This is a genomic window from Myxococcus sp. NMCA1, assembly GCF_026810205.1.
Lineage (GTDB): Bacteria > Myxococcota > Myxococcia > Myxococcales > Myxococcaceae > Myxococcus > Myxococcus xanthus_A.
In genome coordinates, this window is record NZ_CP113950.1 from 1,199,244 (window position 1) to 1,428,725 (window position 229,482).

Annotated in this window: 189 protein-coding genes and 4 pseudogenes (2 of these 193 running past the window's edge); 106 read left to right on the top strand and 87 right to left on the bottom strand. The window is 70.1% G+C overall.

Going from position 1 to position 229,482, the window contains the following annotated elements; all coding sequences use genetic code 11:
• The 8 genes from OZ403_RS05140 to argE form a co-directional block, all read left to right on the top strand.
• Positions 1–333, top strand: partial view of an FG-GAP-like repeat-containing protein gene (locus tag OZ403_RS05140; RefSeq protein ID WP_268783620.1) — the end only. 3,405 nt of this gene lie to the left of the window's left edge; 333 of the gene's 3,738 nt are visible here — the last part of the coding sequence; its start codon lies beyond the left edge, outside the window; it ends in the stop codon at positions 331–333.
• 76 nt (positions 334–409) lie between these two features.
• Positions 410–820, top strand: coding sequence for a hypothetical protein (locus tag OZ403_RS05145; RefSeq protein ID WP_140787833.1), 411 nt, complete (start codon positions 410–412; stop codon positions 818–820).
• 81 nt (positions 821–901) lie between these two features.
• Positions 902–1,213 carry a hypothetical protein gene (locus tag OZ403_RS05150; protein WP_140787835.1) on the top strand — a complete coding sequence of 104 codons (312 nt, stop codon included), beginning with the start codon at positions 902–904 and terminating at the stop codon, positions 1,211–1,213.
• Positions 1,214–1,334: 121 nt separating this feature from the next.
• Complete coding sequence (locus OZ403_RS05155; RefSeq protein WP_140787837.1) at positions 1,335–1,820, top strand: ferritin-like domain-containing protein; 486 nt, start codon at positions 1,335–1,337, stop codon at positions 1,818–1,820.
• Between the two features lie 78 nt (positions 1,821–1,898).
• Entirely contained in the window at positions 1,899–3,383 is a 1,485-nt protein-coding gene (locus OZ403_RS05160) for an erythromycin esterase family protein (RefSeq protein ID WP_140797357.1), read from the top strand.
• Between the two features lie 67 nt (positions 3,384–3,450).
• Entirely contained in the window at positions 3,451–4,839 is a 1,389-nt protein-coding gene (gene hutF, locus OZ403_RS05165) for a formimidoylglutamate deiminase (protein WP_140873381.1), read from the top strand.
• A 73-nt stretch (positions 4,840–4,912) separates the two neighbouring features.
• Positions 4,913–6,457: a hypothetical protein gene (locus OZ403_RS05170; RefSeq protein WP_442929757.1), complete on the top strand. Its 1,545-nt coding sequence runs from the start codon at positions 4,913–4,915 to the stop codon at positions 6,455–6,457.
• Between the two features lie 74 nt (positions 6,458–6,531).
• On the top strand, positions 6,532–7,674 hold the full coding sequence (argE, locus tag OZ403_RS05175; protein ID WP_140787843.1) for an acetylornithine deacetylase: 1,143 nt from the start codon (positions 6,532–6,534) through the stop codon (positions 7,672–7,674).
• 79 nt (positions 7,675–7,753) lie between these two features.
• On the opposite strand, the gene mfd is transcribed toward argE, so the two are convergent.
• The gene (gene mfd / locus OZ403_RS05180) at positions 7,754–11,320 is read right to left on the bottom strand and encodes a transcription-repair coupling factor (protein WP_268783621.1); all 3,567 of its coding nucleotides are present in this window, start codon (positions 11,318–11,320) and stop codon (positions 7,754–7,756) included.
• Between the two features lie 271 nt (positions 11,321–11,591).
• On the opposite strand from mfd, the gene OZ403_RS05185 reads away from it, so the two are divergent.
• Positions 11,592–13,031, top strand: a complete 1,440-nt coding sequence (locus OZ403_RS05185) for a sensor histidine kinase (protein ID WP_140853147.1) — start codon at positions 11,592–11,594, stop codon at positions 13,029–13,031.
• Positions 13,032–13,052: 21 nt separating this feature from the next.
• Here OZ403_RS05185 and OZ403_RS05190 read toward each other — a convergent pair whose 3' ends face one another.
• From OZ403_RS05190 to OZ403_RS05230, 9 genes are all read right to left on the bottom strand, one after another.
• A complete protein-coding gene (locus OZ403_RS05190) occupies positions 13,053–13,376 on the bottom strand; it encodes a hypothetical protein (protein ID WP_140787849.1) in 324 nt (107 codons plus the stop codon).
• Between the two features lie 50 nt (positions 13,377–13,426).
• Complete coding sequence (locus OZ403_RS05195) at positions 13,427–13,756, bottom strand: c-type cytochrome (protein ID WP_140797363.1); 330 nt, start codon at positions 13,754–13,756, stop codon at positions 13,427–13,429.
• Positions 13,757–13,862: 106 nt separating this feature from the next.
• Complete coding sequence (locus OZ403_RS05200) at positions 13,863–14,507, bottom strand: pilus assembly FimT family protein (RefSeq protein ID WP_140853150.1); 645 nt, start codon at positions 14,505–14,507, stop codon at positions 13,863–13,865.
• A gap of 1 nt (position 14,508) precedes the next feature.
• Positions 14,509–15,714 carry a PilW family protein gene (locus tag OZ403_RS05205; protein ID WP_140797365.1) on the bottom strand — a complete coding sequence of 402 codons (1,206 nt, stop codon included), beginning with the start codon at positions 15,712–15,714 and terminating at the stop codon, positions 14,509–14,511.
• On the bottom strand, positions 15,711–16,247 hold the full coding sequence (locus tag OZ403_RS05210) for a type IV pilus modification PilV family protein (RefSeq protein WP_140787856.1): 537 nt from the start codon (positions 16,245–16,247) through the stop codon (positions 15,711–15,713). The genes OZ403_RS05205 and OZ403_RS05210 overlap by 4 nt, the downstream gene beginning before the upstream one ends.
• Positions 16,244–20,614, bottom strand: a complete 4,371-nt coding sequence (locus tag OZ403_RS05215) for a pilus assembly protein PilY (RefSeq protein WP_268783622.1) — start codon at positions 20,612–20,614, stop codon at positions 16,244–16,246. The genes OZ403_RS05210 and OZ403_RS05215 overlap by 4 nt, the downstream gene beginning before the upstream one ends.
• Before the next feature lie 75 nt (positions 20,615–20,689).
• Positions 20,690–21,409, bottom strand: a complete 720-nt coding sequence (locus OZ403_RS05220) for a hypothetical protein (protein WP_140787858.1) — start codon at positions 21,407–21,409, stop codon at positions 20,690–20,692.
• A gap of 264 nt (positions 21,410–21,673) precedes the next feature.
• The gene (locus OZ403_RS05225) at positions 21,674–23,368 is read right to left on the bottom strand and encodes a hypothetical protein (RefSeq protein WP_268783623.1); all 1,695 of its coding nucleotides are present in this window, start codon (positions 23,366–23,368) and stop codon (positions 21,674–21,676) included.
• A gap of 90 nt (positions 23,369–23,458) precedes the next feature.
• Complete coding sequence (locus OZ403_RS05230) at positions 23,459–24,805, bottom strand: bifunctional glycosyltransferase/class I SAM-dependent methyltransferase (RefSeq protein ID WP_140787860.1); 1,347 nt, start codon at positions 24,803–24,805, stop codon at positions 23,459–23,461.
• A 205-nt stretch (positions 24,806–25,010) separates the two neighbouring features.
• Here OZ403_RS05230 and OZ403_RS05235 point away from each other — a divergent pair, with 205 nt between their 5' ends.
• From OZ403_RS05235 to OZ403_RS05255, 5 genes are read left to right on the top strand one after another with little or no spacing between them, the layout of a single operon-like run.
• A complete protein-coding gene (locus OZ403_RS05235) occupies positions 25,011–27,203 on the top strand; it encodes a GumC family protein (protein ID WP_140787862.1) in 2,193 nt (730 codons plus the stop codon).
• Positions 27,200–28,450: a glycosyltransferase gene (locus OZ403_RS05240; RefSeq protein WP_268783624.1), complete on the top strand. Its 1,251-nt coding sequence runs from the start codon at positions 27,200–27,202 to the stop codon at positions 28,448–28,450. Before OZ403_RS05235 ends, OZ403_RS05240 begins: the two co-directional genes overlap by 4 nt.
• A complete protein-coding gene (locus OZ403_RS05245; protein ID WP_140797371.1) occupies positions 28,447–29,583 on the top strand; it encodes a glycosyltransferase family 4 protein in 1,137 nt (378 codons plus the stop codon). The genes OZ403_RS05240 and OZ403_RS05245 overlap by 4 nt, the downstream gene beginning before the upstream one ends.
• A complete protein-coding gene (locus tag OZ403_RS05250; RefSeq protein ID WP_140787866.1) occupies positions 29,580–31,040 on the top strand; it encodes an O-antigen ligase family protein in 1,461 nt (486 codons plus the stop codon). The genes OZ403_RS05245 and OZ403_RS05250 overlap by 4 nt, the downstream gene beginning before the upstream one ends.
• Positions 31,009–32,151: a glycosyltransferase family 4 protein gene (locus OZ403_RS05255; RefSeq protein ID WP_268783625.1), complete on the top strand. Its 1,143-nt coding sequence runs from the start codon at positions 31,009–31,011 to the stop codon at positions 32,149–32,151. Before OZ403_RS05250 ends, OZ403_RS05255 begins: the two co-directional genes overlap by 32 nt.
• A 13-nt stretch (positions 32,152–32,164) precedes the next feature.
• Here the strand turns inward: OZ403_RS05255 and OZ403_RS05260 are convergent, their stop codons facing one another.
• From OZ403_RS05260 to OZ403_RS05280, 5 genes are all read right to left on the bottom strand, one after another.
• A complete protein-coding gene (locus OZ403_RS05260; protein WP_268783626.1) occupies positions 32,165–33,316 on the bottom strand; it encodes a glycosyltransferase family 4 protein in 1,152 nt (383 codons plus the stop codon).
• Positions 33,313–34,572, bottom strand: a complete 1,260-nt coding sequence (locus OZ403_RS05265) for a glycosyltransferase family 4 protein (protein WP_268783627.1) — start codon at positions 34,570–34,572, stop codon at positions 33,313–33,315. Before OZ403_RS05265 ends, OZ403_RS05260 begins: the two co-directional genes overlap by 4 nt.
• A gap of 163 nt (positions 34,573–34,735) precedes the next feature.
• Positions 34,736–35,914 carry a glycosyltransferase gene (locus OZ403_RS05270; RefSeq protein WP_268783628.1) on the bottom strand — a complete coding sequence of 393 codons (1,179 nt, stop codon included), beginning with the start codon at positions 35,912–35,914 and terminating at the stop codon, positions 34,736–34,738.
• Positions 35,911–37,059: a glycosyltransferase family 4 protein gene (locus OZ403_RS05275; RefSeq protein ID WP_268783629.1), complete on the bottom strand. Its 1,149-nt coding sequence runs from the start codon at positions 37,057–37,059 to the stop codon at positions 35,911–35,913. The genes OZ403_RS05270 and OZ403_RS05275 overlap by 4 nt, the downstream gene beginning before the upstream one ends.
• 9 nt (positions 37,060–37,068) lie before the next feature.
• Positions 37,069–37,737 carry a class I SAM-dependent methyltransferase gene (locus tag OZ403_RS05280; RefSeq protein ID WP_140787878.1) on the bottom strand — a complete coding sequence of 223 codons (669 nt, stop codon included), beginning with the start codon at positions 37,735–37,737 and terminating at the stop codon, positions 37,069–37,071.
• A gap of 194 nt (positions 37,738–37,931) precedes the next feature.
• On the opposite strand from OZ403_RS05280, the gene OZ403_RS05285 reads away from it, so the two are divergent.
• The 3 genes from OZ403_RS05285 to OZ403_RS05295 are packed head-to-tail and all read left to right on the top strand — an operon-like array spanning position 37,932 to position 41,339.
• Complete coding sequence (locus tag OZ403_RS05285) at positions 37,932–39,452, top strand: oligosaccharide flippase family protein (protein WP_140787880.1); 1,521 nt, start codon at positions 37,932–37,934, stop codon at positions 39,450–39,452.
• A gap of 20 nt (positions 39,453–39,472) precedes the next feature.
• Entirely contained in the window at positions 39,473–40,423 is a 951-nt protein-coding gene (locus OZ403_RS05290) for a glycosyltransferase family 2 protein (RefSeq protein WP_140787882.1), read from the top strand.
• 1 nt (position 40,424) lies between these two features.
• Positions 40,425–41,339: a glycosyltransferase family 2 protein gene (locus tag OZ403_RS05295; protein WP_268783630.1), complete on the top strand. Its 915-nt coding sequence runs from the start codon at positions 40,425–40,427 to the stop codon at positions 41,337–41,339.
• An 11-nt stretch (positions 41,340–41,350) separates the two neighbouring features.
• On the opposite strand, the gene OZ403_RS05300 is transcribed toward OZ403_RS05295, so the two are convergent.
• Positions 41,351–41,896: a DUF2780 domain-containing protein gene (locus tag OZ403_RS05300; protein WP_140787886.1), complete on the bottom strand. Its 546-nt coding sequence runs from the start codon at positions 41,894–41,896 to the stop codon at positions 41,351–41,353.
• A 194-nt stretch (positions 41,897–42,090) separates the two neighbouring features.
• On the opposite strand from OZ403_RS05300, the gene OZ403_RS05305 reads away from it, so the two are divergent.
• Together OZ403_RS05305 and OZ403_RS05310 are read left to right on the top strand one after the other, a co-directional pair.
• Positions 42,091–43,113, top strand: a complete 1,023-nt coding sequence (locus OZ403_RS05305) for an ROK family protein (protein ID WP_268783631.1) — start codon at positions 42,091–42,093, stop codon at positions 43,111–43,113.
• A 160-nt stretch (positions 43,114–43,273) separates the two neighbouring features.
• Positions 43,274–45,175, top strand: coding sequence for an LTA synthase family protein (locus OZ403_RS05310; protein ID WP_268783632.1), 1,902 nt, complete (start codon positions 43,274–43,276; stop codon positions 45,173–45,175).
• On the opposite strand, the gene OZ403_RS05315 is transcribed toward OZ403_RS05310, so the two are convergent.
• The gene (locus OZ403_RS05315; protein WP_442929758.1) at positions 45,129–46,238 is read right to left on the bottom strand and encodes an acyltransferase family protein; all 1,110 of its coding nucleotides are present in this window, start codon (positions 46,236–46,238) and stop codon (positions 45,129–45,131) included. The genes OZ403_RS05310 and OZ403_RS05315 overlap by 47 nt on opposite strands.
• A 77-nt stretch (positions 46,239–46,315) precedes the next feature.
• Between OZ403_RS05315 and OZ403_RS05320 the strand changes: the two genes are divergently transcribed.
• The 4 genes from OZ403_RS05320 (at position 46,316) to OZ403_RS05335 (ending at position 50,956) form a co-directional block, all read left to right on the top strand.
• Positions 46,316–47,461, top strand: a complete 1,146-nt coding sequence (locus OZ403_RS05320) for a glycosyltransferase family 4 protein (protein WP_140797378.1) — start codon at positions 46,316–46,318, stop codon at positions 47,459–47,461.
• A 127-nt stretch (positions 47,462–47,588) separates the two neighbouring features.
• The gene (locus OZ403_RS05325; protein WP_140787896.1) at positions 47,589–49,076 is read left to right on the top strand and encodes an MraY family glycosyltransferase; all 1,488 of its coding nucleotides are present in this window, start codon (positions 47,589–47,591) and stop codon (positions 49,074–49,076) included.
• Positions 49,076–50,164 (top strand): nucleotidyltransferase family protein, encoded by a 1,089-nt coding sequence (locus OZ403_RS05330; protein ID WP_268783634.1) that lies wholly within the window; start codon positions 49,076–49,078, stop codon positions 50,162–50,164. Before OZ403_RS05325 ends, OZ403_RS05330 begins: the two co-directional genes overlap by 1 nt.
• Positions 50,165–50,521: 357 nt before the next feature.
• Positions 50,522–50,956, top strand: coding sequence for a YciI family protein (locus OZ403_RS05335; protein WP_140787898.1), 435 nt, complete (start codon positions 50,522–50,524; stop codon positions 50,954–50,956).
• Between the two features lie 60 nt (positions 50,957–51,016).
• On the opposite strand, the gene OZ403_RS05340 is transcribed toward OZ403_RS05335, so the two are convergent.
• Complete coding sequence (locus OZ403_RS05340; protein WP_268783635.1) at positions 51,017–53,776, bottom strand: FG-GAP-like repeat-containing protein; 2,760 nt, start codon at positions 53,774–53,776, stop codon at positions 51,017–51,019.
• Positions 53,777–53,955: 179 nt separating this feature from the next.
• On the opposite strand from OZ403_RS05340, the gene OZ403_RS05345 reads away from it, so the two are divergent.
• From OZ403_RS05345 to OZ403_RS05355, 3 genes are all read left to right on the top strand, one after another.
• The gene (locus OZ403_RS05345; protein WP_268783636.1) at positions 53,956–54,927 is read left to right on the top strand and encodes a nucleotidyltransferase family protein; all 972 of its coding nucleotides are present in this window, start codon (positions 53,956–53,958) and stop codon (positions 54,925–54,927) included.
• Positions 54,928–55,030: 103 nt separating this feature from the next.
• Positions 55,031–56,329: a UDP-glucose dehydrogenase family protein gene (locus OZ403_RS05350; RefSeq protein ID WP_268783637.1), complete on the top strand. Its 1,299-nt coding sequence runs from the start codon at positions 55,031–55,033 to the stop codon at positions 56,327–56,329.
• A 2-nt stretch (positions 56,330–56,331) separates the two neighbouring features.
• Complete coding sequence (locus tag OZ403_RS05355; RefSeq protein WP_140873423.1) at positions 56,332–57,519, top strand: acyltransferase family protein; 1,188 nt, start codon at positions 56,332–56,334, stop codon at positions 57,517–57,519.
• A 79-nt stretch (positions 57,520–57,598) separates the two neighbouring features.
• On the opposite strand, the gene OZ403_RS05360 is transcribed toward OZ403_RS05355, so the two are convergent.
• On the bottom strand, positions 57,599–57,889 hold the full coding sequence (locus OZ403_RS05360) for a hypothetical protein (protein WP_140787908.1): 291 nt from the start codon (positions 57,887–57,889) through the stop codon (positions 57,599–57,601).
• Between the two features lie 99 nt (positions 57,890–57,988).
• On the opposite strand from OZ403_RS05360, the gene OZ403_RS05365 reads away from it, so the two are divergent.
• Together OZ403_RS05365 and OZ403_RS05370 are read left to right on the top strand one after the other, a co-directional pair.
• A complete protein-coding gene (locus tag OZ403_RS05365) occupies positions 57,989–58,609 on the top strand; it encodes a hypothetical protein (protein ID WP_268783638.1) in 621 nt (206 codons plus the stop codon).
• A 102-nt stretch (positions 58,610–58,711) separates the two neighbouring features.
• The gene (locus tag OZ403_RS05370; RefSeq protein WP_268783639.1) at positions 58,712–61,330 is read left to right on the top strand and encodes an O-antigen ligase family protein; all 2,619 of its coding nucleotides are present in this window, start codon (positions 58,712–58,714) and stop codon (positions 61,328–61,330) included.
• A gap of 21 nt (positions 61,331–61,351) precedes the next feature.
• On the opposite strand, the gene OZ403_RS05375 is transcribed toward OZ403_RS05370, so the two are convergent.
• Both OZ403_RS05375 and astB read right to left on the bottom strand, forming a co-directional pair.
• The gene (locus OZ403_RS05375) at positions 61,352–61,888 is read right to left on the bottom strand and encodes an aminoacyl-tRNA deacylase (protein WP_174258655.1); all 537 of its coding nucleotides are present in this window, start codon (positions 61,886–61,888) and stop codon (positions 61,352–61,354) included.
• Positions 61,889–62,026: 138 nt separating this feature from the next.
• The gene (gene astB, locus OZ403_RS05380; RefSeq protein WP_140787920.1) at positions 62,027–63,349 is read right to left on the bottom strand and encodes an N-succinylarginine dihydrolase; all 1,323 of its coding nucleotides are present in this window, start codon (positions 63,347–63,349) and stop codon (positions 62,027–62,029) included.
• Between the two features lie 17 nt (positions 63,350–63,366).
• Here astB and OZ403_RS05385 point away from each other — a divergent pair, with 17 nt between their 5' ends.
• The 11 genes and pseudogenes from OZ403_RS05385 to OZ403_RS05435 all read left to right on the top strand — a co-directional run bounded on the left by OZ403_RS05385 (position 63,367) and on the right by OZ403_RS05435 (position 72,670).
• Positions 63,367–64,320: a lysophospholipid acyltransferase family protein gene (locus tag OZ403_RS05385; protein WP_140787922.1), complete on the top strand. Its 954-nt coding sequence runs from the start codon at positions 63,367–63,369 to the stop codon at positions 64,318–64,320.
• 12 nt (positions 64,321–64,332) lie between these two features.
• The gene (locus OZ403_RS05390) at positions 64,333–64,884 is read left to right on the top strand and encodes a hypothetical protein (RefSeq protein ID WP_140787924.1); all 552 of its coding nucleotides are present in this window, start codon (positions 64,333–64,335) and stop codon (positions 64,882–64,884) included.
• Positions 64,881–65,504, top strand: a complete 624-nt coding sequence (locus OZ403_RS05395) for an LptA/OstA family protein (RefSeq protein ID WP_140853167.1) — start codon at positions 64,881–64,883, stop codon at positions 65,502–65,504. The genes OZ403_RS05390 and OZ403_RS05395 overlap by 4 nt, the downstream gene beginning before the upstream one ends.
• Positions 65,501–66,243, top strand: a pseudogene (lptB, locus tag OZ403_RS05400) (LPS export ABC transporter ATP-binding protein). The gene OZ403_RS05395 and the pseudogene lptB overlap by 4 nt, the downstream one beginning before the upstream one ends.
• A gap of 248 nt (positions 66,244–66,491) precedes the next feature.
• Complete coding sequence (gene rpoN, locus OZ403_RS05405; RefSeq protein ID WP_140787928.1) at positions 66,492–68,009, top strand: RNA polymerase factor sigma-54; 1,518 nt, start codon at positions 66,492–66,494, stop codon at positions 68,007–68,009.
• Positions 68,010–68,072: 63 nt separating this feature from the next.
• Complete coding sequence (locus OZ403_RS05410; protein ID WP_140787930.1) at positions 68,073–68,723, top strand: GNAT family N-acetyltransferase; 651 nt, start codon at positions 68,073–68,075, stop codon at positions 68,721–68,723.
• Between the two features lie 13 nt (positions 68,724–68,736).
• On the top strand, positions 68,737–69,522 hold the full coding sequence (locus OZ403_RS05415) for a hypothetical protein (protein WP_140787932.1): 786 nt from the start codon (positions 68,737–68,739) through the stop codon (positions 69,520–69,522).
• An 83-nt stretch (positions 69,523–69,605) separates the two neighbouring features.
• Entirely contained in the window at positions 69,606–70,019 is a 414-nt protein-coding gene (locus OZ403_RS05420; protein WP_328285504.1) for an SDR family NAD(P)-dependent oxidoreductase, read from the top strand.
• A gap of 212 nt (positions 70,020–70,231) precedes the next feature.
• Complete coding sequence (gene hpf / locus OZ403_RS05425; RefSeq protein ID WP_140787934.1) at positions 70,232–70,900, top strand: ribosome hibernation-promoting factor, HPF/YfiA family; 669 nt, start codon at positions 70,232–70,234, stop codon at positions 70,898–70,900.
• A gap of 429 nt (positions 70,901–71,329) precedes the next feature.
• A complete protein-coding gene (locus OZ403_RS05430; RefSeq protein WP_090485059.1) occupies positions 71,330–71,791 on the top strand; it encodes a PTS sugar transporter subunit IIA in 462 nt (153 codons plus the stop codon).
• Positions 71,792–71,824: 33 nt separating this feature from the next.
• Entirely contained in the window at positions 71,825–72,670 is an 846-nt protein-coding gene (locus OZ403_RS05435; protein WP_140853168.1) for a hypothetical protein, read from the top strand.
• Here the strand turns inward: OZ403_RS05435 and dtd are convergent.
• Entirely contained in the window at positions 72,667–73,128 is a 462-nt protein-coding gene (gene dtd / locus OZ403_RS05440) for a D-aminoacyl-tRNA deacylase (RefSeq protein ID WP_140787937.1), read from the bottom strand. The two genes, OZ403_RS05435 and dtd, sit on opposite strands and share 4 nt — an antisense overlap.
• A gap of 185 nt (positions 73,129–73,313) precedes the next feature.
• Here dtd and dacB point away from each other — a divergent pair, with 185 nt between their 5' ends.
• Positions 73,314–75,560 (top strand): D-alanyl-D-alanine carboxypeptidase/D-alanyl-D-alanine endopeptidase, encoded by a 2,247-nt coding sequence (dacB, locus tag OZ403_RS05445; protein WP_140787939.1) that lies wholly within the window; start codon positions 73,314–73,316, stop codon positions 75,558–75,560.
• A 210-nt stretch (positions 75,561–75,770) separates the two neighbouring features.
• Positions 75,771–76,271 carry a single-stranded DNA-binding protein gene (locus OZ403_RS05450; protein ID WP_268783640.1) on the top strand — a complete coding sequence of 167 codons (501 nt, stop codon included), beginning with the start codon at positions 75,771–75,773 and terminating at the stop codon, positions 76,269–76,271.
• 122 nt (positions 76,272–76,393) lie between these two features.
• Here OZ403_RS05450 and OZ403_RS05455 read toward each other — a convergent pair whose 3' ends face one another.
• On the bottom strand, positions 76,394–77,074 hold the full coding sequence (locus OZ403_RS05455; RefSeq protein WP_140787942.1) for a succinate dehydrogenase: 681 nt from the start codon (positions 77,072–77,074) through the stop codon (positions 76,394–76,396).
• A gap of 262 nt (positions 77,075–77,336) precedes the next feature.
• Between OZ403_RS05455 and hslO the strand changes: the two genes are divergently transcribed.
• The 7 genes from hslO to OZ403_RS05490 all read left to right on the top strand — a co-directional run bounded on the left by hslO (position 77,337) and on the right by OZ403_RS05490 (position 87,234).
• On the top strand, positions 77,337–78,221 hold the full coding sequence (gene hslO, locus OZ403_RS05460; RefSeq protein WP_268783641.1) for an Hsp33 family molecular chaperone HslO: 885 nt from the start codon (positions 77,337–77,339) through the stop codon (positions 78,219–78,221).
• A gap of 34 nt (positions 78,222–78,255) precedes the next feature.
• A complete protein-coding gene (locus OZ403_RS05465; protein WP_140787945.1) occupies positions 78,256–79,287 on the top strand; it encodes a Leu/Phe/Val dehydrogenase in 1,032 nt (343 codons plus the stop codon).
• Positions 79,288–79,417: 130 nt separating this feature from the next.
• Positions 79,418–80,110 (top strand): phosphoribosyltransferase, encoded by a 693-nt coding sequence (locus tag OZ403_RS05470; RefSeq protein WP_140797387.1) that lies wholly within the window; start codon positions 79,418–79,420, stop codon positions 80,108–80,110.
• Positions 80,111–80,129: 19 nt separating this feature from the next.
• Positions 80,130–82,046: a selenocysteine-specific translation elongation factor gene (selB, locus tag OZ403_RS05475; RefSeq protein WP_268783642.1), complete on the top strand. Its 1,917-nt coding sequence runs from the start codon at positions 80,130–80,132 to the stop codon at positions 82,044–82,046.
• Positions 82,043–84,535, top strand: coding sequence for an ATP-binding protein (locus tag OZ403_RS05480; RefSeq protein ID WP_140853170.1), 2,493 nt, complete (start codon positions 82,043–82,045; stop codon positions 84,533–84,535). The genes selB and OZ403_RS05480 overlap by 4 nt, the downstream gene beginning before the upstream one ends.
• Positions 84,532–85,980 (top strand): sigma-54-dependent transcriptional regulator, encoded by a 1,449-nt coding sequence (locus OZ403_RS05485; RefSeq protein ID WP_174258657.1) that lies wholly within the window; start codon positions 84,532–84,534, stop codon positions 85,978–85,980. The genes OZ403_RS05480 and OZ403_RS05485 overlap by 4 nt, the downstream gene beginning before the upstream one ends.
• Before the next feature lie 501 nt (positions 85,981–86,481).
• Positions 86,482–87,234 (top strand): GNAT family N-acetyltransferase, encoded by a 753-nt coding sequence (locus OZ403_RS05490; RefSeq protein ID WP_237078062.1) that lies wholly within the window; start codon positions 86,482–86,484, stop codon positions 87,232–87,234.
• Positions 87,235–87,313: 79 nt separating this feature from the next.
• Here the strand turns inward: OZ403_RS05490 and OZ403_RS05495 are convergent, their stop codons facing one another.
• The 7 genes from OZ403_RS05495 to OZ403_RS05525 all read right to left on the bottom strand — a co-directional run bounded on the left by OZ403_RS05495 (position 87,314) and on the right by OZ403_RS05525 (position 95,619).
• Positions 87,314–88,873: an NADH-quinone oxidoreductase subunit N gene (locus OZ403_RS05495; protein ID WP_140787952.1), complete on the bottom strand. Its 1,560-nt coding sequence runs from the start codon at positions 88,871–88,873 to the stop codon at positions 87,314–87,316.
• An 18-nt stretch (positions 88,874–88,891) separates the two neighbouring features.
• Complete coding sequence (locus OZ403_RS05500; protein WP_140787953.1) at positions 88,892–90,625, bottom strand: complex I subunit 4 family protein; 1,734 nt, start codon at positions 90,623–90,625, stop codon at positions 88,892–88,894.
• Positions 90,622–92,850: an NADH-quinone oxidoreductase subunit L gene (gene nuoL, locus OZ403_RS05505; RefSeq protein ID WP_140787954.1), complete on the bottom strand. Its 2,229-nt coding sequence runs from the start codon at positions 92,848–92,850 to the stop codon at positions 90,622–90,624. The genes OZ403_RS05500 and nuoL overlap by 4 nt, the downstream gene beginning before the upstream one ends.
• Before the next feature lie 22 nt (positions 92,851–92,872).
• The gene (nuoK, locus tag OZ403_RS05510) at positions 92,873–93,175 is read right to left on the bottom strand and encodes an NADH-quinone oxidoreductase subunit NuoK (RefSeq protein WP_090485030.1); all 303 of its coding nucleotides are present in this window, start codon (positions 93,173–93,175) and stop codon (positions 92,873–92,875) included.
• A 73-nt stretch (positions 93,176–93,248) separates the two neighbouring features.
• Entirely contained in the window at positions 93,249–93,755 is a 507-nt protein-coding gene (locus OZ403_RS05515) for an NADH-quinone oxidoreductase subunit J family protein (RefSeq protein ID WP_011551204.1), read from the bottom strand.
• The gene (nuoF, locus tag OZ403_RS05520; RefSeq protein ID WP_140787955.1) at positions 93,752–95,092 is read right to left on the bottom strand and encodes an NADH-quinone oxidoreductase subunit NuoF; all 1,341 of its coding nucleotides are present in this window, start codon (positions 95,090–95,092) and stop codon (positions 93,752–93,754) included. The genes OZ403_RS05515 and nuoF overlap by 4 nt, the downstream gene beginning before the upstream one ends.
• A gap of 38 nt (positions 95,093–95,130) precedes the next feature.
• On the bottom strand, positions 95,131–95,619 hold the full coding sequence (locus OZ403_RS05525; RefSeq protein ID WP_140787956.1) for an NADH-quinone oxidoreductase subunit NuoE family protein: 489 nt from the start codon (positions 95,617–95,619) through the stop codon (positions 95,131–95,133).
• A 105-nt stretch (positions 95,620–95,724) separates the two neighbouring features.
• Between OZ403_RS05525 and OZ403_RS05530 the strand changes: the two genes are divergently transcribed.
• The 3 genes from OZ403_RS05530 (at position 95,725) to serB (ending at position 99,357) form a co-directional block, all read left to right on the top strand.
• Entirely contained in the window at positions 95,725–96,474 is a 750-nt protein-coding gene (locus OZ403_RS05530; RefSeq protein WP_090485026.1) for a TIGR02266 family protein, read from the top strand.
• A 65-nt stretch (positions 96,475–96,539) separates the two neighbouring features.
• Positions 96,540–98,096, top strand: a complete 1,557-nt coding sequence (locus tag OZ403_RS05535) for a serine/threonine-protein kinase (protein ID WP_268783643.1) — start codon at positions 96,540–96,542, stop codon at positions 98,094–98,096.
• 73 nt (positions 98,097–98,169) lie between these two features.
• Positions 98,170–99,357 (top strand): phosphoserine phosphatase SerB, encoded by a 1,188-nt coding sequence (gene serB / locus OZ403_RS05540; RefSeq protein ID WP_140787959.1) that lies wholly within the window; start codon positions 98,170–98,172, stop codon positions 99,355–99,357.
• A gap of 21 nt (positions 99,358–99,378) precedes the next feature.
• Here the strand turns inward: serB and OZ403_RS05545 are convergent, their stop codons facing one another.
• Complete coding sequence (locus OZ403_RS05545; protein ID WP_140787961.1) at positions 99,379–100,227, bottom strand: general secretion pathway protein GspE; 849 nt, start codon at positions 100,225–100,227, stop codon at positions 99,379–99,381.
• Between the two features lie 60 nt (positions 100,228–100,287).
• On the opposite strand from OZ403_RS05545, the gene OZ403_RS05550 reads away from it, so the two are divergent.
• Together OZ403_RS05550 and OZ403_RS05555 are read left to right on the top strand one after the other, a co-directional pair.
• Positions 100,288–100,482 carry a CPXCG motif-containing cysteine-rich protein gene (locus tag OZ403_RS05550; RefSeq protein WP_140787963.1) on the top strand — a complete coding sequence of 65 codons (195 nt, stop codon included), beginning with the start codon at positions 100,288–100,290 and terminating at the stop codon, positions 100,480–100,482.
• Positions 100,483–100,692: 210 nt separating this feature from the next.
• Entirely contained in the window at positions 100,693–101,136 is a 444-nt protein-coding gene (locus tag OZ403_RS05555; protein WP_268783644.1) for an Hsp20/alpha crystallin family protein, read from the top strand.
• A 96-nt stretch (positions 101,137–101,232) separates the two neighbouring features.
• Here OZ403_RS05555 and OZ403_RS05560 read toward each other — a convergent pair whose 3' ends face one another.
• From OZ403_RS05560 to OZ403_RS05585, 6 genes are all read right to left on the bottom strand, one after another.
• On the bottom strand, positions 101,233–101,853 hold the full coding sequence (locus tag OZ403_RS05560; protein WP_020478919.1) for a response regulator: 621 nt from the start codon (positions 101,851–101,853) through the stop codon (positions 101,233–101,235).
• A 40-nt stretch (positions 101,854–101,893) separates the two neighbouring features.
• Positions 101,894–102,469: a KdsC family phosphatase gene (locus OZ403_RS05565; protein ID WP_140787968.1), complete on the bottom strand. Its 576-nt coding sequence runs from the start codon at positions 102,467–102,469 to the stop codon at positions 101,894–101,896.
• Positions 102,470–102,500: 31 nt separating this feature from the next.
• Complete coding sequence (kdsA, locus tag OZ403_RS05570) at positions 102,501–103,337, bottom strand: 3-deoxy-8-phosphooctulonate synthase (RefSeq protein ID WP_140787970.1); 837 nt, start codon at positions 103,335–103,337, stop codon at positions 102,501–102,503.
• On the bottom strand, positions 103,334–104,974 hold the full coding sequence (locus tag OZ403_RS05575; RefSeq protein ID WP_140787972.1) for a CTP synthase: 1,641 nt from the start codon (positions 104,972–104,974) through the stop codon (positions 103,334–103,336). Before OZ403_RS05575 ends, kdsA begins: the two co-directional genes overlap by 4 nt.
• Before the next feature lie 84 nt (positions 104,975–105,058).
• Positions 105,059–105,292: a hypothetical protein gene (locus OZ403_RS05580; RefSeq protein WP_140787974.1), complete on the bottom strand. Its 234-nt coding sequence runs from the start codon at positions 105,290–105,292 to the stop codon at positions 105,059–105,061.
• Between the two features lie 306 nt (positions 105,293–105,598).
• Positions 105,599–107,365 (bottom strand): ABC transporter ATP-binding protein, encoded by a 1,767-nt coding sequence (locus tag OZ403_RS05585; protein ID WP_140853177.1) that lies wholly within the window; start codon positions 107,363–107,365, stop codon positions 105,599–105,601.
• Positions 107,366–107,474: 109 nt separating this feature from the next.
• On the opposite strand from OZ403_RS05585, the gene OZ403_RS05590 reads away from it, so the two are divergent.
• Positions 107,475–108,323, top strand: coding sequence for an aldo/keto reductase (locus OZ403_RS05590; RefSeq protein ID WP_140787978.1), 849 nt, complete (start codon positions 107,475–107,477; stop codon positions 108,321–108,323).
• Here the strand turns inward: OZ403_RS05590 and OZ403_RS05595 are convergent.
• Together OZ403_RS05595 and kdsB are read right to left on the bottom strand one after the other, a co-directional pair.
• Positions 108,316–109,245 (bottom strand): hypothetical protein, encoded by a 930-nt coding sequence (locus OZ403_RS05595; RefSeq protein ID WP_268783645.1) that lies wholly within the window; start codon positions 109,243–109,245, stop codon positions 108,316–108,318. The genes OZ403_RS05590 and OZ403_RS05595 overlap by 8 nt on opposite strands.
• 2 nt (positions 109,246–109,247) lie before the next feature.
• The gene (kdsB, locus tag OZ403_RS05600; RefSeq protein WP_140853180.1) at positions 109,248–109,988 is read right to left on the bottom strand and encodes a 3-deoxy-manno-octulosonate cytidylyltransferase; all 741 of its coding nucleotides are present in this window, start codon (positions 109,986–109,988) and stop codon (positions 109,248–109,250) included.
• Positions 109,989–110,095: 107 nt separating this feature from the next.
• Between kdsB and wecB the strand changes: the two genes are divergently transcribed.
• Complete coding sequence (gene wecB, locus OZ403_RS05605; protein WP_090485004.1) at positions 110,096–111,226, top strand: non-hydrolyzing UDP-N-acetylglucosamine 2-epimerase; 1,131 nt, start codon at positions 110,096–110,098, stop codon at positions 111,224–111,226.
• Between the two features lie 101 nt (positions 111,227–111,327).
• The gene (locus tag OZ403_RS05610; RefSeq protein WP_268783646.1) at positions 111,328–112,317 is read left to right on the top strand and encodes an RluA family pseudouridine synthase; all 990 of its coding nucleotides are present in this window, start codon (positions 111,328–111,330) and stop codon (positions 112,315–112,317) included.
• Between the two features lie 66 nt (positions 112,318–112,383).
• Here OZ403_RS05610 and purF read toward each other — a convergent pair whose 3' ends face one another.
• On the bottom strand, positions 112,384–113,772 hold the full coding sequence (gene purF / locus OZ403_RS05615; protein ID WP_237078063.1) for an amidophosphoribosyltransferase: 1,389 nt from the start codon (positions 113,770–113,772) through the stop codon (positions 112,384–112,386).
• 144 nt (positions 113,773–113,916) lie between these two features.
• Between purF and OZ403_RS05620 the strand changes: the two genes are divergently transcribed.
• Complete coding sequence (locus tag OZ403_RS05620; protein WP_140853181.1) at positions 113,917–115,227, top strand: neutral/alkaline non-lysosomal ceramidase N-terminal domain-containing protein; 1,311 nt, start codon at positions 113,917–113,919, stop codon at positions 115,225–115,227.
• 52 nt (positions 115,228–115,279) lie between these two features.
• On the opposite strand, the gene yhbY is transcribed toward OZ403_RS05620, so the two are convergent.
• From yhbY to OZ403_RS05635, 3 genes are all read right to left on the bottom strand, one after another.
• Positions 115,280–115,570 carry a ribosome assembly RNA-binding protein YhbY gene (gene yhbY / locus OZ403_RS05625; RefSeq protein WP_140787992.1) on the bottom strand — a complete coding sequence of 97 codons (291 nt, stop codon included), beginning with the start codon at positions 115,568–115,570 and terminating at the stop codon, positions 115,280–115,282.
• A 63-nt stretch (positions 115,571–115,633) separates the two neighbouring features.
• On the bottom strand, positions 115,634–118,222 hold the full coding sequence (locus OZ403_RS05630) for a DnaJ domain-containing protein (RefSeq protein ID WP_140787994.1): 2,589 nt from the start codon (positions 118,220–118,222) through the stop codon (positions 115,634–115,636).
• Between the two features lie 99 nt (positions 118,223–118,321).
• Positions 118,322–119,134 carry a hypothetical protein gene (locus OZ403_RS05635; RefSeq protein WP_268783647.1) on the bottom strand — a complete coding sequence of 271 codons (813 nt, stop codon included), beginning with the start codon at positions 119,132–119,134 and terminating at the stop codon, positions 118,322–118,324.
• Positions 119,135–119,269: 135 nt separating this feature from the next.
• Here OZ403_RS05635 and OZ403_RS05640 point away from each other — a divergent pair, with 135 nt between their 5' ends.
• A complete protein-coding gene (locus OZ403_RS05640) occupies positions 119,270–120,046 on the top strand; it encodes a TSUP family transporter (protein ID WP_140787998.1) in 777 nt (258 codons plus the stop codon).
• Positions 120,047–120,064: 18 nt separating this feature from the next.
• Here the strand turns inward: OZ403_RS05640 and OZ403_RS05645 are convergent, their stop codons facing one another.
• From OZ403_RS05645 to OZ403_RS05670, 6 genes are all read right to left on the bottom strand, one after another.
• The gene (locus tag OZ403_RS05645; RefSeq protein ID WP_140797399.1) at positions 120,065–120,580 is read right to left on the bottom strand and encodes a YfbM family protein; all 516 of its coding nucleotides are present in this window, start codon (positions 120,578–120,580) and stop codon (positions 120,065–120,067) included.
• A gap of 4 nt (positions 120,581–120,584) precedes the next feature.
• Entirely contained in the window at positions 120,585–121,094 is a 510-nt protein-coding gene (locus tag OZ403_RS39435) for a biotin/lipoyl-containing protein (protein ID WP_140788002.1), read from the bottom strand.
• Between the two features lie 22 nt (positions 121,095–121,116).
• The gene (gene accC, locus OZ403_RS05655) at positions 121,117–122,634 is read right to left on the bottom strand and encodes an acetyl-CoA carboxylase biotin carboxylase subunit (protein ID WP_268783648.1); all 1,518 of its coding nucleotides are present in this window, start codon (positions 122,632–122,634) and stop codon (positions 121,117–121,119) included.
• Positions 122,635–122,672: 38 nt separating this feature from the next.
• Complete coding sequence (locus OZ403_RS05660) at positions 122,673–123,287, bottom strand: hypothetical protein (protein WP_140788006.1); 615 nt, start codon at positions 123,285–123,287, stop codon at positions 122,673–122,675.
• 118 nt (positions 123,288–123,405) lie between these two features.
• Positions 123,406–124,968, bottom strand: coding sequence for an acyl-CoA carboxylase subunit beta (locus OZ403_RS05665; RefSeq protein ID WP_140797401.1), 1,563 nt, complete (start codon positions 124,966–124,968; stop codon positions 123,406–123,408).
• A 9-nt stretch (positions 124,969–124,977) separates the two neighbouring features.
• Positions 124,978–125,703, bottom strand: coding sequence for a Coq4 family protein (locus tag OZ403_RS05670; RefSeq protein ID WP_237078064.1), 726 nt, complete (start codon positions 125,701–125,703; stop codon positions 124,978–124,980).
• A 212-nt stretch (positions 125,704–125,915) separates the two neighbouring features.
• On the opposite strand from OZ403_RS05670, the gene OZ403_RS05675 reads away from it, so the two are divergent.
• From OZ403_RS05675 to OZ403_RS05685, 3 genes are all read left to right on the top strand, one after another.
• Positions 125,916–127,073 (top strand): site-2 protease family protein, encoded by a 1,158-nt coding sequence (locus OZ403_RS05675; protein WP_268783649.1) that lies wholly within the window; start codon positions 125,916–125,918, stop codon positions 127,071–127,073.
• 329 nt (positions 127,074–127,402) lie between these two features.
• Positions 127,403–128,494, top strand: a complete 1,092-nt coding sequence (locus OZ403_RS05680; protein ID WP_237080204.1) for a fatty acid desaturase family protein — start codon at positions 127,403–127,405, stop codon at positions 128,492–128,494.
• A complete protein-coding gene (locus OZ403_RS05685) occupies positions 128,491–128,856 on the top strand; it encodes a hypothetical protein (protein WP_140788012.1) in 366 nt (121 codons plus the stop codon). The genes OZ403_RS05680 and OZ403_RS05685 overlap by 4 nt, the downstream gene beginning before the upstream one ends.
• Here OZ403_RS05685 and OZ403_RS05690 read toward each other — a convergent pair.
• The gene (locus tag OZ403_RS05690; RefSeq protein ID WP_161605128.1) at positions 128,847–129,017 is read right to left on the bottom strand and encodes a hypothetical protein; all 171 of its coding nucleotides are present in this window, start codon (positions 129,015–129,017) and stop codon (positions 128,847–128,849) included. The two genes, OZ403_RS05685 and OZ403_RS05690, sit on opposite strands and share 10 nt — an antisense overlap.
• A gap of 544 nt (positions 129,018–129,561) precedes the next feature.
• Here OZ403_RS05690 and OZ403_RS05695 point away from each other — a divergent pair.
• A complete protein-coding gene (locus tag OZ403_RS05695) occupies positions 129,562–129,849 on the top strand; it encodes a hypothetical protein (RefSeq protein WP_225909758.1) in 288 nt (95 codons plus the stop codon).
• A gap of 4 nt (positions 129,850–129,853) precedes the next feature.
• The gene (locus OZ403_RS05700; RefSeq protein WP_140797404.1) at positions 129,854–130,222 is read left to right on the top strand and encodes a DUSAM domain-containing protein; all 369 of its coding nucleotides are present in this window, start codon (positions 129,854–129,856) and stop codon (positions 130,220–130,222) included.
• 132 nt (positions 130,223–130,354) lie between these two features.
• Here the strand turns inward: OZ403_RS05700 and OZ403_RS05705 are convergent, their stop codons facing one another.
• Entirely contained in the window at positions 130,355–132,325 is a 1,971-nt protein-coding gene (locus tag OZ403_RS05705; RefSeq protein WP_268783650.1) for a rhomboid family intramembrane serine protease, read from the bottom strand.
• A 96-nt stretch (positions 132,326–132,421) separates the two neighbouring features.
• On the bottom strand, positions 132,422–133,807 hold the full coding sequence (locus OZ403_RS05710; RefSeq protein WP_268783651.1) for a hypothetical protein: 1,386 nt from the start codon (positions 133,805–133,807) through the stop codon (positions 132,422–132,424).
• A 486-nt stretch (positions 133,808–134,293) separates the two neighbouring features.
• Here OZ403_RS05710 and sitA5 point away from each other — a divergent pair, with 486 nt between their 5' ends.
• Positions 134,294–135,643, top strand: a complete 1,350-nt coding sequence (sitA5, locus tag OZ403_RS05715) for a SitA5 family polymorphic toxin (protein WP_268783652.1) — start codon at positions 134,294–134,296, stop codon at positions 135,641–135,643.
• Positions 135,643–135,993 carry a DUF2019 domain-containing protein gene (locus tag OZ403_RS05720; protein ID WP_140796355.1) on the top strand — a complete coding sequence of 117 codons (351 nt, stop codon included), beginning with the start codon at positions 135,643–135,645 and terminating at the stop codon, positions 135,991–135,993. The genes sitA5 and OZ403_RS05720 overlap by 1 nt, the downstream gene beginning before the upstream one ends.
• Positions 135,994–136,082: 89 nt before the next feature.
• On the opposite strand, the gene OZ403_RS05725 is transcribed toward OZ403_RS05720, so the two are convergent.
• The gene (locus OZ403_RS05725; protein ID WP_237078067.1) at positions 136,083–136,496 is read right to left on the bottom strand and encodes a hypothetical protein; all 414 of its coding nucleotides are present in this window, start codon (positions 136,494–136,496) and stop codon (positions 136,083–136,085) included.
• A 242-nt stretch (positions 136,497–136,738) separates the two neighbouring features.
• On the opposite strand from OZ403_RS05725, the pseudogene OZ403_RS05730 reads away from it, so the two are divergent.
• From OZ403_RS05730 to OZ403_RS05755, 5 genes and pseudogenes are all read left to right on the top strand, one after another.
• Positions 136,739–139,833: pseudogene (locus OZ403_RS05730) on the top strand (aminotransferase class I/II-fold pyridoxal phosphate-dependent enzyme).
• 132 nt (positions 139,834–139,965) lie between these two features.
• Positions 139,966–140,760 carry an ABC transporter ATP-binding protein gene (locus tag OZ403_RS05740; protein ID WP_268783655.1) on the top strand — a complete coding sequence of 265 codons (795 nt, stop codon included), beginning with the start codon at positions 139,966–139,968 and terminating at the stop codon, positions 140,758–140,760.
• 145 nt (positions 140,761–140,905) lie between these two features.
• Positions 140,906–141,901, top strand: a complete 996-nt coding sequence (locus tag OZ403_RS05745; RefSeq protein WP_140788027.1) for a class I SAM-dependent methyltransferase — start codon at positions 140,906–140,908, stop codon at positions 141,899–141,901.
• 95 nt (positions 141,902–141,996) lie between these two features.
• Complete coding sequence (locus OZ403_RS05750) at positions 141,997–142,806, top strand: hypothetical protein (RefSeq protein WP_268783656.1); 810 nt, start codon at positions 141,997–141,999, stop codon at positions 142,804–142,806.
• 28 nt (positions 142,807–142,834) lie between these two features.
• Positions 142,835–144,208 (top strand): WS/DGAT/MGAT family O-acyltransferase, encoded by a 1,374-nt coding sequence (locus tag OZ403_RS05755; protein WP_140788032.1) that lies wholly within the window; start codon positions 142,835–142,837, stop codon positions 144,206–144,208.
• Positions 144,209–144,215: 7 nt separating this feature from the next.
• Here the strand turns inward: OZ403_RS05755 and OZ403_RS05760 are convergent, their stop codons facing one another.
• The 4 genes from OZ403_RS05760 to OZ403_RS05775 are packed head-to-tail and all read right to left on the bottom strand — an operon-like array spanning position 144,216 to position 150,869.
• Positions 144,216–145,616 carry a sigma-54-dependent transcriptional regulator gene (locus OZ403_RS05760; RefSeq protein WP_174259202.1) on the bottom strand — a complete coding sequence of 467 codons (1,401 nt, stop codon included), beginning with the start codon at positions 145,614–145,616 and terminating at the stop codon, positions 144,216–144,218.
• The gene (locus OZ403_RS05765; protein ID WP_140788034.1) at positions 145,613–147,145 is read right to left on the bottom strand and encodes a sensor histidine kinase; all 1,533 of its coding nucleotides are present in this window, start codon (positions 147,143–147,145) and stop codon (positions 145,613–145,615) included. The genes OZ403_RS05760 and OZ403_RS05765 overlap by 4 nt, the downstream gene beginning before the upstream one ends.
• Before the next feature lie 21 nt (positions 147,146–147,166).
• On the bottom strand, positions 147,167–149,980 hold the full coding sequence (locus OZ403_RS05770; protein ID WP_268783657.1) for a FrgA protein: 2,814 nt from the start codon (positions 149,978–149,980) through the stop codon (positions 147,167–147,169).
• A 52-nt stretch (positions 149,981–150,032) separates the two neighbouring features.
• Complete coding sequence (locus OZ403_RS05775) at positions 150,033–150,869, bottom strand: RDD family protein (protein ID WP_268783658.1); 837 nt, start codon at positions 150,867–150,869, stop codon at positions 150,033–150,035.
• A gap of 96 nt (positions 150,870–150,965) precedes the next feature.
• Between OZ403_RS05775 and OZ403_RS05780 the strand changes: the two genes are divergently transcribed.
• On the top strand, positions 150,966–151,361 hold the full coding sequence (locus OZ403_RS05780; RefSeq protein ID WP_140788038.1) for a hypothetical protein: 396 nt from the start codon (positions 150,966–150,968) through the stop codon (positions 151,359–151,361).
• 458 nt (positions 151,362–151,819) lie between these two features.
• Here the strand turns inward: OZ403_RS05780 and OZ403_RS05785 are convergent, their stop codons facing one another.
• Together OZ403_RS05785 and OZ403_RS05790 are read right to left on the bottom strand one after the other, a co-directional pair.
• A complete protein-coding gene (locus tag OZ403_RS05785; RefSeq protein ID WP_090484944.1) occupies positions 151,820–152,086 on the bottom strand; it encodes a GlsB/YeaQ/YmgE family stress response membrane protein in 267 nt (88 codons plus the stop codon).
• 110 nt (positions 152,087–152,196) lie between these two features.
• Positions 152,197–152,931: a 16S rRNA (uracil(1498)-N(3))-methyltransferase gene (locus tag OZ403_RS05790; RefSeq protein ID WP_140873457.1), complete on the bottom strand. Its 735-nt coding sequence runs from the start codon at positions 152,929–152,931 to the stop codon at positions 152,197–152,199.
• 233 nt (positions 152,932–153,164) lie between these two features.
• Here OZ403_RS05790 and OZ403_RS05795 point away from each other — a divergent pair, with 233 nt between their 5' ends.
• Positions 153,165–154,409 (top strand): adenylate/guanylate cyclase domain-containing protein, encoded by a 1,245-nt coding sequence (locus OZ403_RS05795; RefSeq protein WP_237078069.1) that lies wholly within the window; start codon positions 153,165–153,167, stop codon positions 154,407–154,409.
• A 22-nt stretch (positions 154,410–154,431) separates the two neighbouring features.
• On the opposite strand, the gene OZ403_RS05800 is transcribed toward OZ403_RS05795, so the two are convergent.
• From OZ403_RS05800 to OZ403_RS05810, 3 genes are all read right to left on the bottom strand, one after another.
• Complete coding sequence (locus tag OZ403_RS05800; RefSeq protein ID WP_140797411.1) at positions 154,432–154,947, bottom strand: Mpo1-like protein; 516 nt, start codon at positions 154,945–154,947, stop codon at positions 154,432–154,434.
• 9 nt (positions 154,948–154,956) lie between these two features.
• On the bottom strand, positions 154,957–155,448 hold the full coding sequence (locus OZ403_RS05805; protein ID WP_140788047.1) for an Mpo1 family 2-hydroxy fatty acid dioxygenase: 492 nt from the start codon (positions 155,446–155,448) through the stop codon (positions 154,957–154,959).
• 107 nt (positions 155,449–155,555) lie between these two features.
• The gene (locus OZ403_RS05810) at positions 155,556–156,602 is read right to left on the bottom strand and encodes an AraC family transcriptional regulator (RefSeq protein ID WP_442929759.1); all 1,047 of its coding nucleotides are present in this window, start codon (positions 156,600–156,602) and stop codon (positions 155,556–155,558) included.
• A gap of 86 nt (positions 156,603–156,688) precedes the next feature.
• Here OZ403_RS05810 and OZ403_RS05815 point away from each other — a divergent pair, with 86 nt between their 5' ends.
• Positions 156,689–157,810 (top strand): metal-dependent hydrolase, encoded by a 1,122-nt coding sequence (locus tag OZ403_RS05815; protein ID WP_268783660.1) that lies wholly within the window; start codon positions 156,689–156,691, stop codon positions 157,808–157,810.
• A 136-nt stretch (positions 157,811–157,946) separates the two neighbouring features.
• On the opposite strand, the gene OZ403_RS05820 is transcribed toward OZ403_RS05815, so the two are convergent.
• Positions 157,947–158,813, bottom strand: coding sequence for a 50S ribosomal protein L11 methyltransferase (locus OZ403_RS05820; RefSeq protein ID WP_268783661.1), 867 nt, complete (start codon positions 158,811–158,813; stop codon positions 157,947–157,949).
• A gap of 402 nt (positions 158,814–159,215) precedes the next feature.
• On the opposite strand from OZ403_RS05820, the gene OZ403_RS05825 reads away from it, so the two are divergent.
• Complete coding sequence (locus OZ403_RS05825) at positions 159,216–160,127, top strand: hypothetical protein (protein WP_268783662.1); 912 nt, start codon at positions 159,216–159,218, stop codon at positions 160,125–160,127.
• 33 nt (positions 160,128–160,160) lie between these two features.
• Here the strand turns inward: OZ403_RS05825 and OZ403_RS05830 are convergent, their stop codons facing one another.
• On the bottom strand, positions 160,161–162,764 hold the full coding sequence (locus OZ403_RS05830) for a M16 family metallopeptidase (protein WP_268783663.1): 2,604 nt from the start codon (positions 162,762–162,764) through the stop codon (positions 160,161–160,163).
• A 199-nt stretch (positions 162,765–162,963) separates the two neighbouring features.
• Between OZ403_RS05830 and OZ403_RS05835 the strand changes: the two genes are divergently transcribed.
• From OZ403_RS05835 to OZ403_RS05875, 9 genes are all read left to right on the top strand, one after another.
• Positions 162,964–165,222, top strand: coding sequence for a plectin 1 isoform 8 (locus OZ403_RS05835; RefSeq protein ID WP_268783664.1), 2,259 nt, complete (start codon positions 162,964–162,966; stop codon positions 165,220–165,222).
• 13 nt (positions 165,223–165,235) lie between these two features.
• Complete coding sequence (gene hemW / locus OZ403_RS05840) at positions 165,236–166,441, top strand: radical SAM family heme chaperone HemW (RefSeq protein ID WP_268783665.1); 1,206 nt, start codon at positions 165,236–165,238, stop codon at positions 166,439–166,441.
• Between the two features lie 33 nt (positions 166,442–166,474).
• Positions 166,475–167,305: a tetratricopeptide repeat protein gene (locus OZ403_RS05845; protein WP_140788063.1), complete on the top strand. Its 831-nt coding sequence runs from the start codon at positions 166,475–166,477 to the stop codon at positions 167,303–167,305.
• Positions 167,306–167,321: 16 nt separating this feature from the next.
• On the top strand, positions 167,322–168,857 hold the full coding sequence (locus tag OZ403_RS05850) for a DUF4388 domain-containing protein (RefSeq protein WP_268783666.1): 1,536 nt from the start codon (positions 167,322–167,324) through the stop codon (positions 168,855–168,857).
• 176 nt (positions 168,858–169,033) lie between these two features.
• Positions 169,034–169,801: a TadE/TadG family type IV pilus assembly protein gene (locus tag OZ403_RS05855; RefSeq protein ID WP_140797420.1), complete on the top strand. Its 768-nt coding sequence runs from the start codon at positions 169,034–169,036 to the stop codon at positions 169,799–169,801.
• On the top strand, positions 169,777–171,354 hold the full coding sequence (locus tag OZ403_RS05860; protein WP_268783667.1) for a TadE/TadG family type IV pilus assembly protein: 1,578 nt from the start codon (positions 169,777–169,779) through the stop codon (positions 171,352–171,354). Before OZ403_RS05855 ends, OZ403_RS05860 begins: the two co-directional genes overlap by 25 nt.
• 47 nt (positions 171,355–171,401) lie before the next feature.
• Positions 171,402–172,463 (top strand): hypothetical protein, encoded by a 1,062-nt coding sequence (locus tag OZ403_RS05865; protein WP_237078072.1) that lies wholly within the window; start codon positions 171,402–171,404, stop codon positions 172,461–172,463.
• On the top strand, positions 172,457–173,320 hold the full coding sequence (locus tag OZ403_RS05870; RefSeq protein ID WP_237081754.1) for a hypothetical protein: 864 nt from the start codon (positions 172,457–172,459) through the stop codon (positions 173,318–173,320). Before OZ403_RS05865 ends, OZ403_RS05870 begins: the two co-directional genes overlap by 7 nt.
• Positions 173,317–173,496, top strand: a complete 180-nt coding sequence (locus OZ403_RS05875; protein ID WP_011551270.1) for a hypothetical protein — start codon at positions 173,317–173,319, stop codon at positions 173,494–173,496. The genes OZ403_RS05870 and OZ403_RS05875 overlap by 4 nt, the downstream gene beginning before the upstream one ends.
• A 25-nt stretch (positions 173,497–173,521) precedes the next feature.
• Here the strand turns inward: OZ403_RS05875 and OZ403_RS05880 are convergent, their stop codons facing one another.
• A complete protein-coding gene (locus OZ403_RS05880; protein WP_140788073.1) occupies positions 173,522–174,706 on the bottom strand; it encodes an ABC transporter substrate-binding protein in 1,185 nt (394 codons plus the stop codon).
• 184 nt (positions 174,707–174,890) lie between these two features.
• Between OZ403_RS05880 and OZ403_RS05885 the strand changes: the two genes are divergently transcribed.
• The 7 genes from OZ403_RS05885 to sufT are packed head-to-tail and all read left to right on the top strand — an operon-like array spanning position 174,891 to position 181,196.
• Entirely contained in the window at positions 174,891–175,409 is a 519-nt protein-coding gene (locus OZ403_RS05885) for an SUF system Fe-S cluster assembly regulator (RefSeq protein ID WP_090484892.1), read from the top strand.
• Positions 175,406–176,842: a Fe-S cluster assembly protein SufB gene (gene sufB / locus OZ403_RS05890; RefSeq protein WP_020478258.1), complete on the top strand. Its 1,437-nt coding sequence runs from the start codon at positions 175,406–175,408 to the stop codon at positions 176,840–176,842. Before OZ403_RS05885 ends, sufB begins: the two co-directional genes overlap by 4 nt.
• A gap of 2 nt (positions 176,843–176,844) precedes the next feature.
• Positions 176,845–177,627: a Fe-S cluster assembly ATPase SufC gene (sufC, locus tag OZ403_RS05895; RefSeq protein WP_140788077.1), complete on the top strand. Its 783-nt coding sequence runs from the start codon at positions 176,845–176,847 to the stop codon at positions 177,625–177,627.
• Positions 177,624–178,964, top strand: coding sequence for a Fe-S cluster assembly protein SufD (sufD, locus tag OZ403_RS05900; RefSeq protein WP_268783668.1), 1,341 nt, complete (start codon positions 177,624–177,626; stop codon positions 178,962–178,964). Before sufC ends, sufD begins: the two co-directional genes overlap by 4 nt.
• Positions 178,961–180,184, top strand: coding sequence for a cysteine desulfurase (locus tag OZ403_RS05905; protein ID WP_268783669.1), 1,224 nt, complete (start codon positions 178,961–178,963; stop codon positions 180,182–180,184). The genes sufD and OZ403_RS05905 overlap by 4 nt, the downstream gene beginning before the upstream one ends.
• The gene (sufU, locus tag OZ403_RS05910; protein WP_011551277.1) at positions 180,181–180,639 is read left to right on the top strand and encodes a Fe-S cluster assembly sulfur transfer protein SufU; all 459 of its coding nucleotides are present in this window, start codon (positions 180,181–180,183) and stop codon (positions 180,637–180,639) included. Before OZ403_RS05905 ends, sufU begins: the two co-directional genes overlap by 4 nt.
• A 14-nt stretch (positions 180,640–180,653) precedes the next feature.
• Positions 180,654–181,196 carry a putative Fe-S cluster assembly protein SufT gene (gene sufT, locus OZ403_RS05915; RefSeq protein ID WP_140788083.1) on the top strand — a complete coding sequence of 181 codons (543 nt, stop codon included), beginning with the start codon at positions 180,654–180,656 and terminating at the stop codon, positions 181,194–181,196.
• A gap of 51 nt (positions 181,197–181,247) precedes the next feature.
• On the opposite strand, the gene OZ403_RS05920 is transcribed toward sufT, so the two are convergent.
• The gene (locus tag OZ403_RS05920) at positions 181,248–181,919 is read right to left on the bottom strand and encodes a type 1 glutamine amidotransferase domain-containing protein (protein ID WP_140797425.1); all 672 of its coding nucleotides are present in this window, start codon (positions 181,917–181,919) and stop codon (positions 181,248–181,250) included.
• Positions 181,920–182,085: 166 nt separating this feature from the next.
• Here OZ403_RS05920 and OZ403_RS05925 point away from each other — a divergent pair, with 166 nt between their 5' ends.
• Positions 182,086–183,201 (top strand): isoaspartyl peptidase/L-asparaginase family protein, encoded by a 1,116-nt coding sequence (locus OZ403_RS05925; protein WP_140788087.1) that lies wholly within the window; start codon positions 182,086–182,088, stop codon positions 183,199–183,201.
• A gap of 69 nt (positions 183,202–183,270) precedes the next feature.
• Here the strand turns inward: OZ403_RS05925 and OZ403_RS05930 are convergent, their stop codons facing one another.
• The 5 genes from OZ403_RS05930 to OZ403_RS05950 form a co-directional block, all read right to left on the bottom strand.
• Entirely contained in the window at positions 183,271–184,173 is a 903-nt protein-coding gene (locus OZ403_RS05930) for a hypothetical protein (RefSeq protein WP_418763987.1), read from the bottom strand.
• Between the two features lie 164 nt (positions 184,174–184,337).
• Positions 184,338–188,117, bottom strand: coding sequence for a tetratricopeptide repeat protein (locus OZ403_RS05935; protein ID WP_140853201.1), 3,780 nt, complete (start codon positions 188,115–188,117; stop codon positions 184,338–184,340).
• 85 nt (positions 188,118–188,202) lie between these two features.
• Positions 188,203–190,056, bottom strand: coding sequence for a serine/threonine-protein kinase (locus OZ403_RS05940; protein WP_140788094.1), 1,854 nt, complete (start codon positions 190,054–190,056; stop codon positions 188,203–188,205).
• A gap of 115 nt (positions 190,057–190,171) precedes the next feature.
• Positions 190,172–190,762 (bottom strand): GAF domain-containing protein, encoded by a 591-nt coding sequence (locus OZ403_RS05945; protein WP_140788096.1) that lies wholly within the window; start codon positions 190,760–190,762, stop codon positions 190,172–190,174.
• Positions 190,763–191,048: 286 nt separating this feature from the next.
• The gene (locus OZ403_RS05950; protein WP_140788098.1) at positions 191,049–191,282 is read right to left on the bottom strand and encodes a hypothetical protein; all 234 of its coding nucleotides are present in this window, start codon (positions 191,280–191,282) and stop codon (positions 191,049–191,051) included.
• Between the two features lie 298 nt (positions 191,283–191,580).
• On the opposite strand from OZ403_RS05950, the gene OZ403_RS05955 reads away from it, so the two are divergent.
• Genes OZ403_RS05955 through OZ403_RS05965 form a run of 3 tightly spaced genes read left to right on the top strand, consistent with a single transcriptional unit; the run spans position 191,581 to position 194,864 of the window.
• On the top strand, positions 191,581–192,048 hold the full coding sequence (locus OZ403_RS05955; protein ID WP_268783670.1) for a hypothetical protein: 468 nt from the start codon (positions 191,581–191,583) through the stop codon (positions 192,046–192,048).
• 45 nt (positions 192,049–192,093) lie between these two features.
• Complete coding sequence (locus OZ403_RS05960; RefSeq protein ID WP_140788102.1) at positions 192,094–193,524, top strand: sensor histidine kinase; 1,431 nt, start codon at positions 192,094–192,096, stop codon at positions 193,522–193,524.
• Positions 193,521–194,864 carry a sigma-54-dependent transcriptional regulator gene (locus OZ403_RS05965; protein ID WP_090484863.1) on the top strand — a complete coding sequence of 448 codons (1,344 nt, stop codon included), beginning with the start codon at positions 193,521–193,523 and terminating at the stop codon, positions 194,862–194,864. The genes OZ403_RS05960 and OZ403_RS05965 overlap by 4 nt, the downstream gene beginning before the upstream one ends.
• Before the next feature lie 15 nt (positions 194,865–194,879).
• On the opposite strand, the gene OZ403_RS05970 is transcribed toward OZ403_RS05965, so the two are convergent.
• Genes OZ403_RS05970 through OZ403_RS05980 form a run of 3 tightly spaced genes read right to left on the bottom strand, consistent with a single transcriptional unit; the run spans position 194,880 to position 197,308 of the window.
• The gene (locus OZ403_RS05970) at positions 194,880–195,206 is read right to left on the bottom strand and encodes a TerB family tellurite resistance protein (protein WP_140788104.1); all 327 of its coding nucleotides are present in this window, start codon (positions 195,204–195,206) and stop codon (positions 194,880–194,882) included.
• Between the two features lie 6 nt (positions 195,207–195,212).
• A complete protein-coding gene (locus tag OZ403_RS05975; RefSeq protein WP_201799750.1) occupies positions 195,213–195,704 on the bottom strand; it encodes a hypothetical protein in 492 nt (163 codons plus the stop codon).
• A gap of 20 nt (positions 195,705–195,724) precedes the next feature.
• Complete coding sequence (locus tag OZ403_RS05980) at positions 195,725–197,308, bottom strand: SDR family NAD(P)-dependent oxidoreductase (protein ID WP_140788106.1); 1,584 nt, start codon at positions 197,306–197,308, stop codon at positions 195,725–195,727.
• A gap of 639 nt (positions 197,309–197,947) precedes the next feature.
• Here OZ403_RS05980 and OZ403_RS05985 point away from each other — a divergent pair.
• Entirely contained in the window at positions 197,948–199,651 is a 1,704-nt protein-coding gene (locus OZ403_RS05985; RefSeq protein WP_442929760.1) for a L,D-transpeptidase family protein, read from the top strand.
• 3 nt (positions 199,652–199,654) lie between these two features.
• On the opposite strand, the gene OZ403_RS05990 is transcribed toward OZ403_RS05985, so the two are convergent.
• The 3 genes and pseudogenes from OZ403_RS05990 to OZ403_RS06000 form a co-directional block, all read right to left on the bottom strand.
• Positions 199,655–200,068, bottom strand: coding sequence for a secondary thiamine-phosphate synthase enzyme YjbQ (locus tag OZ403_RS05990; RefSeq protein WP_011551294.1), 414 nt, complete (start codon positions 200,066–200,068; stop codon positions 199,655–199,657).
• 3 nt (positions 200,069–200,071) lie between these two features.
• On the bottom strand, positions 200,072–200,806 hold the full coding sequence (locus OZ403_RS05995) for an alpha/beta hydrolase (RefSeq protein WP_140788108.1): 735 nt from the start codon (positions 200,804–200,806) through the stop codon (positions 200,072–200,074).
• Between the two features lie 7 nt (positions 200,807–200,813).
• Positions 200,814–201,554: pseudogene (locus OZ403_RS06000) on the bottom strand (peptidylprolyl isomerase); the annotation flags it as partial.
• Between the two features lie 189 nt (positions 201,555–201,743).
• On the opposite strand from OZ403_RS06000, the gene OZ403_RS06005 reads away from it, so the two are divergent.
• Both OZ403_RS06005 and OZ403_RS06010 read left to right on the top strand, forming a co-directional pair.
• Positions 201,744–202,715, top strand: coding sequence for a hypothetical protein (locus tag OZ403_RS06005; RefSeq protein WP_268783671.1), 972 nt, complete (start codon positions 201,744–201,746; stop codon positions 202,713–202,715).
• Positions 202,716–202,803: 88 nt separating this feature from the next.
• Positions 202,804–203,901: a peptidylprolyl isomerase gene (locus OZ403_RS06010; protein WP_268783672.1), complete on the top strand. Its 1,098-nt coding sequence runs from the start codon at positions 202,804–202,806 to the stop codon at positions 203,899–203,901.
• Between the two features lie 3 nt (positions 203,902–203,904).
• Here the strand turns inward: OZ403_RS06010 and OZ403_RS06015 are convergent, their stop codons facing one another.
• Entirely contained in the window at positions 203,905–204,888 is a 984-nt protein-coding gene (locus OZ403_RS06015) for a lipase (RefSeq protein ID WP_237078075.1), read from the bottom strand.
• 172 nt (positions 204,889–205,060) lie between these two features.
• On the opposite strand from OZ403_RS06015, the gene speD reads away from it, so the two are divergent.
• The 7 genes from speD (at position 205,061) to OZ403_RS06050 (ending at position 213,519) form a co-directional block, all read left to right on the top strand.
• The gene (gene speD / locus OZ403_RS06020) at positions 205,061–205,369 is read left to right on the top strand and encodes an S-adenosylmethionine decarboxylase (RefSeq protein ID WP_237080210.1); all 309 of its coding nucleotides are present in this window, start codon (positions 205,061–205,063) and stop codon (positions 205,367–205,369) included.
• The gene (locus OZ403_RS06025) at positions 205,366–207,261 is read left to right on the top strand and encodes a DUF4178 domain-containing protein (protein ID WP_268783673.1); all 1,896 of its coding nucleotides are present in this window, start codon (positions 205,366–205,368) and stop codon (positions 207,259–207,261) included. Before speD ends, OZ403_RS06025 begins: the two co-directional genes overlap by 4 nt.
• Positions 207,262–207,293: 32 nt before the next feature.
• A complete protein-coding gene (locus tag OZ403_RS06030; protein ID WP_020478251.1) occupies positions 207,294–207,455 on the top strand; it encodes a hypothetical protein in 162 nt (53 codons plus the stop codon).
• Complete coding sequence (locus OZ403_RS06035) at positions 207,455–207,682, top strand: DUF350 domain-containing protein (protein ID WP_002635242.1); 228 nt, start codon at positions 207,455–207,457, stop codon at positions 207,680–207,682. The genes OZ403_RS06030 and OZ403_RS06035 overlap by 1 nt, the downstream gene beginning before the upstream one ends.
• Before the next feature lie 45 nt (positions 207,683–207,727).
• Positions 207,728–209,224, top strand: coding sequence for a polyamine aminopropyltransferase (locus tag OZ403_RS06040; RefSeq protein WP_268783674.1), 1,497 nt, complete (start codon positions 207,728–207,730; stop codon positions 209,222–209,224).
• On the top strand, positions 209,215–210,849 hold the full coding sequence (locus OZ403_RS06045) for an FAD-dependent oxidoreductase (RefSeq protein WP_268784852.1): 1,635 nt from the start codon (positions 209,215–209,217) through the stop codon (positions 210,847–210,849). Before OZ403_RS06040 ends, OZ403_RS06045 begins: the two co-directional genes overlap by 10 nt.
• A 312-nt stretch (positions 210,850–211,161) precedes the next feature.
• Complete coding sequence (locus tag OZ403_RS06050; protein ID WP_268783675.1) at positions 211,162–213,519, top strand: arylsulfatase; 2,358 nt, start codon at positions 211,162–211,164, stop codon at positions 213,517–213,519.
• Here the strand turns inward: OZ403_RS06050 and OZ403_RS06055 are convergent.
• The 5 genes from OZ403_RS06055 to OZ403_RS06075 all read right to left on the bottom strand — a co-directional run bounded on the left by OZ403_RS06055 (position 213,503) and on the right by OZ403_RS06075 (position 219,710).
• Positions 213,503–213,820: a hypothetical protein gene (locus tag OZ403_RS06055; protein WP_140788124.1), complete on the bottom strand. Its 318-nt coding sequence runs from the start codon at positions 213,818–213,820 to the stop codon at positions 213,503–213,505. The two genes, OZ403_RS06050 and OZ403_RS06055, sit on opposite strands and share 17 nt — an antisense overlap.
• A gap of 74 nt (positions 213,821–213,894) precedes the next feature.
• Complete coding sequence (locus tag OZ403_RS06060) at positions 213,895–214,482, bottom strand: hypothetical protein (protein WP_237081026.1); 588 nt, start codon at positions 214,480–214,482, stop codon at positions 213,895–213,897.
• A gap of 27 nt (positions 214,483–214,509) precedes the next feature.
• Positions 214,510–216,831: a hypothetical protein gene (locus tag OZ403_RS06065; RefSeq protein ID WP_140853211.1), complete on the bottom strand. Its 2,322-nt coding sequence runs from the start codon at positions 216,829–216,831 to the stop codon at positions 214,510–214,512.
• Between the two features lie 255 nt (positions 216,832–217,086).
• Positions 217,087–218,439, bottom strand: a complete 1,353-nt coding sequence (locus OZ403_RS06070) for a sigma-54-dependent transcriptional regulator (protein WP_140797439.1) — start codon at positions 218,437–218,439, stop codon at positions 217,087–217,089.
• Entirely contained in the window at positions 218,436–219,710 is a 1,275-nt protein-coding gene (locus OZ403_RS06075; protein WP_268783676.1) for a sensor histidine kinase, read from the bottom strand. The genes OZ403_RS06070 and OZ403_RS06075 overlap by 4 nt, the downstream gene beginning before the upstream one ends.
• Positions 219,711–219,778: 68 nt before the next feature.
• Here OZ403_RS06075 and OZ403_RS06080 point away from each other — a divergent pair, with 68 nt between their 5' ends.
• Complete coding sequence (locus tag OZ403_RS06080) at positions 219,779–220,930, top strand: hypothetical protein (RefSeq protein ID WP_268783677.1); 1,152 nt, start codon at positions 219,779–219,781, stop codon at positions 220,928–220,930.
• Between the two features lie 14 nt (positions 220,931–220,944).
• The gene (locus OZ403_RS06085) at positions 220,945–223,113 is read left to right on the top strand and encodes a bifunctional alpha,alpha-trehalose-phosphate synthase (UDP-forming)/trehalose-phosphatase (protein WP_268783678.1); all 2,169 of its coding nucleotides are present in this window, start codon (positions 220,945–220,947) and stop codon (positions 223,111–223,113) included.
• A gap of 52 nt (positions 223,114–223,165) precedes the next feature.
• Here the strand turns inward: OZ403_RS06085 and OZ403_RS06090 are convergent, their stop codons facing one another.
• The 4 genes and pseudogenes from OZ403_RS06090 to OZ403_RS06110 form a co-directional block, all read right to left on the bottom strand.
• Positions 223,166–226,825, bottom strand: a complete 3,660-nt coding sequence (locus tag OZ403_RS06090; protein WP_268783679.1) for a DUF3857 domain-containing protein — start codon at positions 226,823–226,825, stop codon at positions 223,166–223,168.
• A 141-nt stretch (positions 226,826–226,966) separates the two neighbouring features.
• Positions 226,967–227,720, bottom strand: a pseudogene (locus tag OZ403_RS39630) (arylamine N-acetyltransferase family protein).
• Positions 227,721–227,753: 33 nt separating this feature from the next.
• Positions 227,754–228,386, bottom strand: coding sequence for a hypothetical protein (locus tag OZ403_RS06105; RefSeq protein WP_268783681.1), 633 nt, complete (start codon positions 228,384–228,386; stop codon positions 227,754–227,756).
• Positions 228,359–229,482, bottom strand: partial view of a flagellar hook-length control protein FliK gene (locus OZ403_RS06110; protein WP_268783682.1) — the 3' end only. 4,219 nt of this gene lie beyond the right edge of the window; the window shows 1,124 of its 5,343 coding nt (coding positions 4,220–5,343); its start codon lies off the right edge, out of view — the gene reads right to left on this strand; the stop codon is at positions 228,359–228,361. The genes OZ403_RS06105 and OZ403_RS06110 overlap by 28 nt, the downstream gene beginning before the upstream one ends.

Below are 229,482 nucleotides of genomic sequence, written 5' to 3' on the forward strand. Positions count from 1 at the left end.
CGCGCGGTGAACTTCGGCTCGCGGCTGGTGGGCGGCACGGACCTCACGGGCGACAACATCCCCGACCTGCTGGTGAGCGCGCCGGGCGCCTCCGAGGCGTCCGACGGCGGTGGCGCGGTGTTTCTCTATGCTGGCGGGGTTGGCCAGCAGGGCGCGCTTTCACCGTTCCTCATGGTGGTGGGAGATGGCTCGGAGCGCTCGGCGCTGGGGCAGGCGATGTCGATGATGCCGGGCAGTGGCAGCTCGCCGCCCATGCTCGTCATCGGTGCGCCGCGCAGCTACCGGACGGGAACGCAGAACGGCACGGCCTTCGTGTTGCCGCTCGGCTTCTGACGGTACGCACCGGGAGGCTGTTGGGTCCACGCTGGGGCCGGGGCTATCCTGGCGCCTGTCTCAGCGTGGGAGGCCCATGAGCCTGAACCGGGAGTGGCGTCACGGCGAGCAGCAAGCGTGGTTCGAGGCGCCGGACATCCTCTGGGCGCGCTTCCGGGGCGCCATCACCCTGGAGACGTCGGTCTGGTCGTGTGGCGTGTACCGGGAGATGGCGGACGCGCAGCGCTTCTACCTGGCCGCGGACATCACCGACTCGCACCTCAGTCCGGAGTCACGCCGCTACCTGGTGGACCACGCGAAGGCGGGCTGGTTCCTGGGCGTCGTCTACATCGGCGCGGCGATGGAGCAGAAGGCCACCACCAAGAGCCTCATGGTGGGCGCCATGCTGAGCGGCGGGACGCGGCTCGACACGGCCTACGTGGACTCGGTCGAGGAGGCGCGGGCGTGGATTGCGCAACACCGCGAGGCGGCGGCGCGGACGGGCTGAGCACGGTGGGCGGTCCGGTGGGGTGACGGGCGTGCTGCGCACGGCGGGGCGCATGCACATCGTCTGTGGCCAGGAGGGTGCATGGGGGCCGAAGCCCTGGGTTGGTTCAGTTCATTCGTCCTGCTGTTGACCATTGCTGTCCAGGTGCACAAGCAGTGGAGGTCAGGCTCGAGCGAGGGTGTGTCCAAGTGGCTCTTCGTGGGGCAGATGACGGCCTCCGTGGGGTTCACGCTCTACAGTTGGAAGGTCGGCAACTGGGTCTTCGTGGTGACGAACGCGCTGATGCTGTTGAGCGCGGTGCTGGGGGCCGTGATTGTCCTCAAGCACCGCCGGGCCGCGCGAAGGAAGCACGCCACCCAGCACCGCGCGCCCTCTGACGCCGTGCACGCCTGAGGACCTGGGACCTGGCTGTCCGCCTGCCCCAGGGGCGGGCAGGCAGCGCGTCCAGGAGGTGGGTTGGTTTGCGGGAACAGCCTTCTCACATTGCCAGAGCCCCTTAGCGCAGGAGTTCGACATGGCCGACAAATCGGAAGTGGCCCGGCTGCGCAGCCTGGCCCAGCTCGACGCGGATGCCGTGGGTGCCTACGACGCGGCCCTGGCCCGGATTCCGGAACCGTTGGTCCGCGAGCGGCTCAATGGATTCCGAATCGACCACGTCCGGCACGTACAGGACTTGAACGCCCTCATCCACGAGGCGGGGGGGACGCCGCTGGAGCTGCGCCTGGACCTCAAGGGAACGGCGATGGTGGGCCTGACGGCGATGTCCAGCATGATGGGCACCGAGGCCGCGCTGGTGGCCATGCTTGGCAACGAGGAGTTCTCCAACCGCGCCTACGACGTCGCCCTGCGCTTCGACTGGCGCCCCGAGGTCCGGGCGCTGATCGAAAAGCACCGGGAGGACGAGCGGCGCCACGTGATGTGGATTCGCGAAGCCGTCCGGACGCGTCCCTGGGAGCGGGCACGCGCTACCTCCGAGGAAGGCTCCGAAGCCCCCGCCTGAGCCGCCCTGCCGGGCCGATATGCCGGGGCCCGGTCCTCGTTTACGCTCCCGCTGGGGCTTGACGAGGAGACGGGACAAATGCGCTCGGTGGTCTACGCGGCGGTTGTGTTGGCGGGCCTGATGACGGGCTGTGCCCATCAGGGCAGCACCTATAGCGACCTCTTCATCCCAGATGGGGAGGCCATCTACGAACGGCCGGTGGAGGAGATGTGGCCGGAGGTGCGCCAGTACTTCACCGAAGCCAACCTGCCCTTCCGCGAGGACCGGGGCAGCATGGTGCTGGAGACGGACTGGCGCCAGGAGTTCGGTGGCTCGAAGGTGTCCGGCTTCTTCCACCGCTACATGGTGATGGGCAAGCGCGAGTCTCCCACCCAGAGCAAGCTGTGGATCATCCGCATCACCAAGAGCCGCAACAAGGCGCTGGCCCCGCCCGGCCGTGAGCTGGACTGGGGTGTGTCCCGGGCCGCCGGCAACGCGGGGGGCGACGCCGCTGTTCCGGGGCTCTCTCCCGAAGACTTCGAGGAGTACCTGGACGCGCCGGTGGGGGAGAACTCCTTCTTCGCGGAGTCGGGACAGGGCTCTCGCGACCTCGTCATGGAGTGGCGGGTGTTCCGCTCCATCTCCCCCAAGTTGATGAAGGAGGAGAACGCGCCCAAGCCGGTGAAGGTGGCGATGGCGCCCAACGCGCAGGGGGGCGCGGCGGCCACGGACTTCGAATGCGGCCTGCCGATTCTGGGCCTGGGCAAGCAGGTGAAGCCGGGCGCGGTGCTGCTGCTGGGGGAGATGCACGGCACGCAGGAAGTGCCGCGCTTCATCGCGCAGGCGTCCTGCCAGGCGGCGGTGGCCGGTACGCCGGTGACGGTGGGACTGGAGCTGCCGCTGGAGAGCCAGACGCGGGTGGACACCTTCCTGGACAGCGCGGGGACGGAAGATGACTGGCTGAAGCTGATGGAGGCGCCCTTCTGGCGCAGCCCGTATCCGGATGGCCGCAGCAGCGAGGCGGTGGCGAACATGTTGGAGCAGCTGCGTCAGCTGCGCTCGCGCGGACTGGACGTGGACATCTTCGTCTTCGACCACCCGAAGGCCCAGGGGCAGGCGCGCGAGGACGCGATGGCGGCCACGGTCCGGCACCAGGTGGAGTCGGGCCCGGGGCGCTTCCACGTCATCCTGTCGGGCAACATCCACTCGCGCACGAAGAAGGGCCTGCCGTGGGACAAGTCGTTCAAGCCCATGGGGCTGCTGCTGAAGGACGAACTCGACAGCGTGGTGGCGCTGGACATGGCGTACAACAGCGGGTCGGCGTGGATTTGCGCGGTGGACAGCAAGGGCGTGAAGGACCGGCTGGCCTGCGGCATCCGCGAGGCGAAGGGCCGGGACAACGGCGACCGCTTCTTCCTGCACACGTGGGGGGGCACCAATGGCGACGGCTACCACGGTGTCTTCTACGTGGGGCCGGTGAGCGCGTCGGCGCCGGCGGCGCACAAGGGGCTGGGACGTCCGGGTGGGGGAGACAACTCGGGTGTTCCGACGGAAGACCGGACTCCGACGCTCGCGTTCCACTGACGTCTGGCATCTCACGGGGCGCGTTGCGGCTGCTGCGCGCCCCGTGGCGCTGGCGTAAGTTGCCGGCGTGAGCGACATCACCGTCTATCAGCCGGAGCTCCTCTACACGGGCGGCCGGTTCCACGAAGGGCGCGGCCTCGCGGTGAGCGCCGACGGCCGCATCCTGGCCCCGGAATCCGTACCCGCGGGCGCGCGCACCGTCGCGCTGCCGGGAAGGGCCTTGTTGCCGGGGCTCGTCAACGGACACTCCCACGCGTTCCAGCGGCTCATCCGCGGGCGTACGGAGTACGTGGCATCGGGCCGGGAGGCGGACGACTTCTGGAGCTGGCGCGAGGCGATGTACCGCGCCGCCGAGTCGCTGAGTCCCGAGGACCTCTACGTCGCATCGCGGCAGGCCTTCGTGGAGATGGCGCTCGCGGGCATCACCACCGTGGGGGAGTTCCACTACGTCCATCACCAGGCCGACGGGACGCCGTACGCGGACCGCAACACGTTGGCGCACGCGGTGATTCGCGCCGCGCGGGACGTGGGGCTGCGCATCTGTCTGCTGCGCGTGGGGTACGCCCGTGCGGGCTTCGGCGTGGCGGCGAATCCGCGGCAGCGCCGCTTCATCGACCCGGACGTGGAGACGTTCCTGGGGTCGGCGGAGGCGCTGGCCCGGGAGATGTGCTCCGACGCGGCGGTCAGCGTGGGGCTCGCGCCGCACAGCGTGCGCGCGGTGACTCGGGAGTGGCTGGCGGCGCTCGCGGGTTCGTCCGTGCGGAGCCTGCCTGTCCACATGCACGTGGCGGAGCAGCCGAAGGAAATCGAGGCGTGTCTGGCGGAGCATGGCCGCAGGCCGGTGGAGTTGCTGGCGGACCTGGGCCTGCTGGGGCCCGGCTTCACGGCGGTTCATGGGGTGCACCTGACGGACGACGAGGTGTCGCTGCTGGGCCGGGCCGAGGCCACGGTGTGCGCGTGTCCTTCCACGGAGCGGAACCTGGGCGACGGCATCGTTCCCGCGGATGCGCTGGTGAAGGCGGGCGCGCGCATCAGCCTGGGCTCGGACAGCCAGGCCACGGTGGACCTGCTGGATGAGGCGCGACAACTGGAAGGGCACCTGCGGCTGGCTCGGCTGCGGCGCGCCGTGCTGGACCCGGGCGGGGGCGCCATGGATGGGCTGGCGGCGCGGCTGCTGGACATGGCCACCGTGGACGGCGCGCGGAGCCTGGGGCTCGTCACTGGCGCCCTGGAGGCGGGCGCGCCCGCGGACTTCTTCACGGTGGACCTGCACCATCCGTCGCTCGTGGGCGCCTTGCCCGCATCGCTGTTGCCCGCCATCGTGTTGGGCGCGGAGAAGGCGGCGGTGCGCGATGTGGTGGTGGGCGGACGCGAGGTCGTCCGTGAAGGCCGGCATGCGCTCGCGGAGGAGAGTGGCCGCGCGTTCCAGGTGTTGTCTCGCGCGCTGTACGCCTGAGCGGCAGTCCTCCTCCGATATGGCATTGGGGCGCGGCGCGTTCACCCCCGGGAGTTCATTCCCGGAGGGGCCGATGCGCGCGAAGTGGTTCGCGGTGGTGACGTTGATGTGCTTCCAGGTGGGCTGCGCGGCCCGGCAGGGAAGCACCTACAGTGACTTGTTCATCCCGGATGGCGAGGCCATCTACGAGCGGCCCCTGGAAGAAGTCTGGCCCGAGGTGCGGCAGTTCTTCACGGAGAACAAGCTGCCCTTCAAGGAGGACAAGGGGAGCCTGGTGCTGGAGACGGACTGGCGCCAGGAGTTCGGCGGTTCGAAGATTTCGAGCTTCTGGCACCGGTACATGGTGCTGGGAAAGCGCGAGACGCCGACGAAGAGCAAGCTGTGGATCATCCGCATCACCAAGAGCTCCAGCACCGCGTTGAGTCCTCCGGGTCGGGAGATTGATTGGGGGCCGGGCCGTGGCCTCACAAGAGGGGGTCTCTCCGAACGGCAAGCGACCGCGGGGACAAACAGTCTGTTGGAGTCGACAGGGGGGGGAACGGTGGACCCCATGCTCAGCGTGGAGGACTGGGAGGCCCGCCTCGCCGCGCCCCAGGGAGAGAACTCCTTCTACGCGGGTTCGGGTCAGGGCTCGCGGGACCTCGTCATGGAGTGGCGGGTGTTCCGCTCCATCGCGCCCAAGCTGATGAAGGAAGAGAACGCGCCCAAGCCGGTGCAGGTGGCGACGACGTCCAGTGCGAACGCAGGCGCGGTGGCCATGGCCTTTGAATGTGGCCTGCCCATCCTGGGGTTGGGCGAGCAGGTAAAGCCGGGTGGGGCGCTGCTGCTGGGGGAGATGCACGGTACACAGGAGGTGCCGCGTTTCGTGGCGCAGGCGTCGTGCCAGGCGGCGGTGGCCGGTATGCCGGTGACTGTGGGGCTGGAGCTGCCGCTGGAGAGCCAGACGCGCGTGGGGGCGTTCCTGGAGAGCGCAGGGGCGGAGGATGACTGGCTGAAGCTGATGGAGGCGCCGTTCTGGCGCAGCCCGTACCCGGACGGCCGCAGCAGCGAGGCGGTGGCGAACATGCTGGAGCAACTGCGCCAGCTGCGCTCGCGCGGGCTGGATGTGGATGTGTTCGTCTTCGACCACCCGACGATGCAGGGGCAGGCGAGGGAGAATGCGATGGCGGCGACGGTTCGGCACCACGTGGAGTCGGGCCCGGGGCGCTTCCACATCGTCCTGTCCGGCAACATCCACACGCGCACGAAGAAGGGGCTGCCGTGGGACAAGTCCTTCAAGCCGATGGGACTGTTGCTGAAGGACGAACTCGACAGCGTGGTGGCGCTGGACATGGCCTACGCCAGTGGCTCGGCGTGGATTTGCGCGGTGGACCGCAAGGGCGCGAAGGACCGGCTGGATTGCGGCGTGCGTGACGCGAAGGGGCGGGACAACGGAGACCGCTTCTTCGTGCACACGTGGGGCGGAACGAACGATGACGGCTACCACGGTGTCTTCTACGTGGGTGCGGTGAACGCGGCGGCGCCCGCGGTGCACAAGGGCCTGGGACGGCCTGGGGCGGGGGATAACTCGCTGTCTCCGCTGGAGGAGGCCGAGCCCCAGGTGGCGTCCGTTCGCTGAGTCGACATGGGGGAGGGAAGGGCCTTCCGGGGGCTGGCGTGCCGTGGCATGACCCGTCCCCGGAGGTCTTACCCATGAGTGACACGCTGCCCGCGCTGCGGGCCAACCTGACGGAGTTGGTGGCGATGGACACCACGTCCTTCCGTCCCAACGCTCCGCTCATCGACTATGCGCAGGCGCGCCTGGAGGCCGCGGGCTTCAGCGCGGAGCGCCAGAAGTTCCTGGACGACGCGGGCGTGGAGAAGGTGAACCTCGTCGCGGTGAAGGGCGGTTCCGGCTCCGGCCGCGCCGCGCTGGCCCTGGTGGGGCACTCCGACTGCGTGCCGTTTGACGCGGCCTGGACGGACGCGCTGCGGCTGACGGAGAAGGACGGGCGGCTCTACGCACGCGGCGCGTGTGACACCAAGGGCTTCATCGCCTGCGCGCTGCACGCGGCGCTGAACGCCGAGCAGTTGAAGGCCCCGCTGATGGTGGTCCTCACCGCGGACGAGGAAGTCGGTCTGACGGGCGCGAAGAAGCTGGTGGAGGCGGGACTGGGCCGCGCGCGGCACGCGATTGTCGGCGAGCCCACGCGCCTCATTCCGGTGCGCGCCAACAAGGGCTACTGCCTGGCGGAGGTGGAGGTGCGGGGGAAGGAAGGGCACAGCGCGTACCCGGACTCGGGCGCGTCGGCCATCTTCCGCGCGGGCCGCTTCCTCCAGCGCCTGGAGCACCTGGCGCTGACGGTGCTGCGCGAGGACCTCGACGAGGGCTTCCAGCCGCCCTTCACCACCGTGAACGTGGGCGTCATCCAGGGCGGCAAGGCGAAGAACGTCATCCCCGGTGCCTGCCGCTTCGTCGTGGAGTGGCGGCCCATTCCCGGGCAGCCGCCGGAGCGTGTGTCGCAGTTGCTGGAGACCATCCGCCAGGAGTTGGTGCGGGATGAGCCCGCCTTCGAGGCGCAGATTCGCGTGGTGCGCACGGACCGGGGTGTGAATACGCGGGCGGACGCGGAGGTAGTGCGCTTCCTCGCGGAGGCCAGCGGCAACGCGCCGGAGACGGTGTCCTTCGGGACGGAGGCGCCGCAGATGACGGAGCTGGGCGCGGAGGCGGTGGTGTTCGGCCCCGGCGACATCCGCGTGGCGCACCAGACGGGCGAATACGTGCCCGTGGAAGACCTGGTGCGCTGCGAGGCCGTCCTGGCTCGCGCCGTGGCCCACTTCTGTGGCGGGCGCTGAGCCTGAGTGACTGCGCTTGGGCGGAAGCACACGCCTCAGCGCACGGCCTCGGCGGCGGAACGGCCGCCGAGGTCAGCGCCTACGCCTGCGGCAGTGCGCAGTGGCTCAAATCCCTCAGCACCTTCTTGGCCTCGGCGATGAGGTCATGGCCACTGGCGCCCTGTGGCGCGCGGGCGATGAGCTTCATGTCTGGCGTGAGGCGGTAGACGCCCTTGGAGCGCTGAACCAGCCCCGCCACCTTGGGGCCATCCAGCAGCGCGTCCGCGCCTAGCGTCACCACCAGCCGGGTGGTGCCCACCTCCAGCCCGCGCAGGCGCAGGTCGCGCATGTCGATTTTCAGCAGCGTCAGCTCGGACAGGTGGTCCACCTCGTCCGGGGCTTCGCCGTACCGGTCCACCAGCTCGGCGCGCAGGTCCGTGACTTCGTCCGGGTGGCTGGCCTGGCTGAAGCGCTTGTAGAAGACGAGCCGCTGGTGGACGTCGCTGACGTAGTCGTCCGGGATGAGCGCCGGCATGGGCAGCGTGACGTCCGGCTCGATCTGCACCTTGGGCGGCTGGCCCTGCATCTCCGCGACGGCTTCCTCCAGGAGCTGCGCGTACATGTCGAAGCCAATCTCGGCGATCGCGCCCGACTGCTTGTCGCCCAGCAGGTTGCCCGCGCCGCGAATCTCCAGGTCATGACTGGCGATGGAGAAGCCCGCGCCCAGCTCGGTGAAGTTCTGGAGCACCTCCAGGCGCCGTTGCGCGTCCTTCGTCACCGCGCGCCGCGACGGCACCAGCAGGTACGCATACGCGCGCTCCTTGGAGCGGCCAACGCGGCCACGGAGTTGATAGAGCTGCGCCAGGCCGAACTGGTCCGCCCGGTTCACAATCATCGTGTTGGCGCTGGAGATGTCGATGCCACTCTCGATGATGCTGGTGCACAGCAGCACCTGGTACTTCTTCTCCGTGAAGGCGAGCATCACCTTCTCCAGCTGCCCTTCGCCCATCTGCCCGTGGGCCACGCCGATGCTGACCTGGGGAACCAGCGCGCGCAGCTGCGTCTCGATGGAGGGCAGCGACTCCACGCGGTTGTGGACGAAGAACACCTGTCCGCCGCGCGCCACCTCGCGCTCAATCGCCTCCTTCACCACCGTGTCCTCGTACTTCATCACGAAGGTGCGGATGGCCCGGCGGTCCTGCGGCGGCGTGGCGATGATGCTCATGTCGCGCACGCCCGACATGCTCATGTGCAGCGTGCGGGGAATGGGCGTGGCCGTCAGCGTGAGCACGTCAATCTGGGAGCGCCACTTCTTCAGCGACTCCTTCTGCTTCACGCCGAAGCGCTGCTCCTCGTCGACAATCATCAGGCCCAGTTCCTTGAAGGCCACCTCGCCGCCCAGCAGCTTGTGCGTGCCGATGAGGATGTCGACCTTGCCCTCCTTGGCGCGCTTGAGGATTTCCCGCACCTCCGGTGCCTTCTTCATCCCGGAGATGACCTCCACCGTGACGGGGTAGTCCGCGAAGCGCCTCTTGAAGGAGAGGAAGTGCTGCTGCGCCAGCACGGTGGTGGGCACCAGCACCGCCACCTGCTTGCGGTCCAGCGCGGCCTTGAAGGCGGCCCGCATGGCCACCTCCGTCTTGCCGTAGCCGACGTCGCCGCAGACGAGCCGGTCCATGGGCTCCGGCTTCTGCATGTCCGCCAGCACGTCCTCAATCGCCTTGGCCTGGTCCGGCGTCTCCTCGAACTCGAAGTCCGCTTCGAACTGGGCGAAGTACCGGTCCGGCGCGCTGAAGGCATGGCCGGGGTGCGCCTTGCGCGCGGCGGCAATCTGGAGGAGCTCCGCCGCCATCTTGAGCAGCTGCTCCTTGACGCGCTTCTTCGTCTTCTCCCAGCTCGTGGTGCCCAGCTTGTCCAGCTGCACCTGGGTGGGGTCGCCGCCGGAGAACTTCTGGATGAGCCGCATGCGGCCCACCGGCAGGTAGATTTTGTCCCGGCCCGCGTACTCCAGGACGAGGAAGTCCCCGGGCACGCCGTTGACCTCCATCTTCGTCAGGCCCGCATAGCGGCCGATACCGAAGTCGGTATGGACGATGAGGTCGCCTTCCTTCAGGTCCCCGAAGCCGGAGCCGAACGCGTCCAGCTTCTTGCTGCGCTTGGGACGCCGGCGCGCGCGCACGCCGAAAATCTCCTCGTCCGCCAGCACCGCGAGCCCGCCCGGCCCATCCACGAAGCCGTGGCTCACCTCGCCCGTGAAGAGGTGCGCGCGGATGGACGGCTCGTACAGCGTCACCGCGTCCTCCAGCGGCTCCGTGTGGACCTTCACCACCACGTTGCGGTCCATCAGCAGCCGCTTCAGCCGGTCCGCCTGGCTCAGCGTGCCGCACGCCACCACGCAGGCCACGCGCAGCTCGCGCCAGCGCTCCAGCCGCTCCACCAGCGGGGACAGCGCGCCCTCTTCACCGTGGTGCGCCAGGATGGCCTCACGCAGGTCCTGGGTGCCGCCGAAGCTGAAGTGCACCGGTGGGCGCTCTGTCTGCGCCAGCGACAGGCCACCGCCTTCCAGCACGCGGAAGGACTGCATCCGCTGGTTCACGTCCTCACGGGAGAGGAAGTGCTCCAGCGGCGGACAGATGAGCTCCTGCCGTGCCTCGGCCGCGGTGTGCGAGCGCTCCAGTTCCTCCCACAGCGTGTCCGCCGCGCGGTCCTGGCCCAGCGGGTCGTCCAGATAGATGACGGGCGCCTCGGGGATCCAGACGCGCAGGAAGTCGAACACCGTGGACAGCCCGCCCTCGAAGAAGCCGGGCAGCAGGCCCTCCATTCCGAAGCCGGGCAGGCCCTCGCGCAGGGCGTCCAACTGCTCGCGCAGCTTGATGGTGGGCAGGTTGATGCGGTCAGCCACCGCGCGGGCGGCGGACTCGGCGCGCGGGCGCGTCTCGTCGGTGAGCAGGACCTCTCGCGCGGGGACCAGGTCCACTTCCTTCAGCGCGTCCACCGTGCGCTGGGATTGCGGGTCGAAGGCGCGGATGGACTCGATGGTGTCGCCGAAGAACTCCAGGCGGACGGGCTTGTCGTAGAGGGGGCTGAAGACATCCAGCAGGTCGCCGCGCACGCTGAACGTGCCCACGTCCTCCACCAAGGGGCTGTTCTGGTAGCCCATGTGCACCAGCCGGCGCGCCAGCGAGTCGCGGTCGAAGTCCTGACCCACGGCCACCCGCGCGGCCAGCGCGCGCATCACCGACAGCGGCAGCACCTTGCGGTGCAGGGCGCGCACGGACAGCACCAGCGCGGGGAAGCGCGTGCCCTGGCCCAGGTGGAAGAGGGCGCCCAGCCGCTCCGTGACGGCGGCCGCGTCGGGAGACACCTCGTCGTAGGGCAGCACCTCGTCCGCGGGCAGCCGCAGCACGCGCGGCGCCAGCAGGCTGCCTTGGCCGCCCAGGAAGAAGGACAGGTCGGCGGCGAGCGCGTCGGCGGCTTCCTCGTCCACCGCCACGCAGACCAGCGGCGCTTTCAGCGCGCCATGCAGGCGGGCGAGCACATGCCCGCGCGCGGCCCCCTTGAGCCCCTGCGTCCGGACGCGCTGCCCCGCCCGAAGTCCGTCAACCACCTGGGCGAAGGGGTCACCCGCCGCGCCGCCGTCCTGCGTCTGTGTAAAGGGAGTGTCCATGAGTGGACCCTGAGGGCCCCGGGGTAATTAGGAGTCTCACCCTGTCAGGTCAACGACGGAGCGCTTCGGCTGTCGAGCGAAACAGGAGAAATCGGAAGCTCTGGTTAGCTCGGGCACTGTTCAGCCACCCCGGGGACCGGTTGGCCCCACCCCCTGCTGCGGGGTTAGGGTGGCTCACAACGGCAGCATCGGGGGCCACGCCGACATGTCATCTGGCCGTGGAATCAACAGGTGCCTGGGCACCGAAGGGGACGAACCTCTTTCCGAGGCGGTGGTCGTCTTGCGGAGCGTGCGCTCCGCGGTCGGCGGCATCGTCGACTTCGAGTGCGTCTCCGCCAACGTGCAGGCGGAGCGCTGGCTCGGTGGAGAAGAGGGCAGCCTGGTGCACAACCGGCTGCTGGAGGAAGCGCCGTGGGCGTGGGACGGCGGCCTCTTCAGTGCGTGTGTCCGCGTGGTGACACGCCGCGCGCCAGAAATCGCGCGGGTGTCCCGGCAGTCGCCCATGGGCACCGTGTGGCTCCAGGCGCGCGTATCACCGTGTGACGACGGCGTGGTGCTCTTCCTGGAGGACCTCACCGAGCGCATGGCCGCGGAAGAAGCCCTGCGGCGCGACCATGACCTGCTGCACGCCGTCATCGAGAGCGCCACCGACGCCATCTACGTGAAGGACGTGTCGGGCCGGTACATCCTCATCAATCCCGCCACCGCGAGCGCCTTCCACCGGGCCCCGCGCGAAATCCTCGGCCGCACGGACGTGGAGTTGCTGGGCGCCGACCGGGCCGCGCCGACGCTGGCGCACGACCGCGAGGTGATGAGCTCCGGGCACACGGCCACGTACGAAGGGGCGGAAGGCGGCCCGGGGACGGACCGCATCTGGCACACGACGAAGGGCGTGCTTCGCCGCGGAGACGGCACTGTGTACGGCCTGTTCGCCATCTGCCGGGACGTCACCGCGCGGCGCCGCCAGGAGCTGGAACGTGAGGAGGAGGCGCGCTTCCAGGAGCGCTTCATCGGCGTGCTGGGCCACGACCTGGGCAATCCACTGGCCGCGGTGCGGCTGTCCTCCGCGGCCCTCCTGGCCCGGGACACGCTGCCCCCGGAGGTCCGGCGCGTGGTGGCCCGCATCGACGGGAGCGCCGAGCGGATGGCGCGGCTGGTGAAACAGCTGCTCGACTTCACGCGCGCCCGCATGGCTGGCGGCATTCCGCTGCGTCCCCATGAGGTGTCCATGGAGGACGTGTGCCGGCGCATCATCTCCGAGCTGGAGCCCGCGCATCCGGAGTGCTGCGTCCGGCTGGAGGTGGACGGCGAGTCACGCGGCATCTGGGACGAGGAGCGCTTGGGACAAGTGCTGTCGAACCTGCTGGGCAACGCGCTTCAACACAGCCCGGAGGGGAGCTCGGTGCGGGTGCGGCTGGCGGCGAAGGACTCGCTCTTCCAGCGCGTGGAGGTCCACAACGGTGGGCCGCCCATCCCCGAGTCGTTGCGCCCGCGGCTCTTCTCGCCGTTCCACGGGGTGCCCCCCGAGCCGGGTCAGCCGAAGCCGAAGCATCAGGGCCTGGGGTTGGGGCTCTACATCGTGTCGCAAATCGTGACCGCGCACGGAGGCTGGCTGGACGTGGCGTCGTCGGCGGACACGGGGACCTGCTTCTCGGTGACGCTGCCTCGCGTCACCCGGCCGCTGGGTGGGCCCCCAGGCAAGACTGCCTGAGGCCCGGCCCGTGGCCTGCTGCTAGCGCTGGCCGAACTTCACGGCGGCCTGCAGGCGGATGACGTCCGTCAGCGCGCCCGGGTCCACCAGCTCCATCGCGGCCTGCTGGGACAGGCCGGCGTAGCGGCGCTTGCGGTACTCCTCCTCGTCCTCCTCACCGCCCTTGCCACCCTTGTCGCCCTTGTCGTCACCGCCGCCCTTGCCGTCATCCGGGCGGAGGGACAGCGACTGCGCCGGAGACACCCCCTTCTCGATGTGCACCGACGAGAGCGCGTCGGCGCGCAGGGAGGTGAACAGGCTGGCCATGGAGAGGCAGAAGACGACGGCAACGGTGAGGTTCTTCATGGGGGGCTCCGTTTCTCTTGAGGGGATGACGCGCGGCTTCGAACGGAAATTCAAGGGGCCGTCGGCGCCTTCATGGTGCGGATGTATCCCACCAGTGCGTCAATCTGCGCTGGGGTAAGCTTGTCCTTGAAGGGCTTCATCTTGCTGTTCCGCGGATCGCCGTCGGCAATCACCTTGCGGATGTCAGCGTCCGTCCGGGACTGCTGCCAGTCGGGCCGGCTCATGTCGCCGATGGACTCCTTCTGGCCCATCTTCGTCTGCGCCTTGCCGTCACCGCCGTGACACACGGTGCACTTCGCCTGCCACACGTCGGCCACGGCGTCCGCGTGGGCGCCGGTGGCTCCACCCAGGCTCAGGACCAGGACCAACCGCTTCATCATTGTCGGGGGCTCCTTGCGGACTGCACGCCGGGCCCTGGGCCCGGGCCCCCGAGCATACGCCGAAGCGGCCCGTTCGCACGCGCGACGGCGGCGGTGCGGACGCCGCCTACTGGCAGCCTGGCGTGGAGGCGTGCTTGTCACAATCCATGGGGCGTACTGCCGCCGTCAGGCCATCCGCCTGGAATACCAGCTCCGGTTTCCAGTCCGGCGATTCGAGCGTCCCCCCGTTGCGCAGGAGGACGAGCCGCTCCGTCGTGGGCAGCAGGGCGTTCGGTTCGCACACCCTTCCGCCGGGCGCCGGCGGGGCCACGACGGGCGCGCTGGCGCCGGGGTTGCCCAGCCAGCACAGGCCCACCAGCAGGTCCACGTCGAGCTTCGGCGGGATGACCAGCTCCGGCCCCAGCTCCGCGCATTCGCAGCCGCCCACGCCGCAGGCGTTCTCCTGGCACGCGGGCATGGGACACACGGTGCCCCAGGCATCACTGCATGCCAGTGCCTCCCAGCGCATGCGCGTCACCTGGACGCCCTGCTCATCCGTGACGCGCGTGCCCAGCCGCACGGGCTGGTGGGTCGCGCGTGCTTTCTGACGGGCCTCCTGCATCATCAGCACCAGCTCGCGCTGCGCGGCGCCGAGGCGCTGGCGCTCCGTCATGCCCTGGAAGCTGGACACGGAGAGGGTGGTGAAGATGCCAACCAGGGCCACCACGACCATCACCTCCAGCAGCGTCATGCCTCGGTTGCGTGGCAGCATGTCAGCCCCCCGTTCCCACGAACGCGAAGTTGCGAGGCGCCAGGCGGATGACGCTGTGCCGGCGCTTGTAGCCATCCCGGAGGTTGCCGTCGTCATCTCGCGCTCCGGGCGCTTCGTTCCCCGTCAGCTCGGCGCGCTGCGAGCGCGCGGTGATGGACAGCTCCACCACGCGCATGTGGCGCATCAGTTCGTCACCCGCGCTGCCCGGGCCGCGGTCCGGCGGAACGGGTACGCCCGGGTCCCAGGCCCAGGAGATGTGCGGGGCGCAGGTGGCCTGGGTGCAGGTGGCCAGCGAGGGGCGCCCGGTCTCCGCGTCCGGGAAGAAGCGCACGGGGGCGCCGGGGAGCGCGTCGGGTGCAATCACGCCCAGCCGGACCTGCAACTGCTCGATGTCCTGGGACACCGCGGTGTAGCCCGCGGGCCCCGTGGGCCCATCCACGTCCATCTCCAGCACGGGCGTGCCGCCGGGCCAGTTCACCCGGTAGCTGCGGCTGGTGAGCGGGAGCAGGTACATGCCCCCTTCGCGCGGTTCCCGTGTGCCAAGCCAGGGCGACTCGGGAAGCGTCACGGCATCGGGATGGCAGTTGCCGTCGGCGGGTGCGGGTCGGCCTGGGATGGCGGGCGTCCATTCCACGCCTTCCGCCACGAGGTTCGTCACCTGTCCCACGCAGGCCCAGCCCCGCTCGTCGTCCGTACCCGGAAAAACGACGGCGATGACCGCATTGTCCAGGAAGGCGGGCGGCAGGCCTCCGACGCACAGCGTGTCCTCGAACCAGGCCGCGGTCGCCGGCAAGGGGCACTGGTCCAGCAGCACCATGCGCGCCGGGTCCGTCTCCCAGACCTCCAGGGCATCCGACAGCAGCGCGGCATCGGCGGGTGGGACGAAGCTGGCGTCGTCCGGGAAGGTCGCCTGGGGCCGAGCCCACACCGCGTAGAACAGGTCGGCTTCGCCGGCGGGAATCCGGCCGCCGGTGAGGGAGACGCTGCCAATGCCCGCGCCCGCCCGCTGCACGCCGAACGCCATCAAGTCACGCGCGGCCCGGCCCTTGTTCTGCGTCTCCATGATGCGCTCTTCCAGCAGGCCCCGGCGCTGGAGGTGGACGCTCACGCCAATGGCGGTGGCGAGCACCAGCATGGACATCGATGCGGCCACCATCAGCTCGATGAGCGTGAAGCCGCGCGGCGTCGTCGAACGAAGTCGCTTCATGGCGCCATCCGGGTCTGCAAGGCCACCGCGCGGCGGGGAGCGCCGGGCTCCTCCGCCCAGCTCACGGTGACGCGGACGTTGACGACCTGGTGCAGGGCCAGGTTGCTGGCGTGGGGAAGCGGGATGGCGCGGCTCAGCGCGGGCTCGCCTGTCTCGGCGCCCTCGAAGGGTGGGTCTACGTCCAGCGTCAGCGTGTAGGCCATTTGCGGCGTCGCGCCCGGAAGGGGCGGCGTCTCCGTCATGCGGCCATTGGCGGACCACCACACGTCGCGCCGCGTGTCGTCGAGCTGCTTGATGTTGATGCAGGGGTCATTCAGCGGCTCGCCCACGCAGCGGAGGTTGACCACGCGCTCCAGCTCCTGTTCGGCGATGAGGTTCGCCTGGCTCAGGTTGTTGTTGCGGCGGTTGTGTCGGGACGCGGTGCCCAGCGTGAGCATGATGCCCAGGATGCCGAGCATGAGCACCGCGGCGGTGGCGATGGTCTCCAGGATGCTGAGGCCGCGCGGATGGGTGTGGAACCTGCGCCGGTTCATGGCACCACCTCCTGGACGCGTGAGCCGGACTGCACGTCCCAGATGAGGACCCGGGAGCTGCTTCGCGGCGTCTCTGCGGTGGGGTTGTTGTACGTCCCGCTCCCCAGCGCGCGCACCTGCCCGTTCTTCACGATGAGCAGGTGATTGTCATAGAGCACGGGCGCGTGCGTGCCGTGGCCGTCGATGGGGGTGTCGTTGCCCGCGAGCGCATTGCCCGCGGTGCTGTAGGCGTAGACCCTGCCGCTGGTGGTGCTGTCCAGGTCGCACGCGCTGGCGGCGCGGCCCACGGCGCTGGTCGTGAAGACGCCATCCTGGGTAGTGGAGACGCCGCCCCAGACGACCTGGCCCTCGCCCAGCTCGCGTGTCCACTCGAGGTGCGCGGGGCAGTTGGCGCCAGGCCGCGTTGCGGGCACCGGGTCGCGGTCCTCGAAGGCCATCAGGTGATAGCGGGGCCGCGGGTCGGCGGTGTCGTCCGGCTCGTTGGCGATGTCCGGGTTGTTGGCGGTGCCGAAGTACAGCCGCACGCGGCGGGAGCCGCTTTCAGGCACGACCGATGCGGAGATGGTGGAGAAGATGCGCTGACTGGTGGGGTTGCGGATGCCGGGCACGGCCTGCGCGTCCGCGACGACACAGGAGGCCAGCACCTTGCCCAGCGGCGTGTTCGCCCCGGTGTTCGAGTAGGTGGGGTTGATTCGGTAGATCTTCCCCGAGGTGGACGGGACGTAGATGACGTCGACGTTGCCGTCGCCATTCACGTCCAGCGGGATGGGCTCTCCGCCGATGCCTTCATTCGCGTCCGCGGTGGTGCCCAGCGTGACGACGCCCGCCAGCCGCGCCTTCGCGCTGTTGCCCGTCACTTGCGCGGGCAGGCCCGTCTTGAGGTCCATCAGGTAGACGGTGCCCACCGTGCCGGACTCAGGCGAGTAGTCCGTGCCGAACAGGGACACCCACTTCTTGCCGCCCGCCTGGCCGAAGTCCATGCGCACCAGCGAGGGTGCATGGCGCGAGCCGCGTGTGTCGGGCTTGGGCGTGGCGCCGGTGAAGAGCGTCGGCAGCGGGTTGCAGCCGTTTCCGTTGCCCGTGCACGGAACGCCCACTGACGTGAAGCGGTCCCGCTTCATGTCGAACTCCCACAGGGGCGTGGGGTAGCTCGAGTCCGTGGGATTGGTGACGTCGAGCGCGAAGAAGATGCTCTGCTTGGGGCCGGTGGCGCTGGCCAGCACCGTCTTCGCGCCCTCGTTCCGGGCGGGGCGGGGACGCCAGGCCTCGTCGGTCTCCCGAGGGTCGTGGCCAGTGTCCGGGCGGTAGTCGTTGCTCCGCAGGTCCACGTCCGCCACGGAGGGCGTGGCGTCCATCGTGGCGCGCTCGGTGGAGTACGCGTCGTTGGCGCGGCGGTAGTTCTCCACGTAGTAGGGAAGCATCTTGAAGGGCAGGTAGGCGAACAGCTCGCTGCCCGCGCCGTAGTCCTGGCCACTGGCGCAGCTGCCGGCCCGGCCGAAGTAGCCCTGGTACTCCACGCGGCCTGACGTGCAGGGGTCATCCCCCGTGCGGAAGTAGCCCGTGCCCAGCGCGTGGAGGTAGCCCTGCGTGGTGCCCACGTACGTCACCGTGGGGCGGCCCGTGTTGGCCGCGCTGAAGTTCTCCGTGAACTTCCGGCGCTCCGTGTCCAGGTTGCGGCCTTCGAGCAGCCACGCGGGCACGTTGGGCGGCCCGATGACGGCCGCCGTGGACAGGTTGACGCCGCCCAGCGGCCAGGTCCGCATCCGGTTGCGGACCAGGGAGGACTGGCGGTCCTCCCAGCCGTAGAGCCAGTCGCGCAGCGCCACGCGGTCATCCGCGGTGCAGCCGTTGCGGCCGTCCAGGTCATACAGGTACACGCTGCCGTTGCGGCGGGTGCAGTAGGTGTCTGGGAAGACGGGGCTGGTGGTGTTGGCGCGCGCCATCAGGTCCTTCACGTCGATGGCCTGTTGGTTCGCCGGATTGAGCGTGACGAGCCTGCGCGTGTCGAGCGGCTCGCCGGGACGGGTCTCCAGCGTGCGCATCAGGTCGCGCATCCACTTGCCGGAGTCCCAGACCTCCTGGGTGGGCTCATAGGGCGCCAGCGTGGCGGGCTCATAGAGCTTCTTCAGGTAGATGTGGCCCCGGTCGATGGTGTCCGGGCGGTTGTCGTAGGTGCGGATGGAGACCTGGTCCACGCCTCCGTCGGCGACCCAGGCGCGCCCGGGCGTTTCATAGACGCCGTGGATGACGGCGTTGGCCATGGGGATGAGCGACGCGCGGCCGTATTCGCCGCTGCGCTGCGCCTTGTAGGAGACGTTGATGTTGTGGATGGTGGGCTGGCAGGACTCACCCGGGCTCTCCATCACCGCGCGCCAGCACAGCTGTGTTCCCACGCGGCCCTGCTCCAGGAAGTCCTGCAGGACGGCCGTCTCATTGCGCACGCCGCCGTCGCTGTCCGGGATGGGGACCCGGAGCCAGTTCGGATTGTCGTTGAGGACGTATGTGGGACTGGAGGTGTTGCAGGGCTCCTGGCAGACCTTGCAGTCCAGCGCCACCTCATAGCTGATGTCCGGTCTGCGCTGGCCCGTCCCGCCGTCCGGCAGTTTGACGGAGAGCGAGCAGGGCGCGATGCCGCCGCCGTCCGCCGCGTAGTAGGGCTGGTCCTCCACGGTGAACGTCACCTCGGTGATGGTGAAGTCCAGGGAGATGTCCGGCGAGATGTCCGACACCACGTCGGAGCGGTAGGAGCCGTTGTTCTGCTTGTTGATGAGGATGACGATGTCGCTGTACGTGCGGTCACCGCCCGCGTTCTGGTCTTCCCAGCCCAGAATCCAGACCAGGGGGTTGTCACGCGGCGCGCCCACGATGGTGTGCGCCGCGCGGCGGTTCACGGAGGGGACGTCCTGCGTCTGGTCGTTCGGGAAGACGACGCCACCGTAGGCCGGGTCGTTCTCCAGCCGGGGGTACACCATGGGATTCAGCCAGTTGGTGCGGAGGTTCTTCTGTCTCACCACGAGCGGGTCACTGCCTTGGTGCAGGTCCATGTTGAGCGGCGTCTTGGTGAAGAAGACGTTGATGTCGCCGTGCATCCACAGGTCGCACTGCACCTCGCGCCCATCCGTCGTCGGACGGGTGATGAAGCACGAGTCCGTGGCCGGGCCGTACACCTGCTCCACATAGGTCACGAGGAAGAAGACGATTTCACGCCGGCCCGCGAGCCGTCCCATGGGGACGACCTGGTCCTCGGCCTTGGTGATGGCGGCGGTCGTGCTCTTGCCGGTGATGAGGCGGCCCGCGCTGTCGAACGCGCTGGCCTTGTAGTCAGGGATGCCGTCCGCCTCATCGGATTTGTCCCAGGCCGTGCCGGTGCGCATGAACTGCCCGTTGCCGTCGAGCGTCCAGCCCTGACGTGGCGCGAAGCACTCCGCCGATTCCGATTCGTGGCACGACGTCTCGTCGTCGTCCGTGGAGAGGAAGACGAGGTTGCCGATACCCCTGTTGCCATTGAGGGCATGCCGGGGCTCCAGCAGGTTCGGGATGTGTGGGAACAGGCCCTGGTCGCTGAAGTACGTATCGATGATGCCGGAGGTGACAGCGCTCTGCCTCAGGTTGTCGCGCCCGTGGTAGGGGTCATACGCGAACAAGTCGTTGGTGAAGTCGCGCACCGGGCGGCCCACCACGCCGCCAGTCGAGGGCCGGGCAGGGTAGTCAGAGCGCCCCTGCCACCTTCGAGGCCCCGTGTTGGCGGCGTAGTTGCTGCCGGAGTTGCACGGGCCCATCAACAGGTCGGGCTCGCGCAGCGTCACCGTCCCCGCGTCGCCCCAGCGCCGGTGGGTGAACGTCCGGTTGGGACAGCGGGGCGCCACGCCGATGTAGCGCGAGGGGTTGATGTTGTAGAGGTCCTCGTGGAAGTCGGGCACGCCGTTGTGGTTCTTGTCCAGCAGCCGGTCGTCATCGGAATTCTCTCGCGTGCCGTTGTCATCGATGTATTCGGCGTCGATGAGCTCGTCGTAATAGAACCAGCCCAGCGTGCTGGAGGCGCCGCTGCCCGCGCGGTCATCGACGATGAGCGCGGTGAGCTCCTGCTCGAAGGGCAGGATGATTTTCTCCGGGTCCAGGACGTTGAGGTTGGTGTTGAGCCGCAGCTTGGGCGGGTTGTCATCCGTGACGATGATGGCGCTGGGGATGCCCGCGTCCCTGCTGAAGTCGGGTTGCTTGTCCTGGTCCGTGGTGTCGATGCACAGCGCGAGGCTGCTGGCGCCGCCATCCGTGCCGCCACTGCCCGTGTCGCCGCCGGGACTTTGGGCGAGCACGGCTCCCGCGGCGGCCACGGCCACCGCGGCCATCCAGGTTCGAGTCCAGCGCATGATGTCCCCCCTGGCGGCCGGTGCTTCAGGGCCGCCCGATTCAGGTGCAACGGATTGCGGTTGAAGGCTTGGAAATCAGAATGTGGGAAGGCCGCTGCTGGAGGTGCCGGTGCCCCGGCAGCCCATCTTCGTGCCGTAGCTGCACGCGAGCCCTCCCTGGGTGCTGCTGTGCTCCAGGAGTGAGCGGACGATGGTGCGGTAGGGGAGGCCCGGGCCCGGGGGTTGGACCTCGCCCACCGACACCAGCCAGATGCGGCCGTTGGCGTCGGCGTTGCGGTCGGCGTCGTCGTCGTCCTCCACGACGAAGACGCGGAAGGAGACGCTGCGAGCCTCCGGGTAGGCGCGGATGGGCTCGCCCTCCACGTCGTTGATTTCGACGGAGGCGCCCGTCACGGTGTCGTCGATGGCCGTGCCACGCGCCAGCGTGTACGGCGTCTGGGGAATGAGCTCTCGCCAGGGCACGCCGCCCGCGGCGACGTCGGGCAGGCCCTGCTCGGCCACGACCTGCAGGCGCTGCAGGACGTCCTGGCTGTAGCTGCCAATGCCTCCCGCGACGGGGTTGTTCATCATCGCCAGGACGACGGCGCGCCCTTCGGCCATGCCCGCCTCGGCGGCGAAGAGGGCTTCACGCGAGCGGCGCTCATGGGATTGGAGCGTGCTCTCCGTGGTCACCGCGCGGAGGGTCACGAGCACGCCCGCGGTGACGAGCGCGATGAGGCCCAGCGCCAGCAGCAGGGTGAACCCTCTCCGCGCGCCAGAGGCGTGTGCGGGCTTGCGGGTCGGATGACAGCGCACCGGGGACTCCTTGCCCTGAAGGGCAGCAGGGAAGCGCAGGTGTCTGTCTCAGCAATCCTCAGGCCCGCTCTCGCGGTACATCCATGTCAATGCATCCAGCCGCTTGGCCAGGGGCCTGGGTAAAGCCTGACACGGATTCATGCGACACGGATTGCGGACCTCGCAAAACTTGCGAGTCAGCGACAAAGTGGGACGCATCGTGAGGCTCGTCCCTGAGGGCGAGACGTGTGGTTGCCCTGTGACAGTCACAGGGAGCGTCGTGTTTCAGCCGCGCCCGCGAGGCCAGAACGTCACGTCGCGTTCCGGGGCGTTCAACCAGACGGACTTGAGGAAACGCACGGCGTTGCGGTCCGCGGTGTCATGCCGGCTGGTGAAGACATGCGCCGTGCCCAGCAGCAGCAGCACCGCCAGGGATGCTCCCAGCGCGGGCGCCGCGGGCCACGTCTGGCCGGGCTTCCGCGCCAGGCTGACGAAGACCCAGGCGGCGGTGCCCAGCAGCAGCCCCGCCAGCACCCCACCCGCCAGTCCCGCCGGCAGCCCCAGGAAGGTCAGCACGCCGGGCGGGAAGTAGCCCTCACGCAGCAGCGGCAGCGCCAGGGCGCCCACGGCGTTGGAGACATCATCGGGGATGTAGTTGATGAAGGTGGCCACGCCGGTGGCGACGATGGACACCGCGCACAGTAGCGCGGCCACACCCAGGGCCCACGCGCCCTGGCCGGTGGCGCGCAGGCGCTCCAGGAAGAGGCCGGCGGGCAGCAGGAGGAAGGGCACCATGCCGGTGAGGTGACGCGGCCCCGTCGTCCAGCCCCACGAGTCGTAGGAGAACGACGAGGTGAAGTACGTGTAGCCCAGGAGCAGGGCCAGGCTCAGCCACGCCAGTGCACGGGCTTCCGGCGACTGGCTCCGGCGGCGCCACACGAGCACCAGCCCCGGCAGCGCCAGCAGGAGGAAGGGCGCCAGGGTGAACAGGCCCCGCAGCGGGGAGAAGAAGGACAGGGCGAAGGCGCGCGGGTCCGGCGTGCGGATGCCCAGGAAGCCGCCCAGGTGCCAGGGCTGGTAGCCCGCGTCGTTGAGGTACTTGTAGCCGCTCGTCAGCGGGTGGCCGAACGTCACCTGGTGGTAGGCCATCAGCGCCACCAGGAAGGGCAGGGCGCCCAGCGTGGCCAGCCCCGCGGCCCGGCACAGGCGCGCCCAGCGAACACGCGCGGGCGCGTCCTGGAAGGCGAAGGTGAGCACCGCGTACAGCACCAGGCCGAGCACGCCCAGCGCACCGGTGTACTCGGCGGCCACGGTGGCGCCCGCGAAGGCGCCCGCCAGGACGTAGCCCCGCTCGCGCCATTCGCCACGCGCGCAGCGCCACAGCGCGTAGAAGCTGGCGAAGAGCAGCACCGCCGTCGTCTGGTGGCTCATGAAGAGCAGCGAGTAGCTGAAGGCCAGCGAGCCCAGCCCATACGTCACCGTGAGCGCATCCGCGACGAGCGGCTCCAGGGACGCGCGCAGGTAGCGGCGAACGAGCCACAGCAGTCCCAGCGTGGGCAGCACGGTGAGCAGCAGGCGCGAGAAGAAGACCAGGGGCACTTCGGGCACGGCATGCCGGTGGCCGCCGCCCACCGCGCGCAGCACGGCGTAGAGGGGCACGGCCGCGAACGACAGCAGCGGCGCCTTGCTGGGGTAGTACTTCCCGTCCTTCACGGACAGGTCACCGACCTTGCCGTAGTCGTGCAGCGCCTGGTTGATGTGCAGGGTGCCGTACTCCACCAGCGCGCGCGTCTGCCACAGCCGGCACAGCTCGTTGGGCGAGCGCAGGCCCGGGTGGTACGGGAACAGCAACACGTACAGCGCCGCCAGGGCGGCCCATACGGCGCGCGGCGCGCCTCGGGATGGCAGGGCCTGGCGCTCGGGAGTGGGGGCCGTGGTGGGCTCCGGGGGCGCGTCGGCGGGCAAGGGCGTGGAGTTCATGGCGGCGGGGCCCTGCTCTCGGGCGAGGCCGCCTTGGAAGGCGGCTGCGATTCAATGGACGACCGGGGTGTCACGCGTGGCGGCGGTGCCTCACGCGTCGCCCCCGGTGGCGCGGGCCACGGCGAAGAGGCTCATGCCCACCGGCAGCTTCACGTGCGACTCCGCCCGCGCAATCAGGGGCGCCAGCGTGTCGTAGAGCTTGAGCTGGAGCTTGGGCACCGAACGGCGGCGCAGCAGGCGGCTGTTGACGAACCACCCCGGCAGGCCGGCCAGGTTCATCCACTCCAGGGTCTCCACCTGGAAGCCATTCTCCTCCAGCACCGCGCGCAGCGTGGAAGGCGTGTAGCGGCGGTAGTGGCCCACGGCCTCGTCGATGGCGCCGAAGAGCTGCTGGAGCGCGGGCACCAGGATGACCACCCGGCCTCCGGGCGCCAGAATCTGCTTGAAGCGCCGGACGGCGGACGCGTCATCCGGGATGTGCTCCAGCACGTTGGAGAGGACGATGGTGTCCAACTGCTCCGTCTTGAGCGACTCCCAGTCCGCCAGGGCCACGTCGGACAGGTACGGCCGGATGTGTGGCTTGCCGCGGAAGAGGTTCTTCAGGCGGTCCACGTAGAAGCGGTCCACCTCCAGCGCGATGAGCAGCTCCAGGCCCGACTCCAACTCGCGGGTAATCGTGCCGATGCCGGCGCCAATCTCCAGCACCCGGCGGCCCAGGTGCTCGCGGAAGCGGCGGCCCAGCCACTGGTTGTAGTGGACGGCGCCGTCCATGCGCTCCAGCGTGGTGTAGCCCTCGTGCTGGTTGTCCGCGTCGTCGCGCACCGTCGCGTAGCGGACCAGCGTCTTGAGCCGGGACAGGTGCGCCGCGGGCGTCCGGCGAGGCACCGCGCCAGGCGGCAGCGTCACCTCGGTGAGGCGGAACAATTGTGCGGCCAGCTTCACCACGAGCTCCGCGTCCACCGCGTCGTCGTCGCTGGTGAGCGTGACGGAGCGCAGCGCCTCGGTGCGGAAGGCGCGCAGACCGGTGAGCGGGTCCGTCAGCGGCACGTCGGTGACGAAGCGGGTGACGTGGCCCAGGGCCCGGTCCGCCAGTAGCTCCGGCGCCAGCCCCTGCGCCGTGCGCAGGCCGAAGACGGCGTCCGCGGTGTCCGCCTGGATGGGGCGCACCAGCGCGTCATAGACGTCCTGCGAATACGAGGTGTCCGGATCCTGCAGTACCGTCACCGCTCCCGACACCTTCTCCAGCGCGGCGCGGATGGCTGCGCCCTTGCCACCCGGCACCGTGAGGACGTGCACGTTGGGCGAGGAGGCGGCGTCGACGGAGCCCTCTCCAGCGAGGACGACCTCCGCGCCAGGAGGCAACGCGTGGGCGAAGCGGGAAGCTGCCGCCGCGGTGTCGGGCGAGAAGGGGAGGACGAAGGAAAGCGGTGGCGTCACGCCGGGCTGACTAGCACAGGCGGCTCGGCCATGCGCGTCAGTGCCCGCGAAGAAGCGTGGATGGAGGGCATCCAGGCGACCGCGGAACGATGGACAACCCCGCGGGGACACGGCACGCTCGTCGCGGTCCCCAAGCGTGTGGGTGAAGGTCGGCGGAGTGCCGCCAGGCCGTGGAATCGCTCTGGAGACAGCAGGGAGACGTGACGTGGATGGAACCGGTTTCGACCCGGCCGGCGGCGCCGGTGGCCTGACGCCCGCGGGCCTCATGCAGCATGTGCGCGCGGTGTGGCGCCGCAAGTGGGTCGTCCTTGGCGTGGCGGTGGTGGTGGCGGCGCTCACGGCCGCCCACACGTTGCGCGAGCCCAAGGTGTACTCGGCCAGTGCCTCGCTCATCATCGACGTGATGGCGCCTCGCTTCCTGGATGGGGAGGTGAAGGAGGTGATGGGCGAGGAGCGCAGCAACTACTGGTTCAACAAGGAGTACTACGCCACCCAGAGTCAAATCATCACCTCGCGCGCGGTGGCGGGCCGGGTGGTGGACAAGCTGGGCCTGTCCACGGACGCGGACTTCCTGGGCATGGCGCACGTCACCGACGAGAAGACGCGCCTGCAGGCGATGCAGGGCGCGGACGCGGTGGCGCTGGTCCAGTCGCGCATCCGGGTGATTCCCGCGAGGGACTCGCGGGTGATCAACATCGCGGTGGATGACTTCGACGCCAGGCGCGCCGCGCTGCTGGCCAACGAGGTGGCCGCCGCGTACATGGCGGAGAACCTGGCCCTCAAGCTCCGGACGACGGAGGACGCGCGCGACTGGTTGGAGATTCGTCTGGCCGAGCTGGAGTCGCAGTCCAAGACGAGCGAGCTTGCCGTCTACGACTTCAAGAAGGACGCGGACATGCTGTCCACGTCGCTCGAGTCGAGGATGAGCATCGTCAGTGAGCGCATCAACAGCTTCAACCTGAAGCTGACCGAGGTGCGCATCCAGATTGCCGCTCAGCAGGCGCGGGTGGAGGCCATCCACCGGCTGCGCAAGGCATCTCCGGAGGATGAGACGTGGGCGGAGGCGCTGTCGGGCGCCACGGACGGACCCATCCAGGACCTGCGGCGCAGCTACACCGAGCTGCGCATGACGTGCGCGGAGCTGGGCGAGCGCTACCTGGCCGAGCACCCGAAGCTCCTGGAGTGCAACCGCAAGCTGTCGGTGGTGCGCGAGGACTTCCTCAAGAGCCTGGGCAACGTGGTGCGCGGCGCGGAGACGTCGCTGGCGGAGTCGGTGGCGCAGGAGAAGAACCTGGTGCGCCTGCTGGACGCGGAGAAGTCGGAGGCCTTCCTGGTGAACAAGAAGGCCATCGAGTTCGACCGGCTCAAGCGCGACTCGGACAACAACCAGCGCCTCTACGAGCTGGTGGCCAGGCGCCTGAAGGACATCGAGCTGTCAGGCATGCTGCGCACCAGCAACGTGCGCGTGCTGGACCCGGCGCGGCCCATCCTGGTGCCGGTGAAGCCTCACGTGCGCCGCAACCTGGCGGTGGGGCTGGTGATGGGACTGCTGGCGGGCCTGGGCGTGGTGTTGCTGCTGGAGCTCCTGGAGAACAGCGTGGCCACGCAGGCGGACGTGGAGGAGCGGTTGGGGCTGGCCTTCCTGGGCGTGATGCCGCGGCTGGACGGCAGCAAGCCGCCGCGCGAGCGGGACCTGCACGTCCACCGCGAACCCAAGTCGACAGCGGCGGAGTGCTGCCGCGCCATCCGCACCAACCTGCTGTTCATGTCGCCGGACAACCCGTTCAAGACGCTGGTGGTGACGTCCAGCGGGCCGCAGGAAGGCAAGTCCACCACCTGTATCAACCTGGGCGTGGCCATGGCCCAGAGCGGCAACCGGGTGCTGCTGCTGGACACGGACATGCGCCGGCCGCGCCTGCACCGCGCCTTCGGAGTGCCCAACGAGCTGGGCATCTCCTCGCTGGTGGTGGGTGAGGGCACGCTGGACGCGGCGGTGAAGAGCACCGAGGTGCCCGGCCTCTTCGTGCTGCCGTGCGGACCGCTGCCGCCCAATCCGGCGGAGCTGCTGCACACCCAGGCCTTCACGGACCTGCTGAAGGCCGCCTCCGAGCGCTTCGACCGCGTCATCCTGGACAGCCCGCCCATCAACGCGGTGGCGGACGCGGCGGTGCTGGCCACGAAGTGCGACGGCGTGGTGCTGGTGCTGAAGGCGGCCAAGACGAACCGCGAGTCGGCGCGGCGTGCGCTGCGCTCGCTGGCGGACGTGCAGGCGCGCATGTACGGCGCCATCCTCAACGACGTGGACCTGTCGGCGCCGCGCTACGGTGACTCGTATCTGGGCTACCAGGGCTACGGGCAGTACGCGGAAGACTCCAAGGATGGGGTGGCGCAGTCGTGAACGCGCCATCAGCGGGCGCGGGCCTGCGGGTGCTGCACCTGGGCAAGTTCTATCCTCCCGCATCGGGCGGCATGGAGGCCCACGTGCAGACGCTGGCGCGCGCCCAGGCGGCGCTCGGCGCGCAGGTGGAGGTGCTGTGCGCCAACCATGCCGCGGACGGCGCGGGCACCAGCCACGAGTTCCAGGGCCGCAGCCCCACGTGTGAGACGTGGGACGGCCCGGTGCGAGTGACGCGCCTGGGCCGGCTGGCCTCCGTCGCGCGCATGGACGCGATGCCGGACCTGCCGCGCATGCTGGGACGCGCGTTGTCGCGGGGCGTGGACATCGTGCACCTGCACACGCCCAACCCGACCTGGGTGCTGGCCCTGGACGTGGTGCGCCGGCTGCCTCCTGTCTTCATCACCCACCACAGTGACGTCATCCGGCAGAGGGTGGCGGGCGCGCTCTTCAAGCCCTTCGAGGCGCTGCTCTACGCGCGGGCCCGGCGGGTGCTGGCCACCAGCGCGGCCTATGTCCCGGGCTCGCCGCTGCTGCGCGCCTTTCGCGGCAAGGTGCGGGCGCTGCCGCTGGGGCTCGACCTGGCGCCGTACCTCCAGCCCTCCGTCGCCGCGCGGGAGGCGGAGGCCTACTGGCGGGCACAGGCCGCGGGCGCGCCGCTCTGGCTCATGGTGGGGCGGCTCGTCTACTACAAGGGCCTGTTTACCGCGCTGGAGGCCCTGCGCCGGGTGCCGGGGCGGCTGGTGGTGGTGGGGCAGGGGCCGCTGGAGGCGGAGGCTCGACGTCGGGCGCGCGCGCTGGGCGTCGCGGACCGGGTGACGTGGGCGGGCTATCTGCCTCCGGACTCGCTGGTCGGCGCGCTGCACGCGGCCACCGCGCTCTGGTTCTGTGGCAATGCCCGCAGTGAGGCGTATGGGTTGTCGCAGGTGGAGGCCATGGCCAGCGGTCTGCCCGTGCTGAACACGGCGATTCCGCACTCGGGCGTCGCGTGGGTGAGCCTGCATGAGCAGACGGGGCTGACGGTGCCGGTCGGCGACGCGGAGGCCCTGGCGGCGGCGGCGCGGCGACTCCTGGAGGAGCCCGGCTTGGCGCAGCGGCTGGGGCGCGAGGCCCGGGAGCGGGCCGTGGCGGAGTTCCGGCATGACGTCATGGCCTGGCGCAGCCTGTCCCTGTACTCGGAGGCGCTGGGCCGGCCCGCGCCGGTGATGGCGCCTGACGTGGCGCCGCTGCGCTTGACGGGGAACGCATGAGCCATCCCCTGCGCGTGCTGCACATCTCCAGCGGCAACCTCTACGGTGGCATCGAGACGTTGCTGCACACGATGGCGCGCGAGCGGAACCTTCGCCCGTCGCTGTCACATGCCTTCGCGCTCTGCTTCGAGGGTCGGCTGGCGCGGGAGCTGCGCGACGCGGGCGTGGAGGTGCGTGTGCTGGGGCCCGCGAAGACAGGCCGGCCCTGGTCCGTGTGGCGCGCGCGGAGAGTCTTGCGCGAGCTGCTGCGCGGCGGGCGCTACGACGTCGTCATCTGCCACGCCATCTGGCCTCAGGCCCTGTTCGGGCCCGTGGTGCGCACCGCTGGCGTTCCCCTGGCCTTCTTCCAGCATGACGCCCTGACTGGCCAGCATTGGCTGGAGCGGTGGGCCCGTGTCACGCCGCCCGACCTGGTGCTGACCAACAGCCGCTTCGCCGCGGGCACGCTGGTGTCCGTCTATCCCCAGGTGCCTTGGCATGTGACGCACTGTCCGCTGCCCATGCCACCGCCGGCGCTGGGAGCGTCCGAGCGCGCGCGCGTGCGCACGGAGCTGGGGGCCACCGAAGGGGACGCCGTCATCGTCCACGCCAGCCGGATGCAGGAGGGGAAGGGCCAGCGCTTGTTGCTGGAGGCGCTGGGCCGGCTGCGAGCGGTGCCGGGCTGGCGCGTCTGGTTCGCTGGCGGCGCTCAGCGTCCGGACGAGGAAGCCTATCTGGAGGGGCTGCGGGCGCAGGCGAAGCACCTGGGTATCGAGGAGCGGCTGCGGTTCCTGGGGCAACGCTCGGACGTGTCGCGACTGCTGCGCGCCGCGGACATCCACTGCCATCCCAACTCGAGGCCAGAGGCGTTCGGTCTGGCCTTCGTGGAGGCGCTCCAGGCGGGCCTGCCCGTGGTGACCACGCCGATGGGGGGCGCGCTGGAAATCGTGGATGCCTCCTGCGGGGTGTTCGTCCGCCCGGAGCCGGAGGCACTGGCCCTGGCCCTGGGACGGCTCATCGAGGACCCGCAGACGCGTGTCCGGCTGGGCGCGGCGGGGCCCGCGCGTGCCGCGGAGTTGAGCGATGCGGGAGGCTTCCTTCGCGGCATGGAGGAGGCGCTGCGCGCGCTGTCCGAGCAGGAGGTGCCGGTGTGAGGGCGCCCCAGCTTCAGGGCCCCGGCGTGCTGAATCGCCGGTACGTGCGCCGCGCACCGGGGGCCGCGCTGGAGGCGGTTCCGGAGGGGGCCGCGCCCACCGCGCCCGTCGCTCGAGGTGCGCGCATGGGCGGCGGCCTGCTGGCGTCGAGCCAGTTGGTACCGCTCTTCGTCGGTCTGCTCATCTGCTGCCAGCTCGCGCTGCTGGTGGAAGCCATCGCGCCGCTCCGCGTGGCGGTGCGCGTGCTGGCCTTCGGCGTCAGTCTGGTGCTGCTGGCGCTGGTGCGGGGACGGAGTCTGAAGCACCCGGCGCTTCCCTTCATCCTGGCCGCGCTGGGCGTCACCGCGCTCCAGCTCTTCAATCCTGGCACCGGTGCCCCGCTGGCGGCGCTGGCGCAGTTGGGCATCCAGCTCGCCATCGCCGCGCCACTGCTGTGGGTGACCCGGCTGGCCATCGACCCGAAGACGTTCCGTCGCACGCTCGCGCTGCTCTTCTTCTTCAACGCGGCCAGCGCGGGCGTGGGCGTGCTGCAGGTCTACTTCCCCGGACGCTTCCAGCCCGCGCTGTCGGCCGCGGTGCAAGGGCAGGGCGAAGGTTATGTGAGCAGCCTCAAGTTCGAGACCGCGGACGGCGTGCGCGTGTTCCGTCCCATGGGCCTGACGGACATTCCAGGCGGCGCGTCCACTGGCGGCTTCTACGCGGTGCTGCTGGGCGGCGGCTTCCTGCTGTCATCCCGTCGCGGGCTGACGCGCGTGTTGAGCGTGGGTGGCATCCTGGTGGGGCTCTTCGGCATCTACCTGTCGCAGGTGCGCGCCACCGCCGTCATGCTGGTGGTGTGCCTGGTGGCCCTGGGGGCGGTGCTCCTGGTGAGTGGCCGCGTGGGACGGTTCCTGGCCCTGCTGGCGGTGGTGGGCACCGCGGGCGTTGCCACCTTCGGTTGGGCCGTGGCGGTGGGCGGCGACGCGGTGGTGAGTCGCTGGTCCTCGCTCTTCGCGGCCAGCCCCGACGAGGTGTACCACCGCAACCGCGGCTATTTCCTGACGGGGACCTTCGCAGACGTGCTGCCTGAGTATCCGCTGGGCGCGGGCCTGGGCCGCTACGGCATGACGAATGCCTACTTCGGCGACAACAGCGACCGCGAGCGCCCGCCGTTGTGGGCGGAAATCCAGTGGACCGCCTGGGTCTACGACGGCGGCATCCTGGGCGTGCTGTTCTACCCGCTGGGCGTGCTGATGTCGTTGCTGTGGGCCTTCCAGGTTGCTCGCAGCCGTGACGGTCCGCAGGACGAGTTCTGGCTGTGGGGCAGCGTCCTCTTCGCGTACAACCTGGGCGCCTTCTCGCTCACCTTCAGCTATCCGTTCTTCATGAGCCAGACGGGCATGGAGTTCTGGTTGCTCAACGCGGCGCTCTTCGGCGCCCTGGCCCATGCGAAGAACGTACACGCTCATCGCCGGTGACTTCGTGGACACCGGCGGCATGGACCGGGCCAACCTGGCGCTGGCGCTCTGGCTGGCGAAGCAGGGGCACCCCGTCCGGTTGGTGGCACACCGCGTGGCGGAGGTCCTCCTGCGCCATCCCAATGTGCGCTTCGTGCGAGTGCCCAAGCCCGCCAATGCGTATCTGCTCGGCGAACCGCTGCTGAGCGCGGTGGGCCGGGCCTGGGCACTGCGTACCCGCGCCGAGGGAGGCCGCGTGGTGGCCAATGGTGGCAACTGCCCGGTGGCGTCCGCCAACTGGGTCCACTACGTCCACGGCGCCTATCCCTCCGAGCCCACCGGCGGCGTGCTGCGCCAGCTCAAGGGCCACGTGAGCCACCGGTACTACGTGCGCTCGGAGCGGCAGGCCCTGCGGCGCGCGCGCGTCATCATCGCCAACTCGGAGCGCACGCGGGATGATGTGGTGGCCGCCACGGGCGTTTCGGCGTCCCGGGTGCGCGTCATCTACCTCGGTGGTGATGCGGAGCGCTTTCGCCCGGTAACAGCCGAGGCGCGACGTGAAGTCCGCGCGTCCCTGGGGTGGCCGGAGTCCCGGCCCGTGGCGCTCTTCGTCGGCGCGTTGGGCGACCGCCGCAAGGGCTTCGACACCCTCTTCCAGGCGTGGGCGCGGCTGTGCGCATGGGCGGATTGGGGCGTGGACCTCAAGGTCGTGGGCTCAGGCGCGCAGCGTGATGCGTGGGAGCGCGAAGCCGCGGACAGAGGACTGGGGCAGCGCATCCAGTTCCTCGGCTTCCGTGACGACGTGGCGCGCTTGCTGTCGGCGGCGGACGTGCTGGTGTCGCCCACGCGGTATGACGCATATGGGCTGAACGTCCATGAGGCGCTGTGTGCCGGGCTGCCTGCGTTGGTGAGCCGCTCGGCGGGCGTGGCGGAGCGCTACCCGGAGGCGCTGTCGGGCCTGCTGCTGGACGCGCCGGGTGACGTGGGCGCGTTGGTGCGGCGCCTGGAGGACTGGCGCGAGCACGCGGCGGCCTGGGCGCCTCACGTGGCCGCGCTGTCGGAGACGCTCCGGGCGCAGACGTGGGACACCATGGCCGAGGCCATCGTGGACACGGTGGAGCGCGAGGGCTGAGTCGCCTGCTTCGTCAGGCGCGCCGCTCCAGGACCTCGGTGAAGAAGTCCAGGTGTGCCTTCGCCACCACCGGCCACGAGAAGCGGGTGACGGCGCGTTCTCGTCCCCGTGTGGCCAGTTCTTCTCTGCGCTGGGGGCTCTCCAACAGGTTGGCGATCGCCTGCGTCCAGGCGGACACAGACGTCTCCGGCAGCACGATGCCCGCGTCGCCCATGGTGCGCGGGACTTCGCCCGAATCACTGCCGAGCACGGGCACGCCACACGCGAAGCCCTCCGCCAACATGCGGCCGAACTGCTCCCGCCATTGGCGCGTCGTCTGACTGGGGGCGCACAGCATGTCCATGGCGTTGAGCGCGCGTGGCACGCCTGAGTGGGGTACGCCGGTGAGGACTCGCACCGAGTGGGTGTGCCGGGCCGCCCAGTCACGCAACGCACCTTCCATCGGGCCTCCGCCCACGAAGAGCGCGCGCCAAGGGGTGTCGAGCGCGTCGAGCGCATCCATCAGCAGGGACACTCCCTTCTCCGGGACGAAGCGGCCGAGAAACCCCACCACGGGTGGGCCTGATGTCTCCCACCCGAGCTCGCGCCGCAAGGACTCGCCCGCGGCGCTATCCGGTTGGAACAGGTCCGCGTCCACGCCCATGGGAATGGCGCGCGCGGGCCGCTCCGCATAGCCGGGACGGGTGAGGAGGTTGTCCCTCACGGTTTCACCCCAGGCCACCCAGCCGGAAGCGCGCTGGACGACGAAGCGCTCCGCCTGGGCAAAGGGCGGCGGGTAACGCTTGGACAGGTTCTGCGCGGTGCTGAAGACGAGCGGGACGCGACGCGGTGTGAGCAATGCCAGCTCCAGGCCGGCCAGCACATAGGGCTCTTCCCACACGTGCACCAGGTCCGCGCCGCGCGCGAGGTGAGCACGCGCCTCCGGACCGTAGAGGAAGGTGTGGAGCGAGCGACTGAAGTAGGCGCGCACGCCTTCCGTCCTGGCGGGCTCGTCCGCTTCGAGTTGCAGGGCGAGCGGGCTCAGGTCGCCATGGAAGAAGCGTGGCGCCACCGCGGTGACATCCCATTTACCCGCGCCCACGCGCACCATCTCGTTGGCGAGGCGCCGGTTGAGGCCGACGACATAGGAGTGGGAGAGGGTGATGAGCCGGCGTGACTGCTTCAAGGGATGGGGGCTCCACGGCTTTCAAATGGGGGACTGCTCCGCACGAGCGTGCGGTACAGGGCGAGCACCTCGCTCGCGTAGCGTTCGCGCGAGAAGCTCGCCGCCGCGGTGAGTCGCGCAGCCGTGCCCAGCCGGGCTCGCAGGGCTGCGTCCTCCAACAGCGTTCGCATCGCCTGGACCAACGCGTGCACGTTGCCCGGAGGTATCAGCAGCGCGTCCGTGCCATTCGTGAGTGCCTCCGCCGCGCCGCTCGCGCTGGAGACGATGGCGGGCCGCCCGCAGGCGAGCGCCTCCGCGATGGTGAGGCCAAAGGGCTCCCGGCGGGTGCTGGCGTGAACGAAGACGTCCAGGGCCCGGTACACGGAGGCCGGATGGGGTTGGAAGGGCACCAGGCCCACGCGCTGCGCCAGACCTCGCGAGGCGATGAGCCTGCGCAGTTCGTCCTCGGAGAACTGCGAGCCGGGCGTCTGATACAGCGGCGCGCCCACCAGGTAGAAACGCACGGGCAGTGTGGGGTACAGGCGCGTCAGCGTCGCCGCGGCTTCGAGGAAGACGTCCTGGCCTTTCCATCGGGCATAGGTGGCCACCAGTCCCACGCGGAGCGTGCCCTCGGGGGCTTCGGGTAGACCGGCCAGCCGGTCCAGTTGCGCGCCGTCCGCGGGGCCGGGGGAGAAGTGCGTGGTGTCCACGCCGTTGTAGACGACGTGCACGGGCACTCGGAACAGCACCTCGCGCGCGTCGTCGCCCACCGCTCGCGAGTTGGCGATGGCCGCCGATGCGAGGGGCGACAGCAGCCTCAGCGCGCGGCGGACCAGGGGCCGTTCGCCCAGGAAGTCGTGGATGTGCCACACCCGCTTCAAGGGCAGGCCCGCGGTGGCGGCGCTGAGCAGGTGCGTCTTGATGCCGTTGGAGTGCACCAGGTCGGGGCTGATGTCGGCGACGTCCCGGCGGAGCGCGCGTCCATGGTCCACGAGCAGTCCGGATGTGGGCGCCAGCCGACGGGCGAAGCGCAGCGCTTCTAGCGGACCGTGGCCTCGCAATGCGGTGTCGCCCAGCGTGGAAAGGTGCTCTGGCAATGGCAGCAGCCGCGCATCCACGCCCAGCGCGCGCGCTTCGTCGAGCAGCGGCCCCGCGGTTCCGGCCAGCAGGTGGAGCGACAGCGTTGAGTCCTGCTGCTTCAGGCACGCCATCAGGTCCAGGAGCGCGCGCTCGGCTCCACCAAGGATGCCCACGGGATTGAGGAAGAGGAGGCGCACGGCGGATGGACCGAAGCAAACACCTCTCCTCGGGTCAAGGCACGTTGCTGGGGCTTGAGGCACAAGCAACGCCGCTGCGCACTGTGTTCGCGCGATGACCATGGGCGTGTCCGTATCGCCACGGGCGAGCGGAACGCTCCAGGTTGGGTGGAGCCCGCCGACCTCACAGCGTGGAGGCCCCCAGCAGCCGCAGGTAGGCGTCCAGCACCGTACGCGCATGCGCGGCCCAGGTGAAGCGCGAGGCGCGGGTCAGCCGTGCCTCGCGCGAGGGCTGTGCGTCATGGCCGGCGAGCAGCGCGGCCACGGACTCCACCCACGCCGGCACGTCCCCCACGGGGCAGTAAGTGCAGGCTTCTGCTCCGACCTCCCGGAGCACGGGCAGGTCGCTGGCCACCACGGGAGCACCACAGGCCAGCGCCTCGATGACGGGGAGTCCAAAGCCCTCCGCCTCGCTCGTCACCAGCACGGCCGTCGCGCGCCGGTAGAGGCCCGCCAGCGTGGCCCGTTCCTGCCGGGGCGGCTGAAGCAACGCATCGCCAATACCCAACGCGTCCATCTGCGCGCGCTGTGTGTCGTTCAGTGCGCCGCCCTGCTGCACCAACCGAAGCTCCGGGTAGCGCGCGCGAAGCGCGGCGAACACGGCGAAGAGCACGTCCAGGCGTTTGCGAGGAATCGCGCTGCCAACGTGGAGCAGGTAGGGCCTGCCCCCCAGCGGTGCGAGCACGGCTTCGCTGGCATCGGGCGTTCCATGCGGGGGGGCCGGGCGGTATTCGGGGGACACGCCATACGGCGCCCAGACGAGCCGCGACTCCGGCACCACGCCATGTGCGAGCAACTCCATGCGCACCGCCTGGGTGCTGTGGAACACGATGGCCGCGCGCTCCAGTCCCGCGAGCTGGGCACGGGCCATGGCGCGGAACCACGCTGGACGCGGCTCGCGCTGAGGCTCCAGCACGGAGCGGAACGCATCGAGGTCATGGCAATAGACACCGGTACGCGACGCGGGCAACGCGTGGACGAGCTGCGCGTAGGTGTGGTCCACCACGTGGAAGGCGTCGTACTGACTCCGGGCGAGCAGCGCACGGCCCGGGTAGAGGCCGAAGCGGGTGAGGAGCCGGTCCGCGTTGAACGCCGCGTTGCGCGCGCCTGCTCGGGGAAGCCGCCGCAGCACCGCGGGCATGTCTGGCCGCACGGCCGTCACGTGGACCTCGGAGGGATGCGCGGCAAGTCCCTCCAGAAGGGCCTCGCCCACCAGGTCCATGCTGGGCCAGCCCTCTTCGCGCGGGTCCATCAGCAGCGCGAGCCGGGCCGCGGTTTGGGCTGTCGCGTGGTGGGGCGTCATCTCGAGCCGGCGCGCAGCAGCGCTTCCACCGTGCGCTCCAGCGCGAAGTGCTCGCGGTAGATTCGGGCCGCGTGCTGGCCCAGCTCCCGACGCGTGTCCGCTCGCGACAGCAAGGCCTCGGCGCGCTCCACCAACGCAGCGGGCGCCGTGCCTTCGGCCAATGCGACGGCGCCGTGTTCGCGCCACAGCGGTTCCGTGAGGTGCCCGGTGTTCGTGACGACAGGAAGCCCCAGGGCCAGGCCCGCCATGACCGTGGTGCGTCTTGTGCTCACGCCGTCCGGATAGGGCTGCAGGAGCACGTCACACGTCGCCAGATGCACCGCGATGTCGTCCAGCGTGAGCGAGTCCCTGACCACGAGCCGGCCTCGCAGCTCGGGGTGGCGCGTCTCCACGCCTTCGACGAAGGCGCGGCTGCCTCTGCCCAGCATCAACGCCCGGCGCGTTCCTTCACCGCGCAGCAACGGCACCAGCGCGGCCTCCAGGGGCTCGGCGGTGAGACGTCCGAAGGTGCCGAAGTGTCCCAGCCAGGTCCCCTCACCCAACTCCGCGCGGAGCGCGTCCACGGCGTCACTGGAGACATTGACGGGCAGATTGCTGGGAACCGGCAGCCAGGCCGCATGGGGCCGGACGCGAGCGGGCAGGTGCTCCGCCCACTGGGGAATGGAGACGAACACGCGGTTGGCGGCGCTCGCCACCAGGCGCACCATCATCCGCGTGGTGCCCGCCAGGATGTGGTGGCGCCAGGGGCCGCGCGGGCTCCACGGATGCACCGCCTCGTGGATGTAGACCCAGCGCGCGTCGTGCCATCGCGCGGCGAACCACGCGCAGAAGGGGACGTTCATCGCCCTCAGCCCCAGGGCATGGGGGACGTACTGGAGCAGCAGGCGCCGGGGCCCCGGGCACGCATCCAGCCCGCGTGACAGACCGGACAGTCCCCTGGGCGTCAGGAGGTCGGGGGCACGGTGCACGGTGACGCCGTCCTCGTCGCGTACACCGCCTTCACCGGGGGCCCAGACGTGGACCTCCTGCCCGGCACTGGCGAGCGCGCGGCTCAGTTGCCGGGTGTAGTCACCGACGCCGCCGGGCCGCGGCGGGTATTCGCCGGTGAGGACATGCCAGGCGGGAGCGGTGCGCGAAGGAGGCATGGCGCGGCGTCAGGACACTTCCATGTCGCGGATGGCGAGGAGCTGGAAGGCGTGACGGGGCCAGCGCGTGGCGAAGGGCTCGGTGAGGATGGACAGGCGGCTGCCCAGCCGGAAGGGCCGGATGCGCGGCAGGGCGTAGTCACCGCGCAGGGGCTTCCAGCCGCTCATGCCGGTGACGTGGTAGCCACGCAGCTCGAAGTCGTAGACCTCCCAGCCGGAGCGGTGCACCTGGTGGACGTTGTTGTCCCACTCGTCCTGGGGGAGGAAGCCATTGGGCGTGAAGATGATGACGCGCTTGCGCGCCAGCGACTCCATCATCTCCAGCAGCCGGAATCCGTCTGGCTTGTCGAAGTGCTCGATGACGTCCAGCGCGACGACGGCGTCGAAGCTCTTCGGACCGAAGCGCTGGCCCGCTTCCAGCAGGTTCATGCAGTGGTACTCGCGGTGGATACCCGCGGCCCGGCTGCGCTCGATGCTGGTGGGGTGGCCATCCACGCCCACCGTGTGCGGGAGCAGGTGCGAGAAGCTGTGGAGCGGCGAGCGCGAGCCACAGCCGATGTCCAGCACGCTGTCACAAGTGCCGACCAGCGCCTCCTTCAGCGTGCGGTGGAGCACCTGGTGCTCGCCCACGAGGACTTCGCGCTTCAGGAACTGGAGGATGTTGCCGCCGGGACGCATGTGGGCGGACCGTAGCCCCGGCGCTTCGGGAAGGGCAACCCTGGCGCGGTGCCCAGGCAGGCGAGCGGGACATCCCGCCGTGCGGGGAACGCGCGTTGCTTGTAGGCCCTGCGCGCTGTCGCTAGCATTTCCGTTCCCGCGCGTTCCCGCGCGCTGGCCCTCCCCAGGACACCCGGAGCGGGCCGCTCCGCACCATGAACGCGACCACAGCGCCCGAAGCCACCGCCGTCGAAGTCAAGGCGCGTGCCCTGAAGGGCATGTTCGTCCTGGCGGCGCGGACCGTGGCGTCCCAGGGGCTGCGCGTGGTGAGCGCGCTGTTCCTGTCCCGGCTGCTCTTCCCGTCGGACTACGGTCTGTTCGGAATCGTGTCCTACGCGGCCTCCCTGGGCGTGTTCCTGGGCGACCTGGGCCTGAGCGCGGCGCTGGTCCGCCAGTCGCACGAGCCCACGCGGGATGAGACGTTCACCATCTTCTGGTGCCACCAGGCGCTCACCGCCGTCGTGGTGGCCTCCGTCTGTCTGCTGGCCCCCCAGTTGACGCGCGGCTATGCGCTGGGCGACGGCGCGGTGCCCATGGTGTGGGCGCTGGCGCTGGGCCTGTTCCTGTCCTCGCTGCGCGTGATTCCGTTGATGGCGCTGGAGCGCCAACTGGCCTTCCCCGTCATCGCCCGCGCCGAGTTGATTGAAAACGTGGTGCAGGTCATCACCACCATCTCCCTGGCGGCGCTGGGCTTCGGAGCCTGGGCGCTGGCGCTGGGCGGCCTGGTGCGCGGCGGGGTGGGGCTGGTGTGCATCTGGTGGGCGTCCCCCTGGCGTCCCCAGGGGCGCTTCCGCGTGGACGTGTTGCGGCGGCTCCTGGGCTTCGGGCTGGCGTTCCAGCTTCCGCCCCTGGTGGCGGCGATGGTGGCGGGCTGGGTGCCGCTGGTGGTGGGGCACGTGTTGGGCAAGGAGTCGGTGGGGCTGGTCAACTGGGCCTGGGCGCTGGCCTCCACGCCGATGATGCTGAGCGTGGTGCTCAACCGCGTGGCCTTCCCCGCCTACTGCCGGTTGCAGGATGACCCGGAGGGCTTCGCCGAGTACCTGCGCACGTCGCTGCGCCGGCTGTCCGCGGTGCTGCTGCTCGCCATCCCCCTGGCGGTGCTGGCCGTCCCCGTGGCGGTTCCCCTCTTCTTCGGCACGCGGTGGCTGCCCGCGGTGGTACTGGTGCAGTGGTTCAGCATGGAGTGCATCCTCACCACCCTGGTGGGGCTGCTGGCCACGGCGCAGAACGCGGGCGGCAGGCCCTGGGAGCGGTTGGCCGTCGTCGTGGGCGTGGGTGCGGCGAAGTGGGGGCTGGGGACGTGGGCCATCCAACGCTTCGGCCTGGAGGGCATGGGCCCCGCGGGCGTGGTGGTGGGACTGGCCGAGGTGTGGGTGACGGCGTGGCTGGTGGAGCGGCTCAACCCGTCGATGCGAGGGCTGACGCGGCAGGTGGTGGAGCCCTTCGTCACCCTGGGGCTGGTGCTGCTGGGCGCGTGTCTGGCGGCGCTGCGGCTGGTGGAGGAGGGTGTGGTAGCGCAGGCGCTGGTGGGCGCGGTGCTGTTCGCCCTCCTGGTGTGGGCCCGTGAACGGCTGCCGGGAACACTGCCACTCCTGGGCGAGCTGAGGCAGATTCTCGAATTCGTCCGGGCACGGAGGGCCGCGAGGCCGGCTCCGGTGAGCCCGGCGTCGACGTGAGCAGACACGCGGAGGTCCCGATGAAGAAGCCCGACCTGGTCATCTCCATCGTCAATCACAGCAATCCGGAGTTGCTGCACGACTGTCTGCGCACGCTGTACGCGACGACGCGCGACATCTCCTTCGAGGTCTGGATTGTCGACAACGCCACGGGCGGGCGCGGCGTGGACGCCATGCGGCGCGACTTTCCCCAGGTGCGCTGGCTCTTCAACACGGAGCGCAAGGGCTTCTCCGCCAACCACAACCAGGTGCTGCGCCAGGCCCGGGGCCGTCACTTCTGTATCTTCAATGACGACACCATCGTCCACGAGGGCGCCTTCGACGCGCTGGTGCGCTTCATGGATGACAACCCGCATGTGGGCATGGCGGGCGCGCGGCTGTTGAACGCGGACGGCACCATCCAGAACTGCACCTTCCGGCCCATGTCGCTGGCCGGGCAGCTCTTCGACATCGTCTTCCTGCCGCGTCCCCTCCACTTCCTCAAGGCGATGGCCATCGACCCGGCGCAGTACGGCCACGACGAGGCCCGCGTGAGCTGGGTGCTGGGAGCCTGCATCGTGGCGCGCGAGGAGGCGCTCGCGGAGGTGGGCCTGCTCGACGAGCAGATGTCCCCGCTGGGCAACACCGAGGACACCGACTGGTGCGTGCGGGCCTGGAAGGCGGGCTGGGAGGTGGCCTTCTGCCCGGAGGCGGTGATTACGCACCTGACCAGCCGCTCGTTCCGTCCGTCCGACACGGGGGCGGACAAGGTGCGCATCGAGCTGTGGCGCACGCGGCTGGCGTACTTCCGCAAGCACCACGGCCGGCTGCACGAGACGGCCATGCGGGCCATCCTGGTGGGGACGTTGCCGTACAACTCGGCGGTGTTGACGCAGACGCTGCTGCGCGGGCGCATGAGCCTGCCGGAGTACCGCAAGCAACTGGCCACCTTCCTGGGCATCTCCCAGATGGGCCTGCGCGCCCGCGTGTGACATGCCGTTCTTCTCCGTCATCATCCCCACGTACAACCGGGCGCGGCTGCTGGAGGCGGCGCTCGCGTCCGTGTTCGCGCAGGAGGAGCGTGACTTCGAGGTGCTCGTCGTGGATGACGGCTCCTCCGACGACACGCTGGAGACGCTGGCCCGCTACGGCGAACAGGTGCGCGTGCTCAGCCAGCGCAACGCGGGCCCGGGCGCCGCGCGCAACCTGGGCATCCAGGAGGCCCGGGGCGCCTACGTGGCCTTCCTGGACAGTGACGACGTGTGGTTCCCCTGGACGCTGGCCACGTACCGGCGGGTGCTCGAAGCGGAAGGGACGTCGCTGGTGCTGGGCACGGCGGCGCTGTTCTCCCGGGCCGAAACCCTGGCGACCGTGAGCCGCGAGCCGCTCCAGGTGCTGCGCTTCGCGGACTATCTGGCCAGCGCGGAGGACCGGACGCCGCGCACCGCGTGTGTGCTGGCGGTGCGCACGGAGGCGCTGCGGCGCGTGGGGGGCTTCACCCCGCTGCGCATCAGCGGCGAGGACTACGACTTGCTGTACCGGTTGGGCATGGAGCCGGGCTTCGCCTGGGTGCGCGCGCCCGTGGTGGTGGGCTACCGGCAGCACGTGGGCTCCACGTCCACGTCACTGGAGTCCGGCTACCGGGGCACGCTGTATCTCCTGGAGCAGGAGCGCCTGGGACGCTATCCGGGAGGCACGGCCCGCAGGCGTGAGCGGCTGGAGATGCTGCTCTACAGCCTGCGCCACGTGACGCACTGGTTGTTGTCCCAGCGCCGCGTGGACCTGGCGCTGGACTTGTACCGGCGCGGCCTGCCGCTCCACCTGGCGGTGCCGCGCTGGCGCTACATGCTGGGCTTCCCGCCGTGGGCGCTGGCCACCACCGTGCGCCAGCGCGTGTCGGGCCGCTGACGGCGCGGGCTTTAGCGTCCGCCGCCCATCAACCCGCCCAGCATCCCCCCAAGGCCGCCACCGCCGGGCGTGTTGCCACCGCCGCCCGCGCCGGCCAGCAGCGGCACCACGGAGAGGATGCGGCCCACGAGCGCGGGGTCCAGGCGCGACTTGAGGAAGTTCAGCAGCAGGGGCGCCACCAGGGACGCCTTGCTCGCGTCGATGTTGAAGCGGCCCAGCAGGGACACCACGGCGGCCACGTCACCGGCCTGCCCCGCTGCGCCACCCAGCGCGCTCAGCATGCCGCCCGCGCCGCCCTCCTGGCCGGACATGAGGCCGCCCAGCGCGCCCAGCAGCCCGCCCCCCGCGTCCGGCGCCGTCTGGGGCGAGGACGTGGTGCTGGGGGCCTGCTGCCAGCTCTGCATCTCCGGAATCGCCTGGCCCATCTGGTTCGCGGCGTCGGGGCCCAGCTTCTCCTGCACCGTGCCCTGCACCAGCTTCAGCAGCGAGCCCGCCAGCCCCTGGGCCTGCGTTCCATTCACTCCAAGCTGCTGAGAGAGCTGTCCGATGAGGTCCATCCCTTGCTCCTTTCCTGTCACGCGTCCGTGTGGAGCGCCTTTCTAGCGGGCCCCGCGAGGCGCCGTGGAAGCGTTGGTGGGGAATCGTTGCTCACGGACAGGCCGGGCGGCACGCAGGCCGGTCGCTCCCTTGCCTTCTCGCCGCCTTCATCCGGTCCGCGGCGGACTGCGCATCTTCGCTGGGGAGGCGTGTCATGCGGGAGGCGAACGCGGTGGGCTCGCGAGGGAAGGCGGCGGAGCGCGACACCCTGGAGTGCTGGGGCGGCGTCGACCTGGGCGGGACGAAAATCGAGGCCGTGGTGGTGGACCGCGCCGGCACCGTCCTGGGGAAGATGCGCCAGCCCACGCCCTCCGACGGTGAGCCCGGCGACGTGGTGCGCGCCATCCACGACACCTTGGAGGGCGCGGCGCACGCGGCGGGCCTGACGTCCCGTCAGCTCCTGGGGGTGGGCGTGGGCGCGCCCGGCGCGGTGAACGCCAACGAGGGCACGCTGGGACATGTCAGCAACGTGGGCCGGGGCTGGAGCACGCCCTATCCGGTGGCGGGGGACCTGGGCGCGCGGGTGGGCCGGCCCGTGGTGCTGGGCAACGACGTCCAGGTGGCGGTGGCGGCGGAGTACCGGCTGGGCGCGGGCCGCGCATATCGTTCCTTGCTGGGCGTCTGGTGGGGAACGGGCGTGGGCGGTGGGCTGGTCCTGGACGGAGTTCCCTGGCGAGGCCGGGGCTCGGCGGGCGAGGTGGGCCACATGGTGGTGAAGCCGGGCGGGGCCCGTTGTGGTTGTGGCCGGCGCGGCTGCCTGGAGGCCTACGCGGGCCGCGCGTCCATGGAGCGCCGTGCGCACAAGGCCGTGCGCCAGGGCGAGACGACGATTCTCTTCGACTTGATGCGGAAGAAGGGCCGCCCCCGGTTGACCAGCAGCATCTGGGCTCGGGCGCTGGCGCAGGAGGACGCGCTGGCCACGTGGCTCATCGGCCGCGCGGTGCGGATGCTGGGCGCGGGGCTCGCCTCCGCCATCAACCTGCTGGACGTGGAGGCAGTCGTCCTGGGTGGAGGCCTGGGCACGCGGCTGGGGCCCGAGTTCGCTGGCCGCATCCACGAGGCCATGCGCCCGCACATCTTCGTCCCCGAGCGCCAGCCGCCCGTGCGCGTCGCGGAACTGGGAGAACTTTCCGGTGCCATTGGCGCCGCGCTGCTGGCCCAGCCCCCCATGAAGTGAGCCTGGGTACACGGGGCATGGGGCGCTCCGCTGGACGTCCCCCCGCACGCAGTGTGGCAGGCGACAGAAACCCGACCCCAGGCGCATGGAACGCCCGGGGGCCTGTCAGGTAGTCTCCGCGCCTTCCCGCTCCCTGGTCGACTTCTGGAGGCACCTGTCGTTGGCACGTCGCACACGGATTCCCCAGACATTGTTCTTCCAGCGGCCTCCCTCCAACCTGTGGCCGTTGGTGGGCGTCATCCTGGCCTCGGCGGTGCTCGTCGGGGCCATGGAGCTGACCATTGCCGTCTTCTCGTCCGCGGGCCTGGAGGGCATCACCCAGCGCAACGTCTACTCCATGCTCCTCAGCGTGGGAGTCATCGCCGCGGTGACGGGCCTGCTGTGGGCGGCGACGAACCGGGTGGGAATCTCGGGGGCCCTGGTGGCGGCGGCGATGCTCTTCACCGTCACCCTGCACATCCGGAAGGTGCAGCTCATCGACCGGCCGCTGATGCCCTGGGACTTCCTGGAGTGGCGGCAGGTGACGTCGCTGGCGCCCACGCTGCTGCCCGGCGGCGGCGCGGTGGCGGCCATCGGCTCGTGTCTGCTGCTGGTGGCCATGCTCGTCGTCATGTGGCGCGGGGTGGCGCGCGGCACGCCCCGGTACCCGTTGCCCAAGGCCGGACGCCGCAACCTGGCGCTGGCGGCGGTGGCGTACCTGCTGGTCGTCATCTTCCAGCAGCACCTGCCTGTGCGGCGCGTCTTCAACCGCTTCGGCATCTACGACCAGGTGTGGGACCAGCGCTCCAACTTCCAGATGAACGGGCTCACGCTGATGATGCTCTGGAACTGGGAGGGGCTGCGGCTGGAGCCGGGCAGTGAGTACTCCCAGGCGCAGGTGCACGCGGCTCTAGGGGGCCCTCCGGGCGTGGTGCCCGCCGCGCCCCAGGAGCCCGTCGACGTCGTCGTCTTCATGGCCGAATCGCTCTGGGACCCGACGCGGCTGGGCATCCCCTTCAGCGAGGACCCGCTGCCCTTCGTGCGGTCGCTCATGGGGCGCCACAGCTCGGGCAACCTCATCAGCCCGGCCTTCGGTGGTGGCACGGCCAACGCGGAGTTCGAGCTCCTGACGGGCATGTCCTCGTCGTTCGCCCCGGACGGCGCGTTTCCCTACCAGCACTACGTGATGCGTCCCGTGGACGCGCTGCCGTCGCTGTTCCGCCGCGCGGGCTACCAGACGCTGGCCATCCACCCGTTCCACTCCTTCTATTGGAGCCGCGACGTGGTGTACCCGTTGCTGGGCTTCGACACGTTCCAGTCGCTCATGGACTTCCCTTCACCCCGGCTCGAAGGGCCCTGGGTGTCGGACGAGGAGGTCGTCGACCACATCCTCCACGAGCTCTCCGACGAGCGTCAGCCGCGGTTCATCATGGCCGTGACGATGTCCACCCACGGGCCCTACAACCTGCCGCTCACCGGCGAAGAGCGGATCGAGGTGCAGGGCGAGAAGCTCTCGCCGGACAACCGGCTGCTCTTGAAGAACTACGTGCACAAGCTGCGGCAGATGGACTCGGCCGTGGAGCGGCTGGTGCGCAGGCTGGAGGCGCGCAAACGCAAGACGCTGCTGGTGCTCTTCGGGGACCACCTGCCGATGCTGGGCTCGGACTACGCGACCTATCGCGAGGCCGGCTACCTCCAGGAGCCATGGACGGACGCGCAGCGCGAGCGCATGGCGGAGGTCCCCGTCGTCCTCTGGACGAACTTCACCGTGCCCCGGCAGGACATCCACCTGAGCATCAGCATGCTCACCCCGCGCATCCTCGAGACGGCGGGGCTGCGGCCTCCGGGCTTCTTCGCCTTCGTCTCCGAGCTGTCCAAGGTGCTGCCGGTGGTCCGGGGAGACCTGCTGCGCAACGCCTCCGGCGAATACCTGCCCGTGGGTGACAAGGCCCCCAAGGCCCAGGAGCCGGGCTCGTGGGAGGACTGGATGCGGCGCTACCGCCTGCTCACGTATGACCGGCTGGCGGGCGACAACTTCAGTGCGGCCCAGTCGGCCGGGGCGGTGTCTTCGGAAGCGCTGTGACGGAGGCCGCCGGACGCCGCGCCCACGCGGGGAGCCTGTCCTTGCGCCGCAAGGCGGGCTGCTCCACCCACCGCCACGACAGCGCCGCCAGCAGCAGCACGCAGGGGAATGCCACCGCCGCGTTCACCCACCACGCCGTGGGCCCGCCCAGCAGGGTGGTGACGGCCTGCTGCACGGGGAATGCGTAGAGGTAGACGCCGTAGGACAGGTCGCCCCGGCGCCCGAAGTCCGCCAGCGCCCCCATGGGCCGGAAGGCGAGGTACAGCACGACGTATCCGCCCAGCAGGCCGGTGGCGATGCGGCAGCCGTATCCGAGCCGGGCCGTGATGAGCCACCCCACCACGCACGCCGCCGCCACCCAGGGGCTCATGCGCACGTGTTCGCGCCACTGGTACAGCGCCACGCCGCCGCCGAAGTACAGGTACAGCTCCGGCCAGAAGCCCAGCCGTCCGGTGACGAAGGTGGCCACCGCCGCGCCCACGAGGCCGACGATGACCACGCCCTTGCGCAAGAAGCCCGTCAGGCCCAGGCCCAGCGTCAGCAGGTAGAAGCCGACCTCGTACTTCAGCGTCCACAGTGAGCCGTTGACGGCGTGGGGGTAGGCGTTCGCCTCGAAGACGCCCGGCAGGTGCCACTGGGGCCAGTTCAGGGCGAAGTTGCCCAGCAGGTACAGGGCCGTGTCCGGGGCCGTGAAGTAGTCACCCAGAGGCAGGCGGGTGAAGGCCGGCCCCAGCCCCCCCACCGTCAGCAGCAGCATGGCTCCCAGGCCGGGGAAGATGCGCAGCACCCGGGCCCAGATGAAGCGCGCCGCGTCGGGCGTCCGCTCCCAGCTCCGGGTGATGAGCACGCCGCTGATGATGAGGAACACCGCGACGCCCAGCCGGCCCAGGGAGAACTGTCCCCGGGTGAAGGACTCCAGCGGCTCCACCGTCCCCTTGCCCTCACCCAGGGGGAAGGCATGGCTGAGCAGCACGCACGCCGCCGCGGCGAAGCGCAGGAAGTCCAGGTTGTTGCGACGCGAGTCGAGGCTCGCCTGCAACGTGGGAGCGGAATGCGGGGACATGGGCGCGGGAAACGGTGGCATTGTGGCCCACGCCGCACATCCCTGGAAAGCAGGCAGGAGAGGGTCGCTCCGTTCCCATGCGCGTCTTGCTTGGCATCCACCATCCCCTAAACCCGAACATGGGCGCGCCGGGGGTGACCCTCGCGCTGGGGCAGGCGCTGGCGGCGCGGGGCTGCCAGGTGGACTACTTCAGCTATGACGACGCCTATCCCGGCCTGCGGCACCACACCACGGTGCACGAGCTGCGGTTCCCCTGGAAGCTGACCGCGCACCTGCTGCGGGCCGCGAGCCGGTACGACGTGCTGGACATCACCACGGGGGATGCGTGGCCCTGGATGCGCTTGGGCCGCCCGGGGGCGCGGCCCCGTCATGCCCTGGTGACGCGCAGCCACGGCCTGGAGCACACCTTCTCCGAACGGCTGCGCGCCGACGCGCGTGCGGGGCACCTGGCGCTGAGCTGGAAGTACCCGCTGTACCATGGCGGCTATCGCCTCTGGGAGGTGCGCCAATCCCTGCTGCGCGCGGACCATGCGGTGCTGCTCAACACGCAGGATGCCGCCTACGCGACGGAACGGTTGGGCGTGCCCGCGCGTCAGTTGAGTGTCATTCCCCACGGGCTGGATGTGGCCTTCCAGGGATTGCCTTCGCCCACGCCTTCAGCGCCCGGCGCGCCGCTGCGGGTGGCGTGCGTGGGGAGCTGGCTGGCGCTCAAGGGACGCGCGGAGATGGTGGCCGCCGCCACCCGCCTGCATGCCGAAGGCGTGTCCTTCACGCTGACGTTGTACGGCACGGGCAACCCGGAGGCGGAGGTGCTGGCGGCGTTTCCCGCTGGGGCGCGCGAGCACGTGCGCGTGGTGCCTCGTTATCCACGCGCCGAGCTGCCGCGCCTGCTGCGGGACGAAGAGGTGCTGTTCTTCCCCAGCCATTCGGAGGGCTTCGGGATGGCGCTGGTGGAGTCGATGGCCAGCGGGCTCACACCGGTGTCGACGCCGGTGGGCGTGGCGCCCCAGGTCGTGCGCGACGGAGAGACGGGGCGGTTGGTTCCCGCGGGTGACGTCGGCGCGCAGGTGGCGGCGCTGCGTTCGCTGGCGGAGGACCGTGCTCGCCTGCTCCGGTGGCGTGAAGCAGCACAATCAGCGGTGCGGGACATGACGTGGCGGGACATCGCCGCGCGCACGTCAACCCTTTACGAGTCGCTTCTCCGCTCGCCTCGGACCGTCTAGAAGGGCGTCTGCCTGGTTGTACGACAGGCGGACGCAAGGGCCCATTGCTTCACAAACCTATCGTACTCCAGCGTGCATTGACGCGTGGAGCCACCGGCCGCCACGATGCACGGACGGTGCACGCCCCATGATTACGCTTTTCGTCGCCTTCTTCGTCTCGCTGCTGGTGGCTCTGGCGGTGACGCGGCTGGTGCGCGACCGGGCCCTGGCATGGGGATGGCTGGACCAGGCGAACTCCAGCCGGAAGGTCCATGTCCGGCCGATTCCCAGGCTGGGCGGGGTGGGCATCGTCGGTGGATTCTTCGCGCCGCTGTGCGCGCTGTTCCTGGTGGACTCTGGCGTGGGGTACCACTTCCGCTCCCACACGGAACTGGTGACGGGCCTGTTCCTGGGCGGCGCGGCGATTGTGGCGCTGGGGCTGTACGACGACCTGCGGGGCGCGGGCGCCCGTCTGAAGTTCGCCGTCCAGTTCGCGGTGGCGTTCGGCTTGTATGCCATGGGATTCCGAATCGACGTCATCGCCAACCCGTTCGGCCCGGAGCTGGTGTTGGGCGCGTTGAGTCTGCCTTTCACCGTGTTGTGGGTGGTGGGCGTGGTCAACGCGCTCAACCTCATCGACGGCCTGGATGGGCTCGCGGGCGGCGTGGCCTTCTTCGGCGTCGGCACCAACTTCCTGCTCGCGCTGTCGCGAGGCGACGTGCTGCTGTCATTGCTGATGGCGGCGCTTGCGGGCGCCATCCTCGGCTTCCTGGTGTTCAACTTCAACCCGGCCTCCATCTTCATGGGGGACACCGGGAGCATGTTCCTGGGCTTCGTGCTGGCCGCGGTGTCCATCAAGACGAGCACCAAGAGCGGCACGGCGGTGGCCATGCTGGTGCCGGTGATGGCGCTGGGGCTGCCCATCATGGACACGCTGCTGGCCATGGTGCGGCGCTCGCTGCTGGGGCGGCCGATGTTCAGCGCGGACCGGGAGCACATCCATCACCGGCTGATGAGCCACCTGGTGCTCAGCCACCGCGCCACGGTGCTGGTGCTGTATGGCCTGTGCGGCCTCTTCATGCTGGTGGCGCTGGCGCTGAACTTCGCCAGCAGCGTGCAGAGCGCCATGCTGCTGTGTGGCATGGGCGTACTCATCGTGCTGCTGATGCGGCGGCTGGGCTACCTGGACCTGGGCCGCGCCCGGGACATGCACCAGGTGCGTCAGCGCAACCTCTGGCTGCGGACCATGGTGAAGGACGTCACCCGCGCGGTGCGCGCGGCGCCCTCGCTGGAGGGGGTGTGGAACGCGGTGCGTCCGTTGGCGGATGCCCTGGGCCTGTCGCACCAGGAGTTGTGCTTCCAGCGTGTTTGGCCCACGGGACTCGCGGACAACGTCGTCTTCGAAGCCCAGCGGACCGCGGGCTCGGGGATGCCGTTCGAGGTCAGCATCGCCATCAAGGTCGACGGCGAGGTGCTGGGCGCGATGCTGCTGGTGTGGCGGGATGGCCGGGCCGCCATCAACCGCGATGAGGAACTGGCGCTGGAGCAGGTGGCGGACGCGGTGGCGGAGAGCGCCGGGCGGCTCCGGCCCCGGGCCGACGCCGAGCCCGGACGCCTGGTCGCGCTGAGGAAGTGATGCCCGACGGGCACGCCGCGCCGCGCACCCGGCAGGAGCGCCTGACACCCGTGGGCGCGAGCGCGCTCCTGGCCCTGCTGCGTGCGTGGCCGGACGCCCCTTCGGGTGCGCCGCCGGGAGGCGGGGACGCGGAGGCCCTGGTGCGCACGGCGGTGCGCCACGGGCTGGTGGGCTTCGTGGCGCACGCGGTGGAGCGGGCGGGCTGGGCGCTGCCCGAGCCCGCGAGTGCGTCCCTGCGCCGGGAGGCCCTGGGGAACGCGGCGCGGGCCCTGCGCGTGAAGGCGCTGCTGCTGCGATGCCTGGCCGCACTGGCGACGGTGGGACAGGTGCCGGTGCTGCTCAAGGGGTACGGGCTGGCGCTGCGGCTGTATCCGGACCCGTTGCAGCGAGCCACCACGGACGTGGACCTGCTGGTGGCGCGCGCGGACGTGGGCGCCGCAGTCCAAGCGCTTGCCCGCGTGGGGCTCTCGGTGCGGCGGGACGACGGCGCCCGGCACGGGGAAGAGGACGCTCACCACGTGGAGCTGGCGGGGCCGGCGGGGCTGGTGGAGCTGCACTACCGCGCGCTCGCGGGGTGGGGCGAGGCGCTGGAGGGCGACGCGCTGCTGGCGCGGGCGGAGACGGGCGTGGTGGATGGCCGGGCGGTGCGGTGGCTGCGGCCCGAGGACGAGGCCGTCTACCTGGCGCTGCACGCGAGCAACCACGCGTTGCAACGGTTGGCATGGCTCTTCGACTTGAAGCTGCTGGCGCTGGCGGACACGCGGCTGGACTGGCGGATGGTGGTGGAGCGGGCACGTGGCACGGCCTTCCCACATGCGGCCTGGTATGCGTGGGACGCGGCGCGGCGGCTCCTGGCGGCGCCGGTGCCGGACGAGGCGCTGGCGGCGCTGGCTCCGCCTCGTTGGCAGCAAGTGCTCGCACGGCGTTTTTTCTCCGACGCGCGGCTGCTGGAGGCAGCGCTGCTAAACAGCCGGACCGGGTGGATGGCGGCGAAGCTGCTGCTGGCGCCACGAATGGGGTCCGTGGCGCGGTATGGCGTCCGGCGAGCACGGAACGCCGTGCGGGCGAGGCTGCGCCGTCCAGGCTGAGCTGGGGGCGCGGCATGCCTCAGCCGCGGCCAGCCAGCACTCCCATCGCCATGGTCAGCGCGCCGGGCAGCGTCTTCCTGCGAACCTGCCTCATGGGGGGAGGCCACACCTCCCGCCGTGCGACTCGGGCCGTGGGCCACGGTCATTTCGGCGGATGCCGCGACGGGCGGCGGAGCGGCCGGTCTGCCTCCATCCGGAGGACTTTTTCACCTTCGTTTCGTAGCAGCCTGAATTCGCTTGGGTCTTCCAGCGCCCGGCCGCCGTGTCGATTTTTCCTGGGGCCGTGTCGATCCGCGTTCGGCTGATTCGTCGCCATTTCAGAACGGGGCGGTGCCCCCCAACCGAAAGGACGATGCGATGAAGGTCATGGTGCTTGTGAAGGCGACGAAGAACTCCGAGGCCGGTGCGATGCCCAGCGAGAAGATGTTCGCGGACATGGGCAAGTTCAACGAGGAGCTGGTGAAGGCCGGGGTGATGCTCGATGGAGATGGCCTCAAGCCGAGCAGCGCCGCCAAGCGCATCCGGTTCTCGAACGGAACCAAGCGCGTCATCGACGGCCCCTTCGCCGAGACGAAGGAGCTCGTGGCCGGCTATTGGATCTGGCAGGTGAAGTCGATGGAGGAGGCGGTGGAGTGGGCGCGCCGTTGCCCGGACCCGATGCCCGGCGAGGAGTCGGACCTGGAGCTCCGCCCCTTCTACGAGTTGGACGACCTTGGCTCCGAGTTCACGCCGGAGCTGCGCGCCCAGGAGGAGAAGCTGCGCGCCGAGTTGGACCAGCGTCGCGGCTCCTGAGGCGAGGGGCGGACGCGGGGCGGTGGAGCGACACCGCTCCACGCCCCTGCCTCGCTCACCTCACGGGCACAGCGGGCTGCCGCCCAGGCCCGGCGCGCAGCCCTGGCCCACGCAGTACTTCGGTCCGCTGTCGTGCACCTGCTGGCCGGCCGAGTCGCGAGGCACCTCCACGGTGCAGCGGCCGTCGGTCCGGTTCCCGGACGGGTCCTCCACCACGTAGTGCACCGTGTAGACGCGGCCATCTCCGGTGTCGTCGCGCTCTGCGCGCAGCTGGACGGAGGTAGCGTTCACCCGCACGTCGATGTCGTCGCAGGTCGCGCCGTCGCAGATGCCCGCGACGTCCTCGGACTCATCCGACGTCACCCGGATGATGCGGCCGTACCGCTCCAGCGACAGGTCACCCATGCACGCGTCCTTCGCGGGCGCGGCGCACTCGGCCAGCGTCACCGTGCGGTACTGGTGGTCCGCCGGCCACAGCCGCTTGCCCAGGGACGCGCCGGGCACGGGCGCCCGCGTGTCCCGCACCGTCACGGAGAAGGCGCAGCCACACGCATTGCCGGAGCCATCCACCGCGTTGCAGTCCACCACCGAGCGCCCCAGCGGGAACCGGGAGCCATCCGGCGGCGTGCACGTCACCGACACCGGCCCGCAGTTGTCCTCCGCCCGGGCGGTATAGGTGGCCTCCACGCCCCCCGCCACGCACTCCAGCACCTGCGGCGCCGGGCAGAGGATGGACGGCAGCGTCGTGTCCACCACCTTCACCGTGGCCTGGCACACCGCGCTGTCCTCGCCGTCGTGGGCCGTCAGCGTTACGGCATGCCGCCCCAGGCTGAAGGGGCCGGGCGCCGTCTGCGTCAGCGTGAAGGGACCCGGCTGCCCGTCCGGGTCATGGCTGCCGTTGTCCACGCTGGCCGGCGCGCGGCACTGCGCGTCCGCCTCCACGACGACGTCCCGGCACAGCGCCACCGGAGGCTCGTTGGGCGCGCACGCAAGCTTCAGCTGCGCCGATGCGACGTTGTTGTCCTCGCGGCACTCCAGCTCACGTCCCGTGCCGGTGCCGTCGTCATCCACCACCGCGTAGATGAGCACCCAGCCGCTCTCGGTGGTGTCGAACGCCAGCTCCACGCTCGTCTCTTCGCCCGCTTCCAGCTTGTGGGGCACGGTGGCCACACCCAGGAGCGTGCCGGCTTCGCCCACCGCGTCCTGGTAGAAGGCCACCTGGACCCCCGCCGAGGCCGCCGAATCCCCCTGGTTGCGCACCCTCGCGCCAAGCGTCACCGCGCCCTCGCCCGAGCAGGTGGCCGACACCTGACGAATGGCGAGGTCCGGCGCCGCGAAGGGCCGCACGGTGCCCGTGCCCTGGCTGTTGGTGCGGAAGGTGTTGAGCCCCGGCGCCAGCCAGTTGCTCACTGGACGCGCGGGCAGGGTGCCGTCGTCATTCACGTTGGTGACGGAGTAGGCGTGCTGGTTCCAGATGCGCCGCGTGTTCACCCAGCCGTCCTTGCGGTCCCGGTACACGCGGATGCCCTGGAAGTCGCCGTAGCCGCAGGCCGTGTTCTGCGCGACGATGATTTCGGCGTTGCCATCACCGTCCACGTCCGCGACCACCGGATTCTCATACGCGGTGCACGAGCTGTGCGGCGCCTCGAAGCGGACCTGGCCCGTCACGCCGTCGTAGATGCGCAGCGCCGTCTCGTCCGCGTAGACGACCTCGGCGCGGCCATCGCCCTCGAAGTCGAAGGTGGAGGACCCGGTGCGGTTGGAGCTGTGGTCCTGCGTGGGGCTCAGCCACTTCACCGTGCCGTTCGACTCGAACACGGCGTAGTGGGACGCGCCCGCCACGCCAATCTCCGGCTGTCCGTCCCCGTCGAAGTCCGCGATGTTCGGCGGTCCGCCCACGCCGCCGCCCAGGTGCTGCACGGTCCATTTCACCTTGCAGTTCGCGTCCATCAAGGACACGTGGCCGTCCCACACCACGACGATTTCGCCCTCGGGGCCCGCGTCGAAGTTGCCCACGCCCGCGAGCCCGTGGCCCAGCTCTGCCGCCTTGCACTTGAGCGTTCCGTCATGCCGGTAGATGGCGCGGCCATTCACCACCTCCTGGAGCCCGTCCCCGTCCAGGTCCACCGCGAACGCCAGCGGTCCGGTGTCGTTGGCCGGGCTGCCCGCGCCATCGCTCCCCACCCACCGGAGCGTCCCGCTGCTGTCGTAGACGTGGTTGCCAGCGATGATTTCCACCGAGCCATCCCCGTCCAGGTCGGCCAGGGACACGCCGCCCCAGTCGAGCGGGGGCCCATCCGCGCGGAACTTGAAGGCGCCGGTGTGCTCGAAACAGATGATGCCCTGGGCGCTCTCCGGCACGGTGCACAGCTCCACCTTGCCGTCGCCGTCGATGTCGCCCGCGGCGACGCTGGCCGAACCCCGGGTGCGGTACGCCGGGTCCGTCACCGCCCACAGGTCCGAGCCGTCCGCGCCGCTGATGGCGCGCAGCACGCCGTTCGTCTTGAAGTTCCAGCCCTCGAAGCTGTTGAACACCACGTCGGGGACGCCATCCGCGTTGACGTCCACCACCACGGGCGTGGCCTGCGCGTTAGTATGCGTGGGCATGAGGGGACTGGCCGTCCACGCCCACTCCACCTCGGGCTCGAAGTGGGGTTCGAAGGGCGGCCGCACCTCGCACCGGGCCTCCGACTCCACCGCCGTGGTGTTGTCGAATGCCGGAGGTTCCTCGGGTGTCGTGCCTGTGCACGCCACCCATCCGAGCGCTCCGAGCGTGAGCCAACGGCCCGGACGCCCGTCCGACCATCCCTGCTGCGACATGCCGCCTCCAAGAAAGCCTGCCCGGCCCGCGACGTACCGGGCGGCCCAGGTATTCACTCGGACCGGTTTGGGGACCCACCCTGGAAGGCCGCCCAGTGTCGGCTGTTCACCCTTGTTGCCCGGGCGTGACGTCATCCGGACGTTGCAGGCCATGCGTCCGGACCGTTAAAGGGGGGCCCATGTCCGCCGGTCTTCTCAATACCTTCCGAGTGCTCTCTTCGTTCGACCCGCCGCGTGGCGCGCTTCGGGGGGCGCCCTGGGAGGAGTATGTGGACTGGGCCATCATGCAGGGCCTGGCGCCCCTGGCGGCCTACAACCTGGAGTACCGGCTGGGCGCGGGCAACGCGCCGGAGTGGGCGCGGGACAAGCTGCTCAGCATCTACCAGGGCTCCGTCAACGACAACGTGATGAAGCTCGTGAACTTCAAGCGCATCGTGGGCGCGCTGGAGGGACGCAAGCTGGTGTTGATGGGCGCCGCGTCCTTCGCGGACTCGCTCTATCCGCACGTGGGCTTCCGCCCCGTGCCGGAGCTGCAAATCCTGATGAAGCGCCTGGACGTGGACGGCTTCTCGGGCTTCCTGTCCCACCACGAGTTCGTCCCGGAGCCCGACACGGAGAACAGCGGCGCCGCGAAGGTGGTGTCCGACGGACGCACCGTCATCCTGCTCTATTCGGACGTGCTGGGCCCCCAGCGCCGCGAACAGACGGCGGGCATCCTCGAGCGGGCGAAGCCCATGCGCGTGTATGGCTCCTCGCTCTACCGCCCGGAGCTGGAGGACGCGGTGCTGCTGGTGGCGCTGGAGCATGCGCGCCATGGGTACGCGGTGCCGTGGTTGTCCTTCATCGACCTGCGCGAGCTCGTCACCGGCGCGAAGTGGATGGGCGGCGTGTACTCGCGTCCGTTGGATGTGCCGGTGCTGCTGGCCCGGGCCACGGAGTGGCGCCTGGAGCGGGCCCTCTACACGTCCCTGTCGATTGTGGCGCGCTTGTTCCCGGACGCCGCCGCGGACGCCACCGCCGCGCTGCCGCCGCTGCGCCGGGCGACGCGGGAGCTGTTGGAGCGGACGGTGGTGGGTCCTGTATGCACCCCCGGCCGGACCTCGGCCCTCAAGGGGATGGAGCGGGTTCGCCGCCTGCTCACGGGCCAGTAGGCCCGGCTGCTTGCAGAGGAGCCCCGGTGACGGGGATGGGCTTCCTTTCGGACTCCCTCCCGGCGTATGAGTCCTTCAAGAGACATTCACTGGGGCTCCCTCAATGCGTATTGCCATCATCGGAACCGGCTACGTCGGCCTGGTCGCGGGCACCTGTTTCGCGGACTCGGGTAACGACGTCACGTGCGTGGACATCGACGAGCGGAAGATCCGCATGCTCCAGGCGGGCGAGGTCCCCATCTACGAGCCCGGCCTGGAGGAGCTCATCAAGAAGAACGTGCGCGAAAAGCGCCTGTTCTTCACCCGGGACCTGGCGGAGGCCGTCACCACCGCCCAGGTCGTCTTCATCGCCGTGGGCACGCCCGAGGGTGAGAGCGGCGACGCGGACCTCCAGTACGTGCTGGCCGCCGCCGAGCAGATTGGCAAGGCGATGAAGCAGTACACGGTGGTGGTGGACAAGAGCACCGTACCGGTGGGCACCGCGGACAAGGTGCGCGAGGCCATCCGCAAGGTGACGGACATCGAGTTCGACGTCGTCTCCAACCCGGAGTTCCTCAAGGAAGGCGCCGCGCTGGACGACTTCCTCAAGCCCGACCGCGTCGTCATCGGCGTGGACTCCGAGCGCGCCCGCAAGGTGATGGCGGACCTGTACTCGCCCTTCGTGCGCACCGAGAACCCGGTGCTGTTCATGGACACGCGCTCGGCGGAGCTGACGAAGTACGCGGCCAACGCGATGCTGGCCACGCGCATCTCCTTCATGAACGACATCGCCGCGCTCTGCGAGAAGGTGGGCGCGGACGTGGACTTCGTGCGCAAGGGCCTGGGTTCGGACAAGCGCATCGGCTATCCGTTCCTCTTCCCGGGCGTGGGCTACGGCGGCTCCTGCTTCCCCAAGGACGTGAAGGCGCTGGTGGCCACGGCGCGTGACTACGGCCTGGAGTTGGACCTGCTGCGCGCGGTGGAGCGCACCAACGAGCGCCAGAAGAAGCTGCTGGTGAACAAGGCGGCCAGGCACTACGGCTCGCTGGAGGGCCGCAAGTTCGGCGTGTGGGGTCTGGCCTTCAAGCCGAAGACGGACGACATGCGCGAGGCGCCGTCCATCGAGGTCATCGAGGGCCTCATCGGCAAGGGCGCCCAGGTGATTGCGCACGACCCGGTGTCTCCGCACACGGCCCGGCGCGTCTTCGGTGAGCGCATCCGCTACGCCTCCGTGCCCTACGAGGCGCTGGAGGGCGTGGACGGCCTCTTCGTGGTGACGGAGTGGAACGAGTTCCGCCACCCGGACTTCGAGCGCATGAAGTCGCTGATGAAGTCGCCCGTCGTGTTCGACGGACGCAACGTGTACGACCCCACGCGCATGCGTGAGCTGGGCTTCACGTACTACGGCATCGGCCGGCGGTAGCGGTGAGCGGGAGCAGGGCCCTCGACGCGCTGACGGGGCTGCGCTTCGTCGCGGCCCTGCACGTCGTGTTGTTCCACTTCGCGGCGCCGTGCCTGGGCACGGCGCCGGAAGCGCTGCGCGACTGGGTGGGCGCGGGCTACGCCGCGGTGGGCGTCTTCTTCGTCCTGTCCGGCTTCGTGCTCGCCTGGAACTACCTGGACGCGGACGGGCGCATGGAGACGTCGCCCAGGGCCTTCTGGGCCGCCCGCGTCGCCCGCGTGTACCCCGTCTACGTCCTGACGTTCCTCCTGTCCGCGCCCACCACCATCGCCGCGTCCGTGGCGGACAACGGCTGGAAGGTGGCCGCCGCGAAGCTCGCGGTGGGCGGGGCGGTGACGCTGGCGCTGCTCCAGGCCTGGGTTCCCCGGCTCGCGCTGTACTGGAATCCGCCGGGCTGGTCCGTGGCGGTGGAGGCCTGCTTCTACGGCCTCTTTCCCCGGCTGGCGAAGGGGCTGCCCTGGCTCAAGCCCGCGTGGCTTCCCGTGGCCCTGGGCGGCGCGTGGGTGCTGGGGTTGCTGCCGCCGCTGCTGTATCTGGCGCTCCTGCCGGACGGCCCGGGGCCCGTGGACGTGCATGCGTCGGGGCCCTGGCTGATGGCGCTCAAGTTCAACCCGCTGGCGCGGTTGCCGGAGTTCCTCTTCGGCGTCCTGCTGGGCTGGTGCTTCGTGCGCGAGCGCGCGGCGGGCGGGGTGAAGGGCTCCGGCGCGGTGCTGGCGGCGCTGGGGACGGCGCTGCTGGTGGCGGCGGGCGCGGCGGGCTCGAGGGTGCCGTACCCGCTGATGCACAACGCCCTGCTGGCGCCCGCGTCGGGGCTGCTGGTGTACGGGCTGGCGCGGGGCGGAGGCGCCCTGGGCTGGCTGCTGTCACGGCCCACGCTGGTGAAGCTGGGGGGCGCCAGCTACGCGCTCTACCTGCTCCAGTACCCGGTGTCGGAGGCGGCCAAGGGCCTGGGGGCTTTGGTGTCGCCCTGGGTGGAGCTGCGTACGCCCGAAGGGCTGCTGGCCACCGTGTTGCTGCTGGGCGTGCCCGCGTCGCTGTGGGTGCACCGCTCCGTGGAGACACCGCTGCGCTCACGCGTCCGCGCCGCGCTGACGCCCTGGGTGGACGGTGCGCCGCGCGAGCCCGTGAAGCCGGTGGTGTCGGGGACCTGAGCGGCGGGCTGGCGCCGTCAAGCGAGACGGGCGGCGTCCGGGGCACAGGTGCCTGGAGCCTCCGGTCGGGTGGGCCGCCTCAGCGGGAGATGCCGCAGGCGCGCTTGCCTTCCTCGGTCTCGATGGCGCGGCAGTCGCAGCCATCCAGGCGCTCCTCGCACACGGCCTCGTCCTCGGCGGTGGGCTCCACGCGGTTCTCCTCCTGGGAGGCGCGGCGGAGGCACAGCTCCTTCTCCACCGAGTTGATGGAGCAGTCGCACAGCTTCTCGGACAGCTCGCGGCAGGCACCCTTGCAGCCGGTGAGGCCGGACAGGGCGGAACAGAGGAGGGCGGCGGTGACGATGAAGCGGCGCATGGCTGCGGCGAACATGCCAGAAGGTCCCCTGGATGCAAGCTGGCTTCGAGCCCTTCGTGCCTGGGCGGATGCTAGGGTCGCCCGGCTGCTCCACACCTGGGGGAAACGCCACACATGTTGTCACTCGTCGCCGCTGCGTTGCTGGCCACCGCGTCCACTTCGACATCCCACTCACTTCTGACGCCTGTGCCCGAGCGGCCCGTGTCCGTCCGGCTCCTCGTGGCCCAGGCCCCGGCGGAGGAGGCGCCGGACGTCTCTGGGACGTCCACGCCGCCGCCCCTGCCGGAGGACCTGGACGCCCGCGCTCGCGAGCTGACGCAGCAAATCGCGATGCTCCAGAGCGAGATTCGCTCCGTTGACACGAACTGGCCCGCGGGGTCGTTGGTGATGGCGTACTCGGGATACGTGCTGTCCCCGCTGCTGCTGTTGGGCATTCCCCTCATCATCGTCGGCATGAGCACGTCGAATGATGACGACGCCGACGCCTTGCTGGCCCTGGGGGTGGGCATGACGGTGGGCGGAGTCGCGGGGGTGGGGCTGCTCATCGCGGGCGTCGTCACGGGTTCCAAGCAAGCGGGTATCAACCGGGCCCACCGGGAAAGCCTGGTTCGCGAGCGCATCCGCCTGGAGGATGAGCTGCGCGACGTGAAGGCCCGCCGGGATGCGCGAGGGGCCATGCAGACGCGGCAGTGGACGCCGCGCGCTGGCATCCCGCTGGTCGCCTTCGCCTTCTGATGTCGCCTTTCCAGCACGTCCGGTCTCCCGGCGGCTCGTACTGGAGGCAGGGGGACGGGCGAGGAGCGTGAGTGCTGTGATACTCACCCGGCCAATCCCCGCATGCCCCGCGCTTCCCGCAGTGCCTCTCGATTCACCCTGTTCGCCGAGGCGGCGCTGGCGGCGCTCGTCGTGGTGTGTCCGCTGGCGTTGGGCGGCGCCGCGGGGTGGCTGCTGGGTCCGCTGGTGCTGTTGTCCGGCGCCGCGGCGGTGCTGGCGGCGATAGGGGCGAAGCGGCAGGGCCAGTCGCTGCGCGTTCCGCTGCTGGCAGTGCCCCTGGCCGTGGGGGCGGGCCTGTGCGCGGTGCAACTGGTGCCCCTGCCGGACGGTGTCCTGCGCCTGCTGAGTCCGGAGGTGGCCGCGCTGCGGGAGTTCGCGCTGGTTCCGCTGGGGCTGGAGCGGGCGCGGCCGGTGTCGCTGGACCCGTCCGCCACCTGGCGCGAGCTGGCGAAGCACCTGGCCTACCTGCTGGCCTTCCTCGCGACGGTGCAGGTGAGTCGCTCGCGGGGCAGCCGGGAGCGGTTGCTGGCGGCGGTGGTCTTCACCGGCGCGGGCCTCACGGTGGTGGGGCTGGGCCATGCGTTGCTGGGCGTGAAGTCCCTCTTCGGGCTGATGCACTGGATGCACGCGCGGCCCACGCTGGTGACGCCCTTTGGCAACCCGAACCACCTGGCCGGCTTCCTCGCGCTGGCGTCCACGCTGGGCGTGGGGCTGGCGCTGACGCGCGGGCCGCAGTCGCGGGCGTTGCCATACGCGCTGGCGGCCGGCGTGTCGGGGCTGGGCGTGGTGCTGTCGCTGTCGCGCGGAGGCATTGCCTTCTTCGCCTTCGGACAGGCGCTGCTGGCGCTGTTCCTGCTTCGCAAGCGCCACACGTCCGGTGAAGGGGCGCCCCCGGTATGGGCCCGGAGCGCCGCGGCGCTGCTGGGGCTGCTGGGCGTGCTGATGGTGGGCGCGTACACGGCGGCGGACGGCCTGTGGGCGGAGGCGCGCACCGCGGACAGCGTGGAGAAGCTGCGCCAGTCCAAGGTGGCGCTATGGCCGATGCTGGCGGACGCCGCGCGGGCGTTTCCCATGCTGGGCATGGGGCGCGGCGCCTTCGAGGCGGCGTTTCCGCGCTACCAGACGGAGCCCAATCCCAACACCTTCACGCACCCGGAGAACGCGGTGTTGCAGGTCGCGGCGGAGCTGGGCGCGCTGGGGCTGGTGCTGCTGGCGGTGGCCGTCTGGGGCTTCTTGCGGCTGCTGCGCCGTGAGGGGCTGGAGACGGTGGACCTGGCGGCGCTCGCGGGCGTGGCGGCGCTGGCGCTGCACGACCTCTTCGACTTCAGCCTGGAATTGCCCGCGTGCGCGGTGGCGGCGTTGGTGGCGCTGGGCGTGGTGGCGCGTCCCCGGGAGCGGGCCGTCGAGGAGAAGGCGTGGTGCGCGCGGCCCTCGGGCGCGGTGCTGGGGGTGGGGCTGGCGTTCACGGCGGTGGCGCTGGTGGCGCTGGTGCCCGGCCGTCATCGCCTGGGCGACGCGGAGGCGGAGCTGGTGCGGCTCGTCACGTCGGGGGCATCCGCGCAGGACGTCCACGCGCGGGGACTGGCCCTGGTGGACCGGCACCCCTCGGACTACCTGTTGTACCGGCTGATGGCATCGGCGCACGCGGCGCGAGGGCGTGAGGGGGCAGGGGAGGCGCTGGCCCTGGTCAACCGGTCGCTGTATCTGGCGCCGTTGGATGCCAGCTCCCACCGGGTGGCGGCGCGGGCGCTGCTGGCGTTGGGCCGGAGCGCCCAGGGCTTCCTGGAGTACCGGCTGGCGCACGAGGCCGGGGATGCCACCGTGCTGCTGGGCGAGGCCCTGCCGCAGGCGGAGACCCTGGCCTCGCTCACGGTGCTGACGCCGCGGTCCCCAGCGACCGCGGTGCGGCTGCTGGATGCGCTGGCCAACACGCCGGGGCGGCTGGCGCTGGCGCTGGACTACTCGGGTTGGGCGCGGGAGCACTTCGCGGGTCAGCCGGAAGCCGCGGCGCTGTGGGCGCGCGAGGCCCGGTTGCGAATCCTGCGAGGGGACCTGGAGACGGCGGAGGCCGCGCGGGCGCAGGTGGAGCGCCTGGCGCCGGACGCGCTGGACACGCACCTGCTGCGCGCGGAAGTGCTGCGGGCGCAGGGGAAGCGGGAGGAGGCCCTGCATGCGTTGGAGCGGCTGTTGGCGCGCTTCCCGGGCAACGTGGCGCTGTCCTTCCAGTTGGCCGCGCAGCAGCTGGACGCGGGACTGACGCGGCGGGCGAAGGACACGCTCCAGGCGCTGGCGCCCTTCATCACGGACTACGCCCAGCGCGCGCGGTTGCTGGCCATGGAAGCGGCGTGCCTGGAGCGCGAGGGGCTGCTCTCCCACGCACTGGAGCGGCGGCAGACGGCGGCCCGGCTCGCGCCTGGGGCGGACGCGTTCTTCGCGGTGGCTCGGACCCAGGAGGCGCTGCGGCGTTATGACGCGGCGGCGCGTTCGGTCCACGAGGGCATGCGGCATCTTCCCGCGGGCGCGCGGGCCGAGGCACGGGCCTGGGTGTCGCGGCTGGAAGGCGCGGAGCGCGCGCGCGTGGATTCGCGGCGCAAGACGCTATCGGAGGACCCGCGCGCGGCGGAGCTGGAGCACCTGCTGCGTGGCCCGGACGTGGATGGCGAGGCTCGGGACGCGCACTAGGTGCCCGGGCCTCGCTCCGGTTCAGATGTGGGCGTGTGCCTCCTCGCGGGGACGGCTGGGCGCGCCGATGTTGCTGGCGGCCTGGAGTTGCTGCTCCTTGTCGATGAAGGAGGCCACCAGAGGCCACTCCAGGGTGGCGAAGTCCTGGAAGCGCAGCTCGAGCGACTCCTCGTGGGAGCCCGCGCGGAAGAGCAGCCGTTCCGCCAGGCTGAGGGATTCATCAACGGCGACGGGCAGGCCGTAGAGCTCACCAAAGGGGGGCTCTGCGCCCACCTCGCAGTCGGGAAAGTGGCCGGAGAATTCCGGCTCGGTCGCGAGGCGGACGTGCCGGGCACCCAGCATGTCTCGGACCTGGTTCAGGTTGACGGTGCCCGCCGCGGGGACGACGACAATCCATGGCTGCCGGTCCGCCATCACGATGACGGACTTGGCCACGCGCCAGCCGGAGACGTGCAGCGACTCGGCCACTTCTTGAGCGCTGACGGCACGCGGGTGCCAGTACCGCTCGAAACGCACCCCGTTGCGGCGCAGATAGTGCTGTATCGCTTCGGGAATCATGGGGAATCTCACCTCCTCTAGAAAGAAGGTGATGACCGCCAGCGCGTCCGACCACGGGTGCCTGCCACACTCGGGCTTACAGCCGACCACGGAGCGCCTGAACGCCCGTCCGTAGGGCAGCCGGGCGTCCGACACGCTTCAGCGCTGGAAGTCGTAGACGCTGCCCAGGTTGAGAATCCGGGTCAGCTCATCCAGCGCCGTCATCGTCTCTCGCGCCAGCTGCGGGTCCTGCAAATCCTTGGGCCGCAGCACCTCGCGGTAGTGCCGCCGCACCCAGCCAGCCAGCGAGTCATGTAGCGCGGGCGTGTAGAAGACGTCCGCCTTGATGGCCCCGCGCTCCTCGTCCGTCAGCCACACCCGCTGGCGCAGACAGGCCGGGCCGCCACCGTTGTTCATCGACTGGCGCACGTCCAGGTAGTGCACGGCCTTCACCGGCGTGTCCTCGGCCACCACGCGCTCCAGGAACTGCCGCGCCGCGGGCGTCTCCCGGCTCTCCACCGGCGCCACAATCGCCATGGTGCCGTCCGGCAGCGTCAGCACCTGGGAGTTGAACGGGTACGCCTTCACCGCGTCCTTCGTCGGCAGCTCCGCCTTCGTGGCCACCACCGCGCGGAAGTCCTGGCCCAGCTTCTCGCGCAGCACCGCCAACAGCCCCGCGTGGTCCACGAAGGCCAGCTCGTGCAGCATCAGGAACCGCTCGTTGCCCACCGCCAGCACGTCCGTGTGGAAGGCCCCCGCGTCGATGCCCTCCGGGTGCTGCTGCGGGAAGAGCACCGACTTCGCATCCAACTGGTGCAGCCGCGCCAGCGCCTGGCTGGCTTCCAGCGTCTGCCTCGCGGGGAAGCGGCTGGGCCCCTGCACGTCCTGCCACGCGCTGCGGCCCCAGGCGAGCAGGTGGACGCCCGCGTGCCCGGGCGTGGCGAGCCGTGTGTGGTTGGCCGCGCCCTCGTCCGCGAAGTGCCCGCTGCCCGGCAGCGGCGCGTGCACGGCGAAGTGTTTCTCATTGGAGAAGATGGCGCGCAGCACCGAGTGCGTCGTCTCCGCCTCGATGGCCCGGTGGTACATCTGCGACAGGTTGGCCGGCGTCAGGTGCACCCGGCCATCCGCCGTGTCCGCGCTGGGTGCCACCGTGGCCGCGTTGGCCGTCCACATGGAGGACGCGCTGGACGTCAGTCGCAGCAGGTGCTCGGCCTCGCGCGCGGCCCGGGTGATGACCTCCTCGTCCGAGCCCGTGAAGCCCAGCGCCCTCAGCGCGTGCAGGGACGGGCGCGGCTGGGGCGGCAGCACCGCCTGTCCCACCCCCAGGGCGGACACGAAGCGCATCTTCTCCAGCCCCTGGAGGGCCGCGTCCCGGGGGTGACTGGGCTCACCGACATGGCTCTGCGACGCCAGGTTGCCGGGCGAGAGGCCGCCGTAATTGTGGGTGGGGCCAACGAGCCCGTCGAAGTTGTATTCGCGCATGGGATATTGAACGCCTCGTGGAGCGTCCACCCTTAGCAAAGCGCCTCAAGCGTTTCCTCCGCTACGTGCTCATCCGTGGCGTCTTGTTGCTCCTTCAACCTCTGCCCCTGGGCGTCGCCCGGAGCCTGGGCGCGCGCCTGGGCGCCTTGGCCTACACCCTGGCCGGAGGGGAGCGCCGCAAGGCCCTCAAGTCCCTTTCCGTGGCCTTCCCGGAAAAGTCGGACGCGGACCGGCAGGCCCTGGCCCGTGACGCCTTCCGCCACCTGGCCGCCGCCGCGCTGGAGGTGGCCTGCACGGGCGCCCTGGACGAGGCCCTGGAGCGCCTGGTCTCCTGGCCGGACGCCGACCGGCAGGTGCTGGAGGCCGCCCTGGCCCGAGGGCGCGGCGTCGTCTTCGTGTCCGGACACGTGGGGAACTGGGAGCTGCTCGCCCGCCGCGTGGCCCGCGCCGGCTACCCCAGCCAGAGCATCGCCAAGGAGACCACGGACCCCCGGCTGACGGAGCTGGTGGGCCAGTTCCGGGCGCGGGGCGGGGTGCGGAGCATCTGGCGCGGCCAGGAAGGCGCCGCCCGGGCCATGCTGCGCGCCCTGCGCAACGGCGAAATCCTCGGCATCCTCATCGACCAGGACACGAAGGTGCAGTCCCTCTTCGTGCCCTTTTTCGGGCAGCTGGCCGCCACCCCACGCGCCGCCGCCGACCTGGCCATCCGCACGGGCGCGGCGGTGGTGACGGGCTTCTGCCACCGCGAAGGGGAAGGGTACCGCCTGTCCATGGAAGAGGTCCCGGTGCCCCAGGACACGGACCGCGAGGCGGCCGCCCTGGCCCTCACCGCCGCCCTGTCCAGCCGAATCGAAGCCGCCATCCGGCGGACGCCGGAACAGTGGGTGTGGATGCACCAGCGCTGGAAGACGCGTCCACCGGTGAGCGAGGACGTCCCACTTCCGGAGGCGGCGCCCGCATCCGCCGGGTGATAAGGAAGCCCTGTGTCTCGTCTGCTCGCCGCCAGCCTCGTCATCCTGGTGTTCGCCCCCGGTTGCAAGCCGGGCTCCGGCGAGGGTGCGTCTGGCGGCCAGCCTCCCCCGGAGGTGGTGCTGCACGGCGCGCGCCTGGAGTCCTTCGAGGGCGACCGGCTCATCCGCTCCGGCACGGCCCGGCAGGTGTCCTACCAGCGCACCACCGGCGAGGTGTGGGCCACCGACGCCACCGTCCGGATTCCGCCGGGTTCCTCTTCGGAAGGGGTTCCCCCCGGGACGGAGGGAGGCGTGGAGGTGAGCGCCCCGAATATGGAGGGGAGTCTCGCGTCCAAGCAGGTGGTGGCCTCGGGCGGTGTCATCATCCGCACCGGGAAGGGCATGGAGGCCCGCACTCCCCGGTTGACGTACGACGCCACCACGGAGCGGGCGCATGGAAACGAGGGCGTGACGGTGAAGGGACCTGACTATCGGCTGAGGGCGGACCGCTTCGAGCTGTTCTTCCCGGACGAGACGTTCAACTTCGCGGGCTCGGTGGAGTCCGTGCTGGGAGCGCCAGAGTGATTGAGTTCCTCGTGATGGCCTTCTTCGTCGCGCAGCCCGCGCCCGCGGTCGCCGCCACCCCCGGGCAGGGCACGCCTCCCGCCGCGGTGGGCTCGGCGCCCGCCTCCGGTACGGGCTCCCGTGCCCCAGGCGCGCTGGGCGGCAAGGAGCTGACGGAGCCGGTTCAAATCAACGGCGACAACGTCACCTTCCAGAAGTCGCAGGCCACCCTCACCGGCAACGTGAAGGTGAAGCACCGCACGCTGGACCTGGACTGTGACCGGATGACGGCCAACTACACCCCTCAGCGCGAAGTGACGCGCGTGGTGTGCACCGGCGGGGTGAAGGCCGTGGACGGCGACCGGATGGCCCGCGGCGAGCGCGCCGAGTACGACGTGCCCAGCGGCGTGCTGGTGGTGACGGGCTCGCCCGAGGCCCGCCAGGGCACCACGCACATGCGCGGGACGAAGGTCCGGCTGACGCTGGGCAACGAGCGGCTGGAGGTGGAGAACGCCGTCATCGTCTTCGAATCGCTGCCCTCCAACCCCACCCCGGCCAAGCGCAAGGGGCGGCAGTCCGCGCCCCGTCCGGCCCCATCCTCCGGGACGGCCCCCTCCGCCCAGGGAGGCACGGCTCGATGAGCGCGAAGCTGTTCGCGGAGGGCCTGGAGAAGAGTTTCCGCGGCCGCAAGAAGGTGGTGGCCGGCGTGTCCTTCAGCGTGGCCCCCGGGGAAGTGGTGGGCCTGCTGGGGCCCAACGGCGCGGGGAAGACGACCAGCTTCAACATGGTGGTGGGATTGGTGTCTCCGGATGCGGGACGCGTGCGCATTGGCGACGAGGACCTCACGCACCTGCCCATGCACCGCCGCGCTCGCCGGGCGTGGGCTACCTGCCCCAGGAAGCCTCCGTCTTCCGCAAGCTCACGGTGCGCGACAACTTCCTGGCCGTGCTGGAGCTCCAGAAGGACCTGGACGCCAAGGCCCGCGAGCAGCGCGCCGACACCCTCCTGGACGAGTTCGGCCTCACGCACGTCGGGGAGTCCCTGGGGGGAGACCTTTCGGGCGGCGAGCGCCGGCGCGCCGAGATTGCCCGCAGCCTCATCCCCCAACCCCGCTTCATCCTCTTCGACGAGCCCTTCGCCGGCGTGGACCCCATCAACGTGGGCGACCTCCAGCGCCAGATCTTCCTCCTCCGCGAACGCGGACTGGGCGTCCTCATCACCGACCACAACGTCCAGGACACCCTGGGCATCTGTGATCGTGCGTACATCATCGCACAGGGGCAGATCCTGGAAGAGGGCACCCCGGCGGAGATCGCCGCGTCTCCCAAAGCCCGCGCCGTCTACCTGGGGGAACGGTTCCGCCTCCAACAAGCGCTCTAAGCACGGCTGGCCACCTGTCAGAGGAGTGCTTAGAATGGGTTGGCCCCGCTTTTGCGTCGACCTGTCAACGCGCATGTGACACCCTGAGTGGTCTTAAGCTCTTGGATTCCTTGTGGAATTCTGAGCATGCAAGCAAGGGACCCTCGTTTCGGGGCTAGACGAAGTCAGGGCTCCTTGTTACGTTGGCACGGTCTTTGATGGTGGTCCTCTGTCCAGAGGGACCGAATCAACCCGGGAGACCCCGTCTCATGGCGATGGAACTGAAACAAAGCCTGAAGCTTGCCCAGCAGCTGGTGATGACGCCGCAGCTGCAGCAAGCCATCAAGCTCCTCCAACTGTCTCGCATGGAACTGCTCGAGCAGGTCCGCGAGGAGATGGAGCAGAACCCGCTGTTGGAGCAACCAGACGAGCAAGCGCCGGGAGATGTGGGAGACAAGGAACCCGGGGAAGCCTCCCTGGAAGCGGACAACATGGAGGTGCCGCGGGACGTGGATCTGCCCGCGGCCACCAGTGACAGCGCCACGGAGTTCAAGGCGGACGGGGAGGGCCCCCCGGAAATCGACTGGGAGCAGTACCTCAACAGCTACCAGTTCAATGAGCCCACCACGGCCTCCAACAAGGGCAACGTGGCCACGGACGACATGCCGTCGTTCGAGGCCAACCTCGTCAAGAAGGAGGACCTGGTCGACCACATCCAGGAGCAGCTGGGCACGCTGCGCCTGAATGACGCCGAGCGCCGCATCGCCATGCTCATCCTGGGCAACCTGGATGACGACGGCTACCTCAAGCTGCCGGAAGTGGACGGGGATCCGCTCATCCGCCTGTCCAACGAGGCGGACGTGCCCATGCACGTCGCGGAGCGCACGCTGCGGCGCATCCAGATGCTGGATCCGCGTGGCTGCGGCGCCCGTGACTTGCAGGAGTGCCTGCTCATCCAGCTCCAGGGCATCCGGGAGCCGCACGCGCCGCTGTTGGGCCTCATCATCAAGCGGCACATGAAGTACCTGGAGAGCAAGAACCTGCCCGCCATCGCCAAGGACCTGAAGGTCACCTTGGAGGAGGTGGTGGGGGCGGTGCGGCTGCTCCCGAAGCTGGACCCGAAGCCGGGCCGCAACTTCAGCGGGGACGACGCGCAGTACATCTCCCCCGACGTGTTCGTCTACAAGATGGGGGACGACTACACGGTGGTGCTCAACGATGACGGCCTGTCCAAGCTGCGCATCTCCGGCACCTACCGGAACGCGCTGAAGACGGGCGCGGTGGGCCCGGGCCAGACGAAGGACTTCATCCAGGACAAGCTGCGCAGCGCGATGTGGCTCATCCGCTCCATCCACCAGCGGCAGCGGACCATCTACAAAGTCACTGAGAGCATCGTGAAGTTCCAGCGGGACTTCCTGGACAAGGGCATTGCCCACCTCAAGCCGCTCATCCTCCGGGACGTGGCCGAGGACATCGGCATGCACGAGTCCACGGTGAGCCGCGTCACCACCAGCAAATACGTGCACACGCCGCAGGGCATCTTCGAGCTGAAGTACTTCTTCAACTCGTCCATTGCCCGAGTCTCTGGTGAGGACACCGCGAGCGAGGCGGTGAAGCACCACATCAAGCAGTTGGTGGCGCAGGAAGACGCCCGCAACCCGTACTCGGACCAGAAAATCGTCGAGCTGCTGCGCTCGCAGGGCACCGAGATTGCCCGCCGCACGGTGGCCAAGTACCGCGAGGTGCTGGGCATCCTCCCCAGCAGCAAGCGCAAGCGGTACTACTGAGTCACGGCTGTTCGGGCGCGCCGCTTGTCGACGGCGCGCCCGGGTGGGCAGAGTGGGCGTCCCATGAGCGCCACCCTCCCTCCCGATGCCGTCGTGCACCGGCGTGACTGCGTCCCCCTCGTCGTTCCGCCCATCACGCTCGAAGGGCACGACGTCCGCCTGGAGCCGCTGCGTCCGGAGCATGCGCCGGCCCTGGCCGCGCTGTGCGAGGACGACATCTTCACCTGGTTCTCGTGCGTGCTGCGGACCGAAGCGGACGTAGCAGCCTTCATCGACAGCGCCTGCCAGGCGGCCGAGCGAGGGAGCGAGCGCCCCTTCGTCATCATCGAGCGGCGGACGGGCGCGCCGGTGGGCACCACGCGCTTCCTCGAAATCCAGCGCGACCACCGGACGCTGGAGATTGGCTACACGTGGCTGGGCCGCCGCGTGTGGCGCACGCGCATCAACACGGAGTGCAAGTACCTGCTGCTGCGGCACGCCTTCGAGTCGCTCGGCGTCATGCGGGTGCAGCTCAAGACAGACAAGCACAACGCGCGCTCGCGGGCGGCCATCGAGCGGTTGGGCGCTCGCTTCGAGGGGGTGCTGCGCCACCACAAGCTGGTGCGCGGCGGTGTGGTGCGTGACAGCGCGTACTACAGCGTCGTCGACACGGAGTGGCCGGAAGTGAAGGTTCGGCTGGAAGGGCTGCTCGCGGACGGCGGGGCGCGGGTATAGGGTGCGGCGCCGCATGAATCCCATTTTTCGTCGCAACCTTCTTCGCATCCCGGCGGGGGCCTTCGTCGCGGTGGGCCTGTTGTCGGGTTGTGGCAGCAGCCTCACTTCGGAAGCCGTGGACCTGGCGGGACTCTCCGACCGGACGCTGACGCTGTCCCAGTCGGACGTGGACATCTTCGAGGGCGTGGACGAGCCGGGCTCCCACCGCGTCACCGTTACCTTCTCGCCCGCGGCGGAAGAGGACCGGTGCACCGAGCTTCGCGAGGGCGTCACGGCCACCTTCAACGGCCAGCCGATGGCACTGGAGCGGGGTGGGGTGGACGACACCGCGGGCCGCGACGTGTGCGTGCCCACGCGGGCCTACTACGACTTCGACCCCAACGTCTGGGTGCGGCAGCCCATGGAGAACGCCCGCATCGTCCTCCAGGACGGGACGCACACCATCACCCTGGTGATGAAGAACGGAAAGGCCAAGCGCCTCTTCTCCTTCCAGGGTCCCGGCGCCGAGGACCGGCTCATGCGCGGCCAGGAGTATTCGTTCCGGTGGCTGCCCGAGGGCGAGGTCCCCAGCCGCGCCACGGCCACCCTGCTGCGCGAGGGCGGGAGCGCCACGGCCACCATCCCCACGGAGCAGGAAGAGGCGGTCGTCCGCTTCACCCTGCTGCCGACGACGCCTGTCGCCGCCCACCTGCTCACGTTGAGCGCGACCGCGTCCGGCGAGGTGCTGGAGTGCACGGGCGTCGCCACCTGCGAGGCGACGGTGTTCCACTCCGAGGAGCGGGTCGTCAACGTGCAGTAAGGGGCCGGTGAGCGGGCAGGGGAGCGGGCCCCAAGCCGCCCTTTCCCCTGCAGTCGCAGCCGCACCCCGGCCACGAGGGGCGGATGGCCCCGGAGCCTGACTCCGGCGAACAGTCCTACAAGGGGCTGGGCTGGCTCGAGGGCCGGGTGACGCTCATCACCGGTGGCGACAGTGGCATTGGCCGCGCGGTGTGCCTGGCCTTCGCGCGCGAGGGCGCGGACGTCGCGGTGTCCTTCCTCAGCGAAGGGGACGACGCCCAGCAGGTGAAGCGCGTGGTGGAGGACGCGGGGCGCAAGGCCCTGCTGCTGCCCGGTGACCTGTCGGTGGAGGCCCAGTGCCGCAAGCTGGTGGAGGACACCGCGAAGCGCTTCGGGCGCGTCGACATCCTCGTCAACAACGCCGCGTACCAGGGGGCGGCGGTGGAGCGCTTCGGGGACTTCGGTCAACGCGGAGGTGCTGGGCGTGACGGCGTGACGGGCGGGCGGCTGCTCGCGTGAGCTGACGCGGCGCGTGATGTCACCGGGCGCACGCTGGCATGGTTCCAAACAGGGGGCCATTGCCAGTGACGCGAGGTGCAGGCGGGATGTCCTCCCTCGGACGGGTGGTGTGTCCGGGAACAGGCAACCTGGTGGGGCGGGTTGCTTTCCAGGGCTGGGAAAGTTTCAGATCCGTCACGGAGCTCACCTCTCACCCTAGGAGGCAGCCACGCATGCAGTTCAACATCACCTTCCGTCAGTTCGGAGCGTCCGATTCCCTCAAGGAGTACGCACGCGAGAAGGTCGAAAGGGTGAACCGGTTGCTGGACCGAGCCGGCGAGGCCCATGTGGTCCTGTCGTTGGAACGCCACCTCCACCATGCGGACATCACCATCCACTCCGGCGCGTGGGTCCTTCGGGGCCGCGACAAGAGCGATGACATGTACGCGTCCATCGACCTGGCGATGGACAAGATCGAGCGCCAGCTGCGGCGCTACCGTGACAAGCTGAAGACGCACCATGGCCGTGAGCGAGTCCACCACCGGCAGGATTTGGTGGAGCAGCTCCGGGTCCGCCACGCCGTGTTCGAGCTCCCGGACGTGGACGAGCTGACGTCGCTGGCCGAAGCCTCCGCGAGTGAAGCCGCGCCGAAACCCGCTGTCGTCGTGCCCGCGCAGCCCGCAGCCCCGTCGCAGGCGGCGCGCGAGGTGCGTGCCACCCACCTCACCGTCAAGCCGCTCACCGTGGATGATGCGGTGATGCAGATGAACCTGATGAACAACGACTTCTACGTCTTCCACAACGTGGAGTCGGAGTCGCTGTGCATCGTCTACCGGCGCAAGGATGGCCAGTACGGCCTCATCGAGCCGCACGCCCCGGCGATCGCCGCCACGGGGACCTGAGCAGTCGCAGACCGCTGATACCGCGCGCCGTCACCCGGTGAAGTGGGGTGACGGCGTGTGACGGCGGGAAGTCCGCCGCGTCCCGGGCGCGGTCCACCATTCGAATGCCTCCGCGTGCAGGAGGGCGTCGGTGCGGGTGACCATGGGCCCGCGGCCACGTCCCGCCGCGGGGGCGGTCCACCAGGCCGCTAACGAAGGGGGCCTGGACGCGGGTAGGGGCCACCCCGGCGAGCCCTCGACGCGATGTCGATGACAGTCGACAGGAGCAGACGCTTCATGGGAAGTCCCTACCGCCCATGGGACGGGTTTCCCTTCCGCGTCATGATGCGCAGTGAGCGCGGCGAGCGCGCATCCAGACAGGCCACCCTTGCGCTAAAGAGGGGTGAGGAGTAATTGCCGCCAACCACGAGCGCCAGCGCGGGAGCGTCAGTGAGAATCGCCGAGTTCCTCAGCCCCCAAGCCGTCATCGCGGACATGCAGTCGCGGACGAAGCCCGAAGTCCTGCGTGAACTGAGCGCCACGCTGGTACGCGCCCATCCGCTGCTGACCGCGGACCGGCTGGTGGAGGTGCTGCGCGAGCGCGAGAAGCTGGGCAGCACGGGCATCGGCGAGGGTGTGGCCATCCCCCACGGCAAGCTGCCGGGCATGGGGCAGCTCCAGGCCGCCTTCGGCGTGTCGCGCGCGGGCGTGGACTTCGAGGCCATTGACGGCAAGCCCACCCACCTGTTCTTCGCCCTGGTGGCGCCGGAGAACAGCGCGGGGGTCCACCTCAAAGCCCTGGCCCGCATCTCCCGCCTCTTCAAGAACCCGCGTTTCCGGGCCGCCATCCTCGAGGCGCCCACGGCCGCGGACATCCACGCCCTCATCGTCCAGGAAGACGCGCGGCCTTGAGCAGGCGTGCGTTCCGGGGGGAACATCCGCACCATGGACGTCGTCCTGAGACCCATCAGCGACCGCTTCTTCCACGAACACCTGCTGCCCTTCTTCCAGCGGGCCATGGGGGATGCCCCCGGCGCGCTGGAGTCCCTGCAGGAGCAACTGGGGGACGGTCAGGCGCGCATGCTGTGCGAGCGGATGCTCTCCACGGCGCTGCCCGGCGGCGTGGGCTCCGTGGACGCGGACCCCTGGGCGGACCTGGTGGACCGGCTCGTCTTCCTGCACTGGACCGAAGGCCCCGCGGGCTGGGAGGTCGGTGAGGCGGAGGCGGGCTACGCGGACGGCTGGGACGAAGCCCTGCACCTGGCGCTGATGGTGGAGGAGGCGGACTATCCCTACTGGGACGCGCGGGGCGCGCGCGACGTCCGGGACCGCTTCCGCTTCCGGCCGCGTGAGGACGTGGGCCTGGCCTCGCTGCTGGCCGGCCTGTGGGAGCCCTTCCCGGAGTTTCCTCCGGACCAGGTGTTCACCACCCAGGGCCGGGGCGAGTACTCCCCCGGGACGCGCTACGCCTTCGCGGACTGGGCCTGGCGCCCGGCGAAGAAGGTGGCGCACTGGCAGGTGAACCTTCCGCGCAAGCTGGAGCGGCTCCTGGCCCGCGAGCAGGCGCGGATGAAGCTGCCGTCGCTGCCGGAGAAGGAGGAGGTGCTGGCGTACTGGCTGGGCAAGCAGCCGCAGCCACCGCCGCTCACGGTGGCCTTCTCCGGCCTGGGGCCCCGCGCGGCCAACTGGATTCGCGAGCTGGGCGCCCTCACCGCGCACCTTCGCGGCGCGGCGCTGGCGAAGCAGGGACTGGCGGCGCTGGTGACGAAGAGCTCCGGCGTCCGAATCTAGCCCTTGGGCGCGGCCGGCCCGGGGCTCTCCAGCAGCAGCGTGACGGGGCCGTCGTTGACGAGCGCCACCTTCATGTCCGCGGCGAAGATGCCGGTGCCCACATTGAGGCCTCGCTGGCGCAACAGCTCGCAGGTGCGCTCATAGAGGGCCTTGGCGCTCACGGGCTCCATCGCGTCGATGAAGCTGGGCCTGCGCCCCTTGCGCGCGTCGCCGTAGAGCGTGAACTGGCTGACGACGATGAGCTGCCGGGACGTATCCTCCAGCGACAGGTTCATCTTCCCAGCGGCGTCCTCGAAGATGCGCAGCGTGGCCAGCTTCTCCACCATCCACGCCACGTCCGCCTCCGTGTCGCCCTTGCCCACGCCCAGCAGCACCAGCAGGCCCGGGCCGATGTCGCTCACGCGCTGGCCCTCCACCGTCACCGACGCCTCCAGCACGCGCTGCACCACCGCTCTCATCGAAGTCACCTCGTGGACAGGCGTGTCTCACCGGGGGCTCGCGTCAGTCACGCCGTTACAGTTGGAATGTCAGGTTTCTGCCTGCTGGAAGAGCGAGCGCCCAGACGTGGACTCACGCAGCCACTCACCCTTGCCCGCCTTTTGCCCCGTTCCGCATAATGGCACCTGACTTCCCCGGAGAGAGTGTGCAGGTCCATCGAGCCAGCTGCATCTTGGCCGCGTCGGCCATTATTTTCCTGTCGCTTTCTCACGCCGCGCACGCCGCGCCCGCTTCATCGGAGAAGCGCGCGGACCGCGAGGCCCTCAAGTCCGCGCTGCTGGAGGTCCTCCAGCGCGCGCCACTGAAGGCCAGCCGCATGGGCGTGCTCATGCAGAGCCTGGACGACGGCACCGTGGTGTTCAGCCACAACGCCGACGAGCTGCTCAACCCCGCCTCCAACGTGAAGCTGGTGACGTCCGCCGCCGCGCTCGCGTCGCTGGGGCCCGAGTTCCGCTACGACACCGAGTTCCTGGTGGAGCCGGAGCTGGGCGCGGACGGAAAGGTGAAGACGCTCTACGTGCGCGGCAAGGGCGACCCGTCCATGACGACGGAGCGCCTGTGGGGCATCGTCGCGGAGCTGTGGCACGCCGGCGTGCGCGACGTGGGCGAAATCGTGGTGGACGACTCGTGGTTCGACGCCGAGCGCACGCCGCCCGGCTATGACCAGGAGGACACGGACCGCGCCTACATGGCGCCCACCGGCGCGGTGAGCCTCAACTGGAACGCGGTGGCCATCTACCTGCGGCCCGGCAGCGCGCCGGGCGCCAAGGGCGTGGTGGAGATGGAGCCGCCCAGCGACTACTTCGTGGTGGAGAACCAGCTCACCACCGGGCCTCGGCGCGCGCGCCGTGTGTCCGTCACGTCGGACCCCTCGGGCCTCCAGCAGAAGATTGTCGTGCGCGGCCAGCTCCCGGGGGAGCGCGGCGGCGCCGTCAGCGTCTGGAAGAAGATCGACAACCCGCCCATGTACTTCGGCCAGTCGCTCAAGCAGATGCTGGTGACGCGCGGCGTGAAGATGAAGGGCAAGGTGAAGCTGGGCAAGACGTCCACCAAGGCCCGCATGCTGCACGTGTCGCAGTCGGATACGTTCGACGTGCTCCTCAAGCGCCTCAACAAGCTGTCCAGCAACTTCGTCGCCGAGCAGCTCCTCAAGACGATGGGAGCCGAGCTGCGCGGCTCGCCGGGCTCCTTCACCAAGGGCGTGGACGTGGTGGAGCAGTTCCTGGAGCGCGACGTGGGCATCCCTCGCGGCACCTACGTAATGAAGAACGGCAGCGGGTTGAACGACGCCAACCGCTTCTCCGCCACGCAGCTCAACCAGCTGCTGCGGCACATGGTGCAGCGCTTCCCCTTCTCGCCGGAGTACCTGTCGTCGGTGCCCATCGCGGGCAAGGACGGCACGCTCAAGTACCGCTTCGAAGGCAGTGACGCGGTGGGCCGGCTGCGCGCCAAGACGGGCACCCTGGAGAGCGTGTCCGCGCTGAGCGGCTACGTGACGAGCGCGGGTGGGGAGCGCTTCACCTTCTCCATCATGGCCAACGACTTCGCGGGCCGCGCCGGCCCCATCGTCGCGGGCCTGGACGCGCTGGGCGCGGCGGTGGCCGCCACCGGCTCCAGCCTGGGGCCGTCCACGGCGGTGGCCGCGCTGGCGGACAGCGGACGGCCCTCCGGTGCCGTGGACGACGTGGCCGCTCGAATCAAGACGTACCTGGAGCTGGGCGCGCAGCGCGACCAGCGCAACATCGGCTTCCTGCGCACCGCGTGGCGCAGCGAGAGAGATCCGGCCGTGCGCGCGGTGCTGGCGGAGAGCCTCTACCAGTCCAACCCGCACGACTACCTGGGCGCGCGCACGCTGCTGGACAGCTATTCGGCCACCGCCGAAGTGTATGGCCGGCTGAAGGACGTGGCGCGGGTGCTGTCCGTGGAGGTGCCGGGCGTCAGCAGCATGGTGGAGCTGGCGGCGGGCGGAAACGCGGAGGCGCTGGCCCGAGTGCTGGAGCTGGCGGGCGCGGCGGGCACGGACACGCAGGCCCAGACGGAGATGGCCGAGGCCCTGGGCGAGGTGGCTCGCACCGCGCCGGAGGAGCTGGTGGTGGCGCTTCGGGCCGCCAGCGCCGGTGACAGGGACGCGTGCACCACGCTGCTGGCGCGGGCGCTGGTGCAGGCGGGGCAGGCGGACCACCCCTTCTGGAAGTCACTGCGCCGCACGCTGGGCGCGTCGGATCCGCGGCTGGCGTCCTTCGCCAAGGGGCTGGACTCCACGCTGTCGCAGAAGGTGGCGGAGGCCAAGGCCCCGGCGAAGACGCCGGAGGGCTTCACCCCCGTGCAGATGGTGGCGCCCGCGGGCAACGCGCCGGAGTCCTCCACCGCCGACAACCGCCCGGGCGGGTAGGCCGGAATCCGCTGTATTTCTCGCGAGTTCCCTCCGGCCGGGCATGCCTCCCTGGCCGGGTGGCAGACGGGCGTACGACACCCAGGAAGAAGGCGGCTTTCTGGCTGGGTGTCAGTACCCACTGCTATAGGTGGGAATCAAACCCGGCGGGTGCGTCCGGGGTGTAACCGGTCCTTGGTGGACCGGTTCTCGTGAGAAAGGAATGCAGTCATGGCTGGAGGCGTGAACAAGGTCATCCTCATCGGCAACCTCGGGGCGGACCCGGAGGTCCGGTTCACTCCCGGCGGTCAGGCGGTGGCGAACTTCCGCATCGCCACCAGCGAGAGCTGGGTCGACAAGAATGGCCAGAAGCAGGAGCGGACCGAGTGGCACCGCATCGTCGTCTGGGGAAAGCTCGCGGAGCTCTGCGGCGAGTACCTGAAGAAGGGACGGCAGTGCTACGTCGAGGGCCGCCTGCAGACGCGCGAGTGGACGGACAAGGAGAACCGGAAGAACTACACCACCGAGGTGGTGGCCAACGCCGTGACGTTCCTCGGCGGTGGGGGCCGTGACGCCGGAGACGGCATGGGTGGTGGCGGGGGCGGGGGCGGTGGACGCCGGCAGTTCTCCCAGCCGCGCGGGGGAGACAACAATGACTACGGTCAGCCGCCTCCGGACGACATGGGCGGTGGCCATGGCGGCGGCAACGGCGACGACGACATCCCCTTCTAGGCCCGGCTGAAGCCAGCGGACCCCTGGAAATGAAACCGGCCGCTCCCCGGAAGTCTCGGGGGCGGCCGGTGTGCTTCGTGCGCCTGGACTGCCAGGCCCGGGAGCGCCGGGCCCGGTCCGCGTCACGGAGGGGTGGCACCCACGGGGCTGAAGGCGGCGCCCGCGGTGTAGAGCGCGTAGATGACCGCCCAGCTCATCGCCGTCAGGACCAGGAAGAGGATGATGACCACCGGCTCGAACTTGCGCATGGAGCGCTCGCTGGAGAGCAGACCCCAGCCCATGGCGAAGCCCTGGAGGCCGTTGGCCAGGTGGTACGAGGTGCCCAGCGTGCCCAGCAGGTAGACGAACAGGGTGGGCGCGTGGTGGTGCATCTCCCGGGCGATGTCATCGAACGCCTCCGGGTGTCCCAGCACCAGCCGCGGGTAGAGGAAGGCGAGCCAGATGTGGGCGCCCAGGAAGGCCAGCACGCCCACCGCGGTGATGCGCTGGAGGATGTACTTGAGGTTGCCGTAGTTGTTGTAGCGGACGTTGTTCGGCTTGAAGCTGAACAGGCGCACCAGCCCCCAGCCGGTGTGCATCAGCAGCGGCAGCAGGACGATGATGAACGTGAAGACCTGGGAGAACGGGTTGGCGTACGTCGTCACCGACTTCTGCCAGGCGTCCGCGCCGTTGAAGGCGGAGAGGTTGTCCCACAGGTGGTTGACGACCCAGATGGACAGGGGAACCACCGCGAGGAACGAGCCCAGGCGGGACTTGAGGAGCGGTGTCTTCGTCTCTACTGCGGCAGCGGCTTGGGTGCTCATCGAATCTCCAGCGGCGGCGCGCGGGCGTCTTGCCGCGTCCACGGTCGAGGGCAGGTGACAGTCGGACGGCGGTTTATAGCCGTTCCAGCGCCGGGGCTGGATTTCTTCCGCACCCCGGCATGCCAGCACACCCACACGGAGGCATAAGGCTGACCTTATGCGTCACCCCGGGCCCCGCTGCTGCCCGCCTGCCGGGCGCCGGGGCTCCCGCCTTCTGTCGTTGGCGGGCAATGCGGGCTCGGGCACGCTAGTTGCCATCGATATGTCCGACGAGCTTGTCAGTGGAATGTTGAAGAACACGGACCTGCGCGTGGTGCTCGCCACCACGACGGAGCTGTCGCGCCAGGCGCGTGCCACCCATGGCACCGCGCCCGCCGCCGCCGTGCTCCTGTCGCAGGCCCTCACCGCCGCCGCCCTGATGGGGGCCCTGCAGAAGGGCGACTCCCGCATCAACATCCAGGTGGAGTGTGACGGCCCCTTGCGGGGCCTCTTCGTGGATGGGGACACGTCCGGGCTCGTCCGCGGGTACGTGAAGAACGTCTACGTGGAGTACTCCGGGAGCGACGGGCACTACCATTGGCGCCCCGTGCTGGGGAACAAGGGCTTCCTGTCCGTGCTGCGGGATTTGGGCGGCGGCGAGTACTACCGCTCCTCGGTGGAGCTGGAGTCCTTCGACCTGGCGGCCGACCTGGAGCGCTACTTCCGTCAGTCGGATCAGCTCCCGTCACACGTGCTGCTGGCGCAGCTGCCGGAAGGCGGGGACGCGGAGCCGCTGGGCCGCGTCGCCGGCCTGCTTGTCCAGCCGCTTCCCAGCGCGGACATGGAGGCCTTCGCGGCGCTGGGTGAGCGGCTGCGCCGTGACTTCGCGCCCGCGCTCCAGGCGCACGGCGAGGCGGGGGCGACGGCCGTGCTGCGTGCGCTGCTGCCGGAGCCCGACTTCGAAGTCATGTCGCGTTACCCGCTGCGCTTCGGTTGTTCGTGCAGCAAGGACCGTGTGCTGCGCGCGCTCCTGGCCATGGGACGTGAGGAATTGACGGACCTGCTGGAGAAGGAAGGGCAGGCGGAGGCGACGTGCCAGTTCTGCACGACGCGCTATGTCATTCCTGGAGACGAAATCCGCGGCATGTTGGAGCGCGGCGCCATTTGACTTGCACGAGGCGCGACGGTACTTGCCGCGCGCCATGAGCTACTTCACGCAGTTGCTTGAGGGCGGCTACGAAGCCGTCCACCTGTTGAGTGATTCCAAGACGGGCCTGCGTGCCATCGTGGGCATGCACAACACGCGGCTCGGCCCGGGGTTGGGCGGCACCCGCGCGCTGTCCACCTACACCAGCGAGGAGGAAGCCGTCGCGGACGCGCTCCGTCTGGCGCGCGGAATGACATACAAGGCCGCGCTCGCGGGGCTGCCCCACGGCGGCGGCAAGGCGGTCATCATGCTGCCGCGCGGTGACTTCGACCGTGAAAGGATTTTCGAGTCCTTCGGTCGCGCGGTGGAGTCCCTGGGCGGGCGCTACATCACCACCGAGGACAGCGGCACCAGCCCCGACGACATGGAGCACGTGCGCCGCCACACGAAGTATGTCGTTGGCCTGAAGGAGCGCAGCGGAGACCCGTCGCCGGTGACGGCGTACGGCGTGGCGCGCGCCATGGAAGCCACGGCGAAGCACGTCTTCGGCAGCCCGGACCTGAAGGGCTTGCGCGTCACCGTGCTGGGCGTGGGGCACGTGGGCATGTACCTGGTGAAGGAGCTGCACCAGCGCGGCGCCAAGGTGTGGGTGAGCGACATCAACCCCGCCAGCGTGCAGCACGCCGTGACGCAGTACGGCGCCACGGCGGTGGACGCCGACGCACTGCATCGAATGGAGGCGGACATCTACGCCCCCTGTGCGCTGGGCGGCGCCATCAACGACACCACCCTGTCGCTGCTGAACGTGAAGGCGGTGTGCGGCGCGGCCAACAACCAGCTGCTCACGTCGCGTCACGGCGAGCAGCTGGCCCGGCGCGGCATCCTCTACGTGCCCGACTACGCGGCCAATGCCGGCGGCCTCATCAACGTGGCCCAGGAGTGGGCGGGATATGACCGGGACAAGGCGTACTCCCGCGCCTCCCTCATCTTCGACACCATCGACACGGTGCTGGCCCGCGCGAAGGAATCCGGCCTGCGCCCCGAGCAGGTGGCGGACCGGATTGTCGAGGAGCGGCTGGCCGGCTGAGCGCTCACGCACGCAGTGCGTGTGTTGGCGCGAGACAAAGGCGACGTCTGGGGTGTGGCCGGATGTGGCCACCGTGCGGTCCTCGGAGTATGACGGGGCCGCACACACACCCCAGCCGGAGTTCAGCGCCGTGGCGACCAAGCGGCAGAGCAAGCCCACCGAGAAGGCCTCTTCGAAGAAGTCCCCCACGTCGAAGTCGTCGCGGACGCAGGCGGAGAAGCTCGTCTCCATTCCCGAAGACCTCGTGCTGGCGCCCCAGGTGGAGGCGCCGCGCCAGCCGACGGGGAAGGACCAGTCCCGGGGCCGCTCCGCGTCCAGCGGCGTGAAGGAGCTGACCTGGAAGGAGTTCGACCGCGCGGTCCAGCAACTCGCGGGTTCCATCCAGGAGACCTTTGAACCCCAGGTGGTCGTCGGCGTGGCCCACGGCGGCGTCTTCGTGGGCGGCGCGCTGGCGGGGGCGCTCGGTTGTCCGTTCTTCCCCGTGCGCATCAGTCGCCGCAGCAGGGACCGGGGCAGCTCCACGCCTCGCACCTCGAAAACGCCGCAGCTCGCTGGGGAGATGCCCGCGGAGCTGAAGGGCCGTCGTGTGTTGATTGTGGACGACGTGGCCTCCAGCGGTGACACGTTGGAGCTGGCCACCGCCCTGGCGCGCGAGGCGGGCGCGAAGAAGGTGGCCACCGCGTGCTTGATGACCAAGCCTGGTGGCTTCTCGCCGGACTACTCCGCGCTCTCCAGCGCCTCGCTCATGGTCTTCCCCTGGGACTACGAGCCTTCCACCGGCGACGCGCGCTTCGACGAGGACCCGGACAAGGCTGGCGCATGAGCCTTGGCGCGGTGACGCCATGATTGTCGGGACGGCGGGCCACATCGACCATGGCAAGACGTCCCTGGTGAAGGTGCTCACCGGCATCGACACCGACCGGCTCAAGGAAGAGAAGCGCCGCGGCATCACCCTGGAGCTGGGTTTCGCCCACCTGACGCTGGATGACGGCACCGTGGCCGACGTGGTGGATGTTCCGGGCCACGAGCGCTTCGTGAAGGCCATGGCCGCCGGCGCCGGCGGCGTGGACATGGTGGTGCTGGTGGTGGCCGCGGACGAGGGCGTGATGCCCCAGACGCGCGAGCACCTGGACATCTGCCGGCTGCTGGGCGTGCGGGCCGGCGTCATCGCCCTCACCAAGTCGGACACGCTGGCGGAGCTGGGCCCGGAGTGGCGCGCGCTGGTGGAGTCCGACCTGGCCGCGCTCACCGTGGGGACCTTCCTGGAGTCGGTGCCCGTGGTGGCTTGCTCCGCCAGAACGGGGGAAGGGTTGGACGCGCTGCGCGCCGCGCTCACCCGGGCCGCGGAGGCGCTGCCCGAGCGGCCTTCGGAGGGGCCCGCCTTCCTGCCGGTGGATCGCGTGTTCACCATCAAGGGCTTTGGCACGGTGGTGACGGGCACGCTGCTGTCGGGAGCGCTGTCGGTGGATGACGCGGTATCGCTTCTGCCCGGACTGCCCGGTCCGTTGCGCGTGCGCGGGGTGCAGCGGCATGGCGACGCGGTGTCCGCCGTGGAGGCGGGACAGCGCGCGGCGGTGAACCTCACCGGCGTGGAGCCGGAGGCGTTGCACCGGGGCATGGTGCTGGTGCGCGCGGGCGAGCTGTCGGAGACGCGCATGCTCGACGTCGAGTTGACGCTGCTGCCCGCGGCTCCGTCCCCGTTGCCTCGTCGCTCGAAGCTGCTGCTGCACCTGGGCACCGCGCAGGTGGAGGCCACGGTGGCGCTGTTGGATGTGGAGCGACTGGAGCCCGGCGAGACGACGCTGGCGCAGCTGCGCCTGGGCACCTCCGTGGGTGCGTTGGTGGGCCAGCGCTTCATCCTGCGCGGCGCGCGAGCCCTTCCGGGACGAGGCGCCACGGTGGCGGGAGGCCGCATCCTGTCCATCTCCCCGCCGAAGCGGCGCAAAGGCGGCGCGTCGGCGGTGGTGCCCCTGCTGGAGGCGGACCCGGCGGGGCAGGTGGCCTGGCTGCTACGGCAGGCGGGCTATCGCGGGCTGACGCAGCCGGAGCTGTTCGGCCGCTCGGCGCTAGGGCCTCGGGTCCTCACGCGCGCGCTGGAGTTGTTGGGCGCGCGGGGCGGCGCGCTCCTCATCGACCGGGAGCGGCGGCTGTACCTCTCCGGCGATGTCTTCGAGGCGTTGCAGGGCCGCGCCCTGTCGCTGCTGGCCACCTTCCATGAGCGCGAGCCCCTGCGCGAAGGACTGTCCCGCGAGGAGCTGCGGCAGCGGCTGTCCTCCGCGCTGGACGCGCGGGCGTTTCTGCGGGTGTTGCAGGTCCTGGTGGAAGGAGGCCGGGTGGAGTTGGAGCGGGACGTGGTGCGCCTCAAGGGGCGCGGCCGCACGCTGAGCCTGGGGGACACCGCCGCTCGGGCGCGGCTGGCGGCAGAGCTGTCCGCCGCTGCCCTGGCGCCTCCCTCGCTTCCCGAGCTGGAGCAGAAGCTCCAGCTCCCCGCCTCCCGGCTGCGTGAGCTGTTGGGCGTCATGGTGGTGGAGGGGGCGGCGGTGCGCGTCTCGGAGGGCTTGTGGTTCGCGGCCGGGGCGCTGGCGTCCCTGCGCGAGCGCCTGGTTGCCCACCTGCGCGAGAAGAAGGAGATTACCACCCAGGATTTCAAGGAGATGGTGGGGCAAAGCCGCAAGTTCGTCATCCCCTTGTCCGAATACTTCGACCGGGAGAAGGTCACGCTCCGGGTAGGAGAGAAGCGGGTGCTGCGTCGCGGATGAGTACCAAGCGCTACAGCGAGGCGGAGCTTCGCGCCCTCATCGACACCTTCCGCAACCCCATGCTGGCGGTGGTGGATGGACGGGTGCTCGTGGCCAATGACGCGTATGTCGCGTTGCTCGGCCTGCAACGCGCCCAGGTGGAGGGCCGCTCCGTCATGGACTTCATCCAGCCAGAGGACCGCAGCCGCGTGGTCGAGCGTTACTGGCGGGTGGAGGCCGGTGCGCCGCTCCATGAAGGCTCCCAGCTCTTCCAGGTCCCCTGCGCGGATGGCGTGGCGCGCGAGGTGGCCGTCACCGCGTCCCGCTTCGTGTTGGAGCGCGGGGGAGGGGGCCTGCTGCTCAACTGCGTGCCCATGGAGAACCGGCCGCCGGAGATGTCGGTGGCCGAGCGGCTGGTGGAGACGTCCGCGGGGCTGGTGTCCGCGCACTCGGAGAACGCCGTCCGCCGCGTCGCCTTGAAGGGACTGGAGGCCGCGGGCTTCCGGGCCCGGTTGCTGCGCTGGGAGGGCGAGGGCTTGCTGTCCCGGGACGGGGAGCCACTGCCGGAGGATGCGCGCCTGGGGCTGGAATCGCTCGCGGACGGGCGCCCCGTCTTCGGCGGCGCGGACCAGGCTGCTCCCAGCCACGTCTACCTGCCCGTGGGCGGCCCCCAGGCCGAGGTGCTGTGGGTGGAGGGCCAGTGGGTGGCGCCGCATCACGGCTCGGTGTTGATGCTCTTCGCCAAGGTGGTGGGCGCCGCGCTGGCGGACGCGCGCGTGCAGGCGGAGAGCGCGCGCAGTCGCTGGGAGATGGAAGCGGTGGCGCAGGTGGCGCGCTTCGTCGCGCAGCCGTCTCCACCCACGCAGGAGGACTTCCTGGAGCGCGTCGCGTCGCTGCTCCAGGCGGACGCCGCTGCGCTGCATCTCTCGACGCCTCCCGAAGTCACGCTGACGCTGTCCTCCCACGTGGGCTTTCAGGACACGGCGGACGCGCGCCGGCTCACGGGTGTGCTGTCGTGTGGCGCGGAGGGCGCGCTGTCCTCGTCCGCGGACGAGGCTCCACTGGCGGAGCAGTCCGGAGGGCGGTTGGGGGCGGGCGCGGCGGTGTGTCTGATTCGCGGCGGCGAGGTGTGCGGGATGCTCCAGGTGCTGCGCGCGCCGGGGAGGCCCTTCGACGAACGGGACCTGCGCCTGCTGGGCACGCTGTCTGAGTTGCTGGTGACGCTGCTGGAGCAGCGCCGGCTGCGGGCCGAGTCCTCGCGCCAGTTGGCCGAGACGCGCCTCTTGCTGGACCTGGCACGCACCACGTCCGGCGTGCTGGAGACGTCGAGCATCCTGGACGTGGCCGCCGACTTCCTCGTCCGCCTGCTGGACGTGTCCAACTGCTACATCCTGCTGTACGACGAGGGCGCCCGGCTGCTGCGCGGCGCCGCGGCCTCCATCGCGCACCGCGACTACTTCCGCACGGTGGTGCTGCCCCTCCATGGAGACGGCCTGGCGGCGCGCGTGGCGCGTGAGCGCAGGCCCATCGCGGTGGAGGACGTGTCCGCCGCGGACGGAGGCTTCAACCCGGAGCTCGCGCACCGCTTCGACGAGAAGGCACTGCTGGCGCTGCCGCTCACCTCGCGCGAGGAGCTCATCGGCGTGGTGGTGGTGGACGACACGCGGGGCCCGCGCGCCTTCGGTCCGGAGCTCATCGAGCTGGCGGAGGCCACGTGTGGCCAGCTGGCGTTGTCCATCGCCAACGCGCGCCTGTACGAGTCACTGTGGGCCAGCTACGCGGAGCTGGCCGCCACGCGCGCGGAGATGGTGAAGCGCGAGCGGCTGGCCGCGCTGGGCGAACTGTCCGCGATTGTCGCCCACGAGGTGCGCAACCCGCTGGGCGTCATCTTCAACGCGGTGGCCTCGCTGCGCCGGCTGTTGGTGCCGGGCGGCGACGCGGCCATGTTGCTGGACATCCTGGGGGAGGAGAGCGACCGGCTCAATCGCATCGTCGGCGACCTGCTGGACTACACGCGTCCCAGGGACCCGGTGCTCCAGCAGGAGGACCTGGGACGCGTGCTCCAGGATTCGCTGGAGGCCGCGCGGATGCAGGGCGGCGGCGCGGACCGCTCCATCCGCATCCAATCCGACGTGGAGCCCGGCCTGCCGCCGGTACCCATGGATCGTCGCCTCATCCGACAGGCGCTGGTCAACGTGGCGGTCAACGCCATCCAGTCCATGCCGCAGGGTGGACTCGTGCAGGTTCGCGCGCGCCGTGAAGCCCACGCGGGGCGCGAGCAGCTGCGCATCGACGTGGTGGACCAGGGCCCGGGCATCCCCGCCGAGCTGCTCCACCGCGTCTTCGAGCCGTTCTTCACCACCAAGGCCCAGGGCACCGGCCTGGGGCTGGCCGTCGTCAGGCGCATCCTCGAGGAGCACCGGGGCGAAATCGCCGTGGACAGCATCCCGGGGCGCGGTACCACCTTCACCTTCCGGCTGCCGTTCTCGCAGCCTCCGTCCTTCCCATGACCGACGCGAACACTCCGCCGACCCGAGGAAGGCTCCTCGTCGTGGACGACCAGCGCAACATGCGCGCCACCACCGCCCTGTTGCTGCGGGCGGAGAACTACACCGTCTTCGAGGCCGCCACCGGCGAGGAGGCCCTGGCCCAGCTCGCCAGCGGCAGCATCGACCTGCTGCTGACGGACCTGAAGATGGAGCCCATGGACGGGCTCACGCTCCTGCGGCGCGCGCTGGAGGTGGCACCCCGGCTCCAGGTCATCATGATGACGGCCTTCGGCTCCATCGAGAGCGCCGTGGAGGCCATGCGCCTGGGGGCCTACGACTACGTCACCAAGCCCTTCAAGGAGAGCGAGCTGCGCTACCGCGTGGAGCGCGCCCTGGAGCGCGCGCGCCTGCTGCGCGACGTGGACAACCTCACCACCGACTTCAACCAGCGCCACGGCTTGTCCGCCCTGGTGGGGCGCAGCTCCGCCATGCGCGAGCTCACCACGCGGCTGATGCGCGTGGCGCAGAGCGACGCCACCGTCCTCATCCAGGGCGAGAGCGGCACGGGCAAGGAGCTGGTGGCGCGCGCGCTCCATGCGCACAGCCGCCGCAAGGCCCGCTCCTTCGTGCCCGTCAACTGCGCGGCCATCAGCGAGTCATTGCTGGAGAGCGAGCTGTTCGGCCACGCCAAGGGCGCCTTCACCGGCGCGGTGAAGTCCCGCCGGGGCCTCTTCGAGGAGGCGGACGGCGGCACGCTCTTCATCGACGAGGTGACGGAGACCAGCCCCACCTTCCAGTCCAAGCTGCTGCGCGCGCTGCAAGAGGGAGAGGTCCGCCGCGTCGGTGAGTCCACCGCGCTGCGCGTGGATGTGCGCATCGTCGCCGCCACCAACCGGGACATCGAGCTGGAGGTGCGCGACAAGCGCTTCCGGCAGGACCTCTACTACCGCCTCAACGTGGTGGCCCTCCGCGTGCCGCCATTGCGCGAGCGCCTGGAGGACGTGCCCGCGTTGGCGGAGCACTTCCTGGAGCGGGCCAATGCCCGCAGCCCCAACCCCAAGCGCCTGTCCGCCGCCGCCGTGGCTCACCTGATGAGCTACGGCTTCCCCGGCAACGTGCGCGAGCTGGAGAACCTGGTGGAGCAGGCCGCAGCGCTCGCGGAGGGCGATGAGCTGCTGCCCGAGGACTTCCCCGTGCGGCAGGGCCGCATGACGCCGGCCCATGGCACCCCCAGCGTCGCCTTCCTGGACGGGCAGGGCGGGGCGCTCGGGCGCAACGCCAGCGCGGGGCCCACGCTGGCCCAGGTGGTAGAGGAGGCGGAGCGCCACGCCATCACCCAAGCCCTGGAGCGGCACGGGGTGGACCTGGCGCGCGTCGCCGATGAACTCGGCGTTTCCTCCACCACCCTCTGGCGGAAGATGAAGCGGCTCAACCTTCGTCCGCCCAGCGAACTGGCCCGGGAATAGCCCTGGAGTAGGGGGAAGGCTCACCCATGTAACTTTCCCGCGGCCATGGATTCAGATCCGAAATGGACGGGTTCATAGGTGAAAAAGGCAAGTATCTGAATTCACTCGTCTTTTTCACTTCTGAAACTCCATTGCAGCCATGAAATGGAGCGATGGGGCAGGGGGAGCGTCAGTTAGTTCTTCAAGTGCTTGAGAAAACTAGAGTTTCTCCCCGCGAGGCGGCTGGCACGGCGACTGCTAAAGGAACACGCGGGACACATCGAAGCGAGGCTGAAGGCGGTTCCCCCCCACCCCTTCAGCACTTCCGGTGAGTCACCTTGAGAAGACCCGCGGCCCGGCACCTCTTTGGGGTGTCGGGCCGCCTTCTTTTCCGCGTCTGTAAGCCGAGCCAGTTCGCGACGAAGGGAAGCGCAGGTGGGTTCAACTGAATCTCAGTGGGTGCTGCGTCCCGGCCGGCCGGAAGACCACGCTGTCTTCGCCCGGCTCTTTCTTGAACTTGGGGTGGATGATCCCCCTCCCCCCGAGCCCGTGTGGGCGGCGGAACTCGCCCGACTCTCCCTGGTTGCGGAGGGCCCCCAGGGCGTGGAGGCCTATTCCGTGATGAAGGCCCTGGGGGACTTCGGGTTCGTGTTGCAGTTGGTGGTGGCTCCGTCCGCCCGGGGGCAGGGACTGGGGCGCCAGATGATGTCGCACCTGGCCAACCACCTGCGCGCACAAGGGTGTACCCGCTGGGGCCTCAACGTGAAGCGGGACAACGTGCCCGCGCTCGCGCTCTACACCTCGCTGGGCATGCGGCCGGCGCGCGAGGCCACCACGTTGCGGGTGACGCGGGCGCACCTGGCGGCGCTCCCCCCCGCGTCACCGGACGGGGCCGTGGTGCCGGTGTCGCTGGAGGACTGCGGCGCGCTGACGGAGGCCTTCGGGATGATTCCCGGCAAGCTGGCGGGCTTCGCGGCCAGTGACTCGCACCGGCTGCTGGGGCTCGTCGACCCCCAAACACCTGCACGCCGGTGGTTGGGGATGATGGACCTGCGCGCCTCCATGCCTCTCTTGTATCCCTTCTTCGCGGTGTCTCCCGCGCATGCGCGGACCCTGCTCGAAGATGCCTTCGCGCGCCTGGGTGAGAGCGTGTCCTCGCTGAATGTCTCGGTGACGGATGACGCGCCTCTGGTTCACCTGCTCCGCGAAGCGGGAGCACAGACGCGCCTCGATACGCTGGAGCTTCGCGGCCCACTGGTGGACGCGGCGCCCTGACTCACACGGGCGCTGAAAACACGACGCCCGCCCGAGCACGAAGCCGGGGCGGGCGGGGTGTGACGGCGGAGGCGGGAGGCTACTGGCCGAAGATGCTGCTGGCCTGCTCCAGCCAGCCCATGATGGGACCGGGGATGATGCCCAGAATCACGACTGCCGCGGTGGACAGCACCAGCGCCAGCTCGGTGGACCAGCTCTTCTCGAGCGCCTGCGCGCCCTCCGGCACCGGCCGCATGAACATGTAGACCACCACGCGCAGGTAGTAATAGATGCCCACCGCGCTGGAGAGCACGCCGACGATGGTGAGGCCGATGAGGCCCGCGTCCACGGCGGCCTGGAAGATGAGCAGCTTGCTCATGAAGCCGATGGTGGGCGGGATGCCACCCAGCGACAGCATGAAGGCCGCCATCGCGAAGGCCCAACCCGGCTTGCGCTGCGCCAGCCCGCTGAAGCGCTCCAAATCCCACGCGGTGCCCTTCTCCTCGTCCTCACGACGCTCCAGGACGGAGACGATGGTGAAGGCACCCACCGCGCTGAACGTGTACGCCAGCAGGTAGTAGAGGATGCCGCGCAGCGCCTCCGCGCGGGCCAGGTCCAACGGGGTACCACCCGTCAGCGCGGACGCACCCAGCAGGCGGAACTGCTCGCCCGGACCGGTGACGAAGAGGGCGGCCACGCCCACCAGCAGGTAGCCGGCGTGGGCAATGGACGAGTACGCCAGCATGCGCTTCACGTTGCGCTGCGGAATCGCCAGCAGGTTGCCCGCCACCATGGTGAGGAAGGCCAGCACGGAGAACAGGCTCAGCAGAATCTGCGGGTCCACGCCCTTGCCCACCATGAAGAACACGCGGACCATCGCCGCGAAGGCGGCCGCCTTCACGCCCACGCTCATCAGCGCGGTGACCGGCGTCGGCGCACCCTCGTAGACGTCCGGCGTCCACATGTGGAACGGCACCGCGGCGACCTTGAAGGCGAAGCCCGTGATCACCAGGATGATGCCCGCGTACACCAGGCCCGGCTGCGACGACATGGCGGTGGACAGCGGACCGGCCATGGCCGTCAGGTGGGTGGTGCCGGTGGCGCCGTACAGCAGCGCCGCGCCGTAGAGCAGCACCGCGGACGAGAAGGCGCCCAGGATGAAGTACTTGAAGCCCGCCTCGCTCGGCCGCGTACCACGCCGCAGGTACGACGTCAGCGCGTAGGTGGAGAGGGAGAGGACCTCGATGTTGACGAAGAGCGTGATGAGCTCGTTCGACATCGCCAGCAGGCTCATGCCCGCTGATGCGAACAGCATCAGCGCGTAGAACTCACCGCGCTCCGCGCCGCGCTTGCGCAGGAAACTCACCGAGCTCAGGGTCGCCAGCGCCAGGCCCACGCACACCACGAAGGTGAGGAAGCTGGAGAAGGGGTCCATCACGCCGAAGCCGAGCATCACCTCCTGGGGTGGCTCGAACATCGTCGTCAGCGCCATGGCGCCGGCCGCCACCGCCGTCACCACGGTGAGCACCGCCTGGTACGCGCGCGACGCCGTCGTGGAGAGGAACACCTCCGACAGCAGCAGGATGGAGGCACCCACCACCATGATGATGGCGGGCAGCAGCGGGAGGAAGTCTGCCAGGCTGAGATTGGGCAGGTTCATGTCGGAAGCTCAGGCGGCCTACTGCCGCGGCGAGGGAACGGCCGGGGCGGCGGCCAGCGGAACGGGCGCGGACGGCGCGGCGACGACCTGACGGGATGGCAGGGACATCACCTCTACCCGAAGTCGGTCCTCCTGCAACTCGGCCCCCGGCGTGCCCACGCGGGCGCGGGCCAGGAAGCGGTCCGTGGACGGCGCCAGCCGGTCCAGGAAGGGCTGCGGCTGCAGACCCATCACAGCGACCAGGACGATGAAGGGAAGCACCGTGAGGCCCTCGCGCAGGTTCATGTCCGTCAGGTGCTGGTTCTCCCGGTGCGTGATGCCACCGAAGAACACCTTCTGGACCATCCACAGCATGTAGGCCGCGCCCAGGATGACGCCCAGCGTGGCGAAGCCGCCGAACACCGCCGTCAGGTGCGGGTTGCCCGCGGCCTCGCCCAGGTCGCTCTTGAAGGTGCCCAGGAGGACGAGGAACTCACCGATGAAGCCGTTGGTGCCCGGCACGGCGATGGAGGAGAAGGTGATGATGACGAAGGCCGCGGTGAACACCGGCATCACCTTCGCGATGCCGCCGTAGTCCGCCATCAGGCGCGAGTGGCGCCGCTCGTACAGGTAGCCGAACAGGAGGAACAGCGCGCCCGTGGACACACCGTGGTTGAGCATCTGGTACGCGCTGCCCGTGGCGCCCTCGGCCGTAATCGCCAGGATGCCCAGCATGCAGTAGCCCAGGTGGCTGACCGACGAGTACGCGATCAGCTTCTTGATGTCCCGCTGCGCCAGGCACATCAGCGCGCCGTACACGATGCCGATGACGGCCAGCGTGGCCAGGAAGGGCCGCGCCTGCTGCGTGGCCACCGGGAAGAAGGGAATCGCGTAGCGCCAGAAGCCGAAGGTCCCCATCTTCAGGGTGACGCCGGCCAGAATCATGGAGCCGGCCACCGGCGCCTGCACGTGCGCGTCCGGCAACCAGGTGTGCAGCGGCCACATCGGGACCTTGACGGCGAACGCGATGGCGAACGCCCCGAACAGCCACGGACCCCAGGTGTGCAGCGTGGCGGCCAGCCCGGTGAGCGAATCACACGCGCCCGCGGGTCCCGCGGTGCACGCGCTGAGCTGACGGTTGGCGTCCAGCAGGCCGTTGTAGATGCTCGCGTAGTCGAACGAGCGGGCACCCACCGGCGCGCTGATGAAGTACACGGCGATGATGGCCACCAGCATCAGCAGCGAGCCGGCCAGCGTGTAGAGGAAGAACTTCACCGCCGCCATCTGGCGGTCCTCGGCGCCCCACACACCCACCAGGAGGTACATGGGGATGAGCATGGCCTCGAAGAAGATGTAGAAGAGCAGCACGTCCAGCGACACCAGCGCGCCCAGCATCGTCGTCTGGAGCACCAGCAGCGCCAGGTGGAACTCCTTGATGCGGAACTTGATGTACGTGGTGGACGCCAGCACCACCAGGGGCCCCAGGAAGACGGTGAGCAGCAGCAGGCTCACGGCCAGGCCGTCCACGCCAATGTGGTAGCTGGTGCCGAACAGGTCGAACCAACGCGCCCGGTACTCGAGCTGGAACTCCGGTCCGCCTGGCACGTACGTCATGTAGGCCCAGACCCCGAACACCAGGTCCAGCACCATGGCGATGAACGTGACGGTGCGAATCTGGCCGCTCTCGCCGGCCGGCAGCAGCGCCACCAGCGCCGCGAACACCAGCGGCAGGAAGACGACGAGGTTGAGCAGGTGGTTGTCGAAGAAGCTCATTGCATCACCTGGATGAGGGCGTAGGCCATCCCGCCCAGCAGGGCGATGGCCATCACAGCGGCGTAGGCCTGGGCGTCGCCCGACTGCACGTAGCGGAGCGCACTGCCCACGCGCGCCGTCACCCACGCCGTGCCGCGGACCGCCACGGTGTCGATGACGAGCGCGTCCACCACGCGGAAGAGGAGGAAGCTCATGAACTTCACGGGACGGATGACAATCAGCTCATAGAGCTCGTCCACGTAGAACTTGTTGAGCGCCAGGGGGCGCACCGCGCGGATGAAGGCGGGATCCGGCAGACCCACGCGCGAAGGGAAGTAGCGCAGGTAGAGGAAGGCCGCCGCGCCGCCACCCGCCAGGGCCACGGCCCAGGCCTTGAGGTAGTCCGGCACCAACTGCGGGCGGCTGGTGTCCAGCGCTACCAGCGCGCTGGCGTCGGTGATGCGCTTGGTCGCGCTGAACACCGGGCTCAGGAAGTTGTCGAGCACCGGCTGCGCCGTCATGTTGAAGAAGTCGATGCCGAACGCGTACCGCGCGGCGACCACGCTCAGGACCGCCAGCACCACCAGCGGCAGGGTCATCTGCCAGGCGCTCTCATGGGCGTGGGCCACCCGGGCCTCCTTCGAGCGGGGACCCTCGAAGGTGAGCAGGTACACGCGCGTCATGTAGAACGCGGTGGACGCCGCGATGAGCAGGCCCAGGTAGTAGACGAGGCTGGACACCCACTCCAGGCCCTGCAGGTGGTTGTGGTGCACGCCGTGCAGGATGGCGTCCTTCGAGAAGAAGCCGGACAGCGGGATGATGCCGGTGATGGCCAGGGTGGCGACCAGGAAGGTGGCCCAGGTCCAGGGCATCTCCTTGCGCAGGCCACCCAGCTTCTTGATGTCCGTCTCGTCGCCGTTGCCGTGCATCACGCTGCCGGCGCCGAGGAAGAGGCAGGCCTTGAAGAAGGCGTGCGTCATCAGGTGGAACACCGCCGCCCAGAAGATGCCCATGCCCACGCCCATGAACATGATGCCCAGTTGGGACACCGTGGAGTAGGCGAGCACCTTCTTGATGTCGTCCTGCGCGAAGGCGATGAGCGCCGCCAGCAGCGAGGTGAGCGCGCCGATGATGGCGATGGTCGCCATGGCGGTGGGGCTCAGCACCAGCAGCGCGGACATGCGGCTGAACAGGTAGACGCCGGCGGTCACCATCGTCGCGGCGTGGATGAGGGCGGAGACCGGCGTGGGGCCGGCCATGGCGTCCGGCAGCCAGACGTAGAGTGGCAGCTGCGCGCTCTTGCCCGCGGCGCCCAGGAGGAACAGCAGCATGGCCGCCGTCATCACGCCGCCGAAGGTGTAGCCCTCCAGCGGGCCCGCCTCGATGGGGGTGCTCAGGTCGACCTTGTCCGCAGAGCCGTCCACCAGGCCCTCGGCCATCTTCTCCAGGCCCTTGAACGTCACCGGGCCCTTCTTCTCCAGCGCGGCCGTGTAGTGCTGCGCGGTGGTGCCGGCGTTGTTGTAGTCCGCCGCGTTCGACTGCTGGGTGAAGGCGGAGACCAGCAGCACCAGCAGGAAAGTGCCGATGAGGAACGCGAAGTCACCGATGCGGTTGGTGACGAAGGCCTTGCGCCCGGCCCAGGCCTTGGCCGGATCGTCGTACCAGAAGCCGATGAGCAGGTAGCTGGCCATGCCGACGCCCTCCCAGCCCACGAAGAGCAGGATCAGGTTGTCGGCCAGCACCAGCGTCAGCATCGCCGCGACGAACAGGTTCAGGTACGCGAAGAACCGCCAGTACGCGGCGTCGTGCTCCATGTAGCTGGTGGAGTACAGGTGGATGAGGAAGCCGACGCCGGTGATGATGAGCAGCAGGATGCCGGACAGATGGTCCACCATCAGCCCGAAGTTCACCCGGAAGTCGCCCACCGAGAACCAGGTGCCGTAGTCGTACGCGAGCGCGTAGCGCACGAAGTCCCGCTCGATGCCGAACGGGTTGGGGAAGATGGCCGCCAGCCGACCCGTCTCGGGGTTGTGGTGGCTGGTGGCCCAGAAGGCCAACAGGCTCAGGACGAAGGAGCCGGCCACCGCCGCGCAGGCGACGAGCTGGACGTTGGCCCGGCCCATCATCTTGCCGAACACACCGCAGATGAACGCGCCCAGCAGGGGCAGCGCGATGATGAGCCAGAGCGAGGGCGCCAGGATGTCTGGCGCCACGGGTGCCGCCCGGAAGAATTCGACGAGAGTCATGACAGTGGCTCCTGGGGGGGCATCAGTGCTTCATCGTCCGGAGGTCTTCCAGCAGGATGCTGCCCCGGCTCCGGAAGACGGCGATGACGATGGCCAGACCGATGGCGGCTTCCGCCGCCGCCACCGCGATGACGAAGAAGGCGGACACGTGGCCGAGGTCGTCACCGCGCATGCGCGCGAAGGCCACGAACGTGAGGTTGGCCGCGTTGAGCATCAGCTCCACGCTCATGAAGACGACCAGCGCGTTGCGGCGAACGAGCACGCCGAACATGCCCATGCAGAACAGGGCGGCGGCAAGCAGGAGATAGTAGGTGATGGGAACCATGGGCCGATTCGGGGCCTCGCGAGCGGCTGCCTGCGCCGCCATCTAGCACAGAAAAATTGTCCGGGATGGGCGATCAGATCCGCGACTTGGCCACGACGACTGCGCCCACCATGGCCACCAGCAGCAGCAAGCTCACAGCTTCGAAGGGGAACAGCCACTGGGTGAAGATGACCTGACCCATGGTGGCGATGGTGCCGAAGGAGGCCTGGGCTCCCGTGCTCAGCGTGGCCGGCTCGGCGGGCAGCTTCAGGAGGATGATGGCCAGGACCGCGAACAGGCCCACCGTCGCAGCGCCGCCCGCGACGCGGGCCACCGTGGGCTTGCCGCGCGTGGGCGACTCTCCCAGGTTGAGCAGCATGATGACGAACAGGAAGAGCACCATGATGGCGCCCGCGTACACGAGCACCTGCATGACGGCCACCGTGTGCGCCCACAGCAGCACGTAGATGCCGGCCATGAAGAAGAACGTGGACACCAGCGCCATGGCCGAATTGATGGGGCTGCGCGCGAAGATGACCGTTCCAGCCGACAGCAGCGTCAGGAGCGCGAACGCCCCGAAGAGGATGAGCTCGATGTTCAAGACCAGTCTCCGAACGAACCCCAGGGCTTGTCGCCGAACGGGCAGCGGTGCTCACGGATGTGGGCCTCGAACTCGTCCCGGAACCGCATGAGGAACGAGTGCGTGGGCAGCGCCGCCGCGTCGCCGAGCGCGCAGATGGTGTTGCCCAGGCCGATGGGCGGGTAGGGGGCGATCGACGACGCGACGTTGGACAGCATGTCGATGTCGCCCGGCTCGCCGCGGCCCTCTTCGATCTTGCGCAAGAGGCGCGTCTGCCAGGGCGTGCCTTCACGGCACGGCGTGCACTGGCCGCACGACTCTTCCGCGTAGAAGCGGGCCACGCGCCACAGGCTGCGCACCATGCAGGTGGCGTCGTCCATGACGATGACGCCGCCAGAGCCCGCCATGGTCTGCTTCACCTTGAGGGCCTCGAACTCCATGGCCACGTCCAGTTCGTCCGCGCCCAGCACCGGCGCCGAGGAACCGCCCGGAATCACGGCCTTCACCTTGCGGCCGGCGGGCATGCCCCGGCCGTACTTGTCGTCGTAGATGAGCTCGGCGAGGGTCGTGAACATCGACACCTCGTAGACGCCCGGCCGGTTCACCGTGCCGGAGAGGCAGACGAGCCGCGTGCCGCCCGACTTGTCGGTGCCCAGCTTCGCGTAGGCGTCCGCGCCCTGCTGGAAGATGGCGGGCACGCTGGCCAGCGTCTCCACGTTGTTCACCACCGTGGGGCAACCGAAGAGGCCCACCACCGCGGGGAAGGGAGGCTTCAGGCGGGGCCAGCCCTTCTTGCCTTCCAGGCTCTCAAGCAGCGCCGTCTCCTCGCCGCAGATGTACGCGCCCGCGCCGCGGACCAGGTAGCAGTTCAGCTCGTAGTCCTTGCCCAGGACCTTCTTGCCGAAGATGCCCGCCTTATAGGCCTCGTCGATGGCCGCCTGCGTGCGCTCCGCCGGGAACTTGAACTCGCCGCGCAGGTACACGTAGCAGGTGTGCACGCCCAGCGCGTAGGACGCGATGGCGATGCCCTCCAGCATCATGTGCGGGTCGTCTTCCAGGATGTAGCGGTCCTTGAAGGTGCCCGGCTCGGACTCGTCGCCGTTGACCGCCAGGTACTTGGGCTTGGGGCTGTCCTTGGGGACGAAGCTCCACTTGAGGCCCGTGGGGAAGCCGGCGCCGCCGCGGCCGCGGAGGTTCGACTTCTTCACCTCGTCGATGATGGCGGCGGGCTCCATCTGGAGCGCCTTCTTCAGCGCCTCGTAGCCCCCCCGCTTGCGGTAGCTGTCCAGGGTCCAGGACTGAGGCTTACCCCAGGCCGCCGAGATGATCGGTTCGATCGTCTTTGCCGTAGAGGCCATGTCGATGACGTCCTAAGCCTAAGAAGGGTGGGGGAGGTTCAGCTCAACTTGGCGAGGATGGCATCCAGCTTCGCCTGGGTCAGGCTCTCGTGGTGATCCTCGTTGATCTGCAGGCAGGGCGCAGTACCGCACGAGGCCAGGCACTCGGTCTCTCGCAAGGTGAACTTCTCGTTGGCTTCACCTGCCTTGAGGCCCAGTTTCTCCTCCAGGTAGGCGAGCATCTTCTCCGCGCCCCACAGTGAGCAGGACAGGTTCGTGCAGACGTCGATGACGTACTTGCCCGGCTTCTTGAGGTGGTACATCACGTAGAAGCTGGCCACTTCCATGGCCCGCTCGGGAGTGACCTCCAGATGCTTCGCCACCAGCCGCAACCCTTCCGGGGGCAGCCATCCCTTGATTTCCTGGAGCAGGCGCAGCGCCGGGAGCATGCCCGCGCTTTTCCGATCCAGAGGGTAGTGGGAGATGATCTCCGCGATTCCCGCGTCGAACTTCTTCTGCTCTTCAGAGGTGAACAGGGGCTCCGCCATGGCGGGCCGGTACGTATTGCCCCAATGGCTACGTTGTCAACATAAACCCTCGAAGCTACACTGGGTTGCCATCAGCAAATTACCGAGCGATTTCAAGCCCTTGTTATGAACCCGGGTCCAGAGGACAAGCGCCAGCACCCCCGCGTCCCGGCTGTGCTGAGAGTGGACTACACGGACGGGCGCCAGGCCCGCGACGTGACGGAGAACCTGTCCCACGAGGGCCTGTTCGTCCAGACGGACCAGGCCTTCGTCATGGGGGACGAGGTCCGGCTCGCACTTTCTTTCCCGGGCCTTCTGGATCCGGTAGAAGTCAGCGGAACCGTGGCCTGGATGCGGCCAGCGGGCCCCGATCAGCCCGCGGGCGTCGGCGTTCGCGTGGAGCGCGAGCAGGACCGGCGGAAACTGGGTGACATCTTGAGTGCGGCAGGAGCAGACAGCCACGCGTCCCACGCAGAGCACGAGGGGTATCGTGTGCTCATCGTCGAGGACAACCCGCACATCATCGAGATGTACAGCTACGTGCTGAAGAAGCTGGCCAGCGGCGAGCTGCACGGAAAGGTCCCCCTGGAGGTCCACTTCGCGCCGGATGGGCACCACGCGCTGCTGATGCTGCGCGAGGACCGCTTCAACCTGGTGATGACGGACCTCTACATGCCGGTGATGGACGGCTTCGCCCTGGTGGAGCGCATGCGGGAGGAAGAAGCGCTGCGCACCATCCCCATCATCGCCATCTCCGCCGGCGGCAAGGAGGCGCAGGACCGCGCCATGCAGCTGGGCGTGGACATCTACCTGCGCAAGCCGGTGCGTTTCGTGGAAGTCCTGGAGACAGTGAAGCAGCTCTTGCGCATCAAGTAGGGGCGCGTTTTACCGCCAGTCATCCGTTGAGCCACGGCGTGGGGACGGCATAGAGTCCCATCCCCATGCAGAAGCCCGCCCTCAATCGCGACACCGTCAGTGGCGAGGCGCTGTTCATCCTCCGGAACCTGAGGGAGAACGGCCGTCTTGGACGCTCGAACAAGCTGGCAGACGTGAAGGCCGCACTCGAGCCGTCCGTGTCGCTCGAGTTCGACAACTACTTCTTCTTCCTGCGCAAGTTCCACTACATCGCCATGGACCGCGAGGCCCAGCTCAAGCTCACCGAGCAGGGTGAGCAGGTGGCGGGTGGGGAGCTGAACGAGCGCTTCTCCCTGGAGGTCGGTGAGTTCTTCGCCGAGCAGCTGGCCGCCGCCGCGGACGCGCCCCTGGAGGGCGCCGGTGGGGACGAGCCGCTGATGGTCCCTCCGCCCCCGCCGGAGCTGCTGCTGGACGAGGCCGAGGTCGACGGCGCGACGCCCCTGCCCTCCGGCCCGCCCGCGCCGCCGCCGCCCATGCCGCCGGTGCGCAGCTCGCGCTCGGCCATGCCCGCGTTGGATTTGGGCACGCCGTCCGCGGCCATCCCCATGCCGCCGCCGATGGCCGCCGAGCCCCGCCGCGAGGCCACCGTCATCGTCCAGGGGCCCTTCACCGCGTCGAACACCCACGCGCCATCCCCCACCCCTCCCGCGCCTGCCGCCGCCCCCATGTCTCCTCCCCCCACTTCCACCGCCGCCGCAGCAGCGCCCGCCGCTCCCGCTCCGAAGGGCGCCGAGCTGGACCTGCGCTACCAGAAATTCGACCCCATCGGCACCGGGCCGCTGGGCACCGTCTTCAAGGGGCGCGTCACCGCGCTGGGCCTGGACATCTGCCTCAAGGAGCTGAAGGACATCTTCGGCTACTTCTCCTTCCTGCAGCGGGGCGAGGTGCTCAAGCGCCTGAAGAAGGAGCTGTGCGCCCAGGCGCAGGTGCGCCACCCGGGCGTGGTCCAGGTGGTGGACCAGAACGTGGACGCCGCCCGGCCGTACTTCGTGCTGGAGCTGATGCAGGGCAGCCTGCGTGAGCGGCTGGACGCAGGTGGCGGCAACGGCGTGCCGGTGCCCTTCGCGCTGCGCGCCTTCCTGCAGATGGCCTACGGCCTGCGGGCCTCGCACGCCGCGGGCCTCACGCACCACAACATCAAGCCGGAGAACGTGCTCTTCGACACGTACGGCAACGCGAAGCTGGCCGACTTCGGCCTGGGCCGCGTGGTGGAGGTGGATGCCACCAAGGGCATGCCCCAGGTCTTCGTCGGCACGGGCGGCATGGCCTATATGGCGCCGGAGTTGATGAACCGGGGCGGCAAGGAGCCGGGCGCCTCCGCGGACGTCTACGCGCTGGGCATCCTGCTCTACGAGATGCTCACCGGGCAGATTCCGGGCCGCCGCTCGCCGCTGCCCTCCGAGGTCAACCCGGAGGCCCCCAGCGGTCTGGACCAGCTCTTCGACAAGGCCACCCAGGACAAGCGCGAGCAGCGCTACCCGGACGTGGACGCCATGCTGGAGGACTTCTACAAGGCGTTCCCGGACAAGGAGTTCCTCGCCAAGGGCGACCTCGTCATCTCCTCGGACACGCCGAAGGAGTGACGGACGAGCGGCCGGGCCCCGGCGCACTCGGGGCTCGCCGCGCACGTTGGGGGCTGCCACACTCCGTGGCGCCATGACTTCGCCCCCGTCCGAAAGCGTGCTCATCACCGTCACCGGGAAGGACCATCCCGGAATCGTTTCGCGCCTCACCGGCCTGCTGGCGGAAGCTGGCGCCGAGCTGCTCGACGTGGAGCAGGTGGTGGTGCAGGGGCGCCTCACGCTCTGCCTGCTGGTGCGTCTGTCCCCGGCGAGCGGCACCCTGGAGACGCTGCTGTCGGCCGCGAAGACGCTGGGTGTGACGCTGGACTTCCAAGCGGTCGAGGCACCTGCCGCGCCCGCCGCGTCCGCGCGCCACGTCGTCACCGCCGTGGGCCGCGCGCTGGGTGCGAGGGAGCTCCATGCGCTGACGCAGGTGCTCGCGGGGCACGGCGCCAACGTGGAGCGAATCACGCGCCTCAGCGAGCCGCATCTGGGCTCGGTAGACATCCACATCAGCCTGCCGCCGGGCCAGCCTCCCGACGCGCTCAAGCATGCGCTGCTGGAGCTGTCCATGCAGTCGGGCGGGTTCGACGTGGCGCTGCAGCGCGAGAGCCTGTTCCGGCGCGGCAAGCGGATGGTCGTCATGGACATGGACTCCACGCTCATCCGCATCGAGGTCATCGACGAGCTGGCGCGCGCGCATGGCGTGGGTGAGCAGGTGTCGCGCATCACCGAGCGCGCCATGCACGGCGAGATGGACTACGACGAGTCGCTGCGTCAGCGCGTGGCGTTGCTTCAGGGCCTGGACGCGTCCGTGGTCCATCAGCTCGCGGCGAACCTGCCGCTGACGGAGGGCGCGGAGACGCTGGTGCGCGTGCTCAAGCGGCTGGGCTACCGCACCGCAGTCATCAGCGGCGGCTTCTCCGTGGCGGCCGAGGCGCTGAAGGCGCGGCTGGGCATCGACTTCGCGTACTCCAACGAGTTGGAGATTCAGGATGGGAAGCTCACCGGCCGCACCGTGGGCCGCATCGTCAACGCGCAGCGCAAGGCGGAGCTGTTGGAGTCGCTGGCGCAGGCGGAGGGCATCCTGCTGGACCAGGTGGTCGCCGTGGGAGACGGCGCCAACGACTTGCTGATGCTGGAGCGCGCCGGACTGGGCATCGCCTTCCGGGCGAAGCCCAGGCTGCGCGCCGCGGCCGACACGTCCATCTCCGCGGGCGGCCTGGACAGCATCCTCTACCTGCTGGGGCTCACCGGCCGCGAGCTGCTGGAAGTAGGCTGAGGCGCTGGCGGAGGGCGCGCCCTACAGCCGCATCCGCGCCGCCAGTTCGCGCTGCTGGAGCTGGTTCTTCTCCAGCAGCAGCTCGAGCAGCGCGCGCAGAATCTTGGAGCTCTTCTCCTGGTTCTGCTGCACCGTCTGCAGCCGCTTGAGGTCCTCGTCCGTCCACTCGTTGACGGGCGTGCCACCCGCCAGAATCTCGTCGAGGATGTCCGCTGCGCTCGAGCCAGCGCCTGGCGCGGGGGGGCGCTCCGGTGCGCGAGGTGCGGGCGGAGGCGCCGCGGCGGGAGCGGGCGGGGTGATGTCGGCGATGCGCTTCACCACCGTGTTGCCGCTCATGTCGACGACCTTGAACTCGTCCTCGTCCTCCGGCGCGTCCGAGCTGCTCGGGCGCTTGTTGCCGCCAAAGCGCGTGCTGACGACGGGCTCCTGGCCGCGGTAGTGGCGGAGGATGGCGTGCTCGATTTCACGCTCGCCCGCCACCATGACGACCACACGGGCGCGGCTCTTCGCCGCCACCTGGTCCAGCGTGCTGAGGTCCGTGGGGTCCGCCATGGCCAGCACCAGCGTCTTGCCGTTGTCCTTGAGCGACACCGGGAAGACGGCCTTCTGCTCGGCGAGGCTCACGTCCACGCGCGAAAGCGCGCCCGCGTCGCGCGTGACGTTGCCCAACTGGATGCGCTGCATTCCCAGGCCCTGGCAGATGGCCTCGGTGATGACGTCATCGGTGGCCAGACCCAGGTCCGCGATGATGCGCGACAGACGTCCGCCCCACTGGTCATGGGTGGCCAGTGCGCTGCGCAGCTGCAAGTCGTCGATGACGCGTGCCTTGACGAGGATGTCGCCAATGCGATTCCGGGAAGGAGAGGCCATGGCTCGGCATTCTACCGTCTAGATGCGCGGACGCTGAGTCCGCGATGAGGAGGCCCAGCCATGCAGCCCTTCGCGGAAGCCGCCGCCGAGCTTTGCCCCTACTGCGGTGAGGAAGTGGAGGTCGCAGTGGACCCCATTGGTGTGGCCTCGGAGACGTACATCGAGGACTGCCCGGTGTGCTGCCGTCCCTGGACGGTGCAGGTGTCCCGCGACGAGGAGAGCTTCGCCGTGCACCTGGGCCGCGACGACGACTGAGGCGGCCTGGAGGGCAGGCAGGCGGGCGTGAAACGCAGCGCCGGCGAAGGCGCCGGGGCGTTGCTTGACACGTTCCGAAGCATGGTTCTCTTGAGTTTTGTGAGGCGGCGCTGGAGCCCCGGTGGGGGGCACCGCGGCGACCGCGAACCAGAACAACCCAGGCTCATTCATGCCGTGCGTCCGCGAGGACGTCACGAACAGGAGACGACCATGCAGACTCGCAATCCGTTCAACTCCGCCGTCGTGGTGAACCCGCTGATGCGTGACGTCGATGCGCTCTTCCGCGAGCTGACGCAGCCCGTGTGGCGTCAGGCTCCGCGTGAGCGGACGCTGGCCGCGGACATCACCGAATCCGAGAGCGGCCTCACCCTCCAGCTGGACATGCCCGGGCTGGACGCGAAGGCCATCCAGGTGACGGTGGAGAAGGACATCCTCACCGTGCAGGCCGAGCGCAAGGCCGAGCCGCGCGCGGAGGGCGTCAACGTGCGCCGCCAGGAACGCGCCTTCGGGACACTCGCCCGCTCCTTCGCGCTGCCTGACACGGTGGACGCAAGCCGGGTGGATGCTCGCTACGAGCAAGGCGTGCTGACGCTGACGCTGCCTCGGCGCGAGGAGTCCAAGCCCCGCGTCATCGAAGTCAAGGTCCAGGGCTGAAGCCGCGGGCGCACACCGCGGGCCAGGGAGGTCACCTGCCTCCCACTGAAATCCCTGCCCAGGGCTTCCGCGAGCAAGGCGGAAGCCCTGCCTGTCCTACCGCTTGGCGCTGAGCGCCAGCGGAACGCGGAACAGCTCCAGCACCTGCTGCACGTCCAGCGGCTTGGCCATGCACGCCAGCGCGCCGGCCTGCTTGGACTGCTCCACGACCTCGGGCGTATGCGCGGACGTCATGGTGATGAGCCGCACGCCCTCCATCTGCTTGCGCGCGCGGATGCGGCGGCAGACTTCCAGGCCGTCGATGTCCGGCATGTTGAGGTCGATGATCATGCCGTGCGGCTTCTGCTCGGACACGAGCAGCAGTGCTTCCACGCCGCTCGTCGTCGTCTGCAGCTCCACCTGGGCCGCGAACGGCTTGAACGCGCGCTTGATGGCGTCCAGCACCGGACGCTCGTCATCCACCGCGAGCAGGCGCACCGTGCCGCTGCCGAGCTCCTCGGGAACCGGCATCTGGTGGGTGATGAGGAACGTGCGCAGGTCCGCCGACCGCACGCGGCGGTGGCCACCCGGCGTCCTGAACGCCATCAGGATGCCACGGTCAATCCACTTGCTCACCGTGGACGGATCCACCTGAAGCAAACGACTGATGTCGTGCGTCGTGTAGAGCTGGTCCGTCATCGCCGTACTCCCCTCTTGCTGCATGATTCCGCTGCCCATGGAACTATTCACCTACCTTGAACACGGGTTTTCTTCAACCTCACTGAGTACCGCGCCTATCAGTCCCTCTCATCAGACCCACTGCGTCGTCCCAGCGGCCACTGGCCCTGAGACACAGCTCCACGAGTTCACGAGCGGCCCCTCGGCCGCCAGGACTCTGGGTAACGAAGTGTGCCTCGCGGCGCACTTCGGGGACCGCATCCGCAGGACAAGCGGAAAGAGCCACCATTGAAAGTGGACCCAGGTCGTTGTGGTCGTCACCCATGTAGGCGCAGGCGTCCAGGGGCACGTCCAACTGGGTGACCAGCTCTTTGAGCGCGGCCGACTTGTCACGGCGGCCTTGGAACACGGCCGCGAGGCCCAGCTCCCGCCCGCGCTTCTCCACGATGCCGGAGGTGCGGGCGGTGAGGATGGCGGCGGGCAACCCGGACAGCCGGGCCATGACGAGCGCATGGCCGTCCTTGACGTCGAAGCGCTTCATCAGCTCGCCGTCCTGGCCGTAGTAGAGGCCGCCGTCGGTGAGCACCCCGTCTACGTCGAAGACGAGCAGCCGCACGCGCGCAGCGCGGGACGTCAGCTCTTCCGTTCCTGGTCTGGAAGGGGCGTCCGTCAACATGGCTTGCTCGACTCCCTTGTTTGCTGACGCATCAACCCGGCTCGTGTCCCAACACCCGGCGGATGCTCAGCACGTTTCGTACCACGTCTTCAAACATCTGTGGATTCAGCGAACAGGGACCGTCACACAGGGCACGATCCGGATCTTCGTGGACTTCCGTGAACAACGCGTCAATCCCGGCGGCCGCGGCGGAGCGGGCCAGCAATGAGACGAAGCGCCGTTCGCCCGCCGTCTCACCGTTTCCGGCGCTGGGGAGCTGGACGGAGTGGGTGGCGTCGAAGCACACGGCGAGGCCGGCGTCGCGCATCTGCGCGAAGCCGCGCATGTCCACCACCAGGTTGTTGTAGCCGAAGGTCGAACCACGCTCGGTGACGAGCACGTTGGGGTTGCCCGCTTCGAAGGCCTTGCGCGCCGAGTGGACGATGTCCTTGGGCGCCACGAACTGCCCCTTCTTCAGGTTCACGCCCTTGCCCGTACGCGCCACGGCTTCCACCAGGTCCGTCTGCCGGCAGAGGAAGGCCGGTATCTGGATGATATCCACAACTTCCGAGGCTGGCCCGACGTGACTCGTCTCATGGACGTCCGTGAGTACGGGAACGCCCACTTCATCCCGGATTCTCTTCAGGATTCTCAGGCCTTCCTTGAGACCCGGACCTCTGAAGGACTTGCCACTGGTGCGGTTGGCCTTGTCGTAGGAGCACTTGAAGGCGTACGGCACGCCGAGCCGGCCAGTGATTTCCTTCAGCATCCAGGCATGGCGCAGGGCCATGTCCTCGGACTCGATGCTGTCGGGGCCGGCGATGACGAACAGCTTCTGTCCCTGGCCGACCTTGAAGCCACACAGCTCGATGGGGTTGGGGGTGCTCATGCGGTCACCTGTCCGGCTGCCGCGTTCGCGTCTCGCTGGGCGAGCGCCGCGCGGATGAAGCCGGAGAAGAGGGGGTGGGGTGCGAAGGGCTTGCTCTTGAATTCAGGGTGGAACTGGCAGCCGATGAAGTAGGGGTGGTCGGCGAGCTCAATCATCTCCACCAGGTTGAGCTCGGGGTTGGTGCCGGAGATGACCAGCCCCGCCTCCTGCAGCTTGCTACGGTACGCGTTGTTCACTTCGTAGCGGTGGCGGTGGCGCTCCTGGATGGTGTCCTGCCCGTAGAGCTGGTGGGCGAGCGAGCCGGGCTTCAGCGCACAGGCATAGCTGCCCAGGCGCATGGTGCCGCCCTTGTCCTGCACCTTCACCTGGCTCTCCATGAGCGTCACCACCGGGTGCGGCGTGTGCTCGTTGAACTCCAGGCTGTTGGCGGCGGACAGGCCCAGCACGCCTCGGCTGAACTCCACCACGGCCATCTGCAGGCCCAGGCAGATGCCGAAGAAAGGCACCTTCTTCTCACGCGCGTAGCGGACGGCGGCAATCTTGCCCTCGGTGCCGCGCACGCCGAAGCCGCCGGGCACCAGGATGGCGTCCACGCCGGCCAGCAGCTTCTCCGCGCCCTGCTCCTCGACGTCCTGGCTGTCGACGAAGTGCAGGTTCACCTTCACGTCGTTGGCGATGCCGCCGTGCAGCAGCGCCTCGTTGAGGCTCTTGTAGCTCTCCGTGAGGTTGACGTACTTGCCGACAATCGCGATGCGGACCTGACCGCGCGCGGGCTCGTACACCTTGCGGATGATGTTCTCCCAGCGCTCCAGGTGCGGCGCCCGGCTCCAGATGTTGAGGACCTCCGCGAGCCGCTCGTCCAGGCCCTGGCGGTGCAGCTCCAGCGGCAGCTCGTAGATGCTGCGCACGTCCGGCGACGTGAAGACGCTGCGCGTGTCCACGTTGCAGAACATGGCAATCTTGTCCTTCAGCTCGCGGGACACCTCGCGGTCGGTGCGGCACACGAGGAAGTCGGGCTGGATGCCAATCTCCCGCAGCTTCATCACCGAGTGCTGCGTGGGCTTGGTCTTCACCTCGCCGGCCGCGCCGATGTACGGCAAGAGCGTGAGGTGGACGTAGACGACGTTCTCACTGCCCACGTCGTAGCGCATCTGCCGGATGGCCTCGAGGAAGGGCAGCGACTCGATGTCGCCCACGGTGCCACCCACCTCGACGATGACGACGTCCGCGTCCTGCGCCGCCTGGCGGATGCTGGACTTGATTTCGTCGGTGATGTGCGGAATCACCTGGACCGTCTTGCCCAGGTACTCGCCCCGCCGCTCCTTCATGATGACGGCGTGGTAGATGCGGCCGGACGTGAAGTTGTTGAGCCGGCTCATCCGCGCGTTGGTGAACCGCTCGTAGTGGCCGAGGTCCATGTCCGTCTCACCGCCGTCCTCGGTGACGAACACCTCGCCGTGCTGGAACGGGCTCATCGTGCCCGGGTCCACGTTGATGTAGGGGTCCAGCTTGATGAGGGTGACGGCCAGCCCACGGTTCTCCAGCAGGGCGCCAATCGACGCAGAGGCGAGGCCCTTGCCGAGGGAGCTGACCACTCCGCCCGTCACGAAGATGAACTTGGTTTTCTTGGAGCGCATGTCCCGTTCTGCCTACTGAGGCAGGGATGCGTCAATTATTCTGTTTCCGGTGGACGGCCGCCCGCTGGGGGCCGAGGGGCGGCGTCAGTTGCCGTCCCAACCACCCGGCCGGGCGACCGCGAACTCCTGGGCGTTCGGCTGCCCCACGCGGAACTTGCGCAAATCGCAGTTCCGGCAGCTCCAGCCCTCCCAGCCCCGCTTCACCACCAGGTGCAGGCAGGCGTCGTAGTTGGGGCAGAAGAGGTTGCGCTGCGAGTCCACGGACTCCTCGTCCCGGAGGGCGGTGGGCAGCGGGCTGGGGCATGGAGTGATGGACACGGCGGAAACTCCCGGATGAAACGTGTTGGGTCGGCCTCTCCCCCCGGCGCGCTCCGAACAGGAGGGGTGGTCTGGCATTCCCGAGCAGTCGTAAAAAGGCCCGTCCCCCTCGCGGGAAACGGGCCCGGAACTGCCAGCGTCTGCCACCGCCTCGGCGCCTTTTCAGGCCAGCGAAGCGGAGGTAGACGCCTTGGAGTTGCTGTCGTTCAAGGCATCACCTCCTTTCGGAGCCCCAGACTTAATCGGGAGCCAGGAGGCGCGCCACTGTCGCAAGGTGCGTGGCGCGGCCGTGTGGGCTCCAGGCGTTCAAGCTGCGACAAACTGCCGCTCCACCAGTCGCCGGTACAGGCCCTCCTGGCTCATGAGGGAGGCGTGGGTGCCGCTCTGGATGACGACGCCGCCGTCGAGCACCAGCACCCGGTCCGCGTTGGCCACGGTGGACAGGCGGTGGGCGATGATGAGCGTGGTGCGGCCCTTCATCAGGCGCTCCAGCGCATCCTTCACCAGGTGCTCGCTCTCCGCGTCCAGGGCGCTGGTGGCCTCGTCGAGGATGAGCAGGCGAGGGTCCTTCAGCACCGCCCGGGCAATGGCGACACGCTGCTTCTGGCCACCGGACAGCTGTACGCCTCGCTCGCCCACCTGGGTGCCGTAACCTTCCGGAAAGCGCTCGATGTACGCGTGGGCGTTGGCGGCGCGGGCGGCTTCCTCCACCTGGGCGTCGGTGGCGCCGGGCCGGCCGTAGCGGATGTTGTCCGCGATGGAGCAGGAGAAGAGCTGGGGCTCCTGCGCCACCATGCCGATGTTGCGGCGCAGCCACTCCGGCTCCAGGGCGGTGAGCGGATGGCCGTCCAGCAGCACCTCGCCGTTCTGCGGGTCGTAGAAGCGCGACAGCAGGGAGGCCAGCGTGGACTTGCCCGCGCCGGAGGGGCCCACCACCGCCACCACCTCGCCCGGCCGCAGCTCCAGGTCCAGGCCCTGGAGCACCGGCACGTCGGGACGGCTGGGGTAGGCGAAGTGCACGCCGCGGAACTGCACGTGCCCTCGCAGGTCGGTCAGCTGCTCGCCGCCAGCGCCGATGGCGGGCTTGCGGTCCAGCAGCTCGAAGACGCGCTCGGCGGCGCCGCTGGCGCGCATGAAGTCCGCCCACAGCTCCGCGATGCCGCTGAACGAGAAGGCCACCAGCATGGTGTAGATAAGGAACGAGGTGAGCTCGCCCACGGAGAGGCCGCCGTCCACCACCAGCCGGCCGCCGTACCAGAGCACCGCGGCGATGGAGCCATATCCCGCGATGGAGGCCACGCCCATGAAGACGGAGGTCTGGAGCGCGCGCTTCTTCGCCAGCATGAAGGAGCGCTCCACGGCGACGCTGTAGCGCTCCACCTCGTGCCGCTCCGCGGCGAAGGAGCGCACGGTGCGGATGCCGGACAAGTCTTCTTCAGCCACTTCGCCGCTGGCGGCGAGCGCGTCCTGGGCCTGACGGGAAATCACCCGGACCCGGCGCCCGTAGAACACGCCGCCAATGGCCACGGGCGGGATGACGGCCAGCATCACCAGCGTGAGCTGGACGGACGTGTAGAGCAGCAAGCCCACACCGCCCAGGGCCGTGACGACGTAGCGCAGCATCATGGACACGTTGGCCGTGACGGTGGTCTGCAGGACGGTGGTGTCCGAGGAGAGCCGGCTGGTGAGTTCGCCCGTGCGGCGCGAGTCGAAGAAGCCCACCTCCTGGGACAGCAGGGCGCGGAAGAGGTCCTTGCGCAGCCGCGACACCACGCGTTCGCCGGCGTTGGTGAAGAGGTAGATGCGCAGCGCCATGGCGATGCCCTGCACCGTGAACACGGCGAGCATCAGCATCGCGAGCCGGTCCACCACGTACCGGTCGCGCGCGTTGAGGGCCTGGTCCACCAGGTCGCCAATGGCGCGGGGATAGGCCAGCGTGGCTCCGCTGCTGATGAGGAGGAAGACGGTGCCCGCGGCCAGTGGCAGCAGTTCAGGGCGCGCCAGCTTCAGCAGGCGCCGTATGGTGACGCCAGGGGAGGCACTGCTTTTCGAATCGTTCGCGGGGGAAGACACCGGCGGAGACTAACGCGAGCTTCCAACCTGCGCACCGGACGCCTGCGTGTGCGTTGAAGCGGTATTAATCCTCTCGAAACAAGTCATACGCCGAGTCAGGGGGAGTGCCATGGAGCAGCGTCCATTTGGAAGCACACGGGTGTCCGTGCCCGTCCTGGGCCAGGGGACCTGGCAGATGGAGGAAGACGACCGGGCAGGCGCCATTCGCGCCCTTCGCGCCGGGTTGGACCTGGGAATGACGCACGTGGACACCGCTGAACTGTACGGCCACGGCAAGGTGGAGGAGTCCATCGTCTCCGAGGCCATCGCGGGCCGGCGCGGCGACGTCTTCCTGGTGTCGAAGGTGATGCCGTCCAACGCTTCCTACGCGGGCACGCTCGCCGCCTGTGAGCGGAGCCTGAAGCGGCTGCGCACGGACCACCTGGACTGCTACCTGCTGCACTGGCCGGGTTCGCACCCGCTGGAGGAGACGGTGCGCGCCTTCGAGAAGCTGGTGGCGGATGGAAAGATTCGCGCCTGGGGCGTGAGCAACTTCGGGGTGGAGGACCTGGAGGAGGCGCTCTCGCTCGCGGGGCCCGGGCGCATCGCCTGCAACCAGGTGCTCTACCACCTGGAGGAGCGCGCCATCGAACACGCCGTCCTTCCCTGGTGCGAAGCCCACGGCGTGGCGGTGGTGGGCTACAGCCCCTTCGGCAACGGCCGTTTCCCCCGGCCTGACAGCCGGGGTGGGAAGGTGCTGGGCGCCATTGCACGCGCGCACGGCGTCACGCCGTACCAGGTGGCGCTCCGGTTCCTGGTGCGCGAGCCGTCGCTGTTCGCCATTCCCAAGGCGAGCCGGGAAGCCCATGCGCGCGACAACGCCGCCGCCGCGGCGCTGACGTTGACCGCCGACGAGCTGGCCCACCTCGACGCGGCCTTCCCGCTGGGGCCCGAGCCGGCGTCGCTGCCCGTCATCTGATGCCGGCGGCAAAGGCCTTGCGGAAGGCGGACACGGTGGGCTCACCCGGGCCCACCGTCACCGTGCCCGTTTCGCCCTCCACGGCGGCGCGGGTGTCGCGGCCCTTGAGGAAGCGCACGGTGGTGATGCGGCGCAGGACCTCGCGGCCCTGCTCCTGGGCCAGGGCGCGCAAGGCATGGCTGGTGACATTCACGGCGGACTCCAGCGCGCGGCGGCCCGGCTCGTCGTCCAGGCCCACCCAGTCCACCTCGAAGCGCAGGGGCTTGCCGCCCAGGGACGCCTCGCCCGGCCAGAACTGCTCGGTGAGGGCGTGGGGCAGCTTCTCCAGCAGCGTCACCACGTCCTGCCGCGTGGGGTTGGGCCGCACGAGCTGCGTCAGCTCCAGCAGCTTCTCCGCGTTGCCCACCGCCACCGCCACCACCGTGGACAGGTCCACGTAGGCCACCGACTCCGAGCGGCGCAGTCCTTCCTTGCCCAGGGCCATCAGCACCGATTCGCGGGGAACGTAGTCCACCACCTCGCCCGTCATCGAATGACCGTGCGCCAGGTGGAGCGTGACGGTGATGGTGGGCACCTCTTCGCCCGAGCGCGCCCGCGTGGCGAGCGTTCCCAACTGCTCCAGCACCCGCTCCACCTTGCGCGACAACAGCCGCTGAACGCCCTCCATGTCCTCGTCCTCCTGCTGCTGCTTGCGGGTCTCTTGCGCGCGCTGCGGTTTCGGGGGTGCGGGTGGTTTCGGGGCGGCTTCGGGCCGGGGCGGCTCCGGGGGCGCTGGCTCCCTGGCGACAGTGGGGGGCGCCGTGGCCGTGGGGGGCTGGGGGACTGCTTCTGGGGTGGAGGGCTGCCCGGTGGCGGGTGGGATGGGGGACTCCGCGTCCGCCTTCGCCGCGCCTCCGCCGAACACGTTCTTGAGGAAGCCCATGGTCAGCCGCCCCGCGCGCGCATGAGGGCCTCCACCTTCTCCACGTCACCGGGGAGGTCGACGGCCACCGTGTGCGAGGTGACCTTCGCGCAGCGGATGGGGATGCCGTGCTCCAGCGCGCGGAGCTGCTCCAGCTTCTCCGCGTCCTCCAGCGGCGTGGGCGCCAGCTTCGCCAGCGACAGCAGCACCTCGCGCCGGTAGCCGTAGAGGCCGATGTGGCCCCAGCGCTGGACGGGCGTGTTCGGCTCGCGGGCGTGGGGTACCAGGCTGCGGCTGAAGTAGAGCGCGTCGCCGTTGAGCGCGAGCACCGCCTTCACCACGTGCGGGCTGGCGGCTTCGTCCGCTTCGAGCGGGCGGACCAGGGTGCCCATCCGCACGGACGGGTCCTGGAAGAGGCCCGCCAGCCGCTGGAGCGCGGCGGGGTCCACCAGGGGCTCGTCTCCCTGGACGTTCACCCAGATGTCGATGTCTGGACGGCCGAGCGCCACCTCGGCGACCCGATCCGTCCCCGTGGCACAGGCGGGGCTGGTCATCACCGCCTTGCCGCCAAAGCCCTCCACAGCGGCGCGAATGCGGTCGTCATCGGTGGCAACCCACACCTCGTCGAAGGCCTGGGCCTCCTGACAGCGGCGCCAGACGTGCTCAATCATTGTTCGGCCGGCGATGATCGCCAGCGGCTTGCCCGGGAAGCGGGTGCTGGCATGTCGGGCGGGAATGACTGCAACGGTCCGGCAAGATTGCATGACCCCTCCGTCTATCGGGTTCGCGACGAATGCCGGCCCCCGGGATTGGACATTCGCATCATCGGACACTGGCCAGCGCGGCTCCAGTGCCTAGCTTTGGTCGCAACATGAAGAAGGTCATTCATATCGTTGGGGCGCGTCCGAACTTCATGAAGGTCGCGCCCATCTATCGCGCCATCGCCGAGCGTACTCCCCTGGAGCAAATTCTTGTCCACACGGGGCAACACTACGACGCCAAGATGAGCGACGTGTTCTTCGCCGACCTCGGCCTGCCCGCCCCGGACGTCCATCTGGGCATCGGGTCGGGCAGCCATGCGCAGCAGACGGCACGCATGATGGTGGAGCTGGAAAAGGTTTTCCTAGCCCACCCTCCAGCGCTGGTCTCTGTGGTGGGCGATGTGAACAGCACCATCGCGGCGGCGCTGGTGACGTCGAAGCTGGGCATCCCCCTGGCACACGTCGAAGCGGGGCTGCGCAGCTACTCGCCACACCAACCGGAGGAGATCAACCGCCTCGTCACCGACCGCCTGTCGGACCTGCTGCTGACGCCGTCACGTGACGCGGACGCCAACCTGCTCAAGGAAGGCACCGACCCGGCCCGCATCCACTTCGTGGGCAACGTGATGATCGACTCGCTCTTCGCCTCGCGCGAGAAGGCCGACAAGCTGCCGCTGCTCAAGGACCTGGGGCTCATCCCCCACGGCTACGCGGTGTGCACGCTGCACCGGCCCTCCAACGTGGACGACCCCAAGATTCTGGGCGGCCTCCTGTCCGCGGTGGCCCACGTCGCCACGCGCCTGCCGGTCATCTTCCCGGTGCACCCGCGCACGCGGAAGGTGATTTCGGAGCATGGCCTGAACACGTGGTTCGAGCGCACGCCGAACCTGCGGCCCGTGGAGCCCATGGGCTACCTGGACTTCCTGGCGCTCACGTCGAAGGCGCGCCTGGTGCTCACCGACTCCGGCGGCCTCCAGGAGGAGACGACGGCCATGGGCATCCCGTGCCTCACCCTGCGCGAGCAGACCGAGCGCCCCATCACCGTGGAGGAGGGCTCCAACGAGGTGGTGGGCACTGACCCGGTCCGCATCCGTCTGGCCGCCGACCGCGTGCTGGATGGTGAAGGCAAGCAGGGCCGCGTGCCCGAGTTCTGGGATGGCCGCGCCGCCGAGCGCATCGCGGACCTGTTCGCGAGCTTCCTGGGCGTCGAGGACCGGCCGATTCAGGCGGCCTCGGCCTGATGGCAATGGGCGGGTAGGGGCCCCGGCGCTGCGTGGGCCCGCCCGCGCGCCCGTCCCCGCCTGTGCAGGAGGGCCCGCCGTGTTAGAGCGCTGGCAGGCCCATGCACAGCGCACCGCAGGAAGAAGCCCCCGAGGGCTACGTCGACATCCGCTACGTCGTCGAGCCGAACTACGCGGGGTGGCGGCTGGATGAGTATCTGGGTGAGAAGCTCCGCCGGATGACGCGGGAGCGGCTCCAGGGCGTCATCCTGAGGGGCGTCATCTGCGAGGAGCGGCGCCTGAAGCCGTCCACGCCGGTGTATCCAGGACTGGCCTTCCGCATCCGCCGCCGCGCCAGCGAGGAGCCGGACACGCCCACGGAATTGCCCGTGGTGTTCCAGGACGACTGGCTGCTGGTGCTGGACAAGCCCGCGGGTCTGCCCATCCACCCCACGGCGCGCTACCACAAGGGCACCCTCGTCACGCTCCTGCGAGAGCGCTTCGGTGAGCGCTTCGCCGAGCCCGCGCACCGGTTGGACAGGGAGACCAGCGGCCTGGTCGTCTGCGGGCGCACCACGGAGTCATGCCGGGTGTTGGGTCGGCTGTTCGTCTCGCGTGACGTGCACAAGGAGTACCTGGCGCTCTGTGAAGGGCACCCGTCCGAGGACACGTTCACCGTGGATGCGCCCATCGCGGAGGGCACCGAGCTCATCCGCATCGCCGTGCGCATCGATCCGGTAGAGGGCAAGGAGAGCCGCACGCGCTTCCAGGTGCTTCAGCGCTTCACGCGGGACGGCGCGCCCTTCGCGCTGCTGCGCTGCTTCCCGGAGACGGGGCGTCAGCACCAGATTCGCATCCACCTGCACCACGCGGGCTTCCCGCTCGTGGGCGACAAGATGTACGGGCCGGACCCGGGCTACTTCGACCGCTTCAGCAAGCACTGTCTGGAGCCCGAGGCGTGGCCGCGGCTGCGCCTGCCCCGTCAAGCGCTGCACGCCGCGCGCATCGCCTTCCCGCACCCAGGCTCTGGCCAGGAGGTGGTGTTCGAGGCGCCCCTGCCAGCGGACCTCACCGCCTTCATTGAAGGCCGGCCCGTGGCTTTGCCGGCCTGAAACGCGAAGGCCCCCAGCCCGGAATGAAGCGGGCAGGGGGCCAGGGGCGTGAAGCCGGTGGTGACGTCAGGCGGTGAGCTTGCTGGGCTCGGCGCGTTCCTCGCCGAAGTCGCCGATGAGGTACTTGCCGGAGAAGCAGGCGGTGCAGAAGGTGCTGCGCTCCGGGTCGCCCACCGCACGGCCCAGGCCTTCCTGGGAGATGTAGCCGAGCGAGTCCGCCGTCACGTACGTGGCAATCTCCTCCAGGCTGTGCGTCGCGGCGATGAGCTCCTGACGGCTCGGCGTGTCGATGCCGTAGTAGCAGGGCCACTTCGTGGGCGGCGAGGAGATGCGCAGGTGCACCTCCACCGCGCCCGCCGCCTTGATCATCTTCACGATTTTGCGGCTCGTGGTGCCGCGGACGATGGAGTCGTCCACCACCACCACGCGCTTGCCCTTGAGCACCTGCCGCACCGCGGACAGCTTCAGCTTCACGCCGAAGTGGCGGATGGACTGCTGCGGCTCGATGAAGGTGCGGCCCACGTAGTGGCTGCGGATGAGGCCCACGTCGTAGGGGATGCCGCTGGCCTGCGCGAAGCCGATGGCCGCCGGCACGCCCGAGTCCGGCACCGCGATGACCAGGTCCGCGGCGGGCGCGGGCTGCTCCTTCGCGAGCTGACGGCCCATTTCCTTGCGCACTTCGTACACGTTGCTGCCGAACAGCGTGGAGTCCGGCCGCGCGAAGTACACGTGCTCGAAGATGCAGCGCGCCTGTCGCGGCGGCTCCGCGAAGGGCTTGCTGGTGCGCATCAGCCCGTTCTCGATGACGAGCAGCTCGCCCGGCTCCAGCTCGCGCACGATTTCCGCCTCGATGAGGTCCAGCGCGGTCGACTCGCTGGCCAGCACGTAGGCGCCTTCCTTCATCCGTCCCAGCACCAGCGGCCGGATGCCGTGCGGGTCCCGCACCGCGACGAGCTTGTTCTCCGTGAGCACCAGGAGGCTGTAGGCGCCCGTCACCTTGCGCAGCGCCTCCACGAGCTTCTGCTCGAAGGTCGCCTGCTTGGAGCGCGCCAGCAGGTGCAGGATGACTTCCGTGTCCGCGTCGGACTGGAAGATGGCGCCGTCGGCCTCGAGCTGCTGCTTCAGCTCGGCCGCGTTCACCAGGTTGCCGTTGTGCGCGATGGCGCACTGCCCGCCCGCGTACTGCACGAAGAGCGGCTGGGCGTTCTTGAGGGCGCTGCCTCCAGCGGTGGAGTAGCGCACATGGCCGATGGCCGCCTGCCCAGGCAGGTCGGCGAGCACCGGCGCATCGAAGATGTCGGCAACGAGTCCCATCTGCCGGTGAGCGCGAAGCCCCATCCCGTCAGAGGCGACAATGCCCGCGGACTCCTGCCCCCGGTGCTGGAGGGCGTGCAGTCCCAGGTACGTCAGGTTGGAGGCCTCAGCGTGCCCCACGATTCCGAAGATGCCGCACATGGCGCGCTGCCTTACTCCTTTCAAGCGGTGAGCGGAACAGGAACGCATGCCTCTCTGGTGGGTATTCCACCCGACGCCAGAGTCGTTTCATGTGGGCAGTCAGGCGTCCCAAAGTCCAGGCCCTGGGGGTAGTCTGGCTCGCGCATGGCATCCTCGCGACTGGCCCGCTGGCGTTCCCTGTTTCCCCTGGTGTTGCTTACCGTGGGGGCCGCGTATTCGCTGGCGTCCTGGAACTGGTGTGGCAGTTGGGCCGAGCGCGCGCCAGTCCTTGTGTCACAGGTTCATGGCGAAGGGCCGCTGCGCGCGGGCGCGGCGAAGGTGGCGCTCGCGCCGCCTTTCCCAGTGGTGGTGGCCGGTTATACGCCGCCACGGCCCGAGGCGGACCAGGCCGACGTGCCGCTCTACGCGCGCGCGGTGGTGCTGGAGGCAGGAGGGACACAGGTGGGGCTGGTGTCGTTGGACCTGCTCCTCATTCCGGACGTGCTGGCCACGCGGGTGCGTGAGCGCGCGCGGGCCTCGGGGCTGGAGGATGTGCTGGTCCTGGCCACGCACACGCATTCGTCGTTGGGCGGGTATGACTCGCGGTGGGTGGCCCAGCTGTCCGGCACCGGGCGCTACCGGGAAGACGTGGTGGATGCCATCACCACTGCGGCGGGGGACGCACTGGCCCAGGCGGCCGCGTCGCTCGCCCCGGTGTCGCTGGAGGTCGGCGAGGCGCGGCAGCAGAAGTTCGTCATCTCCCGCAGCGGTGGCGAGAAGCCGGATGGCGTCCTGACGCGCGCGGTGTTCCGGGGGCAGGAGGGACCGGTGGCGGAGCTGCTGCTCTTCGCCGCGCACCCGACGATGGTGCCGCGTCGCCGCGCCTACGTCGACCCTGACTACCCCGGCCGGCTCAGCGCGCTACGCGAGGAGGCGGGCAGCGGCGTGACGCTGTTGCTGCAGGGCGCGGGGGGTAATGCGACGGTGGCGTACTCGGAAGGGCAGGGGCTGGAGCGGGTGTCGGGCTTCGCGCATGCCCTGGCGGAGCTGGCCGGCGATGCGCCCTTGTCACCCGTGGGGGAGACAGTGCGGCTGTCCCTGGCGCGCGCCGATGCGGCCATGCCACGTCCGGACGCTTCGCGGTTGGTGCCGGCGCTGACGCGGGCGGCGGGGGACAACCTGCTGTGTGAATCCGCGCCGCGTCTGGCGGAGGTGGGCGCGCTGATGCTGGGGCCGCTGAAGCTGGTGGCGGTGCCGGGTGAGCCCAGCGTGGCCGCGGGCGTGGAGTTGCTGCGGCGGACCGGTGCCACGGGCGTGTTGGGCCTGGCGGATGGTTACGTGGGCTACGTGGAGACGGCGGCGAACGTGCAGGGGGGACTGGGGGAGTCCAGGCGCCAGTACTTCGGGCCCGCGCTGCTGGAGCGGCTGAGCGTGGCGGCGGAGTTCGTGGCCGGGGCGGCGGGCTTCACGCCTTGAGGCGGCCGGGCGCCGCGGAGGACTTTCCGCGGCGCGGCCGGCTCGAGGCTGGCTAGAACTTCTCGAACTTGGAGTCCTTCTTGCGCTTCTTGAACAGGAGCGCGGTGCGGCCCAGCAGCTGCGCGAGCTCCGCCTGGGCGCCCTCGGCGATGCGCGCCGCGGCTTCCTGGCGCGTCTCCGGGCCCTCGTTGATTTTCACCTTGATGAGCTCGTGGTCCTGCAGCGCCTGCTCGATGGCGGCGATGACACCCTCGGTGACGCCGGCCTGACCGACGATGACCACCGGCTCCAGGTGGTGTCCTAGCGCGCGCAGATGGCGGCGTTGCTTCCCAGTGAGCGGCACGTTCCTTCTCTCCTTCGTGGTTTCGGGTGGAGCCTCCTGGGCCCCACCGTCGGGGGGCGCACCCTACTTCTTCTGCGACGCCATGCGGATCTCTCGCTGCGCGTCGATGTGGTCCGGCTGAAGCTCCACGGTGCGCTTGAAGTGCTTGAGCGAGCCCTGTGCGTCGCCACTCAGCTTGGCGATGACGCCCAGGAAGTAGTGCGCGGGGGCGCAGCGCTCGTTGCGTTTGATGGCGTTCAGGATTTCCCGGAAGGCTTCGGGCTGGGCGGCCTTCTTGTCCGCCGCCGTGAAGAAGCGCGCGTAGCCACGCCACGCGTAGAACTCCGCTTCCTCCGGGTTCAGCTTGATGGCCTCGTCCAGCATCTTCACGGCGTCCGGGAACTTGCGCGCCTTCACCAGGATGCAGGACTTCTGGAACAGCTCCTCCGCCATGAGGATGCCGTTGATGTCCACCCCGTCTCCGCTGCCGCCGCTCTTGAGTTCCTCGATGTAGCTGGCGCGGCTGTTGTCGTCGGAGAGGGTGCGGTAGGCGTCGCCGATATACGCGAAGACCTCCGCCTTCAGTTTCTCCAGCTCCGGCGGCGCCCCCTGCGGGAGCGTGTCCGGGTGGTAGAGCTTGGCCAGGCGGAAGTACGCGATCTTCACCGCGCTGGCGTTCGTCTGCTCCGTCAGCCCGAGCCGCTGGAAGTGGTTCTGCTGCTTCATCGCCATCGTGAGCTGGCGCAGGGCGGGAATCTCTTCAGCACCCGGTGCATTCGCGGGCGTCGCCGCGGCGGCGGGAGCGGCTGGACGCTGCGCGCCCTGTGCGGACAGGGACGGCGGCGGACGGGGCTGGGCGCCGGGCCCGGCGACCGGGGGACGCGCGGCGGTGGCGCCGGGGCCGGCGGCTGGGGCCGTGCCCACCGGGCGTGGGGCGGTGGCACCGGGGCCGGCGATGGGCGGGCGCGCGGCGGTGGCACCGGGGCCGGCGACGGGCGGGGGCGCGGCGGTGGCACCGGGGCCGGCGGTTGGGACCGTGCCCGCGGGGCGCGGGGCACCTGGACCTGCCGCGGGCGTTGCTCCTGCCACGGGGCGTTGGGGCACGGCGCCGGTGGCGTGCGCCACCCCGGCGGGCTGCGGACCTCCCGCGACGTTCGGAGCGGCTCCAGCGGGACGCTGTTGCGCGGAGGCATTCGCGTGTGCGGCACCCGGGGGCTGCGGACCTCCCGCGACGTTCGGTCCGGCTCCGACGGGACGCTGCGCACCCGCGGCGTGCGGGGCCCCCGTGGCCTGTGGGCCCACATCCTGCGCCGTCCTGGCCAGTCCGGCGAACGACACCGAGTCCAGCTCCTTGAGCAGGAACGCGAGCCGCAGCAGGTGGTCCGAGTCCTGCGCGAAGTCCGCCAGCAACTGCGCGACCGAGCGCACGCCGTCGATGACCGTGAGCGCGCGGACCTCGTGCGGCGTGAGGCGCAGCTCGCTCGCGGCCACGACGCCACCGGACTTCATGATGGGAAGCTGGAGCACCGGGGCCAGCCGGCGCTTGAGGTCCGCGGAGGAAATCCGGCGCACCGTGTCGCTCAGCACGGCCCAGCGGTGGCCCAGCGGCATCGCCTTGTGCGAGGGCAGGTCCTTCAGCTCGAAGGTGAACGTCCCGGTCTCAGCCCGCAGGCCCCTGGAGAGAATGCCGCCCGCGCGCTGCGCCAGGATGGCGAAGGCGGTGGCCGGTTGGAGCAGACCCAGACCGAAGAGCGCCGTGAGCAGGTCTCCGCCAAAGCGCTCCAGCGCGAGCTCGGCCTGCTGAAGCTGCTCGGGCGTGAGCAGCCGCGCCGCGACCAGTGACGGTCCGAGCGCTTCTTCGGGATGGGACGAGTCGACGAACTCCGGGTTGCCCTTGCGGAAGTGAATCTGGACGACGCGGTCCGCCAGCGTCAGTGACAGCAGCCCTGTCTGCTCCCGCGCGGCGATGCGGCCATAGAGGCGGATGGGGGAGAGCTGCTCGAACTGGCCGAGGGCCGGAATCTCCGGTGCTGCGTCATCGCCCTCCACCGCGGGCACCGCCACGGGGGCGGACGCCGGGGCCGGGCTCGCGGGGGGCGCGCTCGGCGGACGCGCGGCTCCCGCCACGGGCGGCGGTGGCACCGCTCCGGGAGGACGGGCCTGCTGGGTGGGCGCCACGGGACGCCGCGCGGGGTCCACAGTGGCCCGAGCACCAGGACCCGCCATGGGGGCCGCCCCAGGGCCCGCCGCGGGCCGGACACCGGGACCCGCGATGGGAGCCGCGCCAGGACCCGCGGCTGGGCGGACACCTGGACCCGCGATGGGCGCACCTGGGCCCGCGCTTGGCACGACACCGGGGCCTGCCGCGGACCGGACACCTGGCCCCCCCATGACGGGCGCTCTGGGGGCCACGCCCACGGGAGCGCCCGGTGCGGCCTGTTCCGAGGCGGAGACGGGCGGTGCGCCCGGGCCCCACAGTTCGCGGGGAACGACCTCGCGCGCTTCCGGGAAGCGCCAGGGAAAGGCGAAGTTGAGCCCGTCCTCGGACATCTGGAGCCGGCCCTGGATGGAGCCGCTTTCGATGAGCAGTTCAATGGTCGGCAGGGTGAGGGGCCCCCACATGGTGCCCCTGTCGTTGCGGACCCAGTACTGCCGGACCTCACCCTCCGCCATGCGCGGCCTTGCTCCTTCGTCCTGCGAGAAAAGCGAACCCTACCGCTGTCCTCCGTCGCATCAAAGCAGAGCGCCGGAGCGCGAGCCCCTTACTTCGACTCAGGGCTCCGCGCCATCCAGTGCCGCCAGCCCGAGCGCTGCCAGGCACGCCGCATCCGCCTTCTGTTCAGCGGGCGGGTCAAAGCAGTACACCTCGCTGTCGAAGACCTTGCACAGCCCGTCCGGGGTGGACGCACAGGCCGCCTTCGAGAAGGCGTTGGTGCAGTTGTACCCACACACCGGGCCCGCCTCGGTGTTCTTGCACTGCGGCGCGGGCAGTTCGCGCTTCCAGGCGCACAGGGCGGCGGGGGACGGGTCGAAGCAGGTGATGTTGCCACCGGCCAGCTTGCAGACGCCCGCGGGCGTCCGGGCACAGCGAACCCCCTCCGAGGCGCTGATGCAGCCGTAGCCACACGTCAGTTCCATGGCGTTGCTGTTGCACTGGGCGGTGGGCGTGTCCTTGCCGTACACGGCGAACACCACGGCGGGCGGGTCGAAGCACTCCACCTCGCCACCCCGGCCCCGGCAGACGCCCGCGGGGGACTGTGCGCACTTCACCCGGCCGGGCTGCGTGGCGCAGTTGTAGCCACACGCCACCACCCCATCGATGCTCTGACACTCCGGCTTCGGCAGCGCCGCGCCATAGGCCTTCTGCACGTAGGCCGGCGGGTCGAAGCAGACCGCCTGCCCGTCAATCACCTGGCAGTGGCCCTGCGGTGTCTGCGCGCACCGCACCCGCTGTCCGTCCGACTTGCACCCATAGCCGCAGGACACCTTGCCGTCGATGGTGCGGCACGTCGGCTTGGACGGGTCCTGCGGAAGCGGAACCGAGCCCAGGGTGAGCGCCAGTACGGTGAGGAAGGAAGCGAGCACGGGGACCTCGGCGGGGGGAGCGGAGTCGTCCCGGCATTGACGCCCAAGGTGCGCGGTGACGCAAGAAGCGGGCGGTCATGGGCGGCGGGCCGGGCCCATGGTACCCAGGCGCCGCCCGCGAGGAGGTTCACCCCGGTGGACGTGGACGTCAGTGCGCTGCACCTCATCCTGCTGTGCGTCGCCGCGCTGATTGCCGGCATGGTGGATGCCATCGCGGGGGGCGGCGGGCTCATCTCCCTTCCCGCGCTGCTGGCCGCGGGCCTTCCGCCCCACGTGGCGCTGGGCACCAACAAGGGGCAGTCCGTCTTCGGCTCGTTCGCCGCGCTGGTGCGCTTCTCCCGCGCGGGGCTGGTGGATGGGAACCTGGCGCGGGTGACGTTCCCCTTCGGCCTTGGTGGGGCCTTCGGGGGCGCGGCGCTGGTGCTGCTGGTGAAGCCGGAAGTGCTCAAGCCGCTGGTGCTGGTGCTGCTCATCGCGGTGGCGGTGTTCCTCGCCTTCCGCAAGTCACCGCGTCCGGGGGACACGCCGGAGCCCGGGCCGCCCGCGCGCGCACGGGCCATTGGCGCGCTCATCGCGTTGGTCATCGGCACCTACGACGGCTTCTTCGGACCGGGGACGGGGACGTTCCTCATCGTGGCCTTCTCGTCCCTGCTGGGACATGGCCTGGCGCGCGCGTCCGCGGATGCGAAGGTGGTGAACTTCGCCTCCAACCTCGCCTCCGTCGCGTTGTTCGCCTTCAAGGGCGTGGTGCTGTGGAAGGTGGCGCTGCCCATGGCCGGCGCCCAGTTCGCGGGCGCCTACCTGGGCGCGCACCTGGCCGTGAAGGGCGGCGACAAACTGGTGCGCAAGGTGGTGCTGGGCGTGGTGCTGGCCCTGGTGCTCAAGCTGGGGCACGACGTGGTGACCGCCTGAGAGGCCGTCACCCCGCCGTCAGCCGATGTGCACCAGCAGCGCCTCACGGCGCTTCGCCACGGCGGCCATGAACTTCTGGAGCTCCTCGAAGTAGGAGAGCAGCTCCTCCAGTGGATCGACCTCGGCCTCGGGCTCATCCCATGTCCCGGGGTAGATGTCCTGGGCCTGCATGGCGGACGCGTCGTAGCGCGCGCGCAGCGTCTTCCCCGTCACCTGCTGAAGCGCCGTGGCCAGGGCCTGCACCTGGGCCGGCGTGAAGACGCGCGCGGTGCCTTCCTCGGAAGGGATGTCGCCCACGTCCTCGCCGCCACGCACCAGGAAGTCCAGCGGCGCGCTGCCTTCCCACGGCGTTCCGGTCAGCAGGTACTGGAGGCCATGCCACGCCTCACCGATGTCCAACTCCAGGAACGCCGAGCCCTTCGGGTCACCGAAGTCCTCGTCATCGTCGACGAAGTCCTCCAGCCGTTCGGGGGCCTGGAGCAGGGCAACGCGTTGGGCCTCGGTGGCGCTGCGCAGGGTGCAGAGCATCTCCATGGAGCTATTCCACCACCACCAGCTTGGCGTTGTTCTCCACGGCGGTGCCTTCCTTGGCGAACAGCTCCGTCACCTTGCCCGCCTTCGGGCTCTTGAGCTCGTTCTCCATCTTCATGGCTTCCACCACCACGAGGCCCTGGCCCTCCTTCACCTCGTCGCCCACCTTCACCAGCACCTTCACCACCTTGCCCGGCATGGGCGCGGTGACCAGCTGCTTGCCTTCGACGGAGAAGGCCGCGTTGGCCGCGCGCAGCCGGAGCCGGCGTTCATCCGCCACGTCGATGCGGTTCACCTGGCCGCGCAGGAGCACGCCAATCTCGTCGCCGTTCTCCTCGAACTCGACGTTGTACGACTGGCCGTCCACCAACATGGACAGCGTGCCGTGCTCCAGCGCCAGCGCGTCCACCTGGTACGTGGTGGCGCCCACGGTGATTTTGAACTGGTCGTTCCCCAGGGGCTCCAGGTCCACCGGAACCGCTTCCTTCTGGCCCTGCTGCTTCGTGAAGTAACGCATGGAAGTCCTTCCGAGCTGGGGGTTAGCGGCGCGTGCGCAGCGCCTGCTTCCAGGGGGAGACGCCGCCGTTGCCACCGTCCTGGCCGCCACTGGCGCTGGGCAGGGTCTTCGCGCGCTTCTGGTCCTTCTGGTACGTGTGCACCACGCTGGCCAGCAGTGCCATCTCGCTCAGCTTCGGGTCCTCCGCGCCCAGCAGCGCATCGTGCTGGCGGGTGAGGAAGCTGGTGTCGTAGTCGCCCTCGATGAACTCGGGGTGCGCCAGGATGGCCTTCAGGTAGCGGATGTTGGTGGTGATGCCCTTCACCACGTACTCGGACAGCGCGCGCTGCGTGCGCGCGATGGCCTCGCGCCGCGTGGGGGCCCACACGGACAGCTTGGAAATCATCGGGTCGTAGACGTTGGGCACCGTGTACCCGGGGAACACGCCCGAATCGTCACGCACGTTCGGTCCACCGGGCACGCGCAGGTACGTAATCTTGCCCGGGCTGGGCATGAAGTTGCGGCTCGGGTCCTCCGCGTACACGCGGACTTCAATCGAGTGACCGCGCGGCGTGGGGGCCTCGGTGAGGCCGAGCTTCTCGCCCTCGGCGGCCTTGATCTGCATGGCCACCAGGTCCAGGCCCGTCACCCACTCCGTCACCGGGTGCTCCACCTGGAGGCGGGTGTTCATCTCCAGGAAGTAGAAGTTGCGGTGCACGTCCACCAGGAACTCCACCGTCCCGGCGCCCACGTAGTTGACGGCCTTGGCCGCCTTCACCGCGACCTCGCCCATCTTCGCGCGCAGCTCCGGCGTGAGGATGGGGCTGGGCGTCTCCTCCACCACCTTCTGGTGCCGGCGCTGCGCCGAGCACTCGCGCTCGTTCAGGTGGATGGTGTTGCCGTACTGGTCCGCGAAGACCTGGATCTCCACGTGGTGTGGCTTCTCCAGGTACTTCTCGATGTAGACGGCGTCGTTGCCGAAGGCGTTGAGGGCCTCGCTCTTGGCGGCGCGCCACGAGGACTCGAAGTCCTCCATGCGCTCCACCTTGCGCATGCCCTTGCCACCGCCGCCGCCCGCGGCCTTGAGCATGACGGGGAAGCCAATCTTCTCCACGTAGGCGCGCGCTTCTTCGACGGAGGCGACGGGCTCGGTGGTGCCGGGCACCACGGGCACGCCCGCTTTGATCATGTTCGCGCGGGCGCGCGTCTTCTCGCCCATGGAGTCCATGGCGGAGGCGGGCGGGCCGATGAATGTCAGGCCTGCGGCGTCACACGCGCGGACGAAGGCGGCGTTCTCGGAGAGGAAGCCGTAGCCGGGGTGGATGGCATCCGCGCCGGCCTGCTTCGCGGCGTCGAGGATGCGCTGCTGCACCAGGTAGCTCTCACGCGAAGGCGGGGGCCCCACGAAGATGGCCTGGTCAGCCGTGCGCACATGCAGGGCGGAGCGGTCCGCCTCCGAGTACACCGCCACCGTGGCGATGCCGAGTTCCTTGCACGTGCGCATCACCCGGATGGCGATCTCGCCGCGATTGGCGACGAGCACTTTGCGGATCTTGGGCATGGGGCCCGTCTAGCACGGGGCGACCCTGTTTGCCGCCTCTACTTCCGGGTGTTGAGGTACTGCTCCATGTAAGCGCGAGCCTGTGTCAGCTTGGCCTCCACGAAGCGGTCGTCCTCGTCCGGCTCCGGCGGAGACGGCGGACCCGACCGTCCAGGTTCGTTGCCGAAGTCGACCGCGGCAGCCAACAGGTTGCGTGCCGCGTTGCCGCCGCCGAAGAGGCGGGCCAGCATGCCCGTCTCCACGTCCAGCCAGCGCGCCGCCTGCCGGATGACGTCCAGAACCTCACCTTCCACGGCCTTGGACGGGCGGCCCGGGCCGCTGATGCACGAGCGCGCGTAGCTGTGCTCGCGGTCCACGAAGAGGCCCAGCGCCCGGTCCCGGAAGTCCTGCGCCAGCGCCTGACTCATGGCGTCGAGCTGCTCTTCCAGGAAGGGCTGCTCGGACTTGCGCGCCTTGCGGCCAGGGGCGGGCGGGAGCTCCAGCTCGACGGCGTGCCAGCCGGCATCGGCCAGCCCCTCTGGCGGAGGCTCCACCCACTTCACCTCGGGCGTGGCCAGGTCCACCGCCTCGCAGACACGCTTGAGCGTCTGCCGCAGGGCGGTGAGGTTTCCTTCGACGTCGGAGAGAAAGAGGATGAGGCGACGGTGGGACAAAATGAGATTCCTTTCCTGGCCCCTGTAAGCCCGTTCGTCACCCCCAAATTTCCCCCTTCGCGCGCGCCTGCCTGCCCTGCTGGCGACAGAGGGCGGGCAGGCGAGGGCTGGAAGAAACCTAGAGCGGGATGTTGCCGTGCTTGCGGGGGAGGTTCTCCTGGCGCTTGTCCTTCAGCAGCTCCAGGGCGCGGATGAGCTTCGCGCGCGTCTCCTCCGGACGGATGATTTCGTCGATGTAGCCCAGCTCGGCCGCCTTGAACGGGGTGGCGAACTTCTCGCGGTAGTCCGCCGTCAGCCGGGCCCGCTCGGCGGCGGCGTCCGGGGCATTGAGCAGCTCGTTGCGGAAGATGATGTTGACCGCGCCCTCGGGGCCCATGACGGCGATTTCGGCGGTGGGCCAGGCGAAGTTCATGTCCGCGCGGATGTGCTTGGACGCCATGACGTCATAGGCGCCGCCGTAGGCCTTGCGGGTGATGACGGTGACCTTGGGGACGGTGGCCTCGGCGTAGGCGTACAGCAGCTTGGCGCCGTGGGTGATGATGCCGCCCCACTCCTGGTCGGTGCCGGGGAGGAAGCCGGGCACGTCCACCAGCGTGACGAGCGGGATGTTGAAGCAGTCGCAGAAGCGCACGAAGCGCGCGGCCTTGATGCTGGCGTCGATGTCCAGCACGCCGGCGAGCACCGCGGGCTGGTTGGCGACGACGCCCACGCTGCGCCCGTTCATGCGCGCGAAGCCGATGACGATGTTCTTCGCGAAGTGCTCCTGCACCTCGAAGAAGTGCTTGTCGTCGACGATGGCCTTGATGACTTCCTTGATGTCGTAGGGCTTGTTGGGGTTGCTCGGGACAATCGTCTTGAGCGACTCCTCGGCCCGGAACGCGTCGTCCTCGCACGGCTGGACGGGCGCCTCTTCCTGGTTGTTGGAGGGCAGGAAGGAGAGCAGCTCGCGCGTCATCACGATGGCGGCCTGCTCGTTCTCCGCCGCGAAGTGGGCCACGCCGGACTTCTGGTTGTGCGTGACGGCGCCGCCCAGCGCTTCCTTCGACACCTCCTCGTGCGTCACCGTCTTGATGACGTCCGGGCCGGTGATGAACATGTACGAGGTGTCCTTCACCATCATGATGAAGTCGGTGATGGCCGGCGAGTACACCGCGCCGCCCGCGCACGGACCCATGATGAGCGAAATCTGGGGCACCACGCCGGAGGCCAGGGTGTTGCGCACGAAGATGTCCGCGTAGCCAGCCAGGCTCTCCACGCCTTCCTGGATGCGCGCGCCGCCCGAGTCGTTCAGGCCGATGACGGGCGCACCCACGCGGGTGGCCAGGTCCATGATCTTGCAGATCTTCTGCGCGTAGGCGCCCGACAGCGAGCCGCCGAAGACGGTGAAGTCCTGGGCGAAGACGAAGACCTTGCGGCCTTCCACGGTGCCGTAGCCGGTGACGACGCCGTCGCCGGGAATCTTCTTGTCGCCCATGCCGAACTCGCTCGAGCGATGGGTGACGAACTTGTCCAGCTCGCAGAAGGAGCCGGGGTCGAGGAGCAGGTCGATGCGCTCGCGGGCCGTGAGCTTGCCGGCTTCGTGCTGCTTGGCGATGCGGTCGGCACCGCCACCCAGCTCGGCCTGCTTCTCCATCTTCTCGAGACGCGCGCGGAGGGGGTCCTTCTCGGGAGTCTGGTCCATGGGGCGCGTCTAGCATGATTGGGGCGGGGACGCGCTGCCTGGATTCCTGGCGTCCATGGCGGAACGCCTGGGGTCGTCAAGCACTGCATCCACCGCCGCCAGGTCCAGGCCGTAGCGCTGGCGGACCTCCACCAATGGCGCCTCCCACATCTGTCGCCAGGGTGCCCCGAAGAGCAGCCGGGCCCGTTGTCCCAGCAGCCAGCCCCGGACGATGGCGCGCATGCGCTCCTCGCGCTGGGAGAACGCATAGAGGAGGGTGTTCGTCAGGCCGCCCGCGAGGATGCCCAGCGCGAAGGGGCTGCCCACCTGGGCCAGGCTGAAGGCCTGGATGCCCAGCTCGCCCGCCACGCTCGTCGGAAAGCCGGTGAGGACGTGCCAGACGTCATGGGATTCGAGCAGGTGCGCGCGTACGTACTCCTCGTCGGTCCGCGCCTCCAGGTAGGGCAGTGCGTCAGGGTTCACCTGGTTCGCCTCCAGGTGGTCGACGAAGGCACGTCCCAGGGTGTGCTCGGGCAGGGCGCGCAGCGCGGCCAGGTGGAGCAGGCCCACGCGCGGGCGTTCGATGAAGGACTGGGCCGCGGAGGCGTGGCGCATCAGCCGCTCCACCAGCCGCCGCATCGCCACGGGGGGCGCGAGCACCGGGGCCAGACCCAGGACGTCCTGGAGTTTCTCCGGGTCGCGGAGGGCCCGTGCCATCCGCCATGCCGTCCACGCATACGCGACAGGATTCCACATGGTGCCTCCAAGGCGGGGGGACGCTGGGGCCGACCTGTCCAGCGTATGTGGGAGGCGCAAGGGCGGGGCGGGGTGGCCGCGGCCGTGCTCGCGGGTGGACATCCCGAAGGCCGAGGAGCGGACACTCAGGGGGCGGGCAGTCGACCGGGCCGCTTCCAGGTCCGTGCGCGCCAGGTGGAGGGGACGGAGGTTGAAGCCATAGGAGGGTCGCCATGCGTGCCGCGCGAGGTTCCTTTCAAATCGGCTCGTTCCGCGGCATTCCCGTCCGCGTCCACTTCTCACTGTTGCTTGTCCTTCCGCTGCTTGCGTTTCTGTTCGGTGGCGCCTTCCGGCGCGCGGCGGAGGTGGCCGAAGTCCCCCCGGAGCGACTCGGCGGCTCGCCCGCGCTGTGGGGGCTGGTGGTGGCGTTGGGCTTGTTCGCGTCCGTGTTCATTCACGAACTGGCGCACACCGTGTACGCGCTGCGCCGTGGCGGGACGGTGCGCTCGATTACGTTGATGATGGTGGGCGGTGTGTCGGAGTTGACGGAGGCGCCGCCGCGTCCCCGGGACGAAGCGCTGATGGCCGCGGTGGGGCCGCTGACGAGCATCCTGCTGGCGATGCTGCTCGGCGGCGCGACGTGGCTGCTCCAGGAGGCGCGCTCGTTCAACGTCCAGTTCGCGTTCTTCTACATGGCCAGCCTGAACCTGTTCCTGGGCGTGTTCAACCTGCTGCCCGCGTTCCCCATGGATGGCGGGCGCATCGTCCGCGCGTCGCTGGCGGGACGGCTGGGGATGGTGCGCGCGACGCAGGTGGCGTCCTGGCTGGGACGCGGGTTCGCGGTGCTGTTCGGCGTGTGGGCGGTGCTGTCGTTCAACCCGTTCCTGGCCGTCATCGCGTTCTTCATCTTCATGGGTGCGCAGGCGGAGGCGCAGCAGGTGCGGATGAAGACGACGCTGGAGCGTGTGCCGGTGGCCGACTTGATGACGCCGCGCCGGGTGGGCGTGGATGCGGGGGCATCGCTGGAGCAGGCGCTGTGGGACTTGCGGCGTGAACGGCTGTTGCTGCTGCCGGTGACGGAGGACGGAAGGCCGGTGGGGCAGGTGTCGCTGGAGACGGTGAGGGGCGTGCCAGATTCGGAGCGCATGACGCGCACCGCGCGCGAGGTGATGGTGCCCGCCGTGGTGGTGCGGCTGGATGAGGATGGGTGGACGGCGCTGCGGCGCATGGCCGAGGAGGAGAGGCCCCAACTCGTCGTGGTGGAGGCGGATGGGGCGCTGGCGGGGACGCTCGACGTGAACGACGTGCAGCGCGGTATGGAGTTGTATCAGGCGCGCGAGGAGCGCAGTGGTCAGCAGGAGCGGCGGTGGCGGCAGGAGCGGCCGGCGTGACGGGACTCATGTGGGGTTGAGGTGCTGGCTCGGTGGCCTCCTCCGCCGCCGGGGCGAGCGCGTCGGACGCCTCCCGCGGGGGCGCGGTGCGCGGTGTCGTTTGGCCGACAGCGGCTCCGGCGGTGTCCGCGAGCGCACCTCGATGCCAGGCGCGCGTCCCTGCCGTGGCGATTGAATCTGGAGGAGGCCCAGCACCGCCGGAACAGTCCACTCCGGCGATGTGTTACATGGACCTTCGGCACCAGGCAGGCGATGGCCGCGGCGGGATCCTCCCAGCGCGACTCCAGGTTTTCCGGCGGTGACCCTGGCGGCGTGAGAGCGGGTGGACGTTGTCGCAAGCAACGAAGGCGAAGTTTCTCGAGTCGGGGCCCTTCCTCCAGGACCTCCGGGCGCGGGTGGAGGTTTATCTGGGGGCGAGCGGGCGCTCGCCTCGTGACCTCCCGCGCATGTACGCGAAGACGGTGGTCATCCTGGGCTGGTTCGCGGCCTCTTATCTCTGGCTCCTCTTGGGAGCCTCAGGCCCGTGGGGGGCGGTCGCCGGGTGCGTGTCCCTGGGGCTGGCCATCGCGGGCGTGGGGTTCAGCGTCCAGCACGACGCCAACCACGGAAGCTACTCGGTGCATCGGGGCATCAACCGGATTCTTGGGTGGACGCTCGATGTCATCGGTGGCTCGTCCTATGTGTGGAGCTGGAAGCACAACATCTTCCATCACAGCCACACGAACGTGGTCGGGCTCGATGAGGACATCGATATCCAGCCGCTGTGCCGGCTGGCTCCTGGCCAGCGGCTGCACACGGCGCATCGCTTCCAGCATGCCTACATCTGGGGGCTCTACGCGCTGCTTCCCATGAAGTGGCACTTCATCGATGACTTCAAGGACCTGGTCACCGGACGCGTGGGACGGCAGCAGATGCCGCGCCCCGGCGGGCTGAAGCTGGCCGGGGCCCTGGGCGGGAAGCTGCTGTTCTATGGCTGGGCCATCGCGCTGCCGTTGTTCTTCCGCCCGCTCTGGCAGGTCGCGCTGTGTTACGCGCTCGCCTCGTTCGTGCTCGGGCTGACGCTGGCCACCGTGTTCCAGCTGGCGCACTGCGTGGAGGAGGCGGACTTCTCCCTGCCGCCGGAAGCCAACCGTCCCTTCTCCCGTGACTGGGCCACGCATCAGGTCGCGTCGACAGTGGACTTCGCACGAGGCAATTCGCTGGTGAGCTGGTACCTGGGAGGGCTGAACTTCCAGGTGGAGCACCATCTCTTCCCTCGGGTGTGTCACCTGCACTACCCGGCGCTTTCGCGCATTGTCGAGGACACCTGCCGGGAGCACGGCATTCGCTACCGGGCGAACGAGAGCGTCGGTGCGGCGTTGAAGAGCCATGTGCGTTGGCTCAAACGGATGGGGCAGCCAGCCATCGAGGGGGCGGTATGAGTGACGAGAAGGTTCGGTACGGGCGGGCACAGAAGTTCCGGCTCTCGGCCAAGGGCACGGAGGCCGTGGCCTCCTATTCCGCCGTGATTGAGGCGGCCAGGTCCGGCAGCGGCCGCGCCCAATTCGACGCGGCTCGGGCCAAGTGGGGCGCATCCCTCGGGCTTGCCGCGGATGACGGGCTCTATCTGGTGGAGTTCGAAGCGGGCGGGCGCACCGTCTCCGAGGCGGCACGCAACCTTGAGGACTGCGCCACCTCCGCGAAGGCGGTCAAGGACGCCGTCGAGCGGTTGTTGAAGTGCGGCATGCTCGAGCCCCTGCCCGCGCCTCCTGTGCCCGCGGCGCCTCCCCGCCGCTACTGGTAGGCCCGCGACGCCAAAGAAGAAGGCGGGCCACTCCCGCTCGAAAGCAACGACTCGCCGACGATGCGCTGGCTGTGGCGGATGCCGCCGTCGGCGGCGCTGTCATCGAACGTCTGGCTGAACCGCGCGCGCGTGTGCGCGTCCACTCCTGCGTGGGCCGCCACGCGATCGTCGGCCGGTGCCGCGCAGGTCGCGTCCTTCTCGGCGAAGCCCCAGCGGGTCTGGCTCCCATCTTGAGCACGCAGCCCGGAGAGAATGTGCGCGCAGGGAGGGCGAGCGTGAGGGCCATGGCGGCATCCCAACACTCGGGATGCGCCAGAGAACGGTAACCCGGCACGGTGAGTCTCTGCTTGTGTTGCCTACCTGGTGCGTTGCATATGGGATGCGCAGGGCGGCATCCTGGACACTTTCAGACGAGGCCGCCGCCCGGTGCCATCGCGGGCTCGCGCCACGGCGATGTGCCCTCGATAGCGGCGGGTTCGGAGGATTGCCGTGAGCGAGCCCGGAGGTTGGCGGCGTGAATGGAGGGTTGTCCATGAATGAGGCGCGTGTAAGCTGCTATTCATGGAAAACGAGCCATCCTTGCATTGCTGTGCGATGTGGGGCCCACTGGCAGCCATTGTTCTCTCGGCGCTGGGGTGTGGCGGGAGCGCTCATTCCACTGCGGCCCGTCAGCCCGTGTACCTGGCCCAGGCGCAGTGCGGCCCCATGGATTCGACGGTGAGCTGCTGCGTGAAGATGCACCCGGCCACGCCTGAGCGCTGCGGGCTGACGGCCTCGGAGGCGAGCAAGTACCTGGTTCCGATGAAGGCCGTCGAGTCCGCGTCCGAGGCCAGCGAAGAAGCCATCCCCGGGTGGAAGCAGGTGTGCATCGACGCCTATGCCCAGTGTCAGGAGCAGGCCTGGTCAGGCTCTTGTTACGACTGCTTCCGGTATTGCGAAGGGCAACACGAATGGCCCGTGGATAAGTGCCGCCGTCGCAAGGGAGGCGAGTGAGTCCATGGCCGAGTCGATTGATTGGGACCCGGTGCGTGAGCTGGCGCGTCGCGTGGAGGCCGGTGAGCCGCTGTCGCTGACGTCCGAAGTGCGCGCCTTGCTCCTTCGTTCGGCACGGGAGGTGGGCATTCCCGAAGAGGATGCACATGCCGCCGTCGCGGGCGTCGCCACGGCGACAGCGCTTCTTCACGAGACTCGCCGCCGCATTCGTGATGGCTCGCAACGTCTCATGCGCGCGCTGACAGGGGCCCGCCGGCTTCGGGACGCGGGCGACGCCGCTGGCGCGCGCGCGCTCCTGGAAGACGTGCTCGCGGTGGAGCAGGTGCCCCTCTATCGCGAGCAGGCCGAGTTGGCCCTGGACGACATGGAGTGAGTTGCCCTGTCACATTCGGACAGGTTCCCAGCGGCGATGAAGGGGCTGATTCTTCACGGGCGTCATGCCTGGCTTCGACACGCCAGGTAACAAGGCGTCGTGGGTGGGGACCCTCCGATGCCTCCGCCGCGCTCAGGCCGCCGCAGTGCTCACGCCGTAGTAGTGCTGGCTCAACTCCGCCTCGCTATTGAATCGCGGGTATTGCCCCTGCTTCAGCGACGAGGCATCCGGAAGCGCGTTGGCGTTGGTGCGCTCCAGCATGTCCGCCAGGAATCGCGCATAGGCCTCACGCGGCGCCACCCCCGGATAGAAGTGGTTCAGCGCGAGCCCCGCGACGTTCACCCGCAGCACCCGCGGTCCCTCGTTGGCGCCCCCCCAGGAGAGCACCAGGTCGGTGAGCACGGTTTGTCGCGGCGGCGTCCCCGGTGGCCCGGCGACGGGCAGCATGCCCACGGCAATCGCCAGCACTTCCGTCACGGCCATCGTCCGGCGTTGGCCATTGGCGGCCTCCACGGTGAGGGCCATGTCCGTCATGCTCACGATGCGGCAGGGGAAGACGCGCGGCGGCGCGGGTGGTGCGTCCACGGTGAGCGTTGGCGCAGCGTCCCGCTTCTTCCATGCGTTCTCTTTCAGCACCCGCGTGATTTCGGCGTCCAGCTCCCGGACCCGGTCACCCGCCGTCGCGGCTTCTCCCGTCAGCAGCGGCTTGGCGCGCGCGAGGTAGCCCGCTGCCCGCTCGAGGTCCTTGTAGTGCGCCATCCGCAGCTCCGTGGCGCGGATGAGTGCTCGCACCGCGATGATGCCCGCGCCCCCGCCCGCCACGCTGTACAGGGCTTCCGTCGTCTCCAACGAGGCCGGCGGCGCGTCTTCCGTGTCCAGCGCCCGCGCCAGCTTCCACGCGGAGGCGGGCCGCAGCGCGTCGATGGGCAGCAGCGAGACCAATGGCTCCATCGCGAACCACAGTGCGTCCGTGGAGGCGCGACCCGCGAGCGTATGGAGCGCCCGCTCCACCCGCGCCGTGCCGGCCTGCGTCTCGCCGTCCTCCAGCTCCATGCGGCCCAACGCCAGCAACGCGTCGGTGTGGTCCGGCTGCGTCTTCAGCAAGCGCTGGAAGCCCGCCCGTGCGGCCGTGCGGTCTCCCTGGTCGAGCGCCGCCTGGGCCTCCGCCAGCCGCGGGTCGGCCACCCAGCCACCCTGCTTCGCGGCGAGCGCGGGCGCCACCACCCGCTCCTCCAACCGCGTGATGCGCAGCAGCGACGCGCCGGCGAAGCCGAAGGCGAAACCGCCGATGTGGGCCATCACCGCGACGCCCGTGTTGTTGCCCAGGAGGTAGTAGTTCAGCACCTCGTTGCCGAACCACAGGCCGCCCCAGACCCAACCGGGAACGGGGAAGGTGCCTCGGAAGATTTTCAGCAGCCAGACGAAGTAGCCGATGCGGACCCGTCGCTGGGCGAAGCGCAGACAGAAGGCGCCCATGCATGCGGCCACGGCACCGGAGGCACCCACCATCACCGACTCCGACGAGGGGTCGATTGCATAGTGGGCCACGCCCGCCACCAGCCCGCCCACGACGTAGAAGCCCGCGAACAGCGGCCGGCCCCAGGCATCCTCGAGCAGCAGGCTGGCCACGTAGAAGAACAGCAGGTTTCCCAGCAGGTGCATCCACCCCAAGTGGAGGAACATGTACGTGAGCCAGCCGGGCTGGACGAGTCCCCGCGCGGGCACCAGGGAGAAGCGCGAGAGCAGGCTCGAATCGTGCTGGGCGATGAGTTCCTCGCAGCGCTCATTCAGTCCCTGCTGCCGGTTCGTCACGCTCTCCGCTTCGTCGGATTCCGCGGCGCGTTGGCGCATGTTGCGCACCAGCCTTCGGCCCGAATCGGACAGCAACCGCTCCGCACACGCGGGAGGGAACTCCAGGTCTGGGTGCTCAAGCGACTGCTCCAGCAGGGAGCGCAGCTCGTTCTCACCCACGCCCATGGGGGCGGACGGCACGACCCAGGAGATGAAGAAGGCCACGACACAGATGGCCGCGATGGTGATGGACACCCGAGGCAGACGCTCCAGCTCGGTGTTGTCCACCCCCAGGGGCAGGAACAGCATCATGGCGTGGTTTCCCCCCTCGCGTGTTGAGGGACTGACATACCACGGAGGAGGCTCGCTACGGCGCGTCACCCGCGCCGCCGCTCCAGGTTCGAGCGCCTACTGCGGAGGCAGCGGCCAGGTCAGGGACACGCGGTGGGCGCCACCGGGGGCGGCGTCCATCCACCCGGTGATGCGCTCGCTGCGGGCCAGCAGCGGCCCCAGCTCCGAGCTGGCCGCGAAGAGGGCCGCGAGCAGCTCATCCGCCAGGATGTCCGTCAGGGAGATTTGCGCCAGTCCTCGCGCCACCCGCTTGGGGTCCACGGCGAAGTCCACCGGGTGCTCCGTCTTCGTGCCCGTCGCCGTCAGCGCCGCCAGCGTGGCCTGGGTCACCGACTCATCGTTGCCCAGGACGAGCTGCTTGCCCTTGAATCGCACGAACACGTTGCCGGCCTTGAGCGGGAGCTTCCAACCGTCCTCCAGCACCTGCACGTCCGGGAACTTGCCCAGCGGGGCCAGCGCGGCCTTCACCGCCGCGACGTCCGTCACCTCGGCGGCCACGGCCTGGCGCACCGCGAAGAAGCGCGTCGACATCGCGCGCAGGGAGCCGCGCACCTGGACGTGGTCCATGTTCACCAACATGTGGCCAGTGAGCTGCTTCGTCACGGCCTTCGCCATGGACACCATCTGCTCCTTCGGACACGTGGGGCACAGGGCCTGGAGCGTGGAGCGCATCGTGTCCACCGTCTGGAACACCCCCATGGGAGAGATGGACGCCCGCGAGGAGAGCAGTCCCTCCGAATTCATCGCCGCGTAAGGGCTGGTGCCTCGCGGCTGGAAGACCGGCAGCTGCAACTTCGTCGTCACGCCGTCCACCTGCAGCGCGTTGGTCGTGCCGTCCAGGCCCACCACCGTGTTGCCCGACACGACGAATGCCACGCCCGGGACCTTGCCCAGCCGGGCATCTCGCGCGGGCGTCTTGCCCACCAGCCGGACGGACTCCTTGAGCAGGTCCGCGCCGCCTCGCTCGATGGCGCCGAAGGCGCAGACCTCCTTGCCCTTCAGCGCGTAGCCCATGCTGCCGCCCATGTCGCGGTCGACATGCACCGTCGTCACCCCTCCGCGCGTGGTGGGCTTCGCGTCAGCGCCGCCCGCGGCGGTGATGGCTTCGGCGGCCTTCGCCTGGAACAGCTTGGCGTCGGCCACCCGCATGCAGGACACGCGGCCGTCATTGCGCATGGACACGGTGGCCGGACCGGCCGGATCCAGGCCCAGCTCGGACAAGGACTGGGGCCGCGTGGGGTCGATGGCGAGGAAGGGGTGCAGCTCCGTCCGCCACGCCGAGGGACGCAGCAGCGCGGCGTGCTGGCCCGCGCGCTCCAGGAACGCGGCCAGACCCGTCAACGCGTCCACCTTCGGCACATGGACGAGCGTCTGCGCCGAAGCGGCGGCACGGGGAGCGGGGGCCGTTGCCAGGGTGGCGGCCAGGACGAGCGAGGAGAACATGTCTCCGTGAGAACAGCCGGGCTCCCACGCTGTCAAGGAGGAGTCGCTGAGGCTCTGGCCCTCGTCGTGGCCCATGCGTCGCGCCGCACGCCACCACCCCAGCGCGCGACTTCTTCGCGCACATCGCGCGGCAACCGCGCAGCGTCCGTGCCGTGACAGTCCCTGTTGCTCATGCAGCGCCTTGTGGGGCGGGCTCGGTGCCATGGTCGACTCACCGAGCGCTCGCGGCCCGCTCGGCTGTCTCGGGGACGAGGCGGAAGCGTCTGTGGCCGGTGCAAGGGCTGCTTGCCCTCAAGCGGTGAAGGCAAGGTGGGCTGTGCACGCTTGCTGGCTCGGGCGGGATGTGTCCGGCGACGCCCCGTCCGCCGCTCGCGCTTGAGTCGGCAGGGACTCAGCTTGAAGTGCCTGTCTGTTCTGTCCTGTGTTCCTTGGAGTTCTTCGGGGATGGACTCCCGAAGAAGGGAGTCCCGCTCCGGAGGGCGCCGCATGTTGCCGCGATGGTTGATTCCCCTGCTGAGTGTGTTGCTGGCCGGATGCAGCGGCCCTACGAAATCCGTACGCCTGCACACAGGCGACAGCGAGCCCCTCGTTTTCGCCGCACGCGCTGGCGATGCCGCCCCAGTGGAACTGGACGAGGAGGACTTCGCTGAGGCCGTAGCCGCTCTGGCCCGGAGCGTGCGGCCATTCGCGCGCCCCCAGGAAATGGCTCGGCGGTTGTTCGAGGTGGATTCGCGCAGTGGTTCGTATCTGTACGAGACCCGCAGCCACCGTGTCATCCCGCTGGGGCCGGGCGAACACCTGGAGGCCGAACAGCCCGCGACAGAGGTGGAGTTGACTCGCGCCTACCTGCGCTGGTGCGAGCGCACGAACAATCCCGGTGATTGTCTGCGCCTCTTGGTTGAGAACCCCACTGTCACTGGGGATGGCCGTTACGCCCTGGCCATGGCTCTTGCCCAGGGCGCGGTGCTGGACGAGATGCGGGGAGCCTTCAAGGACATGGCCGACCCCCAGGCCATGATGTCGGCGGTCCTTTGGATGTGGACCACGTACTGCATCTTGCTCGCGGTGCCCGAGCCGTTCTCGAAGGGCGCGGCCGCCGTGATGACTGCCTCGCTCATTGCCTATGTGGGCGTCGATACGTTCTGGAGCCTCATCGTGGGCTTCAAGCGGCTGGTGGAGGAGGCGGAACGGGCGACCACGTTCGAGGAGCTACGCGAGGCGGGAGCGCGCTACGGCCAGGTCATGGGCCGCAACGCGGCGCGAGCGTTCGCGATGTTGGCCACGGCCGCGATTGGGAGCACGGCGGCGGGGCTGGGCGCGAAGGTGCCAATGCTCCCCGGCGCCGCGCGGGCGGCGGTGCAGGCCGAAGCCCAAGTGGGCATCAGGCTCGCCGCGGTCGCGGAAGTGGGAACGGTGGTAGTGAGCGCTGAATCCGTCACCATCGCCCTCGCGCCCGGCGCGGTGGCCATGGCTGCCAGAGGCACGGGCGGCTCCCCCGCGAAGGCGCGTCCTACGGGCTACCGGGCCTGGGGCTCGTTCAGTGGCTTCAAGAAGGCCATGGGCCCAGCGGGCAAGAACAAGCAGTGGCACCACATCGTCGAGCAGACCCCGGGCAACGTGAAGCGCTTCGGCCCTCAGTCACTCCACAACACCGAGAACATCATCCCGCTGGATAAGGTCCTGCACGTCGACATCAGCGCGTTCTATTCGTCGATTCGACGCGATATCACCGGCTCCCCATCGACCGTGCGGCAATGGTTGAGCACGCAGTCCTTCGAAGCTCAGCGTGACTTCGGGAGGCTGGCCATCAAGAACATCGGGGAGGGGCTCTGGTGATGACGTTGGAAGAGCTTGTGGAGCAGTTCGCCCAGAACGTGGCCGCGCAGAACGAGGCCATCTTCCGGGGAGACGCCAAGACCGGGAACAAGCACGCCAGGAAGTACGGTGACGCCGTCGACAAGCTCCTGGCCCACGGCAATGCCGGACGTGATGCACTCGCCGTGCTGCTCAAGCATGAGCGAATGGACGTGCGAGTGATGGCCGCCGCACATCTGCTCCGCTATCGGACGGCCGAAGCCAAAGCGGTCCTGGAGGAGGCCGCCAAGGGACAGGGGTTGGTCCCGTTCGGAGCGCAGCAGGCATTGAAGCGCTGGGAAGAGGGAACCTGGGCGCTCGATCCGGAGTAGCCAGGGCCGGCGCGAGCTCTGGCGCGCGGCCTCCGCGAGTTACGCCACGACACCGGGCCGATGTTCGTGACTGCTGTGCCGCACCTGGCCTACAGGCGGCCGGCGTTGGCCCACTCAATCATCCGCTCCGCCAGGTCCTCGGCGTCGCGGCGCAGATGCGCCAGCTGGAGCACGTGGTCATCCGTGCACGCCAGCGCCATGCGCAGCACGAGCGAGTCGGCGAAGCGCAGCACCTGCGCGATGCTGATGCAGTCGCGGTCCTCGCTGGTTCCCGCGAAGCGCGCCGCGTCCGCGTCCATCGTCAGGCCTTCCGCCAGCAGCGCCTGCACCAGCGCGGCACGCGCCACCGGGTGCTCGTACTCCGCCGCGTCGCGCAACTGGCGGCGCCACGGCTGCGACTCCCAACGCACCAGCGACGCGTCCTTGGCGCGCTTCACCGGCTGCGTGCGCTTCTTCTTCCAGAATCCCCCAGCAAGCACCGGCCTCGAGACGTTCATCTCCATCACTGCCCCCTCTCCACTACGGGGTCCATCCACAGGCATGAGCGACATGGATGCTGCTCCGTCGGTACCGCGCGTGCTGCTTCCGAGTCCGCCCTGGCGCGGTGGCGGCGGGCCTCGTTTCTGCTGCCCTTTATTACGGCGAGTCAGCATTTCCTTGACTCACCCCAGGGCGCCAAAGGGTTTCATCCGGGCGCCATCCCGGCGTTGACAGGGGGCGGGGGGCTCGGGACAGTCCTCGCGCCATGCCGACCTACCCCTCCACACCCCGTGAGGCGTTTCACCTGCTGCGCGCACTGTCCGAGGACCTGTCCCGTGCGGACAGGCGCCCGCGCGCGCTGGCCGAGCTCCGCGAGCTGGCGGAGCTGTCTCGCCACCAACCCGAATCGGCGCCGCTGCGGCTGGTGACGGTGACGGTGACGGTGGGCGCCTCGCAGGAGCGGTTGGAGTTGTTCCTGCTGCCGTCCATCTTCGCTCCGGAGGCGTGGGCCTACACCTTCCTGGAGGGCCTGCTGAGCGTCCCGCTGGATGAGTATGCGGGAAAGCGGCTGGTGGAAGTCGGCGCGGGCTCGGGATGGATTTGCATCGCGCTGGCGAAGTTCACCCGGCTGGCGCACGTGCATGGCGCGGACCTCAATCCGCATTCGCCCGTGGTGGCGCGCTGCAACGCGTGGCTCAACGGAGACGAGGCGCTGGCGTCGCGCCTGTCCTTCGGGGAGAGCGACCTGTTGCGCGGGATACCTTCGGATGCCCCGTGGGACTTCGTGGTGGGCTGCATTCCGCAAGTCCTCCGGGGCGAGGAGGATTTGCCCTCCGAGCTGTCCCAGGCCGACGAGCAGGCGCTCTACGACTTGTCCAACTACTGCACGCTGCAGAACGTCTACGAGGACCACTTCGGGCTCGGGCTCATCGCGCGATTGCTGGACGAAGCGCCGGAGCGTCTGTCGCCCACCGGACGGCTGCTGCTCAACCTCGCGGGCAGGCCAGGGCGCGTCATCATCGAGCGGATGTTCACCCGCCGCGGCTTCGACACGCGCGTGCGGGTGGCCCGCCGGGTGATGCAGGCGGCGGACACGGACATCCGTCCTTTGGTGGCGCTGGAGCAGCGCACCGGCCGCGAGTTTGAGTTCTTCATGGAGGCGCGCAGCCCGGAGCCGCTGCGGGCGGCCACCGCGCTGGGCTGGCTCCAGGCCGGGAACCCGGTGTGGCACGAGGTGGCGGTGTGGGAGGCGCGGCTGGCGCTGCCTCGCGAGACGCTGGCGCTGCGGGCCGCACTGCGCGAGCTGGGCGCTTCCGCGTTGCAGGAGGAGCTGGACCTGGGCGCGGCGTCGGCGGAGCAGCTGGGCTTCGTGGCCGACCTGGCGGCGCGACTGGCGCGGGGACCGCTGATGCCCTACGCGCACGAAGCGGGAGACGCGTCCTTCCGCCGGCAGGTGGTGCGCTACCTGGACCGGTACTTCGGGCTGCGGCTGGCGGAAGAGGAGGTCTTCGTCGCGCCCGAGCGCGAGCAGGCGGTGTACTCGCTGCTGATGGCGACCTGCGACGCGGGCGACGAGGTGCTGGTGTCGCGCAACCTCCATCCGCTCTACGCCCGTGCGCTGGAGAAGGCGGGTGTGCGCGCCACGGTGACACACACGTCGCTGGCGGAGATTCGCCGGCTGTTGTCCGCGTTCGACGTGAAGATGGTGCTGCTCACGGTGGAGAAGGGGGAGCGCACCAACCTGTCCGTGCTGCGCGACATCGTCGCGGAGGCGGCGCGCCGGGGCATCTGGGTGGTGCTGGACGAAAGCGCCTTCTTCAACATCACCGGCGGCGTGGAGCCGCACACGCTCTTCGAGTTCCTGGCCCGTGAGGCCCACGCCCCCAACCTGGTGGTGCTCTATGGCCTCATCAAGAACGCGGTGTGGCCGGACCTGGAGCTGACGTTGCTCATGCCGGTGCCGCAGCCGCTGCGGGGGGACTTGGAGGCCGCGGCGGAAGTCACGTACTCGCGCATCAGCACCCTGGCGCAAGCATTCTACGAGCGCACCTTCGCTGACTTGCTGTCGTTCCGCATCTCCTTCGCGGAGCCGGAAGCGCCCGCGCCGCGCGGGCCTCCGGTGGTGACGCTGCCCCGCTCGCGACGGATGGCGCGGCTGATGACCTTCCCCGCGTTCGCGCCCAAGGTGTTCCGCGAGGACGACGCGGAGTTGGTGCGTCTGGATTACGGAGAGAACGAAGGGCCGCTGCCGCCTCCCTTGGTGGAGGGACTCATCGCCGCCGGTGTCGCGCCGCGGGAGCCCGCACCGCAGACAGGACTGGTCGAGGCGGTGTCGGCCTTCCTGCTGGAGTCGCGCGCGGTGCGCTACGCGCCGGACGAGCTGGCGGTGGCGCCGGGTGTGTGGCCGCTCATCCACCACCTGGGCGTGGCGCTGCGCCAGCGGCTGGGACGCACGCCGCGCGTCTATGTGTCGACGCCGTGCTACGGCGTGTTGCCGCCCACCTTCGTCTCCGCGGGGTGTGACGTGGAGCAGGGGCCGCTGTCGGGGCTGCTGGCCCGGCGAGGGCAGGGCGGTGGCGTGCCGGATGCCATCGTCGTGTCGCAGCCGTCGAACCCCTCCGGTGTCTACCTGGCCCGCGAGGAGCTGGTGGCCCTGGCCACCTATGTGGTGGAGCAGCGCTGTCTGCTGGTCTCGGACGAAATCTTCGGACTGGTGAACCTCACCAGCCCCACCGCGGAGACGGTGCCCAGCCCCGTGACGCTGGAAGGCGCGGTACCCGGCATCGGCGCCCGCACGGTGCTGCTGGGAGGACTGTCCAAGGAGTTCGCGGCCGTGGGCTCCGCGTGGGGTGGCTCGCGACGAAGGACCGGGCGCTGGCCGCGGCGGTGCGTGACAGCGGCCCTGGGGTGCTCCACCTGATGACGGCGCGCGCGGCGGCGTACCTGTATGCGGCATATGCCCGCAGCCCGGATGGCCAGCTGCTGTATCCCGCACGGCACCGCACCCTGCGGTCCTTCCTGGTGAAGATGCGGCGGGAGCTGGCGGAGAAGCGCGAGCTGCTGGCCGGAGCGCTGCCAGGGGATGGGCGCTCGGACGCGGGGGACGCGGGCGGACTCTTCTTGTCGCCGCGGATGACGGCATGGCTGGGGCAGGAGGTCGACGGAGTGCGGCTCACGCCGGAGAACCTTCCTCGCGTGGTGTACGAGCACACGCACGTCGTCCTCAATGGCGGCCCGTGGTGTGGGGATCCGGAGCGGGCGCGGGCCGTGTTCTCGATTCCCCGGGACGCGCTGCTCCGGGCGCGTGAGCAGCTCTTGCGCTTCGGCGCGAAGCTGCGCGGCGGGCCGTCCGAGTCTTGAGGCGCGGGCCCCGCACGGACACTGTCCGGGGCCCATCGCTTGCCTCCGACTGAAAGGCGGGTCGCGAGCAGGTGGGGGCGGCCGTCACAATTCCGCCTCCGGAAAGTGGTGCCAGTACCTGGGGGGCGTGGGATGGCCGAGCCGGCGCAGCGCAATGCCATCGAGTTGATGAACGTCCACAAGTCCTTCGGCGCCCAGCACGTGCTGCGGGGCGTGGACCTGGTGGTGCCCACGGGCACCACGTGCGTGCTGCTGGGCGTGTCGGGCTCTGGGAAGACGGTGCTGATGAAGCACCTGGATGGCCTGCTGCGTCCGGACCGCGGCACGGTGCGCGTGGACGGCGAGGACCTGGCCTGGCTGGATGCCGCGGGGCTCGAGCGCGTGCGCCGCAAGATGGGCATCCTCTTCCAGGGCGGCGCGCTCTTCGACTCGCTCACCGTCGAGGACAACGTCGCCTTCCCGCTGCGCGAACGGCTCCATCTGGTGGAGAGCGAGGTGCGCGAGCGCGTGCAGCGGGTGCTGGCGCTGGTGGGCCTGGAGGACGCGGCGAAGCAGCGCCCGGGCGAACTCTCCGGTGGCATGCTCAAGCGCGCCGCCTTTGCCCGCGCCGTGGTGCTGGAGCCGAAAATCCTCCTCTATGACGACCCCACCGCGGGGTTGGACCCGCTGAGGACCCAGTCCGTGGTGGACGTCATCCTCACCGGCAAGCACCGGCTCCATGCCTCGGCGCTCGTCATCACCCCGGACGTGGCCTCCGCCTTCCAGGTGGGTGACAGCCTGGCGCTGCTCCATGAAGGACGCATCATCGAACACGCCCCGCCCGAGGCCTTCCGCCAGTCCCAACACCCCGCGGTCCAGACCTTCCTCCATGACTGGCTGTCGCGCCGTGCGCGCGCTTCCGGGCATGCCTCACCGCCGCTGCATTGAGCGCGAGGCTGTTCACCGGGGGACACTCATCCCGTCCCCTCGCTGGATGGTGCTGAACCTGTAAGTCCAGCATGCTCAGGAATCCCGGTGCTTTGTCACGCCGGGAGGCCCGTCCGAAGGACCCACGCATCCGGGGGGATGCCACATGCCCAATCTGCTCGACATGCCTCGCCAGGCATTGATGGACCTGCGTTCACGGCTCAGCCATTCGACGCTCGTGTCCCAGCTACCGCGCAACGTCGTGCCGGACAGTCTGTCCCTGTCCAGTCCGGCGCCTCAGGATTTCGCGCTCGCGGACCCGGAGCGGGTGGAGGCATGGCGGAGAGCCTGCGAACGGTATGTGCGGCCCGGGCAGGTCGTCATGGATGCGTGCACCGGAACGGGCCTGCGGACCTTCCTGGCGGCCAGCCGTCAGCCGAAGAAGCTGTACGCGGTGGATGGCTCGCGGCTGCTGGACACGGCGCAGTGGGTGGCGCGCCGCAACGGGCTGGAGCACATCGACTTCGTGCGCGCGCAGCCCTGGCAGTACCAGATGCCGGAGAAGGTGGACGTCCTGCTGCATGAGTTGCTGGGCGATGCCCTCTTCGACGCGGGGCTGGTCCCCCGCATCCTGGACCTGCGCAACCGGGTCCTGAAGCCCGGAGGCCGCATCCTGCCCAACCGCTTCGAGGTCTTCGTGGAGCCGGTGCAGCTGCGGGACGAGGCGTGTATCCCCTTCATCTGGAGCCAGCGCTTCCCCAGCGTGGACTACAGCTGCCTGCAGACGCTGCGCGAGGCGATGAACCCGTCCTACTTCACGCGCGTCATCCGCTCCTACGAGGTGGACCACCTGTTGTGCGACCCGGAGCCCGCCTTCGCCTTCGACCTGGAGACGATGGTGGCTGACGGCCTGCCGCACCGCGTGCGCTTCTCGCGGCCAGTGGTGGACGAGGGGCGCGTGGACGGCTTCTGCCTCTTCTACAAGGTGGCCTTCGACGCGGAGCTGTCCTTCAACGTGTCGCCGCTGCGAGGGCAGAACTACGCGGGGATGATGCTCTTGCGCGTGGACTCGCGGGATTTCGAGCGCTTTGAAACGCTGTCCTTCGAACTGGACATGGTGGAGCACGCCGACGTGCGCACCTGGCGCTGGCAGTTCACCTGAGAGCAGAGTTCCCACCCGCAGTGCTGGCGGGTGGACAGCTCCCGCGGCGGGGAGGGTCCGCGGGAGCAGAGGGCGTGGCTAGCTTGCGTTGAGGCATGTCCTCTTCCCGACTCCTCCCTGTCCTGTTCCTGGCGCTGGGCGCCGTGCTTCCAGCCGCGGCCCAGACGTCCTCGTCGCAGCGTCCGCGCACGGTGGCCGGCGTGTGCGGCGCCACCAACTGGGCTTGCGTGGCCGAGTGCATCGACGCCGAGTGCGTCGACACCTGCATGCGTCAGGACTGTGAGCAGGCGCTGGAGCGGCTCAAGGCGTGTACCCAGAAGGCGGGCTGCGCGCCGAACGATACCGAGTGTGGGCCCAAGGCCTGCCTGCCCATCTGCCAGCGCTCCTTCGAGCCCGCCCCGCCCAGCCCCGAGAAGGAGGTCCCGGCGCCGTGCGAGGGCGTGAAGGCACCGGGGGCGGCGCCTCCCAATGCGCTGGTGGGGACCTGGACGCTGGTGGCCGCCAGCCTGCCGGAGGACGAAACCGTGCGGGAGGAGCGCATCGAGCCCCAGCCTCGTTCGGACTACGCGCGCTCGTTGCAGGTGACGCCGGCGGGCTGCTTCGTGCTGCGCACCTCGCTGGAGGCCGCGACGCTGGGGCAGGGCAACTCGCTGGTGGTCCGCGCCTGGGGCACGCTGGACGTGTCGGGCAAGGACCGGGTGCGGCTGCGCACGCGGGACGGCCAGGCGGTGGGCCCGGTGTGTGGCGACAAGCGCGTGATTCCCCTGACGGGACCGAAGCTCAAGTTTCTGGGGAACGCCTATGTCTGGGACCTGGAGAAAGGCGTCCTCACGTTGATGGTGGACGACGAGACGAAGCAGACCTTCCAGTTCGAACGTGCGACCCCGGAGAGCGGAAAGAAGTAGAACGGCCTTCACCGGGAGGTCGTGAGACATGGCGGCGCAGCAGCGGATGGCGAGTGTGGACGCGCTCTGGTTCCACATGGAGGAACCCGCCAACCTGATGATGATTACCGCCGTGCTCTGGTTCGAGGGCCGGCTGGACTTCGAGCGGTTGAAGACGGTGGTGCGGGAACGGCTGGTGGAGCGCTACCCCCGCTTTCGCCAGCGCGCGGTGGCGGGACTCGTGGGCCTGCCGCAGTGGGAGGAGGTCCCCGAGCTCGACCTGGACTGGCACCTGTCGCGGCTTGACGTGCCCCCGCCCGGGGACCGCGCCGCGCTGGAGTCGCTGGTGGGGGAGTGGATGAGCACGCCCCTGGAGCGCTCCCGGCCGTTGTGGCAGTTCCATGTCATGTCGGCCGCGGACGGGCGCGACGTGCTGCTTGCGCGGCTGCATCACTGTCTCGCGGACGGCATGGCCCTGGCGCGGGTGCTGCTGACGCTCACGGATGGGGCGGAGGCGGAGATGGCCGCCGAGGCGCCCGAGCCCGCGTCGAGGCCTTCAACCGGTGGGCTCGCGAGCTGGGTGCGCGGTGCTCGGGCGGTGGCGGGGACCGCGCGCGCGGTGTGGCGCAAGGGCGCGGAGCTGGCCGCGGAGCCGATTCTCGCGGGCGACCTGCTGGTGCAGGGCGCTCGGGGCGCCGCGGCCATGGGCAAGTTGTTGGTGATTCCGCCGGACCCGCGCACGTCACTGCGGGGGCCGCTGGGGACGCAGAAGCGCGCCGCCTGGTCGGACCCGGTGCCGCTGGAGCGAGTGAAGGCCATGGGCCGCGCGCTGGGCGGCACGGTGAATGACGTGCTGCTGGCGGCGGTGGCGGGCGCGCTGCGGCGCTACCTGGAGTCGCTGGGGGAGCCACCCGAGGACCTGCACGCGCTGGTGCCCGTGAATCTGCGGCCGCTCGACGTGCCCGTGCCTCGCGAACTGGGCAACCACTTCGGCGTCGTCTTCCTTCGGCTGCCCGTGCAACTGGGTACGCCGCAGCGCCGGTTGCAGGAGCTGACGCGGCGGATGGAGCGGCTGAAGCGCTCGCCGGAGGCGGTGCTGACCTTCGGCGCGCTGGAGTTGCTGGGGTACACGCCAGCGGCGCTGGAGCGGTGGGTGGTGGATACCTTCGGCTCCAAGGCATCGTTGATTGCCACCAACGTGCCCGGCCCGCGCGCGGCGGTGTCCCTGGCGGGCAGCCGGCTGGAGGGCCTGACGTTCTGGGTTCCCCAGACGGGTCATCTGGGGCTGGGCGTAAGCCTCTTCAGCTACGCCGGGCAGGTGACGGTGGGCGTGGCGGCGGACGCGGGCCGGGTGACCGACCCGCACGCGCTCATCCAGGCCTTCCACGAGGAACTGGATGCTCTCGCGACCGAGCGTGACTGAGGAATGACTACAGCAGCCCGTACTCCTCCAGCTTGTTGTAGAGCGTGCGCCGGCTGATGCCGAGCAGGCGCGCCGCCAGCGTCCGGTTGTCGCCCGCGCGCCTGAGCGCATCCGCCATCGCCTGGCGCTCCATCTCCTTGCGCTGGGACTCCAGTGTCCGGGCGGAGTCCGTGACAGGCACCGTTGGCGTTTCCAGGGCGCTGACGGAAGGCGTCGCGGCAAAGGGTGCGGGGGACAGGCCTGGCTGGCGCGCCAGCTCTTGAAGGACTTCCCGCCCGCCAATCACCTGCGTGTCGGAGAGCACCACCAGCCGCTCCAGGAAGTTCTGGAGCTGCCGCACGTTGCCGGGCCACGGCTGGGCCCGCAGCGCCGCGAGCCCGTCGGGCATGAGGGTGAAGGGCGGGCGCCCGTTCGTCTTCGCGTGGACCTCCAGGAAGTGCAGGGCCAATGGCTCGATGTCGTCCGGGCGTTCGCGCAGGGCCGGTATCCACACGGGCACCACGTTGAGACGGTAGAAGAGGTCCTCGCGGAAGCGGCCTTCCTTCACGCGCTCTTCCAGGGGCTGATGCGTGGCTGCCACGAAGCGGACGTCCACCTTCACCGTGTGCGTGCCGCCCAGCCGCTCCAGCTCGCGCTCCTGGATGACTCGCAGCAGCTTCACCTGGACAGCGGGGGAGATGTCGCCCACCTCGTCGAGGAACAGCGTGCCGCCATGGGCCAGCTCCACGCGCCCGGGCTTGCGCGTGGCGGCGCCCGTGAAGGCGCCCTTCTCGTAGCCGAACAGCTCGCTCTCCAGCAGGGTGTCCGGCAGCGCCGCGCAGTGCAGCTTCACGAAGGGGCCATCCCGCCGGGGACTGGCGTCGTGAACGGCCTTGGCAGCCAGCTCCTTGCCCGTGCCGGACTCGCCGCGCAGCAGCACCGTGGCTGTACCGGCGGCCGCCTTCGCCAGCACGGCCTGCACGTCCGCCATGGCCCGGCTCCGGCCGATGAAGCCGCCCGTGGGCCGCATCTGCTGGCGTGCCTCCTCGCCCTGCGCGCGCAGCAGCGCCTTGCGGACGGTGAAGAGAATCTCCTCCCGGTCGAAGGGCTTGAGCACGAAGTCCGCGGCGCCCGCCTTCATCGCCTCCACCGCCAGCGGCACCGTGCCATGGGCGGTGAGGAGGATGACGGGCACGTCCGGCCAGCCGCGCGACACCTCCGCGAGCACTTGCAAGCCATCCATGCCTGGCATGCGCACGTCGCTCACCACGACGTCCACCGGCTTGCTCGACAGCAGCGCCAGGGCTTCCTGCCCATCGCGCGCCACATGCGTCGTCAGGCCCGCCTGCGTCAGCAGGGCGCCCAGCACCTTGGCCACGGCGGGGTCGTCGTCGACCAGCAGCACCGTGCCTTTCAATGATTCGTTCACGCGGCTTCTCCCACGCCTGTGCCGCCCAGGCTCGCGTCCGTGACGGGCAGGCGCATCCGGACCACCGTACCGCGCCCCTCCCGGCTTGTCAGGAGCACCTCGCCACCGTGCGCTTCCACCACGCGCCGGACGAAGGCCAGCCCCAGGCCGCTGCCCGTGGCCTTGGTGGTGAAGAAGTCGTCGAAGGCACGCTCGCGCGTCCGGGCGTCCATGCCCTCGCCGGTGTCCTCCACCTCCAGGGCCACGTCGGCACCGTCACGCAGCGCGCGCACGGTGAGGGTGCCACCTTGTGGCATCGCCTCGCAGGCGTTGCGCACCAGGTTCTCCAGGGCGTTGGCCAGCAGGTCCTGGTCTCCCGCGCAGGGTGGCAGGCCGGCGGCCAGCTCCCGGACGATGACGACCTTGCCCGGGCTGGCGAAGGCCTGGAGCGACAGCACGCCCTCCACCAGCCGGCGCAGGTCCACCGGCTTTGGCAGGGGCTCCACGCGCGCCAGCCGCTGATACGTGTCCACCACCCGGTCCAGGCGCTCCACCTGCTCCAACAGCAGGTCCAGGAACTCGCCGTGCCCGTCCCATGGCCGCCCGCGCGCGTGCTCCTCCTTGAGGTACTGCGCGGCGCCCTTCATCGCGGCGATGGGGTTCTTGAGGTCGTGCGCCATCTGCGCGGAGAAGCGGCCCAGCGTGGCCAGCCGCTCCAGTCGCTCGCTCCGGCTGACGTAGGCGGTGACGCCCCGGCGGGTCGCCGCCACCAGGCCGAACGTCACCGCCGTGGTGCAGATGATGAGCGTGCCCGCCTGTGCGACGAAGAGCCGCACCACGGCGAGATAGGCCAGCACCCCCAGCCCCGCGATGCCCGCCGCGTGCAGCGCGAGCCGGGGCGCACCCGGGTCGTCCCCGAAGAGGCCGAAGCGCAGCGCCGCGGTGGCCATCACCGGCAAGCCCAGGAGCGTGCCTACGTGGCCGAGCCGCACCACCTCCAGGCCCAGCTCCGCCGCCAGCTCCGTCATCAGCAGGGCCACCACCAGCGTGAGCCCCAACAGCACCAGGCCCGCGCGGGCGCGCTCATCCGGGTGCCGCGAGCGCAGCACGTGCAATCCCAGGAGCGCGAAGCCTCCACCGAGGATGGGAATGGCCAGCGCGGAGACCAGCAGCCCGAAGCGCAGCGTGAGCAGGTGCGCCTCCAGCGTGGGCGCGCCCAACGCCACCAGCATGGCGAGCGCCAACACGCCGAAGAGGGCATAGGCGCCGTACATGGCCCAGGCGAGGCTCCGTCGCCGTCCCACGAAGGACAGGATGAAGTGCAGCGCGCACGGCACCGTCATCAGGCCCGCGGTGAAGCCCACCAGCCGCCAGCCGTCCTCGTCCGCGCGCACCAGCGCGAAGCCGGAGAAGTTCCACGTCGACAGGGTGATGGACAGCAGCGACAGCGGCAGCGCCAACGGGCTCTTGCCCACGCGCACCAGGGCCAGGCCCGCCAAGGCGAGCTGGCCCGCGCAGGCCAGGAGGCTGATCCACATCCCACCCGTCATGGGGCGCTCCGATGCAGGGGACTAGAGCATGCCCAGCCGGCGCGCGTTGGCCGGCTCCACCGCCGCGGCCTCCCAGCGGCGCACTGCCTGCTCACGCTCGGCTTCGGCGGCATCCGCGTAGTAGCCCAGCGTGTCGTGCAGCGCGCGGCTCAGCTCCTCGATGGCCGCCAGCCGCACGTCCAGCTCGCGGTGGCGCAGCGCGGAGACGAGCCAGTCCGCGCGGCGGCGGCTGCGATTCTCCGCCCACCACGCCGACCACTGACGCGGGTCCAGTCCCAGCGTGGCGCGCGTCACTTCCCGCAGCGCCTCCGCCGAGGCCTGGGCGCACATCTCGTCGTCGCCGCCCGTGAGGCGGATGAGGCCCTCAATCGCGTCGCGGTCATGCAGCGTGCCCAGGGCGCGCGCGGCCAGCGAGCGGCGCAGCGGGTCGCGGCTGTTCAGCTCGTGGCGCAGGTCGCGCAGGGAGGCGTCCAGCCGGGGCAGCTGCTTGAGCGCGGCGGCGGCCACGCGCGCGGCGCTGGAGATGTCCGGCTCCAGGTCGAACAGACCGCGCAGCACGCCGTCCACCAGCTCCACGTAGGGCAGGTTGCCGGCGGTGAGCAGCGCGAAGTAGCGCGTGTCCGCGTCCTGGGAATCCAGCAGCGGCGACACGGCCTGCGCGGCGGGGCGGCCCAGCCGGGACAGCGCGCCGGGGATGGGGCCTAGCTCGTCCGCCTCGGGCAGCTCCACCACGGGCAGCCGGCTCCAGGCGGTGGGGCCAGGGAAGTGCTGGGCCAGCACACGGGCGCTGGCCTCGGGCGAGCGCGCCAGCTCCGCCATGGCGTTGGCGCGCTGCGCGGCGTCCGGACCGGTGAGGCGGCGCAGCAGCGGCGCGAAGTCCGGCGGCGGGCGCTCCTCTTGCGACTGCGCGCGCGGCGGCAGCGCGGCGGCGCGGCCCATGTTGCCGGTGGCACCACGGCCGAAGAAGGGGCTCCAGCCCAGGCCGGCGACCACCGCGGGGGCCGGCGCGGGCGCGGGGGCCACGGGCAGGTCCACGTCGATGGTGAGCTCCATCTCGTCCGGCGCGCGTAGCTCCGACACGCGCTGCTTGCGGAAGAGGATGAGCTCCTGGAAGGCCGCCGGCAGGTCCTGGCAGAACAGGATGTAGTCGGACAGACGGCGCTGGCTGATGGGCCGCTGGCCGCAGTCACCGTAGAGGATGGCCACCAGCCGGCCCTTCACCTCGACCGGGTACAGGAAGACGGTGCGCGGCGTCTGGCGTCCGAACAGCTCCAGGTAGTGCCGCGTGAGCGCGTCCGGGGGCAGCGGGCCCGCGTAGCTGCCGCGGGTGACGGCCACCGTGCGGAAGACGCTGCTGGCATCCAGCGGGATGGACACCTGCGTGAGCTGCTCTCCCGCCATGCCCTCGCCGCGAGCCTCCAGGCCCGTAGCGCCGCCCCGCAGCACGGCGAAGGAGGCGACGTAGTCGAAGGTCCGGCGGCCGAAGCGCAGCGCGACGTCGATGAGGCGGTCGCGGTCCTTGGTGGCTTCCTTCAGCGCGGCGCGCGCCTGGGCCAGCGTCCAGTCCGGTACGTCCTGGCTCGAGGGCGGAGCCGGGGGACGGCTCTCCAGGGAGGCGGGCTTGGGACGGGGCGGCGGCGCGTTCTGCGCGGCGCCGGGGTTCGGGAAGACGAGGAACGCGGGCTCGCTGCGCGGAGCCGCCGCGGGCTTCGGAGGCGGCGCCACCGGCGTGGCGAAATGCAGCGTGGGCGGCGCGGTCGGCTGCGCCGGCGCGGGAGGCCACACCTGCGGCGTCCCGGTGGCGCCGGCCTGGGCCGGAGGCCACACCTGGGGCTGTCCCGAAGCGGGGGCTGCCGTGCCGGACTGCGCCGGTGCGCGTGCTCCCAGCGGGGCCGGAGGGGCGGAGGACGCGGCCGGCTTGGGGGCGGGCGCCGTCGCGGGGGCTCTGGGAGGGAGCGTCGCCGCAGGGGGGCTCGCCGGCGTGGGGAGGTTCGAGCTGGACGGCGCCGTGCCCGGGGCTGGCGCGAAGGGCAGCACCGGAATCTGCGCGGCCTGCGGGTTGGGACGCTGCGCCGGACGCGCGGGCGCTTCGGCCTGCGGCATGTTCAGTCGCAGCGGTGCCCGGACGAAGGCGGGAGGCCCTGGCGGCGGAAGGGGTTCGGTGCCCGGCGTGAGGGCTTCCGGCGGAGGCGGGGGCGGCCGCTGGGGGCTCGCGGGGGCTTCGGGACGAGGGGCCGCTGCGCTGGTCTCCACGGCGAGGGGCTCTTGCGCGACGGAGCGAGCCAACCGCTCCACCATGTCCGCGGTGAGCGACTCCTCTTCCATGGCCGCGGCGGGCGGCGGTGGCGGCGTGGCCGCCTGGGCTTCCGGATCCAACGCCGCCGCGAGCTTCGCGAAGCGCGGGGCCAGGGGCTGGCGATAGATGGTGGAGACCCACTCGCGGACGCGCACCTCGGTGGCCACCCAGAGCTCGAGCGGCTTGCCCAGGAGGAAGCCGACCTCGTCGAGCTCCTTCTTGGGCACCGGGTAGCCGCTGGCGACGTGCAGCGTGTTGCCGTCCAGGGACAGGGGGACGACGCACAGGCGCTCGGCGATTTTGGGCGGGATGAAGGAGGCGACTTCGGGATTGGGCTCGAAGTCCATCAGGTTCACCGGCATGAAGCCGGAGACCTCTCCGAGCATCGCGAGCACATCCGCCTCGCTGGCGACGCCCTGCTCCAACAGCACGGAGTCCACCTGCCCGCCCAGGGTCTGGTGCTGACGCAGCACCTCCCCCGCCCTCTCCTGCGTGAGAAGCATGCGTGAGACGAGGAACTGGGCGAGACGGGCGGGCATGTAGGACGCGGCATCTTACGGCCGCGGCCGCAAGGCACAATGAGCCGGTGGTTCAGCTCGGTTGAACGACGAAGGTGGACGTCAGCTTGTCATGAAGCGTCTGCCCGCGCCGGTCGAAAAGCGCCATCCAGAAGCCACCAAGGAAGAAGACGAAGGACACGCCGGAAAGCAGGGCGCGCACGATGGCTCGTCCCGGTGCCGGGGCGATCCCATGTGTGTCCACCAGCCGCAGCCCCAGGACCAGCCGTCCGAGCGTCCGGCCGTTCCAGAGGAAGGCCGCCACCGCGCAGTATACGAGCGCGAGCACCAGAACGAGGAAAAACCCGGGCAGGAGGATGGTGTGGAAGGCGCGCAGCCAGGCCACGAAGGCATCAAACCCCGTCAGCCCCGCTTCCGGCGTCTTCAGCCCCGTCACCGACGAGGCAAGGGTGATGTAGAGCGCCGCCACGCCGGCGATGGCCGCCGTGTCGATGGTGAAGGAGAGCAGCCGCCGCCACAGGGAGGCCGGGCGGGCGCGCACTTCCGTGACGCCCGAGGCGGACTTGACCTGCGCCTTGGACGGGGGCGCCTTGATGGCCTCGGAGCGCGCCACCCCCACGGACACGCCGGGGAGGAGCGGCTCCATGTGCGGCAGGGCCGAAGGGGCCGCGGCCGGGGACTCCATCGGCGGGAGACCCGTGGAGGCGGCTTCCGCGTGCTCCATGCGAGGCAGTCCGGAGGTAGACGCGGCGGGAGGCGCCGCCTGCTCCATGCGGGGCAGGCCCGCGGGAGGCGCCGCGTGCTCCATGCGGGGCAGGCCAACGGGCGCGATAGAAGGAGCCGCCAGCTGTGCCGGGGCCTGCGGGCGCGGCGCGGGCGCCACCGGCGGCGTTCCATAGGCCGGCGTCATGGGAGAACCCGTCGCGGGCTGGGGCTGAGCGGCGCGCGGCGCGGCGGCTCCTGGCTGAGGCGGGCGCGGCGCGGCGTGAGGCAATGCGGCTCCCGCATGCGGAGGTGCAGCGCCAGGCTGCGCGGACCGAGGTGCGGCCTGCTGAGGCGCGGTGGCGCCCGGCGGCGAGGCGTGGGGGAGTGCGGCACCGGGCTGCTGAAGCGCGGCGGCACCGGGCTGCGCGGCGCGGGGCGCAGCCTGCTGGGGCGCGGCTACGGGCTGAGCGGGACGAGGCGCGGCGACACCCGGCTGAGCGGCGCGAGGCGCGGCGACACCCGGCTGAGCGGCTCCGGCCTGCTGAGGCGCGGCGGCACCGGGCTGCGGGGCGCGGGGCGCGGCCTGCTGAGGCGCGGCGGCCCAAGGGGCAGCGGCACTCGGCTGCGCGGCACCGGCCTGCTGGGGCGCGGCACCCGGCTGCGCGGCGCGGAGGGCGGCGGCACCCGGCTGTTGTAGTGGCCGGGGCGTGGCGGCGGGCTGCGCCGCGCGAGGCATGGCGGGGCCCGGCAGCGGCGTGGACAGGGGGGCGACGGAAGGGGGCGGCGGCGGCGCATGCTGCGCCAGGTCGGCGAACGCGGGCGTGCCCGGGAGCGTCGACAGCTCTTCCTCGCGTTGCTCCGTGCGGCGGTCGATGCGGATGTCGCGATCGAGGAGGCTGGGCACTCCGGGTGAGCGGACAGTGACGGTGTCGCAGGCCGCGCACTCACCCACGGGTGGAAGCATGGCACCGCACTTCAAGCACTTGGACAACGGACTCCTCCCGGCTGGACGACTGCTACATGAAAAGACAGCCATGAGCCGGGGGCAAGAAAAGTGCGAGCCCCCGAGGTCCCTCGCTCGAAGGACCGTCAGGGGCTCATCACCGTGTCATGCGCGTGTCCCACGGGGGACATCGCGTGGAGAGTCCTTCACTCTCAGGCATGTACCCGTCGCCGCCCGGCTGCGCCCACCAGCAGGAGCACGACGATTGCGCCAATCACCGACATGATGATGCCTGAAGGCCTCAGGTCGAAGAGCCGACCATCACGCTGGAACAGCGAACCGACAAGGCCGCCCACGAGCGAACCGACCATGCCGAGCAAGGTCGTTGCGATGAGCCCCATGCTCTGCTTCCCGGGGAGGATGGCGCGGGCGATGAGACCCGCGATGAGGCCGATGACGATGAATGCGATGATCCCCATGAGTGTCTCTCCTGTGTTGAGGGTCCCCCTGAGGTCCCCTACGGCAGAAACGTAGGAATCATCTTCGGACAGTGTGAACCGCCCACGCCGTGCGGTCGGCTGCCCCCCTACTACCCGAGTTCGCCGTCCAGGTGCATCATCACCGCCAGCGCCGCGAGCGCCGCCGTCTCGGTACGGAGGATGCGCTTGCCCAGGGTGACTGGCCGCGCGCCCAGGGCCTTCAAGGCGTCCACTTCTTCACGCGCAAGCCCCCCTTCGGGGCCAATCACCAGTGCCACGGCGGTGCCCGCGCCCGCGGCCCGGAACGCTTCGCCCAGGGGCACGGCCGACTCTTCCTCGTCGAGCACGAGCAGCACGGTGCCCGCGGGCAGCGAGCGAGCCGCATCCAGCAGTGGGGCGGGCGTGGCCACGCGTGGCACGTCGTTCCTGCGGCACTGCCGCGCGGCCTCCTCGACAATCTTCGTCCACCGGGAGGTGCGCTCCTCCGCGCGCTTGGGCTCGAGCTTCACGACACTTCGCGCCGTGGCCACGGGGTGGAAGGCGGTGGCGCCCAGCTCGGTGCCTTTCTGGAGCACCAGCTCCAGCTTGTCGCCCTTGGGCAGCCCTTGAAGGATGCTGACCTCGCGGCGCGGGGGGGCCACGCGCGCGGTGCCCAGCGTCACGCGCACGACATCCGGCGTGACGTGGGCGACGCGGGCCTCGAAGGCCCGGCCCTTCCCGTCGAAGACCTCCAGCGCGTCGCCTTCCTCCAGCCGCAGGACATGCAGGAGGTAGTGACGACGCTCGCCGGTCAGCTCCACTTCAGCGGGAGCGGGCTCGGGCAACGGGGCGAAGAGGCGGACCAAGGCGATTTCTCCAGAGCGCGGGGGGCTGGACTCTGACCCTGGGGGCCACCGACTTCAAGGTGTCAGGTCGGCAGACAGTTGCTCCGTACGCGTCCTGGCAGGCGCAAAAGATGCGCTGACTGCGGAAGCCTGGGGCGCTCGCTGTCCGTGGGGGAGTTGAGGCACGATAGCGGGCAGTGCTCGTCACCATGCGCCGCAGCGACAAAGGCACATCACACTCCAACGAAGATGTGGTGCTGGCAACCAGCTCGCTGCAGGGCGAGCGCCGCGTGGCCATCGTCCGCGTCCTGGTGGTGTTGCTGATGGTGGTCAGCCAGGTCGTCATCGCCTGGGGCGGCGGGGAGACGTACTCGGCACCGGTGGACGGCGTGCGCCTGCAGGCGATGGCCGCGTACGTGCTCTTCTCCGTCGTCGCCATCGTCGTGCTGCTCCTCCAGAAGCCGCACCCGAACCGGGCCCGGTGGTTGCCCGTGCCCACGGCGCTGGCGGACACCAGCTTCTTCTCCTTCATGGCGTGGCACACCTGGCGCATCTCCGGCGTCTTCGATGCCGGCATGTTGTGTGCCAGCCTGGGCATGGTGCTGGCGTTCTCCGTGGTGCGCTACTCGTGGTGGCACGTGCTGCTGTCCACGGTGTTGTCCAGCGGTGCCTACGCGCTGGTCGCGTGGATGACGGGGCACGGCTCGGTGGCGCGCACCAGCTTCGTCCTCATTTGCTACGCGGCCCTGGGCGCGCTCATCGCGCTGACGAACTCGGACGTGGGCGGCATGTTCCTCAACCTGCGCCGCCGCGACGGCCTGTCCCGCTTCCTGCCCCGGCAGGTGGTGGAGCGGGTGATGCAACTGGGGGATGACTCCCTCCAGCCGGTGCAGCGCGACGTCACCATCCTCTTCAGCGACATCCGCGACTTCACCACGCTGAGCGAGACGCTGGAACCGGGACAGGTGCTGGAGTTGCTGGACGACTACTTCGGGCACATGGCCCACATCGTCATGGCGCGCCACGGCATCGTGAACAAGTTCCTGGGTGACGGGATGCTCGCGTGCTGGGGCGTTCCGGATGCGCGCGAGGACCACGCGGAGCTGGCCATCCGGGCGGCGCTCGACATGCGCGCCAAGCTGGAGGACATCAACGCCCAGCGCGTGCAGCGAGGCCTGCCGCCGCTGCGCATCGGCATCGGGCTGCACACTGGCATGGTGGCGGCGGGCATGCTCGGCGGCGCCGAGCAGCACGAGTACACCGTCATCGGTGACGCGGTGAACCTGGCGTCTCGCGTGGAGGGCCTCACCAAGTCACACGGCGTGGACATCCTGGTGAGCGAGCGGACGTGGCAGATGAGCGGCGGGCACTTCATGGGCGAGCGCCTGGGCGAAGCGCACGTGAAGGGCCGGCGGGAGTCCGTGGTCGTCTACTCCCTGCACGGCCCGCGCACCCATGAGGACGTACCGCCCGTACTCAAGGCCGCGGCGGGCACGTAGCGCCTTGCCGCGGCTTGGGCGCTCAGGCGGGCTGTGACACGCCGGGGCCCGTCGTCACCTCGGCCCGCAGCGTCTGCTTCATGCCCAGGGAGAACAGGGCCACGGTGAGCAGGTAGACGGGCTCGATGAAGAAGAGCAGGGGCCCGCCCAGGGACAGGCCATGCGTCTTCTTCTCGAAGACGACGTGCGCGCCGACGACGAGCGCGAAACGCACGGCCATGACGCCCACCGCCACCGCGGCGGCGGTGCCCACCGGAAACCTCGCGACGACGGCCTCCGCGGCGAGCAGCGTGGGCGCCAGGGGCAGTGCCATCAGCAGCCCCGCCGTCCACTCCAAGGAGAGGGCGTAGAGGACCACCGCGAGCAGCAGCACGTGCGCCGCCGTGAGCGCCACGTCACCCACGGGCATCCGGACGAAGCTGAGCGGAACGAGCAACGCGAAGATGAACATGTAGGCCCCCACGAAGTGCACGGCGCGGCTGACGCCGTTCTCATGCAGGGGCAACCAGACGCGCAGCTTGTCGGCGAAGCTCGTCATGGCGTGGGACTACGCGCGGACCGGCGTGGTGGCGGCCTGCTGCTGCGGCTTGAGGACGTAGTCGCCCAGGAGCACCGCCACGAAGAAGAGCGGACCCACCAGCGCGTGCACCAGGTTGGTGAGGAAGGAAGGCGACTTCTTCTCCCACACGCTGTGCCCGGCCAGCTGCACCAGCCACGCGAACGCGGCGATGACCACCACGCTCCACGTGGGCATCATCCGGCCCACCGGGAAGCACGCGGCCATGAAGAGCACCACGATGATGCCCAGCTTCACGTCGGCGCGCAGGTACCAGACGGTGGCCAGGGCCAACACCACCATGCCCAGCGTCAGCGAGCCGCCGGGAATCGCGGGCACCGCCAGCAGGTGCACCCAGTCCAGCATCGCGACGATGTGGAGCACGATGAGCGGGATGGCGATCTTGTGCGTCAGCCGGTTCGTCGGGTGCTGATGCGAGGAGTAGTACTCGTCGAAGAGGGCGACCACATGGGGCTTGAGCATGCGTCCTCCGGAAGCGAAGGGGTGTGGATGCTCCGCAGCGTAGGGGAAGTGGCGCCGGGTTTCCTGGCCGCGGACGCCAATCTCCTGGCCGAGCACGCCACCCGGGCTCAGCCCGCGTCAGGCCTTTCGCGCCAGACGCGGGGCGTCATGCCCGTCCACCGCTTGAAGGCGCGGTCGAAGGTGCTCAGCTCCGAGTACCCCAGGAGGAAGGCCACCTCGCTGACCCCCAGGTGCGCGTCCCGCAGGTAGTCGAAGGCCAGCTCACGGCGCACTGCGTCGACCTCGTCCTGGAAGGACGTGGCGTGTTCGGCGAGCCGGCGCTGGAGGGTGCGGGGGCTGACGTGGAGCTGCCGGGCCACGTCGCCCATCTGCGGCGCTCCGTCGCGCAGGGAGGCACGGAGGGCGTCGCGGACCTGTTGCAGGAAGGGGGGCGTGGGGGGCGCCGACGGCGGCTCGGCGGCGGGTGTGCCGGCGGCGCGCTCCAGGACGGAGAGGAGGACGGGGTCCGCGTCCACCACGCGCAGCGCCAGCGTGGCCGCGTCCAGCGTCAGGGCGTTGCGGCCCGCGTCGAAGGCCGGGGTGACGCCGAAGTGCTCCTCGAGCGGGCGGAGGTCCGCGGGGGCGGGGTGGGCGAAGGAGATGTGGCGCGGATTCCACGGGTGTTCGGTGAGCTGTCGCCCGACGTGGACGAAGAGGGCCAGTCCGAACTCGCTGGCGTGGCGGCCGTAGGCCAGGGGCTCGCCGGGGATGCCGTAGACGAAAGTGCCGCTGCCGTCCGCTGCGTCCTGGAAGGAGGCGCGCCAGGCGGGCTCCAGCAGCGCCATGTACCGGGCCAGCGCGCGGAAGGTGTCGCGGACGGTGGGGGAGGCCCGGGCGATGTACTCCACCAGTCCGTAGTTTCCGCGCGGGACTCGCTGCGCCACGTGCAGGCCGAGGAAGGCGTCTTCGGACAGGGCCTCGGCCGCGTCGAGGAAGGCGTGCAGGGTGGCCAGCGGGAGGGTGACTTCGGGCAGTGCGCTCGCGTTGACGGGCAGCCCGAAACGCTCCACCAGCGGGGACGGGTCGCGCCCCGTCGCGCGCAGGTAGGCGAGCATCGGTCCCACGAGCTGGGAGCGGACGTCGGTTGGTGGCCGGGAAGGGGGCGGCGTCTCCACGCGGGCGGGACGCTACCGTGTCTCGGGCGCGGGGCCCACCTCCCTGGAGAGGCGCCTGCCAGTGCGGGCATGTCTAGAGTGGCGGCATGGACAATCTGGCTCACTCGCTCGTCGGCGCGTGGATGGCGGAGGCGGGGCTGAAGCGCACCACGCCGCTGGCCACCGCGACGCTCGTCATCGGCGCCAACCTGCCGGATGTCGATGGCCTCGTCACCCTGGCGGGCTCGGATGCTTCGCTCTACTGGCGCCGGGGCTGGACGCACGGTGTGCTCGCCCTGGCCTTGTGGCCCTTTGTTCTCACCGGGTTGATGCTGCTCTGGGACCGGTACGTGCGCAGGCGCAGGCATCCGGACCTGCCGCCGGCTCGCTTCGGGCCACTGCTGGTGTTGTCCACGTTGTCGGTGCTGAGCCACCCCGCACTGGATTGGCTCAACACGTATGGCGTCCGACTGCTGATGCCCTTTGACGGGACGTGGTTCTACGGCGACGCGCTCTTCATCATCGACCCGTGGGTGTGGCTGCTCGCGGGCGCCGCCGTCATCATGGCGGATGCGCGCACGCGCAGGTCCGCCGCAGGGTGGGTGGTGCTCGGAGTGGCCTCCACCGCGCTCATCATGGTTCCCGCGTTCGTCCCGTGGCCCGCGAAGGTGATGTGGGCCGTGGGCGTGGCCGCCATCGTCTGGTTGCGGCTGCGTGGGACCCACGTCCTCTCCGCGCAGCGTGTGGCCCAGGTCTGCGGCGTGGGCCTGTTGCTCTACCTGGGGGCCATCTTCGTGGGCTCGCAGGTGGCCGCGCCGCGTGCGCTGGAATGGCTCCGCTCGCAGAGCCTCCCCGTGGAGCGCGCCATCGCGGGACCGCTGCCGGCCAACCCCTTCGTGCGGGACATCATCGCCTTGGGGCCGGACCGCTACCACTTCGTCCGAGCCGACTTCCTGGCGGACGACGCAGGCCGCTTCCGCATCAGTGACGCCAGCGTGCCGCGTGAAGCCCAGCCCGGGCCCGTCATCCAGGCCGCGTTGTCGGCGCCGCAGATTCGAGGGCTGGCCAACTGGCTGCGCCTGCCCACGTATCAAGTGGATGAGCGCGCCGATGGATGGCGCGTCACCATCCGCGACGTCCGTTACTCCCGGATGCAGAGCGGCGGCTTGGGCACGGCGGTGGTGGTGCTGGATGGTGCGCTGCGCCCCGTCCGGGTCGAACGGCCGTAGGGGCATGTCCTCCGCCGCTCGCGATGCCGGGCGGGAGGTGGAGCCGGTGTCAAGGCAGGCGCCTGCGAGCGATGCCTGGCACCCCAGGGCCGCCGTCCCCGCGCATTCCTCACGGGGACGGCGCCCGGCGTTTCACTCAGCGCTGCAGGTCGATGCGCACCCATTCGCCCTGGGTGGCGCCGGTCAGCACGGTGAGGCCCAGGTTGCGGTAGGCGGCCTCCACGTCCACGCGCTGGTGGGAGAGCACACCCGCCAGCACGAGCCGGTCCTTCGTCTTCGCCACAATCAGCGGGGCCAGCTCGATGAGCGTGTTGGCCAGAATATTGGCGAGCACCAGGTCGAAGGTGCCCTCCACCTGGGTCAGCTCCTTGCCGGAGACCTCGATGTCCGGCGTACCGTTCTCCACCTGGTTCTCCTGCGCCAGCTCCACGGAGATGGGGTCGTTGTCGGTGGCCACGGTGCGGCCCGCGCCCAGCTTCTTCGCGGCGATGGCCAGCACGCCCGTGCCGGTGCCCACGTCCAGGACTGCGGCGCCCGGGTGCTCCGCCATGTACGCGTCCACCGCGGCCAGGCACAGGGACGTCGTCGGGTGGTCGCCGGTGCCAAAGGCCATCTTCGGCTCAATCACGAGCTGTACGGTGCCCGCGGGCGCGTTCGCCTTGTCCCACGGCGGACCGACCCACAACCTGCCCACATGCACGGACTTGATGAGTGACTTCCACTCGTTGCTCCAGTCCTGCTGGGGCTGTTCATCCAAGGTGAGCTTCGCCTCGGGGAAGGATTCCGCTACCTCGTCACGGGCGGACTCGGCCGTGTCGCGCTCGTCGAAGTAGCCAATGATGATGGCCTCGCCAGGGTTCGGTCCGCGCACGCCCGGCATGAGGGGCGCTTCGCGGTCCCGCACCTCGAGGCCCAGCGCGCCCGACTCGTGGAGGAGGTCCTGTACGGCCTCGGACGCTTCCTCGGGCAACTCCACTGTGAGTGACAGATAGGTCTGGGACATGCGGGCCCTTTAATCCCAGCGTGGCTAGCGTGGAAGCGCCGTGAGATGCCTCATTCGCTGGTGGCCCCTGATCTGCCTGACTGCCTGCTCGGGTCCGGACGCGCCGGATGCCGCGGTCTGTCGGGATGTCGTCGTCCGGCTTTGCCGGTCGGCGGCGGCCTGTCCCGGCGTGGCGGTGCAGCTTGACCTGGGGCTGAGCTGCGAGGCCACCCTCCTCCAGCGGACGGGCTGCGAGGGCGACGCCTTTGCCTTCGCAACTCCCTCGCGGGAGCGCGTCTTGGAGTGCCGCGAGCCTCTGCTCAGCTGGGGCACGTCCACGGACCATCCCCCGACCTGTGCGGACGCGACGCGGTTTCTCACCGAGTGCCCGGATGTCGCGGGCTTCTTCCGGGAGGGCCAACCATGAAGCGTCTGGGGGCGGCGGTGTTGGTGATGGCGGTGGGGTGCGCGCCGCTGGACGTGGAGCGGAGGACGGAGCGCGGGCCGCTCTTGCGGACCTACTCCCAGGAGAAGGCGCTGAACGAGCGCATCCCCTTCGCCACGACGCAGGTGCAGTGGCCCCAACTCACGCTGGCGTTCTCCTCGTCGGACATCTGCCGCACCGAGCAGCATGGGGAGTACGCGGAGGACATCATCTCCACGCACAGCAACACGGGCGCGGCGGCGGCGGTGAGCACCGGAGGCATTCTCACGGTGCTGGGCGGGACGCTGCTGGTGGGCCGCACGCTGTTCTCGGACACGCCGAACCGCTCCGCCATCGATGAGCAGGGCCGTTACGGCGCCTCCAGCCGCGACGTCGCCACGGGGTGGGGCTTGGGGCTGCTCATTGTCGGTGTACCCGCGGTGGTGGCCGGCATCGTCCAAATCTCCCGCAGCGGCGAGACGCGGGAGACGCGCAAGACGGATGAGTTGCTGTCCTTGCGCGAGGTGCCCTGCCAGCCCAAGCCCGTGGACGGCGTGGTGGAACTGGCGGGAGGGCCGGGCCCGCAGCTTCCACCCCGGCTCACCCTCAACGGGGCGCTGGTGCTGACGGCGGACGAGGTTCGGCGGCTGTCCTTCGTCGGACTGGCGCTGGATGGCACGCCCGTCACGCTGGAAGAAGAGGACCTGGACCGGCTGGAGACCTTCCGCACCTGCGCGACGCTGCTGGCCACGCCGGTGGACCCGGAGGCGCTGGCCGGAGAGGCACGCTCACACCCGGACCGACTGCGGATGAAGCGGGAGCTGGCACGGGGCTGCACGACGCTTCCGGGCGCTCCGGCACAGCCCCTGCTCGAAGCCATCGAAGGCGCCCTCGGGAGCACCGCCCTCTAGGGGCGGCGCGTCTTCCCGAGGGACACCGGGTCGCTACGGGCCGACGATGGCCAGCGCGCTGCGGTCGAAGTTGATGATTCTTCGCGCCACATCGCGCACGTCGTCCGCCGTCACCTTGGCGACGTGGTCCGCGTAGTGGAGGAAGTTCTCCAGGCCCAGGCCGTAGCAGGTGTCCAGCGCCAGCACCGCCGCACGCGAGCCGTTGCGCTGCAGGCCAATCTCGTGCGTGCCAATGAGGTGCTGCTTGGCGCGCGCGAGCTCCTCGGCGGGGATGGGCTCGTCGCGCACGCGCTCCAGCTCCGCGCGGATGCCGGCCAGCGCCGCGTCCACCTTCTCAGGACTGGTGCCCATGTACGTGGCGAAGTAGCCCGGATCCACGCCTTCGATGGCGAACGAGCTGACGCTGTACGCCATGGAGCGCTTGTCCCGCAGCTCCACGAAGAGCCGCCCGCCCTGGCCGGACAGCACCGTGGAGAGCACCTCCAGCGCGTGCTGCCACGGGTCGCCCACCCGGCCGCCCGGGAAGCCGAGCACCAGGTGCGCCTGGGCCCGCGCCAACACCTTCTTCGCCTCGCGAGGCCCGTCCAGCGGCGCCTCCAGGGGCACCTTCGGCGGCGGGGCCGCCTTTCCGCGTGACGTGCCGAAGTACTCGCGCGCCAGGGCCATGACCTCGTCCACCTTCACGTCACCCACCACGCTGAGCGTCAGCTGCGACGGGTCCATGTGCGCCGCGTGCCACGCGCGCAGCAGCTCCGGCGTCAGCTTCTCCACGGACGCCTGCTCACCTGAGGTGGGCAGCCGGTAGGGGTGCGTGCGGTAGATGGTCTTGCTGAACAGGTCGAAGGCCACGCTGGACGGCTTGTCCTCGCGCGTGAGGATGTCCTGGAGCAGCAGCGTGCGCTCGCGGGCGACCTCGGCCTCCGGGAACGAGGGATTCAGCAGGCAGTCCGCGAAGAGACGGAAGGCCGGCTCGAAGTGGCGCGACAGGAACTCGCCGCGCAGGCCCACCGAGTTGCGTCCGCCCTGGCCACCCAGGCTGCCCGCGTACGCGTCGATGAGGTCGGAGACCTCCTCCGCGTCGTGCGTCGGCGTCCCCCGCGTGATGCTGCGGGTGAGCAGCGTGGTGATGCCGTTGTCCTCCGGCGTCTCGTAGCGCAGACCGCCCGCGAAGGCGGCGCGAATGGCGAACAGCGGCACCGCGGGCTCCACGCGCACGACAATCGTCGCGCCCGACGGCAGCTTCTCCGTGATGATGTCGCTGGGGCCAGAGCCCGCGCCCTTCAGGATGCGCACCGGCGAGTCACCCACGGCCACCTTGCGCGGCTTGCGCTCGGGCGGCGCCGCGGCGGGCTCGCGGTCCACGGCATCCAGCACCTCGTGGACCTGCGCCTCCGTCAGCGGCGTGCCCTCCGGCAGCAGGCCGGTGACGACGGCGCGGTCGAAGCGCAGGTAGCGCTCGGCGGCGGCGCGCAGGTGCTCGGGCGTGAGGTTGCGCACGGCCTCGTAGTAGCGGGCCTCCGCCTCCAGGCTGCCCATGCCGGACTGGTAGAAGCCCATCTTCCGGGCCACGCCCTGCACCGTCTCGCGCTGGTACACGGCCTCTGCTTCCACCAGCGCCTTGGCCGTGGCCAGCTCCTCCGCCGTCACCGGCATGGCGCGCAGCGTGGCCAGTCCCCGCGCCGTCTCCTCCAGCGCCCGGACGGCGTTGGCGGGCTGGAGCGTCAGCGACGCGGAGAAGATGCCCGGGTCCGTGGGCGTATAGGCGAAGGTGTGGATGTCGTTGACCAGGTTCTGGCGGCGCTTCACCTCGCGCACCAGCCGGGACGCGTCGCCCTGGCCGGCAATCATCGCCAGCACGTCCAGCGCGGGCACGTCCTCGTGGTCCGCCTGGGGAATCCCAAAGGCCAGGTGGAGGTAGGCCTCCTTCACCTCGTCCGGGCGCAGCAGGACGCGCCGGCCCGCGGCCACGGGCTCTGGGGCGCGCGCTACCCGGCCCTCATACGGCCGGCCCCAGTCGCCGCCGAAGATGTCGTCCACCCACTCGCGCAGGTCCGCCTCGCGCAAGTCTCCCGCCACCGACAGCACCAGGTTCTTCGGCGTGTAGTGACGGTGGTAGAACTCCAGCACCTTCTCCCGCGTGAAGCCGCGCACGCTCGCGTCGGTGCCGATGACGGGCAGCCGGTAGGGGTGCACCTGGTAGGCGGTGGAGAAGAGGTCGCGCGAGGCACGGCGGGACGGCGTGTCCTGGCTGCGCTTGATTTCCTCGCACACCACCTCGATTTCGCGCGACAGCTCGTCCGCGTCGAAGGCCGACCGGCGCACCGCATCGCCCAGGATGTCCAGGCCCATCCGGGCGAACTGGCTGGCGATGACGATGTGGTAGACGGTCTGGTCGTAGGAGGTCCAGGCGTTGATTTCGCCGCCGTGGGACTCCACGTCCCGGGCGACCTCACCGGGGCCGCGCCGCTCGGTGCCCTTGAAGAGCATGTGCTCGTGCAGGTGGGCCAGCCCCGCCTGGTCCGGCCGCTCGTCGGCGCTCCCGGCCTTGACCCAGACCTGGAAGGCCGCGACCTTGGCGGCGTGCTGCTCCTCGAAGACAACGGTAAGCCCGTTGGGTAGCGCGTAGCGGATGGCCATAGAAACTTCCGAAGCTGTCACCGGCCCACCGAGAGGGCAAGGCGAGGTGTGATGTTTTCCCTCACTGGCTAACGCCCGGGAGCCTCGGCGTCGAGGGGACTGTACGGCTGCCGTCCGACCGGATGGATGGACTTCGGACGCGCCCATGCCCACGCGTCTCTGGTGGTGAGCCCGTCCGGGGGGTAACCTGCGCCCGCCCATGCCGTCACCTCCGGAAGAGGTGGATCCGCTCGCGGACCTGCGCGAAAGCCTGGACCTGGAAGACACCGGTGCCTCGGTGGCCCCCGCCGCCCCCGCCCCCGTGGCCTCCAGGCCCTTGCCGAAGCCACCGCCCTCGGCTCCACCGCCCGCCGCTCCGCCTCCGTTGCCGCCGCGCCGCCCGGCCGCCCCCCTGGCCGCCGTGCCCAAGGGCACGGGAGTGCCCGCGTCCCCGAAGGCGCCCGCGTCCCCGGCTGCCGCTGTTGCTGCCCCCGCCGTCCGCGCCGCGCGGGCCCCGGGGAATGATCCATTCGGTGAGCCGCCCGAAATCCGGATGCCCATGGGCGGCTCGCCCGAGGACAAGCTGGAGTATTTCCGGGCCGTGGTCCGCCAGAAGACGGAGACGCTGGCGCGGGCCCGCACGCTGTACGCGGAGCGCGACGGCGAGCTCAACGGCGTGAAGCAGTCGCTGACGCTGGCGCGCAAGGAGCTGGCGGAGTCGAAGGCCAGTGTCTCCGCCTTCCAGGAGGAGCTGGCCCGGGCGGCGGCGGAGTCCCAGTCGCGGCTCGCCAGCCTCCAGGAAGAGCTCACCGCGGTGGAGGCGGACCGCAAGGACCTGTCGCGCGCGCTGGCGGAGGTCGAATCCGACGTGCCGCGCCTGACGGCGGAGCTCCAGGAGGAGCGCGAGGCCCGCGGCGCGGTGGCCGAGGAGCTGATTGGCGCGAAGGAGGCGCTGTCGCTGGCCCAGGACCGCGTGGCGGAGCTGGCCGCGGAGAAGTCCGAAGCCCAGGGCGCCCTGGAGGCCGTCCAGGAGCAGTACCAGCAGGCCATCGCCGACGTGGAGCGGCTGACCACCGACCTGGAGGCCGCGTCGGCGGAGAAGGACTCGCTGAGCCTGCGCGCCGCGCAGTTGGAGGCCGCGCTGGCGGAGGCCCAGTCCGGGCTGAGCGCGCTGGAGAGCGAGAGCGACTGGTCGAAGAGCTCGCTGGAGGAGGCCCAGGGCCGCGCGGGCACGCTGGAGGCCGAGCGCGACGAGGCGCGCAAGCAACTGGCGGTGGTGGAGGATGGGCTGCGCACCCTGCAGGAGCAGGTGGCGGAGCTGGAGCGCTCGCTGGCGTTGAAGGACGCCGAAATCGTGGGCTTGCGCGCGGCGCTCACCGCGCGCACCACGGAGGCCGCGGAGCTGCCCGCGCTGCGTCAGGCGCTGGAGGCGCGCACCGCGGAGCTGACCCAGCTCAAGGCGAAGCTGGAGGCGGAGGCGGCCAAGGCCGAGGAGCGCTCACTGGCCCTGGAAGAGGGGCTGGCGCAGGCGAGTGAGCGGGCGCAGCTGGCGGAGGGGGAGGCCGCTGCGCTGAAGGAGGCGCTGGAAGCCGCCGAGGTGGAGCAGGTGTCGCTGCGCGACCGCATGGAAGCGGACGCGGCGGCGCTGGGCGAGGCGGTGCAGCAGGCCGAGACCAAGGTATCGGAGCTGACGGCGGCGGTGGAGGCCGCGCACGCGGACCATGCGTCGTGGAAGGAGCAGCTCGCCGCGATGGAGCTGAAGGCGGCCACCAAGGACGCCGAGCGCGTCGGCCTGGCCGCCCGGGTGTCCATGTTGGAGGCGGCGTCCGGCCAGCGCGAGGCGGAGTTGGTTCGGCTGCAAGCGGAGGTGGCGAAGGCCCACGAGGCGCTGGCGCTGGAGCGTGCGCGCCGCGAGGCGGCGGAGGCCGAGCGCACCGATGCGGAGGTGAAGGCGGCCCAGGCCGAGGCCCAGGTGGAATCGCTGGCGGTGGGGCAGGGCGGCGCCGAGGCGCAGGTGGTCTCGCTCACCGAGGAACTGGAGGCCGCGCGCGCCGAGGCGGACAAGGTGGAGCGTCTCCAGGGCCGGTTGAAGATGATGGAGGGGGCCTTGGAAGGCGCGAAGGCCCAGGCCGCGTCGGCCGGCAAGTCGGACGCGGCGCGCGCCGCGGCCGAGGCGAAGCTGGCTCGCGCGGAGGCGTCGCTGAAGGCCGAGGAGCAGAAGCGGGCCGGCATGGAAGCCTCGCTGCAAGCGGAGCAGGAGGCACGGCAGGCGCTCGAGGCGAAGCTGGCGGAGCATCCGGTGACTCCCTCCCAGAGCGCGGGTGCGCCAGCGGACTGGGAGGCGGAGCGCGAGCAGCTCAAGGCGGACGCGGCCAACCTCAAGCGCAAGCTGGTGGCGGCCGAGACAGCGCTCGAGAACGCGGCGGGCTACAAGGCGAAGATTGCCCGGCTGGAGGCGCAATTGAAGGGCAAGAGGTAGAGGTTTTTCCTTCATGCCTTTCGACGCGCCAGTGGATGCCCTCACGGGAATGCCGGCGGCCCGCTTCGGGCTGTACCTGCATTTCCCGTACTGCCTCGCGAAGTGCCCGTACTGCGACTTCGCGGTGGCGGTGGCGCGGCAGGTGCCGGAGGAGCGCTACGCCCGCGCGGTGCTGGCGGAGCTGGACACCCGGCTGGCCGCCGAGCCCTCGCTCGCGGGGAAGGTGCTCGACTCCATCTTCCTGGGCGGTGGGACGCCGTCCCTGTGGCACCCGCGCTACGTGGCCCAGGTGCTGGACGGCATCGCCGCGAGGCTGCGGGTGGCGCCTGGCGTGGAGGTGTCGCTGGAGGGCAATCCGGAGCGCGCGGACGCGGAGCGCTTCGCGGGCTACCGCGCGGCGGGGGTGAACCGGCTGTCGCTGGGCGTGCAGTCCTTCCAGCCGGAGACGCTCAAGGCGCTGGGGCGCGCGCATGACGCGGCCATGGTGGAAGGGGCCGTGGACGCGGCCCGGAGCGCGGGCTTCCCGGTGGTGGCCATGGACTTCATCTATGGCGTGCACGGGCAGACGGTGGCGCAGGTAGAGGCGGATGCGCGCCGGGCGGTGGCGCTTGCTCCCGAGCACCTGTCCACCTACGCGCTGACGGTGGAGCGCGACGTGCTGGCGGAGGACACGCCCCTGTCGAAGCGGCTCAAGCGCGGCGAGCTGGAGCTGCCGCCCGACGACACCGTGGTCGATATGGCGCGGGTGGTGCGCGAGGTGTACGGGGCGGCGGGCCTGCACCGCTACGAGGTGTCCAACCACGCGCGGCCAGGGTTCAGCTCGCGCCACAACGCGCTGTACTGGACGGGCGGGGAGTACCTGGCGCTGGGCGTGGGGGCCACGGGCATGTTGCTGTCGCCGCAGCCGCACCGGTACGTGAACCTGCGCAGCGCGGAGCGCTACCTCGTGGAGGCGGAGGCGGGACGGCTGCCAGAGGAAGGCCGCGAGCCGCTGGGCCCGGAGGAGCTCTTCGCGGAGCGCCTGGCCATGGGCCTGAGGCTGGTGTCGGGCGTGGACTGGGAGGCCGTCTGCGAGCGATATGGGCAGCTGGTGGAGCCCCGGCGGGTGGAAGTCGCGCGGCTGGTGGCGCATGGCTTCGCGACACTGCGGGACGGGCGGCTGGCATTGACGGAGAAGGGCGCGGACGTCCACAGCGCCGTGTGTGCGCGGCTGCTCTAGGCGGCGTCCACTGGAACGGATTTCGAGAGGCGTATGAGCAAGTGGATACTGTGGATGTTCCTCACCCTGCTGACGGGCAGTCCGCTGCTGTCGCTGGGCCTCATCATCGTCATCATCTTCGTGGCGGACCGCTTCACGTGGCAGGTGCTGCCCAGCCCGGTGCGGCTGCTCAAGCGCTTCCAGCGCGCGGGACAACTGGCGGGCACCATCCTCACCAACCCGCATGAGCGGCGCGCGCGGCACGAACTGGCGGACATCCGCGTGGAGCAGCGCCGCTACGCCGAGGCGGTGGACATCCTCAAGCCCAACCTGGAGGCGGGCGACGAGGACGTGGACACGCTGTACCTGCTGGGCGTGGCCTACCTGGGCGCCGGTGATTCCCAGCGCGGCGAGCTGCTGCTGGACGAGGCGGCGAAGCTGGACGCGGACCACAAGCTGGGCGCCATCGACCTGGAGCGCGGCCGCTTCCGGCTGAAGCGCGGCGACGTGCCGGGCGCGGTGGAGGCGCTGGAGCGCTATTGCAAGGTGCGACACGGCACGGTGGAAGGCCGCTATCTGCTGGCCAAGGCCCTGAGCCGGGCGGGCCGCGGCGACGACGCGAAGCGGATGCGCGACCTGGCCTGGTCCGAATACGTGGTGGCGCCCCGGTTCCAGCGGCGCCGGGAGCGCAAGTGGGCCTGGCGCGCGCGGCCCAGCCGGCCGTTGATGTACGCGGCGGCCGTGGCCCTGGTGCTGGGCCTGCTGGCGTCCATGCTGCCCCGGTTCGGAATGACCCCGGAGCGAGGCTACGGCGGCCGCTACGACTCCGGCGCGTATGGCGAGCCACCCAGTGCGTTGGGGATGGAGGAGTACCAGGGCGAGTAGCGCTAGGCTCTCGCCCATGTTCCCCACGCCGTCGCAGGTCCTCCGCCAGCGGGAGGGAGTACTGGCCGATACGCCGTTCCCCCTGCTGCTTCACGCGCTGATGGGGGAGGAGCGCACCTGCACGTTGGAATTGAAGGTGCGGCAGCGGGAGAAGCGCATCGTCTTCGAGGACGGCGCGCCGGTGGCATGCCAGTCCAACCTCCTCCACGAGACGCTGGGCAAGTACTTGGTGGAGAAGGGCAAGCTGTCGGAGACGGACTACCAGAAGGCGCTGGCGGAGAGCATCTCCGCGGAGGTGCCGCTCAGCGGCCTGCTGGTGCAGAAGGGCCTCATCAGTCCCTTCGATTTGTACAAGCAATTGCAGGCGAACCTGGCGCACAAGCTGCTGGACTGCTTCCGCTGGGTGGACGCGAAGTACCGGCTCATCGCCGACGTGGAGCCTCCGGACGCCAGCGTGCGGACGAACACGGGCCAGCTCATCCTCACGGGCGTGGCCAATGTGATGCCTTTCGACGCGGTGGCCACGCACTTCACCTTCACGGACGAGCGCCGCTTCGGGCAGATGCCGGGCACGGAGGCGGGGCTGAAGCTGTCATCGAAGGACGCGCGGCTGTTCCAGGCGCTCCGGTTGCGCCCCACCTTCGGTGAGCTGATGGAGCGCACCGGCTTCGACACGGAGGTGGTGCTCCGGCGGTTGTACGCGCTGTGCCTGCTGGAGGTCGCGGGCTTCGTGGAGGACGTGGACGCGAAGGCGGCCCGGCTGAGCGCGGGGAAGGGGAAGGCGCCCGCCGCGCCCGAACCGGTGGCGCCTCCGGTGGCGGCGCCAGCTCCGCAGGGGACGCCGTTCTCCGACGAGGACGAGGCGGCGCGCAATGCATTGGTGAGCGCCTTCATGTCGCACCGGAGCAAGGACCCCTTCGCGCTGTTGGACGTGCCCGAGGACGTGCAGCCGGTGCCGCTGCGTAAGGCCTTCCTGGCCCTGGCGGATCGCTACGCGCCTCTGCGCTTCCATACGCCGGAGCTCCGCGAGAAGGCGGAGGTGCTGCTGGCGGCCCATGCGAAGGCGTTTGGCGCGCTGTCGGACGCGGAGCAGAACCTGCTGTGGCGCAAGCGGCGCGCGGCGCATCGGGAGAAGGACCGGGGCACGCGGCCCACCACGGCCGAGCAGTTCCGCATCCGCACGGACTTGCTGGACGCGACCACGCAGTTCGACGAGGCGAAGCGCCGGCTGGCCGCGCGGAACCACGCGGGGGCCTTCGAGTACTTCGAGTACGCTTGCGACATCGACCCGAAGCCGCTGTACCAGGCCTACCGGGCCTACGCGCGCTATCTGATGAAGCCGGAGGCGCACGGACGGCTGGCGCAGCAGGAGTTGCAGGAGGTGCTGCGCCAGGAGCCCACGCTGGAGGAGGGCTGGGCCTTCCTGGGTGAAGTGGCCCAGGGCGAAGGCCAGTGGGGGCAGGCCGAAGACGCGTTCCGCAGGGCGTTCAAGCTGAACCCGAAGAACCGCCGCTACGTCGAACTCATCCAGGAGATTGTCCGGCGGCGCTAGGCGAGCCCATGTCTGGCCGCCTGCCTGACAGGGTTTGTCTGGTGTTGGGTTTGGGGCCATTTCCAGTCCCTCTGGGTGGCGTCTGTCTGGCGTCCGACAGTGGATGTCATTATTTGCGGTCCGGGAGGGGCCTGGGTTTTCCTTTTTGCGGGGGGCGCTAGGTAGTCTTTGGTGCCATGGGCAGCATTCGTGAGAGGAATCAGTCGGGCCAGGCGGCCGTCGAAGCTGCCATTGTCCTTCCCCTGTTCGTCTTCCTCATCCTGGGCATCCTCCAACTGGGGCTGATGCACCAGGCGCGGCTGCTGACCAAGTACGCCGCCTACAAGGCTGTGCGGGCTGGGTCGCTGAACAGCGCCAAGGTCGACGAGATGGAGAAGGCCGCGCTCGCGGTGCTGTTGCCGATGCTGAGCGTGCCCGGGCAGCGGGGGGCCTACATCCCCCCGGTGGGAAGCGCGGCGGAGTTCCAGGCCAAGTGGCGTGACGTGTCGGGCAACCAGATTCCCGGCACGTCACTGAAACACGCGCAGGTCACCGTCTGCGGCCCCACGCAGGGCGATGTCGGCGGAGGTGGGCCGGAGCTGGACTTCGATGACCCCCGGAACACCGCGCCCACGGGCTGGAAGGAGAGCCACCGCACCAAGCTGCGCGTCCAGGTGACGTTCAACTACCGGATGTTCATCCCCTTCGCGGACTGGGTCATCTACCAATCCACCCGTGGCCGCGAGCTGCGGAAGGAACTGCGAATGTACCGCAAGCCTACCGACCCACAGACGCAGGGCGACAAGCCGGACCGCACGGAGTCCCTCCTGGAGCAGGCGGCTGCGCAGAAGGTCTACATCACCCCTATCCGCGCCACCTACACCATGCGGATGCAGTCCAACTTCTTCCTCAACCGGGCAGCCCTCCCAGGGAGCAACGAATGCGTCTTCCCATTCTCCTACTAAGCCGAGGCGCCGTGAGCGCCTCGGCCAGGAGACGCGCGCAGCGGGGGCAGTCCATTGTCCTGGGAGCGCTGTCCTTCCTGGTGCTCGCGCTGATGGTGACGCTGAGCTTCAACCTCGCACATGCGCTGCGCCAGAAGATGGGTTTGCAGCAGCACAGCGACGCGCTGGCCTACTCCATGGCGGTCCTGGAGGCGCGGTCGCTCAATTACTATGCAGTCAGCAACAGGGCCATCGCGGCTTCCTACGTCGCGATGAACAGCATCCACGCATACATGGTGGCTGCGAGCGTGACGGGTTCGATGATGCGGGCCTCGGAGGCGAACTTCAAGGAGTTCGCAAGGCGCGAGAAAATCATGTGCAGTTGCAAGGGGTGCTACGAGCACTGCGTGCACGCCACTGAAGCGGCGAAGATCGCGGCCGAGTTCGCCAACGCGGGCCGTGAGTACGACCAGAAGGTCCGTGCCCTGGAGTCCAGCTTCAACGCCGCGATCCGGGGGCTCGACGTCATGGTGGACAACCTGCATGCCTCTCAGCGTGAGGCGCATTCCCAGACGCTCCAGGCCATCCAGGATGGCCGCAGCCATGGCCTGTCGCTCCTGGCGGACTACACCGCGCCGGACGTCGGTGCGCTGCCGCAAGCCGTGGGGGGGCTCAACGCGAATGAATTCAACTGCGCGGTGGATGGGATGAACTGCCGGGGGAGCGTGGAGAACGCTTCACCCGAAGCGCTCGCCAGGGTCATGACGGAAATCTCCAACGCCACCCGTTCTGGCTGGCCGGCGGCACGAAAGACCGGAGCGCGCGGGGTTGCGAAGCCCGCGTACCTGCATGACGACGTCATCCGGGACCTTCGGGACATCGCACAGAAGAAGCCGTACAAGGTGACCTCCCACGAGGGAACGTCGAAGTCGGTTCAGGACAAGGGCCAGGTCAACGACGGCGGGAAGCAAGGCGGTAATCAGGGGACGACGGTTGCCGCGCGAGAGGAAGGGGCGATTCGGAACACCTGGGAGCACCAGCTCACGTCGACCACCGACTACGAGGCGGAAGTCTGGAGCGATGCCAACGGCGGTGGCCATACCCCGGGTGGCGCGCACTCGGGTTCGCACAACTTCGAGGGCGTCAACGCCAACGCGTTGTCGGGCTGCGCCCGGTCGGGCAATTGCTTCATGAAGTTCCGAGCCAACCCCTCCTCTGGTAGGGATTGGGGGCAGCCGCGTGTGTACAGCTACCTGACGCGGCGACTCCGGGTCGGCGACCCGAGCCGGGCGCCCTGGGAGTTGAACGCGTCGGCCCAGATTCAGCTGGACCATGGCGCGCAGGGGACAGCGACGCTGACGCTCGCGGCGCAGGATGGCGTGGCGCTCTCCAAGGCGCTCGTCTACTACCACCGCTTCGGCGCGAATGGCTGGCGTGAGGCGCCCAACCTCTTCAGTCCCTACTGGCGCGCGAAGCTGCACCCCATCTCATCCGACGAGGCCGCGGAGGTCCTGGAAGCGGCAGGCAACACGGACGCGTCCCGGCTGGCGCGGGTCCCGGGGGTGTCCCTGTGAAGCGCGCATCCAGGCGAGGTGCCGCGGCCGTGGAGATGGCGGTGTGCATGCTCGTCATCGTCCCCGTGTTCCTCTACTCGCTGTTCCTCTTCGACCTGCTGCGCCACATGTTGGACTCGCAGGAGACCTCCCTGTCCACGGCCTGGGACTACACCGTCCTGGACTATGAGAAGGAGCCCGAGAGCGTCGCGACGGAGGACGGGGGGACGACGATGGAGGCCTTCTCCGGCTTCGAGATGGCGCAGGCCTATTCGCGGTACATGTACTGTGACCACGAGTCGGGTATCGACAGCTACGGCCCAGGAAAGGGTCCGGAGTGCAGCGCCACTCCCGATTCAGAAGACCACCACACGGACGTTGTCGCCCATGCGTGCTGGCTCAATCCTGGCGCACGGCAGGTGTACTGCACCCTGGATGCACAGGCCGTGGGCGCGTACGGGGTCTCACTCCACCAGTCCTTCATGGACACCTTCGGGCGGGGTGGCCTCATCCGTTGTTCCGCGCGCCTGGGCGTCCAGAACTATCTCTTGCCGGAGTCGTTCCTGCCGGAATTCTCCGAGGTGAAGCTGGCCAAGGAGAAGCAGGAGCGGGCCAACGGCATCCACAGAAACGCAACCGGCGAAAATCTCCCGGAGGGTCATGCCCGAGGCGACAACGTCTACCTGCTCCCCTGGGAGCAGATTGCCATCCTCACCGACACCTGGGCGCTCACGGAGCACGCGGACGTGCGGCCGGGCACCGCGGGTGGGCGAGGGATGCACGAGCGCGTCACCCAGCTCTACCAGAACGACGACAACAGCGGCTTCACCGACATGTCGAGCGCGTCCGAGCGGTTGGTGAACCAGGCCATCAGCTCGGGGCTCCTCCATGACAGCCTGAAGCTGGAATCCCAGAGCTACAGGACGCCTGGGGATGATCCTCGCAATCCCAGCCTCGCCATCAAGCCCGACCAGAGTGGTGACGGCGCCGTGGAGGAAATCGAGCAGCAGGGAGGCCGCCAGGGCTACTTCAGCAACGAGTGGCAGGACTGGGGGAGCAACAACAACCAGCGCACCTACGAGGCGCGTGGCAACTGGTACCTGGGTTGCGCGAGGTCGGAGTCGTGCTGACGCCCGTTGCCGCCTCGCGCCCCGTCGTCCGGATTCCCGCGCTGCTCTTCTCCGTTGCGGTGGTGGGCGGTCTCATCGGCTTCTCTTGGGAGCACGCCGTCTACCGGGGCAGCGACAGCCATCAGGAATGGAGCCCGCCGGAGCTGGGCACCGGCGTGGAGACATCCTCCCGCGGCTGGGTGCGCACGCCCGCGGAGGAGGCCATCCTCCAGCGGGCACTGGTCCACTTCCCGCCGTACCCCAACGCCACCCGTCCCGAACCGCTCGCCGCCGACTACCTGGGGCCCGGGGCGCCCATGGCGGTGGCGTGGTTCTCCACCCAGGACGCGCCCGCGAAGGTCCTCGAGCACTACACACAGGCGCTGCTCGCCAAGGGGCTGCCGGTGCTGCACCAACGCCACGGAGAGAAGGGCGGCTACGTGGGCTACTGGAGCCCCGCCACGGAAGAGGTGCGGCTGGTGTCCACACTGGCGCAAGGTGGTGAGACGCTGGTGTTCGTCTCCTCCGGTCAGGTGGGACCCCTGCTGGCGCGGGCGGCGGCGGTGCCGGACTGGCTTCCCGTGCCCGGCGGACTCGCGGAGACGCGCACCGTGAACTTCAATCTGGAGGGCGCCTCGCACCACGTGGTGACGGGCCAGCTCCAGGCGGACTCGCCGGATGCGGCGGCACAGCGCTACGGTGACCTCTTCCGTGCGCGCGGCTGGCAGGTGGGAACGCTCGCGCCGGTGGCGCCGAACGGCATCGCCTTCGAAGTGCTCAAGGAGTCCGTGAGCGGCCGCGCGGTGCTGCGCGGCCTCTCGCCGGGCCCGGGAGTCGAGGTCCAGCTCACGCTGCTACGCCGGAGCGTTGCCCCATGAGGAAGTCCCTGCGTCCGTCGCGGTCCGCCCGTGGCCAGTCCATGGTGGAGTACGCCATCGTCACCGCGGCCCTGCTGGGCTTCAGCACGATGGGGTGGCCCTTCCTGGTGCAGTTGCTCAACGCGCTGCACCGCTACTTCAACTCCATCTACTACGTCATCCAGGCCCCCATCTGAGGCACGGGGGCCTGGGCGCCCAATGCTACGGCGTCACCGTGGTGACGAACTCCGCCTTGCCGCCGGAGACCTTGAGCACCACGGCCTCCTTCACCGCGTCGCGGTTGGCGTCCAGGGTGATTTTGCCCGTCACGCCCGGGAACTCCTTCGTCGCGGCAATCGCGTCGCGCAGCGAAGGGCCGCTCAGGTCCGGCGCGCGCTTCATGGCGTCGATAGTCACCCGCGCCGCGTCGTACGCCAGCGCGGCCACGCTGTCCGGCACGCTGCCGTAGGTGGCCTTGTAGCGGGCCAGGAACTTCTGGAGCAACGGGTCCGGGTTGTCCGGCGAGTAGTGGTTGGCGAAGTAGCTGCCCTCCAGCGCGGAGCCGCCCAGCTCGTACAGCTTGTCGGAGTCCCAGCCGTCGCCGCCGAGCAGCGGCACCTTGAGCCCGATTTCACGCGCCTGCCGCGCGATGATGCCCACGTCCGTGTAGTAGCCAGGGACGAAGACGGCGTCCGGCTTCAGCCGCTTGAGGGACGTCAGCTGCGCGCGGAAGTCCGTGTCGCCCTTGGAGTAGCTCTCGTCGCCCGGCACCTCGCCACCGAATTCCTTGAACCTGGCGGTGAACACGTCCGCCAAGCCCATGGAGAACGCGCTCTTGTTGTCGCGCAGCACCGCCACGCGGGACAGCTTCAGGTTCTCCCTCGCGAACTTCGCCATGGCGAGCCCCTGGAAGGGGTCGATGAAGCAGACGCGGAAGATGTAGTCGCCCTTCTGCGTCACTTCCGGCGCGGTGGACGTGGGCGTCACCATGGGCACCTTGCCCGCCTGCGCCTTCTCCGCCATGGCCATGGACACCGACGAGGCTGCCTCGCCCAGAATCGCCACCACCTTGTCCTGGGTGATGAGCCGCGTCACGGCCTGGGCGCCTTCCTCCGGCCGGCCCTGGCTGTCGTAGACGCGCACCTGGAGCTTCTTGCCCTTCACGCCGCCCGCTTCGTTGGCCTCGTTCAGCGCCAACTCGATGCCGTTGCGCGCGGACACCCCGAAGGTCGCCTCGCTCCCCGTGAGGCTGCCGACCTCTCCCAGCAGAATCGTGTTCGAGTCCACCGGAGCGGCCGGTACCCCGGTCGCCTGCCCCTCCGGCGAGGGCGCGGCGGGCGCGTTCTTCTTCTCGCAGGCCACCACTGCCAGGGCCAGGGTCGCGAGCAGCATCAGGGGACGGCGCATCGGCAAGGTTCCTCCGGGGGACGGTGGTGTCACCCTATCCCTCTCCCCCCCGCCCTCCAACCAGCGGCGCTTCAGGGAGGGATTCAAATTGCAATGTGGACTGAAACGGTCCTGATTACATATGAGGTCCCCCGGGCCCGAGGTTTTTCGGCGCCTGGACCCCAGAGAGGAGACACCCGCACCCATGCTCCGGATGAGCAAGATGACCGACTACGGCATCGTGCTGATGACCGAGTTGGCTCGCGCGGAGGGTGACACGCGCACCACCCGTGAGCTGGCGGCGCGCACGCGCGTGCCACTTCCCTCGGCCAGCAAGGTGCTCAAGAGCCTGCTCCAGGCGGCGCTCGTGGTGTCGCACCGTGGCGCCAACGGCGGCTACGGGCTGGCACGCCCGGCCCATGAGCTGCCGCTGGCCGAACTGGTCGCCGCGCTCGAGGGGCCGGTCGCCCTCACGGAGTGTGGCGTCCACACCTCCGGGGGTGCGCCCTGTGAGCTGGAGTCCGTCTGTCAGGTGCGGGGCCACTGGCGCCTCATCAACGACGCCATCCAGGAGGCCCTGGGGCGGCTGACGCTGGCGGACCTCATCGCCCCCGCGCCCCGCGTGCCAGAGCGCCTCGTGGGCCTGGGGACACCCTCTCGCCCGGCGCCTTCCCCGGCCGCTGGCCACCCCCCTTCTGCTTCCGCGACAGGAGTTCGCTCATGAGCACCGAAACCCTCCAGGAACTGACGCGCCGCCCGTATGCGGCGGGCTTCGTCACCCAGGTGGAATCGGACACGTTTCCTCCCGGGCTGGACGAGGACGTCATCCGCCAGATCTCCGCGAAGAAGGGTGAGCCGGAGTTCCTCCTCGACTGGCGCCTCAAGGCCTTCCGCCACTGGAAGACGATGAAGGAGCCCACGTGGCAGGCCGTCACCTACGCGCCCATCGACTATCAGGCCATCCGCTATTACTCGGCGCCGAAGCAGAAGCCGGTGAAGGCCAGCCTGGACGAGGTGGACCCGGAGATTCTGCGCACCTACGAGAAGCTCGGCATTCCGCTGCATGAGCAGAAGCTGCTGCAGAACGTGGCGGTGGACGCCGTATTCGACTCGGTGTCGGTGGCCACCACGTTCAAGGACAAGCTGGCCAAGGCGGGCGTCATCTTCTGCTCGTTCTCCGAAGCCGTGCGCGAGCACCCGGAGCTGGTGAAGAAGTACCTGGGCACCGTCGTGCCGTACTCGGACAACTACTTCGCCGCGCTCAACTCGGCGGTCTTCAGCGACGGCTCGTTCGTCTACATCCCCAAGGGCGTGCGCTGCCCCATGGAGCTATCCACGTACTTCCGCATCAACGCGGCGGACACGGGCCAGTTCGAGCGCACGCTCATCGTCGCGGAGGAGGGCTCCCACGTGAGCTACCTGGAGGGCTGCACGGCCCCCATGCGCGACACCAACCAGCTCCACGCCGCGGTGGTGGAACTGGTGGCGCTCGACAACGCCACCATCAAGTACTCCACGGTGCAGAACTGGTACCCGGGCGACGCGGAGGGGCGCGGCGGCATCTACAACTTCGTCACCAAGCGCGGCATCGCGCACCGGGCGGCGAAGATTTCGTGGACGCAGGTGGAGACGGGCTCGGCGATTACGTGGAAGTACCCGAGCGTCATCCTCAAGGGGGATGACTCGGTGGGCGAGTTCTACTCGGTGGCGCTCACCAACCACATGCAGCAGGCGGACACGGGCACGAAGATGGTGCACATCGGGAAGAACTCCCGCAGCACCATCGTGTCCAAGGGAATCTCCGCTGGCCGCGGGCAGAACACGTACCGCGGGCTGGTGAAGGTGCTCAAGAGCGCGGAGAACGCGCGCAACTACACGCAGTGCGATTCGCTGCTGCTCGGTGACAAGTGCGGCGCCCACACGGTGCCGTACATCGAGGTGAAGAACGCGTCGGCGCAGGTGGAGCACGAGGCGTCCACGTCGAAGATTGGCGAGGACCAGCTCTTCTACTGCCGGCAGCGGGGCATCTCGCAGGAGGACGCGGTGTCGATGATCGTCAACGGCTTCTGCCGCCAGGTGTTCAAGGAGCTCCCGATGGAGTTCGCGGTGGAAGCGCAGAAGCTGCTCGGAGTGAGCCTGGAAGGGAGCGTGGGGTAGGCATGGCGCTTTTGACTGTTCGCAACCTGCACGCCCGTGTGGCGGGCAAGGACATCCTCAAGGGCATCGACCTGGAGGTCGCGCCCGGCGAGGTCCACGCCATCATGGGCCCCAACGGCTCTGGGAAGAGCACGCTGGCCAGTGTGCTGGCGGGCCGTGACGGCTACGAGGTGACGCAGGGCGAGGTGCTCTTCGACGGCAAGCCGCTGCTGGAGCTGTCGCCCGAGGCCCGCGCCGCCGCGGGCGTGTTCCTCGCCTTCCAATACCCGGTGGAGATTCCGGGCGTGGGCAACATCCACTTCCTGCGCACCGCGCTCAACGCGCAGCGCCGCTCGAAGGGGCTGGAGGAGCTGGACGCCATGGACTTCCTCCAGTTGGCCAAGGAGAAGTCGAAGCTGGTGCAGCTCGACGCGGCCTTCATGAACCGCTCGGTGAACGAGGGCTTCTCCGGCGGCGAGAAGAAGCGCAACGAGATTTTCCAGATGGCGGTGCTGGAGCCTCGGCTGGCCATCCTCGACGAGACGGACTCCGGCCTGGACATCGACGCGCTGCGCACGGTGGCGGGCGGCGTGAACGCGCTGCGCTCGCCCGAGCGCGGAATGGTGCTGATTACGCACTACCAGCGGCTGCTCGACTACATCGTCCCGGACAAGGTGCACGTCATCGCGGGCGGCCGCATCGTCCGCTCCGGTGGCCGCGAGCTCGCGCTGGAGCTGGAGGAGAAGGGCTACGGCTGGCTGGGGCTGGACGGAGCCAAGGCGCCGGCGGCGGAGGCACGGCGATGACGGCCGCCCTGGCGCACTACCTGGACGTGGCCACGCGCTTCCAGGCGGCGCCCGAACAGGCGTCCGCGCCACAGTGGCTCAAGCGCCTGCGCTCCGATGCCCTGGTCCACTTCGAGCGGCAGGGCCTGCCCACGACGCGTGACGAGGCGTGGAAGTACTCCCGGCTGGGGTCCATCGCGGAAGGAACGTTCATTCCACGGGCGGGTGTGTCCCGGGACACCGCGCACCTGTCGGCGGTGGTGGAGCGGCTGGGCCTGCCGGGGCCCCGGTTGGTGTTCGTGGACGGGCGGCTGGCGCCGGAGTTGTCGTCCGTGGCGGGCCTGCCGCGCGGACTGACGCTGAAGCCGCTGCGGGACGCGGTGCGCGAGGACGGCGAGCTGCTGGAGTCCTTGCTGGGACAGCGGGCCCTGGCGAACGAGCACGCCTTCACCGCGCTCAACGCGGCGCTGCTGGCAGAGGGCGCGCTGTTGCGGTTGGCGCCGGGCGCGCTGAGCGAGGTGCCCGTGCAGTTGGTGTTCCTCACGCGCGGCGACGCGCCGGTGCTGTCCAGCCCGCGCATCCTCGTGGTGGCGGGGGAGAGCAGCGAAGCGACGCTGGTGGAGACGTATGCCAGCGCGGGCCCCGCGGGCTCGGCGGCGACGTTCACCAACGCGGTGACGGAGGTGACGCTGGGCGACAACGCCAGCCTCCACCACTACAAGCTCCAGGTGGAGGCGGACGCGGCGCTGCACGTGGGCGCGCTCCATGCACGGCAGGGGCGGGACAGCCGCTTCGCCTCGCATGCCTTCGCCTTTGGTGGGGCCATGGCGCGCAACGAGGTCCACGCGGCCTTCGCGGGCGAGGGTGGCGACGCGACGTTGAATGGCCTGTACGTGGGGCAGGGCGCGCAGCACCTGGACAACCGCACGGCGCTGGACCACGCGGTGCCCCGGTGCACCAGCCGCGAGCTGTACAAGGGCGTGCTGGATGGCCACTCACGCGGCACCTTCCACGGGCTCATCCGCGTGCGGCAGGACGCGCAGCGCACGGACTCGCGGCAGCAGAACCGCAACCTGCTGCTGTCGGAGTCGGCGCAGGCGGACGCGCGGCCTCAGTTGGAAATCTTCGCGGATGACGTGAAGTGCGCGCACGGCGCGGCGGTGGGGCGGCTGGACGCGCAGGCGCTGTTCTACCTACGCTCGCGCGGCGTGCCCCAGGCAGAGGCGGAGCGGCTGCTCACCTACGCCTTCGCTCGCGAGGTGGTGGAGGCGGTTCCCGCCGGCCCCGTGCGCGCGAACATCGAAGCGCTCCTGGCCTTGAAGCTGCCGGGCGCGGCGCAGCGCGAGGTGACGGCATGAGCGGCTTCGACGTGAAGCAGGTCCGCGAGGACTTCCCCATTCTCCACCAGGAGGTGCGGGGCCGGCCGCTGGTGTACCTGGACAGCGCCGCCACGGCGCAGAAGCCGCAGGCCGTCATCGACGCGCTGGTGCGCTTCTACCAGCACGACAACGCCAACGTGCACCGCGGCGTCCACGTGTTGTCCGAGCGCGCCACGGAAGCCTACGAGGGCGCGCGTGAGACGGTGCGCCGCTTCATCAACGCCCGGGACGTGAAGGAAGTCGTCTTCGTGCGTGGCACCACCGAGGCCATCAACCTGGTGGCGCAGACGTACGGGCGCAAGCACATCGGTGCCGGAGACGAGGTGCTCATCACCCAGATGGAGCACCACGCCAACATCGTCCCCTGGCGGATGCTGTGCGAGCAGACGGGCGCCGTGCTCAAGGTCATCCCCGTGGATGACCGGGGCGAGCTGGTGCTGGACGCCGTGGACGCGCTGCTGACGGAGCGCACGCGCATCCTCGCGGTGACGCACGTGTCCAACGCGCTGGGCACCGTGGCGCCGGTGAAGGAACTTACGCGGCGGGCCCATGCGAAGGGCATCCCCGTGCTGGTGGACGGCGCACAGGCGGTGACGCACTTCCCCGTGGACGTGCAGGACCTGGGCTGCGACTTCTACGCCTTCAGCGGGCACAAGATGTTCGGCCCCACCGGCATCGGCGTGCTGTACGGCCGCAAGGAGCTTCTGGAGGCGATGCCGCCCTACCAGGGCGGCGGCGACATGATCCTCTCCGTGACGATGGAGAAGGTGACGTACAACCGGGTGCCGTACCGCTTCGAGGCAGGCACGCCCAACCTGGAGGGCGCGGTGGGGTTGGCGGCGGCCATCCGCTACCTGGAGGCGCTGGGGATGGAGAACGTCGCCGCGCACGACCGGGAGCTGCTGGCCTACGCCACGCAGGCGCTGGAGTCGGTGCCGGGGCTGCGCATGGTGGGCACGGCGCGCGAGAAGTCCGGCGTGTTGTCCTTCATGCTGGCGGATGTCCACCCGCACGACGTGGGAACCATCCTGGACCGCGAGGGCATCTGCATCCGCACGGGCCACCACTGCGCGCAGCCGGTGATGCAGCACTTCAAGGTGCCGGCCACGTCCCGGGCGTCGCTGGCGCTCTACAACACGCGCGAGGACGTGGACGCGCTCGTCCGTGGCCTGCACAAGGTCCTGGAGGTGTTCCAGTGAGTGCGTCGGATGACTTGAAGGACCTCTATCAAGAGGTCGTGCTGGAGCACTCCAAGCGGCCGCGCAACTACCGCGTGGTGGAGGGCGCCACCGCGGAGGCGGCGGGCCACAACCCGCTGTGCGGCGACCAGCTGGTGGTGACGCTGAAGGTGGAGGGCGGCGTCATCAAGGACGTGGCCTTCCAGGGCCAGGGCTGCGCCATCTCCAAGGCGTCCGCGTCGTTGATGACGGGGGCGGTGAAGGACCGGACGCGCGCGGAGGCGGAGGACCTCTTCGAGCGCGTCCACAAGCTGGTGACGGAAGGTCCGGAGTCGGTGGACGTGGACGCGCTGGGCAAGCTGGCGGTGCTGTCCGGCGTCAGTGAGTTTCCCGCGCGGGTGAAGTGCGCCAGCCTGGCCTGGCACACGCTGCGCGCGGCATTGGAGGGACGCGGCGAGGCCGTGTCCACGGAGTAGGGGTGGAGGGCCACATGCGAGGAATGATGGCGGTGCTGGAGCGCGACGTGTCCGCGACAATCATCCCCAGCGGAGACCGGGTGGTGCTGCCCGGAGGCTCCGAGCTGCGGGTGATGCAGACGCTCGGCGGCAACATCACGGTGCAGGACCCCTACGGTCAGCTCTTCCGCATCGACGAGAAGGACGGCGGCGTATTGGGCGAGGAGTACGCTCCCAAGGAGAAGGCCGCCGGCGACCCCAGCGAGTTCAACGAGGAGCAGGTCTGGGAGCAGCTACGCACGGTGTACGACCCGGAGATTCCGGTGAACATCGTCGAGCTGGGCCTGGTGTACGCGTGCAAGGCGGAGCCGCTGCCGGAAGGCGGGCAGCGGGTGGACATCCAGATGACGCTCACCGCGCCCGGTTGCGGCATGGGGCCGGTGCTGGTGGAGGACGTGCGCACCAAGGTGGGCTCGGTGCCTGGGGTGGTGGAGACGCGCGTGGAGCTCGTCTGGGATCCGCCCTGGGGGCAGGACCGCATGTCGGACGTGGCGCGGCTCCAGCTCGGTTGGATGTAGCAGCGGGACGAAGGCCCTGGGCGAACAGCTTCGCCAAGGGCCGGTGACGTCTCAGCGCAGGGCCAGCCGCCGCGCGCCCAATCCGAGCGCCGCGGTGGCCAGCGTTCCCGCGAGCAGCTTCGGCCACAGGGAAGGCGCTGCCTGGCGCACGGGCACCATGGGCGCGCGCGCGGAGACCTCCGGCATCTTCTCCGCGAAGAGCTCCACCATGCCCTTGATGAACGCGAACATCTGTCGCGGTCCCGGGCTGGAGACCCAGTTGCCATCGCGCATCACCGGTTCATCCACCCAGCGGCCGCCCGCGTTGCGCACGTCGTCGCGGATGCCCGGCCACGCGGCCAGCGCCCGTTCCTCCACGAGTCCCGCCGAAATCAGGACCCACGGTCCATGACAGATGACGGCCATGGGCAGGTCCAGCGCGTCGGCGTCCCGCACGAAGTCCAGGGCGAGCGCGCTTTGCCGCAGCAGGTCCGGGTTCACGAAACCTCCAGGCAAGAGGACCGCGTCGAAGTCCGCCGCCTTCACCTCGCGCAGGGACGCGTCCACGGAGATTTTCTTCCCCGGAACCAGGAGGTTCATCCCGCGGATGCGGCCCTTGTGGGGGGACACAATCGTCACCTCGGCGCCCTGACGCTTCAGCTTCTTCACTGGCGCTGTCAGCTCCACCTGTTCGAAGCCATCCGCCGCGAGCACGGCCACTCGCAACCCTCTCAGCTTCTTCATCGCGCACACCTCGCTGTGTCTGAACGGTCTGTCGTCTCGACACTGTGCATTCCCGCGTGACACGCGCATGCCGGGGGAGGCGGGCAGGGCAGCCCTGGCTTTCCAGGCCCCGCGTTGTGCCTCCTCGGAGGGCGTGTTACCGACGGAGTGTTCTGGAGGTCTTCGAATGTCCGCCGCTTCCGTTCCCCTCCGCCGTGCTCTCGTCGTGGGTGCCGTGATGCTGCTTTCTCCCCTGGGCTGCGCAAGTACCGGGGTTGCTCGCACTGACAGCGAGCAGCCGGCCTCGCATGACGCGCCCGCGCCCAAGCCGAAGTGGGGGCTGGTCATCCACGGCGGCGCGGGCGTCATCTCCCGGGAGAATCTTTCCCCAGAGCGCGAGGCGGAGGTCCGCGCCGCGCTGACCCAGTCCCTCCAGGCGGGACACGCGGTGCTGGCCGGCGGCGGCTCCGCGCTGGACGCCGTGAGCGCCGCGGTCCGCATCCTGGAGGACTCTCCGTATTTCAACGCGGGCAAGGGCGCCGTCTTCACGCACGACGGCGTCAACGAGCTGGATGCCGCCATCATGGACGGCACGACGCGCAAAGCGGGCGCCGTGGCGGGCTTGCGGCACGTGAAGAATCCCATCTCGCTGGCGCGGCTCGTCATGGAGCAGTCGCCGCACGTGATGATGGTGGGAGAGGGCGCCGAAGCCTTCGCGAAGTCGCAGGGCGTGGAGTTGGTGGACCCGAAGTACTTCTACACAGAGGACCGCTGGCAGGGCCTCCAGCGCGCGCTGGAGAAGGAGCGCTCGCGGCAGCCGTCCTCCTCTCTGCCGGCGGGGTATGACCCGGTGAGCGGGGACCACAAGTTCGGCACCGTGGGCGCGGTGGCCCTGGACCAGACGGGCGCGCTCGCCGCGGCCACGTCCACGGGGGGCATGACGAACAAGCGCTACGGCCGCGTGGGGGACTCGCCCATCATCGGCGCGGGAACGTACGCGGACGCGCGCTGCGCCGTGTCCGCCACCGGTCATGGTGAGTTCTTCATCCGCTACACCGTGGCGCGCGACATCTGCGCCCGCGTGGAATACCAGGACGTGCCGTTGCCGGAGGCCGCCGACGTCGTCATCAACGACGTGCTGGTGAAGGCCGGCGGTGAGGGCGGCGTCATCGCGATGGACCGCGACGGCAATGTGGCCATGCCCTTCAACTCCGCCGGTATGTACCGCGGCTACGTGGGCGAGGACGGCAAGCCCGTCGTGGCCATCTTCCGGGATGCGGCGGAGGCCGCTGGCGCGAAGTAGCAGCGCACGGCGGCCACCATCCGGGACGCGCTCGGGGTGGGGCTGCCTCCCTGAGCGCGCCGTGAGGCGTCAGTCCCGGCCGCCGCGATGTCCCCCATCGCGGCCGCGATGTCCCCCATCGCGGCGGTGATGTCCCCCGCCCCCGTTCCCGCCGGGCGACGCCCGGTGGTAGTTGCCATTGCCCCAGCGATTGCCGTTGTTGCCACGGTAGTGCTGACGCACCGGGCTGGGGCCATGCCGGTAGTGGTTCCCGGGGTGGTAGGCGTGGTGGCGCACCGCCGGGTAGCGGCGCCAGGAGTGCGTGAAGTAGTGCGGGTGCCGGCGCGCCACGGTGACGTGCGCGTGGCGGTAGACGGGCACCGTGACACGCACCGAGCCCCGGGAAGCCCAGCCGCCAGCGGAGAAGTACCAGGACGGCCCGCGGCGCACCCACCGGGACGACACGTAGACGAGCCCAGGACGGGGCGGGGCGGCCCACATGCCGTCCACCCACACGTAGTTGGCGCCGGCCCAGTACCAGTAGCCGGGCGTCCAGACGTAGGAGGGGGCTGGCGGTGCCGGCGCGCGCTCGACGCGGAGCGGCGGAGGCGCCTGCTGCGTGGTCAGCTCCTCGCTCGCCACGGCGATGGGAATCTCCACCACCGGGGAGTCATGCCGGGCCCAGCCCCCGGACACCCACCGCCACATCCGGCCGTCCGGCTCCCAGTAGCCGTTGATGAACCGGTAGCCGTCCATGGGCGCCAGCCAGGTGCCGGCGTTGAAGCGCCACTCGTCGCCGTCCCAGTACCAGTGGCCGGAGGCCCAGACGGCGCCGGCGAAGGGCCGGCCGGAGGGGTTCTCGGCGGGGAGCTGGGGCGGGGCGTAGGGCGCCATGGGCGCCGTGTCCTCGTCCTCGAACTCCGTGTCGTCGTACGCGTATTCGGAATATCCAGGCTCTGACGCGGGGACCGGCGCGGTCTGCGCGTGAACCATGGGCGCCGCCAGCAAGGTCACCAGACAAGCCCACCATCGAGGAGTCATCGCGTCATCTCCGTGGGTTACCAGACAGATTCTGCCACCGGCCCCCTGGGAGTCCCCCAGTGCGGGGCCGGTGTAGAAAAAAGACGCGGTGCCGTCCGGCTTTATTCATCCCCCGGCTAGGGCTTCACCAGGACCAGCTCCCGCGTCTGGATGAGGTCCACGTCTCCGGTAAACCCGGAGAACAGCTCGTACTGGCCGGGCATGACGCGGTTGCGCGGCACGCGCAGCGACTCGGTGACGCTGAGCGTCGAGCCGTCCTGCTTCTCGGACCGGGTGAAACGGCCGAAGGCGTTGTTCGCCTCCAGCGAGGCCTGGGGGTCGGCGAGCTTCCAGCCCTTGGGCATGGACAGCGTCACCTGCGTGCGGCTGGCCTCGGTGGTGTCGATGTAGAGCGGGGTGCGGCGCGTGCTCAGCTGCACGAACCGCCGGCCCAGCTGCGCGGGGAAGGTGAGGGGCCCCAGCGCCATCCGCTGACCGCCCTCCATCCGCCCGAAGCGAGGCACGGTGAACTCGTAGCGCAGCACGAAGGGCGCGCCCACCTGCTCCTGGTTCTCCAGCTTCACGCTCGACAGCGATGCGCCGCCGAAATACCGCGCCACCGCCCCCTGCAGCGCCTGGTTGCGGCTCTCCGCCGACAGCTGGTTGAAGGCCTCGGCAATCTGCGCCGCCTCGAAGCCGGAGTACGTCTCCTCGCCCTGCCCGCTGAGCGTTCCATCCTCGGCGAGCTTCAGCGCCAGCTTCACTTCCTTGCCGGGGGTTTCCTTCAGGGGCGGCGTCTGCACCTTCTGCAACGGGCGGCCGGGCTCGGGCAGCAGCCACGCCTCCCGCTCGCCCATGGCCAGCTCCGGCAGCTCGCCGAAGGGGCCGTAGCGCACGGACGTGTCCACCCACACTGGCTCGGTGCCGGGCACCTCCACGCGCAGCGCCGCGTACGGCAGCAGCGCGTCCTGGGGGAAGGTGTAGGCCGACGGGTCGGTGTTGAAGGTCCGCACCGCCACCACCCGCGAGGGGATGCCCAGCGCGTCCAGGCCGGCCTTCATCACCGTCAGCCGGCTGCCCCGGTCCTGGGCCACCGTGGACGCCGCCGTCTGGCTCAGGCTCGCGTCCCGGCCGGAGAAGCGCTGCATCACCGCCGCGTGCAACGCCTTCACCGCGTCCAGGCCGGACTTGCCCTCCGCCGCCTTGCGCGCGAAGGCGTCCACTTCCGCCGTGCGCAGCCAGCGCTCCAGGAAGGCATCGCCGTAGAGCTTCACCAGGCTCTCGTTGCCCGTGTCACCCGCGCCCACGATGACGAAGGGCAGGTACTCGTTGGCGGAGGGGGGCGCGTCCGGCTCCGGGATGAACGGCGGCACGCGGCGCGTCTCGAAGTGGAACACCTCCAGGTCGCCGTCCACCTTGGGCTCCGGCACCTTCATCCCGTGGGCGTCCACCTTCATTCCCACGCCCTTGGGCGCCACCACCGTGTACGTCACCCAGGCGTTGGGCTGGTTCGCAATCTGGAAGTAGAAGGCGGACGCCGTGAAGCCCGGCTGCGCGGGGCCGCGCGGAGGCTCCGCGAGCAGGTACTCCACCTCCACGTAGTCACCCACGGCCACGCCGGGCAGGCTCACCGTGTCCTTGCCTTCGATGTTCTCCGGCTCCAGCACCCGGCCGTCCGCCTTCAACGTGCGCAGCGCCAGCACCTGCGCGCCGCGCGGCACATTCACCTCGGCGATCTCCTGCACGCCCGACTGCTCCAGCGCCTTCTGCACGGTGTGGATGCGGTTGACGATGCTGCCGTCGGGGTACACGCGCACCGCCGCCGCATCCAGCACGAAGGCCGCCGCGCTGCCGCCGCTGACGGGCTCCGCCTCGTAGGCGCGGATGGCCTCACGTCCGTCCACGGCGTACGCCTGCAGCAGCTCGCGGCCCGTCCTCGCGCGCTCCTCCGTGCGGCGCAGCGTCAGGTCGTCGCCCGCCATCGCCAGCGCCTTCTCGCGCAGCTTGAGCGCCTCGGCCGGCTGGCCCGCGTACTCGCGCACGTCCGCCATGCGCTTCACCAGCTCCGCGTTGCGAGGCCACACGGTCGCCAGCTTCTGGAGCACCGCGGTGGCGTCGTCGAAGCGGCGCTTGGACACGTAGAGGTTGGCCAGCGTGTTGGCCAGGCTGATGCTGCTGGGGTCGCGGGCCTGGAGCTCGCTGTACAGCTTCGTCGCCGTCTCCATGTCGCCGCGCGTGCGCGCGTGCTCGGCCTGGCGCACCACCGTCCCGGGGCAGCCATTCAGGGACGCCGCCAGCGTGTCGCTCCGCTCCGCCGCGTCACGGCGGCGGGCCAGGCTGTACTGGAGCGTCAGCGCCTCGCACAGGCCGGGCTGGGCCTCCAGCGCCGCGGCGAGTGACTCCTCCGCCAGGGCTTCCACTTCCAGCGCCAGCGCGGCGCGGGCGCGCAGCATGAACACCGGGTGGCCGGCGGGCTGGGCCACCTCGGACGCCGTCTTCAGCATGTCCATGGCGGAGGTGGGCTGGCCCTCGTCGAGGAAGAGCTCCGCGCGCAGCAGCAGCGCCGCCACGTTGCCCGGGTCCTTGGCCAGCACGGACTCCAGGTCACGCGTGGCCCGGCCGCGCGCCACCTTGGACGGCACGGTGCGGTCCGCGGACGCTACCTCCGCGCGCAGCCACAGCAGGGCCGGGGTGTTGGCGTCCACCGAGGCCATCAGCCGCCGCGCGCCGTCCGCGTCCCGCTGCAGGCCGTCCCGCACCGCCAGCACGACGGCCAGCAGCTCACCGGCCTCCTCGTGCAGGGCCGTCTTCAATCCCTCCGTGGTGGGGAACACACCGGGCGTCTCGTCGGAGAACTCAGCCTTGCTGCCCCAGGCCTGCGGCGCCGCGCCGGTGGCCGTGCTGAAGCGCACGCCGGACGGACGCCCGTCCACGCGCAGCAGGGCGAAGGTGAGCAGGCCGGAGGTGCCGCCCTTGAGCTGACGCACGACGAAGCGGTGCTTGCCCGCGGGCAGCTGCACGGCGCGCGCGGTGACGGTGGAGGTGGCGCGCTCCCAGGCCCGGCGCTCCATCAGCGGAGCCCCGTCCATCAGCACCTGATGCGAGGTGCCGCTCACGGTGCGGGCCACGTAGAGGCCCGGCTCCGTCACGTCCGCGTCGAAGGCCTGGACGTAGAGGTCGCCCTGGCCGGGCTCGCCCGTCAGGTCCATCCGTCCGTCAGGGGCGCGCACCGTGCGCACCGGCAGCGGACCGAAGGCGCCGGTGAAGGGGCCCGCAAGCGAGCCACTCTGGCTCACGGGCGTGCTCTCGTCCCAGGCCAGCACGTGGAAGGGCGAGAAGGGCCCCACCAGCGAGACTTCGCTCACCCCGCCCAGTTGCCGCATCGCCGCGTCGCGGGCCTCCGCGTCGCCGCGCACCACGGCCACCGACATCCGCGCGCCGCGCATCAGATAGGCGGCCTCGCCCGTCGCGCCCGCCGCCAGCGCTCGCTCCACGCCGCGGAGGATGTCGTCGTCCAGCGCCCGCGACGTGCCCACCGAATCCAACACGTGGCGCGCCGCGACGGCCGCCAGCGGGTGCGTGGGCGCGCGCGCCACCATCTCCAGTGACGCCGACAGGGCGCGGTCGGGACGGCCCGCGCGGCGTGCCATCAGCGACTGACCGGCCAGCGCGTAGACGTCTCCCGCGTCGCGGGCAATGGCGTCATCGAAGCGCTGTTGCGCCAGCGTGGCGTCACCCGCGACGAGCAGGGCGTGGAAGCCCGCGAACGCGAGCGTGCGGGCCTGTTGGGTGCCCTTCTGCGCCTGCTCCGCGGCGGATTCGAGGACGCGCGGTGTCGCCGTGGAAGTGGAACGGTGGCAGCCCGTGAGGGCCGTGACGAGTGCGAGCGCGGCGAAGCCGAGTCGAATGGTGCGCATAGGAGGAGCCAGGGATAGTGCAATCCCTCGGCCGTGGCCATATTCCCCTGCGCGGGAATGTCCGGGACGCGTGCTGCCGGACGCTCTACCGCCGCTTGGGGGGGCTCTTCGCGGGGGCCTTGGCGGGCTGCTTCTTCGGGGGAGGAGGCGGAGGAGGCCGCTTGGCGGGCACCGCCTTGGCCGGCACCGCGGCGACCACGGCCTTCGTCACCGGCACGTCGGGCACGGGCGCCGTCGTCCCCGGGGGCGGCGCGCGCCGCACGGTGTAGAGGAAGCCCTCCGCGCGGCAGGTGCCTTCGATGCAGCCGAAGGCGGGCACGGGCGCGTCCCCGAAGTGCTCCATCCAGCCCGGGCCCAGGTTGAGCGGCTCGCCAATGGCCCGCTGGTCCTTGCCCTTGCCGACGTAGCCCTGCATGACGCCGTCCGCGTCCACCCGCAGCTCCAGCGCGGCCTCGCCCTCCGGCGACGCCAGGCCCAGCATGGTGCCGCGGCGCTCGCCCAGGGCCCATTCGAGCCGCAGCGGCGCGCCCGCGCCGTCGTGGATGAGCGCCACGTAGCGGCCCGTGCTGCCCTGCAGCAGCAGCGCGGCCGAGGGGGCCTGCAGCGACGGCCCGTAGAGCATGACGTAGCCGCGGCGCTTCCAGGTGTCCGGCGGCGCGTCCGCGCGCACGCGGGCGCTGAGCACGGCGATGTCGCCGTCCAGCCCCACCACGTCCACGCGGGCACGGCCCACGCGCGACTGCGAGCGCTCCTCCACGGGCGGGAAGATGATGGCCTTCTCCTCCGCCTCCACCGGCCGTCCGGCGACCAGGAGCGACGGCGCGTCCGGGCCGTCACCCACCGACACCGTGCGCTTCTCGGAGCCCGTCTCCAGCCGGCCCGGCATGGACCGGGGCGAGGGCGGACCCAGGTCCGCGTTCAGCGCGGCGCCGGGCTGCGGCGGCACGGGCTTCTCCCCGCTGCGCAGCCACTCCCGGCCCAGCACGGCCAGCGCCGCCATCACCAGCAGCACGGCCGCGGCCTGCAGGGCCATGCGCACCACCTTGCGCACGCCCTGGCGGACACGCTGGAGGTGCGTCAGCTTCACCGGCGCCAGGGACGGCAGGCTGCCCGGGACGAGCAGCTCCAGGTCCGCGATGAGCGAGGTGACGGAGGGGTAGCGGTCCTCCGGGTCCGGCTTGAGGCAGCGCGTGACGATGGCGTCCAGCCGCGAGTCCAGCCCCGGCTTGCGCCGCGACGGCGGGTCGAAGGTGCCCAGCGGCACCTCGCCCGTGAGCCACTCGTAGAGGATGACGCCCAGCGAGAAGATGTCCGCGCGCGCGTCCGCGCTCTTCGCGTCCACGCGCTGCTCGGGCGCCATGTACGACAGCGTGCCCATGGACACGTGCGTGGACGTGAGCGCGTAGCGCGAGGAGGGGCTGGCATCATCCAGGAAGGACGCCAGGCCGAAGTCCGACACCTTGGCGATGCCGCCGGCCTGCTGGTCCAGCAGGATGTTCTCCGGCTTCAGGTCCCGGTGGATGACGCCGCGACCGTGCGCGTACTCGATGGCGCGGCAGATCTGCAGCATGCGCCGCAGCGCGCCCACGACGTCCAGGTGCGGCTCGCGAATCAGCTCCCGCAGCGACGGGCCGTCCACGAACTCCATCACCAGGTAGTACGTGGTGTCCGTCTTCCCCTTGTCGACGATGGAGACGATGTGGGGATGGCTCAGGGCCGCGAGCGCGGCGGCTTCCTTCTGGAAGCGCGCGATGAAGGACGGGTCCTTCGCCAGCTCGGGATTGAGGAGCTTCACCGCCACCGTGCGGCCTAGCGAGAGCTGGGTGGCCTTGTGGACCTCCCCCATGCCTCCGCTGCCGACAAGCTTGTCGAGGTGGTAGCCGCTGATGATGTCCGGAGAGCGCGGACGGCTGATCGCGGTGGGGTCGATTGAGGACATGGCGGTGAGCGAAGGGGCGGCCAGGGTAGCAGAAACCCGGCGCTGGAAATGTCCGCTCGTGCACGGGTCGGCATTGCCCCCCGGCAAGCCGCCAGGCGCCCCGCCCGCCTTCCGTTCAGAGTCCGGACACCGGGGTGCGGCTCACCGCCTGGCGCAGGCTGTTGCGGACCTGGTCCAGGGAGGAGCGCATCTGCCCATGTCGGACGGACGCCGCCACCGCGCGCCCCAGGGACTTGAGCAGCGTCACTTCCTCCGGCTTCCAGGCGCGGGGACGGCGGCAGTCCTCGAAGGCCACCATGCCCCACCACTGCTGCCGGGAGGGGTTGATGGGGCACAGGAGGATGGACTGCGTTCCCTGGCGCTCCAACAAGTCCTTCATCATCGGGGGCGCGTCACGGGTGGGGCACGCCACCACCATGCCGGCCTCCAGCATGTCCACCCAGCCCGGCGCGAACTCGCGGAAGGAGAAGGCCCGCATCACCGGGTTGGCCAGCGGCGACGGCGTGGGCGGCTCCGCCCAGGCGTAGCGCATGTCGGTGATGAACCGGCCGTACGTGCCCTGCACGCGGTTTTCCAGGATGTACGCGCGGTCCACGCCCAGCGCGTGGCCCACCATGCTCAGCGCCTCCATGCCGGTGCTCGGGCCCAGGCCCTTCTCCAGCAGCAGCTTCGAGGCTTCCGACACCTTCGAGAAGGCTTCGATCATTGGTGCGCTCGTTTGAGTTCCATCCCTGTCCGGGACGGTCAGTGATTCCCTGAAGTCGTATTAAGCAGGATTCTTCTGTTTCTGTCAAATCTCACGTTCACTGGACGGATTGACGGGGGTGTGAAAATCCCGACCCGGATGGGTTTTCTCGGACCTCGATAGGCGTTTCGAGAGGGCGTCTCAGAAGTCGAGGCAAGGCGGGTTCTTATAGACCCGCAAAAGCAACGGGGGTACCTCCCTTGGAAGAGGTACCCCCGCGCGTCGGCATAAAAGCCGTAAAGCTTGACTAGTTGGCCTCGGTGGCCGTCGTGGACTTGGCGGCCTTCTTCGCCGGCTTCTTGGCCTTCTTGGCGGGCTTGGCCTCGGGGGCCGCCTCGGCCTTCGCCTCTTCGGCCTGGGGGGCCTCGGCGGCCTCGGGCGCAGCTTCGACGGCGGCGGGCTTGGCTTCGGCGGCGGGGGCCGGAGTGTTGGCGAACGCGGTGGCGGCGGCGAGGAGGGCGGCGGCGAACACGGTCTTCATGAAAAGCTCCGTTGACGAACGACGACGCGAGATTGCGCCGTCCCAGCGAACGAGGGCTTGAGCAGGCGGCGTGCCAGCGGCGTTGTCAGAGGGAGAGCAGGTGTCTGGCGTGGATGTCCTTGGGGAGAAACTCCGCAGTTGGAGCTCCGACAATGGGGGCAGGCTCCCCAGACAGGCAGTTGCTGCTTTGACGATGACGGAGCACTTGAGCAAGCTGCACGCGTCATCTGGTTGCAGGGTGTCGGCCCAGCGCCTTCGCCGCGCATGTCGCGCGGTCATGGTGTGGGAGAGATGGTCCATGCGGTTCCTCTGTTTCGCGACAGCGTTGGCCGTCCTGGGTACGGGTTGCGCGACGGGTATTCCGCTCGAGCGACTGGAGGCCCAGGTCCTCGAGTCGGACCGGTGGCGTCGCGAGTACGAGGCGGAGCGGGAGCGCGTCGAGGCGTTCGCGCTGCGCATGGCCCAGCTGGAGTCCGCGCTGGAGCGGGTGCGGCTGGAGCGCGCGGAAGCGGAGCAGGGGCGCGCGGCGCTGTTGGAGGAGCTGGTGCGCACCGAGGCGGACCGGCATGCGCTGGAGGAGCACAACACCCAGCTGCTGGCGCTGGAGCGCGAGGTCAACGAGCTGAAGGAGTTGAAGGAGATGCACGAGGAGCTGTCGGACGTCTGGTACGAGTCCGCGCTGGAGCGTGCACGGCGGCGGTTGAACAATCCGCCCCAGCCGGCTGCCCTCCCGGCGGCCGGGAATGTCGCCCCGACGGTGCCCTGACGTCCCGCCGGACGCGCGGCGCCGGCCCCGTGATAGAGGAACGGCGTGGCGAGCTCCCGCATCCCCATCCGCGGCTACCGGGCCGGCTTCTTCTTCGTGGTCGTCCTGCTGTCGGCCGTCACCGCTTTCACGTTGTGGACGGAGGTCCGCACGGGCAGCCAGGTGGACGGGTTGGTACAGGAGGCGCTGGAGCGGGCCGGCTCCATTGGCCGCATCCGCGTGGACGCGTTGTCGCTGGAGGCCGCCATCGAGGCGCATGTCCGCGCCACCGGTGACGCCGAGCGCCGCGCCGCGGACGCGGTGATGGAGCAGATCCTGGCGGACATCCGCGCCTCGTCGGAGGCGTACACACGCAACCTCCCGCAGGGCGAGAAGGCGCTGTGGTACCGCTTCAACGCCGCGTGCCAGGGGTTGGCGGACCAGGTGCGCGCGGCGGCCATCTTCTCGCAGCGCCGCGAGGCGGAGCGGGCCCGGCGCCACCTGGCCGAGCGCATCCGCCCCCTGGCGGCGGAGCTGGACGCGCTGGGCGGCGCGCTGGAGGAGGAGAACGCGGCCGAGGCACGCAGGCTGGTGAACCGGTTGGAGGACCTGCGCGTGCGCAACACCGCCCTGGGCGCGGGCGCCACGCTGCTGGCCATCCTCCTGTCGTCGCTGGTGGGCTGGCGCGTCACCTCGCTGCTCAAGCGCCAGGAGGCCATCATCCAGGGCCAGCTGGAGGAACTGGGCCGGCACAACCAGGAACTGGACGCCTTCACGCGGCGCGTGGCGCACGACCTCATCTCCCCGCTCGCGCCGCTCAAGGGGTACCTGACGCTCATCCGCCGTACCGGCGCGGTGAACGACGCGGGCGCGCTGGAGATGCTGGCGCAGTGTGAGTCCAGTGCTGTTCGCATGGGCGAGCTCATCGAGGCGTTGCTGCGCTTCTGCCGCGCCGGTACGCGCGGCGAGAGCACGGTGGGTGAGCTGGATACGGCCGTCACCACCGTGCTGTTGGAGGTGGCGCAGACGGCGGCGGCGCAGGGCGTGGCGCTGGAGCGCGAGCTGGAGCCCGGCGTGGCGGTGGACTGCCCCGGGCAGCTGTTGCAGGTGAGCGCGCGCAACCTGCTCACCAACGCGGTGAAGTACTCGGAGGGTCGGCCCGACCCCCGTGTGAAGGTGCGCGTGGCCACCGAGGACGGCATGGCCGTGCTGGAGGTCGTGGACAACGGCATCGGCATGGCGCCGGGCACCCTGGCCTCGCTGTTCCAGCCCTTCTTCCGCGCGCCCGAGGTGCGCGGGCTGCCGGGCCACGGACTGGGACTGGTCACCACCAAGCGCGTGGTGGAGGCGCACGGCGGCACGCTGGTGGTGCGCTCGGAAGAAGGAAAGGGAACGCACGTGGTGGTGCGCTTCCCCCGCGTGGTGCGCCCGGCGGCGGCCACCAGCGGTTCTCAGGCAACGACTGCTTCCGCCGGAATGCGCAAGGTCGGCACATGAGCTCAGCCCGCATCCTCGTCGTGGATGATGACCCGCAGGCCCGCGATTTGCTCCAGCGCTTGTTGGGGCCGCTGGGGGCGGTGACGCAGGCCCCGGACCCGCGGCGCGCCACCGAGCGCATCGCGGAGGGCGCCTTTGATCTGGTCCTCACGGACATGGCCATGCCCGAGCCGGGCGACGGGCTGAAGGTGCTCCATGAGGTGAAGGCGCAGCTGCCGGACACGCCCGTGGTGGTGGTGACGGCCTTCGGCAACATCGAGGGCGCGCTGGACAGCATCCAGCAGGGCGCCTTCGACTACCTGGCGAAGCCCTTCGACGTGGACGCGATTCTGCGCGTGGCGCGCCGGGCGCTGGAGCAGAAGCGGCTGGTGGAGGAGAACCGCTCGTTGCGCCAGCAGGTGGAGCGCGGTTCGCTGATGCTTGTGGGCCGTAGCCCGGCGTTGCTGGAGGTGTACAAGCACGTGGCGCGCGCGGCGGCCAGCAACGTGCCGGTGCTGATTACGGGCGAGACGGGCACGGGGAAGGAGATGGTGGCGCGCGCGCTGCACAAGCGCTCGCCGCGCATGAACGGGCCCTTCATCCCCGTGGACTGCGGCGCGATTACGGAGTCGCTGATGGAGAGCGAACTGTTCGGCCACGCGAAGGGCAGCTTCACCGGCGCGTCCGGCGCGCGGCGAGGCGTCTTCGAGGAGGCCAGCGGCGGCACGCTCTTCCTGGATGAGATTGGCGACGTTGGCATGAAGGTGCAGTCGCAGCTCCTGCGCGTGTTGCAGGAGGGCGAAATCCGCCGCGTGGGTGAGAGTGTCCCCGTCAAGGTGGACGTGCGCGTGGTGGCGGCGACGAACAAGGACCTCAAGGCGCGGGTGGCGGAAGGCCTCTTCCGCGAGGACTTGCTGTACCGCCTGGACGTGGTGCACCTGCACCTGCCGCCGCTGCGGGAGCGGAGCGAGGACATCCCCGCGCTGGTGGAGCACTTCGCCGGGCGTCATGCGCGCGGCGGGGTGCGGCCGGTGGTGACGCCGGAGGCGAACGCGCGCCTGGCGGCCTACGACTGGCCGGGCAACGTGCGGCAGCTGGAGAACGTGGTGGCGCGGGCGCTGGCGCTCAACGTGACGGGCGTCCTGGGGCCCCAGGACTTCCCGGAGCCCATCGGGGATGCGTCCACCCCGAAGATGGCGGGCCTGGCGGGCGACATGCCGAGTCTGGCCGAGCTGTCCCGCCGCTACGCCGCGCAGGTGCTCCAGCACGTAGGCGGCAACAAGAGCGAGGCGGCGCGCCTGCTCGATGTGGACCGCAAGACGCTCTACAAGCTGCTGGAGGCCCCAGAGGCCGAGTCGTAGCGCGCGCGGCGCACGTCAGTTGATGACGCCGAGCAGCTCCCGAATCTGCCGCAGCATCTCGATTTCGGCCGCGTGCACGCTGCCGTCGCTGGCGATGAGCGCCTTCGCCTCCCGGATGACGGCGGAGGGGTTGGTGCGCAGGATGCCCATGTTCGGCGGAGGCAGGGGCTCGTTGTTCCGCAGACAGCGCGTCAGCGCGGCCAGCTCCGGCAGGGGCACGCTCATGCCTCGCGCGGTGTCCAGGATGTGCCCAATCTCGGAGTGCGCGACGCGGCCGTCGACGGTGGCGACCTGGAGCAGCAGCTTGAGGACTTCGACGTGGAATTGTTCTTCGGGGCTCATGTCCCGCTAGGCTGGCTTTTCCTGGGACGCCCGTCCACCTATTGACGGCGTCAGCGCGCGGCGAAGCACCGAGTGGCGGTGCTCGAAGAGGCGCCGGATGAAGGCCTCCGCCAGCCGGCCGCCGAAGCGGGGCTCGAAGTCGAGCTGGTCGATGATGTCGACGCCGGCGTGTGTCTCGACGATGCGGCGCTCGTGCCGCCACTGACGCATCGCGCTCATGGGGGACTCCTCGACGAAGCGGCGTCCCGGCTCCAGCTCGCGCAGCGTCAGGTCGGACCAGCCCACCGGCAGCACGCCGCCCAGCAGCAGCTTGCTGCGGAACAGCGGTTGGCCCGGCTCGAAGGGTACGTCCTCGAGCCCCGTCACGCCCGGGGGCGCCGTCATCCGCAGGTACGGGTGCATCTCCGTGGAGATGCCCTTCATCGACGTCACCCACGCCCAGGCTTCAGCGGGGGTGACCTCGACGTACGATTCGAAGCGGAGACTGCGAGTTGCCATGACGCCCCCCGGTCCGCGTGTCACCACGCGGTGTGACGGTAGTCCTTGAAGAAGTTGCCCCAGACGTACTCGCCGCTGTTCTCCGAGGCGATGATGGGGTCCACCACCCGCGCCGCCCCGTCGACGATGTCCAGCGGTGGCTGGAAGTCCAGCTCCTGCACCTTGCGCTCCGCGTGCTGCGCGGGGTCCTCGTCGGTGACCCAGCCGGTGTCCACGGCGTTCATGTAGATGTTGTCGCGGGCGTAGTCCGGCGCGGAGGTCAGCGTCATCATGTTGAGCGCCGCCTTCGCCATGTTGGTGTGCGGGTGTTTGTCCGTCTTCGTCCCGCGCGAGAAGCTGCCCTCCATCGCGGAGACGTTCACCACGTGGCCGGGGGACGAGCGGTCCCTGAGCATCAGCGGCTTCAGCTTCCCGACGAGGATGAAGGGCGCCACCGCGTTGATGAGGTGGACCTCCAGCATCTCCGCCGTCTGGACCTCGGCGAGCCGCAGCCGCCACGAGTTCATGTCCCGCAGGTCCACCTGCTGCAGGTCCGCGTCCAGCCGGCCCTGGGGGAAGATGGCGCGCACGTCGCCCTCCTGTTCCAGGGCGTAGGGCAGCATGGACAGCGCGGCGGAGGAGTGGATGCCCAGCGCCGGGTCGTTGCTGCGCCAGGTGGTGGCCAGCTCCGAGCCCCCCGCTTTGCCCGCACCCAGGGCGGCCGGCTGCACCGTCGAGACGCAGGCGTCATGGCCCGCGAGCAGCGCGCGCGCCGCCGCCGGCAGGTCGTCCGCGCGGCGCATCTCTCCCGGCAGCAGGTGGCCGTAGAAGCCCGGGGGCCGGCGCACCGTCTGCGCGGCGTTGTTGATGAGGATGTCCAGGCGCTCGTGCGTCTGCTCGATGTACTTCGCGAAGAGCTCCACGCTGGGCGCGTGCCGCAGGTCGAGCCCGTGGATGTGCAGCCGGTGTGCCCAGTCCGCGAAGTCCGGCTCCTGGACGTAGCGCTGCGCGGCGTCGTTGGGGAAGCGCGTGGTGGCGATGACGCGCGCGCCGGAGCGCAGCAGCATCAACGAAGCCTGGAAGCCAATCTTCACCCGGGCGCCGGTGATGAGCGCGACCTTCCCGTTCAGGTCGGCGCGCTGGGTGCGCTTGGCGTAGTTGTAGTCCGCGCACTCGATGCACATCGCGTCGTAGAAGAAGTGCAGCTTGCGGTACTCGGCCTTGCAGACGTAGCAGCGGCGGGGCTGCTCGAGGATGCGCTCCGGTCCCGCTTCCGAGGGAGGCGGAGGCGGCAGCGCGGGCACCGTGAAGATGGCGGAGCGGCGCAGGGTGCGAATCTCCGTCGTCGCGCGGATGGCGCGGTCGTGCTCGCGCTTCGTCTTCTTCCGGTCGCGGCGCAGCGCCTTCGCCATCCGGGACTTGGTGTCGCGGTCCGGGTGCAGCACGCGTCCCGCGGCGCTCAGGAAGGCGATGCGGTCCTCCTCGGGGAGGCCGGCCAACAGGAAGCGGTCCTCGCTGATGGCCTCCAGGAGCTGGGTGACGCGGCGTACCTCGTCCAGGGACAGGGGGGCGGGGGGCGGCAGCGCTTCGGGCGCGGGGGTCGGAGCAGTCTCGGCGAGCTTCATCTCCCCGCTGCATATCTTCCGAAGGGGGCGGGTGGAAAGAGGGGCAGGGGGATGGGGCCCGGCGGCTGGGGAGGCGGGCACCCGGGCGCCAGCCTCAGGGATGGTGCGGGCTTCCGGGGGCTGGCTTCACCAGCGCGCCGCCTTGGCCTGCGTGCGGGGTGATTCGCGGGGGCTGGCTTCACCGGCGCGCCGCTTTGGCCTGCGGACCGTCATTTCCGCTGCATGTGACAAGGGCCGCTGCGATGGCACGAATTGCCCACCCACACGGAGCCCCACGCAGGCGAGCGCACCGTGGACGACGTTGAGTGTGCCGTCGCTCCTCCGTACCGTGTCAGGTCCATGCGCCGTTGGCTTCCGCTCGTTCTGCTGCTGCCTGGAATCGCCTGCACGCCGCCTCCCGGCCCGGAGGACACCTCGCCCGATGCCTCCCTGGCGAGAGTGCCCGCGCCCCGAGTGGCGGAGGAGCGCGGTGATACACCGAGTGCATCTATGTCGGTATCCAGGGCCGCTGCGTTCGACGGCGGAGCCGGGGCAGGGGCGCCAGAGGACGGCGTGGAGGTCCAAACTCCTCACGCCGATACCAACGCTCCAGGCCACCTCCTTGCTGAGCTGGGGGCGTCCGTGGCTGTCACGGAGTCCGTGTCGGAACAATTTGCCCTGGCCGACGCCTCCGCGGGCGGCAGCGCCCTCTCGCAGAGCGCGAACGCGGATGTCCGGCGCACGGCCGCGGATGCGCTGTTCGCGGCGTGGCAGCGCACCGCGGCGGATGCCGGGACGGACGGCGGCGTTGATGGCTCGGCCGAGGCGTCGCTGTCTCCGCCGCGCCGCACGCCTGACGACGGGGCGACCGTGGCGCGCGACGAGGTGCCGGCGCTGACCATCGACCCCGCCCTGGACGACCTTGCCCAGTCCGAGGAGGAAGAGGACACGCCGGGCGAAGAAGAAGTCCCACCACCCGAGCAGCTCACGGTCATCCCGGATGAGCTGCACCCGGGCGAGGAACTGGTGCTCGGCCCGGACGGTGAGCCGCTCGAGGACACGGGGCTGGTGCTCGAAGATGTCGACCCAGGACTGGAGCCCGTGAGCGGCGCGGAGGACGGAGGAACGTACGCCGTGCCCTTCGCTCCGGACGCGGGCTCGCTGCGGGTGCGCCGCTCCATCGTGGTCCGCCAGGAGCCTCGGCAGGGGGCACCGGCGCTGGGCACCGTGGCGCAGGACATGCGCGTGCGCTGGCAGGGCGAAACAGCGGTGCGCGGGCCGGACTGCGAGGCTTGGATTCAGATTGAGCCGCGCGGCTGGGTCTGCGAGCGCTACCTGGAGCCCAACTTCCGCGAGCCCCGCGTGCGTGAGCTCCCGAAGCTGCGCGAGGGCGAGCTGACGCCCGGCATCTACGCCCGTGTCGTGGGCAAGCGCGTGCGCGCCTATCCCAGCCTCGCCCTGGCGCGCGCCCGGCGAAAGGGCGTGCTGCTGAAGGGCTCCGTATCGGTGCAGCTCCGCGGGCAGGTCCGCATCCGCCGCAGGACATATTGGCGCACCACCGACGGCCAGTACCTGGAGGCGCGGGTGCTGCGCGAATACCGGCCTTCCTCCTTCGAGGGCGTGAACGCGGAGGCCATCGCCGACCTGCCGCCGACGTTCGCCTGGGCCCAGTCCCGCACGCGTCCCACCGCCGCCGTGGAGGTTCGGACAGCGCCAGACGCGAAGGCCACCCGCGAAACGGTGCTGCCACCGCGCACGATGGTGGCCGTGAAGGAGCTGTCCGAGGACGGCCACTGGGTGAGCATCGCGGAGGACCAATGGGTGGCGCGGGACGACCTGCACGTCGCCTGGTTCTCACACGCGCCGCCCCAGGTGGAGCCCGGCTCCCGCTGGCTGGACGTGGACCTGGATGCCCAGGTGCTGGTGGCCTACGAAGGTGAGCGGCCGGTGTACGCGACGCTCATCTCCTCCGGGAAGCAGGGCACGGACACGCCGGAGGGCCTGTTCCGCATCTGGATCAAATTCGCGGAGGCCGACATGACGGGCAGCGGCACCGCCGGCAACGACACCTACCGCGTGGCCACGGTGCCCTGGACCATGTTCTTCCAGGACGACTACGCGCTGCACACGGCCTATTGGCACGACCGCTTCGGCCAGCCCATGAGCCATGGCTGCGTCAACCTGTCGCCGAAGGACGCCCGCGCGCTCTATTCCTGGGCCGCGCCGCAGGTGCCCGTCGGCTGGTCCATGGTTCACGCGACGGAGGACGCGCCGGGCTCGTGGATTCGCATCCGCGGCCAGGCCCGGCCGACGGGCAAGCCGCGCAAGGTGGCGGTCGCCGCGACGCAGGTGGGCGCGCCGTAGCGGTCAGCTCACCACGGACACGGTGACGCGGCGCCGGTGCGGCGAGGTCCGGTGCTCCCAGACGTAGACGCCCTGCCACGTCCCCAGGTCCGCGCGGCCATCCTTCACGGGGATGTTCAGCGCATTCTGGGTGAGGACGGTGCGCACGTGCGCGGGCATGTCGTCCGGCCCCTCCGCGTCATGGACGAAGAGCGGGTCCCCGTCCTTCACCAGCCGCGAGAAGAAGGACTCCAAATCCCGGCGCACGTCCGGGTCCGCGTTCTCACACAGCAGCAGGGACGCGCTCGTGTGATGAAGGAACACGGTGCACAGCCCCTGGCGGGCGCCGCTCTCGGCGACGGCGCGTTGGACGTCCGCGGTGATGTCGGTGAAGCCGCGGCCCCGGCTGGACACCGTGAGCTCCTTCGCGTGGAACATGGCTCAGCGTCCACCCAGCCGCGCGGCGAGGAACGCGGCCAGGGCCTCCAGTTCCTCGGTGACGATGGCGTGCGGCATGTCGTAGGCGTGGAAGTCCACGGTGAGGCCCGACGCCACGAACATGTCCCGCAGTCGCTCGGCGTTGCCCAGGGGCAGCAGCGGGTCGTAGCGCCCGTGGGCCTGGAACACGGGCAGCCCCGTGCGGCCCTGGGCGCGGGTGCGCCACTCCGGCTCCGACGTCAGCGTGCCAGAGAGGATGCACAGCCCGGCGGGCGGCTCATCCAGGCGCAGGGCCACGTCCGTGGACACCATTCCGCCCTGACTGAAGCCGCCCAGCACGATGCGCCCGTAGGGCAGCTTCATCGCGGCGCAGAGCGCGTCCACGGTGCTCATCAGCGCCCTGCGCGCGGCGGGCATGCCCGGCGGTACGTCGCGCGCGAACTGCTCCCAGTCGCGCTGCTCCCCCCGCATCACCGCGTCGGGCAGGGGGAACCAGGCGCGTCCTCCGTGCGCCCAGGCCATGGGCCCGCCCGGGAAGACGAACCGCACGCGGTCCGCCAGCGCCGGCTGGAACGCCATCAACTCCGGCCCCAGGGGCACCAGGTCGGTGGCGGGCGCGCCCAGGCCATGGGAGAGGACGACGACCAGTTCGGGCGTCGCGCCCTCGGGGAGCGCGTCGATGACGTGGCAGTCCAGCTCCCCCAGCCGTGTGGCCACGTGGCGCAGGGCGCGTTCCATCGTCAGTTCCCGCTGCGGCCGGGGCCTGGTCGCTCATCGCGATCTTCTGGATGACGACCGGCTCCAGGGGCTTGTCGCGCGGGTCGCGCTGCACGTTGGCGATCTTCTCCACCACGTCGTAGCCCGACACCACCTCACCGAAGATGGTGTGGCGGTTGTTGAGGTAGTCCGGCGTGGAGGTGGTGATGAAGAACTGGCTGCCGTTGGTGCCGGGACCGGCGTTGGCCATGGCCAGCAGGCCCTTCTTGTTGAAGGTGCGGCCGCTCTGGAACTCGTCCTCGAAGCGGTAGCCCGGGTCGCCGCGGCCGGTGCCCGTGGGGTCGCCGCCCTGAATCATGAAGCCCGGAATCACCCGGTGGAAGATGACGCCGTCGTACAGCGGCTTGCCTTCCACGCGCTGGCCCGTCTTCGGGTCCGTCCAGGCCTTCTCGCCCGTGGCCAGGCCCACGAAGTTGGCCACCGTCTTGGGGGCGTCCTTGGAGAAGAGGCGCACGACGATGGCGCCCTGGTTCGTTTCGAGGGTGGCGTAGACGTCCTGGCCCGCCTGGACCTTCTTCGTCCATTCACCCGAGGCGGCCTCGGCGGGGGGCGCCGCGGCCGGCACCTCGGCGGCGGAAGGCGCCGAGGGCTTCGCCGGCGTCGTCGCGGAGGGCGGGGTACCACCACCCGTGGATTCCTTCTTGTCGGAGTCCTTGCAGGCGGTGAGGGTAAGGCAGAGGAGGACAGTCGTTAGGAATTGGGTCCGCATGGCGCGCGGACCTTAGCCCCTTTTCCAATGGATTCCAGGGGCTTACGGGGTCATCGGCCGGTATCTGTCAGATACTGGGAGTGAAAATCGGTAAAGTCTGTGAGTCTGGACGCAACAATTCGCCAGAAAGCCCGATGATCCGGGTAACGCTTCAAAAAAGCCCATCAAATTCCTGTAGGAGCACACCCCATGGCGCCTCCCATTCGCCGCAACGAGCCCCGTCCCGTTCCGACGCCTCCCGTGACGGCGCGTCCGACTCCGCCGCCGCCGCCTCCTCCTCCTCCTCCGGCGCGCGCGGAGGCCCGTCCCGCGCAGGCCGACCGGTTCGAGGACGCGCACAACCGCGTGACGCAGGCCGCCACTGGGCTCCGCTCGGTCTCGGATGCCGCTGTCGCCACGCAGGTGCGTGACGCCTTCGGGCCCCGCCGCTTCGGCCCCGTCAACCTGCCGGGTGGCAATGGCCCCGTCGTCGAAGGGGCGAACACCCGCCTTGCGCGCGGCGCCGGCGCCGTCAGCCTCGCGGCCAACGTGGCGCAGCTTCCCACCGGAGCCGTCGAGACGTTCCGTGACGTGCGCGATGCGCTCCGCAACCCGACCGAAGCGAACGTCCGTGAGGCGGTGGGCACCGCCTCGGGCACGCTCTCCACGGGGCTGATGGCGGCTCGGGACGGCTTGAACCTCGCGGGCAACGTCAGCAACTACCGCGCTGCCACCGACGCGGCTCGCACCGCCTTCACCGCCGCGGCCCCGGAGGCCTCGCGTGCCGCCGCCAATCGCGTGGCCACCACCGCCGCCAACACCGCGCTGGAAGGTGCGTCGCGTCAGGTCGTGCGCCGCGCGGCCGCCGAGGTCGCCGAGCGCGGACTCGAGGGCGCCGCCCGCACCGCTGGCACCGCCGCGCGCGCCGCGGTGCAGGGCGGTGGCACTGCGGTGGCGCGTGCCGCGGGCCGCTTCACCCCGGGCCTCAACGTCGCCATCGCCGCGGCGGACACCGTGGCGGCCGTGAACACCATCACGGACCCGAACGCTTCGGCTGGCAAGAAGATTACCGCGGGAGTGACGGCGCTGGGGTCCATCGCCGCCGCCACCAACATCCCGGTCGTGAGCCAGGTGGGTGCGGCCGTCTCCACCGTGTCCGGCTTCATCGGCTCCTTCTTCTAGGAAGCGCCGCGTCGTCAATCTCAACGCTCCGGGGGGCTTCGGTCCTGCCGGAGCGTTGTGCTATCCGAGGGGGACGGAGCGAGAGACCATGACGACCCATGACGATTCGCAGGGCGGTCGTAAGAATGCCCGTTCGCTGGCCGAGCTTCATGCGCTCGGCATCATGAAGAAGATGCCGGCGGCGCTGCAGCTCGACAGCACCGAGCCGGTGGAGCTTCCCACGGTGGAGGCTCCTTCGCTGGAGGGGGTGTCGGTGGCCCAGGTGGCGCCTGCGCCATTGACGGAGCAGGAACTCGTGGACCGCTTCGATGCGCTCCGTCGCCAGCACGCAGACGTCCGCGAGCGTCAGCCGGGCGAGGATGTGGCGCTCGAGGACGACGTGCTCGTGGACGTGCTGGGCTTCGCCAACAACCGGCTGATTCCCTTCTCTGTCCGGGAGAACTGGTGGGTGCGCGTCGCGGCGGACCCGGGGCTGCCCGGCTTCTTCGAATCACTGGCGGGGGCGAAGGTGGGCCAGTCGGTCGGCATCGAGCTGACGCTGCCGGACACCTATCCCGTGGAGGCGCTGCGGGGGCAGCCGGCCCGCTTCCTCGTGAGCGTGAAGGCGGCGCGAGAGCTGAAGTTGCTGGACGATGACTCGCCGGAGTTGCTGTCACGGCTGGGCATGGGCTCCATCACGGACGTCATGCGCAAGCTGGGGGACGACCTGGCCCAGGAGCGGCTCGCCGACGTCGACCGGTTGACCCAGGAGCGCGTCATGGATGTGCTCGTGGACCGCACGCCGGTGGAGGTGTCCGCCGCGCTGGTGGACGAGGAGATTCGCCGGCGCTGGGCGGAGGCCGAGCGGCCCATCCTCCAGCGCAAGGATTTCCAGCCCGACGAGCTTCAGGAGGCGCTGGAGGGGTGGCTGCAGGATCCGCTGACCCGCCTGGATGCGGCGTACCGCATCACGTTGGCACTGGTCCTGCGAGCCATCGCCGAACGCGACGGCATCCAGCCGGACCGCGCGGCGACGGACGCCATGCTGGAGGACCTCGCGAACTTCACGGGCGTCAACCGGCAGGAGCTGGGCGTGGCGGTGAAGGAGGACGAGGCGCTGGCTCGCCGCCTGTACGAGATGGCGCTGCGCTTCTCCACCATTGACCACGTGATGAAGAAGGTGACGCTGACGCCCGCCGCGGCGTGAGGCTCAGCGCGTCTCCAACGCCAGGGCGACCATCACCTCGGTGAGGTCGCCCGGGTGGTAGCGGACCATGCCTGGCAGGCCGCGCAGCGCGGCCTCCGCGTGGTCCATGTCGTGCAACCGCACCACGCGCGCGCCGGGCACCTCCGCGTCCACCGCCGTCACCATGCCGTCCGCCTGGTACCCGTAGCGCTCGTGCAGGTAGCGCTGGAGCGGGTACAGCGTGGAGGTGCGCGACAGCCGCGAGGTGGCCAGCGACACGGTGGGGATGTCGGCGGGGTAGGGGTGCTGCTGGATGAAGGCCTGCCGCTGGGGATAGGACAGCTCCTCCACGGAGCGGGACACGCCGTGGAACAGCAGCGGGAAGGCGAAGTCGATGAGCCGCCGGAGCCGGGGCGTGGTGGCCAGGTCGTGCGCGATGGATGAGCCGCCATACGGCGCCTGGAGCGTCACCACCGCGCGCACCACGTGGCGCAGCTCCGGGTAGAGCGCCAGCGTGGCGGTGCACTCCACGCCGCCCTTGCTGTGGCCCACCATCACCACGCTGCGGCCGAAGTACTCCGCGTCGCGCAGCACCTCGCGGAGCACCGCCACGTTGTCCGCGAGCAGCCCTTCGGTGTCCACCGCGGCCTCGCGCACGCTCAGTCCCCGGCGCTCCAGCCGCTGCACGTTGTCCAGCAGGTAGCCGGGCAGCTCGTCTCCCAGCATGCCGCGCACCAGCACGTACTGGTGGCGCCGGGCCTCTTGCGGCAGCACCGGCAGCCCCTGGCGGACGCGCGCGAGCAGCGCATGGAAGCGGGGCGTGAGGTCCTCGGGGGGAAGGGACTGCGCCGCCCGCTTCAGCCAGCCGGCCATGCCCGCGCAGCCAGGGCCCCACCAGCGCTCGGCGGGAGGCAGTCCGCGCAGCGTGCGAGCGAGCCGGGTGATGGCGCTCGGGGCCGCGGCGTGGGTGGACGGAGCGTGTGGGGCTTCGGGCTGCGACGGCGTCATCTCAAGAGGCAGCGTACCGGGAAGTCCGAGGCGGGCGCCAACGTAGCGTCGTGCGCGCCAGGGAGTGACTTGAGGCCGGACGCGAGGGAGGGCCCGTGATAAGACGTCCGGGGACGGGAGGATTTCGAAGCTGACCACCGGACAGGAATGGCTGGTTGACGCCAGCGGCTGCGTGCCTGGCAGCCTCAAGGACGCGGCGGCACTGGCGGCGCTCTTCGAGGCGCTCATCGTCGTGCTGGACCTGAAGGTCGTGGGCCAGCCGCAGTGGCACGTGTTCCCGGAGCCCGGTGGCATCACCGGGCTGACGCTGCTGGCCGAAAGCCACCTGGGCATCCACACATTTCCGGAGCACGGGTTCGCCGCGCTCAACGTGTACTGCTGCCGCGAGCGCCAGCGTCCGGACTTCGAGGCGCTGCTGGCGCGCCACCTGGGCGCGACGGCGTGCGTGGTGCGTGAGCTGAAGCGGGGGGTGACGGCGTGACGCAGGGGAAGTGTCCATCGTGCGGTGCGATGGTGGAGTTCACCGCCGGCTCGGCGCAGGTGGTGGTGTGCGGCTACTGCCAGACGGTGGTGGCTCGCAAGGGCCTGGACTTCGAGTCCCACGGGAAGATTGGCAGCATCGTCCCCACCGATTCGCCGCTGCAGCTCCGCGCGGAGGGGCGCTACCGCAAGGCGGCGTACACCATCGTCGGCCACCTGCAGAAGGACCACGGCGCGGGGCCGTGGGACGAGTGGTACGTGGAGTTCGCGGACGGCCGCACCGGGTGGCTCAGCGAGTCCGAGGGCGCCTTCCACCTGATGTTCGACATGGGGCCCGAAGAGGGCGTGGCGCTGGAGGACCTGCACCCGGGAGAGCGGCTGCACCTGCGAGATCGCGCGTGGGTCATCGAGGAGCGCGGCCACGGCCGCGTGGTGGCCGCCGCGGGTCAGCTCCCCAGCGACGTGGACCCCACGCAGGACGCCTGGTACGTGGACGCCACGGGGCCCAAGGGCGCCTTCCTCACGCTCGACTTCGGCACGCGCGGGCATTCCCCCGAGGCCTTCGTCGGCGAGGCGCTGAAACTGGAGCAGCTGGGCATCCCGGCCGGGCAGCTCCGGCCCCGCGTGCGCAAGGTGGAGCTGCAGCAGGCGCGCTGCACGCAGTGCAACGGCAACCTGGAACTGCACGCGCCGGACAAGACGCTGCGCGTGGCGTGCCCCTACTGCGGCGCGCTGCTGGACGCGCGCCAGGGCAAGCTGTCCTTCCTGCGCATGCTGCAGAAGCCGAGCCGGCCGCTCATCATCCCCCTGGGAACCAAGGGGAAGCTGGATGGCGCGGAGTGGATCTGCATCGGCTATCTGGAGCGCTCATGCAACGTGGAGGGCGTGCGCTACCCGTGGGAGGAGTTCCTCCTCTACAACGCGTCGCGCGGCTTCGTCTGGCTGATGAATTCCAACGGCCACTGGGTGTTCTTGAAGCCGCTGCCCGCGGGTGACGTGTCGCTGTCGCCTGACGTCGCCGCCTTCTATGAGCACCGCCGCTACAAGTGCTTCCAGCACGTCACCGCCGTCACGGACAAGGTGCTGGGGGAGTTCTACTGGACGGTGAGGGTGGGCGAGCGGGCCGAGGCGTCGGAGTACGTCGCCGCGCCGTACTCGGTGAACGTGGACGCCACGGACGACGAGGTGTCGTACACCCACGGCGAGTACCTGGAGCCCGAGGTGGTGAAGGAGGCCTTCGGCTTGCAGGAGCCGATGCCTCAGCGGGAGGGCATCGCCCCCAGCCAGCCGAACCCACACCAGTCGGGCCTGCGCTCCGTCTTCGTCTGGACTGGCCTCTGGATACTGGCGTTGTTCGTGCTGGCGGCCGTGCTGTCCTTGACCGCCGCGAAGACGGTCGTCCTGGAGGAGGCGGTGGTGATACCGCCGGATGCCACGCCAGGCACGCCGGGGGCCATGCACTTCAGCGAGCCCTTCGAATTGCCCAAGCGCGGCAACATGCGCGTGGAGATCAGCGGCACGCCCTTCAACGAGTGGCTGGGCATCCAGGGCGACCTGGTGAACCAGGACACGAACGACGTGGTCCTCTTCTACGAAGAGCTGAGCTACTACCGCGGCAACGACGGCGACGGCGAGTGGACCGAAAGCAACATGTCCGCCAGCACCTACCTGTCGCCGGTGCCCGCCGGGAAGTACGCGCTGCGCACGACGGCGAGCTTCGCGGCGAACCCGGTGCGGCCGCGGCCCATGACGTACAGGGTGAAGCTCATCCACGACACGCCCAACTCGAGCTGGTTCTGCTTCGCGCTGGGGCTGATGGTGGTGGGGCCGGTGGTGGCGTTGTATCGCTCGCACAGCTTCGAGACGCGGCGCTGGGCGGAGAGCAACGTCTAGGTTTGAGTCGTCAAACGTGACGGAGGCGCGTCATGAAGTGGTTTGGAGGACTGGTGCTGCTGGGCTACGCGGCATTGACGATTTCGGGCTGGTCCCCCTTCACGAAGGAAGAGCGGGACAAGGTACCGGGCAACGTTCGGCGTGGGCCGGGCGGCGTCCTGCTGTGGACTGGCGGCTACATGGGAGGGAAGTGATGTTGTTACTTGGCGTGGTGGTCAGCGTTCAGGGTGTGCTGGCGAGCATCATCTACTCGCTCATCGGATTGGCGGTGTTCGTGGCGGGCTTCTACGTCATCCGCCTCATCATGCCCTTCGACGTGCACAAGGAGCTGGAGGCCGACCAGAACACGGCGGTGGGCATCGTCATCGGTTCCTTCATCATCGGTCTGGCCATCATCGTGGCCGCGGCCATCAGCGGATGAAGGCGCGCGCCGCACGCCCATGCCTGTGCGAAGTGAAGTGACGCCGTGAACAAGACGCTGCTGTACATCACCGTCATCGTCATCGCGACGTGCGGGCTCATCTATGAGCTCGTCGTCGGGGCGCTCGCGAGCTACCTGCTCGGCGACTCCATCACCCAGTTCTCCACCGTCATTGGCGGCTATCTGTTCGCCATGGGCATTGGCAGCTACCTGTCGCGCTATATCGAGCGCGGGGTGGCGCAGCGCTTCGTGGAGGTGGAGCTGGCGGTGGCGCTGCTGGGCGGCATCTGCGCGCCGGTGCTGTTCCTCACCTTCACGCTGACGGACCTGTTCCAGGTGGCGCTGTACGGCAGCGTGATTGCCATTGGCGCGCTGGTGGGCATGGAGATTCCCCTCCTGCTGCGCATCCTGAAGGACCAGGTCAAGTTCAAGGACCTGATCAGCCAGGTGCTGTCGCTGGACTACGTGGGGGCGCTCGCGGCCAGCGTGGCCTTCCCGTTGCTGCTGGTGCCGAAGCTGGGGCTGGTGCGCACGTCCCTGCTGTTCGGCGTGCTGAACGCGGCGGTGGCGCTGTGGAGCACGTGGTTGCTGGCGCCGCTGTTGGGCAACCCGCTGCGGTTGCGCGTCAAGGCGGTGGGGCTGACGCTGCTGCTGCTGGCGGGCTTCGTCATGGGCGACCGGCTCACCACCTTCTACGAGGACCAGCTCTACGCGGATGACGTGGTCCACGCGTCCAGCTCGCCGTATCAGCGCATCATCCTCACGCGCGGCAAGCGGGGCTTCTCGCTGTTCCTCAACGGCAACCTCCAGTTCGCCAGCCTGGACGAGTACCGCTACCACGAGTCCCTGGTGCACCCGGCCATGGTGCGCGCGGGCAAGGTGGAGAACGTGCTCATCCTGGGCGGTGGGGACGGCCTGGCCGCGCGGGAAGTGCTGCGCTACCCGGAGGTCCGCTCCGTCACGCTGGTGGACCTGGACCCGGTGATTACGGGGCTGGCGACGAACTACGGGGAGCTGGCGAAGCTGAACCGCCACGCGATGACGGACCCGCGGATGCGGGTGGTCAACGGGGACGCGATGCAGTTCCTCACCGAGGGCGGCGCGCTGTACGACGTGGTGGTGGTGGACTTCCCGGACCCGAACAACTTCGCGCTGGGGAAGCTGTACACCACGGGCTTCTACAAGCTGCTCAAGAAGCGCATCGCGCCGGACGGCGTGGCGGTGGTGCAGAGCACCAGCCCGCTGTTCGCCCGGCGCTCCTTCTGGTGCGTGGAGACGACGCTCAGGGCCGCGGGCTTCTGGACGGAGCCGTACCACGCGCTGGTGCCGTCGTTCGGTGAGTGGGGCTACGTGCTGATTGCGCACGAGCCGCCCGCCCGGCACCGGCCGCTGCCCGAAGGGCTGCTCTTCCTGGACGACGCGACGATGGCGTCGCTCACCCAGTTCCCTCCGGACATGGGGCCCTTGCCCGCGGAGGTGAACCGGCTGAACAACCAGGTGCTGGTGCACTACTACGAGGCGGAGTGGCAGCGGTGGAACTGACGCGGCGGGAGTTGGTCGCCGCGTTCCTCGGTTCCGCGGTGGCGGCCAGTGCGTGCCGGAAGTCAGGGCCGCGGGAGCGTGTCCCTGGCGCGGTGGTGGACCAGGCCGTGGAGCTGGGGCACCGGCTGCGCGGCGGGCCGCTGCCCCGCGCGGACGTCTTGGAGCCCGTGGAGGTGCTGGTGGTGGGCGCGGGCGTGGCGGGCCTGTCCGCGGCCTGGCGGCTGGCGAGCGCGGGTGTGCGAGGCGTGCGCGTGCTGGAGCTGGAGGCGGAGCCGGGAGGCACGTCCCGCTCCGGGCGCAACGCCATCTCCGCGTACCCCTGGGGCGCGCACTACCTGCCGGCGCCGCTGGAGGACCGGGGCCCTGTCGTCCGGCTGCTGCGGGAGATGGGGGCCGTCACCGACGTGGATGACTCGGGCCGGCCGCGCTTCGAGGAGTCGCTGCTCATCCACGAGCCGGAGGAGCGCTTCTTCTACCGGGGCCACTGGTACGAAGGGCTCTATCTGCACGCGGGCGCCAGCGCGGAGGACCTGGAGGAGCTGCGGCGCTTCGAGGCGCGGATGAACGGCTTCGCCGCCGCGCGAGACGCCAAGGGGCGCCGGGCCTTCGCGGTGCCTTCCGGCCTGTCCAGTGACGACGCGGAGTGGACGGCGCTGGACGCGCTGAGCATGGCGGCCTGGATGGAGCGCGAGGGCTTCCGTTCCGCGCGGCTGAAGTGGGTGGTGGACTACGCGTGCCGCGACGACTTCGGCACCACCGCCGAGCATGTCTCCGCCTGGGCCGGCATCTGGTACTTCACCGCGCGGCAGGACGGGAATGGGGAGCGCAGCGAGGGCTACCTGAGCTGGTCCGAAGGAAACGGCCGGCTGGTGCGGCAGCTCGTGTCGGCGCTGCCGAACGGCGCGGTGGAGCGCAACGTGCTGGTGCACACCGTGGCGCCCGTGGAGGGTGGCTGCCGCGTGGACGCACTGGAGGCGGGCACTGGCAAACCCCGGGCCTTCCTGGCGCGGCAGGTGGTGCTGGCGTGCCCGCGCTTCATTGCCGCGCATGTGGTGGCGCCGTGGCGGCGGGAGCGCCCGGCATGGCTGAATGCCTTCACGTATGGGCCGTGGGTGGTGGCGAACCTGACGTTGTCGTCGCCGCCGCGCTCGCGGGGCTTTCCGCTGGCCTGGGACAACGTCTTCTATGAGAGCCGCAGCCTGGGCTATGTGGTGGCCACGCACCAGACGCTGCGCCAGGACGAGCAGGGCCCCACGGTGCTCACCTGGTACCTGCCCATGGACGGCGCGGACGTGAAGGCCGAGCGGGAGAAGGCGCTGTCGGCCAGCTACGCGGACTGGGAGTCCCTGGTGATGGCGGACATGCTGCCCGCGCACCCTGGCATCGCCGGGCAGGCGCAGCGGCTGGAGGTCCAGCGCTGGGGCCACGCCATGGTGCGGCCTACACCGGGCTTCATGTGGGGGCAGGCGAAGCAGGCCGCGGGGGAGAGCCTGGGAAGCTCGCTGCACTTCGCGCACTCGGACCTGGGCGGCATGGGGCTCTTCGAAGAGGCGAACTGGTTTGGCGTGCGGGCCGCCGAGCGCGTGCTGGCGGAGCTGGGCCGGCGTGAGGTGAGCTGGCTGTAGTCGCCGGCTGCCGCGTTCCATTCCATGCGCCGCGAAACTCCTTTCCCAGGCGCCCATGGAGGAATGCATGCGCCAGCTCCTGCTGGTGGCACTGTCATTCGCTGTTTCGGGCGAGGACGGTTCCGCCGAGGCCAACACCAGCAACAACACGTTCAGCCGGTTCTTCTGATGAGGTGATCGCCTCCGGCATGCGGTGTCCCGGCTGCTCGTGCCTGCCTGGAGGACAGGGGGCATTGTCGGGCCCCATGTGCATCTCCCTCCACGAGAGCTCGCGGCACGTTCATTCCCGCGCGTCCTCGTGGAGGCCGCACCATGTCGCTCAAGGAATACCTTCCCGGAACGCCATTCCCTGGTGTCATCGGCCGGACGGATGAGGAGTCCTCGCCTGCCTGGCCCGCGCCGCTGCGCGCGAAGCCGGGGGCACCCAACGTCCTCTTCATCGTCCTGGACGACACGGGCTTCGGTCAGCTCGGTTGCTATGGCTCGCCCATCCGCACGCCCAACCTGGACCGGCTGGCGAAGGGTGGGCTGCTCTACAACAACATGCACACCACCGCGCTCTGTTCGCCCACGCGCTCGTGCATCCTCACCGGCCGCAACCACCACTCCAATGGCATGGCGGCCATCACCGAAATCTCCGTGGGATACCCCGGTCGCAACGGCACCATCCCCTTCGAGAACGGCTTCATCTCCGAGATGCTGGCCGGGCACGGCTACAACACCTACTGCGTGGGCAAGTGGCACCTCACACCCGCGGAGCAGACGAGCGCCGCGGGGCCCTACTCACGCTGGCCCCTGGGCCGCGGCTTCGAGCGGTACTACGGCTTCCTCGGTGGCGACACGCACCAGTACTACCCCGACCTCATTCACGACAATCATCAGGTCCGGCCGCCCAAGACACCCGAGGAGGGCTACCACCTGACGGAGGACCTGGTGGACCGCGCCATCGGCTTCATCGCCGACGCGAAGCAGGTCGCGCCCGACAAGCCCTTCTTCCTCTACTTCTGCACCGGCGCCATGCATGCGCCCCACCATGTCCCGCGCGAATGGGCGGACCGGTACAAGGGCCAGTTCGACGACGGCTGGGATGCCTACCGCGAGAAGGTCTTCCGACGTCAGCTCGAGACAGGCGTGCTGCCGCCGGGCACCCAGTTGTCGCGCCATGACCCGGACGTGCAGGACTGGGACAGCCTGTCTCCGGACGAACGGCGGCTCTACGCGCGGATGATGGAAGTGTTCGCGGGCTTCCTGGAGCACACGGACCACCACATCGGCCGGCTCATCCAGTCGCTGGAGGCGACCGGTGAGCTGGAGAACACGCTCATCATGGTCATCTCCGACAATGGCGCCAGTCCGGAGGGCGGCCTGCATGGCTCCGTCAACGAGCTGAAGTTCTTCAACAACACGCCGGAGTCGCTGGAGCAGAACCTGGCGGCGATGGACGAGCTGGGCGGCCCGCGCCACTTCAACCACTACCCCTGGGGCTGGGCCTGGGCGGGCAACACGCCCTTCAAACGGTGGAAGCGAGAGACGTACCGGGGCGGCACCACGGACCCCTTCATCGTCCACTGGCCCCGAGGCATCCAGGCGCGGGGCGAGATTCGCTCGCAGTACTGCCACGCCATCGACATGGTGCCCACGGTGCTGGACTGCCTGGGCATCGACCCGCCCACGGAGCTTCGCGGGGTCACGCAGTCACCCATCGAAGGCGTCAGCTTCAAGCACTCCTTCCATGACGCGGACGCGGAGAGCCGACACCACACGCAGTACTTCGAGATGTTCAGCCACCGGGCCCTGTACCACGACGGATGGCGGGCGGTGTGCCCGTTCCCCGGACCGTCCTTCACGGAGTCGCACGAGCCGTTCGGCATGCTGAAGCTCTCCGAGGCCAGACTGCGCGAGTTCGATACGGAGGGCTGGGAGCTGTACCACGTGGCGGAGGACTGCTCGGAGACGCGGAACGTGGCCGCGCAGGAGCGCGACAAGCTCATCGAGATGATTGCCCGCTGGTACGTCGAGGCGGGCCGGTACGATGTGCTCCCGCTGATAACGCCATCCCGCGAACTCTTCGCCGTGGAGCGGCCGCAGATTTCGCGGGAGCGGGAGCGTTACGTCTACCGGCCGAATACCTCACCCGCGCCGGAGAACGTGGCGGTGCATGTCCTCAATCGTGCCCACGCCATCACCGCGCGCGTGGAGGTAGAGGACGGCGTGGAGGGCGTGTTGCTCTGCCACGGTGGATTGACGGGCGGGTACTCGCTCTTCGTCAAGGACCGCAAGCTGCACTACGTCTACAACTTCGTGGGAGAGAAGGAGTTCCACCTGGAGTCCGCCGTGGACGTGCCGAAAGGCCACGCGGAGCTGCGCTTCGAATTCCAGCCCACGGGCACGCCCGACCTGCCCGCGGGCCGGGGCGCGCCGGGCCGGGGACGCCTCTTCATCAATGGCGACCTGGTGGCCCAGAGCGACATCTCTGAGACGATGCCGCTGCTCATCAGCCTGGGCGAGGGACTGACGTGCGGCCGTGACGAGAACTCACCGGTGAGTCAGCAGTACCAGCCGCCCTTCGCGTTCAAGGGCGGGACGCTGACGGAGGTGGTCGTGGACGTGTCGGGCGAGCACGTTCACGACGCCGCCACAGAAGTGAGCACGGTCATGGCGCGGCAATAGCCGCGTAGGCGGTGGACTGGCCTGGGGCGACGGTGACGATGATGATGTCGGTGCGTCGCCCCAGGGCCAGCAGCTCGGCAGGGCTGGGTACCACCGGGTGCCGCGAGCCTCCGCCTCCGACGCCCTGGGGGAAGTACAGCGCCCGCTCTGCCTCTACGTAGAGGACGGGGACGCGGCTTCCCCGGGCCTCGATGCCCGGCGGCACGAAGACCTGGACGCCGCGCTCAGGGGACGCGGGTGGCGACGGCGGCGGCGTACACCCAGCGGCCAGGGCGAACAGCAAGGACAGCCAAATTCGCATGACGGGACTCCTGGCCTCGGCCTGGTGGCCGGGCGCTCGATGGGTTCATGAAGCATGTGCGGCGCGGCCGCGGCTCAGGGCGGCCGGGTGACGTCACAGCGCGCGTTGGCGCCGCGGGCGAGGTCCTCGGCCACCGAGCGAAGCAGCACGGTGCCCGTGAGGGTGTTGCCTTCCTCGCCAGGAGCTTGCTTCCCCTGCGTGAGCCACGCGGCCACCCGGCCCAGGCTCGCGGCCGTCACGACGTGCAGGCGGACGCTGATGCGCACTTCATAGCGCGCGCCGGGCTTGGGCCTTTGTTCCAAGGTCCACGCCACGCGCTCCAGCGTCAGTGAGGATGGGCCTTCCGGCAGGGGGCGTCCATCCAGCACGTAGGCGCCCTTGGAGAAGACGAGCACCTGCGTCAGCCGTGCGGTGTCCATTCGCGCGTCGAACCAGATGGTGTTGCGTTGCCAGAGCGTCAGCTCCACCTCCAGCTTCCCCGCCATGCCCAGTCGCACCAACCGGTCCAACTCGGGCGAGACGAAGTCGAAGGCTTCGGAACGGACCATGACGCGCCGTCCGGACAAGGTGGCGGTGCAGGTGGTGCGCGGCTCTTCTGCATGGACCGAGGGGGCGTGCAGGCCCGCCACGGCGATGAGCGCCGTGCCGAGCCCGCGTCCCACGTGTTTGCGTGGCCAGTCCATGCGTCTTTAGAAGGTCCGCTGGAAGAGCAGCCGGGCTTCGGGCGTGGCGGTGGCCCGCTCATCCGTGCGCCACGCGACGTCCATCCGCACGTTGTCTCCGAAGTGGAGGCTGGCGCCCAGGCCGAGCCGTGCATCCGTCCAGGTGTCATCCGCCCGCACCGTGCCCAGGTCCGCGAAGAGGCCGATGGCGCTCCAGCGGTACTCCGCGCTGGTGAGCACGGACACGTCGCCGCGGTACTCCTTGAAGCCGAAGCCGCGCAGCGCCGTCCATCCCCCCAGTGCCTCGCGCTTCTGTTCGGGCAGACGGTGGCCCCCCGCGGTGCGCACGCGCAGCGACAGACCGGTGTCCCAGCCGGTGGGCACCTCCATCGCGATGTCGCTCACCAGCTTCCAGAAGCGCGCGTCACCGCCCGCGCTCCCCGGACCGTTGCCCACCTCCAGCGTGAGCAGGCCCCGGAGCGAGGCGCGGCTCTCCCAGTCGCCATCCCGGTCGAAGAGGGACGTCTCTGGCGTGCGGAACAGCGAGCCCACGGACGCGGCGGCGGGCACGTTGCTGGCGTACTCCATGCGCACCACCACGGAGTCGAAGCGGCCCTCGGTGACGGGCGCGTTGGGGAAGGGGGCCGAGTCGTTCCGGAACAGGGAGAAGGGCGGCGTGAAGCTGCGCATCGACTCGTAGCGGTCGCTGCGGTACTCGACGCCCGCGAGCCAGTCGTCCGCCCAGCGCCAGGTGGCGAAGGCCGTGAGGCCCTTGCGGCGGAAGTAGTCGCGGTCCGGCCGGTTGATGAGGGCCGAGTAGAGCGACGAGTCGATGTCGCCCATCCGCCACCGGTCCAGCGTGTCGGTGAAGTCGTAGACCTGCGCGCCCAGCTCCGCGAGCCCCACCCGCGGCACCTGGAGCTTCGCCCCACCGAGCAAGTTGATGCGCCGCTGGCGCTGCGTGCCTTCCGGGTCCTCCGGCAGATACTGGCCGCCCCACCGCAGGGGGATGGTGAGCGCGGCATCCACGGTGACGTGCGCGCGGTCCTTCGCATCCCAGAGGCGCAGCCGCCCCGCCAGACCCGGCGAGAAGCCCGTCACCTGCGTGTGCATCGGAAGCAGGTCCACATCGAAGTCCGGCCGCCGCGTGCGCACGTGCACCACCAGCTTCTTGTCCTCGAGGGTGATGCTGTCGGCCGAGTCCACGTCGTCCCACCAGTCGGCGAACTGCTTCCAGTTCAGCTCGAACTCCACCTGCTCCCGGTGGCGCGGCTTCGCGCGTGGTGCTTCCTGCGTGTGGTAGGCGCGGGTGCCGTCCGGCTCGCGCGTCTCGATGATGTGGGCGCGCCGGGCACGCGTGCTGTCGGAGTCGTCCACATTCGCGGGCTCCAGGAAGGGGAGCCGCGAGGTCAGCCGCCGCACGGCGCGCTTCGCGTCACTGCGGAGGAACACGGTGCCAGGCTGCAGGTCCAGCGCGTCCTGGACGCGCGCGGCGATGTCGGCGTCCACGCCGCGCACCTCGATGGACTCAAGCCGGCCTTCATCCACCGTCACCACCAGCTTGCCGTCCGGCGACCACACCGCGGACAGGCTGGCGAGCATGTAGCCGTCGTCACGCAGGCGCTTCAGCGTGCGCTCCAGGCCGTTGGCGACGCCGCCCATGAAGATGCCGGGGTGCAGCGTGCCGCGCTCCAGCCGGGCCACCCAGTCACGGGGCGGATATCGCGGCGGGCAGGGGCGGACGACGGAGAGCGTGCCGCGCCGGGAGTCCACGCGCAGCGTGGCGGTGAAGGACTCTTCGTCTTCGTCCTCGGTGGGGAACCGGTGCGGGAGCCGGAGCAGCTCTTCGAGAATCTCGGTGGCCTGCAGGTCCTGGAGCCCGTTCACCTCCACGGCGGAGACGACGGGGTTCTCCTCCAGGTGGACTTCGAGGACCGCCGGCTGAGGCGCCTCGGCCACGCGCACGCGCGGCTCCACGCGGGCGAACAGCCCCGAGCGCGCGAGCCGCCGGAGGAACAGGTGGACTTCGCTTCCGCTCATCAGGGCCTCCGAGTCCGCACGGGGCGCACCGATGAAGGCACGCACCTGCGCATCCGTCAGCCAGTGAAGCCCGTGCAGTTCGATGCGGCCGGGCGTGAGCGAGCGCCCATCCACGGCGAGTTGAAGCGGCGCCAGAACGCTGGTGTCTCCCGAGTCGTCGTCCTCGAAGTTGTCGGGGCAGGACTTCTGCGCGTCCGCTGGGGTGTCGCCTCGGGCGTCGGTCGTGGGGGAGCGTGGCTCAGGTGCAGGGGATGGCTGCGCGACTGCGAGCGCGGGGAGGAGACAAATGAGGAGCGCGAAGCGGTTCATGCACGAAGGGAGAGCACGGGCCGTTCCACCCAGAGGTGGCGGGCAAGTGCCTGAAAGAACGAGGGCCGAGCAGCCATGGCGATGTCATGGAGACATCCGGATGTCGAGTCGTGATGTGGTACTGACATCGCCAGCGGTGATTGCGTGCGGCCGTCCGGCACCCGCCTGGAGACATGGGGGCGCTTTCGGTACAGGGGCGCGTTGTCGCGGCTGGTCCGAAAATCGGGGGCAGATCAGCTGCACTCCAGCGGGGCTTCAGGTGACAGGGAGTCCGAGCGCCTTGATGCGCCGGTAGAGGTTGCCCCGGTCGACCTGCAGCAGTCGCGCGGCCCCAGCGATGCTTTCGCCTTCCTGGAGCGCCGCGCGGATGAGCTCGCGCTCGAAGTCCTCCACGTGCTCTCGGTAGCTCTTTTGTCCCAGGGAGGGGCGGCTGGCCGCGGCGGTGGCCTGGGGCGCGGAGACGAGCTCCGGGCCCAGGGTGAGCGGGCCCTCGCCCCGGAGCAGGTTGAGGCGCTCGATGAGGTTGCGCAGCTCGCGCACGTTGCCCGGCCACGCATAGGCGCGCAGCGAGGTTTCCGCGCCGGGCGCGAGCACCAGTGGCACCTGCGGCCCCGCGAACTCCGCCGCGAAGGCGCGGGCCAGGGGAAGCAGGTCCTCCGGCCGCTCGCGCAGGGGCGGCACCTGGAGGGGCATCACGTTGAGGCGGAAGTAGAGGTCCTGCCGGAAGCGGCCCTCCTTCACCGCGCGGGCGAGGTCCTGGTGCGTGGCCGCGACGACGCGCGCATCCACCGGCACGGGCAGGCTGCCGCCCAGCCGCTCCACTTCCTTCGACTCCAGGACGCGCAGCAGCTTGGCCTGGAGCTCCAGTGGCATGTCGCCCAGTTCGTCGAGGAACAGCGTGCCGCCGTGCGCCTGTTCGATGCGGCCCGCGCGCCGCGACAGCGCACCGGAGAACGCGCCCTTCTCGTGGCCGAACAGCTCGCTCTCCAGCAGGGTGGAGGGAATGGCCGCGCAGTTGACGGCGACGAGCCGGCCCTTGCGTCCCGAAGCGAGGTGCAGCGCCCGCGCCACGCGTTCCTTGCCAGTGCCCGTCTCGCCGGTGATGAGGATGGCGGTGTCGCTGGCGCCCACGCGCGCGATGAGCTGGCGCAGTGACGCCATGCCAGGGCTGTCACCCACCAGGTGGCCGGGGCGGGCCAGTGCGTCCAGCAGCCGCTCGCGCTCTTCCTGGAGCGAGCCCAGTGCCAGTGCGTTTCGCACGGCGGTGAGCAGCCGCTCGGGGGAGGGCGGCTTCTCCACGAAGTCCGTCGCGCCCAGCCGCAGCGCCTGCACGGCCTCGGCGGGCGACGCCTCTCCGGACAGCACCACCACGGGCGCGGGGAAGGGCCGGGGCAGGCGCGCGAGCAGCTCCAGGCCCGTCTCGCCCGGCATGCGCAGGTCGAGCAGCATCATCGCCGGGGGACCTTCGGGCGCGTCGAGCAACTGGGAGGCCTCCACCGCGGAGCGGGCCTCCACGGGCGTGAAGCCCTCGTCGCTCAGCAGTCCGCGCAGGGCCCTGAGGACGCCAGAGTCGTCATCGACGATGAGGATGCGAGGACCGGGCTTCATGGGGACGGGGGCGGGGTGAGGGGCAGTTCCACGCGCGCGAGCGTACCGCCTCCGGGCGCGGGCTCCAGGCGCAGGCTGCCGCCGTGCTCGTGGACGATTTTCTGGGAGATGGGCAGGCCCAGGCCGCTGCCGCCGGGCTTGGTGCTGAAGAGGCCACGCGTGAGGGCCGGGCCTTCGAGGACGGAGGGGACGCCACTGCCTCCGTCCGCCACGGTGACGCACACGGTGCCCGGCTGCGGCGACTCCAGTGTGACGTGGACTGGCGCGGCGCTGGTGGAAGAGGCCTCGGTGGCGTTCTTCACCAGGTTGCCGAAGAGGCGACGCAGGCCATCCGGGTCCGCGCGCAGCGTGGCCTCCGCGCCAGGCCGAAGCTCCACGGGCACGGGGGACGTGCCCGCGTACAGGGTGCACACCTCGGCCAGCAGCGGGCGCAGGGGCACGTCCTGGAAGCGCGGCGCGGGCAGGCGCGCGAAGGTGGAGAAGCTCTGGGTCATCCGCATCAACAGGTCCACTTCCTCCTGCAGGAGGGCTACGGCCTCGGTGATGCGGGTGGTGTCGTGGGGCGTGGATGCATCCGTCCGGTTCAGACGCGCGAGCGACAACTTCATTGCGGTGAGGGGGTTCTTCAGCTCGTGGGCGAGCGCGCGGGCCACGTCCTGCCAGGCGGCAATCTGTTCCGCGGACTTGAGGCGCTCGCGCTGCGACAGCAGCTCCTGGCCCATGCGGTTGAACTGGCCCAGGAGGAACTGCAGCTCGTCGCGTGGCGGCTCGGGGGCGGCGAGCCGCACGGAGAGGTCGCCGCGCGCATAGGCCCACATGCCTTCCGTGAGCGTGCGCACCGGACGCGTGAGGGCCCGGCCGAGGAGCACCGCGGCCACCGTCAGCGCCGCGCCCGATATGAGTACCAGCGCGGTGATGAAGGCGGGCACGCGGCGCACCAGGGCGCGCCGTGCCAGCTCCGCCTGCGCGAGGTTGAGCCGCGCCTCGTTGAGCGAGTCCTGCGGCAGCTCCCGCCGCGCCAGCTCCGAGGCGACCTCCTCCAGCACGCCCTCCACCGGGGCGATGGACACCGACAGCACCCGCTCCAGCGCGGCTTGTGCCAGCACGCCGAGCAGCACCAGCGGCACCCAGCCGGCGAGCAGCATCACCGCCAGCAGCTGGCGCCGGAAGCGCGGAGGGGGCGGCGGAAGATTCGCGGCGTGTTCAAGGCCCACCCTGTCACCGTAGGTGCGGGCCTCTGTGGGCGCGGCGGCGTGCATGGGACGGTTCATACCGCATCCGGACGTGGGCCCGGTGCCGAGTCCCTGGCGCGGAGACTCTGGTAGGCTGCATGGCTCCGATGCCTCGTCTTCTCGCGCCCTCCCAGGGCTGGTTGTTCAGTCCGGGAGTGGACCTGTCCGTCTTCGCTGGCAGCGCGCTCGTCTCCGTGGCTTTCGTGCTCGCCGCGCCCTGGCTGGGCGTGGAGGACGGCACGCCGCTGTGGGCATGGCTGCTCTTCATTGTCTGCGTGGACGTGGCCCACGTCTGGTCCACGCTGTTCCGCACCTACCTGGATCCGGACGAGCTGCGGACCCGCCCCGGGCTCTACCTGGGCGCGCCGCTGGCCGCCTACGTGGCGGGCGTGCTCGCCTGGCTGGTGTCGCCGGGCACGTTCTGGACGCTGTTCGCCTATGTGGCGCTCAGCCACTTCGTGCGGCAGCAGTACGGCTGGGTGGCGCTGTACGGCCGCAAGGCGCGCGTCTCTCCGCTGGAGCGGCGTCTGGATGCCGCTGCCGTCTATGCCGCCACACTGGGCCCCGTCGTCTGGTGGCATGCGAACCTGCCGCGCGGCTTCTGGTGGTTCGTGCCCGGGGACTTCCTGTCGGGCCTGCCGTCCTGGGTGGGCACCGTGGGGCTGGGGCTTCACGCGGGGGTGCTCTTCGCGTGGGCCGGCTTCCAAGCCGCGCGGGTGGTGCGCGGCGAGGGCGTGCAAGCGGGCAAGGTGCTGCTGGTGGTGGCGACGTGGGTGGCGTGGTTCGGCGGCATCGTCGTCGCGCGGGACGACTTCACGTTCACGGTGATGAACGTGGTGCTGCACGGCGTTCCCTACTTCGCGCTGCTCTTCCGCTATGCGCGGGGGCGGCTGGAGGAGGGTGGTTACGGCGCGGGGGCGGCGCTGCTGCGCGCGGGGCTGCCGGGCTTCCTGCTGTTCCTGGTGGCGTTGGCCCTGGCGGAGGAGTTCCTGTGGGACCAGGCCGTGTGGCGCGAACACGGCGCGCTCTTCGGCGAGAGCCACGTGACGCTGCCGCCGGACGTGTTGTCTCTCGTGGTGCCGCTGCTCGCGCTGCCGCAGGCCACGCACTATGTGCTGGATGCCTTCGTGTGGAAGCCGGGCCGGCAGCCCGCGCTGCTGTCACGACTGGGCTGGGCACCGATGGCCACCCGACACGAGGGTCCACCATCTGGCATGAATCCCGTTTCGACCATGGCCATTCCTGCACGGAGTGATTAATGCAGGAGGGGCCTATGTCCCGACTCCTACTCGTCTCGAATCGGCTTCCTGTCACCGTCAAGGTGGAGAAGGACACTGTCTCCGTGGTCCGCAGCGCGGGAGGCCTGGCCACCGGCCTTCGCCGTCCGCACGAACGCTCGGGGGGGCTGTGGATTGGCTGGCCCGGGGATGTCTCCCGCCTGTCGGAAAGCCAACGCGCCCGCGTGGACGCCCAGCTCGCGGAGCTGCGCTGCGTGCCGCTGACGCTGTCCGCCAGCGAGGTGAGCCGCTACTACGAAGGCTATTCCAACCGCGTCCTGTGGCCGCTGTGCCACTACATGCTGGAGCGCATTCCGCGCCAGGACCGTGATTGGGAGGTGTACCGCAAGGTCAACGAGCGCTTCGCGGACCTGGTGGCGAAGCACTACGAACCCGGGGACACCATCTGGGTCCACGACTATCAGCTCATGCTGGTGCCCGGCATGTTGCGCCAGCGGCTGCCCGGCGCGCGCATCGGTTACTTCCACCACATCCCGTTTCCGTCGTCGGAAATCTTCAGCACGCTGCCGCGCCGGCGTGAGCTGCTGATGGGGCTGCTGGGCGCGGACCTCATCGGCTTCCACACGGTGAGCTACGTGCGGCACTTCTCCGGAGCGCTGCTGCGGCACCTCGGGCTGGACACGGACATCGACCGTATCATCTGGGAGGGCCGCGACGTGCGCGTGGGCGCCTTTCCCATGGGCATCGACGCGCAGGCCTTCGAATCGATTGCGAGCGAGCCCGGCATGCTGGAGGAGGTGGCGAACCTGCGCCGGTCCTCCGAAGGACAGCGCATCCTGCTGGGCATCGACCGGCTGGACTACACCAAGGGCATTCCGCGGCGCCTCCTGGCGGTGCAGCGCGTGCTGGAGCGCACGCCCGCGTGGCGTGGCCGCCTGCGGTTCATCCAGGTGACGGTGCCCAGCCGGACCCAGGTGGAGGCGTACGCCAACTACCGTGAGCTGGTGAATGAGCTGGTGGGGCGCATCAATGGGCTCTACGGCACGGTGCACAACGTGCCCGTGCACTACCTCTACCGCTCATTCAACGAACGGCAGCTCGTGGGGTTGTACCGGGGCGCGGATGTGATGCTCGTCACGCCGGTGCGGGACGGGATGAACCTGGTGGCGAAGGAGTTCTGCGCGGCGCGCCCGGACGACGACGGCGTGCTGGTGCTCAGCGAGTTCGCGGGCGCCGCAGCGGAGCTGGGGGGCGCGCTCATCGTCAACCCCTACGACGTGGACGCCATGGCGGACGCCATCGAGAAAGCGCTGGGGATGGCGGAGGAGGAGCGCCGCACGCGCATGCACACGCTGCGGAAGCAGGTGAAGTCGCGGGACGTGCATTGGTGGACGTCCTCCTTCCTCGACCGGCTCCAGTCGCTGCCCGCGGTGGACGTGCGCGCCGAGGCGGGCGCGCCCGAGGCGCTGGCGCAGATGAAGCAGGCGGAGCGGCTGCAACTGCTCCTGGACTATGACGGGACGCTGGTGGGCTACGCGCCCCGGCCGGAGCTGGCCGCGCCGGATGCGGCGCTGAAGGAGTTGCTGGCGAAGCTGGTGGCCCGGCCCGGCATCTCGGTGAGCATCGTCAGCGGCCGGCCCAAGGACACGCTGGAGGAATGGTTGGGCGACCTGGCCATGGGCCTGTATGCCGAGCACGGCCTGTGGTCCCGCCCGGCGCCGGGGGAGGCGTGGCGGATGCTGGAGGGCGTGACGTTCGACTGGAAGGAGCGCGTGCGCCCCGAACTGGAGACCTTCTCCGCGCGCGTGCCGGGCTCCTTCGTGGAGGAGAAGACAGCGTCGCTGGCGTGGCACTACCGCCTGGTGGACGCGGAGTTCGGCGCCATCCAGTCCCGCGAGCTGCGGCTCTACCTGGCGGAGAAGTTCGCCGGGCAGTCCATGGACATCCTCCCCGGGGACAAGGTGGTGGAGATTCGTCCGCGGGGCGTGCACAAGGGCCGCGTGGTGGGCGAGGCCACGAAGGACGCGGCGCCCGGCGCCCTCGTGGTGGCCATCGGCGATGACCGCACGGACGAGGACCTCTTCGCATCCATTCCGCCCGGCGGGCTCACCATCCACGCGGGCAACAAGCCCACGTGCGCGGCGTTCCGGGTGAAGGGCCCGGCCGAGGTCCGCGCGCTGCTGGCGGGACTGCTGGAGCCGTAACCACCGCGCGCGCCCGCCGGAGTATCGGCGGGCGCGGGCCTGCTCGCGTCCGCTACGGCGTCGAGGACGCGGTGCGGTTGGCCGCGTTCTGGATGAACACCCGGCGGCCGAAGGCGCGGTCCACGCGGCCGAGGAACTCGCGGAACGCGGGGTAGTCGTCCGCGGACACGCGCGCCGTGGTGAGGGCCACCTCGCCCTCGGCCACCAGCTTGCCGCCCTCCAGGCGGTAGTTCAGCTTGATGTGGCCGAACTTCGTCGTCTCCTCCACCGCCTGGGGAAGCTCCGCCACCGTCCAGCCTGCGGGCAGCGCGTAGCGCAGGAGGAAACCGTTGGTCCACGGGCTGGACATCACCAAGTCGAAGCGGCGCTGGGCCAGCGACGCATAGGCCTGCTGGTAGGTGCGCCCGGTGCCGAAGGGCAGGAAGCGCATGCCGTTGGGCATCACCTCCGAGTAGCGCGGGATGCTCATCTTGAAGTCCAGCGCCACGTTGTCATCCAGCCGCGTGGTGTCGCTCAGCTTCACCTCGTGCACCGTGAGGCCGGGGAAGCTCTGCGCCCAGGCGCGCTCGAAGGTGGACTTGCGCGTGGCCTCCGGCCGGTAGGCGCGGCGGTAGTCGGGCGCGTGCTGTCCGCCCACGGAGCTGGCGCCGGTGATTTCCGCACCGCCGTCCGCGCGGAGCGTCACGTCCAGCGACATGCGCGTGGCGTTGTCCACCGCCTTCGCCTCCGGCGTGGTGAGGAAGGTGCTCTTGCCGTTGGGCTCCACCACCAGCACGTTGGCCACCCGGTCCGCGCTGGGCAGCTCGTTGGCGCCGTGGAACTCCGCGGTGCCGTCCAGGTACAGGTCGAACTTGGGCACGTAGGCGATGGCGTGGTTGAAGGCCGCCAGGCTCGCGGGCTCTTCGCCAATGGAGCCCAGGTTGCGCATGCGCAGCAGCACCAGCCGGCTCTCCACGCCCGCCACCTGGAGCATGGAGTGGATGAGGCTCGCCTTGTCCTTGCAGTCGCCGAAGCGGCGCGCCAGCACCCGGTCCACGCGGTAGGGCTTGAAGCCGTGGATGCCGAACTCCAGCGCCACGTAGCGCGTGTTCGTCACCACGAAGTTGTAGATGGCGCGCACCACCGCCAGCTCATTCTTGCGGTCCACGCCCTGGAGCACCTGGTCCACCGTCTGGCGCAGCTCCGCGTTGGGCTGGAGCTGGTCGCGCACCAGGCCCCACCAGTAGCGGCCCACCTGGTCCCACGTCTGGTAGGTGGAGACGTGGAGGTTCTGCGCCACCTCCGCCCAGCCGGGCATGCCGGGCTCCGGCACCACCTTGGCGACGTGCTTGGAGTTCCAGCGGTACAGCACGCGGCCGGCGTCCAGCGGCTCCTGCGCGCTCTCCACGCCGGTCAGCTTGCTCTTGTTCCAATACAGGGGCCGCGCCTGCGGCATGTCCACCAGGTACTGGAAGCGCACCTTCGGGTAGACGCCCTGCACGCTCTCCACGTCACCCCAGTAGTCCGACAGGAGGTTGTCCTGCGCGGTGTCGTCCAGGCGGTACGTCAGCTCGAGCGTGTCGCCCGCCGCCAGCGACGGGAAGGAGAGAATCTTGGCGCGGGCGTCGTAGTACATGCCCGTCCACGGCTCGTTGATGTTGCGCTCGTTCTCACCGTAGCTCTCCACCACGGAGCCATCCGCCTTGATGACGCGGGCGCGCAGCACGCGAACCTCCTGGCGGTCTGGCGAATAGGTGACGGGGATGGTGCGGAACGCATCCACGCCGCGCGAGTTGAAGACCTTGACCACCGTCTGGTGCAGTCGGCTGGACAGGCCGCTCTGCTGGACGCGCACGTAGGTGTTGTCCACCAGGTAGAGGGCGTCCTCGTGGACGTAGGCCTCCGCCTCCTTGGCCAGCGGCTGGGCGTCCACCAGGTACTGCATGCCGGTGCCGGTGCTCTCCCCCTTGAGGGTGCGCAGGGCTTCCTTCAGGCCCGGGTTCTGCGGGCGCAGTACCAGTGAGCGCTCGAACGAGGCCAGCGCCGGCTCGCGGCGGCCAGCGGCCAGTAGGGCGCGGCCCTCACGCTCGTAGACCTCCGGCTCGTCCGGGGACAGCGCGCGGGCCTCGGAGAAGAGGGTGACGGCTTCCTCCACCGCGCCGTTGCTGGCCTTCAGCTCCGCCAGCCGCACGCGGGAGCCATTGTCGAAGGGGTTGAGCTTCACCAACTGCGCGTACTCGCGCTGGGCGGACTCCACCTGCCCGGCCTCCGCCAGCATCGTGGCGAGCATGTGGCGCGTGGTGGTGTCGTCGAAGCGCAGCGCCAGCACCACGCGCATCCGGTCCATGGCCTCGCGGCCGCGGTCGAGCTGCCGGGACACCTGGGCCACGGCGCGCACCGCGCGAGGCACGCGGGGCTGCAGGCGGAACGTCTCCTCCACCAGGGCGTGGGCCTTGGGGCGCTCGCCCAGGGCTTCATGCGCGCGCGCCAGCACCAGCCGCGCGTTGACGTCATCCGGCGTCTTCTCCAGCACGGGCGCCACCAGCGGCTGCACGCGCTCGGGGTGGCCGCGGTCCAGTTCGTGGTCGGCCAGCGCCACTCGCGCCTCCGGCATGGCGGGGTCGGCGGCAATGGCGGCTTCCAGGAAGCGGCGGCGCTCGTTCAGGTCATCCCGCTGCGCCTGGGCGGCGAGCAACTGGAGCCGGGCGTCCTTGGGGGCTGCTTCCGCGGCGCGCGCGGCCTCGGCGCTGGCGGTGTGCTCGCGCTCGTCATACGCGCGGAAGAAGCCCAGCACCCGGGCGTAGTCGCCGCGCAGCGCGGCGTCATCCGGGTTCTTCTCCACCATCGCGCGCAGGGCGGAGGTGAGGGTGGGCAGCGGCTGGGGCTGCGGCGCGGTGCCTTTCTCCAGGGCGGGCGCCTTCGCCGGCAGCGTCGCGCGCACGGTGGGCGACTCCTGGCGCAGGTAGAAGCCCAGCGGGCCGGACTCCTGGCACACCTTCACGAGCACGCGGTTGAGGCCCTTGCGCAGCTTCACGGACACGCGGGACTGGTCCGGGCGCGGCAGGTTGTAGCGGTCTTCCTTCGCGGCGAGCTGCCCGTTCACCCACAGCCGGAACGCGCCGGACGTGCCCACGCCCAGCGACACGCGCGACTCCTGGGAGGACTCCAGCCAGGTGACGGCGTAGGCCACGGACTCGCGGTTGGGGCGGATGGCAGTGGCCAGGTCGATGTAGCCATCCGAGGTGTTCGCCGTCAGCTTGCGCCAGGTGGTGTTGCCGCCCTTGGCCGCGGGGTAGGTGGCGGACAGGTCCAGGTTGGCGGCCTCGGGGCCGAAGTCGGTGTCACAGCCGGCCTTGCCTTCGTTTTCGAAGCCGCCGGTGACGTAGTAGTCGCCCACGTAGCCCAGCCACTGCTTCACCTCGTTGGCGCGCACCAGCCGGCCCCGGGCGCGCTCGGTGTCCAGCAGGAGCATCTGCGCGGTGGCGCGGGTATTCGGGTCCGAGCTGCGGCGGGAGGCCACGTAGGCGTAGGTGCTCAGCAGGGGCGTGAGGTCCTCCACCTCGTCCACCAGCGCGTGCATCCGCAGCAGGCTGGCGGCGCTTCGGGGGGAGGAGGCCTGCTTCATCGCCTCGGCCGCATGGACGCGAGCGGTCTCATCCGCGGCCGGCTTCGCCTGCGCCCACAACGGGCAGGTGAGCACGAGGACTGCGGCCAGCAATGTGAAGCGGGACATCCGTTCTCCTGGGTGGACGGCTTGCGGTAAGGGGCGCCAGCCCCGGGCAGGGGCGTCGACGCGGATGAACAGGCGAACCCCTCTGGGGCTTCCCCTGCCTGGCCATCGTATGATGGAGGATGGGGTGGGGACAGGTACGCACTACTCCAGGGACGGGAGGATGACGCCGAAGTGTTCGACGAGCGCGCGCCGCAGGGCGTCTTCGTCGGCGAGAGGCTGCTCCGTCCGGACCCCGTTCCGGGTCAGGACGAGTGTGCCCTCCTTGGCGGTGATGCGCCCCTCTGGCGTCGCCCGGGTGCACAGCCGCCGCTGGGTGAAGATGGAGTCCGGGGAGGTCTGGTGGTAGCGGCACATGCCCTCGAAGTCCGCGAACTGGCGGGGCACGAGGGAGAGGCGGTACTCCGCCTCCCATCCGGGGCTTTTCACTCCAGAGGATGAGGTCGTCGCCCTCCGGTGAGAGCCGGTACGCGCGGCCGGAGCGCACCTGGACGTCGTGGGTGTCCAGGCGCAGGGGCTCGGTGAAGCACTCACCGAAGCCGACATCCGCCAGCCAGCGGCCCTGTCCGTCCTCCACCTGGAGGGCCAGGTGGTCGAACTCGGGACCGTAGGCGCTGCCGTCCGGTGACGTGGCCACGCCCGCGGACAGCAGCGTCACCCGGTGGCCCAGCGCCGTCAGCAGTCGGGCGAAGAGGCCGTTGAGCTCGTAGCAGAAGCCGCCGCGCCGCTGGGCGACGACCTTCTCGAAGAAGGCGTCCGTGTCGAGCCGGATGGGCCGCTTCAGATGGATGTCCAGGTTCTCGAAGGGCACGGCCTCCAAGTGGGCCCGGTGCAACCTCGTGAGGGACTGCTCCGCCCCCACGCCGATTCGCTCCAGGTAGCGCGCGACGTCGAACATGGGGGAACTGTGTCACGCGAGGGCGCAGACGGGTCAGACATTGAAGAGCCGGATGGCGGCCGCGGCGGCGGCGTCCGCGGCGGGCACGCCGGCACTGGCCGCTGCCGCGGCGGCCAGGGGGCCGCTCCGAGGCTCGAGTGCCCGGATGGTGGCCATGGCCGCGGCTGCTTCTTCTGATGCGCCTGAAGCCCGCATCGACGCGGACTCGGCGATGGCCACGGAGATGGGATGGGCCATGCCCACGCTGAGGCTTTGGGCGGCCTGGTCCACTGGCCCCGCGGGGATGCCGATGGCTGAGGCGCTGGCAGCGGCCGCGACCGCGCGGTGGTTGGCGGCGCCTCCCAGGGCGAGCTGGGTGACGGCCATGGCCGCGGCGACGGTGGCACATGCGACAGGGGTGGCGCCCGCGACCAGCGCCGTGTTGGCATCGGTGGCGGCGGTGACCCCGGCCAGGGCAATGGTTCCGGCCGCCGCGTTCGCCGCGAGCGCCGGAACGCCAGCGGCCGCGGCGGCCGCGGCGTAACAGGCCGCCGATTGGGCAGCGGTCGGCAGGGTGAGTGCATCCGCCGTGACGAGGGCGGCGGCCGCCGCCACCGCCGCGGCTGCCTCCGCGCTGGAGTTCGCGACGGTGGCGGCCGTCACCGCCATGTTGCCAACGGCGGGCACGGGGACGCCGTGCGGGTGGCGGCCGCGGCTTCAGCGGCGGCGGCTGCGCCTCCCATCGCCGCGGTGACGGCGGCTGTCGCCGCGGCGTAGCAGACCGCGGCGTCCCCAAGCGCCGGGGGGGCCGCCCCGGTGGCTGTCAGCACGGAGGATGCGGCTGTCACGGCGGCGGCCGCCGTCGGCGTGGAGGCCGCCACGATGCCCGCGACAGCGGCTGGGTTGGGGTGGATGGCGCCGCCCGCGAGCGTGGCGGCGCAGACCGCCACGGCGGCTTGGGAGATGCCCGGCACGGTGGCGGCCGCGGCGGCATGACAGGTGCTCGCGTCCGCCGCGGCTGGCGGAGTCACGCCCGCGTGAGCCATGCCCGCTGCCGCCGCGACGACCGCGGCGATAGCCGGAAGCGTGATGCCCGCCGTGCGCAGGAGGAGGGCGTGGTGCGCCGCGACCGGAGGTCCCGCCGAGATGGCGTTGGCCACCGTATCCAGCGTCGCGGGAAGTGGGGCCCCTCCCACCATGGCCGAGATGGCGGCCACCCTGGCGGCGACGGGCGCTGGCAGGTTCGCGCCCAACGCGCAGGCATGGGCGCTTCCGACGATGGCTGCCGTGAAGGCATCAATCCCGACACCGGCGGCCGCCGCCTGGGCCGCGCTGAGGGCCGCGGCGCCTGTGCCTCCCAGGAAGGGAAGCGCCACGGTCGCGGCGACAGCGGTGAGGGGCGGCTCTCCCAGGCTCACCGCCAGCGCGGCCACCACCGCGGCGAGGTCCGCCGGGGGCAGGACGAGTGGGGCGGCCAGCACCGCGGCGTGGGCCGCCGTGACGGCCTCGGCGGCCGATGGCGGGACGCCTCCGAGCATCGCGGCCGCCGGAGAGAGAGGCCCGCCTCTGACGACGTCCCCTCGTGCCGTGGCGGCGGTCCACCACGCCGCGAGGACTGCTCGGGTCACGAGGATGCATGCGCTCGTGGCATGGGCCGCGGCGACGCCCGCGACCGCGGCCGAGGCGAAGGGCACTGCGGTCCGGGCCGCGATGGCGGGCTCCAGGCTCCGACGGGCTGCTCGCGCGGCTGGAACGCTCGCCCGGCCCAGCGCCGCGGCGTTGA

Excerpts from the sequence above, each read along its gene's own strand:
- OZ403_RS05145 (WP_140787833.1), top strand. The coding sequence starts at position 410 with ATGAGCCTGAACCGGGAGTGGCGTCACGGCGAGCAGCAAGCGTGGTTC.
- OZ403_RS05150 (WP_140787835.1), top strand. The coding sequence starts at position 902 with ATGGGGGCCGAAGCCCTGGGTTGGTTCAGTTCATTCGTCCTGCTGTTG.
- OZ403_RS05155 (WP_140787837.1), top strand. The coding sequence starts at position 1,335 with ATGGCCGACAAATCGGAAGTGGCCCGGCTGCGCAGCCTGGCCCAGCTC.
- OZ403_RS05160 (WP_140797357.1), top strand. The coding sequence starts at position 1,899 with ATGCGCTCGGTGGTCTACGCGGCGGTTGTGTTGGCGGGCCTGATGACG.
- OZ403_RS05170 (WP_442929757.1), top strand. The coding sequence starts at position 4,913 with ATGCGCGCGAAGTGGTTCGCGGTGGTGACGTTGATGTGCTTCCAGGTG.
- argE (WP_140787843.1), top strand. The coding sequence starts at position 6,532 with ATGAGTGACACGCTGCCCGCGCTGCGGGCCAACCTGACGGAGTTGGTG.
- mfd (WP_268783621.1), bottom strand. The coding sequence starts at position 11,320 with ATGGACACTCCCTTTACACAGACGCAGGACGGCGGCGCGGCGGGTGAC.
- OZ403_RS05190 (WP_140787849.1), bottom strand. The coding sequence starts at position 13,376 with ATGAAGAACCTCACCGTTGCCGTCGTCTTCTGCCTCTCCATGGCCAGC.
- OZ403_RS05195 (WP_140797363.1), bottom strand. The coding sequence starts at position 13,756 with ATGATGAAGCGGTTGGTCCTGGTCCTGAGCCTGGGTGGAGCCACCGGC.
- OZ403_RS05200 (WP_140853150.1), bottom strand. The coding sequence starts at position 14,507 with ATGCTGCCACGCAACCGAGGCATGACGCTGCTGGAGGTGATGGTCGTG.
- OZ403_RS05205 (WP_140797365.1), bottom strand. The coding sequence starts at position 15,714 with ATGAAGCGACTTCGTTCGACGACGCCGCGCGGCTTCACGCTCATCGAG.
- OZ403_RS05210 (WP_140787856.1), bottom strand. The coding sequence starts at position 16,247 with ATGAACCGGCGCAGGTTCCACACCCATCCGCGCGGCCTCAGCATCCTG.
- OZ403_RS05215 (WP_268783622.1), bottom strand. The coding sequence starts at position 20,614 with ATGCGCTGGACTCGAACCTGGATGGCCGCGGTGGCCGTGGCCGCCGCG.
- OZ403_RS05225 (WP_268783623.1), bottom strand. The coding sequence starts at position 23,368 with ATGAACTCCACGCCCTTGCCCGCCGACGCGCCCCCGGAGCCCACCACG.
- OZ403_RS05245 (WP_140797371.1), top strand. The coding sequence starts at position 28,447 with ATGAGCCATCCCCTGCGCGTGCTGCACATCTCCAGCGGCAACCTCTAC.
- OZ403_RS05255 (WP_268783625.1), top strand. The coding sequence starts at position 31,009 with ATGCGAAGAACGTACACGCTCATCGCCGGTGACTTCGTGGACACCGGC.
- OZ403_RS05270 (WP_268783628.1), bottom strand. The coding sequence starts at position 35,914 with ATGACGCCCCACCACGCGACAGCCCAAACCGCGGCCCGGCTCGCGCTG.
- OZ403_RS05275 (WP_268783629.1), bottom strand. The coding sequence starts at position 37,059 with ATGCCTCCTTCGCGCACCGCTCCCGCCTGGCATGTCCTCACCGGCGAA.
- OZ403_RS05280 (WP_140787878.1), bottom strand. The coding sequence starts at position 37,737 with ATGCGTCCCGGCGGCAACATCCTCCAGTTCCTGAAGCGCGAAGTCCTC.
- OZ403_RS05285 (WP_140787880.1), top strand. The coding sequence starts at position 37,932 with ATGAACGCGACCACAGCGCCCGAAGCCACCGCCGTCGAAGTCAAGGCG.
- OZ403_RS05290 (WP_140787882.1), top strand. The coding sequence starts at position 39,473 with ATGAAGAAGCCCGACCTGGTCATCTCCATCGTCAATCACAGCAATCCG.
- OZ403_RS05295 (WP_268783630.1), top strand. The coding sequence starts at position 40,425 with ATGCCGTTCTTCTCCGTCATCATCCCCACGTACAACCGGGCGCGGCTG.
- OZ403_RS05300 (WP_140787886.1), bottom strand. The coding sequence starts at position 41,896 with ATGGACCTCATCGGACAGCTCTCTCAGCAGCTTGGAGTGAATGGAACG.
- OZ403_RS05305 (WP_268783631.1), top strand. The coding sequence starts at position 42,091 with ATGCGGGAGGCGAACGCGGTGGGCTCGCGAGGGAAGGCGGCGGAGCGC.
- OZ403_RS05315 (WP_442929758.1), bottom strand. The coding sequence starts at position 46,238 with ATGTCCCCGCATTCCGCTCCCACGTTGCAGGCGAGCCTCGACTCGCGT.
- OZ403_RS05320 (WP_140797378.1), top strand. The coding sequence starts at position 46,316 with ATGCGCGTCTTGCTTGGCATCCACCATCCCCTAAACCCGAACATGGGC.
- OZ403_RS05325 (WP_140787896.1), top strand. The coding sequence starts at position 47,589 with ATGATTACGCTTTTCGTCGCCTTCTTCGTCTCGCTGCTGGTGGCTCTG.
- OZ403_RS05330 (WP_268783634.1), top strand. The coding sequence starts at position 49,076 with ATGCCCGACGGGCACGCCGCGCCGCGCACCCGGCAGGAGCGCCTGACA.
- OZ403_RS05335 (WP_140787898.1), top strand. The coding sequence starts at position 50,522 with ATGAAGGTCATGGTGCTTGTGAAGGCGACGAAGAACTCCGAGGCCGGT.
- OZ403_RS05340 (WP_268783635.1), bottom strand. The coding sequence starts at position 53,776 with ATGTCGCAGCAGGGATGGTCGGACGGGCGTCCGGGCCGTTGGCTCACG.
- OZ403_RS05345 (WP_268783636.1), top strand. The coding sequence starts at position 53,956 with ATGTCCGCCGGTCTTCTCAATACCTTCCGAGTGCTCTCTTCGTTCGAC.
- OZ403_RS05350 (WP_268783637.1), top strand. The coding sequence starts at position 55,031 with ATGCGTATTGCCATCATCGGAACCGGCTACGTCGGCCTGGTCGCGGGC.
- OZ403_RS05360 (WP_140787908.1), bottom strand. The coding sequence starts at position 57,889 with ATGTTCGCCGCAGCCATGCGCCGCTTCATCGTCACCGCCGCCCTCCTC.
- OZ403_RS05365 (WP_268783638.1), top strand. The coding sequence starts at position 57,989 with ATGTTGTCACTCGTCGCCGCTGCGTTGCTGGCCACCGCGTCCACTTCG.
- OZ403_RS05370 (WP_268783639.1), top strand. The coding sequence starts at position 58,712 with ATGCCCCGCGCTTCCCGCAGTGCCTCTCGATTCACCCTGTTCGCCGAG.
- OZ403_RS05375 (WP_174258655.1), bottom strand. The coding sequence starts at position 61,888 with ATGATTCCCGAAGCGATACAGCACTATCTGCGCCGCAACGGGGTGCGT.
- astB (WP_140787920.1), bottom strand. The coding sequence starts at position 63,349 with ATGCGCGAATACAACTTCGACGGGCTCGTTGGCCCCACCCACAATTAC.
- rpoN (WP_140787928.1), top strand. The coding sequence starts at position 66,492 with ATGGCGATGGAACTGAAACAAAGCCTGAAGCTTGCCCAGCAGCTGGTG.
- OZ403_RS05410 (WP_140787930.1), top strand. The coding sequence starts at position 68,073 with ATGAGCGCCACCCTCCCTCCCGATGCCGTCGTGCACCGGCGTGACTGC.
- OZ403_RS05415 (WP_140787932.1), top strand. The coding sequence starts at position 68,737 with ATGAATCCCATTTTTCGTCGCAACCTTCTTCGCATCCCGGCGGGGGCC.
- OZ403_RS05420 (WP_328285504.1), top strand. The coding sequence starts at position 69,606 with ATGGCCCCGGAGCCTGACTCCGGCGAACAGTCCTACAAGGGGCTGGGC.
- hpf (WP_140787934.1), top strand. The coding sequence starts at position 70,232 with ATGCAGTTCAACATCACCTTCCGTCAGTTCGGAGCGTCCGATTCCCTC.
- OZ403_RS05435 (WP_140853168.1), top strand. The coding sequence starts at position 71,825 with ATGGACGTCGTCCTGAGACCCATCAGCGACCGCTTCTTCCACGAACAC.
- dtd (WP_140787937.1), bottom strand. The coding sequence starts at position 73,128 with ATGAGAGCGGTGGTGCAGCGCGTGCTGGAGGCGTCGGTGACGGTGGAG.
- OZ403_RS05450 (WP_268783640.1), top strand. The coding sequence starts at position 75,771 with ATGGCTGGAGGCGTGAACAAGGTCATCCTCATCGGCAACCTCGGGGCG.
- OZ403_RS05455 (WP_140787942.1), bottom strand. The coding sequence starts at position 77,074 with ATGAGCACCCAAGCCGCTGCCGCAGTAGAGACGAAGACACCGCTCCTC.
- hslO (WP_268783641.1), top strand. The coding sequence starts at position 77,337 with ATGTCCGACGAGCTTGTCAGTGGAATGTTGAAGAACACGGACCTGCGC.
- OZ403_RS05465 (WP_140787945.1), top strand. The coding sequence starts at position 78,256 with ATGAGCTACTTCACGCAGTTGCTTGAGGGCGGCTACGAAGCCGTCCAC.
- selB (WP_268783642.1), top strand. The coding sequence starts at position 80,130 with ATGATTGTCGGGACGGCGGGCCACATCGACCATGGCAAGACGTCCCTG.
- OZ403_RS05480 (WP_140853170.1), top strand. The coding sequence starts at position 82,043 with ATGAGTACCAAGCGCTACAGCGAGGCGGAGCTTCGCGCCCTCATCGAC.
- OZ403_RS05485 (WP_174258657.1), top strand. The coding sequence starts at position 84,532 with ATGACCGACGCGAACACTCCGCCGACCCGAGGAAGGCTCCTCGTCGTG.
- OZ403_RS05495 (WP_140787952.1), bottom strand. The coding sequence starts at position 88,873 with ATGAACCTGCCCAATCTCAGCCTGGCAGACTTCCTCCCGCTGCTGCCC.
- OZ403_RS05500 (WP_140787953.1), bottom strand. The coding sequence starts at position 90,625 with ATGAGCTTCTTCGACAACCACCTGCTCAACCTCGTCGTCTTCCTGCCG.
- nuoL (WP_140787954.1), bottom strand. The coding sequence starts at position 92,850 with ATGACTCTCGTCGAATTCTTCCGGGCGGCACCCGTGGCGCCAGACATC.
- nuoK (WP_090485030.1), bottom strand. The coding sequence starts at position 93,175 with ATGGTTCCCATCACCTACTATCTCCTGCTTGCCGCCGCCCTGTTCTGC.
- nuoF (WP_140787955.1), bottom strand. The coding sequence starts at position 95,092 with ATGGCCTCTACGGCAAAGACGATCGAACCGATCATCTCGGCGGCCTGG.
- OZ403_RS05525 (WP_140787956.1), bottom strand. The coding sequence starts at position 95,619 with ATGGCGGAGCCCCTGTTCACCTCTGAAGAGCAGAAGAAGTTCGACGCG.
- OZ403_RS05530 (WP_090485026.1), top strand. The coding sequence starts at position 95,725 with ATGAACCCGGGTCCAGAGGACAAGCGCCAGCACCCCCGCGTCCCGGCT.
- OZ403_RS05535 (WP_268783643.1), top strand. The coding sequence starts at position 96,540 with ATGCAGAAGCCCGCCCTCAATCGCGACACCGTCAGTGGCGAGGCGCTG.
- serB (WP_140787959.1), top strand. The coding sequence starts at position 98,170 with ATGACTTCGCCCCCGTCCGAAAGCGTGCTCATCACCGTCACCGGGAAG.
- OZ403_RS05545 (WP_140787961.1), bottom strand. The coding sequence starts at position 100,227 with ATGGCCTCTCCTTCCCGGAATCGCATTGGCGACATCCTCGTCAAGGCA.
- OZ403_RS05550 (WP_140787963.1), top strand. The coding sequence starts at position 100,288 with ATGCAGCCCTTCGCGGAAGCCGCCGCCGAGCTTTGCCCCTACTGCGGT.
- OZ403_RS05555 (WP_268783644.1), top strand. The coding sequence starts at position 100,693 with ATGCAGACTCGCAATCCGTTCAACTCCGCCGTCGTGGTGAACCCGCTG.
- OZ403_RS05560 (WP_020478919.1), bottom strand. The coding sequence starts at position 101,853 with ATGGGCAGCGGAATCATGCAGCAAGAGGGGAGTACGGCGATGACGGAC.
- OZ403_RS05565 (WP_140787968.1), bottom strand. The coding sequence starts at position 102,469 with ATGTTGACGGACGCCCCTTCCAGACCAGGAACGGAAGAGCTGACGTCC.
- kdsA (WP_140787970.1), bottom strand. The coding sequence starts at position 103,337 with ATGAGCACCCCCAACCCCATCGAGCTGTGTGGCTTCAAGGTCGGCCAG.
- OZ403_RS05575 (WP_140787972.1), bottom strand. The coding sequence starts at position 104,974 with ATGCGCTCCAAGAAAACCAAGTTCATCTTCGTGACGGGCGGAGTGGTC.
- OZ403_RS05590 (WP_140787978.1), top strand. The coding sequence starts at position 107,475 with ATGGAGCAGCGTCCATTTGGAAGCACACGGGTGTCCGTGCCCGTCCTG.
- OZ403_RS05595 (WP_268783645.1), bottom strand. The coding sequence starts at position 109,245 with ATGGGCTTCCTCAAGAACGTGTTCGGCGGAGGCGCGGCGAAGGCGGAC.
- kdsB (WP_140853180.1), bottom strand. The coding sequence starts at position 109,988 with ATGCAATCTTGCCGGACCGTTGCAGTCATTCCCGCCCGACATGCCAGC.
- wecB (WP_090485004.1), top strand. The coding sequence starts at position 110,096 with ATGAAGAAGGTCATTCATATCGTTGGGGCGCGTCCGAACTTCATGAAG.
- OZ403_RS05610 (WP_268783646.1), top strand. The coding sequence starts at position 111,328 with ATGCACAGCGCACCGCAGGAAGAAGCCCCCGAGGGCTACGTCGACATC.
- purF (WP_237078063.1), bottom strand. The coding sequence starts at position 113,772 with ATGTGCGGCATCTTCGGAATCGTGGGGCACGCTGAGGCCTCCAACCTG.
- OZ403_RS05620 (WP_140853181.1), top strand. The coding sequence starts at position 113,917 with ATGGCATCCTCGCGACTGGCCCGCTGGCGTTCCCTGTTTCCCCTGGTG.
- OZ403_RS05630 (WP_140787994.1), bottom strand. The coding sequence starts at position 118,222 with ATGGCGGAGGGTGAGGTCCGGCAGTACTGGGTCCGCAACGACAGGGGC.
- OZ403_RS05645 (WP_140797399.1), bottom strand. The coding sequence starts at position 120,580 with ATGGAGATGCTCTGCACCCTGCGCAGCGCCACCGAGGCCCAACGCGTT.
- OZ403_RS39435 (WP_140788002.1), bottom strand. The coding sequence starts at position 121,094 with ATGCGTTACTTCACGAAGCAGCAGGGCCAGAAGGAAGCGGTTCCGGTG.
- accC (WP_268783648.1), bottom strand. The coding sequence starts at position 122,634 with ATGCCCAAGATCCGCAAAGTGCTCGTCGCCAATCGCGGCGAGATCGCC.
- OZ403_RS05665 (WP_140797401.1), bottom strand. The coding sequence starts at position 124,968 with ATGGACCAGACTCCCGAGAAGGACCCCCTCCGCGCGCGTCTCGAGAAG.
- OZ403_RS05670 (WP_237078064.1), bottom strand. The coding sequence starts at position 125,703 with ATGTGGAATCCTGTCGCGTATGCGTGGACGGCATGGCGGATGGCACGG.
- OZ403_RS05675 (WP_268783649.1), top strand. The coding sequence starts at position 125,916 with ATGCGTGCCGCGCGAGGTTCCTTTCAAATCGGCTCGTTCCGCGGCATT.
- OZ403_RS05685 (WP_140788012.1), top strand. The coding sequence starts at position 128,491 with ATGAGTGACGAGAAGGTTCGGTACGGGCGGGCACAGAAGTTCCGGCTC.
- OZ403_RS05695 (WP_225909758.1), top strand. The coding sequence starts at position 129,562 with ATGGATTCGACGGTGAGCTGCTGCGTGAAGATGCACCCGGCCACGCCT.
- OZ403_RS05700 (WP_140797404.1), top strand. The coding sequence starts at position 129,854 with ATGGCCGAGTCGATTGATTGGGACCCGGTGCGTGAGCTGGCGCGTCGC.
- OZ403_RS05705 (WP_268783650.1), bottom strand. The coding sequence starts at position 132,325 with ATGATGCTGTTCCTGCCCCTGGGGGTGGACAACACCGAGCTGGAGCGT.
- OZ403_RS05710 (WP_268783651.1), bottom strand. The coding sequence starts at position 133,807 with ATGTTCTCCTCGCTCGTCCTGGCCGCCACCCTGGCAACGGCCCCCGCT.
- sitA5 (WP_268783652.1), top strand. The coding sequence starts at position 134,294 with ATGTTGCCGCGATGGTTGATTCCCCTGCTGAGTGTGTTGCTGGCCGGA.
- OZ403_RS05720 (WP_140796355.1), top strand. The coding sequence starts at position 135,643 with ATGACGTTGGAAGAGCTTGTGGAGCAGTTCGCCCAGAACGTGGCCGCG.
- OZ403_RS05725 (WP_237078067.1), bottom strand. The coding sequence starts at position 136,496 with ATGGAGATGAACGTCTCGAGGCCGGTGCTTGCTGGGGGATTCTGGAAG.
- OZ403_RS05740 (WP_268783655.1), top strand. The coding sequence starts at position 139,966 with ATGGCCGAGCCGGCGCAGCGCAATGCCATCGAGTTGATGAACGTCCAC.
- OZ403_RS05745 (WP_140788027.1), top strand. The coding sequence starts at position 140,906 with ATGCCCAATCTGCTCGACATGCCTCGCCAGGCATTGATGGACCTGCGT.
- OZ403_RS05750 (WP_268783656.1), top strand. The coding sequence starts at position 141,997 with ATGTCCTCTTCCCGACTCCTCCCTGTCCTGTTCCTGGCGCTGGGCGCC.
- OZ403_RS05755 (WP_140788032.1), top strand. The coding sequence starts at position 142,835 with ATGGCGGCGCAGCAGCGGATGGCGAGTGTGGACGCGCTCTGGTTCCAC.
- OZ403_RS05765 (WP_140788034.1), bottom strand. The coding sequence starts at position 147,145 with ATGACGGGTGGGATGTGGATCAGCCTCCTGGCCTGCGCGGGCCAGCTC.
- OZ403_RS05770 (WP_268783657.1), bottom strand. The coding sequence starts at position 149,980 with ATGCCCGCCCGTCTCGCCCAGTTCCTCGTCTCACGCATGCTTCTCACG.
- OZ403_RS05775 (WP_268783658.1), bottom strand. The coding sequence starts at position 150,869 with ATGACGCCGGCCTATGGAACGCCGCCGGTGGCGCCCGCGCCGCGCCCG.
- OZ403_RS05780 (WP_140788038.1), top strand. The coding sequence starts at position 150,966 with ATGCGGAGGTGCAGCGCCAGGCTGCGCGGACCGAGGTGCGGCCTGCTG.
- OZ403_RS05785 (WP_090484944.1), bottom strand. The coding sequence starts at position 152,086 with ATGGGGATCATCGCATTCATCGTCATCGGCCTCATCGCGGGTCTCATC.
- OZ403_RS05800 (WP_140797411.1), bottom strand. The coding sequence starts at position 154,947 with ATGACGAGCTTCGCCGACAAGCTGCGCGTCTGGTTGCCCCTGCATGAG.
- OZ403_RS05805 (WP_140788047.1), bottom strand. The coding sequence starts at position 155,448 with ATGCTCAAGCCCCATGTGGTCGCCCTCTTCGACGAGTACTACTCCTCG.
- OZ403_RS05815 (WP_268783660.1), top strand. The coding sequence starts at position 156,689 with ATGGACAATCTGGCTCACTCGCTCGTCGGCGCGTGGATGGCGGAGGCG.
- OZ403_RS05820 (WP_268783661.1), bottom strand. The coding sequence starts at position 158,813 with ATGTCCCAGACCTATCTGTCACTCACAGTGGAGTTGCCCGAGGAAGCG.
- OZ403_RS05825 (WP_268783662.1), top strand. The coding sequence starts at position 159,216 with ATGAAGCGTCTGGGGGCGGCGGTGTTGGTGATGGCGGTGGGGTGCGCG.
- OZ403_RS05830 (WP_268783663.1), bottom strand. The coding sequence starts at position 162,764 with ATGGCCATCCGCTACGCGCTACCCAACGGGCTTACCGTTGTCTTCGAG.
- OZ403_RS05835 (WP_268783664.1), top strand. The coding sequence starts at position 162,964 with ATGCCGTCACCTCCGGAAGAGGTGGATCCGCTCGCGGACCTGCGCGAA.
- hemW (WP_268783665.1), top strand. The coding sequence starts at position 165,236 with ATGCCTTTCGACGCGCCAGTGGATGCCCTCACGGGAATGCCGGCGGCC.
- OZ403_RS05845 (WP_140788063.1), top strand. The coding sequence starts at position 166,475 with ATGAGCAAGTGGATACTGTGGATGTTCCTCACCCTGCTGACGGGCAGT.
- OZ403_RS05850 (WP_268783666.1), top strand. The coding sequence starts at position 167,322 with ATGTTCCCCACGCCGTCGCAGGTCCTCCGCCAGCGGGAGGGAGTACTG.
- OZ403_RS05855 (WP_140797420.1), top strand. The coding sequence starts at position 169,034 with ATGGGCAGCATTCGTGAGAGGAATCAGTCGGGCCAGGCGGCCGTCGAA.
- OZ403_RS05860 (WP_268783667.1), top strand. The coding sequence starts at position 169,777 with ATGCGTCTTCCCATTCTCCTACTAAGCCGAGGCGCCGTGAGCGCCTCG.
- OZ403_RS05865 (WP_237078072.1), top strand. The coding sequence starts at position 171,402 with ATGCTCGTCATCGTCCCCGTGTTCCTCTACTCGCTGTTCCTCTTCGAC.
- OZ403_RS05875 (WP_011551270.1), top strand. The coding sequence starts at position 173,317 with ATGAGGAAGTCCCTGCGTCCGTCGCGGTCCGCCCGTGGCCAGTCCATG.
- OZ403_RS05880 (WP_140788073.1), bottom strand. The coding sequence starts at position 174,706 with ATGCGCCGTCCCCTGATGCTGCTCGCGACCCTGGCCCTGGCAGTGGTG.
- OZ403_RS05885 (WP_090484892.1), top strand. The coding sequence starts at position 174,891 with ATGCTCCGGATGAGCAAGATGACCGACTACGGCATCGTGCTGATGACC.
- sufB (WP_020478258.1), top strand. The coding sequence starts at position 175,406 with ATGAGCACCGAAACCCTCCAGGAACTGACGCGCCGCCCGTATGCGGCG.
- sufC (WP_140788077.1), top strand. The coding sequence starts at position 176,845 with ATGGCGCTTTTGACTGTTCGCAACCTGCACGCCCGTGTGGCGGGCAAG.
- sufD (WP_268783668.1), top strand. The coding sequence starts at position 177,624 with ATGACGGCCGCCCTGGCGCACTACCTGGACGTGGCCACGCGCTTCCAG.
- OZ403_RS05905 (WP_268783669.1), top strand. The coding sequence starts at position 178,961 with ATGAGCGGCTTCGACGTGAAGCAGGTCCGCGAGGACTTCCCCATTCTC.
- sufT (WP_140788083.1), top strand. The coding sequence starts at position 180,654 with ATGCGAGGAATGATGGCGGTGCTGGAGCGCGACGTGTCCGCGACAATC.
- OZ403_RS05920 (WP_140797425.1), bottom strand. The coding sequence starts at position 181,919 with ATGAAGAAGCTGAGAGGGTTGCGAGTGGCCGTGCTCGCGGCGGATGGC.
- OZ403_RS05925 (WP_140788087.1), top strand. The coding sequence starts at position 182,086 with ATGTCCGCCGCTTCCGTTCCCCTCCGCCGTGCTCTCGTCGTGGGTGCC.
- OZ403_RS05930 (WP_418763987.1), bottom strand. The coding sequence starts at position 184,173 with ATGGTTCACGCGCAGACCGCGCCGGTCCCCGCGTCAGAGCCTGGATAT.
- OZ403_RS05935 (WP_140853201.1), bottom strand. The coding sequence starts at position 188,117 with ATGCGCACCATTCGACTCGGCTTCGCCGCGCTCGCACTCGTCACGGCC.
- OZ403_RS05940 (WP_140788094.1), bottom strand. The coding sequence starts at position 190,056 with ATGTCCTCAATCGACCCCACCGCGATCAGCCGTCCGCGCTCTCCGGAC.
- OZ403_RS05945 (WP_140788096.1), bottom strand. The coding sequence starts at position 190,762 with ATGATCGAAGCCTTCTCGAAGGTGTCGGAAGCCTCGAAGCTGCTGCTG.
- OZ403_RS05950 (WP_140788098.1), bottom strand. The coding sequence starts at position 191,282 with ATGAAGACCGTGTTCGCCGCCGCCCTCCTCGCCGCCGCCACCGCGTTC.
- OZ403_RS05955 (WP_268783670.1), top strand. The coding sequence starts at position 191,581 with ATGCGGTTCCTCTGTTTCGCGACAGCGTTGGCCGTCCTGGGTACGGGT.
- OZ403_RS05965 (WP_090484863.1), top strand. The coding sequence starts at position 193,521 with ATGAGCTCAGCCCGCATCCTCGTCGTGGATGATGACCCGCAGGCCCGC.
- OZ403_RS05970 (WP_140788104.1), bottom strand. The coding sequence starts at position 195,206 with ATGAGCCCCGAAGAACAATTCCACGTCGAAGTCCTCAAGCTGCTGCTC.
- OZ403_RS05975 (WP_201799750.1), bottom strand. The coding sequence starts at position 195,704 with ATGGCAACTCGCAGTCTCCGCTTCGAATCGTACGTCGAGGTCACCCCC.
- OZ403_RS05980 (WP_140788106.1), bottom strand. The coding sequence starts at position 197,308 with ATGAAGCTCGCCGAGACTGCTCCGACCCCCGCGCCCGAAGCGCTGCCG.
- OZ403_RS05990 (WP_011551294.1), bottom strand. The coding sequence starts at position 200,068 with ATGTTCCACGCGAAGGAGCTCACGGTGTCCAGCCGGGGCCGCGGCTTC.
- OZ403_RS05995 (WP_140788108.1), bottom strand. The coding sequence starts at position 200,806 with ATGGAACGCGCCCTGCGCCACGTGGCCACACGGCTGGGGGAGCTGGAC.
- OZ403_RS06005 (WP_268783671.1), top strand. The coding sequence starts at position 201,744 with ATGGCGCCTCCCATTCGCCGCAACGAGCCCCGTCCCGTTCCGACGCCT.
- OZ403_RS06010 (WP_268783672.1), top strand. The coding sequence starts at position 202,804 with ATGACGACCCATGACGATTCGCAGGGCGGTCGTAAGAATGCCCGTTCG.
- OZ403_RS06015 (WP_237078075.1), bottom strand. The coding sequence starts at position 204,888 with ATGACGCCGTCGCAGCCCGAAGCCCCACACGCTCCGTCCACCCACGCC.
- OZ403_RS06030 (WP_020478251.1), top strand. The coding sequence starts at position 207,294 with ATGAAGTGGTTTGGAGGACTGGTGCTGCTGGGCTACGCGGCATTGACG.
- OZ403_RS06035 (WP_002635242.1), top strand. The coding sequence starts at position 207,455 with ATGTTGTTACTTGGCGTGGTGGTCAGCGTTCAGGGTGTGCTGGCGAGC.
- OZ403_RS06050 (WP_268783675.1), top strand. The coding sequence starts at position 211,162 with ATGTCGCTCAAGGAATACCTTCCCGGAACGCCATTCCCTGGTGTCATC.
- OZ403_RS06055 (WP_140788124.1), bottom strand. The coding sequence starts at position 213,820 with ATGCGAATTTGGCTGTCCTTGCTGTTCGCCCTGGCCGCTGGGTGTACG.
- OZ403_RS06065 (WP_140853211.1), bottom strand. The coding sequence starts at position 216,831 with ATGAACCGCTTCGCGCTCCTCATTTGTCTCCTCCCCGCGCTCGCAGTC.
- OZ403_RS06070 (WP_140797439.1), bottom strand. The coding sequence starts at position 218,439 with ATGAAGCCCGGTCCTCGCATCCTCATCGTCGATGACGACTCTGGCGTC.
- OZ403_RS06075 (WP_268783676.1), bottom strand. The coding sequence starts at position 219,710 with ATGAACCGTCCCATGCACGCCGCCGCGCCCACAGAGGCCCGCACCTAC.
- OZ403_RS06080 (WP_268783677.1), top strand. The coding sequence starts at position 219,779 with ATGCCTCGTCTTCTCGCGCCCTCCCAGGGCTGGTTGTTCAGTCCGGGA.
- OZ403_RS06085 (WP_268783678.1), top strand. The coding sequence starts at position 220,945 with ATGTCCCGACTCCTACTCGTCTCGAATCGGCTTCCTGTCACCGTCAAG.
- OZ403_RS06090 (WP_268783679.1), bottom strand. The coding sequence starts at position 226,825 with ATGTCCCGCTTCACATTGCTGGCCGCAGTCCTCGTGCTCACCTGCCCG.